Raw genomic sequence first — 229,569 nt, 5'->3', positions numbered from 1 at the left:
ACGTGGAGGTCTGGATGATCCCGCCCTCGAAGTACGGGTGCGAGTCGCCCTTCTCCAGGGCCCGCACCTCCTTCTCGCACCCCGCCGCGCGGAACAGCTCCATGGTCCGTGCCTGCAGGCCCGGCGCCCGGGGCAGCAGCGATGTGGCTTCGCGCTTCTCGACGAGCACGGTGGGCACGCCGTGGCGGCCCAGGAACATCGCGGTGGACAGGCCGACGGGCCCGCCGCCCACGACCAGCACCGGAATTGTCATGTCGTCCATGCCAGATCCCTCGACGAGTTCGGTGTGCCTAGCCGGCCCATCGAAGCCCACGCCCGTCTCCCGGTACTTGAGAAACGGTGGCGTCCCGAGCAGGAGCCGTCGGTTCCCCGGCCCTCCAGCGGCCTTCGAGCGGAGTTCCACAGCACGCTGCCAGCGTCGTGCCTGCACCGGCGTGGCGGTCCCGCCAGGCCGCGGTGGGAAGGAGTGAGGCGGATGACGGGCATCGCTGCCCACGACGGCGCGGGTACCTCCACGCCGGCCGGCATCCTGCGGTTGGCCAATGCCTTCTGCGACGCCAAGGCGCTGCTGAGCGCCGTGGAACTGGATCTGTTCAGCACCCTGCGGGACGAGGCCAGGACTCCGCAGGAGATCGGCGCGGCACTCGGCCTGCACGGCCGGGGGCTGCGCGACTGGCTCCAGCTCCTGGTGGGGCTCGGCCTGCTGGAGCGGGACGGGGACCGCTACCGCAACGCACCGGGGGCACGCAGCTACCTCGTGCGGGGTGAACCCCTGTACGTCGGCGGCTTCCTGGAGCGGTCCAACCGCAACCTGTACCCGGCGTGGGGCCGGCTCACCGAGGCGCTGCGCACCGGCAAGCCGCAGGCCGGGGGCGACTTCTTCACCATGATCGAGGACCCCCGCCTGCTGGCCCAGTTCGTCGGCATGATGGACGCGCTCACCCACGTCCTGGCCCCGCAGCTGCTGGCGGCCTACGACGGGTGGGACCGCTATCGGAGCGTCCTCGACGTCGGGGGCTGCCGCGGCAACATGGCCGCCCGGATCGTGGCCGCCCACCCCCATCTGACCGGGCGGGTCTTCGACCTCCCGCAGATGGCCCCGCTGTTCGACGAGAAGATGGCCGAGCTCGGGATGACCGGCAAGGTCACCTTCCACCCCGGCGACTTCTTCACCCAGGAGCTGCCCGAGGCGGACCTTGTGATCATCGGCCACGCCCTGCACGACTGGAGCGCCGAACAGCGGCGGCTCCTGGTGCACAAGGCGTTCCGCAGCGTCCGCCCCGGCGGCGAGCTGCTCGTCTACGACCGGATGCTCGACGAGGACCCACGCCACGTGGAGAACCTGGTCATCAGCCTCGACATGCTGCTGGTCACCGACGGCGGCAGCGAGTACACCGTCGCCGAACTGCGCGACCACGCCCGCTCGGCGGGGTTCGTCTCGGTCACCGACCGGCCGCTCGGCGACTACGACACGCTCGTCGTCTGCCGCAAGGCGGGCTGACCCCGCGGCCGCCGGCCACCGGGGGCCGGCGGCCGCGGACCGCCCGGCGGACGGGAGCAACTCCCCTCCGCCACGCCACCGTTCGTGGACCACGGCGGCAGTCCCGGCGCCGCGGAGAGTGCTAAGACCATGCAGGAAAGGGACCTCATGGACGCGCGGGCCTTCGCCGGCGGCGTCCCCCACGACTACTTCCGCCACCTGCGCAGCCGCCCGGGACTCACCCGGGCGCACGACGCCGAGGGCTACCCGTTCTGGTACCTGGTGCGCCACGCCGACGTGGTGCGGGCCTCGCGCGACCACGAGACCTTCCGTTCCGGCCCGAGCACGATGACCTCGGTACGCCAGGACAGCACCGGTCTGCCGCTCATCTCGTTCCTGGACGCGCCCGAACACACCCGCCTGCGCAAGCTCGCCTTCAAGGGGTTCACCCCCGCCCGCCTGGCCGCGCTGGACAAGCCGGTGGCGGCGATCGTGGACCGCATCCTCGACGACTGCGCCGCCGCCGGGGAGTTCGACCTGGCCGAGGACCTCGCGATGCAGCTCCCGATGGAGGTGCTGGCCGAACTGATCGGGGTGCCGCCCGCGGAACGCGCCCAGGTCGTCGAATGGACCCGGCACACCGTCAACCTCGGTGACCCGGACTACCACCACAGCACCCCCGAGAAGGCGGTGGCCGCGTTCGGGAACCTCATGGCGTACTTCGAGGAGCTGCTCGGGCGCCGCCGCGCCGCACCGGCCGACGACCTGTTCTCGGTGCTGCTCGCGGCCGGCAACGACACCACCGGCCGGCTGGAGCCGCAGGAGATCGCGCTGTTCGCCACCACCCTCATGGGGGCGGGCAGCGAGACGACGTACTGCTCGGTCACCGGCGGCGTGCTCGCGCTGCTCGACCATCCCGGGCAACTGGCGGCCCTCCGCGCCGACCGCACCCTGATCCCGCTCGCCGTCGAGGAGATCATCCGCTGGGTCACCCCCGCGACGCACTTCGCCCGCCAGGTGGCCCGGGACACCGAGATCGCCGGGCAGCACGTCCGCGCCGGGGAGCGGGTGGTGCTCTGGTACACCTCCGCCAACCGCGACGAGTCCGCCTTCGACCGTCCCGAACGGTTCGACGTCGGCCGGCAGCCCAACCCGCACATCTCCTTCGGCGGCGGCGGACCGCACGTCTGCATCGGCCGCGGGCTGGCCACGCTGGAACTGCGGCTGCTGCTCGCGGCCCTGATCGACCGGCTGCCCCGCCTCGAACTCACCGGCACCCCGGTGCGCAGCATCACGAACTTCATGAACAGCTTCCGACACATGCCCGCACGGTTCACCTGAGCCGTACCGCGGCCGGAGAGGAGACGCCATGAACAGCGCGGAGGACGACTCCGAGGTCACCGGGGTCCTGTCGTGGTTTCCGGTCGAACTCCCCCCTGCCCAGCGGGTGATCGGGCTGTTCGTGGGGAAGTGGACGATCGGCGCGCTGCGGCCGCTGGTGCAGTTGGGCATCCCGGACCTGCTGGCCGAAGGGCCCCGCACCGCCACCGACCTGGCGCAGCGGACCGACGCGGACGCCGACGCCCTCTACCGCGTGCTGCGCTGCGCGGCGGCCACCGGCGTCCTGGCGGAGACACCGGAGCGCGCCTTCGCCCTCACAGCCGCCGGGCAGGGGCTGCGCACCGGGGTCGAGGGGAGCGTGCGCGACATGTTCCTGTTCGCCAGCGACCCGATGATGTGGCGGCCCTACGAGAATCTGCTGCACACCGTGCGGACCGGCGCGCCGGCCTTCGACGACGCCTTCGGCGAGACGTTCTTCGACCATCTGCGGGCGCACCCGGGCTCTGCCGCACTCTTCGACCGGGCCATGGTGCAGAACCACTACCCGGGAACCGACCGGATCTTCGAGCGGTTCGACTTCTCCCGCTTCCGCCGGATCGCCGATGTCGGCGGCGGCCGCGGGCAGTTCCTCGCCGAGGTCCTCGCCCGCCACCCGGGCTGTACGGGGGCCGTCTGCGACCAGCCGCAGGTCGTCGCCGAGGCGAAGGAGGAGTTCGAACGCCGCGGGGTGGCCGACCGGGCGTCCGCGGTGCCGACCGACTTCTTCGCGTCCGTCCCCGCCGGGTACGACGCCTACTTCATCAAACACACCCTGCACAACTGGAGCGACCACGACGCCGGACGGATCCTGACCCGCGTCCGGGAGGCCGTCGCCGCCCGCGCGGACGCCCGGCTGCTCATCGTCGACGCGCTGCTGACCGGCCCCGGAGCGTGGGACCTCGGCAAGCTCACCGACATCGAGATGATGGCGGTCCTCGGCGGCCGGGAGCGCGACCGCGAGGAGTGGAACCGGCTGGCCGCGGCCGCCGGCTTCGCCCCGGCCGACGACCCCGCCCCCGGTGACCTGGCCCTGCTGGAGTACCGGCCGGTCTGAGCAGGCACCGGCCGGTACGAAGCGACCCGGAAAGAGAGCCCGATGCCCACCGACGAGACCTTCCCGTTCACCCCGGCCGATCCGCTCGACCCGCCGGAACGCTACGCCGCCCTGCTGCGCGACGAGCCGGTCGCCCAGGTCGCCATCCCCACCGGCGACCTGGTGTGGCTGGTCTCCCGGCACGAGGACGTCCGCCGGGTCCTGGCCGACCGGCGGTTCAGCCGGCAGGCCATCACCGCGCCGGGCGCGCCGCGGCTGCTGCCCCTCGCGGAGGGGTCGAAATCGATCTTCGTCATGGACCCGCCGGAGCACAGCAGGCTGCGCCGGCTCGTCTCGGGCGCCTTCTCGCCGGCCCGGATCAGGGCGCTCGGCACCGAGGTGCGCGCCCTCGCGGACGACCTCGTCGCGGCCATGCGTACGTCCGGGCCGCCGGCCGACCTCGTCGCCGGCCTCGCCCAGCCGCTGCCGATCACCGTCATCTGCCGGCTGCTCGGGGTGCCGTACGAGGACGTCGAGCAATTCCGCGCCTGGACCGACGTGATGCTCAGCTACGACCGGGGGCGGCGGGAGGAGGTGGTGGCGGCCCGCGGCGAGCTGAGCGGCTACCTCACCCGGCTGATCGACGCCAAACGGGCCGCCCCCACCGACGACGTGCTGATGGACCTGATCAACGCGGCGGACGACGGCGACCGGCTCGACGACGAGGAGCTCCTCGCCTTCGGTTACACGCTGCTCGGCGCGGGCTACCACGCCACGACGTCCGGGCTGGTGCACGCGGTGCTCACCCTGCTGCGCCGGCCCGCCGACCTCGAACGGCTCCGGAAGGAACCGGAGTTGCTGCCCGTTGCCGTCGAGGAACTGCTGCGCCGTTCCCAGGCGGGCGGCGGACTGGGGGCGCTGCGCATCGCCCTGGAGGACGTCGAGCTGCACGGGGTCCGCATCGCCGCCGGCGACGCCGTCCTCCCGTTGATCAACGCCGCCAACCAGGACTCCGAGGTCTTCCCCGACCCCGCCGAACTGCTCCTGGACCGCGCACCCAACCCGCACCTCTCCTTCGGTCACGGCATCCACCACTGTCTGGGCGCGCAACTCGGACGCATGGAGCTGGAGTTGGGGATCGGGGCGCTGCTGCGCGAGCTGCCCGGTCTGCGCCTGGCGGTGCCGGAGGGCGAACTGGAGTGGAGCAGCGGGCTGGCCTTCTCCCGCCCGCGCACCGTCCCCCTCGCCTGGTAGTCCGCGATGCTCTCCGACGACCTCGCCGAGCTGGCCGCCCCGGTGTTGCGGGACGTGCTCGACCACCCCTTCTGGGCGGGACTGCGCCAGGGCACGCTGCCCGGCGAGGCCCTGGCGCGCTTCGTGGAGCAGGACACCGGCCACCTCCTGCCGTGCTACGGGCGTGCCTTCGCCCGGTGCGCGGCGGTCGCCGCGGACGACGCCGACCTCGTCCTGCTCTCCCGCTGCGCCTTCGAGACCGTCGCCTCGGGCCCGCGGCTGCGGGCGGCGCTGGCCGACGTGGCGCCCGCACTCGGGGTGCGCCGGCCCGATCCGGCGGCCGGCGCCCACCACGCCGCCCGCGTCCAGTGCGCCACGGTGACCGCGGCCGCCGCCACGTCCTGGGCGGCCGGCCTCGGCGCGCTGCTGCCCTTCATGCTCTTCCACCTGGAGGTCTGCCAGGACCTCCGGGCACGGCAGCGCCCGGACTCCCGTTACGTGCCCTGGCTGGCGGCCTACCTGCCCGGTGACGGCGCACGGTACGCGGTGCGCGCGGTGCGGGAGCTGGCCGACCGCTTCGGTGCGACGGCGACGCCCGCCGAGACCGCGGAGACGGCCGACTGGTTCCTGCGCGGCGCCCGGTGCGAACTCGCCTTCGCCGACGCCGCCCTCGACGGCTGCCCGGCCCCCGCGGTACCCGAACCGCCCCCTTGTTGAGTCCGTCCACCACCACGAGGTCCGCCATGAAGCAGACGTCACCACCCGGCCTGTCGCCCGACGTGGCCGGCCCGCCCTCCCGCAGCACGACCTCCCTCGTCGCCGCGCTCGTGCTCGCGGCGGTCGCCTGCCAGTTGTGCATCTCCATGCCCACGCCGGCGCTCCCGGACATCGCCCGGCGGCTGCACGCCGACACCGCCGCGGTGGGCCTCGCCCAGGCCCTGTTCTTCCTCCTGGGCGGGCTGCTCTCGGTGATCATGGCCGCCTGCAGCGACTACGGACGCACCCGGGCCCTGATGATCGGCGCACTGGCGCTGGCCGTCGTCGGGGCGCTCGTCGCGGCGGCCGCCCCGACGATGGCGGTGTTCGTCCTCGGCCGGACCGTGCAGTCCACGGCGACCGCGGTGTTCCCCCTGGCGCTGCGGGTCATGCGACAGACCCTGGGGCCCCGGCAGTTCGGCCGTGCCATGGGCCTGATCACCGCCGCGAACGGCGGCATCGTCGGGCTGGACGGCCTGCTCTCCGGATGGCTCACCGACCGGTACGGCTACCGGTCGGTGTTCCTGGTCATGGCCGCGTTCGGGGTGCTCACCGCGCTCGTCGTGGGCCGGACCGTACCGGAGCCGGAACGCGTCGCGACCGGCCGCCTGGACTGGCTGGGGCTCACCGTGCTCTCGCTCGCCCTGGCCTGTGTGGAGCTGGGCATCGGGATGGCCGCGAGCGCCCCGGCGGGCGGCGTGGCGGGGATGCTGCTGCTCGGCGCGCTGCTCCTGGTGGCGTTCTGGGCCATCGAGCGCAGACGGCCGAACGCGCTGCTGCCGCCGCAATACCTGAAATCCCGTCAGGCCTGGCCCGTCCTGCTCACCTCGATCCTCGTCACCATGGGCATGCTCAGCACCATCAACTTCGTGATACCGGTGTTCAGCCAGAACCACGACGTCGGATACGGCCTCTCGGCCACCGAGGCGGCGCTGCTCTTCATCGTGCCGGTGTGCCTGGTCAACGTCTTCCTGGCGCCCGCCGTCGGCACGCTCGCCGCCCGCGTGGGCTGGCGCCGCATCCTGCGCGTCGCCACCGCCCTGACGGTGCCGGTGCTGGCCGCCCTGGCCCTGGGCCTGTCCTCGCGCGGGCTGGTGCTGGCCCTGGTGGTCCTCGTCGGCTTCGGCCTCGCGGGGGCCATGACGCCACTGAACGGCCTGAGCGCCCTGCTCGCCGCGCCGCAGAGCCCCAGCCTGCTACCCGGCGTCAACTCGGCCGCGTACGGCGTGGGTTCGTCCCTCGGATTCGTCCTGGCCGCCCAGCTCGCCGGACCGGCCGGGGCACACTCCGCGGACGGCTACCGTGCGGCACTGTGGATGGCGGCCCTCGTCATCGCGCTCGCCTTCGGCGCGTCCCTGCTGATCACCGGACGCCCCGACGCGCCCGGCGAGCGGATCTGATGGCCACCGACACGCCCGGCCACCCCTTCGCGGTGGTGGTCGGTGCCGGAATCGGCGGGCTGGCCGCGGCGGCCGGCCTGACCCGGATCGGACGGTCCGTACTGGTGCTGGAACGCGCCGCGGCCCTACGGACCGAGGGCGCCGGCATCTCCCTGCTGGCCAACGCCCAGCGCTCGCTGGACGAGCTCGGCGTCGGCAGCCGGGTCAGGGAGCTGGCCGCCACCATGCTGCCGGGCGGGGAGGGCGTCCGCACCGCCGGGGGCCGACGGCTGATGAAGCCCACCGACCCCGCCTTCGTACGCCGCCACGGGCTCTCCACCGCCGTGCTGCCGCGACCGGACCTGCATCGGACCCTGCGCGACGCGGTGCCCGCCGCACGCATCCTGACCGGCACCGAGGTCACCGGCGTGGCGCGGCGGACCGACGCCACCGCGCTGGTGCACTACCGCCGCAACGGCACCCCGGCGAGCGTCCCGGCACAGGTCATCATCGCCGCCGACGGCCTCAACAGCCGCCTCCGCCGGCAGTTGTGGCCCGCCGCGGCGCCCCCGGTCTACAGCGGGCACAGCGTCTGGCGGGGGATCGCGGAGACCGACCGGGAGGAGCCCGGCGGGACGACCTGGGGCCGCGGCCAGGAGTTCGGCAGGATGCCGCTCGCCGACGGCCGGGTCTACTGGTACGCCGTCGCCAACACGCCCGAGGGGGAGCGCCACATGGACGAACACGCCGAGGTGGTACGCCGGTTCGGCACCTGGCACCGGCCCCTCCCCGACCTGCTGGGCCGCACTCCGCCCGGCGCGGTCCGCCACGACGACATCTTCGAACTCCCCCTCCCCCTCCCGCCGTTCGTCTCCGGACGCACCGCGCTGCTCGGCGACGCCGCACACGCGATGACCTCCGACCTCGGGCAGGGCGCCTGCCAGGCCCTGGAGGACGCCGTCGTACTGTGCGCCGCGCTGGCCGCCCACCCCGACACCGAGCAGGCGCTCGCCGACTACGACGCCCGCCGACGCCCCCGCGCCCAGGCGATCGTGGCGGCCTCGCACCGGGTGGGCCACATGAAGCTGCGCGAGCGGTGGTGGCAGGTGCTGATGCGCAACGCCCTGACGACCCTGGCACCCCCGAGGACGGGGGAGGCGGCGCTCGCCCGGATCGGCGACTGGCACCCGCCGGAGCTCCCCACGGGAGCCGCCCGATGATCGCCGTGATCGGAGCCACCGGAAACGTCGGCCGCCCGCTCGTGGCCGGCCTCCTGGCGCGCGGCACGCACCCGCGGATCCTCACCCGCGACCCCGGGCGCGCCCAACTCGCCCCCGGGGCCGAGGCCGTCGTAGGCGACCTGGCCACCCCCGGATGCGCCGACGAGGCGCTGGCCGGCGCCGACGCCGCCTTCGTGGTGACGACCGGCCCGGAGGCGGCGGCCCACGACAGGCTGATCGCCGAGGCCGTCGCGCGCCACGGCGTGCGTCACCTGGTCAAGGTGACATCAGTGGCGGCCCTGCCCCCGGTACACGACTCCTACGGAGCGGCCCACGCCGCCGCCGAGGACGCCTACCGCGCCACCGGCGCCCGCTGCACCTTCCTGCGCCCGGCCGCCTTCATGTCCAACACCCTCCAGTGGCACTGGTCCATCACCGATCGCTCCACCGTCTTCCAGCCCTTCGGCGACCTCCCGCAGGCCGTCGTGGACCCCGCCGACGTCGCCGAGGTCGCCCTGCGCGTGCTGACCGCCCCCGCCCTCGGCGGCCGCGCCTACACGCTCACCGGCCCCGAGGCGCTAACGGCCCGCGAGCGGGCCCGCCGCCTCGCCGACGCCCTCGGCCGCCCCCTCACCTTCGTCGACGCACCCCCCGAACAGGCCCACCGGGCAATGACGGACGCCGGCCTGCCGGCTGCCTACGTCGACGGGCTCCTTGCGTCCCAGTCCGATCCCGACCCGGCTCGCGGCGGGGTACCGCTGCCTACTGTGCGGGAGATCACCGGGCGGGCGCCGCGGACGTTTGATGCGTGGGTGGGGGCGCATTTGGAGTTGTTCACCCAACCCAGGGCTGGGCAGAGGTAGCCCCTGGCCCGCCCACCACTGGCCGGTTCGGTTCACCTCCGCCTGAGTGGAGGTGATCCGTCTAGGGCGAAGGGTCTGGGGTCAGCGGGACAGACGCAGGTGCCAGCCGGCCGGGCCCTGAACCTCGCCTGCGGGGACGAGGGCCGGGGTGTAGGTCTCGGGGGTCGGGCGGCCGGCGTTCTCCCAGGCCGTGAGCCAGTCCCGCAGAGTGGAAAGCGACGGGGAGTCGGGGGCGTCGGCGAGGATCAGACCGTCCTGCTGGATGACGGCGGCTGTTTTCGTGGTGGTGTGCCCGACGGCCCACAGGTCCGGGCGAAGCCCAGCCATCGTGAGCTGTGGGTCGCCGAGGGAGGCGACGAAGGTGCGCCAGCTGGGCCAGTCGACCTTTCCGCCTTCGTACGGCTCGGTGTGGGCGGCGTTCAGCAGTCGGGCCAAGGTGGTGCGGGCGCCGGTGTGCAGCCGGTCGTCCTGTGCCCGCCAGGCGAGGGAGATCCAGGCGGGGCCGGGGATGCGGTCTTCCCAGTCCACCCAGCGGCCGGGTAGGTCGAGGTCGCCCTTGGGGGAGGCGGTGGCCTCGATGTAGCCGCCGGTGAAGACGGCCTCCACTGTTGGCTGGGCTTGGTTGACGCGGATCTTGGTGACGACGGTCATGTTGGGCACGTGGGCGATCGGCAGGGGGGCGACGATCAGCCCGCCGTCGGCGACCTGTTCTGTCCACGCCGTCGGCAGCAGCGGTGGGGTGCACCAGGCCACCACCCGGTCGTACGGGGCGCGCTCATGGAATCCGGCCGTGCCATCGGCGGTGTAGCAGCGGACGTTGTCCAGGCCCCGCTCGTGGTGGATGACGTTGGCCCAGCGCGTCAGGTAGGCGTCGATGTCGAGGCTGGTCACTTCCCCGGTGGGGCCCACCAACTGCGCGATCAGCTCGGTGGAGTAGCCGGAGCCTGTTCCGTACTCGGCGACCCGCATGTGCGGTCGCAGGTCCAGGGTGGTCAGTTCGCGGTGGATGACGGCCGGGTTGGAGCGGTGCGGTGTCGGTCCGCGGCCTTTGTGGTGGGTGTAGTGGCGCTCAGGGACGTGCTCGGCGGCCAGGGCGACGGCGCTCACGGCTCACTCCTTCGGGGGTTGGGTACGCGTATGCGACAACTGGCCCGGGCGGGTGAAGGACACGGCGCCCGGAGCCTGCGGGGTGCGTCAGATCGTCAGGGCGGTGTGGTGGTGCCAGCCTGCTTCGGTGTACTCGCCCGCCGGGCCGTCGTCGGGCAGTTCGACCCAGGCGTGGTACTCGGTCGGTGGCGGCGAGAACCGCACGCCCAAGCACCAGTGCAGCCGGCGACCGAGCAGGGCGGCGGCCAGGACCGTGCCGAGCGAGGTCTCCATGCAGGCCGCCCGGACCGGCCACCGCCGGCCGGTGTGCCGCACCGCCTCGACCAGCGCCCGCGCTTGCGCGGCGGTCGGCGGTCGGCGCCCGGCCCGCCGGGCCCAGCGCACGGCGCGGATGGTGTGCCGGAAGGGCAGTTGCAGCAGCACCAGGGCCAGGGCGAGGCCCGCCGCTGCCGCGCAGCGTGCGAGGAAGGTGCCGGTGCGGACCGTGGAGAACGCCTCCATGCTCGTCATCGCCACCACCTTCCCCAGCGGCGTCGGCTCACGGGACCGGTGACGGCAAGCCCCTGCGTGGTGAGCGCATCAGCGACGGTGCGAACGTCGGCGGCGGCCTGCTCGGCGCCGATGCGATAGCGAAGGGCGTACTGCCCGGCGGCCTCTTCCTGGGTAGCTCCCGCGAGCAGGAGCCTGAGGGCGGCGGCCGCGGTGGGGGTCAGATGCGTCCATCGCCCGGTGCGCTCGTCCAGGATGGCGCCGCCGTCGTCGGTGAGGACCGGATGGGTGCTCTCACGCAGTCGCCACACGGGAGTTCACCTCCCACCGGGCCGGGGCTGTTTCCAGCTGCCGCAGCCAGATTTCGGCGGCGACGGCGAGGTGCAGGGCGCCCTGGGCGGTGGGCTGTCCGGCCGCGGCGCGCTGGAGCATCGTGGCCACCGGTGCCTCGGTGATCAGGCCGGCGGCCGCCAGCCGAGAGGACGGGCCGAGCAAATGCCGCAGTACGGAGGCGTGGTCGCGCAGCCCGGCGTAGGCGAGGGCGTTGAAGCCGCCCTTCGTCACCCGCGTCAGGACGAAGTCGGGCAGCACGCCGGTATGGGCGAAGGCCTCGCACAGCAGGGGCTTGTAGCGGCCTGGGGTGCCGCGCTGGTCGGCGGGCACGGCCAGGCAGGCGCGGATGACCTCGTTGTCCAGGAACGGGGCGGCGACTTCGATGCCGTGCCCGGCGAGCGCGATCTCACGCCACCCATTGGTGTCCGCCCCGACTCGCGCGAGGTCCTGGCGCGCGGCCCACGACGCCAGCCGTCCGGGTACGGCGGCCAGTTCGGCAGCGAGGTCGAGGGCGCTCGCGAGGCGGCCACGTACGTCGGGGCTCATCCAGTCGGCGGTGGGCAGCAGCGGCGTCCAGGACACCGGGCGTTCTGCCTGCGGCACCCATGGGCGTGGAGGGCGCCGCAGTTCGGCAGCTGCCGTGCGCAAGGCTCCGGTCAGATCGGTGCGGGCTGCTGGGCGGGTCCGCCGCAGCAGGGTCAGGGCGGAGGTGTGGCGGAGCCGGGCGTGGGCCTGTGCGTGCTGCCAGGCACGGCGGTGGTGCCGCTCGCGCAGGAGATCGGCCAGGTAGGACGAGGGCGCGGACAGCACCGCGTCCCCGGCCGCCCCGGTCAGGTGCACGCCCGCCGATTGGTGTTCGGCGACGGTGTCCAGGACGGCCCGCTTGATGGAGGCGGTCACCACGTAGGCGTTCGGGGCGTCGGTGACCGGCAGCGCCGCCAGGTCCTCAAGGCCGGCGTAGTAGACGGTCTCCGGGCTCCCGGGCACCGTGTGGTGAGCGAGGCCCGGCACCGTGGCCGCGGTGCGGACCGCATACGCCAGGTCGTCGTCCCGCAGGCGTGCATCGGCAAACGTCACCGCGGTCACAGCCCCGCGTTGGGCGGCCAGGCAAGCCAGCGTGGTGGAGTCCAGCCCCGCCAGATCTGCGCTGACCGGCCGGCCGTCACACCGAGCGCCGACGGCCTCGGCAAGCGCGGCCCGCACCGTCGGCGCGGCCTCGCGCAGGTCCATCGGCTCGTACTCGGCCGACTCGTACCGCACCGCGCCCGCGCCCTCCGGGGTGATCAGCAGCAGGTGCCCGGTCGGCACCCGGCTCACCGAGCGGAACAAACTCCACTGCCCCAGAACGTCCGGCTGAGCCAGGGCGATGTGGGCGGCCAGCGCGGTCGGATCGACCGGAGCCCCGTCCAGCGCCGCCAGCGCGGTGGCGGAGGTCGACCACCATGTCCCGGCGCCGTCACTCCGCCAGTACACCGGCTGCTGACCGGCCAGGTCACCGATCACCGCCAGCACCTCGCCGCTGCGGGCGATGGTGAGGTAGGAGCCGGGCCAACGGGTCAACGCCCGCCAGTCCTTCGCCCGCACCGCTGCCAGCGACTGCTGGAGCTGCTGGTCGTCGGCGCCGCAGTCGCCGACGACCGCCAGCGCCAGAGGGCCCGAGCCCGCCGACCGGACCTGCCTCGCCGGCCAGTTGACCGTCCATGCCGCCTCCACGCCCGGCACCGGGCATCCGCTCCGTGGCAGCCGGTCGTACCCGCTGCCTCCGTACCAACCCGTGCTCCACCGCATCGCCGCCCGCTCCCTCGGAGTCCGTGGGTGTCCATCGCATCCGTGGTGAAAAGCGGACGCCGGGCCGCTCAAGTCCGCGCCCCAGCACGACCCTCGCGGCCCGGCGCCCTCACACCCGGTGCCGGCCGGGGCGGGTGGCCCCACCGGCTCCGGGCAGAACGCGGGTCAGGCGTTCTTGTACTGGGTGTCGTCGGCGGTGTCGAAGTTGTTCGTGCCCAGCGTCACCTCGGCGACGTCCCCGGCGTCCAGGACGACCGGCGCGCTGTAGACGGGCTTGGTGGTCTGCTCCATGATCGAAACCTCCAGGTTCTTGCGTCCCCTGCACCCTCCAGTGGGCGCGAGGCAGACGGCCGTGCCGGGCCGAACGGCAGGGACGGGGGAACCGCTTGGTCCCCGCCGCTCGGCCTGCTGAACAGTCAACCCACGGCCGGGGTGCGGCGGTACGGTGGCGGGCAGGGCAAGGGGTATATCGGGTATACGGGCAGGTGCTCCCATGGTCACGCGCACGCCAAACCAGCAGCTCAAAGAGCTCGTCGCTCAGTCCGGCCTGACCTATGCGGCCGTAGCCAAGGCCGTGCGCGCGGTGGCCGCCGAGTGCGGCACGGTTTTACGCACCAACAAGTCCACCGTCGAGCACTGGATCGCCGGCGTCACACCCCAAGGCGACGCCGGCCGCTACCTCGCCGTCGCGCTGTCCAGGCGGCTCGGCCGCCTGCTCACCCCTGCCGACCTCGGGCTTGCCCCGCCGGAGGAGGATGACAGCATCGGGCTGGCCCTTGCGGACGACCCGATCGACGCCCTACTGCCGATGTGGAGGTTCGAGTTGGACCGCCGCCGCTTCCTCACCACCTCCGCCTACTCGGTGGCCGCCGCCGCCCTGCCCCTGACCTACGTACAGGAGATCGCCGACCGCACCGCCGCGGTCCGTGGCAGCCACACCGTTGGCATGGCCGAAGTCGCCGCCGTGCGCGACATGGTGCGCGTCTTCTCCGAGATGGACGAACGCCACGGCGGACAACACGGCCGCAGCGCGCTCGTGCAGTACCTGCGCGACGACGTCGCCCCCCTGTGCCGGGGACGCTTCCGCACCGAGGAAATGCGTCAGCAGATGCTCTCCGCCGCCTCCCGTGGTGTGCATCTGCTGGGCTGGAAGTCCTACGACGCAGGCCAACAGGGCCTCGCGCAGCGCTATTACCTTCAGTCCTACGCGCTCGCCGTCGAATCCGGCGTCACCGGGCACGACGGATTCGTGATGCGCACGATGGCCATGCAAGGGCTCAAGTTGCACCGTCCCGAACACTGCCTAGGCCTGGCAGAGACGGGACTGAACCGCGCCAAAGGCAAGGTGGACGCCCAGACCGAATCCCTCTTCCGCGTCGTCCACGCCCACACCCTGGCCAAAGCCGGACAGCGCACGGCCGCCCTCGCCGAAGCCGAGCGGGCGAGCGCCCTGCTGACTGCCGACCCCGGTGACGAAGTGCCGTTCTGGGCCCTGGCCTGGGGACCCCCGGCAGCGTCGGTGTACTCGCGCAACGCCAAGGTCTACGAGACGCTCGGCGACCACCGGTCCGCCGCCGAGCACTATGGCCGCGCCGCCGGCGCCCGCCCCGCGGGCACCTACGCCCGCATCGTCGCCCTGGACCTGGTCGCCGGCGCCGAAATGCAGCTCAAGCGCGGCCAGATCGAGCAAGCATGCACCACCTGGAACCAGGCCCTGGACCACATGGACGGCGTGCGGTCCGTGCGCACCCGCAAGGCCGTCACCCGCATGCGCGGCGACCTCGCCCGCTTCCGCGCCCGCGGCGTACGCTGCGCGGCCGAACTGGACGAACGCGCCATCGACTTCCTCGCCACCGCCTGATCCGACGGTTCGCCAGCAATCTGTGCGGCCGCAGCCGGAGGGCTACTGCCAGCGGCAGATGGTCGATGCGGTGCGCAATCTGCCGGGATCATCGACGCACAGTCGGTGAAGGGAGCGGCGTCGGTGCCGGCCGCCACCGGTTCCCGCCCCGCCAGCACCCCCCACTCCGCTCCGGCAGTCAAAGACGGCCGGAGCGGAGCAAACGGCCCCCGCCTCAGCCGCGCGGCACCCCCATCTGCGTCACACACCGCAGCAAGCTCTGCCGGAAGGTGCGGACGAACCCCTCGACGGTGTCGGTGTCGCGCGGCGTGTTCAGGTACGGCTTCAGGCGGCGTTCCACCTCCTGGACGCCGGGCTGGCCGGCCATGTGGCGGGCGACGGCGTCGAGGTCGCCCTCGTACTCGATGACCCGCACCAGCGTCGCGTCGCGGACGAAGACCGCGGTGGCCAGGAGGCGGGCGGCCGGTGTGCCCCCGGAGGGCCCGGGCACCGACGGTGAACCGACCCGGCGGAAACCCGAGAAGACCTCGGCCACTTCGTCCTCGCACCCGGGCCGGATGTCGTAGGTCAGCGCGGCGAACGGCACCCCTACGCCTCCTCGTCGAGGTGGATCGAGCGGGTGGGGCAGCTGCGGGCGGCATCGCGTACGGCCGCCCGGGAGCTTTCCGGCGGCTCCGGGTCCAGGACGAGGACATGGCCCTCGTCGTCCTGGTCGAACACGTCCGGAGCCCGGTAGACACACAGACTGCTGACGGTGCAGGTGTCTCGGTTGGCGGTGACGCGCACGGTTCCTCCTACCAGGTGACGGGGATCTCGGTGAAGCCCTCGGTGAATCCGCCCAGGCCGCGGGGGAGTTGGTCGCCGGTGACCGCGAGCCGCAGGTCCGGCAGCCGTTCGAGCAGTGAGCGGGTGGCGACCTGGAGTTCCATACGGGCCAGTGCCGCCCCGGCGCAGTAGTGGAGGCCGGCACCGAAGGTCATGTGGTGGTTGTCCGTACGGCGGATGTCGATCTTGAAGGGTTCGGGGAACACCTCCTCGTCCATGTTGGCCGACTCCTCGGACAGCAGGACGCTGGTGCCCTTCGCGATCACGGAACCGTCCGACAGCGGGATGTCCTCCACGGCGTACCGCAGGGTGCCGATCGAGGAGCCCATGATCTGGGTCCGCAGCAGTTCCTCGACCGCGCCCGGCACCAGCGACCAGTCCGCCTGGATCTCCTTGACCAGGTCCCGGTGGTGCAGCAGTACCGCCGCGCTCGCGCCGATCTGGCTGGCGGTGGTGACGTACCCGGCGATCAACAGGCCCTGGGTCCAGAACTGCAACTCGTGCTCGGAGAGCCGGTTGTTGTCCTCGTCGCGGGCCTTGATCAACCCGCTGACCAGGTCGTCGCCGGGGGTCGTGCGCTTGCTGTCGATCAGCTCGCCCAGGTAGCGCCACAGCCCGTCCCGGCACTGCTGCATCTCCTCGACGGGCAGCTTGCTGACGGACAGGAAGCCGTCGACGAGGTACCGGAACCGGTCCATGTCCGCCAGCGGTACGCCGAGCAGCCGGCAGATCACCCGGATCGGCAGCGGGAAGGCGAACGCCTCGTTGAGGTCGAGTGGACGGGGCCCGGCGGCCATCGCGTCGATGAGCTCGTCGCACACGGCCTGTGCCACCGGCCGCAGCGCCTCGACCCGGCGCGCCGTGAAGGCCCGGGTGACCAGACCGCGCACCCGGATGTGGTCCGGCGGGTCCGGGTTGATCTTCGGGTCGGCGAACAGCTCGTTGTCGGCCGAGATCCGCGCGACGTCCGGGCGCTGCTTGCGGGAGATGTTGCGGCTCAGCCGGTGGTCGGCGAAGAGGGAGCGCACGTCGGTGTACCGGGTCACCATCAGCGCGCGGTCACCGCTGGGCAGCGTCACCTCGACCGCCGACCGGCTGCGCAGACCGCGCAGCGCCTCGGGTATCTCCATCGGCGGGGACCAGGGGAACGGGTAACGGACGGGGGAAGGGGAAGACATCGACGTCCTTGCCTCTCATGGTGGGAGCGGGGTCAGGGCCGGACGGGCCAGTCGGGACGCGCCCAGGCGCTCTCGGCGAACGTCCACTCGTAGCGGACGCTCAGCGAGAAGAAGTCGGTGAGTTGGGCGCGGTCGCGCTCCGAGCCCTGTTGCGCGATCTCCTCGGCGACGCTCAGATAGCGCTCGACGACGCGCCCGTAGCCCTCCGCCGGTTGATACAGCGCGATCCACGGCGCATAGCGCGATCCGGGTGCGCAGCGTCGCGCCAGGTCGGTGGAGACCTGGTGGTTGAACCACGCCATGGGCAGCAGCGCGCCGATGGCGGCGGCCGGTGAGGTGGTCGCCGCGGCCTGGAAGAAGGAGCAGTGGGCGCGGGCGAGCGGGTCCGCCGGCGCGTCGGCGGCCGGCGCGCGCAGGCCGAGGTCGGGGGCGAGCTTGGTGAAGGCCTCCCGCAGCCGGTCCCGGGCCTCCAGCGTGCCGACCGCGGCCCGGGCGAAGAACACCGCGTGCGCGTCGTCGGCCGCGGTCGCGGCACACCGGGCCAGCGCCCGCCCGTACGCGGGCAGCAGGTGCCCGGTGTCCTGCTCGACGAAGTGCGTCAGCGCCGCACCGGGGAGCGAGCCGGACCGCAGCCCGGCCCAGAACGGATGGTCGAGCACCTCGCGCAGCACCGGATCGGCCCTCGCGATCAGCCGGTCTCGCAGCATGGGAGCTTCCTCTCGGGTAGGGGTCACAGCGCCAGCCGGACGTGGTAGTGCCGTAGCCAGGAGTCGAGTTGGAGCACCATCTCCACGTCGCGGCGCTCCCCCCAGCCGGTGGTGCGCACCGGCCGGCCCTCGGCCAGCAGCCGTCGGGCGGCCGGCACGTCGAGCAGCGGGCGTACCGGGGAGTGCGGATCGGCGACCAGCTCCGCGAGCCGGTCGCGCAGCACCTGGCCGTAGCCCGGGTCCTGGGTGATCGGGAACGGGCTCTTGGGGCGGCGCAGCACCCGCTCCGGCAGCAGCCCGGCCAGCGCCGCGCGCAGCGGGCTCTTCTCCTCGCCGCCGTACCGCTTCAGCCGCCAGGGGATGTTGAAGGCGTACTCGACGAGCCGGTGGTCGCAGTAGGGCACCCGCACCTCCAGCCCGACCGACATGCTCAAGTGGTCGTTGCGGGTCAGCAGCAACGGCAGCCACCGCGTCATGTGGAGGTAGCCGACGCGGCGCAGCAGCGCCTCCCGGGCGTCCTCGCCCGGCACCTCGGGAACCTCGCGCACCGCCTCGGCGTAGCGGTCCGCGGAGTAGCCGGGCACATCGACCTTCTCCAGGAGGGAGCGGTCCAGCAGCCCGGTGCTCATGCCGTGCGGCGCGACCCCGAAACCCATCGTGACCCAGGGGAAGTTGCCGCTGTCGACCAGGTTCTCGTCGCTGAACGACCGGTACCCGCCGAAGAGTTCGTCGGCGACCTCGCCCATCAGCGCCACCGTCGAGTGCTGCCGGACGGCCCGCAGCAGCAGGTACAGCGAACGGTCCATGTCCGGGGTGGGCCGGGGCAGGTCCTGCGCCGTCATCGCGGCGTGCCCCACCACCGGATCGGCCAGGTCCTCGGTGCGCAGGACGACCGGCTCGTGGTCGGTCCCGACGAAGGCGGCGACCTCCGCGGCGTGCGGGGCGTCCGGGCTGTGGTGCCAGAAGTCCTGGCGGAAGCGCTCCGCGTGCCCCTCGAAGTCCACCGCGAAGGTCCGCGGGCGCTGCCCGTGCCGCGCCGCCAGCGCGACGATCGCGCTGGAGTCCAGTCCGCCGGAGAGCAGGGTGCACAGGGGGACGTCGGCCACCAGATGGGACGCCACCGAGTCGGTCAGCAGCCCCCGCACGGTGTCCACCGTCGTCGGCCAGTCGTCGGTGTGCGCGCGTCCCGGGAGTGACCAGTAGGCGCGCTCGCGGAACCCGCCGTCCCGGACGGTCAGCACGTGCCCGGCCGGCACCTGCCGGATGCCGGAGTAGATGGCGTGCCCGGGCGTGGCGATGTACGACAGCAGCTCCGCCAGCCCCTCGCTGTCCACCGCCGAGTCGACCAGCGGGTGCGCGAGCAGGGCCTTGACCTCCGAGCCGAACAGCAGGCCGTGACGGGTCGGCGCGTAGTACAGCGGCTTGACCCCGAGCCGGTCGCGGGCCAGCAGCAGTTCCTGCCGCCCGGTGTCCCACACCGCGAAGGCGAACATCCCGTCGAAGCGGTCGACGCAGTGCTCCCCCCATTCCAGGTAGGCGGCCAGCACCACCTCGGTGTCGCTCGACGTACGGAAGGTGTGGCCGCGGGCCGCCAACTGGCCGCGCAATGCACGGAAGTTGTAGATCTCGCCGTTGTAGGCGAGGACCGCCCGCACCGTGCCGTCCCGCTCCGCGGTCATCGGCTGCCAGCCGCCCGGCGGGTCGATGACGGCCAGCCGCCGGAAGCCGAGCGCGACCCGCCGGTCGGCCCACACCGCCTCGGCGTCCGGCCCGCGGTTGGCCATTGCGGCCACCATCGTGCGGACCGTGCTGCCGTGCTCGGTCAGGTCCCGCTCGAAGTCGATCCACCCGGCCACTCCGCACATGTCGTCCCCTCGTCACTCGTCACAAGGCCGCTCACGCCGGCCGACGGGCCGCGGACACCAGGTCGCCGACGCGTGCGGACGGCGGAGGCTGGCGACGCATCTCCTCCTGAAGCCGCCGGGCGCACGCGCGCACGGCGCCGTCCGCCAGCAGCCGCCGGCACTCCTCCCGCAGCCGCTCCGGCGTCGCGTCCGCCGCCGGCAGCAGCCGCCCGGCACCGACGCCCGCGACCGCCCCCGCGTGCCCCGCGTGGTCCGGCAACTGCGGTACGAGCAGCAGCGGGACACCGTGATGGAGCGCGGTGAGGACGGTGCCGGCGCCGCCGTGCGCGACCACCAGGTCACACGCGTCCAGCAGGCCGTGCAGGGGCGCGTCCACCACCACCCGCACGCCCTCGGGCAGCCGGCCGAGCAGCGGCGCCTGGGCTGCCGAGACGGCCGCCACCAGCTCCACGCCCAGCGGGTGCAGCGCCCGCACCACCTCCGGGAGCAGGAACCGCCGGGCCGACAGCTTCGCCATCGTGTGCCCCCACGTCACACACACCCGCGGCCCGGCCGTCTTCGGCAGCGTGACCGGCCGGCCGCCCCCGTTGAACGGCACGTACCGCACCGGGACGGCCGGCGGCGCGGCGGCCGGCCGCAGCGACGGGGGAGTGGGATCGACGGTCAGCGCGCCGAATGGGTCGACGGCGTCCAGCCCGTACCGCTCGGCCAGCGGCGCCAGCAGCCCGGGCAGCACGGTCGCCGCCCGGGCCAGCAGATCCGTCCCGTACAGATGCCGCACGGCCGGTACCCCCTGCACGGCGGCCGCCAACGGGCCGGCCAGCGCGGTGGGTTCGTAGACCACGACATCCGGGCGGAAGCCGGCCGCCAGCGCGACCAGCCCGTCGGTCATGGACTCGGCGTGCGCGAGGAACATCTCCGCCGCCCGTGGGCCGCCGCCCCCGCCGGCACCGGGCCGCGGTGCGCCGATCACATAACGGCGCACCATGGCCACCGCGTCGACATCGTGGCCGACCACGGCCGCCGGCAGCCCGCACCGGCCGATCTCCGCGGCCAGCGCGGGCTGGCTGGCCACGAGCACCTCGTGTCCGGCGGCGCGGCAGGCCCATGCCTGTGTCACGAGTGCGTACAGGTGCGACGGCCAGGCCCAGGTGGTGAACAGCAAGCGCATCTCGGTGCGTCCCTTCCCGCCGCGGTTGCGGCCATCGTGTGGGGCGCTGCTCGTGGCGGGCTCGAAGACCGCTGGGCACCGAGGTCGGCGCCGCCTCACCGGGCGTCGAGCCCGCGCGGGGATCGTGGGCCCCTGATCCGCCCGCACACCCCACTCGTCCGCACACCCACCCGTCCGCACAGAGGGGAGACCGGTGACGACCCCCCGCACCGCCCTGGTCACCGGGGCCAACCGCGGCATCGGACTGGCCACCGCCCAGGCGCTGTACCGCGCCGGCTGGCGCGTCGTGCTCGCCGCCCGGGACCGGGACGCGGCACGGGCCGCGGCCGCCGGAACCGGGCCACACGCCGTGGGAGTGGCCCTCGATGTGACCCTGCCCGAGAGCGTGGCGGCCGCCCGCGCCGCGGCCGGCCCGGTCGACGCGCTGGTCAGCAACGCCGGCGTGCTGCTGGATGCCGGGTACGACCCGCTGACGGTCCCGGTCGACCTGGTCCGCGCCACCCTCGACGTCAACGTCCTGGGCGCCTGGCGGGTCTGCCAGACCTTCGTGCCCGAGATGGTCCGCGCCGGCTGGGGCCGGGTGGTCCTCCTCTCCAGCGGCACGGGCACGTTCACCCACGGGCTGTTCACCGGCGCCCCCGGCTACTCCCTGTCGAAGACCGCGGTCAACGGGCTCACCACACTGCTGGCCGCCCACACGCGCGGCACCGGTGTGCTCGTCAACGCGGTCAACCCCGGGCGCACCCGGACCCGGATGATCCCGGACGCCCAAGGCACCGTGCAGGACGCCGCCGACGACGTCGTGGCCGCCCTCGGGCTGCCCGACGACGGCCCCACCGGGGTGCTGTTCCGCCGCGGACGGACCGTCGGCTGGTAGCGCATCCACCCCACCGGACACCGGCTCCACACCCGCTTGATGTCAGCTCCAGCCGGCTTCCAGACCGCTCTGCGACGGTCGGTCGAAGAGCCCACGCACCCCTGAGGAGGGCGCTGTGCACCGCACGCTGATCGTCGCCAGGCTGAAGACCGACGACCCCGCGCGCATCGCGGACGTCTTCGGCGCGTCGGACGCGACCGAACTACCGCACATGGTGGGCGTGTCCCGCAGGACCCTGTTCACCTTCCACGACCTGTACTTCCACCTCGTCGAGGCGGACGAGGACATCGGCCCGAACCTCTACCGGGCGCGCAGCCACCCGCTCTACTCCGACATCAACACCCGGCTCTCCGCACTCGTCTCGCCGTACGACCCCGGCTGGAAGGAACCCAAGGACGCCATGGCGTTCCCGTTCTACGTCTGGACGGCGGAGCAGGGGAGGATCCGGTGACCGCGGAGCTGCCCCGCAAACTGAACGCCGCCGACGTCGCCGCCAACCGCCGCCGGGGCGGTGAGCTGCGGGTGACGCTCAGCCCCCGGACCGTCGGCTGCACATCCGGCTTCGGCGGCGTGCTGCACCTCGCCCCGGGTGAGGTCGTCACCGAGCACTACCACCCGTACTCCGAGGAGTTCCTCCATGTGGTGCGCGGTGCGCTGGAGATGACGATGGACGGCGAGCCGGTCGCGCTCGCCGCCGGGGACTCGCTGTTCGTGCCGATCGGGGTGCGCCACCGGCTGGTGAACGTCGGGGACGAGCCCGCCACGGGCGTCTTCCACCTCTCGCCGCTGGCGCCGCGCCCCGAGCTCGGCCACGTCGACACCGAGCCCGTCGTCGCCGCCGCCGAGCCCCATCCCGACGTCCGGGCGGACCGGTGAGCGCTGAGAAGGCGGTCATCACCGGGATCGGGGTGGTGGCACCGGGCGCCGTCGGGCGGGAGGCGTTCTGGGAGCTGCTGGCCGCCGGCCGCACCGCCACCCGGCGCATCACCAGCTTCGACCCGGCCGCGTTCCGCTCCCGCATCGCCGCCGAGGTCGACTTCGACCCGGGCGCGTGCGGGCTGACGCACCAGGAGGTCCGGCGGATGGACCGGGCGGCGCAATTCGCCGTCGTCAGCGTGCGCGAGGCCCTGGCGGACAGCGGGCTGCACATGCCGGCGGCCGACCCCGGGCGGGTGGCGGTCTCCCTGGGCAGCGCCGTGGGGTGCACCACCAGCCTGGAGCGCGAGTACCAGGTCCTGTCCGACGACGGGCGGAACTGGCTGGTGGACCACACCTACGGCGTGCCGCACCTCTACGGCTACATGGTGCCCAGCTCGCTGGCCGTGGAGGTGGCCCGGGAGGTGGCGGCGGAGGGGCCGGTGGCGCTGGTCTCCACCGGCTGTACCTCGGGCCTGGACGCGGTCGGGCACGGCGCCCAGCTCATCGAGGAGGGTTCCGCCGACGTCGTCCTCGCCGGGGCGACCGACGCGCCGCTCTCGCCCATCACCTCGGCCTGCTTCGACGCCATCCGGGCCACCTCGCCCAACAACGACGACCCCGCGCACGCCTCCCGCCCGTTCGACGCCGACCGCGACGGCTTCGTCCTCGGCGAGGGCGCGGCGGTCCTGGTCCTGGAACGGGCCGGCGCGGCGCGGGCCCGTGGCGCGCGGGTCTACGCCGAGATCGCCGGCTTCGCCAGCCGCAGCAACGCCCACCACATGACCGGACTCCGCCCCGACGGCCGCGAAATGGCCGAGGCGATCACCACCGCGCTGCGGCGGGCCCACCTCGCGCCGTCCGATGTCGACCACATCAACGCCCACGGCTCCGGCACCCGGCAGAACGACCGGCACGAGACGGCCGCCTTCAAACGCAGCCTGGGCGAGCGCGCCTACGAGGTACCGGTCAGCTCCATCAAGTCCATGATCGGGCACTCGCTCGGCGCCATCGGGTCCCTGGAGGTCGCCGCGTGCGCCCTCGCCCTGCGCGAGCAGGTGGTCCCGCCCACCGCCAACCTGCATACCCGGGACGCCGAGTGCGACCTCGACTACGTGCCCCTGACGGCACGGGAGCACCGCATGCACACCATCCTGAGCGTCGGCAGCGGGTTCGGCGGGTTCCAGAGCGCGACCGTGCTGGCCCGCCCGCGCACGGGGCACGCCGGAAGGGGGCGGCCGTGACCACCCCCCGCGCAGCCGTCGTCACCGGCATCGGCGTGATCGCGCCCACCGGCCTTGGAACGGACGCGCACTGGCAGGCCGTGCTGGCGGGGAAGACGGGCATCGGTGCCCTCAGCCGATTCGACCCCTCGCCCTACCCGGTCCGGCTGGCCGGCGAAGTACCCGGCTTCGACGCCCTGGAGACGCTGCCGCGCCGGCTCGTCCCGCAGACCGACCGCTGGACCCACCTGGCGCTGTGGGCCGCGCAGGCCGCGCTGGCGGACGCCGGCATCGACCCGGCCGCGCTCCCCGAGTACGCCATGGCGGTGGTCACGGCCAGTTCCTCGGGCGGGACCGAGTTCGGTCAGCACGAGATGGAACGCCTCTACCGCAACGGCCCCTCGTGGGTCGGCGCGTACCAGTCGATCGCCTGGTTCTACGCCGCCACCACCGGCCAGATCTCCATCCGGCACGGGATGCGGGGACCCTGCGGCGTGCTCGCCTGCGAGCAGGCGGGCGGGCTCGACGCGATCGGCCAGGCCCGGCGCCTGCTGCGGGACGACGTCCAACTGGTCGTCACCGGCGGCACGGACGCCTCGCTGTGCCCCTACGGCCTGACCGCCCAGCTCTCCGGCGGCCACCTGTCCACGGTGGAGGACGCGGCCCGCGCCTACCTCCCCTTCGACCAGGACGCGAGCGGAGCCGTACCGGGCGAGGGCGGGGCGATCCTGGTCGCCCAGGACGCCTCGTCCCTCCCGGCCGGCGCCGGGTACGGCGTCATCGCCGGCTACGCCGCCGGCTTCGACCCGCCCCCGGGCTCGCCCCGCCCCCCGGTCCTGCGACGCACGCTGGAACGCGCCCTGGACGACGCCGGGACCGCTCCCGGCGAGGTCGACGTCGTCTTCGCGGACGGCAGCGGGGTGCCGGAACGCGACCGCACCGAAGCCCGGGCGATCGGCGCCGTCTTCGGGCCGCGCGCGGTGCCGGTGACGGTGCCCAAGGCCCTCACCGGACGGCTCTACGGCGGCGGCGCGGCACTCGACGTGGCCACCGCGCTGCTCGCGCTGCGCGACGGCGTCATCCCGCACACGGCGGGCACCACCCGCCCGGCGCCCGGCTACGACATCGACCTGGTCACCGGGGCCCCGCGCTACCGGCGACTGCGGGTGGCCGTCGTCCTCGCCCGCGGGTACGGCGGCTTCACCTCGGCCATGGTCCTGCGCCGGACCGGGGCCGGCGGGAACGACGAAGGAGAGGAGACGGCATGAGCGGCTACACGCTGGACGAGCTGCGCGTGGTGATGCGGGAGAGCGTGGGGGTGGACGAGTCGGTGGACCTGTCGGGGGACATCGCCGACGTCACGTTCTCCGACCTGGGCTACGACTCGCTCGCCGTACTGGAACTGGCGAGCCAGGTACAGCGCGCGGTGGGCGTCCCCATCGCCGACGAACTGGCCCTGGAGGCGCCGAGCCCGGGCGCCTTCGTGGCCTGTGTCAACCAGGCACTGACCGAAGCGGGGAGTTGAGCATGTCCGGACACGTCGACAACACCATCGTGATCGACGCACCCATGCCCCTGGTGTGGCAGATGACCAACGACGTCCCCTCGTGGACCACGCTGTTCAGCGAGTACGCGGAGGCCACCGTGCTGGAGCGGGAGGGCAACCGCGTCCGGTTCCGGCTGTCGTTGCACCCCGACGCGAACGGCACGACATGGAGCTGGGTCTCCGAGCGGATCAGCGACCCGGACGCCCATGTGGTGCACTCCCGCCGCGTGGAGACCGGGAACTTCAAGTACATGTGGATCTACTGGGAGTTCCTCCAGGAACACGACGGCGTGCACATGCGCTGGGTCCAGGACTTCGAGCTCAAGCCCGGTCTGCCGATGGACGACGCCGCCATGACCGCCCGGCTGGACACCAACACCGGTACCCAGATGCGGCGCATCAAGGAGCAGATCGAGACGGCCGCCCGGCGCACCGCTGCTCCCCACTGAGGTGACGGCCCTCGTCGTGCCCCTCGTCCTGCTCGCCAACGGCCTGGCGGCGGGGGTCCTGGTGGGCACCCAGCTCGGCGGCTGGCCCCTGCTGGCCTCGCTGCCGCCGCAGCGCTACGTTCACGCCCACGCCTTCTTCGCCACCCGCTACGACCCGTTCATGCCCGTGTGCTTCTTCGGCACCGTGCTCGGCGACGTCCTCCTCGCCGCCTGGGTACCGCAGACCGCGGCCCGCTGGGCGTTCGGCGGGAGCGTGCCGTTGGTGCTGGCGGCCGTGGTCATCTCGGTCACCAGGAACGTGCCGGTCAACCGGTGGATCCGGTCGCTCGACCCGGAGGCGCTGCCGCCGGACTTCGCCGACCGGGACCCCCGCCCGCACTGGGGGGTGTGGAACCGCGGCCGCTGCGTCCTCGCCGTCGCCGCGCTGCTCGCCAACTGCCTGGGATGCGGCCTGCTGCTGTGAGCGGGCGCGCCGTCTCCCACCTCATCTCACGAAGGGAAGGCTGCTGTGCAACTCCACCTCGAAGGTAAGAAGGCCCTGGTCACCGGCGGAACCCGGGGCATCGGACGCGCCGTGGTGCTGGCCCTGGCCCGGGCGGGCGCGGACGTCGTCACCTGCCACCGCCAGGAGGGCGACGCCGTCGCCTCCCTGGAGAGCGAGTTGAAGGAGACCGGCGGCAACCACCATGTGCTCCGCGCCGACCTCACCGACCCCGGCCAGATCGCCGGCCTGCTCCGGGAGTGCGCCGACCGGTTCGGCACCCTCGACGTCGTCGTCAACAACGCCGGAGCCATCAGCCACGTCCCCTACGGCGACCTGACGCTCGCCGAGTGGCAGCGGATCATGGACACCAACCTCACCGCCGCCCACCTGGTCATCCAGCACGCCCTGCCGATACTCGGCGAACGCGCCTCGGTCATCAGCCTCGGCTCCAAGTCCTCCGAGGTCGGCATCCCGCTGCGCGCGCACTACACCGCCACCAAGGCGGCGCTGCGCGGCCTGACCCGTTCGCTGGCCAAGGAGTTCGGCCCCCGCGGCCTGCGCTTCAACGTGCTCGCCGCCGGCGTCATCGCGACCGAGGCGCTGGACGCGATGAGCCCGGAGCAGGCCGAGGCGATGCGGGCCCGCTACGGCGCCAAGACGGCGCTCGGCCGGCTCGGTACCCCCGACGAGATCGCCGGGGCGGTGCTCTGGCTGGCCAGCGACCTCTCCAGCTACGTCACCGGCGCCACCCTCGCCGTCGACGGAGGGATCTCCTGATGGGCGAGGTGACGCAGCCGTTCCGGGTGATGCTGCGCATGCAGATCAAGCCGGGCATGGAGCAGGACTTCGAGAAGGTCTGGCGGGACGTCGGTACGTCGGTCACCTCCCACCCCGCCAACCTGGGGCAGTGGCTCTCCCGCAGCCTCGACGAGGAAGGCGTCTACTACATCGTCAGCGACTGGGTGGACGAGCCCCGCTTCCGGGAGTTCGAGACCAGCCGCCGCCACCTCGACCACCGCCGCCACCTGCACCCCTACCGCAGCGATGGCTCGATGACCACGATGACGGTCGTCGCCCACCTCACGGCGGACCCGGACGCGCCGGCCACGCACCGCGACTGGGAGGCCGTCGAATGAGCGACGAGGTCCGGGTGACCGTCCGGCACGTCGCCGAGGACCCCGAGGCGATCGAGAGCGCCTACCACCAGGTCAGCAAGGAAATGGCCGGTGTGGTGGGCATGCTCGGCAACGAGCTGTGGCGCGGACTGGGCGACGACGGCGTCTTCGTGGTCGTCAGCCGGTGGCGTGACGTGGCCGCCTTCCGTGCCTGGGAGGCCGGCGCCGCGCACCGCGACAGCACCTCGCCGCTGCGCCCGTTCCGGGACCACGACGGAGGCCGCCCGTTCGAGATCTTCCATGTCACCGCGGCCTACTGACCGCTGCGGACGTCCTGGGGCGGCCGTCCCGCCGTGGCGCGACGTGGCACGCGCCGTGCTGAACATGCTGGTCGCCCTGGGGCACTCCACCGCATGGCTCGTGGGGGTGCCGCTGCTCCCGCCGCCGCCGCCGGAGGAGGAGCCGGAGCCCGGCGACCCGCGGGCCGGGTGACCCGTCCGGAACACGCGGCGGGCCCGCGTGTTCCGGACGACGCGCCCCGGGGCGGGCCGGTGGGTCAGTCCTCGTCCTCCCGGCCGGCACCGCGAAACGAGCTCTCCGCGAGCACGATCTTCCGCTTCATCGGCGGCAGATGGTTCATCGTGCGCATCGCGGTCCGCATGCCCGTGCGGGCCAGGTTGCCGATCAGATCACCCTTGTGCATGACGGAGTGACCGTCCATCTGGGCACGGGACTTGATGACGGCGTCCCAGGCGTACGACGTCATGGTGCTCTCGTACTGGCCCACCGCATCGAGGAGCGACAGCTCTCCGCCGCTCGCGGCGACCAGCTTGCGGGTGAGCAACCGGGCGTCGCGCAGCGCGGTGTTGGCGCCCACCCCGCGGCCCGGCGTCATGGTGTGGATGGCGTCACCGATCAGCGTGACGGTGCTGGGCTTCCACGGGTCGATCGGTTCGGACGTCCGGATCACCAGCGGGAAGCTGCTGTCCGGGTCCCCGAGCGAGAAGATCCGCCGGAAGTCCGGGTGCCACGACGCGGTCTTCTCCTTCACCAGCTGCTGGATCCGGGCGCCGCGCATCTGCGTGACGTCCTTCGGCAGCCACTTCTCCGACGCGGCGAAGCCCCACATGATGTAGTCACGGCTGTTGTCGTAGAGCATCCCGGGCCAGGCGCGCAGCGCCTCCGCGTCGGTGCTGCCGATGCCCTGCTTCGGCTTGCCCTCCTCGTCCCACTTGAAGCGCATCACATGCAGGATGCACATGAACCCCTTGGGACCGTGCACCATGGTGACGCCCTCCATCACCTCCTTGGGCAGCAGCTTCCGGGTCTCGTCGGTGAGCGGCGTCTTGCCGGTGATACCGATCAGCCCGGTGTCGACCAGCTTGGCGTGCGGCAGATACTGCTGGCGGACGGCGGAGTTGGCCCCCTCGGCGCCCACGAGGAGATCGCCGGTCGCCGACTCGCCGTCCGCGAAGAACGCGGTGACCCGTCCGTCGTCGTGCTGCTCGTAGTGGGTGAAACGCTTGTCGAAGTGGACGACGTCCTCCACCCCCGTCAGCAGCACCTGACGCAGTGTCATGCGGCTCACCGACTCGTCGGCGTCGTCCTCCGACGGCTGGTCCTCCGCCTTCAGCACCTCGGGTCCGGCAGAGAAGAGGAACTTCTTCTCATGCGTCATCTGGTTGCCGTAGACGGGACGCCGGGCGCAGGTGGTGAGGAAGGTGTCGTACAGCTCCGGTGACAGGTTGGCCCGCAGCGCCCGCTTGCCGTCGGCGTCGATGCCGACCCGGTAGCCCTGCAGACCGTCGCGGCGGGTGCGGTCGCGCTCGTACACCGCGACGCTGACGCCCGCCCGCTTGAGGCCCTGCGCGAGGCAGAGCCCGCCCGTGCCGGCGCCGATGATGATGACATGCAAAGGTAAACCGGGCATTGAGGTCTCCCATTTCGTCATGGTGAAGGCGCGTCGGCGCCGTGGTCGGGACCCCGCCCAGGGCATGAACGTCCTAGCGGGCGGGGGTGCCCTGGCGGTCGTGGGCGGCCGCCATCGCGGCGAGCCACTCCTTGGTCCAGGTGATGCGCCCGGAGCGCAGATCTGCGATGACCGATTCCACCCAGTCCAGCTCCGCGGCGGTCGTGGCCCGCATGCACTCCATCTCCAGGGTGAACAGCCGGCCCCATTCGCCCGACGCCGCGATCTGCGTGTCGAGCCGGGCCAGTTCGGTGGCGAGGTTCGCCTGCCGCTTCTCCAGTTGTTCGGCCACCTCGCCGGGTTCCAGCAGGGGGACGAACGCCATGGCGGCCAGGAACTCGGGGTATTCGCGGGTCGGAGCCGCCAGCGCGTCGAGCATCCAGTCGCGCCACACGGCACGGCCCTCGTCGGTGAGCGCGTAGAGCGTCCGCTCGGGGCGGTTGTGCTCGCGGCTGCTCTCCCGTATCTCGATCAGGGCCTTGCGGTGCAGGCGGTCGATGGTGCGGTAGAGGCTGGCCCGCTGACCCACGTTGACCACTTCGCCCTTGCCGCGGTCCTTCATCAACCGCTGCATCTTGTAGGGGTGCATGCCGGGCTGCTGCTGGTGGTCCACCTCGGCCAGCAGGGACAGCACCGCCAGAGCCAACGTTGAGCGCCTGTACGTCATAGTATCCAGGTTACTAGTCAGGGAGCGACTAATTCAACCTCCGCCGTCCGGAGCCGGGCGGGGCCGCACGATGCACACACGCGTGTGGCCGGTGGGCATGCCCACCGGCCACACATGAAGGACTCCGGGTGCCGTCCCGCTCATGGGGACGGCGCCCCTGTGCCGTACTGAGTACGGTCCGCCCCGGTTACACCCCGGGCCCCTGGTACGCCCCCATGTTCGGGTGCGCGGCGGGGACGCGGTTGCCGAAGAAGTCGCGCGCCGCGTCCTGGGGCAGGCGTACGCCGCTGCCCAGCGCCGGCGAGGACTTCTTCAGCTCGTACCCGGCGGCGTCGTCGATGGACGTCGCGGACCCGGGGTTGACCAACTTCGGGTCACCCAGCACCCGCTGCGCATCGGCGGGGACCGACGAGATGTTCTGGTAGAGATTCCCGGTGAAGGTGCTGGTGGTGTCCTTGAACGCGGAGCCCCCGGGCTTGCCGACGAAGATGTTGTTCGCGACCAGCGGGGTGTCCGGGCTGATGTTCCACCACATCGTGTCGGCCGTGGGGGCGTAGACGGTGTTGCCGTAGATCGAGATGTTCGTCTGCTTGGTGCAGGCCAGGATGATCACGCCACCGGACACGTCGCGGTCGTTCTGGCTGATGTTGTAGCGGATCGTGGGCTTGTCCGACGGCAGCCCCTCGACCGAGCAGATCAGCATCAACCCGCTGTTGTCATGGCTGACGTTGTACTGGTACAGGTCGCCGACGTCCGCACCGTCGACGTCGAAGGCGAACGCCCCGAACTTCCCTGCGTCCCCGCCGCCGATGGTGTTGTACTGCATCGTCGTGTAGTCGGAGTTCCACGCCCAGATGCCCGCGTGGTCGGTGGTCGCCTTCAGGCCGAACCCCTCGACGGTGTTGTGCTGGATCATCGCGTGCTGGCCGTTGGTGATGTTGATACCGTCACCGCCGAGCCGGCTGAGGTGATTCCGCTCCACCACGATGCCGGTGTCGGGGCCGTAGGCGCTCCCCGGCCCGCTCGGATAGAGATCCCGGCGCGCCCAGAGCGACGACGTCCCGATCCCGATGCCGCTCACGTCGCGCAGGGTGTTGTCGGTGACGGTGATGCCGGAGAAGGAGGTGACCTTCGCGGAACCGGTCGCGTTGAAGACGATCCCGCCGCCCGGCTGCCCCGGGTTGGTGCAGTCGCAACCGGCCACGTCGTGCACGTAGTTGTCGTCGAAGACGTAGTGCGAACCGACGCCGAAGTCCGTCAGCTCGACGTAGATCCCGGTACGGGGGTCGGTGACATTGCCGCCCGGGTCGGAGATGTCGAGGCCGCGGATCTCCCAGCCCTCGACGTTGTGCAGGTAGACGGCGGCGCGGGCGTCGGAGGCCACCAGCTTCGGCCGGTCGCCGGATCCGTAGGACCCGACCGAGATCGGCTTCTTGTCGGAGCCCGACCCCTGGGGGACCAACTCCCCCTGACAGGTGGAGCCCTTGCGGAACAGGATGCTGTCCCCGGGGTGGAAGACGACGCTGTTCACCTTCTGCAGCGTGCGCCAGGCGGTGCCGACCGAGGTGCCTTTCTTGGCGTCGTTCCCGGAGGAACAGTCGACGTAGTAGGTGGTCCCGCCCGCCTTCTGCTCGGGCGCGGTGGCATCGGTCGGTGCGGCCCCGGTTGCGGTGCCGGCCGAGCAGGCGAGTATGAGGGCTGAGATCAAGGCAGTCGCGGTCTTTCGCGCATTTAACACGGAACTCTTCGCTCCCCCATGTCGTGTTTCCGAGGTTCCGGGCGCGTCTTCGTTCGATGTGTCGTTCCGGTGCCGGGCCGACCCGCCGTGGCGGTGGCCACCGACGTGGGGCGCCGTGTCCCGTACCGGAGAAGACACTGCCCGAAAAGTGCTGGAAAGAACGGCTGGTTACCGCCTTTCCGGATGGCGAACGCAGAATACACGATTGCCGGTCATTTGCACCGTGGGAAAAAGGAATTATGTCGCCGGGTGCCCTGACGTGCGAATTCTTCGGAGAAGTGCGGGGGAATTGTTTTCCGGTTTATCTCGGCGGAAACTTCCATCGTCACATGCCCCCCTTGAGGGCCGCTCGGATTCCGCTGGAGTCGCGGTCCCGCCGCACCGATCCGGCGCCCGTGTCGCGGCGGGCACTCTTGCCGGCGGGCCGTGCGCTGTGCTTTCGGGGCTGGTCGGCGCCGGTCGCACCGGAAGGCGGGGGAGTACGGGGCGGGTTGAGGCAGGAGAGGGTGCGGGAGGGGCTGACGCACGCCCCTGTGACTCCTCGGCTTCGTGCCCGAGAGCGCCGGCCCGTCGCCGGTGCGCGTGGTTCTCGGCCAGGTCGACGTTTCCGGCCGGGTGGTCAGCTGAACCGAGAACAGTGAACTCCGGCCCGGATGCGGCTGCGGGGGCGGGGCGTCCGGGCTGTGCGGCCGCGGACCGTGGGGCGGTGCCGGCCCCGGCCGGCGCGTCCGCGCTACGCCAAATTACTGCGGGGGCGGAAGAGTTGACCGTCTCGGGCCCGCCGGGAGCGGATGGGCGGGATCCCACGCACCAGGGGCTTCAGGCCGAGGCTGTCGTGCAGGTTGGCCGGAGCGACCGCGGCACTCCGAGCCTTGCGTGGCCTCGATGACGTAGGACGCCGACCACCCCAGGTCGCCGGAGCGGCCGAGAAAGCCTCTACGATCCGGTTGATCACCAAACCGGGGAGGGGCCATGGCCGAGGGCCGGGAAACGGATGCAGTCGCCGAGAGACCGGTGGAGCTGGCCTACCGGCCGACCGTCGGCGAATTGGCGTCCGCGCTGAGGGCCCGCGCGAGGAGCACCGGCGCGGGACGCTTTCAGCGTCGGGCGCTGGTCTGGACGGTGGTGGTCACGACCGTCGGCGCCCTGCTGTCGGCGGCCGGCTCCGGCCACCGGGACACACCGTGGCCGCTGTACGCGGGGGTGGTGGTCTTCGCCGCCTTCATGACTGCGGTGCCGTGGTTGCAGGCGCGCCACCTCCACCGGCTCGCCGAACGGCAGGGGGACATCCGCGGGACGGTCGACGACACCGGGCTCCGGCTCACCACCGCGCACAGTTCGGCCAGCGTCGACTGGCACCTCTACTCGCGCTATGCCGAGACGCCGGAGCTGTTCGTGCTTCTCAGCGCCGACAAGTCCGCCGTCGGCTTCGTCGTCCTGCCCAAGCGGGCCGTGGCGGACCCGGAGGGAGTGGACCGGCTGCGGGCGGTCCTCGACCGGCGGCTCGTGCGCGCGGACGCCGCCGAGGCGCCCGGAGGCCCACGGAGCCGGGGCGGGGCCGTCGGCCGCGGGGTCGGTTCCGTCGGACTGTTGCTGCTGGGGCTGCTGATGTTCTTCTTCGCCTTCGCCGCCGTCCAACAGGCCACGCGCCCGGAGCGCTTTCCGGGGATCCAGCACAACACCGCCCCGGTAGCGGCCGTCATGCTGGGGCTGGGGGCGCTTGCGGTCGCCGGGGCCTGGTGGCTCGTACGGCGGATGACGGCCATGCGGATCGTGACCGCCGTGCTCGCCGTCCTTGTCCTCCTGGCCGGCGGCGCCGCCCTGTACCGCGTGGGGCCGATGCTCCACTGTTGGGGCTCGGACCGGATCGCCCGCGGGCCCGAGGGCGCCTACGTCTGCTACGACTTCTGAGCGGGCCACGGTCTCCGGGCGGGCCCGGAGCTCGTCTCTCGGCGACGGGCCGCGGAAGCCGCGCAGTCAGCAGGGCGGTAGGAACCGTGTCACCAGCCGTAAACGAAGCTCTCAAGGCCACCGGTGACCTTGCGGCTGGTGTCTGGGCCAGGAGTTCGGGGCCATGAGAAACGGCGTCTAACGCCCCGCCGCCGGCGGCGGTCCCGTGCTGCCGCGGGGGACGAGTTCGGTCGGCAGCACGATATGGCGCTCATGGGCGCCGTCGGAGTTGTCGATCACCGACCGGGTGAGGCGTACGGCGGTGCGGCCGAGTTCCACGGCGGGCTGGGCCAGCGTCGTCAGGCCCAGCACGCCCGCCATGACGTGGTCGTCGAAGCCCATGACCGAAACCTGCCCCGGTACCGAGACGTTGGCCGCGCGCAGGGCCGCCAGCAGCCGGAACGCCAGGTCGTCGGTCTCGGCGAACAGTGCGGTCGGCGGGTCCTGGAGGCTCATCAGCCGTCCCACGGCCGTGGCCATTCCGCTGCCCTTCCAGCCGGGCACGCTCATCACCAGCGAGGGGTCGTGCTCCAGTCCGGCGTCGGCGAGGGCGCGCAGATGGCCGGCGAGCCGGTTCTTGCTGCTCCAGGCGAAGCCGGTCTCGTCGAACGTCTGCAGAAAGGCGATCCGCCGGTGGCCGAGGTTTATCAGATGCCGGGTGCCGCGCAGGGCGGCGTCCTCGTCGTCCACATAGACACTGGGGCGCCCCGGCGCGTGCTGGCTGACGAAGATCAGGGGCATCCCCAGATCATCCAGCCGGGCGCGTTCGGCGGGGGTGAGCGCGAAGCTCACCACGAGGAGCGCGTCGGCGTTCCGGCGGGCGGGCAGCCGGTCGAAGAAATCGGCCCGTTCGTGCACATCGGTCACGCTGTACACCAGCAGGTCCAGGCCCGCCTCGCGCAGCGCGGGTGCCATCCCGGACAGCGCCGAACTCAAAAACCACGAAGCCAGGTTGGGCATGAGGACGGCGACCCGGCCGGTGCGGCCGGTGACGAGACTGGAGGCGCTGCGGGTGATCGCGAACGAGAGCTCGCGGGCTGCCGCTTCGACGCGGGCGCGGGTCGGGTCCGAGACGGTGGACAGGCCGCGCAGCGTGCGCGACACCGTGGACACCGAGACCCCCGCCCGATGGGCCACGTCGGCCATCGTGGCCTCGCTCCGAGCTGAGGACATGCCGGGACGCTAGCACAAAATGACGATGACAGCGTTGCCAATTGGTTCCCTCACGAAATCTGCTGTTCACGACCCGTTGACCTGACGACAAGGCCACTTCTAGCCTGCAAGCGCTGTCATCGGTGACAGCCAAGACGTGAGGAGCACTCATGGCCTTGAGCCGCAGAACCCTGCTCGCGGGCGGTCTCGCCGTCGGAGCCGGGCTCACCAGCGGTTGCGCGGGCAAGTCCTTGGACACCCTGTTGACCCAGGCTGCCCACGTCCCGCGTACCCCGGCCACGCTCACCTGGTGGGTGTCCGAAATCCCCTCCCGGGGCGGTCCCGTGGTGGCCGACCTGATCATTCGCGCGTTCCAGCGCCGACATCCGAATATCCGCGTCCGAAAGTCGAACGCCCTGAGTACGACCGACGGCAATCGGGCCGCGGTCACCACCCAGCTCGCGGGCGCCTCACCCACCCCCGACGTCTACCTCGGCGACACCATCTGGCCGGCCCAGTTCGGCGCCAACTCCCTTGCCCTGCCGTTGCAGAAGCTGCTGCCCAAGGACTTCTGGGAGGGGTATCCGCCGGCGCTGCGCCGGGTCAGCGAATACCGCGGCGCCGTCTATGCGCTGCCCTTCTTCACCGACAGCGCCTTCCTCTTCTACCGCAAGGACCTGCTGGCCAAGCACGGACTGCCGGTGCCCCGCACCTGGGAGGAGCTGCTGCGCACCTCCCGCACAATCCAGCGGTCCGGTGACGCCGCCTACGGCTTCCTCTGGCAGGGGAACGTCTCGGAGTCGCTGACCTGCAACGTCACCGAATTCCTGGCCGACGCCGACGCCCCCGTACTGGATCACTCGGGCGGTGTGGCGCTGAACGGGCCGGGCGCGGAGCGGGCCTTTGCGCTGATGCGGGAGTTCACCGAGACCGGAGTCACCCCCTCGACGGTCACCACCTACGTCGAGGCGGACTCGCAGGACGCCTTCACCGGCGGCCGCGGCGTCTTTCTGCGCAACTGGTCCTACGCCTGGGGCAATTCGGCCGACCGCTCGGTCTCCAAGATCGCCGGCCGGGTCGGCGTCGCACCCCGGCCCGGCTTCGCCGGCGGCGGCCCGCCCGGGGTGAGCTGTGCCGGCGGCTGGAGCAACTTCGTCAATCCCAACTCCCACAACCTCGGAGCCGCGGTCGCCTTCGCCCGCTTCTGCGCCGGCGAGGAGGCACAGATGATCCTGCTGAAGAACGCCGGGGTGATTCCGGCGCTGCAAGAGGTACTGACCAGACCCGAGGCCCGCAAGGTCGGCGACCCCACGCTCACCATGACGCACGAACTGCACCTGGTCGCCCGGCCGGTGCAGACCCCGTACTACTCCCAGGTCAGCAAGGCGCTCTACACCCAGGCCAACGCGGTGACCGGCGGCCGGACCTCGCCGGCCCAGGCCGTGCGCGCGGCCCGCGCCGACATCCGCACCGCGCTGGAAGGCAGGGCGCTGTGAATGCCGTGACCTCCTCCGCGACCGTGTCGCGGGAGCCTGCCGCCGAGCAGGCAGGCCCGCGGAACATCCCGGCCCCGGAGAGCGGTGGTCCGGCCCGTGCGAGCCGGCGCCGACGGGCGCGTACCGGCTGGCTCTTCGCCTCGCCGGCGCTGCTCACCATCGGTGCGGTGACGGTCTTCCCGGTGCTCTTCTCGGTCCTGCTGAGCTTCGCCGATGTCCGCCTGGAATACGGCGGGTTCAGCTTCCTCTCGCTGACGGGCGACCATTACGCCGCCGTGCTGAGCAGCCCGGAATGGCGGCAGGCGCTCGCCTTCACCATCGGCTTCACCGTCGTCACCGTCGTGCTGGAGCTGGTGCTGGGCACCGCGGCCGCGCTCGTACTGGACCGGCTGGGCGCCGCCCGCGGCGGGGTGCTTGCCGTGCTGCTGCTGCCCTGGGCGCTGATCAATGTGGTCGCCGCCCAGTTGTGGGGCTATCTCTTCAACGGCACCTACGGCGGGCTGACCTGGTTCTTCGAGCAGATACTCGGTCACCAGCCGGACATTCTCGGGCAGCCCGCCTCCGCCATGGGCGCCATGGTGGTGGTCGACGTATGGAAAACCACGCCCTTTGTCGCCATTGTCGTCCTCGCCGGGCTGATGCTGATTCCCGACGACGTCTACGAGGCGGCAGAGATCGACGGGGCAGGCGCCTGGACCACGTTCTGGAAGGTCACCCTGCCGCAGCTGCGCCCGATCATGGCCATCGCCGTGCTCTTCCGGATCCTGCAGGCCTTCGGCGTCTTCGACCTCCCCTTCGTGCTGACCCAGGGCGGTCCCGGCACCGCCACCCAGTCCCTGGCGATCCTGGGCTACAAAACGCTCTTCCAGAACCTCGAAATCGGCCGGGGCGCGGCGGTGGCGACCACCTCCGCCGTGATCGTGACCGGCTGCTGTCTGCTCTTCCTGCGGCTCTTCAAGGCGCAGGCCGACGAAGGGGGGCGGGGATGAGCCGCCGCGCACCGGCGTCCGGTATCCGCCGGTACCTCAACGTGGTCAACCTCGGCGGTCTGGCGATCGTCGTGCTGTCGACGCTGCCGCTGTACTGGATGCTCGCGTCGTCCTTCAAGGGCCCGGGGGAGATCAGTGCCGCCCCGCCGACCCTGGTACCCAAGTCGCCGACGCTCGGCAACTACGCGGAGGCCTTCGTCCGCAACGGCATCGGCCGCTATCTGCTCAACAGCGTGCTGGTGGCCTCGGTGTCGACGGCCGTCGTGCTGGGCCTGTCGTTCTTCGCCGGGTACGCCCTGGCCCGTACCCCGCTGCGGGGCCGCGGCCCGCTGATGACCGCACTGCTGATGCTGTCCGTCTTCCCGCCGATCGCGCTGGTCGTCCCGCTGTTCCTGCTGGAGCGGCAGGTGGGGCTGCTCAACAGCTACGCCGGCCTGATCGTGCCGTACGTCGCGCTCAATCTGCCGTTCGCCATCTGGATCATGCGCAACTATCTGGTCGGTATCCCCCATGAACTGGAGGAGGCGGCCACCGTCGACGGGGCGGGGCCGCTACGGATCGTCCTGACCGTCATCGCCCCCCTCGCCCGGCCGGGCCTGTTCACCGCGGGCATCTTCACCTTCACCGCGACCTGGGCGGAGTTCCTGCTGGCGCTGACCTTCAACAGCGAGGACGGCCACCGCACCGTCCCGGTCGGCATCGCCCTGTTCACCAGCCAGTACACGGTCCCCTACGGGACGCTCTTCGCGGGCGCGGTGGCCGCCACCCTGCCCATCGGCGTCCTCGTCCTGATCTTCCGCCGCTCGATCGTCTCGGGCATGACCTCGGGGGCGGTCAAGGGGTGACTCCCCGACCGCGGGGCCGGCGCCGGTGCCGGCCCCACCCCGCCCCGTCGCGTGCGTCGCCGCACCGCGCCGTATCCCGCCACGGGTCCGCAACCGCAACCGCACCGAAGGGTATCCACGTGACCGCACAGCACCTCGGCTCCGACAGCAACACCACCGACTGGTGGCGGCAGGCCGTCGTCTACCAGGTGTATCCGCGCAGTTTCGCCGACTCCGACGGCGACGGTCTCGGTGACCTCCCCGGCGTGACCTCCCGGCTGCCCTACCTCGCCGGCCTGGGCGTGGACGCCGTCTGGCTGAGCCCCTTCTACCCCTCAGAGCTGGCCGACGGCGGCTATGACGTCGCCGACTACCGCGACGTGGACCCCCGTCTGGGCACCCTCGACGACTTCGACGCCATGGTCGCCGAGGCCCACCGCCTCGGCATCAAGGTGATGGTGGACATCGTGCCCAACCACTCTTCCGACCAGCACGTCTGGTTCCAGGAGGCGTTGCGGGCCGCCCCCGGCTCGGCTGCCCGGGAGCGCTACGTGTTCCGCGAGGGGCGGGGAGAGTCGGGGGAGGAGCCGCCCACCGACTGGGTCTCCTGCTTCGGCGGCCCGGCCTGGAGCCGGCTGCCCGACGGCTGGTGGTACCTCCACCTCTTCGCCCCCGAGCAGCCCGACTTCAACTGGGACAACCCCGAGGTCCGCGCCGACTTCCGGCAGACCCTGCGCTTCTGGTCCGACCGCGGCGTCGACGGCTTCCGGGTCGATGTGGCCCACGGCCTCGCCAAGGACCTGGCCGCACCGCTGCGCGACATCGGCGGCGTGGAGAGCTACCGGCCGGAGGATCTGCCGGAGGACGGCAGCCACCCCTTCTGGGACCGGGACGAGGTCCATGACATCTTCCGCGAGTGGCGCAAGGTCTTCAACGAGTACGACCCGCCCCGTATCGCCGTCGCCGAGGCCTGGGTGCGCAACTCCCGCCGCACCGCCTACGCCACCCCCCAGGAGCTGGGGCAGGCCTTCAACTTCGACTTCCTGAAGGCGAAGCTGGACGCGCCGGAGCTGCGCGCCTCCATCGACACCGCGCTCGCCGACGCCCGGGCCGCCGGCGCGACGGCCACCTGGGTGCTCTCCAACCACGACGTGATCCGGCACGCCTCGCGCTACGGCCTCCCGGACGGCCATGACGAGGAGGCCTGGCTGCTCTCCGACGGCCAGGAGCTGCCGCTGGAGCGGGACTTCGGGCTGCGCCGGGCGCTGGCCGCGACCCTGTTGATGCTGGCGCTGCCCGGTTCGAGCTACCTCTACCAGGGCGAGGAACTGGGACTGCCCGAGGTCGCCGACCTGAGCCGCGACAGCCTCCAGGACCCGGTGTGGACCCGCAGCGCGGGCCGGCTGAAGGGGCGGGACGGCTGCCGGGTGCCCCTGCCGTGGCGGCGCGCGGGCAGCTCGTACGGGTTCGGCAGCGGCGGTGCGTGGCTGCCGCAGCCCACGGGCTGGGGCGAGTGGTCCGTCGAAGCGCAGGAGGGCGTGGCGTCCTCGCCGCTGGAGCTGTACCGCGCGGCGCTGGCCACCCGCCGCCGGCTGATCGCCGACGAGGCGCTGGAATGGGCCGACGAGGCACCGACCGCAGCCCCGGACATACTCCACTTCCGCCGCTCGGGCGGCTGGGAGTGTGTGGCCAACCTGTCGGACGAGCCCCGGCCGCTGCCGGCCGGCGAGCTGCTGCTGTCCTCCGCACCGGTCACCGGCGGCCAACTGCCGCCGTGGACCACGGTCTGGTTGCGCACCGCGCGCTGAACCGCCGCGCCCCGGGGGACCTGTCAGGCGCTCAGCGCCGGCCGGTCCCGGCGGGCCCGGGCCACGACCGCGTCGTCGTACCGCCGCAGCAGCAGCCGGGCCAGCTCGGGCGCGGCCCCGAGGACCGGCGCCAGGACATCGGCACCGGCCTCGCGGGCCCCGGCGGCGATGCGGTCCGGCAGGAAGCCGGGCGCGATGACGTACGGGGCGACGGCCACCCGCTCGACGCCCTCGGCGCGCAGCTCCCGCACGGCATCGGCCGTGCGGGGCAGAGATGCGGAGGCGAACGCAGGTCGCACGGCGCACCAACCAGTGGTGCGCCGCCACTCCCGCGCGATTTCAGCGATCACTGCGATCGCCTCCGGGTCGGAAGAGCCCGCCGAGGCCAGCACGACCCCGGTCGAGCGGCGGTCGCCGGGCCGCACCCCGGCCTGCGCCAGCCGGCGCTCCAGCGCGGCGGTCAGCAGGGCGGACGGGCCGAGCACCTCGGCCTGGTGCACGGCCAGCCGGGGCAGCCGGGCGGCGGCTTCGTGCAGTACCGCCGGGATATCGGACTTCGCGTGGAAGGCGCGGGTCAGGAGGAGCGGCAGCGCCACCACGTCCCGTACGCGCCCGGACGCCGTCCCCGCGCGCCGCCCCGCCGTCTCGTCCGCCAGTCGCTCCAGCACCCGCGGCACCCGGGGCGCATGGAAGTCGAGATAGCCGACCTCGACGCGCAGCCCGGGCCGCAGCGCCCGGACCCGTGCGCAGAGCGCGGAGACGGTCGCCGCGTGCCGCGGGTCGCGGCTGCCGTGGGCGATGACGAGAAGCGTGGGGCGTGCGTCCATGGGTCAGCTCTTGACGAGGAGGCCGCGGCTGCGCAGCACCCGGCGCTCGATCGGGGCGAAGATCAGCAGCTCGATGCCGATGCCGACGATCAGGATCAGCAGGATCGCGGCGAGCACCCAGGACATGTCCTGGAGTTCGCGGCCCTGTTCCAGCAGCTGGCCCAGGCCGGTGCCCAGATCGGGTGCGTTGACGATGAGTTCGGCGGCCATCAGGGAACGCCAGGAGAACGCCCAGCCCTGCTTGAGTCCGGCGATGTAGCCGGGCAGCGCGGCCGGCAGCAGCACATGCCGTACCCCGGTGAGACCGGTCGCGCCGATGGTGCGGCCGGCCCGCAGATAGAGCGGGGAGATCTGGTCGACGCCCGCCACCAGGCCGTTGGCGATCGACGGGACCGCACCGAGCAGCACCACCGCGTAGATCGTGGCGTCGCTCAGCCCGAACCAGATGATCGCGGCCGGGACCCAGGCCACCGAGGGCAGCGACTGCAGACCGCTCAGGATCGGCCCGATCGCGGCCCGAACGGCCTTGACCCGGGCGACGACCAGGCCGAGCACCGTACCGAGGGCGACCGAGGTCACAAAGCCCAGGGCGCCACGCGAGACGCTGGTCCACACAAAGCTCAGCAGAGTGCCCTCCAGCCACTTCTGCTTCAGTGAGCCGAAGACGTCCAGCGGGCTGGGCAGCAGGTAGTGCGGCTTCAGCGCGAAGTGGTAGGCGAGCTGCCACAGGCCGAGCACGATGACGATGGCGATGACGGGCGGCAGCGCCTTGGCGGCGGCGGCCCGCAGCCACGGCTGCCGGGCGACGACCCGGGATTCGAGGGCGTCGAGCCCGGCCTCCAGACCGGCGAGGTCACCGGCGTCGGTGGTGGTGGCCGAGGGCTCCTCGCCGTCCCGGGCGGTGGGCGCGGCGGGTGCGGCGGGTTCGTCGGTGTCAGTGCTGGCCATGTCGGCGGATCTCCCCCCGGAGCTGTTCGGTGATCTCGATGGAAAGGTCGGCGACCGCGGCGTCCTCGATGCGGCGCGGCTGCGGGATGTCGACCTGCCACTCGCGGGCGATCCGGCCCGGACGGGAGGACAGCAGCACCACCCGCTCGGCGAGCCGTACGGCCTCGCGGACGTTGTGGGTGACGAAGAGGACGGACAGGTTCGTCTCGCGCCAGATGCGGGTCAGTTCGTCGTGCAGCACATCGCGGGTGATCGCGTCGAGCGCGGCGAACGGCTCGTCCATCAGCAGCAGCTGGCTGTCCTGCGCGAGCGCCCGGGCCATCGCGACGCGCTGGCGCATCCCGCCCGACAGCTCGTGCACCCGCTTGCCGTGCGCACCCTTGAGCCGGACGAGTTCCAGCAGCCGCTCGGCCTCGTCCCGGCGCTCCGCGCGCGGCACCCCGCGCAGCCGCAGCGCCAGTTCGATGTTGCGGCCCGCGGTCAGCCACGGGAACAGCGCATGTTCCTGGAACATCAGCGCCGGCCGGCCGCCCGGCGTCTCGATGGCGCCGGCGGACGGGGCGTCGAGGCCGGCCACCAGGTTGAGCAGGGTGGACTTCCCGCAGCCCGAGGCCCCCAGGAGGCAGACGAATTCGCCGGGCGCCACATCGATGCTGATGTCCTCCAGGACATGCTGCTGTGCGCCGGTGCGGCCGAACGACTTCGAGACATGGTCGATGCGAGCCGCGTACGGCACGGTGGTGCCCGTGTCCGCCGTGGCGGGCTGCTTGGTGAGCGTGGTGGTCGTCATCGGTGTCACCTCCTGGGGGAGTGCTGCTGCGGGCTACTTGCTGCCGAGTCCGGCGTCGTCGACCGGCTGCTTGCCCTCGGACCGGAGCACCTTGTTCAGCAGCGTGAGGTCGTAGATGCCCTTGAGGTCGGGCTTCTTCAGCAGGCCCGCCGCGACCGCGTGGTCCGCCTCCTGCTGGAGCGTGGCGGCCAGCGGGTCATCGGTGATGTCGACATGCTCGAACGCCGGGTCGAGGACGTTCGCGGGCAGCGCCTTGCCGGCCACGTCCGAGGAGGCGAGCTTGTCGTTCAGGGCCTTCTTCGCCTCGGCCGGGTGCGAGCGGATCCAGGCGTTGGTCTGCACCGAGGCCCGCAGCACCGCCTCGACGGCCTTCGGGTGCTCCTTGAGGAACTTCTGCGAGACGATCATGTTCGTGATGACGAACTTCCCGTCCTTCCACAGCTTCTTCTCGTCCAGGAGCGTCTTGCCGCCCTCGGCGACGAGCTTGGAAGCGGTGGGCTCGGGCACCCAGGCGCCGTCGATGGAGCCCTGCTGGAAGGCGGTGGGCGTCACCTTGTTGTCGGTGCGCTGGACGGTGACGTCACCCTTGCCGGTGGTCGGGTCGACCTTGTAGCCCTTGCCGGCCAGGTAGTTCAGCAGCGCGACGTCCTGGGTGTTGCCCAGCTGCGGGGTCGCGAGCGTCTTGCCCTTGAGATCGTTCAGGCTCTTGATCTTCTTGGGGTTGACCACCAGCGACACCCCGCCGGAGGCCGAACCCCCGATGATCTTCAGGCTCTTGCCGTGCGACTTGGCGTAGCCGTTGATGGCGGGGGAGGGGCCGATCCAGCCGATGTCGATGGCGCCCGAGTTGAGCGCCTCGATCTCGGCGGGGCCCGCGTTGAAGACGGAGGACTTCACCTCCGTGCCGCCCAGCTCCTTCTGGAACCGGCCGGTCTGGAGGCCGATCAGGGGGGTGGCGTGCGTGGTGTTGCCGAAGAGCCCGATCGTCACGTGATCGAGCCCATCGGTCTTGGGGCCCTTGGGGGCGACCCCGGCCGCGGTGTCCTTCTTGGCCTCGGAACCGTAGCCGCAGGCGCCCAGCGCTCCGGCCAGGAGCGGGACGGTGACGGCGGCCGCCAGCAGGCGGTGACGAACGGCAGACACGGAAGGTGTTCCTCTCGGAGGGCCGGGTCGGTGTGCCCCTATGGCACGCCCGGCAGATCGACGGATCTTCGGTAGCAGGGTGAGGGGAGAGCGGAGGGAGACATCGTCAGCGCACACATCGGCCGACTCCGCCCTGCCCGCTGCCCAGGGCGCCGCTGCCGATGCGGCCGCCCTCGATCGCGAAGGTCGAGAACACGTCCTGGATCATGCTCAGAAGTCCCATCCCTCGTCGTCGGTGCCGTCGGCCTGCGCGGCCTCGGCCGCCGCCTGCGCGAAGGCGTGGCCCGCCATGCCCGCGGTCAGCGTCGTCCCGTCCGCCGGGTCGATCAGCAGGAACGAGCCGGTGCGGCGGGAGTCGGCGTAGGCGTCCAGGGGCAGCGGCTCGGCGGTGCGCACGACGATCCGGCCGATGTCGTTGGCGACCAGCTCACCGGGCGCCGGGTGCTGGGAGAGGTCGTCCAGCGTCAGCCGGGACGGGATGTCCTTGACGATCGCCTTGACCGTGCGGGTGGTGTGCTTGAGCAGCACCCGGTCGCCGACCTTCAGCGGACGGTCCGCCACATGGCAGATGGTCGCCTCGATGTCCTGCGAGACGGCCGGCGCGGTGGCCGTCGGGGCGATCAGGTCACCGCGCGAGATGTCCAGGTCATCGCTGAGCCGGACGGTCACCGACTGCGGCGCCCAAGCGGTGTCCACGGCCTGGCCGAGCGCGTCGATCGCCTCGATGGTGCTCGTACGTCCCGAGGGGAGCACGGTGACGGCGTCGCCGACGCGCAGCACACCGGAGGCGATCTGGCCCGCGTAGCCTCGGTAGTCGGGGTGCTCCGCGGTCTGCGGACGGATGACGTACTGGACCGGGAAACGGCCGGGGTCGTTCGAGGGGTCGGTGACGACCGGCACGGTCTCCAGGTGCTCCAGCACGGTCGGGCCGCCGTACCAGTCCATGTGGGACGACGGGGACACGACGTTGTCGCCGGCCAGCGCCGAGATCGGGATCGCGGTGATCTCCGGGACGCCCAGCGAGGCCGCGTACGTCGTGAACTCCTCGGCGATGGCGGCGAAGACGGGCTCGGCGTAGTCGACCAGGTCCATCTTGTTGACGGCCAGCACCACGTGCGGGACCCGCAGCAGGGCGGCGACCGCGGCGTGCCGGCGGGTCTGCTCGACCACGCCGTTACGGGCGTCGACCAGCACCACGGCCAGTTCGGCGGTGGAGGCGCCGGTGACCATGTTGCGGGTGTACTGCACGTGCCCGGGGGTGTCCGCCAGGATGAACCGGCGCCGCGGGGTGGCGAAGTAGCGGTAGGCGACGTCGATGGTGATGCCCTGCTCGCGCTCGGCGCGCAGCCCGTCGGTCAGCAGCGCCAGGTCGGGCGCCTCCTGCCCGCGGCCCAGGGAGGCGCGCTCGACGGCCTCCAGCTGGTCGGCGAGCACCGACTTGGAGTCGTGCAGCAGCCGGCCCACCAGCGTCGACTTGCCGTCGTCGACGGATCCGGCGGTGGCGAACCGCAGCAGCGAGGTGGCACCCGCGTCAACGACGCCTTCAACAGCATGGGTCGTGCTCATGGTTAGAAGTACCCCTCGCGCTTGCGGTCCTCCATGGCGGCCTCGGACATCTTGTCGTCGGCCCTGGTCGCACCCCGTTCGGTGAGCCGGGACGCGGCGATCTCCGCGATGACGGCCTCGATGGTGTCCGCGTCGGAGTCGACGGCACCGGTGCAGGACATGTCGCCGACGGTGCGGTAACGCACCTGCCGGGTCTCCAGGGTCTCGCCGTCCTTGGGGCCGCCCCACTCACCGGGCGCCAGCCACATGCCGCTGCGGCCGAAGACCTCGCGCTCGTGGGCGTAGTAGATGGCGGGCAGTTCGATCTTCTCGCGGGCGATGTACTGCCACACGTCCAGCTCGGTCCAGTTGGACAGCGGGAAGACCCGGACGTGCTCGCCGGGGGAGTGCTTGCCGTTGTAGAGCTGCCACAGCTCGGGGCGCTGCCGGCGCGGGTCCCAGCCGCCGAACTCGTCGCGCAGCGAGAACACCCGCTCCTTGGCGCGCGCCTTCTCCTCGTCCCGGCGGCCGCCGCCGAAGACCGCGTCGAAGCGGTTCTTCTCGATGGCGTCCAGCAGCGGGACGGTCTGCAGCGGGTTACGGGTGCCGTCCGGGCGCTCGCGCAGCTCACCGCGGTCGATGAAGTCCTGCACGGAGGCGACGTGCAGCCGCAGCCCGTGCCGCTCGACGGTGCGGTCGCGGTAGTCGAGCACCTCGGGGAAGTTGTGCCCGGTGTCGACGTGCAGCAGCGAGAACGGCACCGCGGCCGGCGCGAACGCCTTCAGCGCGAGGTGCAGCATGACGATGGAGTCCTTGCCGCCGGAGAACAGGATCACCGGCCGCTCGAACTCGCCCGCCACCTCGCGGAAGATGTGCACGCCCTCGGACTCCAGGGCGTCCAGGTGCGAGAGCGCGTACGGGGAATCGTCGCCCTCCGCGTTCGGGCCGGTCCCGGTGCGGGCCGTTGCCGTCGTCATGCCAGTCCCCTCTCGGTGAGCAGCGTGTGCAGCGCCGCAGCGGACTCCTGCACGGTCTGGGTGTGCGACTCGATGCGCAGATCGGGCGATTCGGGGGCCTCGTACGGGTCGTCCACGCCGGTCAGCCCGGAGATCTCGCCGGCCGCCTGCTTGGCGTACAGCCCCTTCACATCGCGCTCGGAGCACACCTCGACGGGGGTGGCCACATGCACCTCCAGGTAGGCGGTGCCCTCGCTCTGGTGACGCTTGCGCACCGCCTCGCGGCTGTCCGCATACGGCGCGATCACCGGCACCAGCGCCTTGACGCCGTTGCTCGCCAGCAGCTCGGCCACGAAGCCGATCCGCTGGACGTTGGTGTGCCGGTCCTCGCGGCTGAAGCCGAGCCCCGCGGAGAGGAACTCGCGGATCTCGTCGCCGTCGAGCACCTCGACCCGGTGGCCCTCGCCGCGCAGCCGGCCGGCCAGCTCGTGCGCGAGGGTCGTCTTGCCCGCGCTCGGCAGACCGGTCAGCCAGATCGTGGCGCCCGTCATGGCTATCTCCTGATGGTCCGTCATCCGTGCAGCCCGCACTCGGTCTTGTTGCTGCCGGCCCAGCGGCCGGCCCTGGCGTCCTCGCCCTCCAGCACCCGGCGGGTGCAGGGCGCACAGCCGACGGAGGCGTAGCCGTCCATCAGCAGCGGATTGGTGAGCACCCCGTGCTCGGCCACGTACGCATCCACCTCGGCCTGCGTCCAGCGGGCGATCGGCGAGATCTTCACCTTCTGCCGCTTGGGGTCCCAGCCGACGACCGGGGTGCCCGCCCGGGTCGGCGACTCGTCCCGGCGCAGGCCCGTCGCCCAGGCGTCGTAGCCGGTCAGGCCCTCTTCGAGGGGCTGGACCTTGCGCAGGGCGCAGCACAGGTCGGGGTTGCGGTCGTGCAGCTTCGGGCCGTACTCGGCGTCCTGCTCGGCCACGGTCTGCCGCGGGGTCAGCGTGATGACGTTGACGTCCATCACCTCGGCGACCGCGTCCCGCGTCCCGATGGTCTCCGGGAAGTGGTAGCCGGTGTCCAGGAAGACCACGTCCACCCCCGGGAAGGCCCGCGAGGCCAGGTGCGCGACGACCGCGTCCTCCATGGAGGAGGTGACACAGAAGCGCGGACCGAAGGTCTCGGCGGCCCACTTGAGGATCTCCAGGGCGGACGCGTCCTCCAGGTCGCGGCCCGCCTGCTCGGCGAGCTGCTGAAGGTCGGTAGCGGTGGTCACGGCGTACCTCCGTCGGAAGCGGAAGGGGAGAGGTCGGTGGCTCCCGGGGCCAGCAGGCCCAGGAACTTCAGCCGGAACGCCCGGCTGCACGACCGGCATTCCCACGCACCGTGTCCCTCCTCGGAAGGCTGGAGGTCCTCGTCCCCGCAGTAGGGGCAGTAGAACGGCGCCGCGCGTTCACTCACTTCAGCGCACCTTCTTCCGCACGGGCCGCCCACTGGGCGAACCGCTCGCCCTCCTCGCGCTGCGCCTCGAAATTGCGCAGCACCCGCTCGACGTAGTCGGGGAGCTCCTCGGCGGTGACCTTCAGTCCGCGGACCTTGCGGCCGAAGCCGGCCTCCAGGGCCAGCGCGCCGCCCAGGTGCACCTGGTAGCCCTCGACCTGGTTGCCGTCGGCGTCCAGGACCAGCTGGCCCTTGAGGCCGATGTCCGCGACCTGGATCCGGGCGCAGGCGTTGGGGCAGCCGTTGAGGTTGATGGTGACCGGCTCCTGGAAGTCCGGCATCCGGCGCTCCAGTTCGTCGATGAGCCAGGCGCCGCGGCCCTTGGTCTCGACGATGGCGAGCTTGCAGAACTCGATGCCGGTGCAGGCCATCGTGCCGCGCCGGAACGGCGAGGGGGTGACCTGGAAGTCCAGTGCCTCCAGCCCGGCGACCAGCGCGTCGACCTGGTCCTGCTCGACGTCGAGGATGATCAGCTTCTGCTCGACGGTGGTGCGCAGCCGGTCGGAGCCGTGCGCGGCGGCGAGTTCGGCGATCTTGGTGAGGGTGGTGCCGTCGACCCGGCCGACGCGCGGGGCGAAGCCCACGTAGAAGCGGCCGTCCTGCTGCCGGTGCACACCGATGTGGTCGCGCCACGTGGAGACCGGCTCTTCGGGCGCCGGGCCGTCGACCAGCTTGCGCTCCAGGTACTCGTCCTCCAGCACCTGGCGGAACTTCTCCGGGCCCCAGTCGGCCATCAGGAACTTCAGCCGGGCGCGGTTGCGCAGCCGGCGGTAGCCGTAGTCACGGAAGATGCCGACGACACCGGCCCACACGTCCGCGACCTCGTCCAGCGGCACCCAGGTGCCCAGGCGCTGGGCGAGCTTGGGGTTGGTGGACAGGCCGCCGCCGACCCAGAGGTCGAAGCCGGGGCCGTGCTCGGGGTGGACGACACCGACGAAAGCCACGTCGTTGATCTCGTGCACCACGTCCTGGACGGGCGAACCGGAGATCGCCGTCTTGAACTTCCGCGGCAGGTTGGAGAATTCCTTGCTGCCGATGTAGCGCTCGTGGATCTCGTCGACGGCCGGGGTGCCGTCGATGATCTCGTCCGCCGCGATGCCGGCCACCGGGGAGCCGATGATCACTCGCGGGCAGTCGCCGCAGGCCTCGGTCGTGGAGAGCCCGACGGCCTCCAGCTTCTCCCAGATGGCGGGGACGTCCTCGATGCGTATCCAGTGCAGCTGGATGTTCTGCCGGTCGGTGATGTCCGCGGTGCCGCGGGCGTACTGCTCGGAGATCTCGCCGATGACGCGCAGCTGGGCCACGCTCAGCCGTCCGCCGTCGACGCGGACCCGCAGCATGAAGTACTTGTCCTCCAGCTCCTCCGGCTCCAGGATCGCGGTCTTGCCGCCGTCGATCCCGGGCTTGCGCTGGGTGTACAGGCCCCACCAACGCATCCGCCCGCGCAGGTCGTTGGGGTCGATGGAGTCGAAGCCGGCCTTGGAGTAGATCGTCTCAATGCGTGTCCGCACATTGAGACCGTCGTCGTCCTTCTTGAACTGCTCGTTGCCGTTGAGCGGAGTGAAGTGCCCCACGGCCCATTGGCCCTCGCCGCGGTGGCGGCCGGCCTTGCGGCGGGTCGTGGCAGCTGCGGTCGATTCCGGGGTGGCGGCCATGGATGTCTGTCCTTCTGGGCGGGCTCAAGGAGGCGGACGGGGATGCCGGACACCCGGCATGACCTGCGCAGACACACCGAAGAGCGGCGCGTGGCAACGCGTCGGTGAGGCCTGCGGGGCAGGGGGTGTCAGGGCGTCCGCGACGGCGGGGACGAGGGGCGGAGGATCGGTGGTGCTGAGTGCTGCCAAGGGCCGAAGGCCCTGGTGAATGCGACCTCAGCCCGCCCGACAAATGGCGCTGGACATGCGGCCGAGGTCGACGTGCCGCCGACTCACCAAGGCAATTCCAGCTCGAGACATGACGGAAGCCTGTCACGCCGTTCTCCGGCCAGTCCACCGTCATCCAAAATATGGACAACTCTGTCCCGCATCGCGAGACAATGTGCTGTCCGTCACTCTCCGGCGGCCGCGCCGGCCGTGGTGGGCCCCGCCCCGGGCCACGGGCCGGGGGCCGGTACGTCGGGCTCCTCGGTCACCGTGGTGTCGTACAGCCGGAAGCCGCGCCGCTGGTAGTTGGCCATCGCGTGCCGGCCGTCCTTGCTGCACGTGTGCACCCACACCCGCTTCGTCGGGGCCTGCCTCGGCCACCGCTCGGCGAGGTCCCAGGCCCGCTCGATCCCGTACGAGAGCAGCAGCCCGCCGATCCGGCGCCCCCGGAAGGCCGGGACGAGCCCGAAGTAGACGATCTCCACGGACCCGTCCGGCCCCGCCTCCAGCTCGATGAAACCGGCGGGGGTGCCGCGCTCGTACGCCACCCAGGTCTCCAGGCCCGGCCGCCCGAGGTACTCCGCCCACCGCGCGTACGGCCAGCCCAGCCGGTCGGTCCAGGTGACGTCCCCGCCGACCGCCGTGTAGAGGAAGCGGCTGAACTCCGGCGAGGGCACCTCGGACCGGGCGATCCGGACGCCCTGCTCGGGCGGCGGCCCCTGGACGGGGGTCAGGTCGGCGCGCGAGGTCTGTTCGAGGTACCACGTGGTGACCGAGAGGCTCATGGCGTCAGCACATCACACCCGGTCGGGCCCTGGCCACGGATTGGGGGAGGGGCAGGGGAAGGCTCGGAGAGGCAGGCCGGGCCCTACGTCCGCATCATGAGATGTCCGCTCATCCCGGGGCGCCGCCGGGTCGCGGGCCTGCCTACGCGGTCCCCGTCATCCGGGCGAAGACCACCACATTGCCCGCGTAGCCGGAGCCCGCCGCGTAGGCGCCGCCGCAGGTCAGCACGCGCAGTTCGGGGCGCCCGGTGGTGCCGTAGACCTTCCGGGCGGGGAACTTGTGCTTGTCGAAGACCTGGATCCCGTAGACCTCGAAGACCGCAGTCCGGCCGTCCTTGCGGGTCACCCGGATCGACCGGCCCTTCTCCAGGGCGCCCAGCCCGTAGAACACCGCGGGCCCGGCGGCGCTGTCGACATGCCCGACGAGGACGGCGGTGCCGTTCTCCCCCGGCGTCGGGGCATCCGCGTACCAGCCCGCCAGCTGCGGCTCCCCGGCCGGCGGCGCCTCGATCCAGCCGTGCCCGTCCAGGCCCAGCGGCATCAGCGGGGCCGACACCCCGATCGACGCGATCGCCACCCGGGAGGGCACGGAACGGGGCAGCGGGGGCGGCGCCGGGCCGGTGGGCGGGAGGTCGCCGGGGAAGAGCACACCGCCGGCCGCCGGCTGCGGCGGCCCGTCCGCCTCGCCGGACAGCCCCTGGCGCACCATGCCGAGGCCGATCAGCCCGGCCAGGACCAGCACGCCCCACCGGGGCCGGCGGGCGGCGGCCGGTTCCGCGGCCGCCGCTTCGGTCGGGCCTGCCGGGCTCATCGCTCACCTCCCGTGGCCGCGCGCCCCGCGGTGCACGGTCCGCAGTCGGCAGGCTAGGCGCGCCCGCGGGGCAGCGGCGAACGCAGCCGGCCGAACGGGTGGCGGCCGGCCGGCTCTTCGGTCGTCCGGCCCCGACGGGCGGTCGACGTGTCGGCTACTCGGTCCCGAACACCGCGTCGGCCAGCCGCTCGACCTGGTCCGGGCCCGGGGACCAGCAGTAGAGCATCACTTCGTCCGCGCCGATCGCCCGGTACGCGGCCACCGCCGCACGGATCTGCGCCCCGGTGGTGAGCAGCCCGTTGACGACATGCCCGGTGTGGCTGCTCGGCTGGTAGTACGCGTGCAGTTCCCGGCGGGCGCGGTCGACGACCGGCGGCGGGCCGAGCGCCACATTGACCTGGGCCAGCAGCCGCGGCCGGCCCGTACGCCCGGCCCGTGACCACGCCTCCTCCACGGCGCGGAACATGCCGTCCATGTGCGCGGGCGGCAGCGCGGCGCCGAGGAAGCCGTCGCCGCAGCGGGCGACGCGCTCGATCGCGGCGGGCACGAAGCCGCCGAACAGCACCTCGGGCCCACCGGGCCGCGCGGGCGCCGGACCGATCGGGGCGACCTTCTCGGAGAGCGGCTCGCCCGACCAGAGCCGCCGCAGGGTCGCCATCTGTGCGTCCAGCCGCCGGCCGCGGGTGCGCAGGTCGACGCCCGCGGCCAGATAGTCGTCGTCGCGGCCGCCGATACCGATGCCGAGGGTGAAGCGGGAGCCGGAGAGCAGATCGAGGGTGGCGGCCTGCTTGGCGAGCAGCGCCGTACGGTGCAGCGGGGCGAGCAGCACCTCGGTCTGGAGGCGGATCCGGGAGGTGGCGCCGGCCAAGGTGGCCAGCGTGATCAGCGGTTCGGGGTTGTGGAACACCAGCCGGTCGAGCAGGGCGACCGTGGTGAAGGGGGTGGCTTCGGCGCGCCGGGCCCAGCTGAGCAGCTGCGCGGGGTCGCCGATGGGAAGGCCGAGGCCGACGGACATGGAGGTCCTCCAGAAGGACGTGCGGGCATGACGGATCTCGGTGTCGCCCACTCGTCCTTTTCCGCGCGCGATGGCGCGGGCTGCTCCCGTTCTGCGACGTCCTTCTGGAGGGAGCTGCGGTATGAGTGCGGCCCACCCTAGGAGAGGGGAACGCGCGTCCGCACCCGAATTTCCGCCCCGGCCCCGCGCCGTCGGCTCACCCCGGCTCGCGCCACCCGGTCATCCCCGCCCGGCGCCGTCCGGTCACCCCCGCCCGCGCCGTCGGCTCATCCTCGCCCCGCGCCGCCCGGTCACCCCCGCCGCGCCGCCGCCACCGCGGGCGCCGACGACTGCGGCAGCAGATGGGCCCGCGCCGCCGGCAGCCGGAGCTCGACCTCCACCCCGTCCGCGAAGCGGTACGGCCGGTGCGCCAGCACGCTCGCGAGATGGCGGCGCAGGCGGGAGAGTTCGGCCCGCACCGTGACCGTACGGTTCTCGTCGCCGAACAGGTCCCGGGCGAGTTCGGCGGCGCTGCGCCCCTGCGGATGCGCGGCGAGGACGAACAGCAGCTCGGCATGGCGCGGCGTCAGCTCGTGCGCCCAGCTGCCGGCCGGGCCGCTGACGGTCACCGTCGGGCCGTCCCGGCCGCTGACGTCCAGCAGCACCCGGCTCGGCCCCACGTCCCGCTCCTGCCCCCCGACCCGGATCAGCCAGCCGCCCGGCAGTGGCTCCAGCGCGCAGCTGCCGTACCGCGGCAGCCACAGCGGCCCGGCCTGGGGCGCCTTGGGCAGCGCCACCCGGTCCGGCGGTGTCAGGCCCGTGACCCCTACGACCCAGCCGTTCGAGTCGACGGCCAGCGCCCGCCCGCCGAGCCGCGCCAGCACCGGCGCCGCGCTCGACCGCAGCCGCTCCAGGGACAGCTGGTGGCGGCTGCGCAGCTCGCCCTCCGCGAGCCGGGCGACCGCGGACACCAGGGAGAGCGTCGTGGGGTGGAAGGAGGGCGCCGGACCGCTGAGGTCCACCGTGCCCAGCAGCCGTCCGTCGCGCGGGTCGTGGAGCGGCGCCGCGGCACACGTCCACTGGTGATGGCTGCGGACGAAGTGCTCCGCGGAGTGCACCAGTATGGGCCGGCGGGCCACCAGCGCGGTGCCGATGGCATTGGTGCCGACGACGCCCTCCCGCCAGTCGGCGCCCTTGTCGAAGCCCAGCCGGTCGGCCATCCGGCGGACCGGCGCGCTGCCCTCGCGCCACAGCACCCGGCCCTCGGCATCGGTGACGACCATGATCTGCTGCGCGGCGTCGGCGGCCGGCAGCAGCCCCTCGTGGAGCACCGGCAGCACCGCCGCCAGCTGGGAGACCTGCCGACGGTGCTCCAACTCCGCGACCGACAGCAGGGTTTGCGGCGAATCGCGGTCCGGGTCCACGCCACCCGAGACCAGCACCCGGCGCCAGGATTCGCCGATCACCGCGCGGGGGGCGGCGAGCGGAGCGCCGCCCGTCGCCTCGCCCGCGAGCGCGGCCTCGTGGACCGTGGCGAGGCGGCGGGTGGTGGCGCGGACGTCCCGGTCCGACCAGATGGCGCCGTCGATCGGTCTGTCGCTCACGCTGCTCTCCGTTGTGCACTCCGGTGGGCGGTGTCCAGCGAGCCGTCATCAGGCCGTCCTGGAAGGACCATTGTTCCGGTCCGTCGCAACGCACTGCAACGCATTGCAACCGTTGTGGCCCCTGAGGTGTACGGGGGACTCTGGTGCCGGCGGCCGATGGCGCCTCGCCACCGCGGGCTCGCCGGTCACCCGTCGGAGACCCCGCCGGTTGTCGCCGGGGACGCCATCGGCCGCCGCGAGACGTCGGCACGGTGCGGGAGGGGGCTCACCATGGTCGCCGCCCCGCGTCTCGTGGTGATCGGAGCGCACGAGGGGGCGCGCCTCGCGCGCGCCGCCCGGCTGGCCGCCCACTACGGGATCCCCCGACTGCCCGCGGCCGACCTCCTGCTCAGCCGCCGGCCGCTGCCTCCCGGCGGCTATGTCATCGACAGCGCCCCGCAACTCCTCGACGGGGCGAGCGGCATCGGCGGTCTGCGCCCCGCGCTGGCCTTCGCCGACCTCGTCGTGCTGCTGCACGGCGCGGACTGGACCGGTGCGGACGAGGCCCGCCGGGTGCTGCGCTACTACGAGGCGCGCGGGATGCTGGCCGACTTCCCGCCGGACGCACCGGACGGTGACCTCATCGTGGCGGTCGACGCGGTGCTGCGCGGCCGCACCGAGGACCCGCCGGACTGGCCGGCCGGCGGCCCCTGAGACCGGGAGCGGTGCCGAGTCGGCGCGGCACCGCTCCCCGACCCCCGCGGCGCCGGCTCAGTCCGGCGGGCAGTCGTCGATCTCCGGCCGGGCCCGCTCCACCACCGTCGCGAGGTCCAGCGTGTGCGGCAGCGTCCCGAACGCCGCCCCCGCATCGCCGCCGAGCCGGGAGGCACAGAACGCATCCGCGACCTCGGGCGGTGCGTGGCGCACCAGCAGCGACCCCTGGAGCACCGTCGCCATCCGCTCCACCAGCCGCCGGGCCCGGGCCTCGATGCCCTCCAGATCGGCGAGTTCGGTGAGCATCGCCCGGATCGCCCGGTCCAGCCGGTGGTCCGCGCCCCGCGCCGTCCCGATCTCGGTCAGGAACGCGTTCAGCGCGTCGGGTTCGCGCTGCAGGGCCCGCAGCACGTCCAGCGCCTGGACGTTGCCGGCGCCCTCCCAGATCGAGTTGAGCGGCGCCTCGCGCAGCAGCCGGGGCAGCCCCGACTCCTCCACATAGCCGTTGCCGCCCAGGCACTCCAGCGCCTCGGCCACCACCGGCGTGCAGCGCTTGGTCACCCAGTACTTCGCCGCCGGCACCGCCAGCCGCAGAAAGTTCCGGTCCTGCTCGGTGTCGCCGTCGTACGCCGCCGCCAGCCGCAGCGCGAGGGTGGACGCCGCCTCCGACTCCAGCGCCAGATCGGCCAGCACATTGCGCATCAGCGGCTTGTCGATCAGCCGGCCGCCGAACGCCTCCCGGTAGGCGGTGTGGTGCACCGCCTGTGCCACCGCCTGCCGCATCACCGCCGCCGACGCGGTGACGCAGTCCAGCCGGGTGGCCGTGACCATCTCGATGATGGTGGCCACCCCGCGCCCCTCCTCGCCGACCCGGCGGGCCCAGGTCTGCCCGTCGAACTCCACCTCCGCCGAGGCGTTCGAGCGGTTGCCGAGCTTGTCCTTGAGGCGCTGGATGCGAAAGGCGTTCCGGCTGCCGTCCGGCAGCACCCGGGGCAGCAGAAAGCAGGTGAGCCCTCCCGGCGCCTGGGCCAGTACCAGGAAGGCGTCCGACATCGGCGCCGAACAGAACCACTTGTGCCCGGTCAGGACGTATTCGCCGGGTGCGGCCAGGGGTTCGGCGCGGGTGGTGTTGGCCCGTACGTCGCTGCCGCCCTGCTTCTCCGTCATGGCCATCCCGGCCAGCGCACCGCCCTTCTCGGCGACCGGCCGCAGCTCCCGGTCGTACACCTGCGAGGTCAGCAGCGGCTCCCACTCGGCCGCCAGCTCCGGCTCGGCGCGCAGCGTGGGCACCGCCGCATGGGTCATCGACAGCGGGCAGCCGTGCCCCGCCTCGGCCTGGGTCCACACGAGGAAGCCGGCGGTGCGCCGGACATGGCCGTCGGGCCGGGACCAGGCGCCGGTCAGCCCGGCCGTGACGGCGTGGCCGAGCAACCGGTGCCAGGCCGGGTGGAACTCGACCTCGTCGATGCGGTGGCCGTAGCGGTCATGGGTGCGCAGGACCGGCGGACAGTCATTGGCCTGCTCGCCCCACTGCCGGGCGTGCACGGAGCCGGCCGCCCGTCCCAGGGTGTTCAGCTCCTCGCGTACCTCGTCGAGCCGGGCGTCGGCGACGTGCCGGGTGATGCCCTCGGTGAGGACCGGGTCGCTCCCGAAGACGTTGTATCCGACCAGCGGCGGGGGCTGGTTCGTGACGGTGTGAGTGGTGGCTGCCATGCCCGATACGGTAAGGAGGTGCAGCCGGCAAACGAACCAACCGAGCGGCCCGCGGGGCGCCTGATCAAGGCCCGTGCCCTCTACCGCAATGTCTCCAAGCGCCGGCTGGCCTGGCTGCTGCTCAAGGACACCGTCCACTCCTGCATGAAGTACCGGGTCACCGGACTGGCCGCCGAGGCCGCGTTCTGGAGTCTGCTGTCGCTGCCCCCGCTGATCCTCGGGCTCCTCGGTGTGCTCGGCTACACCCAGGCGTGGATCGGCCACGACACCCTTCACCACGTCCGGCAGCAGATCCTCTCCGGCGCCGGCACCGTGCTGTCCAGCCGCGGTGTGAACGAGATCGCCCGGCCGCTGCTGCACGATGTGTTCACCGGCCGCCGCCCGGACGTCATCTCCATCGGCTTCGCCATCGCCCTGTGGTCCGGCTCCCGGGCGATGAACGTCTTTGTCGACACCATCACCATCATGTACGGCCTCGACGGCCGGCGCGGCATCGTGCGGACCCGGCTGCTGTCCTTCGCGCTGTACCTCGCCGCGCTCGTCGTCGGCGCCGTCACACTGCCGCTGATGGTCGCCGGCCCCGACACCGTCGTGGGCTGGCTGCCGGCCAGCGAGCACATCATCCGGGCGCTGTACTGGCCGGTCGTCCTGCTCCTCTCGGTGGCCTTTCTGACCACGCTCTACCACGCGTCCGTACCGGTCCGTTCGCCCTGGCCGGAGGACATTCCCGGCGCGGTGGTCGCCCTCGGCATGTGGGTGCTCGGCAGCTTTCTGCTCCGCCTCTACCTCACCTCGACGGTCGAGGGCCCCACCATCTACGGCTCGTTGGCCGCACCGGTCGCGGTCCTGCTGTGGATCGGGGTGTCCGCCTTCGCGGTGCTGGTCGGGGCCGCGATGAACGCCTCACTCGACCGCGTGTGGCCCTCGGTCGCCACGGCCGCGGCCCGCGAGGAGGCATCCCGCCGGCTGGAGGCGAGGGCGGCGGCGAAGACCGCGGGTGAGGCGGCGGAGCCGGGGGAGCCCGGGAAGGGCGAGGCCGGCGGCGAGCGGCCCGGCACCGGCGGGGGTCAGGACAGCGACGGCCGGCGCGACGACTGAGCCGAGCGCGGCGCACCGCCCCGGCCGCCTCCGGCCCGAACCCGGTTCACCATTCCTCCCGATGGCGGACCAGCAGCATCGCCGCATCGTCGTGCAGCGGACCCTCGGCATGCTCGACGAGGTCCTCGCGCACCGAGCGCAGTGCGGCCTCCGGGTCGGGGTCCTTCAGCAGCGCGGCGCGCTCGTCGAGGGGGTAGAAGCGGCCCGCCGCATCGCGGGCCTCGGTGACCCCGTCGGTGTAGAAGAGCATCTGGTCACCGGGGGCGAATGGCACCTCGTAGGGGGCCGGTGCCCCGGCGCCCTGGAGGGTGAGGCCCAGCGGGAGGGCGCGGTCGGGCGGGGCGGCGAAGGCGACCGCGCCGGCCGGGCGGACCACCAGGGGCGCCGGATGGCCGAAGTTCAACAGCGTGGCCTGCGGACCGTCACCGATCTCGGCGAGCACCGCGGTGACGAACCGTTCGCCCGCCAGATGACGGTTCAGCGCCCGCTCGACCCGCTCCCCGACGGCCGGCAGATCCGGTTCGTCGTGCGCCGCCTCCCGGAACGCGCCCAGCACCACCGCCGCGCTCTCCACCGCCTCCAGGCCCTTGCCCTGCACATCGCCGACGATGATCCGGACCCCGGCGGGTGAGGTCACCACCTCGTACAGATCGCCGCCTATCCGGGCCTCGGCCACCGCCGAGGTGTAGGAGACCGCGATCCGCAGCGGGCCCGCGCTGCGCGGCACCGGCCGCAGCAGCACCCGCTGCGCCACCTCGGCGATCGAGCGGACGCTGGCGAGTTCCGCCTCGCGCCGCTGGCGCATCACCGCGGCCACCACACCCGCCGCGGTCACCCCGGCCACCGACAGCAGGGCGGTCAGCCCGCGCCGGCTGACGAACTCGCCGTGGCTGACGCCCAGGCCGACGCAGAGCACGAACGCCGTCAGCCCGACCACGGCGGTGCGCCGCCAGCCGCCGACCAGCCCGGCGAACGCCGGCCCCAGGGACACCAGAGGCAGGAACCCGACCCCCGGGCCCGCGGTGAGGTCGACCGCGCTGACCACGGCCATGACCGCGTACGGCAGCGCGGCCAGCACACGGGAGCCGGTGCAGCGCTCGACGTTCTCCACGGCCAAGGTGTTCTCCGACGGTGTCAGGTGAGGTGATCAGGCAGGGGACCGTCGGCCGTCGGACTGTCCCGAAGCGGCCCCCCGTTCCCCCGGCCTGAGCATAAGCACCGTATGCCGTACCGAAATACCTCGAATGCGCCCTGTTACCGAATCGCAGTGGGCCGGGAGAGGCCGGTCCGCGCCCGCGCCGGCCGGGCCGCGGATCTTACGGACCCATGACACGACGCTCCGTGCGCGGGCCCGAGCGCCCTCTCCCGCTTAGCGTGACCGGCATGCGTGTACTGGTCACCGGCGGCGCCGGCTTCATCGGATCGCAGGTCGTCGAGGCGCTCCTGGCGCGCGGGCACGAGCCCGTCGTGCTGGACGCGCTGCTGCCCTCGGCGCACCCCGAGCCCCCGCCCCTGCGCCCGGGGGAGCGGCGGATCGTCGCCGACGTACGGGACCGGGCGGCCGTCGACGCGGCCCTCGACGGGGTGCAGGCGGTCTGCCACCAGGCCGCGATGGTGGGCCTGGGCAAGGACTTCGCGGACGCGCCCGACTATGTGGGCTGCAACGACCTGGGCACGGCGGTGCTGCTGGCCGCGATGGCCGCGGCCGGGGTGCGGCAGCTGGTGCTCGCCGGGTCGATGGTGGTCTACGGGGAGGGGCGCTACACCTGCCCCGGCCACGGGGCGGTGCGGCCCGGCCCGCGGGCGGAGGCCGAGCTGGCGGCGGGGCGGTTCGAGCCGCGCTGCCCGCAGTGCGGCGCGGAATTGCGGCCGGGGCTGGTCGGCGAGGACGCGCCCACCGATCCGCGCAACGTCTACGCGGCGACCAAGCTCGCCCAGGAGCACCTGGCCGCCTCCTGGGCGCGGGCCACCGGCGGCCGGGCCGTCTCGCTGCGCTATCACAACGTCTACGGGCCCGGCATGCCGCGCGACACCCCGTACGCGGGGGTGGCCTCGTTCTTCCGCTCGGCGCTGGCCCGCGGGCAGTCGCCGACGGTCTATGAGGACGGCGGCCAGCGGCGGGACTTCGTCCATGTGCGCGATGTCGCGGCGGCCAACGAGGTGGCGCTGTCGGCCCTGCCGGACCGTGCGCCGGGGACCCTGACCGCGTACAACACCGGCAGCGGCGTGCCGCACACCGTCGGGGAGATGGCGCAGACCCTGGCCGCGGCGTGCGGCGGGCCGCCGCCTGTGGTGACGGGGGAGTACCGGCTGGGCGACGTACGGCACATCACCGCGTCGTCCCGGCGGATCGCCGCGGACCTCGGCTGGCGGGCGGCGACCGGATTCACCGAGGGGATGGCGGAGTTCGCCCGGGAAGGGATGCGGGCGGCGCCGTCCGCACGGCCCGCGGCAGCCGCGCCGTCCGCAGGGCCCGCTGCGCCCACGCCGTCCGCAGGGCCCGCTGCGCCCACGCCGTCCGTGTGTCCCACGAACCCGATGTCCTGATGTTCCGCTTCTGAGGTGCAGGTGACGGCATGACCCCTTCCTCCCCTTCTTCCGCGTCCCCCGGCCTGCGGCCCGGCTCGGTGGACGTCGTACTGCCGTGCCTCGACGAGGCCGCCGCACTGCCCTGGGTGCTGGCCCGCATCCCGGCCGGCTGGCGGGCGATCGTCGTGGACAACGGCTCCACCGACGGCTCGGCCGAGGTCGCCCGCGGCCTGGGCGCCACCGTGGTGCACGAGCCGCGCCGCGGCTTCGGTGCCGCCTGCCACGCCGGACTGCTCGCCGCCGACGCGGACATCGTCTGCTTCTGCGACTGCGACGCCTCCCTCGACCCGGCGCTGCTCACCCCGTTCGTCCGGGCCGTCCATGACGGCGACAGCGATCTGGTGCTGGGCCGCCGCCGCCCCGAGGGGCGCGGCGCCTGGCCGCCGCACGCCCGGCTCGGCAACCTCGCCCTGGCCCGGATGCTGCGCCGGCGCACCGGACTGCGGCTGCACGACCTCGGACCGCTGCGCGCGGCCCGGCGCACCGACCTGCTCGGCCTCGGGCTCACCGACCGCCGCAGCGGCTACCCCCTGCAGATGGTCGTCCGGGCCGCCGACGCCGGCTGGCGCGTCGAGGAACGCGAGGTGCCCTACCGGCCGCGCACCGGCCGCTCGAAGGTCACCGGCACCTGGCGCGGCACCTGGCATGCGGTGCGCGACATGCGCACCGTCCTGCGTCAGCCGCCGCTGCTGCCCCGTACCGAGGAGACGGCCCGATGACCGAGTCCGCAGACCAGCCGGTGCGACCGGGGCCCACGACGGTCCTGGTCATCGCCAAGGAACCGGTGCCGGGGCGGGTCAAGACCCGGCTCACCCCGCCCTATACCCCGCACGAGGCCGCCTGGTTGGCCGAGGCCGCGCTGTACGACACCCTCCAGGCCGTCCGGGCGATGCCCGCCCGGCGGCGGGTGGTCGTCCTGGACGGCCGCCCGGGGAACTGGCTGCCGGCCGGCTTCGACGTCCGGCCGCAGAGCGCCGGCGGTCTCGACGAGCGGCTCGCCGCGGCCTTCGCCGGCAGCGCCGGCCCGACCCTGCTCATCGGCATGGACACCCCGCAGGTCACCCCCCAACTCCTCGCCCCGGCACTGGACTCCGGTGCCTGGGACGACTGCGACGCCTGGTTCGGGGCGGCCGACGACGGCGGATTCTGGGCGCTCGGCCTGGCCGCCCCCGACCCGGGGCTGCTGCGCGGCGTCCCGATGTCCACCGACCGCACCGGCGCCGCCCAGCGCGCCCGGCTGGCCGCCGCCGGACTCCGGGTACGGGAACTGCCGCCGCTGCGCGATGTCGACACCGCGGCCGATGCCGAGCAGGTCGCCGCCGCGGCACCGGACGGCCGCTTCGCCGCCACCCTGGCCGGGCTGACGGGGGTCACCGGACGATGAGCACCGCCGTACCTCCCACGACACGCACCGACCGGCAGCCCCCCGTCTCCTGGGGAGCGGACCCGTACGCCGATGCCCTGCGCCACGGCCGCGGCCCGCTGTTCCTGCGCCGCAGCGACGGCTGGCTGCTGCCGCTGGAGGTCGAGCGCTGGTGCGCCCGGGCCGACGCCGCCGACCTGTCGGCACTGCGCCGCTGTGAGGGCGCCGTCCTCGACATCGGCTGCGGTCCCGGCCGGCTGGTCGCCGCGCTCCTCGCGCGGGGCCGGCGCGCGCTCGGCATCGACGTCAGCGCCGCTGCGGTGGCCCGCACCCTGGCGACCGGCGGGGCCGCGGTGCACCGCTCGGTCTTCGACTCCCTTCCGGGCGAGGGGAGTTGGGGAACCGCCCTGCTGCTCGACGGCAATATCGGCATCGGCGGCGACCCCCGCGCCCTGCTGGCCCGCAGCGCCGAACTGGTCGACCGGGGCGGCCTCCTCATAGTGGAGACCACCCCGGCGGACGTCGATGAACAGGTCCGGGTCCGGGTCGAGGGCAGCCACCACGCCCCGGGCGGCGCCGCCCGGTCGCCGGACGACACCTTCCCCTGGGCCCGGGTGGGGACCCCCGCGCTGCTGCGGTACGCGGCCCAGGCCGGCTGGGCCCCCGCCGAGCAGTGGACCGTCACCGGCCAGGCGGATCAACTGCCGGGCGCCGAACGCTGCTTCGTCTCCCTGCGCCGCCGGGCCGCCCTGCGCAGCCGCGGCTGAAGCGTACGGCCCAGCAGCCACAGGGCGGACAGCACGCACAGCCCGGCGGTGACCAGCAGCCAGCGGGCCAGGAACACCCCGCCGGGCAACCCCGTCCCGGCCTCGTAGCGCGCCGCCGCACCGGGGTCCCACGAGCCCGCGATCAGCGGGAGCCACACCAGCAACAGCAGCCCGGACACCGCGGCGGGGACCCGGACGTACCCGGTCCAGGCCCGGTGCCGGGCCCCTTCCGACGTGCAACGGGCCAGTGCACGGTCGGCGGACGTATACAGCGGCAACAGCACCAGATCGTGCAGCAGCGCCGCCCCGACGAACCAGACGACCACCAGCGGCCACTGCCCGCCGGCCAGCAGCCGCAGCCCCGCATAGCCGGTGAGCGCGAACGAGGCCAGCATCAGGAGCAGATGCAGCGGCCCCTCGCCGTACCGCAGCCGGCGGCGCAGCGCACCCACCGCCCGGGCTCCCCGCGCCCGCCACCCCGCGAGCCGTTCACGCCACCCCACGAGCCGCTCCCGCATCCTCACCACTCCCCGAACGTCAGCCGCGAGACCCACTTGGTGTTGAGCACCCCGGGTGCCGCCGGGACGATGATCCGCGCCGGATAGCCGTGGTCCTGTGACAGCTCCGCCCCGCCCACCCGCAGCGCGAGCAGCGACCGCGGATCGCGCACCTGGTTGTCGCGCAGCGCGGCCCGCCGGAACGCGCCGTGCAGTTGGAGCGATTCGACCAGCACGCCGGGTGGTGGCGTACCGAGCCCCACCAGAGCGGCGAGGTCCCGCAGCCGCACCCCGCCCCACTGCTGGTCGTCGGTCGACCAGCCCTCGACACAGGCGATCGGCAGCGCCGCCTCGTGCTGGGGCAGCGTCAGCAGATCGGCGCGGCTGAGCCGTACCCGCCGGCCGCCGCCCTCGACCGTCAGCCGCCAGTCGTCGCCGGTGTCCCGGGCCCGGATGCCCATGGCCGCGGCGGTCTTGTTGATCTGGAAGCCGTTCGGGCCACTGCCCGGATCCCGTCCCCCGTGCGGCGCCAGCAGGGCGGTACGCCGCCACCAGCCGCCGATGCTCTGCCCCGCCGACGTCGCGCACAGCACCAGCGCACCGGCCCCGACCAGCCCCAGCGCCCCGCGCCGGGTCGCCGTCGGCCGGTCCGGCCGGGCCGCCACCAACCCGGTGTCGTCGGCCGCCGCCTGCGGGTCGCGGCGCTCGCGCAGCGCCCGCAGCGCCCGCGGCAGCCGCAGCACGACATGCACGACGAACGCGCCGATGAACACCCACGCACCGTAGAAGTGCAGCGGATAGAAGGAGCCCGGGAAGAGGTACTCCAGCTGGATGTTGAGCAGCCCGGTGACGAATTCGAACAGCACCCCGCCGACCAGCAGCAGCAGCGAAATCCGCTCCAGCGCATGGCCGACGGACCGGGCCGGCGGCAGGGTGAACAGCTTGGGGATCACCGACCACAGCTTCGCCAGCACCACGGGCACCAGTGTGATCCCCAGGGTGACGTGCAGTCCCTGGGTGAGGCGGTAGAGCCAGTGCGGACCGGTCGGCCAGCTGAAGAGGTAGAAGCCCAGTAGGCCCTTGTCCGGCGTCTTGTCGTTGACGCCGCCGGCCAGATCCGGGTTGTACGCGGCGTACGACAGCAGACCGGTCACGAACAGCAGCGTGATCCCGGCCAGCAGCACGGTGCCGAGCACCGCGGTCAGCCAGGGGCCGCGCAGCGGACTGCGCCAGAACGACGGCGATGTCGGGGGAGTGAACGGGGAACGGGCACCCATGTTGTGTCCTCGGCGGTCGGTGCGACGGCGGTCCGTCGCGGGTGAACCGCCCGGCGGATCGGGGCCGGACGGGACCTGGTGCCGACGCTATGCCGCGACCGGTGCGCCGAGGGGGTTGCGACGCATGACGAGGCTCTGACGTCGGCGGAACGGCGGCACGGCGCCGGGAGAATCTGACGGAACGGTGACGCCCTGGCCGCCGGACGGCCCGGGTCGCCCCTCGGCGCCTAGCGTGCGGCTGTGACTCCCCGTGTGACCACCGAAGAACGTGCCCACCACCGCGCTGATCTGCGGGCCGCCGCGGCCGGCGTCCTGCTCGTCACGGTTGCCGCCGTCGTCGGCACCGTCATCGAGCGGACCCACGGCAGCCTGCATGTCAACTGGCCCCCGCTGTACGCCTCGTGGTTCCCGCACCTGGGCCCCGGCACCCCCGCCGCGCTCGTGGTCGGCGCCGCCGTGATCCTCCACGGGCCCTCCCTCGCGGCCCGGCTGCCCTGGCGCCGCCTCGTCCTGGCGGCCTGGACCGCCGCCCTGGCCTGGACCTGGTCGCTGGCGCTGATCGACGGCTGGCAGACCGGCATAGCCCGGCGCCTGACCACCGCGTACGAGTACCTGACCGTCATCCACCGCTTCGACGATCTGGGCGCGGCGGTGCGCGACTTCACCCACCACATCCTCAACAACGGCCCGGACCACTGGCCCGCCCATGTCGCCGGCCACCCCCCGGCCGCCGTGCTCACCTTCGTCGGCCTGGACCGCATCGGTCTGGGCGGCGGTGGCTGGGCCGGTGTCTGGTGCCTCACCCTCGGCACCTCCGCCGTGGCCGCGGTCCTCATCGCGCTGCGCGCCCTGACCGACGAGCCGACCGCCCGCCGCGCCGCCCCGTTTCTCGTCCTGGCCCCGTCCGCCGTCTGGGTGGGCACCTCGGCGGACGGCTATTTCGCGGCGGTCGCCGCCTGGTCCCTGGCGCTGCTCGCGCTGGCGGCCACCCGCCGCACCAGCCACCCGGCCGCCGCCGCCCTGGCCTCCGGCCTCCTGTTCGGCCTGACCTGCTACCTCTCCTACGGCCTGACCCTGATCGCGCTGATCGCCGGCGCGGTGCTGCTGCTCACCCGGACCTGGCACCCGCTGCCCCTCTTCGCGGTCGGCGCCGCGGCCGTCGCGGCCGCCTTCACCCTCGCCGGATTCTCCTGGTGGGAGGGCTATCGGCTGCTGGTCGAGCGCTACTACCAGGGCGCCGCGGCCGTCCGCCCGTACGCGTACTGGGTGTGGGGCAACCTCGCCTGCACCGTGCTGATCACCGGCCTGGCGACGGTTGCCGGGGTGCGGCGCACGCTCGTGGCGGCCCCCAGCGCCCTGCGGGGGCTTCGGCCGTCCGCCGGACCGCCGCGTGACCCCGCCGACCGGCTGATCGTCCTCGTGCTGGCGGTGCTGCTCGCCGTGCTGGTCGCCGATCTCTCCGGGATGAGCAAGGCGGAGACCGAACGGATATGGCTGCCGTTCGCCGCCTGGCTGCCGGCGGCCTGCGCGCTGCTGCCCACGGCCCGGCACCGCCACTGGCTGGCGGCCCAGGCCGTACTGGCACTGCTCCTCAACCACCTCCTGTACACGGGATGGTGACGGGGAGTCAGCTGGAGAGGGGCGGGCTCAGGCCAGGTAGGGGCGGGTCGAGTTCACCCGGCCGGGGCGCAGGATGCGGAGCGGTCCGCGATTGCAGGACGGGCACTCGGCGCGGGTCAGTGGGGAGGCGACGCGGACGCCGCGGGTGAAGTAGTCGGCGCGCCGGTGGCCGGCCAGATCCGTGGTGTGCCGGATCTCGTACTCCTCTTCCCAGCCGTGCCCGCAGTGCAGACAGACGAAGGAATATGCCTCGTGAACCGTCTCGGTGTCCCGTTCCATGGTCATCACGCCCTCTCCCGGCCCTGCGCTCGCACCGGGGCCGGATGCATGCCGCTCCTCCCATTATGGCGCTCCGCGACGGTCTGCGGGGGGCCGGACCCGCGGACCCTGGATCGCCCCTCGCGACGCCCGCGACCAGGCACGATGCCGTCAGCGGGTATAAAGGCGGCATGGGGCACGACGCGCACGGCGCACCGCGGCCGGCCGGGGTGGCCGCGCCCGGCAGCGATCTCGACCACGACCTCGACCACGACGTCGACGAGGTCATCGCCGCGGTGCTGACCGCCTCCCGGCTGCTGGTGGCGATCTCGGCCCGGGCGCTCGGCCGGACCGCCCCCTCCCTCACCCTGCCCCAGCTGCGGGCGCTGGTGGTGCTGGACAGTCAGGGGCCGGTCAAGCTCGCCGCGCTGGCCGGTGCGCTGGGCGTCAATCCGTCCACCGCGATGCGGATGGTCGACCGGCTGGAGGCGGCCGGCAGCGTCACCCGGCAGGCCAACCCCGGCAACCGCCGCGAGGTCGTGCTGAGCCTGACGGAGCCGGGCCGCGCGCTCGTCGAGGAGGTGCTCGCCGCCCGGCACACGGAGATCGCCGCGCTCGTGTCCCGGCTGCCGGCCGGCGAACGCGCCGGGCTCATCCGCTCGCTGCGGGCGCTGACCGACGCGGCGGGCGAGCCGCCGGTGGCCCCGAGGCCGGCCCCGCCGCCGGAGTCGGCCGCACCGTAGCCGGGCCGGCGCTCAGCTCCGGCCGTGCTCCAGGGCCTGGTACACCGCCCGGACCAGCCCGGCGTTGCGGGGATCGAGGCCCGTGGTGCCCCCGCCGTACTTGTTCATGGTGTACGCGTACGACAGCCGGTTCTCCGGGTCCGCGAAGGCGTACGAGCCGCCCGCGCCGCCGTGTCCGAACGCCCGCGGATTGGGCCCCGCCTGGCCCTGGTGGTTGAGCATGTAGCCCAGCCCCCAGCGGTGTTCGTAGCCCTCCGGGGCGAGGGCGCCGATGGTCAGATCACGCTCGCCCGGCAGGCTCTGCGACCGGCGCATCGCCTCCAGGGTGGCGGGCCGCACGAGCGTGCCGCCCACCAGTGCGCCGTACACGGTCGCCAGCCCGTGGGCGGACGCGTGCGCGTTGCCCGCCGGGATCTCGGCGGACCGGTAGGCGGCGCTGTTGACATCGCCGGTGGGGACGTACGTCAACGCCAGCGCGACGACGGCATAGGGATGGTCGGACAGCGCCTTGAACGGCGGCTTCGGCAGGCCGGGGAACTGCCGGGCGAGCCGCGCCTCGTCCAGCTGCCCGACCATGTCGGCACAGCGGGCGTGCTCCTCGGCGGGGGTGCCGATGAACACCCGCGCGCCCAGCGGCCCGGTGATCTCGCTGCGCAGAAACGTGCCGAGGGACTGCCCGGTGATCCGCCGGACGACCTCGCCCACGAGGTATCCGAAGGTCACCGCGTGGTAGCCCTGTGCGGTGCCCGGCTCCCACCACGGCTCGGTGGCCGCCAGGGCGGCGCACACCCGCTCCCAGTCGTAGGCGTCCCGTGCGGACAGCCGCTCACGGGGGGCGATCAGACCGGCACGGTGGCTGAGCAGCCAGCGCACGGGGAGGTCCCGCTTGCCGGCCTGGGCGAACTCGGGCCAGTAGCGGGCGACCGGGGCGTCGAGGTCCAACTCGCCCCGGTCCACGAGGAGATGGGCGCACAGGGCGGTCATCCCCTTGGACGTCGAGTAGACGTTGACGAGGGTGTCGCGCTCCCAGCCGCGGGCCCCGGCCGCGTCCGCATGGCCGCCCCACAGGTCGACCACCGCCTCGCCCTCCACGGTCACCGTGACCGCCGCGCCGACATCGCCGTGCTCGCTGAAGTTCCGTGCAAAGACTTCCCGTACGCCTGCAAAGCCCGGTGCGCAGTGGCCGTTGACGGTGGCTGGTCCCACGGTGGCTCTCCTCGCGTCGTCCGGGTGCGGTCATCCCGTGCTGCCGTACGTGGGTACGGCGTACGTATCGGATGATCCGCCCGGGTCGATGCCCATGGCAACCATGTGAGGCCGGACGGCGGAGCGTCGGCGTGGTGCGGGACCGCGGCGGCCGGGGCGGGGGTGGTGCCGTACGGCCGTGGCCGGTGAAACCCCAGGCCGGCGGCCTCGGCGAGCGCCCCGGCGCGCGGACATTCGCCGGCCGGGGGGAGGGCGCCCGCGCGGCGGGGGCCGGTAGCGTCGCCCCCGCTGCCGAGATCCGCGCCGAGTCATCCCGCCCGGGCCGATGAATCGGCCCGCCGGGCGCCGTCTACCTCACCGAACCCGCAGGTCCACGCCCATCGGAGGATGCCATGTCTGCCACCCCGCCGCCCGCTCCCGCCGCCGTCCAGCCGGTGATCGTCACCCCTGACCTCGACCGGCTGCGGGACTTCTACCGCGCACTGGCCGGCGCCGAGGAGTTCACCCGGGTGCCCGAGGAGGGCCCGGCCTTTTTCGTCGGACTGCGGATCCGGGGCTCGGAGCTGGGCCTCGTCGCGGACGGGAGCGTGGCGACCGGCGCCCCGACCCGCATCCTGCTCAGCCTCGCCGTCGAGGACGTCGACGCCCTCCTGGACCGGGTCGAGTCGCTCGGCGGAACGGTGCGCGGCCCGGCCAATGACATGCCCTGGGGGCAGCGGGTCGCCCACATCCAGGACCCGGACGGCAACGCGGTCAACCTCACCCAGCGGATCTGACCGGGGCGGCGGCCGGCCCGGCCTCGGTGCCGTCGGCCGGGCCGGGGCCGGCCGGTCAGATCTGGTTCTGTTCCAGGGCCTGGAGGTAGGCGTCCATGAAGTGGTCCCGGACGCCGTCGGAGGCGGGCGCGAGGGCATCGGCGGTGAGGCCTCTGGCATGGTCGAGGATGCCGCTGAGCAGCGGCATGGTGTGGTGGATGGCGCCCTTGGAGTCGATGTAGCGCAGCGCGGAGACGTGATGGAAGGTGGGCTCCGGGGGCAGCTGCGGCACGATGTCGTTGTTGTTGACGAAGCGGTACATCCGGTCCGAGAAGGCCGTGTTGAACTCCTTGGACAGCTGTCTGTCGCAGGTGCGCGGCTGGCCGAAGGTGTAGACGCCGTTGGCCGTCACATGCGGCTCCTCGAAATGCAGCCGGGCCCCCGCCAGCATCGCCAGCGCGCCGCCCAGGCTGTGGCCGGTGAACCACACCGTCTGGCCGTTGTCGCGGAACTCGTCGACGGCGGCGCGGACCTGCGGCCAGACGGCCTGCAGGGCCTCGGCGAAGCCGTAGTGGACGTACCCCCTGCCGCCGGGGCCGGGCCACGGCGGGGTGGTGGCATCCGAGAGCCAGTCGCGCAGCTGGGCCGGCTCCGTCCCGCGGAAGCTGGTGATGATCATGCTGTGGCCGCCGAGGGTGTACGCCTGGGTGTCCTCCAGCGGGAACGGCGGGCGGAACGTGGTGTGGTGGTGGCGCACCCGGTCGAAGCCCCAGGTCCGGGCGGCGGCATCGATGGCTGCCTCGTCCTGGTAGGCGAGCGCGGCGGCGCGTGCCATGGCGAGCGCATGGTGGACGGAGTAGCCGGTGGCTTTCTGGTCGATGGTGGTGCTGGTCAACGAAGGCTCCTGGTGGTCGACGGTGGATGCGGTGGTCGCCGGGCGAGGCGCGCATTCCGCCTCTGATTACAGAGCGCTTACACTGGCTACACAGCGTAACTCCGCTGCGGAGTGCTGTGCGGTGCCGCCCGTTCAAACCACTCGTTCGAGCCTCCGGTCGCACACACCGGGCCGCCGGGCGAGCCTGGAAGCGTTCGGCTCCGGAGGACGGTCCACGAAGGAAGGCCCCACAGTGAACGGCGCACAGCAGGCGGCACACGCGGAACATGTACCGGCCGAGGTGATGGTGGAACTGGAGAGCTGTGCGACCCAGGACGCACATGCCGTCTTCAGCGCGCTGCGCACCACCTTCAGCTCCGACCGGGAGGCGGACGACGTACCCGAGGAGATGGCCGGCCCGGGTGCGACCGTGTGGACCTCGACCTTCGACGTCAGCGACCGCAAGGCCGCCGCCGAGCCCCGCCGGCTGTCCGCCCCCGTCGTGGTCAGCCTCCAGGGCGGCTACTGGGCGGTCGACGAGCTGTGCAGAGGCCTGGAGTCGGCATTCGCGGTGCACGTCCTCGGCACCGCCGCCGGCGACCAGGAAAAGGAGGTCGAGCTGCGGCTGGAGACCCGTTAGGGGGCCGCGGATCCGAAGCGGACCAAGGGGGAGGGGACCAGGGGGACCACGACCACGGCGCAGAGCGACGGCCCGGGCCGCACCACCCGCCCCGAGGCCCGGAGCGGAAAGGCAGGAGCGAGTGGAGCCCACCCCACCTCCGGCGGACGGCGGCGGCACAGCGCCGGCCGCCGAGCAGCGGTCCGAGCTGGTCCTGCACGTCAACGACGTGGCGTACACCGTGACCGTGGACCACCGGACCACGGTCCTGGACCTGCTCCGCGAACATTTCTCCCTCACCGGCGCCAAGAAGGGCTGCGACCACGGACAGTGCGGCGCCTGCACGGTGCTCGTCGACGGGCGGCGCGCCAACAGCTGTCTGCTGCTGGCCGTGGCCCAGGACGGGCGGCGGGTCACCACCGTCGAGGGCCTGGCCGACGGGGAGCGGCTGCACCCCCTCCAGGAAGCCTTCCTGGAGCGGGACGCGTTCCAGTGCGGCTACTGCACCCCGGGCCAGCTCTGTTCGGCCGCCGGCGTACTGGCCGAGGCCGCGGACGGCTTCCCGTCCCACGTCACCCCGGCCACCGCGGACCCCGCGGCGCCGGTCGAGCTCACCGCCGACGAGATCCGCGAGCGGATGAGCGGCAATCTGTGCCGCTGCGGCGCGTATCCGCGGATCGTCGAAGCGGTCGCGGACGCCGGCGCCCGGCCCGGCACCACCGCGCCGTCCGCAGGCCAGGAGGTGGCGCCGTGAAACCGTTCGGCTACCTGCGGGCGACCAGCGTCGAGGAGGCCGTACGGGCCGCCGCCGGCCGGCCCGGCGCCCGCTTCCTCGGCGGCGGCACCAACCTCGTCGATCTGATGAAACTGGGCGTGGAGACACCGCGGCTGCTCATCGACGTCACCCAGCTGCCGCTGGCGGACATCGAGGAACTGCCGGACGGCGGGCTGCGGATCGGTGCGATGGTCCGCAACAGCGACCTCGCCGCGGCCGCCCCCGTACGCGAGCGCTACCCCGCCCTGTCGCAGGCGCTGCTGGCCGGCGCCTCGGGGCAGCTGCGGAACACCGCGACCACCGGCGGCAATCTGCTCCAGCGCACCCGCTGCCTGTATTTCCAGGACACCAGCAAGCCCTGCAACAAACGCTCCCCGGGCACCGGCTGCCCGGCCCGCGACGGCGTCCACCGCGATCTGGCCGTCCTGGGCCACTCCGCGCACTGCGTCGCCACCCAGCCCTCGGACCTGGCGGTGGCGCTGGCCGCCCTGGACGCCGAGGTGCAGCTGTACGGCCCCGACGGGGAGCGCACGGTGGCGGTGACCGACTTCCACCGGCTGCCCGGCGACCGGCCCGAGCAGGACACCGAGATCCGGCCCGGCGAGCTGCTCACCGCCGTCCGGCTCCCGCCGGCCGCCCCGGGCGCGCGCTCGCGCTACCGCAAGGCCCGCGACCGCGCCTCCTTCGCCTTCGCCCTGGCCTCCGTCGCCGCCGTACTGGAGGTGCGGGACGGCGTCGTGGGGCGGGCGGCGCTGGCGTTCGGCGGGCTCGCGCACCGGCCGTGGCGGGCCCGCGCGGCCGAAGAGGTGCTGCACGGCGCACCCGCCACCGAGGACACCTTCGCCCGCGCCGCCGACGCCGAACTCGCCGCCGCCCGCCCGCTGCGCGACAACGCCTTCAAGGTCGAACTCGCCCGCAACCTGGCCGTCAGTGTGCTGACCGCCCTGGCGGACCCGGCCGCCGCCCGCTGACCGACCACACGACGCCGACCACGCCGACCACGCCGACCACGACGACCGGAGCGCCACCGCCGCAGCCGATCCCCGTCCCCGACCCCCGTCCCCGACCCAAGGACGCGAGCCATGAGCCCCGACCTGTTCCCGCTCGGACCACCCCCCTACCCCCTGGGCGCCCCGCTCGCCCGCCGGGAAGGAAGGGAGAAGGTCACCGGCGCTGCCCGTTACGCGGCCGAACACACCCCGCCGGGCTGCGCCTACGCCTGGCCGGTGGCCGCGACCGTCGCCCGGGGCCGGATCACCGCAGTGGACGCCACTGCGGCGCTCGCGCTGCCGGGGGTGTGCGCGGTGCTGACCCACGAGAACGCACCCCGCCTCGCGGCCGCCGACGACCCGACGCTGTCGCTGCTCCAGGACAACCGGGTGCCGCACCGCGGCTGGTACGTCGCGCTCGCCGTCGCCGACAGCCTCGAAACCGCCCGCGCCGCCGCCGAGGCCGTCCGCGTCAGCTATGCGACCGAGGACCACGACGTGCTGCTGACGGCCGGCCATCCGCGGCTGTACGAGGCCAAGATCGCCAACGGCGGCTATCCCGGGACCCGGGAACGCGGCGACTTCGACGGGGCGTTCGCCGCCGCACCGGTCACCGTCGACGCCACCTACACCGTGCCCCCGCTGCACAACCACCCCATGGAACCGCACGCCTCCACCGCCCACTGGAGCGAGGGCCGGCTGACCGTCCACGACTCCAGCCAGGGCTCCACCAAGGTCTGCGAGGACCTCGCCGCGCTGTTCTCGCTGGACACCGACCAGGTCACGGTCGTCTCGGAGCACGTCGGCGGCGGCTTCGGCTCCAAGGGGACGCCCCGCCCCCAGGTCGTCCTGGCCGTGATGGCGGCCCGGCACACCGGGCGCCCGGTCAAACTCTCCCTGCCGCGCCGTGAGATGGCCGCGGTCGTCGGCCATCGCGCGCCCACCGTCCAGCGGGTGCGCCTCGGGGCCGGCGACGACGGGGTGCTCACCGCCCTCGCGCACGAGATCGCCACCCACACCTCCACCGTCACGGAGTTCGTCGAGCAGGCCGCGGTCCCGGCGCGCATGATGTACACCTCGCCGAACAGCCGGACCGTGCACCGCGTCGTCCCGCTCGATGTCCCCACGCCCTCCTGGATGCGCGCACCGGGCGAGGCCCCCGGGATGTACGCCCTGGAGTCGGCCGTCGACGAACTCGCCGTGCTGCTGGACGTCGACCCCGTCGAACTGCGGCTGCGCAACGAGCCGGACACCGAGCCGGACAGCGACCGCGCCTTCAGCAGCCGGCATCTCATCGGCTGTCTCCGGGAGGGCGCCAAGCGCTTCGGCTGGGCGTCCAGGGATCCCCGGCCGGGCGTACGGCGCGAGGGCGACCTGCTGCTCGGCACCGGCGTCGCGGCCGCCACGTACCCGGTCTACGTCGCCCCGTCCAGCGCCGAGGCGCAGGCCGCCGCCGACGGCAGCTACCGGATCCGGGTGAACGCCACGGACATCGGCACCGGCGCCCGCACCGTCCTCGCGCAGATCGCCGCCGCCGCGCTGACCGTGCCGGAGGAGCGGGTCCACATCGAGATCGGCAGCAGCGATCTGCCGCCCGCGATGCTGGCCGGCGGCTCCATGGGCACCGCCTCGTGGGGCTGGGCCGTCCACAAGGCCTGTATGGCGCTGCGGGCACAACTGCGCCACCACGACGGGCCGTTGCCGGCCGACGGGCTGAGCGCCGTCGCGGACACCCGTCAGGAGGCGGCCGAACGGTCCCCCTACGCCCGGCACGCCTTCGGGGCCACCTTCGCCGAGGTCCAGGCCGACACCGTCACCGGCGAGGTCCGGCTGCGCCGGCTGCTGGGCGTCTACGCGGCCGGCCGGATCCTCAACGCCCGTACAGCGCGCTCCCAGTTCATCGGCGGGATGACCATGGGGCTGGGGATGGCGCTCATGGAGGGGAGCGGGCTGGACCCCGCCTTCGGGGACTTCGCCGAGTGCGATCTGGCCTCCTACCACGTGCCGGTCTGCGCCGACGTCCCGCAGATCGAGGCGCACTGGCTCGACGAGGAGGATCCGCACCTCAACCCCATGGGCAGCAAGGGCATCGGGGAGATCGGCATCGTCGGCACCGCGGCGGCCGTCGCCAACGCCTTCCGGCACGCCACCGGCATCCGGCTGCGCGACCTCCCGCTCACCGCGGACAAGGTCCTGCCGCGGTTGCGGGCCCGCCAGGAGGGACTCGGGTGAGGGGCCGGCCTGGAGGGCCCGAGCGAGGGGCCCGCGCACTCCAAGATCTGTTGCGGAACCCGCGCAGTCGGGTCACCATGACAAATGACCCATACGTGATAAATGCTCACTCTTCGTGTTCGGGGTTCGTTGGTCCAACGAGGTGAAGGGCGTGAGCCTCGCGGTGAGGAGCCACGACATGACACTTCCCGGCGACCGGCACTACACGGTCGAACTGCATGCTTCGGCGGAGCGTGTGCCGCAGATCCGGCGGATTCTCGCCGCGCATCTGCGCTACTGGGATCTTGAGCTGCATATCCCGCCCGTGTGCCGGGGAGTGGCGGAACTCCTGACCAACGTCCATCGCCATATCGGGCCGGACGCCCGGTGCGTCGTCGAACTCCGCTGGAGCGGCCGCCACCTCACGGCCTCCGTCGCCGACGAGGGACCCCGGCTGCCCAAGCTGCGCAGCGCCGCCGGCGGCGGGCTCTCCACGGTGGCCGCGCTGAGCGACAGTTGGGGCACCTGCGGCACCCCGGAGGGCAAGGTCATCTGGTTCACCCGCCGGGTCGAGTCGGCCCGCAAGTCCCGGCTGACGGCCCGCACCCCGCTGCGCAGCGTGCCCGACACGAAGGGCCAGCCCGTGGTGCCGCCGCCGGTCCCCGCCGAGCCGCTCGTCGAGCCCGTCCCCGAGGCGACGGCCGGCGCCGCCCCGGAGGCGGCGGCGGTGTCGGTCGCCTGACGCACCATCATTTCGCCGTACGGCGAGCAGCCGTCGTACGGCGAGGGGGCCAGGAATCCGGTGGCCCGCCCCGTTCCCGTCAGTGCGTACGGGACGGGGCGGGCCGCCGCTTTCCGTCGGTGCGGCCTCCACCTTCCGCCGCGGGCCGCCGTGTTCCGCCGGTGCCGGACCGCCCCGCCGCGCAGGTCACCGCCGCAGCGCCGTCACCAGCCAGGCCGCGCAGCCGAGGGTGACCCCGTCCGGGCCCTGGTGCGCGGCCAGCGCGTCCCGGAGTGCGGCACGTGCCCGGGCCCCGGTTTCCTCGCCCACCTCGGACAGCATCTCCTGCGCCATCGGCATGGCGGTCAGCGCGGCCAGCGCACCGTCCGCGTCGGTGCCCACCCACATCGGCTCGTCGAGCGCGGTGAGTGAGATCTCCTCGAATCCGGCGCCGCCCAGCAGCGCGGTGATCCGGTCGGCAGCATCGAGGGAGAACGGCCCGGGGGCGCCCGGTGCCCCGAGGTCGGGCAGCTGCACATACGGGGCGAGGGCGGCGAACGGCACGGTCAGATAGGCGTTCTCGCGCAGCTCCCGCCAGCACAGGAAGGCCAGCCGGCCGCCCGGACGCAGGGCGCGGGCGAGGTTGCGGAAGGCCGCCCGCGGATCGGCGAAGAACATCACGCCGAAGCGGCTGAGCACGACATCGAAGGCGCCGTCGGCGAAGCGGTGGATCTGGGCGTCGCCCTCCGCGAAGGTGACCTGTGACAGTCCGGCCGCCGCGGCCTGCTGCCGGGCCTCGGCCAGCAGTGGACGCGACAGGTCGACACCGAGCACCGACCCCTCGGCCGCGGCCCGCCCCGCCGCCAGGCTCGTGCCGCCGCTGCCGCATCCGACGTCCAGCACCCGGCTGTCCGGCCGCACCCCGGCCGCCGCCATCAGCTGCGGTGTGAGCCGGCGGTAGCGTGCCTCCAGGTTTTCCCGCTGCCGGACCCAGTACTGTCCGTCCGCGCCGTTCCACGCCTGTGCCTGCGCGGTGTTGCCCGCCGCCACTTCGTCGGGCGGGAGCGGCCCGTCGGCTCCCGTGGCTCCCTGGCTCATTGCGTCCTCCTCGTCCGTCGTGGCCGGTTCCCGCTGCCTTCCCCCGCCCGACCAGGGTGTTCGCCGTGCGTACCGCGATTTGTCACACCCGTGTCACACCCCCTTCCCCGATGCTCGTTCCTCTTGGAACACTCTGCTGACGCTGTATTCCCCACTGTTCCCTCCATCACCGCACAGCATCACCCCCACCATCGCGAATTCCCGCACACACCACGAGGTTCCCCATCTCATGCCTGAACTGAATCGGCGGCGTTTCCTCCAGATCGCCGGCGCGACCGCAGGTGTCTCGGCCCTGTCGAGCAGCATCGCCCGTGCCGCGGCCATCCCCGCAGCGCGACGCTCCGGCTCCCTGCGCGACGTCGAGCACGTCGTCGTCCTGATGCAGGAGAACCGTTCCTTCGACCACTACTTCGGCTCGCTCAAGGGCGTACGCGGCTTCGGTGACCCCCGGCCGCTCCTCCTCGAGAACGGCAAGTCCGTCTGGCACCAGTCCGACGGCTCCAAGGACGTCCTGCCCTACCACCCGGACGCCGAGGACCTCGGCATGCAGTTCATCGAGGGCCTCAACCACGACTGGGCGGGCGGCCACAAGGCCTGGAACAACGGCAAGTACGACAGCTGGGTCCCGGCCAAGGGCACCGGCACGATGGCGTACCTGACCCGCAAGGACATCCCGTTCCACTACGCGCTCGCGGACGCCTTCACCATCTGCGACTCGTACCACTGCTCGATCATCGGGGCCACCGACCCCAACCGCTACTACATGTTCTCCGGCCACGTCGGCAACGACGGCTCGGGCGGCGGCCCGGTCCTGGGCAACGAGGAGGCGGGGTACAGCTGGACCACGTACCCGGAGCGGTTGGAGAAGGCCGGGATCTCCTGGAAGGTCTACCAGGACATCGGCGACGGCCTGGACGCCGACGGCAAGTGGGGCTGGATCGAGGACGCCTACCGCGGCACCTACGGTGACAACTCCCTGCTCTTCTTCAACCAGTACCGCGACGCCAAGCCCGGCGACCCGCTCTACGACAAGGCCCGCACCGGCACCAACGCCAAGCAGGGCGACGGCTTCTTCGACCAGCTCAAGGCCGATGTGAAGGCCGGCAAGCTGCCCCAGATCTCCTGGATCGCCGCCCCCGAGGCCTTCTCCGAGCACCCCAACTGGCCCGCCAACTACGGCGCCTGGTACGTCTCCCAGGTGCTGGACGCGCTCACCTCCAACCCCGAGGTGTGGAGCAAGACCGCCCTGTTCATCACCTACGACGAGAACGACGGCTACTTCGACCACGTCCTGCCGCCGTTCCCGCCGGCCTCCGCCGACCAGGGCCTGTCCACCGTCGACACCAAGCTCGACTCCTTCGGTGGCAACGCCACCTACTCCGCCGGCCCCTACGGCTTCGGCCAGCGCGTCCCGATGCTCGTCGTCTCGCCCTGGAGCACCGGCGGCTACGTCTGCTCCGAGACCTTCGACCACACCTCCATCATCCGGTTCATGGAGCGCCGCTTCGGGGTGCACGAGCCGAACATCTCGCCCTGGCGGCGCGCCATCAGCGGCGATCTGACCTCCGCCTTCGACTTCGGCCTGGAGAACACCAAGCCCGCCGCGCTGCCGGCCACCGACGGCTACCGGCCGCCGGACAAGGACCGGCACGACAGCTACGTGCCGAAGCCGCCCGCCAACCCCGTCCTGCCCAAGCAGGAGCCGGGCTCCCGGCCGTCCCGCCCGCTGCCGTACGCGCCGCTCGTCGACGGGTCCGGCACGCCCTCCACGGGGCGCTACACCCTCACCTTCAAGAGCGGTGACAAGGCCGGTGCCTGCTTCACCGTCACCGCGGGCAACCGCACCGACGGCCCCTGGACGTACACCACGGAGGCCGGCAAGAAGATCTCCGACACCTGGAACACCTCGTACTCCAAGGGCGGCTACGACCTGTCGGTCTACGGCCCGAACGGCTTCCTGCGCACCTTCAAGGGCGACGGCAAGAAGGCCGGCCCCGAGGTGACCGCCCGCCACGACGCGACCGCCGGCCGCCTCGTCCTCACCCTGACCAACCACGGCAGCACCGACTGCCACCTCACCGTCACCAACGCCTACGGCGGGGCGACCGAGACCTACCCCGTCCGCGCCGGAGCCACCGTCACCAAGCCGCTCGACCTGCGCGCCAGCAAGCGCTGGTACGACCTGTCGGTCACCTCCGACTCGGACAAGACCTTCCTGCGCCGGTTCGCCGGCCACGTCGAGAACGGTGAGCCGGGCGTCAGCGACCCGGCGATCATCACCGGCTGAACGGGCGGCGCGGGCACGTCCCGCCGCCATGGCAACGGGGCACCCGCCGGATACGGCGGGTGCCCCGTTCTCGGGCCGTGCGGCTCAGGAGGCCGCGTCGGGCAGTTCGGCGCGGACCCCGCGGGCCGCCGCGACCAGGTTCTCCAGTGCGGTGCGCACCTCGGGCCAGCCGCGGGTCTTGAGGCCGCAGTCCGGGTTGACCCACAGCCGCTCGGCCGGAATGGCCTCAAGTCCCTTGTGCAGAAGGGCTGTTGCCTCGTGTGTGCCGGGCACGCGCGGGGAGTGGATGTCGTAGACGCCCGGCCCCACCTCGCGCGGATAGCCGGCCGTGGCGAGCTCCGCGGCGACCTGCATGTGGGAGCGGGCCGCCTCCAGGCTGATGACGTCGGCGTCGAGGTCGTCGATGGCACGGAGGATGTCGCCGAACTCCGCGTAGCACATATGGGTGTGGATCTGGGTGTCCGGACGGACCCCGCCGGTGGTGAGGCGGAACGCCTCGGTGGCCCAGGCCAGATATTCCGCATGGCCGGCGCGCCGCAGCGGCAGCGTCTCCCGCAGCGCCGGCTCGTCGACCTGGATCACCGAAGTCCCGGCCGCCTCAAGGTCGTTGACCTCGTCGCGCAGGGCGAGCGCCACCTGGCGGGCGGTGTCCGCGAGCGGCTGGTCGTCGCGTACGAAGGACCAGGCGAGCATGGTGACCGGCCCGGTGAGCATGCCCTTGACCGGGCGGTCGGTGAGCGACTGGGCGTACTGCGTCCAGCGCACCGTCATCGGCTCGGGGCGGGAGATGTCCCCGGCCAGGATCGGCGGGCGGACACAGCGGGTGCCGTAGGACTGCACCCAGCCGTGCTGGGTGGCGAGATAGCCGGTCAGCTGCTCGGCGAAGTACTGGACCATGTCATTGCGCTCGGGCTCCCCGTGCACCAGGACATCGAGACCGGCCTTCTCCTGGAAGGCGAGGACCTCGCGGATCTCGGCCGCGATGCGCTCGTCGTAGGCGGCGGCATCGATCCGCCCGGCCCGCAGCGCGGCACGGGCGCCGCGCAGCTGGTCGGTCTGCGGGAACGAGCCGATGGTCGTGGTCGGCAGCAGCGGCAGTCCGAGGTGGGCGCGCTGGGCGGCGGCCCGCTCGGCGTACGGTACCGAGCGGCGGCCGTCGGCGCCGGTGACGGCCGCGGCCCGGGCCCGTACCGCCGGGTCATGGGTGAGCTGCGAACGGGAGCGGGCCGCCAGGTCGGCCCGGTTGGCGGCGAGTTCGGCGGCGATCGCGCCGGTGCCCCGGCTCAGACCCCGCGCCAGCGTCACGACCTCGGCGGTCTTCTGCCGGGCGAAGGCCAGCCAGCGGGCGAGCTGCGGGTCGATCTCCCGCTCCATACCGACGTCCAGCGGGACGTGCAGCAGCGAGCAGGACGACGACACATCGACCCGCTCGGCCAGACCGAGCAGCGTCCCCAGGGTGGCCAGCGACTTCTCGAAGTCGTTGAGCCACACATTGCGGCCGTCGACGACCCCGGCGACCAGCCGCTTGCCGGGCAGTCCGCCGGCCGCCGCGAGATCGGCGAGGTTGCCGGCCGCGGCGCCGGTGAAGTCCAGCGCCAGGCCCTCGACGGGCGCCTTGGCCAGCACCGGCAGCGCCTCGCCCAGCCGGTCGAAGTACGAGGCGACCAGCAGCTGCGGGCGGTCGGTGAGCGCACCGAGGCCGCGGTAGGCGCGGGCCGCGGCGTCGAGTTCGGCGGGGGAGCGGTCCTGCACCAGGGCCGGTTCGTCCAGCTGCACCCAGCGGGCGCCGGCCGCCCGCAGGTCGGCGAGCACCTCGGCGTAGACGGGCAGCAGCCGGTCCAGCAGCGTCAGCGGGTCGAAGCCGGCCGCGACACCGGGCGCGGGCTTGGCCAGCAGAAGGTAGCTGACCGGACCGACCAGCACCGGGCGGGCGGTGAGGCCGAGCGCGAGCGCCTCCCGCAGTTCGGTCACCTGCTTGACGGAGTCCGCGGCGAAGACCGTGTCCGGACCCAACTCCGGGACCAGGTAGTGGTAGTTGGTGTCGAACCACTTGGTCATCTCCAGCGGCGCCACGTCCTGGGTGCCGCGGGCCATCGCGAAGTAGCCGTCCAGCTTGTCGGCGGCCACCGCGGCGCGGTGCCGGGCCGGGATCGCCCCCACCATCACGGTGGTGTCCAGGACGTGGTCGTAGTACGAGAAGTCGCCGGTCGGCACCTCGTGGACACCGGCCTCGGCGAGCTGCTGCCAAGTGGCGCGGCGCAGTGCGGCGGCGGTGCTCCCCAGGGCGTCGGCGCTGACGCTGCCCTTCCAGTAGCCCTCGACGGCCTTCTTCAGTTCCCGGTGCGGTCCCTGACGGGGGTAGCCGTGCACGGTGGCGCGGGCGGCCGCGGCGGCGGATGTGCTGGTCACGGAACTCTCCTTCGCGAGTATGACTCCATGGACCCCGGGACGGGTCGAGAGCGCGAAGGGACGGCGAACCGGGCGGGCCGCGGCGCCAACTGGCCGTCCGTGCCCGCCTGAGGTGTCCGCCGACCTGCCCTCGAGGTCACCGAGATCGCCCCGTGCACCGGTCGCACGGGGGCACTGGCAGGTCTTCGGACTCGTGGGCACATCCGCCGAGGCGGACATCTACTGGCCGTCGCTTCCCAGACCCGGCCGGGCCCAGTGCGTATGACGGCGGTCGTTCCCACTCACCGCTGCGGGGCAGTCCCGGAATTCCACCGGGTTCCCTCTTGCGACGCGCCTGCCTGGCGGGCAGGGCGAACCAGTTGCACCCGCCACCCTAGGGCATGTCCGCAAAGTCCCGCCTGGCCCGCGACGCCTGGCACGCACGCTCGCTGCGTTGTCGGGTCGTCCACGTAGGCCCACTACGAGGACGACCCTCCGCCTTGCGATCGCACGCACCAGACGCCGCGGGCCCCGCCCTGCGGGCGGACGACGGGACTTTGCGGACATGCCCTAGGCGCTGCCGCCCCGATCGGACACCGGCTCCCGGACTCCCGCGCGTGACATGGGCCACCGGCCCGCCGCTGTGCGTTTGCCCTGGAGCGCACTCCAGCTCCTAGCGTGGGCGCAGGACCTGACCACCTGTGGCTGAACTAAGGGGACATCGTGCGCTACACACTGTTCGGCAGGACCGGCCTGCGGGTGAGCGAGCTGAGCCTGGGGACCATGACCATCGGCGGCGACCGGGGCTGGGGCACCGACAAGGACACCAGCAGCCGGATCCTGGACGCCTATGCGGACGCGGGCGGCAACTTCATCGACACCGCCAACAACTACACCGAAGGCTCCTCGGAGCGGATCCTGGGGGAGCTGCTCGAAGGCCGCCGGGACAACTTCGTACTGGCCACCAAATACACCTGCGCGACCCGCAAGGGCGATGTGAACGCCGGGGGCAACCACCGCAAGAACCTGGTCCGTTCGGTGGAGGCCAGCCTGGAGCGGCTGCGCACCGACCACGTCGATGTGCTGTGGGTGCACGCACGGGACCACTTCACGCCCGTGGAGGAGGTCATGCGGGCGCTCGACGACATGGTGCGGTCGGGAAAGGTGCTCCATGTCGGCGTCTCGGACTGGCCGGCCTGGGAGATCGCCCAGGCCAACACCCTCGCCGAGCTGCGCGGCTGGACCGCGTTCGCGGGCTCGCAGCTGCGCTACAACCTGCTGGAGCGGACGCCGGAGCGGGAACTGCTGCCGCAGGCCCGCGCCTTCGATCTGGCCGTACTGGCCTGGGCACCGCTCGCGGCCGGCAAGCTCACCGGCAAGTATCGCCGCGGCGAGACCGGCCGGCTGGCCGGCAACGCCGCCGACGACGCCCCCGACCACCAGGCGGAGGAGACCATCACCGCGGTGCTGGAGGTCGCCGAGCAGGGCGGCTGGAGCCCGGCGCAGGTGGCGCTGGCGTGGCTGCGCAGCCGGCCCGGCACCGTCATCCCGATCATCGGCGCCACCAAGGAGAGCCAGCTCCGCGACAATCTCGGCGCGGTCGAGGTCACGCTCGACGCCGATGCGCTGGCGCGGCTCGACCGGACCAGCGCGGTGCCGCTCGGTTTCCCGCACGACTTCCTGCGGGAACCGCGGGTCGTCGAGAACGTCTACGGCGACCGGTGGGACCGGATCGAGGACCGGCGTTCCACCTATCGCCGGACGGTCGGCGGGATCGGGTGACCGGGCGGCGGATCCGCTGACGGGCCGGCGGGCGGGATCCTGACCGGCCGCCTGCCGCCGTCTCTTCCTGCACCCCCGCCGCCCCCTGCGAGACCGCCCGTCTTCCCGCCCCGCTCGCCCGCCCGGCAGGCGGCCGGTTACGCCGAACGCCGCCGCCCGGATGGCCGGGCGGCGGCGTCTGCTGTCTATTGAGTCAGGAGGTGGCCCGCCCGGGGCCGGAGCGGACGGACCGAGGAGAAGGACGCCCGATGAGGAGAACCGCCGGCCCGGCCGTCGCCGTGGCCACCGTCGCGATGTGTGCCATGGGCCTCGGCGGCTGTACGAATACCGGCGAGGGCACCGCCCCGGCCCGGTCCCGTACGCCCACCGCGGCGACGGTGACCGCGGGGCCGACCAGCGCGGCCCCGGCCGCCGCCCGCCTGACCATCAAGGACTTCGCCTTCAAGCCGGCCGCGCTGTCCGTGCGGCCGGGCGGCACGGTCACCGTGGTCAACGAGGACTCCACCACCCACACCGTGACGGCCAACGCCGCCAAGGCCTTCGACACCGGCAGCATCGGGCCGGGCCGGACCGTCACCTTCAAGGCTCCGGCCAAGGCCGGCAGCTACCCCTTCCGCTGCACGATCCACCCGTACATGAAGGGCGCGCTCACCGTCCGCTGACCGCCTGACCGCCTGACCGCCTGACCGCCTGACCGCCTGACCGCCGCTCACCATGAGGCTGGGAGATGCCGTGGCACCAGACAGCTCCGTACCGGAGCGCGGGCGGGCCCGCCGGGTCGCCCGCGGCATCGCGCGGGCGCTCGCGGCGGCCGGGCTGGCCGTGGACGCCGTTGTCCATGCCCGGGTCGCCGCGCAGTACGACGCGGTCACCGCGACCATCGGCCAGGGCACGCTCTTCCGCGTCGAAGCCGTCCTCGCCGCAATAGTCGCCGTGCTGGTGCTGGTCTGGCGCCGTCCGGCGGCCGACATCCTGGCCTGGCTGGTCGCCACGGGCGGCCTCGCGCTGCTGCTCCTGTACACCTACGTGGACGTCGGCACGCTGGGGCCGGTGCCGAACATGTACGAACCGGCCTGGAGCGGCGACAAGAAAATCGCCGCCCTCGCCCAGGCCGTCGCCGTCCTGGCCACCGTCTTCCTGCTGTCCACCCGCGCCCGGCCGCCGGGCAGACACCGCAGATGAGCCTGCGCCGCCCGGGTCAGTGCCGCGTCAGTGGTTGAGCGCGCTGCGCTGCTGCCACTGCTGCCAGCTCTCCTGCCAGACCTCCAGGCCGTTGCCGACATCGGTCTTGGCGGTGCTGCTGGTGCCCTTCACCTCGACCGTGGAGCCGATCGGGAGGAAGTCGTAGGCCTTCTTGGCGTCCGAGGTGGTCATGCCGAAGCAGCCGTGGCTGTTGTTCTCCACACCGATCGACTTGTTCCACGGGGCGGAGTGCAGGAAGGTCCCGGACGCGGTGAGGTGGGTGACCCACTTGGAGGGCAGCGACCACTTGTCGCCGTAGCCGATGGTGGAGGAGTCCATCGTCTCGTCCGCGTTCTTGCTGCGGACGGTGTGCACCCCGCCGCGGGTCGGGGCCTCCGGGGAGCCCGCGGAGCCGCGGATGGTGCCGACGCTCTTGCCGTTCTCGTACATCGTCATGGTGTGCGACGGGACATCGATGACGGCCTTGCGGTCGGCGCCGATGGTGAATCCGAAGTTGTAGTCCCGGGCGAACCAGCCGCCGTCCGTGCCGGAGTTGATCCCGGACAGCGCGCCCTTCACGGAGACCTTGGTGCCGGTCGGCCAGTAGTCCTTGGGGCGCCAGTCGATCCGGTCCTTGCCGGAGTAGTCCTTGACCCAGCCCCAGGCTCCCTGGACCTTCGGCTGGGTGGTGACGGTCAGCGCCTTCTCGATATCGGCGCGCCGGTCCTTGGCTATCGGCTGGTCGAAGAGGATCGAGACCGGCATTCCGGTGCCCACGGTCTGGCCGCCGCTCGGGGTGTTGGTGAGCTTGTTGACCTTGTCGGCCTGCTGCGTGGTGAAGACCGAGGTGCCGGAGGACTCCTTGCCCTTGGCCGACTTCGCCTTGGTGCGCACGGTGTAGGTGGTCTTCGGCGCGACCGTGCCGTCCGAGGCCCATGACGTGCCGTCACCGGTGAGCCGCCCGCCGACCTTGCCGCCCTTGTCGGTCTTCACCTCGACCGAGGTGAGCTTTCCGCCGTCGGCCCGCACGGATATCCGCGAACCGAGCTTGGCCGACTTGGTTCCGGCGGCCGGGGTGACGGTCACCTTGGTCGGCGGCTCGTCCGCCTTCGATGCGTCAGTACCCGGCCCGCACGCACTCAACAGTGCGGCCGCCGCGGTCAGGGCGGGTATCAACCGGGCAGAGTGGCGGCGTGATGCGGCGTGCACGGGGGTCCCTCCAAAGCAGAACAGCTGACAGTGGCGGAGCCCGGCCCTGCGGCGTCACCGTTCAGGGCTGTCACTGCACCCGCCGCATATGCAGAGGGTGTGGCTGCTGAGGTGGTTGTCCGATGCACCTGATTATTAGGACACAGTTCGATATCGGGTCAGCTGGGTAGACGCGAGGCCGGCCACGGGCAGCTGGCTGCCCCTGTCACCCGCGGCGGGTCCGCGGGCGACGGGGGCAGTCGGTCGGAAGCGTCAACTGGTCGGAAGCGTCAGCTGGACGGCGGTGTGCCGCCGCCTCCTTCGGGAGGCGTCCCGCCCCCGCCGCCGGGTGATCCGCCGCTGCCCGGTGTCTCCCCGCCCGGGGTCTCGCCGCCCGGACCGGTGTCGCCGCCGGTCGACGAGGGCTCCCCGCCGGTGGTGTTGCTGCCTCCCGTGGTCCCCGGCGGCTCCCCGGTGGTCTCCCCGGTGCTCGTACCCGGGGAGCCGGTGGTCCCGGAGGACGTCTCGCCGGACGACGGTGACTCGTTGGGCGGCGGCTGGGAAGAGGAGGGGCCGCTGGGGGTCTCGGACGGCGGGGAGGTCGGGCTGTCGGCGGTGCCGGTGGTTCCCTGGGGGCGCTTGAACCAGGTGCCCGTCTTCGGGTTGCGCAGCGTGAATTCCTTGATCTTGGACTTCGCGGGCTTGACGACGACCACGTTCGAGGACTGGTATCCGGGCCACTTCGTGCCGACCGTCTTCACGTTTCCCTGGAGGGCCTTCGGCTGCGTCAGCGGGTTCCCGCACTTGCAGCGCACCCGCGGCACGCCGTACGCGTCGACCATGACCGCGGTGCCGGCCTGCAGGACCGACTGGAATTCGGTGGTCTTGCCGTCCTTGTAGCCGTGGTTGGTGACCCGGGTGTCATAGGCCAGCTGTACGGGCGTCAGCGACCGCAGATAGCGCGGGACATCGCCCGGGGTGACGCCCACGACGCCGGCGAACGCCTTGTTCTTCGAGGGGGCGCCGGTGAGGTAGCTGATCTGCTTCTCGACGTCGCAGCTCGCGCTGTTCTCGGTCCCGCCGTAGAGACCGGGTGTCGCGCCCGAGAATTCGCTGTTCGAGCCGCTGGACTGCTTGGGCCTGGCGGACGTGGCCGGGGTGGACTCGTTCGCCGACGACTTGGTGACCGGGTTCGGGCCGGTCGAGGCGGCCGGCTCGGCGAACACCTCGCTCGTGGTGCCACTCGGCCGGGTGAGCACGACGATGATGATCACGACCGCGACCACGGCTGCCGCGATGATCGCCACCCGCGGTGCGGACCGCCACCAGGGCCCGCCGCCCCCGGCTCCGCCGCCCCCGCCGCCTCCGCCCCCGCCGCGTCCGCCGGGGCCGCCAGGGCCGCTGGGTCCGCCCGGGCGGGGGGCGGTTTCCGGCGTGTAGGGCTCCTCCGGCCGCGCTCCCGGTTGCGGGGCCACCTGTGTGGGCTCGTGCGGGTGGCCGGAGAGCGGGCCCGACGGCGGTCCTGTCGGGTGACTGTCCGGCGGCGGTGAAGAAGTCACGGGTGGCCCTTCCGACGCGTGTGGGCCATCCGGCTATGCGAATTTTGCCCGTTTTTGTCGATGTCAAGGCCATTGTGTGCCCGGGTTCGGTACGGTCCGCAAGCGGGGCGGTACACAGGGTGCTTACGGTGGTGGGGACCGCCGTCCATGCGGGCACGGCACCGCGCTGCGCGTTCCCCGGCGGAGCGCCACGGCCCCGTGCACAGCAGTCACGGCGTCCATCAGGCGGATCGCCTGCAAGGGCGGTCCCGTACCGGCAGGAGAGAGCGTGAGCCAGCTGCGAGGCCCCACGTCGGCCGGTCCCCCCGGCCCGGTAGCCGTCCACGGCGCCCCGCCCGAGGTCCGGGCCTGGGCACACGCGCTCGGGACGGCCGTGGCGGGCATCGTCACGATGCTCGTGATCGCCACGCTCGGCCTGTGGGCGGCCGGCGCCGCGGACCTCCCCGGCGGGGCGTTCCCCTCGGTGGTCGCGGCCACCGTGGTGGTCGCCGCCGGCGGCTCGGTGGGCCTGTCCGGTGACGCCGGCGTGCTCGCCCAGGCCCACGCGAACCTCGACGCCGTACCGCTGTCGGTCACGCTCGCCGGTGCGCTGGTGACCGCCGCCGTCTTCCTGCTGCCGCTGCGCCACCGGGCGGTGGCCGGCACCGGGGAGCTGCTCGGCCGGATCGCCCGTACGGCGGTGTGCTGGCTGGTGCTTCTGCTGCTGCTCGCGCTCGCGTCCTCGCACGACTTCCGGATCGCGGTGGGCAACGACATCGCCGACCAGCTGGGCGCCGAGCTGGGCGCCACCCCCGTCATCGGCTTCCGTGCCGACGTGCCCGCGACGCTCGGTGTCGGGCTGCTCTGGGTGCTGGCGCTGCTCGTGCTGACCTTCCTCATCTCACGCCGGGCCCCGCTCTCCCCCCGGCTGCTGCACTTCCAGGACTCCGTCCGGCCACCCGCCTTCGCGATGCTGCTGACCCTGCTCGCCTATGCCGCGATCGGGCTGGTCATCGGCATCGTCGAGCTCTTCACCCGGGGGGATCCGGCGCGGACCTTCGCCGTCATTTTTCTCGGGCTGCCCAACCTGGCCTGGATGGCGCTGGGCATCGGCACCGGCGGCGGCTGGGTGGGACATGTCGACAAGGCCATCGGGCTGCCCGTGCCGCCCGCCCTCGACCAGGTGCTGCGCACCCGCGGGCAGCGGACCCTGGACCTCAACTCGCTCTCCGCGTACGACGGCCGGGTCTGGCTGCTGGTGGCGGTTGCGGCCGTGGTGCTGCTCGCGGCCGCCTTCTTCGCGGCGGTCCGCTCCCCGGCCCGGCGGCCGGCCTGGCGGCACGCCGCCGAGATGGCCGTGGCGCTGGCGCTCACCCTGTTCACCGTCGGACTGCTCACCCGGATCTCCGCCAGCTTCGGGCTCTCCCTGATCGGCGTCGGCGACCTCGGGGGCGGCCTGGGCAATGCGGTCACCCTGGATCCGCAACTCCTGCGCCTGGTGGGGGTGGGCCTCTTGTGGGGGCTGGTCACCGGCTTCCTCGGCAGCCTGCTGGCGCGGCGGGTACGGCATCCCGGCGAGGTACCGGCACCGCAGCGCCCACGCGAGCCCTGACCTCACGCCGCCGGCGGCTGCCCCGGGCGGCTGCCCGGGAACACCGGGGTGGCCCAGCGCGGGGGCGGCGGGGGCGCCGCGCTGCGCCGGCCGCCCGGGTCCGCCTGGGCGTCCACCTGCGTCATGGGATGCGCACGGGTAGCACCCACCGCTGCCCCGGGGGCCGCGGTCCGGCCGGCCGCACGCAGCGCCGCCACAAAGCCCCGGCAGGTCTCGTAGCGGTTCTCCGGCGCCTTGGCCAGGGCCTGGGCGAACACCATGTCGACGGACTCCGGCAGATCCGGCCGCTGCCGGGTCAGGGCCGGCGGCGGGTCGTACTGGTGCGCCCACAACAGCGCCATGTCGTCGTCACGCCGGAACGGCGGTGCCCCGGTCAGCATTTCGAAGAGGACGCAGGCCAGGCTGTAGACATCGCAGCGGCCGTCCACCGGGCGGCCCGAGATCTGCTCCGGCGCCACATAGTCCAGGGTGCCGACGAACTGGCCGACGCTGGTGAACCCGGTCAGCGACAGCGACTTCTTCGTCAGCCCGAAGTCGGTGAGGTAGGCGTGCTCGGGGCGGTCGCTGTCGGTGCCCTCGGCGATCAGGATGTTGCCCGGCTTGACGTCCCGGTGCACCAGGTCGTGCGCATGGGCGGCGTCCAGCGCCGAGGCCACCTGGAGGGCGATCCGGCAGGCGGTCTCCAGCGGGAGCGGCCCGTCGCGGTCGAGCAGCGCCCGCAGATCCCGACCCTGGACGTAGCGCATCGCGATGTAGAGCACGCCCTCGGTCTCCCCGGCCTCGAAGACCGGCACGATGTGCGGGTGGTCGATCGCCGCGGCCACCCGCGACTCATGGGCGAAGCGCTGCCGGAAGGTGTCGTTCCGGGCGAGCTCGGGCGCCAGCAGCTTGACCGCAACGGTGCGGCCGAGCCGCAGATCCTCCGCCCGGTAGACCACAGCCATCCCGCCCCGGCCGAGCTCGTCCTGGAGCAGATACCCGGCGAGCTGCCGCCCGCGCAGCGCGGGGGCGTCCGAGGACGTGGCACGCTCCTGGCCCCGGCCGGCGGCTTCCTGCTCGCCGTTCACCGGAGGTCACCCGCGTCCGGCGGCCGGCGGCGGACCGCCGGGGTCCATGGCCCGGGTCCGGTCGGGGTCCGGCGGGGGCGGCCCCTCCGGCGGCCCGGCAGGTTCGGGGGCCGGATCGGGGGTGGCGGGCTCGGATACGGGGCCGGATGCCGGCCCGGAGACGGGTCCGGCGGGCTCCTGCGCCGGACCCGCCGCGCCCTCCGGTACGTCAGCCACGCCCCGCGGCCCGCCCGGTACGTCAGCCCTGCCCTCCCGTACGTCAGCCGCGTCCCCCGCCCCCTCCGGCGCCTCCTGCCCCCCGGACCCCGGCTCCGGCGGCCTCTGCCGCCCCGGCCGCGAGGAGGGCTTCGACGCCACCGCGTACGTCTGCAACGACACCCCGTCGCAATAGCACCAGCGCTCGTGCCGGGCGTCGTACAGCCAGACCGCATCGCCGTCCACGACCACTCCCAGCCGGTTGCCCCGGGTGCGCCGGGTGAACGACTCGCCGTCCAGCTGCCCGGCGGCCAGCTCCTCCACCAGGTGCCGGTACCGGCTCAGCTCCTCCTCCACCGCGCCCAGCAGCGGCCGGGGGTCCGCGGTCCGGGCGGCGGGCTGCGCGGCGGCCGGCGGTTCGCGCGGGACGGACAGCAGCAGCCGGCCGTCCACCCAGGTCGACCAGCCGTTGGAGCACAGCGCCAGGGCCCAGTCGCCCCGGCGGTCGATGACCTGGACCGGCAGCAACGGATCGAGCGGCGAGGACGGGCGGGTGGTGTCCGGGGCCGCCCAGGTCGCCATCCCCTCCGGGGGGACGACATGGCTGGGGAGGAACTCGGGCGAGGTCATCGGCGGCTCCCGGGCGCTACTCACGCATGATCTCGGGCTCGTGCCGCCGCAGCAGCCGGAGCACCAGGAAGCCGAGGAGCAGCGAGAGCACGATCATCATGCCCATGTTCAGCAGCCAGATCCCCGGGGCGTGCTGGAACAGCGGGTCGGAGGTGCTCGCCTGCGGTACGAGACGGTGCAGATCGATGGTGCCCGCCATGGCGCCGAGCGCCCACCGGGACGGCACCAGCCATGCCAGCTGCTCCAGCACCGGCACGCCGGTCAGCTTCAGCAGCGCACCGCAGAACACGACCTGGACGATCGCGAGGAGGACCAGCAGCGGCATGGTGACCTCCTCCTTCCGCACCAGCGCGGACACGAACAGGCCGAGCATCATGGCGGTGAAGGCCAACAGGGCCACCGCCAGGGTGATTTCGAGCAGTGGCGGGAGCAACACGCCCTTGCCGCCCGGTGCGCCCAGTTTGACGCCGAACAGCGCCACCAGGGTCAGCACCACGGCCTGGACGATCGTGATCGACCCCAGCACCAGCACCTTGGACATCAGATACGCCGAGCGGGACAGGCCGACGGCTCTCTCCCGTTGATAGATCGTCCGCTCCTTGACCAGCTCACGTACCGCGTTGGCGGCGCCGGTCAGCACCGCTCCGACACACAGGATCAGCAGCGCGTTGATGGCGCCCGCCCCCTCGGCGAGCGAGGACCCGGCCAGGGCGTGCGCCATCGCCCCCATGATGAACGGCAGCGCCACCATGATGACCAGGAAGGTCCGGTCGGCGGTCAGTGCCGCCGCATAGCGCCGGACCAGGGTGTGCAGCTGTTTGCCCCAGCTCTGCGCCTTGGGCGCGGCCACCGGGCCGCGCGGCGCCTCCGGGGCGCGGGGCGGCTGGTGGGACTCCATGGCGATGTAGCGGCGGTGCTGCGGCGAGGCGCGGAACTCGCCCGCCCAGTCACGGCCCTTGTCGTTCTCGAAGGCCTCGAACGCCTCCGGCCACTGCGTGTACCCGAAGTAGTGCAGTGCCTCCTGCGGCGGCCCGTAGTAGGCGATCGTGCCGCCCGGCGCCAGGATCAGCAGCCGGTCACAGACGTCGAGGCTCAGCACGCTGTGGGTGACGACGATGACGGTACGGCCGTCGTCCGCGAGGCCGCGCAGCATATGCATGACCGAGCGGTCCATGCCGGGGTCGAGCCCGGAGGTCGGTTCGTCGAGGAAGAGCAGCGACGGCTTCGTCAGCAGCTCCAGCGCGACGCTCACCCGCTTGCGCTGGCCGCCCGAGAGGCTGTGGATCGGCTGCTTCACCCGCTCGTCGAGGCCCAGTTCATGGATCACCTCGTCGACCCGCGCCTGCCGCTCGGCCTTCGCGGTGTCCTCGGGGAAGCGCAGCTGTGCGGCGTAGCCGAGCGCCCGGCGCACGGTCAGCTGCAGATGCAGGATGTCGTCCTGCGGGACCAGTCCGATGCGCTGGCGAAGCTCGGCGTAGTCGCGGTAGAGGTCACGGCCGTCGTAGAGCACCGTGCCGTGGTCCGCGGGGTGCTGTCCGGTCAGTGCGTTGAGCAGCGTCGACTTGCCCGCGCCGCTCGGTCCGACCACGGCGAGCAGCGACTTCTCACCCACCGGGAACGAGACCTTGTCCAGCAGCGTCTTGCGGCCCTTGTCGACGCGTACGGCCAGGTCCTGCACGTCCAGTGACACCTCGCCGGTGTCGATGAACTCCTGGAGTTCGTCGCCGACCAGGGCGAACGCGGAGTGCCCGATGCCGACGATGTCGCCGGGGATCATCGGCGCCCGGTCCACCGGCTGGCCGTTGAGGTAGGTGCCGTTGTGGCTGTCCAGGTCGACGATCTCGAAGCCGTCCGGGCCCGCGCGCAGCTCCGCGTGCCGGCGGGAGACCGTGAGGTCGTCGACGACCAGGTCGTTGTCGCTCGCGCGGCCGATCCGGGTGGTCCGGGCGGCCGGCAGCGGCCGCACCGCACTGGGGCGGCGGAAGGTACTGGTGCCCGCGGGGTGGGAGACGGCGGAGGGCCGCTCGACCCGGGTCGGGCGGGGCGGTACGGAGAGCACCGCGCACGGCCCGTCGGCCGGGTTGCCGAACCGGATCACACTGCCCGGCCCGACGCCGGACTCCTGCACCCGCCGCCCGTCGGCGTAGGTGCCGTTGGTGCTGCCCTCGTCCTCCACGGTCCAGTGACCGGCCTTGGCCCGGAGCACCGCGTGATGCCAGGAGACCCGGGCGTCGCTCAGGACGACCTCGCTCGCGGGGTCCCGTCCGACGTGGTAGACGCGGCCGGGGTCCATCACCTGGGTGCCGCCGTCGGACTCGACGACGAGCTCCGGCGCGGTGGGCGAACCCTGCCACTCGGCCATACCAGAATTTTACGGCGGAGGCACCGGCTCCGCCTCTTCGCACGGCAGCACCGCCGCCCACAAAGGCCCTGCCCAAAACGGCATTTCGCGACATGCTCCCCCTTTGTGCGAGCGCATACGACCGGTTACTCGCGAGAAAGGGCACAGGTCAACTAGGGTGAGCGATCCGATTGGCTCACCTGCAAATTCCATGGAAATGCCGGAATTTGTTGCGCTGATCGAAGGAAGTCCTGTCGAACCAGGACGATAAGTACAGCGCAGGGCTGCGTGGTGCCGGCAACACCGCAGAGCGTCGGCTTTGTAGGACCCAGCCGGCCCGCCGTCCTCCGTGGTACGGCGGCGCCGGTCCCTTCTTATTCACCTACCTCCTGAAGGCAAGGCAGAGATGGCACGAGTCTCCCGACAAGACCCCGAGCAGTTCTCCGGCTACGGCACGCACCCGGTCGACGAGGTGCTCCCGGTCGGCAAGCTCACGCTCTACGGATTCCAGCACGTCCTCGCCTTTTACGCGGGCGCGGTGATCGTCCCGATCGTCCTCGGGAACGCCCTCGGCCTGTCCCACGAAGAGCTGGTCTATCTGATCAATGCGGACCTGCTGACCTGCGGTATCGCCTCGATCATCCAGGCCCTGGGCATCTGGAAGATCGGCGCCAGGCTGCCGCTGGTCCAGGGCGTCACCTTCACCGCCGTCTCCCCGATGATCGCGATCGGCATGGGGGCCGGCGGCGGCACCGCCGGACTGCTCGTCGTCTACGGCGCGGTGATCACGGCAGGCATAGCGACCTTCCTCTTCGCCCCGTTCTTCAGCAAGCTGGTGAAGTACTTCCCGCCGGTCGTCATCGGCACGATCCTCACCATCATCGGCCTCACCCTGATCCCACAGGGTCTGAAGGATGCGGCCGGCGGCGCGCAGCTGATCGGGCACCCCGAATACGGCGATCTCAAGAACCTCGGATACGCGCTGGGCACCCTGCTGTTCATCCTGCTCGTGGTGCGGCTGGGGAAGCCGTATCTCAGCAGCCTCGCCGTATTGCTCGGCCTGGTCGCCGGTACGGCGGTCGCCTGGTTCTTCGGCGACGCGGATTTCGGTGCGGTGAAGGATTCCGCCTGGTTCGGTGTCAGCACGCCATTCCACTACGGAATGCCGAAGTTCGAGCTCTTCCCCATCATCGCCATGGTCGTCGTCATGCTGATCACCATGGTGGAGACCACCGGAGACGTCTACGCCATCGGCGAGATCACCCGTAAGCGGATCGACAACACCACCGTCGCCAACGCCCTGCGGGCGGACGGTATCGCCACCGTTCTGGGCGGGGTGCTCAACTCCTTTCCGTACGTGGCATTTGCCGAAAACATCGGCCTGGTGCGGATGTCGAAGGTCATGAGCCGGTTCGTGGTGGTCGCGGCCGGCTGCTTCATGATCGTCATGGGGCTGCTGCCCAAGGCGGGCAGTGTGGTGGCCGCGATTCCGCATCCGGTGCTCGGCGGTGCCGCGATCGCGATGTTCGGCATGGTCGCCACGGTCGGTATCCAGATCCTGGGCAAGGTGGACCTGCGCGAGGAGCGCAATGCGCTGATCCTGGCGGTCAGCTTCGCCGCCTCGCTGCTGCCCACCGCGGTCGAGCCGTTCTTCCAGCGGATGCCGGAGGACGTCCGGGCGGTCCTCGACAGCGGCATCACCCTCGGCAGTCTGACCGCCGTGCTGCTGAACCTCTTCTTCAACGTCTTCACCCGCCGCAAGACGATGGAGATCGACTGGGACGAGATCGAGGCCGACGAACCGGACGAAGCGCCCGGCCCCCTGGACGCCCACGCGCCCGCGGACCCGTACGCGCCGGCCGACCCGTACGGTCCGCACGGAGCCGCGGCGCCGCACACCCCGCCAGGCCCGCAGTACCCGCCGCACCCGCAGGGCCCCCAGTGGGGCGCATCCGGCCACTGAGTCCGCCAACGGCCGTGGGCGGGGCGGGACTTGGAGACAAGTCCCGCCCCGCCCGTTTCCGTCCGTCCGCCTCCGCTGCCCCCGCGCCGTCCCGTCAGTGCGTGGCCACGGTGTTGAACGGCGGCGCCTCGCCCGCGTCCCCGATCAGCTCCCAGAAGTGGTCCACCAGCCGGCGCAGATACGCCGAGCGCTCGCCCGCGACCTCCTTGAGGCGGGCGTCGGCGCTCCGCGCCACCACATGCCCCATGTAGCGCTCGGAGAACTCCGCGAACTCCGCATGCATCGTGCGCAGGGCGTCGCTCACCCGGGACTTGTTCAGCGTGCTGATCGCGGCGACCGGGCCGACGTGCGACTTCCAGCGCCCGTCGATGGCCGCCCGCAGATGCCCGGCCAGCTCCTCGTTGTGCCCCATCACCGCGATCAGCTTGCGCAGCGACAGCCCGAGCGCGTCCACCAGCGCCTTGGTCTGCCGGTAGTCACCCGTCCACTGCTGTGCCGCCTCGGCCGCCCGGTAGCGGGCCGGGTCCATGCCGATCAGCTGCGACAGGCGCTCCACGCTCAGCTGGCGGGCCATCCGGTGTTCGGCCAGGGTCCGCGGTTCGACGCCCATGAGCACGGTCGGCGCGCACCACAGAACATCGGCCAGGGCGAACAGCTGCGGCTCGGTGGGGAGCTGGGAGCCGTACTCCCAGGCGTCGACGAGCTCGGGACGTACCGGCGCTCCGCACGCCGTCATGGCCTGGGCCACCTGAGCCGTGCTCAGGCCCACCCGGGCCCGCGCGGATCTGGCCTCTGCGGGAGAAAAGGGAGTGCTGTACACGTTCGGGACACCTCGCTGCACCCGGCGGACGAAGGGTGCTTGGGGGGACTGGAGATGGAGGAACATCCAGGAGCGGGCAGATTAACAGATGGTCCATACGTACGAATCTCCAGTTCGCCCTTCGGATTGAAGGCCTCGGGAGGCCTGAAGACCGGGGTGCGGGGGATGTGCGCTATCTGTCCGAATTCACGCCGCAACTCGCTTACCGGGTATAGCCGATGGCTCGCCATTTACCCGGCGGTAGCGATTCTTGGGACCGGCTGGTCGACAGGGCGTGATGCGAGCGTGATGCGGAGGACGGGGTGGCATCGCAGCGAGCGGCCGGGCTGACGTGGCCGCGCGCCGGCCGCCGGCCGACCGTACCCACCGGCCTGCGTGCCGGAGCTCGGCGCACCGCGCGCCGGTCCGCGGCGAAGATCCGGTCGAGGTGGTACTCCAGCGTGCGCCGGACGTCCTCCAGCGTGCGGCGGCCGTGCAGCACATCGCCACCCAGCCCCACCGCGCCGGAGACCAGCAGATCGGCCTCCCGCCACGGGTCGAGACCGTCCACGGTGCGCCCGCCGGCCTGTGCCGCGGCGATCAGGTCGGCCACCATCCGCTCCAGGGGCTGGTCGTCGTGCAGAAACACCGCGGCGAGCGCCGGGTCCGTCAGGCTGCGGGCGTAGTACGCGGCGAGCACCCGCAGCGCGGTGGCGCGCTGGTCGTCCAACGGCAGGAACTCGTCCAGCACCGCCCGTAGCAGGGCCCGGGGGTCCTCGGTGCCGGCAGGGACGCGAGAGCGGGCGAGGCGCTCGTTCTCCACGTGCAGCAGATGCAGTGCGTCTACCAAGAGCTGGTGCTTGCTCGCGAAGTGGTACTGGACCGTGCGCAGGGACACCCCGGCTTCGGCCGCCACCTCCCGCAGGCTCGCCGCGTGCAGCCCTCGCTCGGCAGCGATCCGCCAGAGCGCCTCGGCGATCTGCCGGCGCTTGCGCGACGGAGCGCTCGCCGCCGACCGCCTGGCCGCCGGAGCCGGCGGTTGCTTGCGCCGCCGGTAGGCCCTGGCCTGGCAGCTGCGCGAGCAGTAGAGCGCCGGGCGGCCCCGCCCGGCCGGCGGAACTGAACCGTCCGGCACCTGTGGTCTCCCGCGGTCACCTCGCCGGTCCGCGGCGTGTCAGAGCGATGACGGATTCCGTTCCGTCGCCGCACCGCAGAATGCGCAGCGATATGAGCAGCGCACGATGCATGCCGTGATGGGGACCCAGGCCCCCGCCACGGCCGCTCAGCCGGCCAGGAGTTCCAGATCCAGCCGGCCGATGCGCTCGGCGTCGGCGAGCAGCTCGATGGCGACGACCCGGCCGTCCCGGATGGTGAAGCCGAAGACGACCCGGGGGGTGCCGCCCGGGGCCCAGACGAGTCCCGCGCTGCCCCCGATGAGCGCCGGCTGTGCGGCCTTGGCCCGTCCCACGAAGGTCTCGGCCACCGCCGCCGCCCCGTGCGCCGGGCTCACCCCCGCCAGCGCGGCGGCGGCATCGGTGCTCAGCTCCGCCTCCGGGTCGAGCAGCGCCAGCAGCGCCCCGAAGTCCCCGCCGCGCGCGGCCGCGAGAAAGGCGTCGACGACCTCGCGCTGGCGGGCGACATCGGTCTCGGGGAGGCCCGGCACGCTGCGCACCCGGCGGCGGGCCCGGCTGGCGAGCTGCCGGGCCGCGGCCGGGGTGCGCTCGACGACCGGGGCGATCTCGTCGTACGGCACGGCGAACATGTCGTGCAGCAGAGCGGCCACCCGGTGCACGGGTGGCCGCCGGCGCCGTCCGCCGGGCCGTCGGCATCGTCGAGCCGGGCCGCCTGTCGGAGGGAGCCGCCGCTGCGTCAGCCCACGTGGACCCGCGGGCGCCGGGCCGGGTCGGGCTCGGCGCGGCGGAGGACCTCCCGGGCGACCGGCGCGACCTCGCCGTCGCCGAAGACCAGGAAGCGCAGCAGATGGCTGACCGGATGGCCCTCGGTCCAGTTGAAGTAGATGTGCGGCACCTGGCCGGTGTGCTCGCGCAGCTGCATCAGTACGGCGGCGATGGTGTTCGCCACGCCGGCGCCCTCGACCAGCAGGATCTGCGCCCCGTACCGCTCCTCGCCCCGGACGTGCAGATCCGTGGTGAAGTCCGAGGAGTCCCGGACCGTCACCTCCAGGAACAGCACCGGCCGGCCGTCGGGGATATGGGTCTCCTCGCGCTGGCTGTACTCCTTCTCCTGGTACTCCGCCGCGTCCCGCTCATCGGGCTCGTTGGCGATCACCCGCAGCGGCCCGGCCGCGAGCGCGGTGTCGATCAGCCGCTGTGCCGTTTCGTCGAAGTCGACCTGTACGGCGCGCAGTTCGAAGGACCGGTGGACACGGGAGGCGAACGAGGTCAGCAGGATGCCGAGGATGAACAGCAACGCGATCTTCAGACCGTCCGGCCGCTCGATGACATTGGTGACCAGGGTGTAGCCGAAGACCAGGGTGATGGCGCCGAACCCGGCGGTGGCCGCGCGCAGCCGCCGGTGGCGGGCGGCGACGGTGGAGGCGAAGGACGCCGAGAGCATCAGCACCAGCACACCGGTGGCGTAGGCACCGCTCTGCTCGTCGACGCTGGCGTTGAAGAAGAAGGTGATGCCGAAGGCGGTGGCCAGGAAGATCAGCACCAGCGGGCGCACCGCCCGGGTCCACTCCGGTGCCATGCCGTAGCGCGGCAGATAGCGCGGTACGAGGTTGAGCAGTCCGGCCATCGCCGAGGCGCCGGCGAACCAGAGGATGGCGATGGTGGAGATGTCGTAGACGGTGCCGAAGCCCTCGCCGAGGTACTGGTGCGCCAGATAGGCCAGCGCACGCCCGTTGGCCGCGCCGCCGGTGTCGAACTCCTTCTGCGGAATGAGCAGGGTGGTCGCCAGGCTCGACAGCAGCAGGAAGCCGCTCATGACCAGCGCCGCGGTGGTCAGCAGCCGGCGGGTGCCGCGGATCCGGCCGGCCGGGCGCGCGGGGGTGTCCGCGGCGTCGCCCTGGATCTGCGGCATGACGGCGACACCCGTCTCGAAGCCGGACATGCCCAGCGCCAGCTTGGGGAAGACCAGCAGCGCCACACCGACGATCGCCAGCGGCGAGGAGTGCCCGGCGGTCAGCGTGCCCCACCAGTTGTCGATCACCACCGGGTGCGACAGCACGTGCCAGGCCGCGGTGGCCAGGACGACGACGTTCAGCGTCAGATAGACCCCGACCAGACCGACGGCTATGCCTATCGCCTCACGGAAGCCCTTGAGGAACACCGCGCCCAGGGCGGCCAGCAGCAGCAAGGTGATCCACAGGTTCGCGCCGTGCAGCAGCGGAGGGGCGAACGGGTTCTCCACGACGTGCGCCGAGGCGTCCGCGGCCGACAGCGTCATGGTGATGATGAAGTCCGTGGCGGCGAACCCCAGCAGCACCAGGACCAGCAGCTTGCCCGCCCACCACGGCAGCAGCCGCTCCAGCATGGCGATCGAACCCTCGCCGTTCGGGCTCTCCTTGGCGACCCTGCGGTACACCGGCAGGGCGCCGAGCAGGGTCAGCGCGATCAGGACGAGGGTGGCGAACGGTGAGAGCACTCCGGCCGCCAGGGCGGCGATGCCCGGCTGGTAGCCCAGGGTCGAGAAGTAGTCGACACCCGTGAGGCACATGACGCGCCACCAGGAGTGCCCCTTGTGCTCGGCCGGCGGGGTCCCGTGCGGCCCGGGGTGGCGGGCGGCCTGACTGCTCAGTCCGTCCAGCAGCCAGGCGCGCCACCGCCGGGAGGCGGGGGTGGGGGGCGTGGGGTCCGCCTGGACAGTGGTGGTCATGTGGGCACGTCCTGCCGATCTTCGGTCGTCGGTTTTGGGCAACGAGCAGCGAGTATGCATCACCGTCAGGACGGTGTCGCGGGCCGCCCCGCACCAGATGTCCCGCCAGGCGTCAAGAAGGCGTTAAGACGACGTCAGGAAGCATCTGCCGGCCGTACGAACGGCGTTAAGGACCGCGCGGCGGCGCGCCCGTCAGGCCTTCGGCGCGCAGTCTGGCGGCAAGGGTCCACCGCGGGTCCACGGGACCGCACCGGTCCGCCGCAGGGGCCGCAGCTGGAGGTGTTCCCCGTGGCTCTGCTGCACCGGCCGGCGCCCGCGCGCCGCCCCCGCGCCCGCCGGCCCCCGCCGCGCACGACAGCGCCCCCGGCCCACCCGGTGGCGCCCGGCCGCACTCTCACCCGTGACCTCGCCCTGCCGCTCGGCGCGGTGGGAGCGGCGCTCCTGGTGACCGCCCTGATGCTGACCGGCCGGAGCGCCCCCGCCCCGGTCGCGCCGGCCGCCTTCCTCCTGCTGACGGTGGCCGTCGCCGCGCTCGCCCGGCCGGTCGTGGTGCCCGTCGTGGCCCTGGTCTCCTGGCTGTTCTACGACGGCTTCGTGCTCAACGGGCACTCCGACCTGGCCTTCCGGGCCCAGGACCGGACGAGTCTGCTGATGCTCCTCCTCGCCGCTGCCGCGGCCGCGTGCGGGGCCGCCGCCCTGCGCGCCGTCCGGCGCCGCTCGGCCGAATGACGGTCCGCACCGGCTGACCGGTCCGCACCGACTGCCCCGGGCCGGGCCGCCGCCCGCGCCGCTGCGGTCCCGTCCAGCGGCGCCGCGTACGACGGGACGGCGGGCCGGGTGGTCAGCGCCGGCAGCAGCGATGACGGCAACGCGAGAAGGCCGCCCGCCGCCGGCGGGACGCGGCTCGCTGCCAGGGGCGCGCGGCCCCCAGGAAACCGAGCCCGATGCCCAGCATCCAGAAGTCCTTGGCCAGCGGAAAGCCGTCCTGGGTCGGCCGCAGACTCTTCGGCTGCCGCATCCCCGGGGTCCGCAGATACAGCCCGACCAGACCGCCGGAGAATCCGGTCAGCGCCAGTCCCGCCAGCCGGGTCGGCACGAACGGCGTCAGCAGCGCGCCGCCGACCGCGATCTCCGAGCACGCCAGCAGCCGGGTGAACCGCTCGGCGGGAACCCGGTTCAAGAACGGATAGGCGACGACGGCCATCCCGTGCACGCCCTCGGCGGTCGCCCGGTCGGCCCGCAGCTTCATCAGCCCGGAGTTCAGGAGGAAGGCGCCGGTGGCCAGACGGGGGGCCACATCTCGCGCTTCGGGCAGCTGCACCACGGGAGCCTCCAAGATCATGTCTTCGGCCCCCCGAAGCAGCCTAGTCAGGGGACAACCGGGGTGCACCCGGGCGACCATGGCGCGACGGGTCGGCGCCCGCACCGCCGCCGTCACGCACCGCCGCCCTCACAGCTCCGGCACGTCGCCCCACTGATCGAGGACGTCGTCGGCCGACTCCGGGCCGGTGGCCGGCCGGCTTCCGTCGAGGGACTGCTCGGTCCAGATGACCTTGCCGCCGGGGGTGTACCGGGTGCCCCAGCGCTGGGCGAACTGGGCGACCAGGAAGAGCCCGCGGCCTCCCTCGTCCGTGGTGGCGGCCCGGCGCAGATGCGGGGAGGCGCTGGTGCCGTCGGAGACCTCGCAGATCAGGCTGCGGTCGTACAGCAGGCGGACCCGGATCGGCTGGGCGCCGTAGCGGATGGCGTTGGTGAGCAGCTCGCTGAGGATGAGCTCGGTGGTGAACTGGACCGCCGTCAGCCCCCAGGACTCCAGCATGTCCAGACAGGCCGCCCGGACGGGCGCGACCGCCGCCGGGTCGGAAGCCACCTCCCAGTCGGCGACCCTGGCGGGGTCCAGCAGCCGGGTCCGGGCCACCAACAGGGCGATGTCGTCGCTGGGGTGGTCGGGCAGCATCGCGTCGAGGACCGCCGTACAGGTCTGCTCGGGGGTGCGGTCCGCCCCGGCGGCCAGCGCCGTACGGAGCAGCTCCAGACCGGTGTCGATGGCGCGGTCACGGTTCTCGACCAGCCCGTCCGTGTACAGCACCAGCCGGGAGCCCTCGCTCAGCGTCAGCTCCGCGGTCTCCACCGGCAGGCTGCCGCCCAGGCCCAGCGGCGGGGAGACGGGGACCTCCGGGAACGAGACGGTGCCGTCGGGGCCGATCACGGCCGGCCCGGGGTGGCCGGCTGTGGCCAGGGTGGTCCGGCCGCCCACCGGGTCGTAGATGGCGTACAGACAGGTCGCGCCGGTGATGCCGGTGCGCCCCGCGCCCGCCGGACCGCCGTCGGTGTCGCCGGGCACACCGCCCGGCCACAGCCCCTCGTCGCCGGACCCGCCCCCGACGCCGGTGCCGAGGCCGGCCGCCCGCGCCTCGTCGGTGTCGATATGGCTGACCAGTTCGTCCAGATGGCTGAGCAGCTCGTCGGGCGGCAGATCGAGCGCGGAGAAGTTGTGGACCGCGGTACGCAGCCGGCCCATGGTGGCGGCGGCGTGCAGGCCATGGCCGACGACATCGCCGACCACCAGCGCCACCCGGCAGCCCGGCAACGGGATGACGTCGAACCAGTCGCCGCCGACCCCGGCGTGGGCCGGCAGATAGCGGTGGGCAACCTCCAGGGCGGACTGCTCGGGCAGGGTCTGGGGCAGCAGACTGCGCTGCAGGGTGACGGCCGTGGCGTGCTCACGGGAGTAGCGGCGGGCGTTGTCGATGGCGACCGCGGCCCGCGCGGTCAGCTCCTCGGCGAACGTCATGTCCTCCTCCTCGAAGCGGCCGGAGGCCTCGGCCCGCCAGAAGTTGGCGAGCCCGAGGATCACGCCCCGCGCCTGCAGCGGTACCGCGATCAGCGACCGGATCCCCCGCTCCAGCACGCGCTGGGTGCCCGCCACGTCCTGCCGCCGCCACTCGTCCGCCGTACGCAGATCCGCCACGAGAACCGGCCGCCCGTTCGCCAGCACCTGGCCCATCGGGGTGCCGGCCACCACGGCGAGGGCCTCGCCCACCCGGTAGGTCGCCGACTCCTCGGGGAGACCGCGGATCGCCATCCGCCGCAGCACGGCGTTCGCCCCGGCCGCCGGTTCGTCGCCGTGCAGCACCGGTTCCAGCAGTTCGACGGTGACCACATCGGCGAACCGGGGGACCGCGACGGCCGCCAGCTCCTCGGCGGTGCGCCCCACATCCAGCGTGGTGCCGATCCGCAGCCCCGCGTCGTAGATCAGCTTCAGCCGCTCCTGGGCCACCCCCGCCCGGCCGGCCAGAGCCCGTAGCTCGGTGGTGTCCCGCAGCGTCACCGCGGTCCCGGCCGGGCCGCTGCGGGGCGCGGTGGGCCGGACGTTGACCGCGAGCAGCCGGTCGCCCGCCAGATGCACCTCGTCGGTCGCGGGCCGTCCCGAGGTCAGCAGGGTGCTCAGCCGCGCCGGCAGGCCGAGGTCCGCGACCGGGCGCCGCTCCGCGTCCGCGGGCAGTTCGAGCAGCCGCCGGGCCTCGTCGTTGGCCAGCAGCAGCACCCCCTCACTGCTGATGATCAGTACGCCCTCCCGTACGGCGTGCAGGACCGCGTCGTGGTGGTCGTACATCCGCCGCATCTCGGCCGGATGCAGCCCGTGCGTCTGCCGCCGCAGCCGGTTGCTCACCCATGCCGCCCCACCGGTGACCAGCAGCAGCGCCGCGGCGGCGGAGCCGAGCAGCAGCGGCAGCTGGCGCACCGTCCATTCGTCCGCCTGGTGGACGCGGATCGCGACGGAGACCAGCCCGGCGATCGAACCGTTCTTGGCGCGGACCGGCACCGTGGTGCTCACCGCGGGGCCGACCGACGTGGTGAACGTGGCGGTGTGCGCCTTGCCGTCGAGCGGCGGCCGGCGGGTGACGGGCTTGCCGATCAGGCGGGGATCGGGGTGGGTCCAGCGGATGCCGTCGGGACGGAGCGCGACGATGAGGTCCGCACCGGAGGCCTTCCGCGCCGCCTCCGCCGCGGGCTGGAGTCGCGCGGTCGGGTCGGCGGACTGCATGGCGGCGAGGGTGCCCGGCGCATGGGCGAAGGTCTCGGCGCCGACGACCGAACGCTGCCGGGCCTCCTGGGTGCCCGCTCGCTCCGACTGGAAGAAGAGGGCCATCACCGCCGCGACGACCAGCAGCACCGTGAGCGCGAGCTGCAGTACGAACACCTGGCCTGCGACGCTGTGGGTGGTCAGCAGTGAGCGCAGGTGCCGTCCCGGGGAGCGTGACGATCCCGGGGAATCGCCACGCTCGCGCCGGAAAAATTCCCTCATGACCCATATTTAGCATTCTGCTCAGCCAGGGGGCGCCCGGCTCTCGGCGCGGCCTACGGCAGACCGGCACACAGGACGTAAGGGCTGGGGCCCGGCGCGGTGGCGGTCCGGCGCGGCCGGAAAAAAATCGGTGGCGCCCCTGACCGGCACCGCGCTAACGTCTCCAGCATTCGGGACGGCGGCAGTGGCCGCTGTCGCCAGCCGTGTGAGCGAACGGGAGGTGAGGACATTGATGACTGCCGTTGCGGTGGGCACTGCCCGCATTCAGGAGTTCCTCAACCCCACCCCCGTGGTCTCCGGCTGACGCAGCTTTACTTCTCACTTCCGCGCGTGGCGCGCGGTGCCGGGGCCCCACCCTCTGAAGGGCCATCCCGTTGTTCAACCTCACCTTCTCCGCTGCGCACCCGCTGTCCGCCTACGGCTGGGACCAGGGGTTCGCGGAGAGTTTTGTTCCCCATGCCGAGCAGGGGTTCCTGCCCGGCCGGATCGTCCGCGTGGACCGCGGGCGGGTGGATGCCGTCGTGCCGGACGGCGACGGCGTCCGAACCATGCTGGCGGACACCGCACTGGTGGCCACCGGCGATCCCCTGCGCGTGCCGTGCACGGGGGACTGGGCCGCGCTCGACCTCGCCAACGGCCGCAGCGGAGCCCATGTCGACGGCGTCGTACGGGCGTTGCTGCCACGCCGTACGGCCTTCGTGCGCTCCACGTCCTCGAAGCGGGCCGAGGGCCAGGTGCTGGCCACCAACCTCGACCACATCGTCATCTGTGTCTCGCTCGCGGAGCCGCTGGACCTCGGGCGGATCGAGCGGTTCCTGGCGCTGGCGATGTCCAGCGCGGCCGACGAGGGACCGCTGGACACCACCTCTGCCCCCTCCCCGGCGAGCGGGGCACAGCCCGTGGTCGTGCTGACCAAGGCGGACCTGGCCGGGGCGCCGGAGGGCCTCGCGCATCTCGTCGCGGATGTCGAATCCGCGGCGCCCGGAGTGCCGGTGCTGGCCGTCAGTTCGGCGACCGGTGACGGGCTCGATGTGCTCCGTGCCGTGCTCGCGGGCGGCACCTCCGTCCTGCTGGGCCGGTCCGGTGCGGGCAAGTCCACCCTGGTCAACGTCCTCGTTGGCGAGGAGGTGCAGCTGGTGCAGGCGATCCGCGACCGGGACGGCAAGGGCCGGCACACCACGACCACCCGCGATCTGCGGCTGCTGCCCGGCGGCGGCGTCCTCATCGACACACCGGGGCTGCGCGGCGTCGGGATGTGGGATGCCCACACCGGCCTCGCCCGGACCTTCTCGGACGTCGAGGAGCTGGCCGAGGAGTGCCGCTTCCACGACTGCGCACACCGTGGCGAACCGGGCTGCGCGGTGCAAGAGGCCGTCGACAGCGGCGAGTTGTCCGTCCGGCGGTTGGAGAGCTACCGGAAGCTCCAGCGCGAGAACCAGCGCATCGTGGCGAAGACGGACGCCCGGCTGCGCGCCGAGCTCCGCCGGGACTGGAAGCAGAAGCAGGCGCTGGGCCGGCACATGATGGAGCGGAAGCGGGGGCCGCAGCGCTGAGGCGGCAGTTCCGGGGGAGGGCCCGTGCCTCCCCCGGAACGCCACGTCCGATTTCCGCCGGCCGGGTGCGTCGTGCGCGGCGCACACTGAGGGCGTGAGGGACGACGGGACCAGGTACGAGGCGGTGTCCAGCCGGGACGCACGGTTCGACGGGGAGCCTTCTTCGCGGTGGCCACGACCGGCACCTCCTGCCGGCCGAGCTGCCCCGCGGTCACTCCCAAGCGGGTGAACGTGCGGTTCTTCCCGTCGGCCGCCGCCGCCCATGGCGCGGGATTCCGGGCCATGGGCGGCGGGTGAACTGCCCGGGCGGCCGGGTCCTGGCCCGGGGCGCCGGCGGCGGTGGAGCGGCCGGCGTACGCCGCGGCCGGCCGGACGGGTGACGCCTCAGCCTGCCCACACCGCCGCGGCCGGCCGCCCCGGCTGATGCCTCAGCCCGCCGACACCGCCCCGGCCCAGGCGCCGGCGACCAGCAGGCAGGCGAACAGCTCGACCAGCACGCTCAGGCCGGTGGCGCGCAGCACCGTACGGGTCGAGGCCCAGGCCTGGCCGTGGCCGCCGAGCCGGACCCGTTCCAGCAGATAGAGACCGCCGACGGCGCCCAGCGGGCACCCGAGGACCGGGACCACGAAGAACCCCACGATGCCGGCCACCCCCGCCAGGAACAGGGTCCGGTACGGCGCGCCCGCGGCCCGCGGATTGCGGGCCGGCAGCAGCCACTTCACGACCTGGTTGAGCAGCAGGACGGCGGTGGCGCCGATGAGCACCGTCCACGCCAGGCCGGACTTCTCGGACAGCGCCCACCACACCGTGCCCGCCCACACGATCAGCGGCCCGGGGATACCGGGCACCAGCACCCCGAGCAGCCCCAGCAGCATCACCAGGCCGACCGCCACCAGCTGCCACACATTCATACGCCGGCCCCGCTCCGCCCGCCGGCCCCGCCGGTAGGGGGCGCGGCCCCCGTCCCGGCCCGCTCGCTGCCCGCACTCACCCGCCGGCCTCACTCCCGGCGGGCGCCCGCCCCGTGACGGACCGTCCGCTGCACACTCTCATGGGCCCAGCGTGCCGGACGCGGCCCGGAAGCGCTTGCCGGCGGGCGGGCAGGGGCGGGCGCCCACCCCGGGCCGCTCGGCCGGGCCGCTCGGCCGGGCCGTCCGGTCCGCTTGGCCGGTCCGCCCGCCCGGGGCGTCCGCAACCTGCCGTACCCGCGGGGGACTTCGCCCGCCCCGGGCGGGACACCGCCGGAGACGCCCCGGAGACGCCCCGGAGACGCCACGAGACGCCCCAGGGGCACCGCCGGACACACCCCGGCAGCCCGATCAAGGCCGCGCCGCCCGATGACCCCGACGGGGGAACGCTCTTTCGCGCCCTGTCTGGGCCGCGGCCGTCCGGGGACAATACGGTCCATGAAGCAGCAGGGGACCGGGCGCGGCCACGAGGACGACTGGTGGCGGCGGTTGTACGGCGACGGCGGCGGCAGTAGTGGCGGGGGCGGCGGGGACGACGTCCCGGAGAGCGGCGCGGTGGGCGACACCGGGCCGTCCGACGCCCCGGACACCCTCGACGACCGGGTCGCGTCGGCGCTGCGCGCGCTCGCGGCGCCGGGACGCGCGGACCGGGCGCCCCAGCGGCCGCCCGCGAGGACGGCGCCGCCCCCGCCGAAGCCACCGCGGAGGGCGGATACGGTCCCTCCGCAGGAGCCGCGACGGTGGGCGGATACGGAGCCTCAGGAGCCGCTGCGGTGGGCGGAGCCGGCGGATGGAGACCCGCCGGGACAGGCGGAGCCGGCCGCCGGGGACCCGCCGGAGCGGCCCGATCCGGCCGCCGGGGAACCACCCGGCCGGGCTGCCTCACCACCCCCACCCGCCCCGTCAGCACCGATCCCGCTCCAGTCCACCGGCCCCGGAACGCGCCCGGCAGCCGCCCCGCGCCGCCCCGCCCCGGCCCCGCGCGGGGCGCCGGGTGACACGCCGCCAGCCGCAACCGCCGGCGTCGCCGGTGACCGCCCACCCGCGTACGGGCGCGAACCGGGCGAGCGCGAGCCGAACGGATCCGATCCGGGCGGACGCGAACCCAACGGATCCAAACCGAACGGGTCCGAGCCCAACGGATCCGAGCCCAACGGATCCGATCCGAACGGACCCGATCCGAACGGGTACGAGCCCGACCCGCCCGGATCCGAACCCAACGACCCTGAACCCACCGACCCCGAACCACCCCACTACGGCCCCAACGGATACGCCCCCGAGCCCGGCCCCCTCCCCGCCGCCGACCCCGCCGCGCTCGACGAGCTGGTGCCCGACACCGCGCTGGACGGCGCCCGTTACGGCTCGCTGACCCTGCGCGCCGCCTCCCGGCGCGGTGATCTGGCCCGTCACCGCGGCGACGTCCGCCGCGATGCGCTGCTCACCGTCCGCTTCGGGGCCGGCCGGCATGCGCTGCTCCTGGTCGCCGTCGCCACCGGTCTGCCGGGCGTCGAAGGTGCCCCGCGCGCCGCCCGCGACGCCTGCGCCTGGATCGGCGGTGCGGTCGGCCGCAGTTACACCCGACTGGCGGAGGACATCCGTACCGACCAGCGCGACGCCCTCAAATCCGGGCTGCAGCGGCTCCTCGACCGCAGTTACGGCAAGCTGCGCGCCCGGGCGGAGGAGCGGGGCGTCCCGCCCGAGCAGTACACGGCTGCGCTGCGCTGTCTGCTGCTGCCAGCCGACCCGGAGTGCCGCACCCGGGTGTTCTTCGGGGTCGGCGCGGGCGGCCTCTTCCGGCTGCGGGACGGCGCCTGGCAGGACCTGGAGCCTGCCGCACTGGACCACCTGCCGCGGCACGCCCCGGCGGACGCCGGCGACCCGCCCCCGCCCGCCGCCGGCCGGTATCCGGCCGGGAGCCCGGCGCGGCCCGAGCCGTTCCTCTTCCGGACCGCCTTCGCCCGTCCGGGGGACACCCTGCTGCTGTGCAGCGCCGGGTTCGCCGAACCGCTCCACCAGGAGCCCGCGTTCGCCGCCCGGCTGGCCGCCGCCTGGTCCGCCCCCGAGCCGCCGGGTCTGGCGGACTTCCTCACCGCCGCCCAACTACGGGTCGAGGGCCACCCGAAGGACCGTACGGCCGTCGGGGTGTGGGAGTCGTAGCCCGGGGCACACGGGGATCCGGACCGGATCGGAGGCGGACGTCCAGCGGAGGCGCCCCGGGGCGGCGCATGGGTTCATGGGAACGGACCCGCAGCCACCCACCCGTCGAAGGAGCGGCAGCGACATGGCGAAGCAGACCGTGGCCGAGCAGTTCGTGGACATCCTCGCGCGGGCGGGGGTGCAGCGGCTCTACGGCGTCGTCGGCGACAGTCTGAACCCGGTGGTGGACGCCGTCCGCCGGAACTCCGCGATCGACTGGATCCAGGTCCGACACGAGGAGGTCGCGGCCTTCGCCGCCGGAGCGGAGGCGCAGCTCACCGGCTCGCTCGCGGCCTGCGCCGGCTCCTGCGGCCCCGGCAACCTGCACCTCATCAACGGCCTTTTCGACGCCCACCGCTCCATGGCCCCGGTCCTCGCCCTGGCCTCCCACATCCCCTCCAGCGAGATCGGCACCACCTTCTTCCAGGAGACGCACCCCGACCGGCTGTTCACCGAGTGCAGCCACTACAGCGAACTGATCTCCAGCACGAAGCAGATGCCCCGGGTGCTGCAGACCGCGATCCAGCACGCCATCGGGCAGCGCGGGGTCTCGGTCGTCTCCCTCCCCGGCGACATCGCCGCCGAGCAGGCCCCCGAGCGGGCCATCGAACACGCGCTGGTCACCTCGCGCCCGACCGTGCGCCCCGGGGACGCCGAGATCGACACCTTCGCCCGGATGATCGACGAGGCCCGGTACGTCACGCTGTTCTGCGGCAGCGGCACCGCCGGCGCCCATGCCGAGGTGATGGAGTTCGCCGAGCGGGTGAAGTCCCCGGTCGGCCACGCGCTGCGGGGCAAGGAGTGGATCCAGTACGACAACCCGTACGACGTGGGCATGAGCGGGCTGCTGGGCTACGGCGCGGCCTACGAGGCCACCCACGAGTGCGATCTGCTGATCCTGCTCGGCACGGACTTCCCGTACAACGCGTTCCTGCCCGACGACGTCAAGATCGTCCAGGTCGATGTCCGGCCCGAACACCTGGGCCGCCGCTCCAAGCTCGACCTGGCCGTCTGGGGCGATGTCCGCGAGACGCTGCGGTGCCTGACCCCCAAGGTCCGGCAGAAGCAGGACCGCACGTTCCTGGACCGGATGCTGAAGAAGCACGCCGACGCGCTGGAGGGCGTGGTCAAGGCCTACACCCGCAAGGTCGAGAAGCACACCCCGATCCACCCGGAGTACGTCGCCTCCATCCTGGACGAGGAGGCCGCCGACGACGCGATCTTCACCGTCGACACCGGTATGTGCAACGTCTGGGCCGCCCGCTACCTCACCCCCAACGGCCGCCGCCGGGTGATCGGTTCGTTCAGCCACGGCTCGATGGCCAATGCGCTGCCGCAGGCGATCGGTGCCCAGTTCATCGACCGCGGCCGGCAGGTCGTCTCCATGTCGGGCGACGGCGGCTTCTCCATGCTGATGGGCGACTTCCTCACCCTGGTCCAGTACGACCTGCCGGTGAAGGTGGTGCTGTTCAACAACTCCTCGCTGGGCATGGTGGAGCTGGAGATGCTGGTCTCCGGTCTGCCGTCGTACGGCACCACCAACCGCAACCCGGACTTCGCGGCCATCGCCCGCGCGGCCGGCGCCCACGGCGTCCGGGTGGAGAAGCCCAAGCAGGTACGCAGCGCCCTGCGCGATGCCTTCCGCCACAAGGGCCCGGCGCTGGTCGACATCGTCACCGATCCCAACGCCCTGTCGATCCCGCCCAAGATCAGCGCGGAGATGGTCTCCGGCTTCGCGCTCTCGGCCGGCAAGATCGTGCTGGACGGCGGGGTCGGCCGGATGCTGCAGATGGCCCGCTCGAACCTGCGGAACATTCCGCGGATGTAGTCGGTCAGCCGCCCGGCCGGTGCTGGGGGCGCAGCCGCAGCGTGAGGATCTGGAACGGCCGCAGCTCGACCGTCAGATCGGAAGTCGGCCCCTCCTCCTCCCGGTGCAGCGGGCGCTCCAGCAGGTCGGTGACGGTGGCCCGTTCGACGGGGAAGCCGGGGGAGAGGGTGCCGCTCGCACGTCCGCCGTGGGACTCGTACAGCCGCACCACCACATCGCCGCTGCGGTCCTCGGCGAGCTTGACCGACTCCACGGTCAGGGCCGGGTGGTCGACGCGGATCAGCGGCGGGACGGGCGGGGTGGCGGCGGTGCGCAGCGGGAGGTTGAGGGCCAGGCCCTCGGCGACTGCCTCGGCGGTCCCGGCGCCCGGCAGCAGCGCATAGGTGAAGCGGTGGGTGCCCTGGTCGGTCTCCGGGTCGGGGCTGTGCGGTGCGCGCAGCAGGGTCAGCCGCACCGTCGTGCCCAGGCCCTCGGGGTGCGGGGTGCGGGTGACGTCATGGCCGTACGTCGAGTCGTTGAGCAGCGCGATGCCGTAGCCGGGCTCGGCGACCCGCAGCCAGCGGTGGGCGCAGATCTCGAAACGGGCGGCGTCCCAGCTGGTGTTGGTGTGGGTGGGGCGGTGGACGTGCCCGAACTGGACCTCGGCGGTGGACCGTTCGGCGTGCACGTCCAGCGGGAAGGCGGCCTTGAGCACCTTCTCCGACTCGTGCCAGTCGATGTCGGTGCGGATGTCGAGGCGGTGCGAGCCGGCCCGCAGGGTCAGCTCCTGGACGATCCGGGACGCGCCGAACGCCCTGGTCACCCGCACCGTCGCGGACAGCGGCCCGGCCGCGGCCAGCTCGACGGACTCGGCGTCGGTCAGATCGGTGTGCCGGTTGCGGTAGTGCCGGTCGAGGTCCCAGGCGTCGTACTGGTTGGGATGGTCGGGGTGCAGCTGCAGCAGATTGCCGCGGGCGCCCGGCGCCAGGACCTCCCGCCCGGCGTGCAGATCGCGTACGGACACCAGCAGCCCGTCGGTGTCGAGCCGCACCCGCAGCAGCCCGTTGTCGAGGGTGAGCTCGCCGTCTGCGCCGGTCTCGGTCCGGACGGGCGCCGGCGGCGGGGTGGGGGAGTCCGGGCCGGGCGGGCGGACGACGGCCGAGCCCAGTGCGGGGACGTGGACCGCGACGGCGGTGGGCCCGTCCGGTGCCGGGCCTCCCGCGGGCAGTTCGACGATCTCGTCCCGGTCGTAGGGCGAGGCGTTGAACACCGTCGGCGGACCGGCGCTCCCCGCGCCCGTCTCGTCCAGCGCGCCGATCGCCACCTCGATGATCCCGGTCAGTTCGACCTCGACCGCCGCATACGTCTCACGGGCCTCGCGATGCACCCAGGCGATGGACGAGCCCGGCAGGATGTCGTGGAACTGGTGCAGCAGGACCGTCTTCCACAGGCGGTCGAGGGCCTCGTACGGGTAGTGGTACGCGGCGCCGCCCCCGTCTGCCCGTACGGAGGACTCACCCGCCCGTACGGCGGCCGTCGCGGCCCACAACTCCGCCTCGCGCAGCAGGTGTTCACAGCGCCGGTTGCCCTGTTTGGTCTTCGCCTGTGAGGTGTACGTACCGCGGTGGAACTCCAGGTACAGCTCGCCCGACCAGACCGGCGCCGCCGCACCGTACTCCTCGTGCGCGGCCTCGAAGAACCGTGCCGGCGGCTCGATCTCCACGCGCGGTGAGCCCTCCAGAGAGCGCAGCCGACGGGCCCGCTCCAGCATTTCGCGGGTCGGCCCGCCGCCGCCGTCGCCCCAGCCGAACGGCACCAGGGAGCGGGTGGCGCGGCCCTGGTCGGCGAAGTTCCGCTCCGCATGGGCGAGTTCGGCGCCGTGCAGACGGGAGTTGTAGGTGTCGACCGGCGGGAAGTGGGTGAAGACGCGGGTGCCGTCGATGCCCTCCCACCAGAACGTGTGGTGCGGCATCCGGTCGGTCTGGTTCCACGACAGCTTCTGGGTCAGGAACCACTTCACCCCGGCCAGCCGGGCCAGCTGCGGGAAGGCGGCCGTGTAGCCGAACGAGTCCGGCAGCCAGATCTCCTCGGTCTCCACCCCCAGCTCCTCGAGGAAGAACCGCTTGCCGTGCACGAGCTGGCGGGCCAGCGCCTCACCACCGGGCATATTGGCGTCCGACTCCACCCACATCGAGCCGACCGGCGCCCAGTTGCCCTCCCGTACGGCCTCCTTGATGCGCTCCCAGATATGCGGCTGGTGCTCCTTGACCCAGGCGTACTGCTGCGCCTGCGAGCAGGCGAACACCAGCTCCGGGTAGTCCTTCGCGAGGTGGGTGACATTGGCGAAGGTGCGGGACGCCTTGCGTACGGTCTCGCGCAGCGGCCACAGCCACGCGGAGTCGATATGCGCATGTCCGGCGGCCGAGACGCGGTGGGCGCTGGCGGCGGCCGGGCGGCCGAGCACCTCCGCCAGCGCGGCCCGGCCCGCGGCCGCCGTGCCGCCGACGTCGTGCAGATCGAGCGCGTCCAGCATGTCCTCCAGGGCCCGCAGGATCTCCGGCCGGCGCGGACGGTCGACGGGCAGCTCGTGCATCAGCTCCGACAGCACCTCGATGTCGAGGACCAGCTGCCAGACGGTCTCGTCGAGCACCGCGAGATCCGCCGCGGCGAAGCGGTACAGCGGCTGCCTGGGCGCGGTGCGGAGATCGCCGAGGTCGGTGGGGGAGAAGTCCCGCAGCACCGCCGGGTTCGCCGCGGCCTCCAGCAGCAGCCGGACCTCCTCACCGCCGCCGGCCGGCGCGCCCACCGGGATGTGCCGGTTGCGCGGATGGATGCCCTTGAGGGGCACGCCGTCGGCGTCGTAGACCAGCCCCTCGGCCTGGAACCCGGGCCCATCGCCGCTGAAGCCGGGGTCGATGACGGCCTCCACCCGCCGCCCGGCCCACTCCTGCGGCACCCGGCCCGCCAGCCGGAACCAGCTGGTGGACCACGGCGGCCCCCACGCCTCACCGGCCGCGAACGGTTCGTACGCGGCCTCCAGTGCCTCCCCCACGGGGACCGGCTCGCCCGGCGCATGCCAGACCGAGAGCCGCAACGGCACCCGCGCCGCGTACTGCGCGGGCCTGATGAACTGCCTCAGCGCCCGCTCCAGGCGCCCCTCCACCAGCAGTCGGTCGTCGTGCACGGCGGCTCCTCACGCTCGTTCTCCCCTGTGCGCCGGGGGCGCGCCCCCGGCGGGTGGCCGGGGAGCACCCCCGGCGTGGCCCGGTCCGGCGGGGTTCCACGACGGGCTCTGGTCAGGCATACCCACTGGGACACGGGGGGCTCACCCGGCGCGCGGGGCGTGCACCGGTGACCCCGCGGGCGGAAGCATGGCGGCTGATCCGATGGGCATGCTGACCGTGAGGCTGTTCGAGGCAGAGCGCCGAAGTTCGTTGGGGGCGGGGGAGAGCATGCGTCAGCCTGTGCGGCGCGAGGAACGGGACAGAGGAGAGCGCGGCGTCGAGGGGAGTCGCAGCGGCGCGAGCGCCGCGCGGGCGCCGGGCGTACTGGAGCGGAAGGTGCGCCATGCGGACCTGAAAGCGGTCGGCGAGGTGCGCCGCGAGCTGCGCCAGCTGCTGAGTCGCTGGACGGTGCCGGGGGGCGGCGAGCTCATGGAGGTCGCCACGCTGCTCACCAGCGAGCTGGTCACCAACGCCCTGGTGCATGCCGAGGGCGGCGCCGTCGTCACGGCCCGGGTCGGCGACCGGCTGCGGGTGGAGGTCCGGGACTTCGTCCCCGGGCGCCCCGAGCCGCGCGCACCGACCACCGACGGGACCTCCGGCCGCGGGCTGATGCTGGTGCGTTCCTTAGCCGATGCGTGGGGGATCCGCACCGAGAGCCTCGGCAAGAGCGTGTGGTTCGAGCTGGGCGGCGGACCGGCCTGACCCGGGTAGTGGGCGCCGGCCGGCGCGGTCCGCCACCGGTCAGCCGAATTGCCGTTCGATCTCGGCGAGTTTCTCCTCCAGGGAGTCCAGACGCGGAATCGTCTGGGTGTCGTCCTCGGCGGTGAGATCGACGGTCCGCCGGGGACCGGCAGCGTCCTCGGCGCCCCCGGCCTCAGCACCGGACACGGCCTTCAGGGCCGGACGGGAGTGCGCCGGCGGCTCCCCGGCGAGCGGCGGCTGCGGCGCGCCGGCTATGGCCGGGTCCGGGCCGGCCACCTCCGCGGGGGCCGACGCCGCCTGCGTCACCGCCAGCTGCCGGCCGCCGCGGCCCCAGCTGCGGTGCTGCCGGTTGATGGCCTTGATCCTGGCCCGGTCGAGCTTGCCCTGCTCGCGCCTGCGCAGCCGGTCCTGCTCGCTCTGCCGCCGGTCCTCACGCACCTCCTCGACGGCCTCGTCCAGCGTCCGTACGCCCTCCAGCAGCATCAGCGACCAGGCGGCGAAGGTCTCCCGGGGCGCGCGCAGCCAGCGCACGATCCGGATCTGCGGCAGCGGACGCGGTACCAGCCCCTGCTCGCGCAGCGCCGCCCGGCGGGTCTGCTTCAGCGCCCGGTCGAAGAGGACCGCGGCCGACAGCGACATCCCGGCGAAGAACTGCGGCGCCCCGGCGTGGTCCAGCCCGCGCGGCGCATGCACCCAGTTGAACCAGGCAGCGGCACCCGCGAAGGTCCACACCAGCATCCGGGAACCGAGCGCCGCATCACCGTGGCTGGCCTCCCGCACGGCGAGCACGGAACAGAACATCGCCGCACCGTCGAGCCCGAACGGCACCAGATACTCCCAGCCCCCGGAGAGGTTGAGGTTCTGTACGCCGAAGCCGACCAGACCGTGGAAGGACAGCGCGGCAGCGACCGCCGCACAGCAGAACAGCAGCAGATAGGAGGCCGAGGCGAAGACGGTCTCCTTGCGGCGCCGACGCTCCTCGCTGCGCTCCCACGAGTCGCCACCGTCGGACCGCGCAGCCGCCCGCCGACCACGCACCACCAGCGCCACTGCCACCGGCACCCCGACGAGCACCAGGGCTCCGGGAACCAGCCAATCCAGCGATATGTCGGTCATCATTCTCATTCCGGGGTCCCTTTGCGTTGCGGTCCGCGTTTCGCGCGTCATCCTGGCGGAAGCCGCTGCCGTAACTGAGGCATTCGGAATAAGACGCCGCCAAGGGGTGCGAAGAGCCTCGTTGTCGTCGAACTTCCGTTCCCTGGAACGGAGTTAGGTTCGAGCGAGATCATCCTGACGGGTGGCGTGGGGGCCGGGATGCGAGCCCGAGCGTCGATTCGTGGCTGCGTACCCTGTCGTGAGGAGGCCCCGCCGAAAGTGACCGTGCGTCCAATGTGTGGCCGGTCGGCCGTACGACCCATCGGGCACGCCGGCCCACCGGACACCTGGGAGGACGTTGCGGCGGAGGTCTGCGACGTCCTCGTCATGCCTCGCATACATGCGTGAAGGCTCGCGTTGAGCGATCGTCAAAAGAACGTTGATCGCCGCTCCCTAGCGTTTCCGGTGCATCGATCACCGATCACCGATCAACGGCAAGGTGGGGTACGCATGTCGTTCCGTACACGAGGCAAGAGAAAGGTTTCTTCCTTATACGCCGGGGTGAACACGCCCCGGCGGCGGGCCGCGGTCATGGCCGGGGTGCTCGCGAGTGTGTCCGTGGTGGCGCTGGGGACGGCTTCCGCGGCGTCGCAGGGTCCGGAGAAGTCGGCAACGGCCGCTGTACAGGCGGCTCCTGCGACCGACTCGGCGCGTGAGCACTGGCAGCCGCCGACGCACCAGGGCCCCGGGGACCTCGGGGCGGAGTCCCCCATACTCAACGCCGACTACCTGATCAGCGAGGTGTCGCCGGCGCAACACCGCGGCTGGTGGTACCAGTCCCACCTCACCGGCATCAACGTGACATGGATGACGCCCTCGGGGCGGGACCCGTACGACGGCTGGGACTGGATCGAGATCATCGACAGCAAAGGCAAACGCATCACGTGGGACTGGGCCTGCGGCAACGACCACTGCGGCGCCTACGGCTCGACCATGATCGGCTTGCACCTGAACAAGGGCGAGCAGTACAGGGCCCTCTACTGGAGCGACGGAGGCCGGGTCACCAAGGGTCACCTGCGGGCCGAGTTCGAGTTCTGGGCCTGACATGGGAGGCCGAGAAGAGATGACGCGAGGAGCCGAACACCGGTCGCTGCGACGGCGATTGACCAGTGCGACGGTCGTGGTCTCCGTACTGGCGGGCACGCTCGGTGCGGGAAGCGCAGTCGCCCAGAACGGCCCGCAGGCCCGGCCACAGTCCCGGTCGCAGACGCAGGCCCAGCCGCAGCCGAGGATGGCAGGAAGCGACGAGGAGTACGCCAACCTCTACACGCACACCGTCGGGAACGTCCGCAGCGCGATGCTGGGGGACGAGGCCGCCCGGCAGCCCGGGTCCGGCCGTCTGATCCGGAACCCCGACCCGGAAGCCTTCCAGTCGATCAACATCGGACGGCTCGCCGAGCGCGACGACATCGAGGGCGGCACGGTCCGAGGACTCTTCCGCCGGTCCGACAACTATCTGCTGGGCTTCTACGTGCGTCGCGGGGACGGCCGCCAGATCGTGTACACGTTCACCGAGGGCGGGAGAGACATGGTCCCGGACACGGTGTACGAGGGCGCCCAAAGGTCGCGCTTCCCCTTCCCCGTCACCTATCGCGACCTCCCCACCATCCAAGTCGGCCGGGGTCTTTTGAGGGATGCCGTACGCCAACTGTTCGACAACGACCCCGGCACGAGCAACCACAGACTGCAGGACGGTGTCGAGAGGCTGGCCGTGGCCCTGGCCGAAGGGGCGCGGTTCCAGCTGATTCCCGGGCTGATCGCCCAGCACATCCGGGGCGGGCAGGACTGGACAGTGGGCGACCACGAGGCGGAGATCCATGACTGGAACGATCGGTCCGGGGTCGTCGTGGGCGCGCATGCCGCCGACCCGAGCGGCGGCAACCGCTCCGTGTGGGGGCAGGGGCACCTGTACCGCTGGAACGGCGCCAACGTGACGCTGACCGCGCTGGACCTGGCCCGCCGGCTCTACCTGATCAAGCCGCCGCCGAAGCGCTGACGTACCGACCCGGTCACCGGGGGCTGCCGCCGCTGTGCTCCACCTTGTGCTGGAGGAGGCGCCGCTGACACCGTGCCAGTGCCTCGGCGCGGTGGCCCCCGGTGCTCTCGGCGTCGACGATGAGCCGCACGGTGTCCGCCTCGAAGCGGAATGCAGGCATCCCGAACGCGAGCGATTCGAGAGGGATGCCCGGCTGGGCGGAGAAGGGTCCCGCTCCAGGCGTTCGCCCGGGGCATCGCCGCCTCCGCCCTCAGGCCGCCGGCCGGCGTGCGACGGGCTGTGTAGCGGATTCGGGGTGGAGGCGGCTGTCGATGGCTATCGGTGGTGGTGATGGGACCGTGGTGAGTGGGGGGCTTTCTGGGGTGGTGCGTGAGCGTGTGGTGATTACGGTCGAGAGGGCGAGGGCGGCCATGGCGGAGATCGCGCCGCCGAGGATGAGGCTGAAGCGGGCGCCGAGGGTGTCGGATACCAGGCCGACCAATGGGGCGCCGACCGGGGTGCCGCCGAGCAGCACCAAGAGGTAGACGGAGACGATGCGGCCGCGCATGTCCGGGTCGGCGTTCAGCTGTGTCATGGCGTTGGCCGTGGTCATCACGGTCACGGAGGCGAGCCCGGTGGGCAGGAGGACCAGCAGAAAGGTGGCGTAGCCGGGCATGAAGCCGGACAGAGCCTCCAGGGCTCCGAAGACGACCGTGGCGGTGACCAGGCGGCGAGCGGTGGGAGGTTTTCGTTTCCCGGCCCCCCTCAGCGCGCCGATGAGGCTGCCGACGGCGTAGGAGGCGGACAGGTAACCGTAGGCGGCGGAGCCCGAGTGGAAGACGGTGAGGGCGATCAGGGAGATGGTGACCTGGAAGTTGAAGCCGAACGTGCCGACGAAAGCGATGACCGTGATGGGCAGCAGCAGGTCGGGGTTGGCGCGGATGGCTCTGAACGCGTCGGACAAGCGGGTGTTTCCGCGGTTCTTCTCCTTGGGGGCGTGGAGCTCGTCGGCGCGGAGGGCGATCAGGCCGTAGAGGACGGCGAGGTACGACGCCGCGTTGGCCAGGAAGACGGGTCCGGTGCCCGCGACGGCGACCGCCAGGCCGGCCACGGCCGGACCGACCGCGCGGGCGACATTGAACTGGGCGGAGTTCAGGCTGACGGCGTTGGCCAGGCGTTCTGTGCCGACGAGTTCGGAGACGAAGGCGTTACGGGCCGGACTGTCCAGCGCCGTGGCCGTGCCCAGCAGGAAGGCCAGCACGTACACGGCCCACAGGTTCACTGCTCCGGTCACCGTCAGGACGCCCAGGACCAGGGACTGCATTCCCATGGCGGACTGGGTGAGGATCAGCAGGCGGCGTTTGGCGAAGCGGTCGGCGAAGACGCCCCCGAAGAGGCCGAAGAGTGTCTGCGGCAGGAACTGCAGGGCGGTGAGGATGCCGACGGCGCTGCCGCTGTTGCCGGTGAGCTGGAGGACGAGCAGGTCCTGGGCGGCGCGTTGCATCCAGGTGCCGATGTTGGAGACGAGCTGCCCGATCAGGTACCGGCGGAAGTTGCTGGCTCCGAGCGTGGCGAGTGCTTCGCTCGGGGCCCGTCGCTTTCCGCCCCTTCGGACCCTGCGGTGCCGACCGCCCACGTCGAGGGTGGCAAAGCAGGCGCGGAGGGTCTGCATGCTGTCGCTGCTGTGGACACGGCGGTGCTTGCTCATGACCTTCTACGGGTGGGGTCCGGCGAGGACGGGGGCGTGGCCGAGGTGGTGGAACTGCGGGGCGGGGTGCATCAGGAACTCGTGGTGGGAGATGTTCCAGGCGTACGCCCCGGCCAGGGCGAAGGCGATCCGGTCGCCGACGCGCAGCCGTCCGACGTGCACCTCGCGGGCCAGGACGTCCTTGGGTGTGCACAACTGGCCCACCAGCGTGACGTGTTCGTCCTGGACCTGGGGGCGCTCCCAGGGACGGTCCCAGGTGTCGGCGGGGACGATGGTGAACGGCTGGTTGTGCTGTTTGGTCGCCGGGGTGCGCAGGTGATGGGTACCGCCGCGCAGGACGGCGAAGGCGTGGCCGTGGCTGCGTTTGATGTCGAGGACCTCAGTGACGTACCAGCCGCAGTACACGGTGACCGCGCGGCCCGGTTCGATGCGCAGGGTCAGGCCGGGGTGTCCCTCCAGCAGACGGCGCAGACCGGCGCCGAAGGCCGCCCAGTCGAAGTGCCGGTCGGGGCGGGCGTAGTCGACCCCCATGCCACCGCCGAGGTTGACCTCGGTCAGTTCCACGCCCTTGTGGTCCGCCCATTCGCTCGCCCAGGTCAGGACCTGGCCGGCGAGGTCGAGGTGGGCGGTGGCATCGAGGCCGCTGGCGAGGTGGACGTGGATGCCTCGTAGCCGGATGCGCGGGTCGTCGGCGAGGAGGGCCAGACAGCGGTCGAGGTGGCCGGGGTCCAGGCCGAAGGGGCTGGGCCGACCGCCCATGGCGAGGGCCACCGGACCGAGGGCGATCGGGAGGTTGACCCGGAGCAGGACGTCCACCGTGCGCTCGCCGAGCAGGCCGGTGAGCAGGTGGAGTTCCTGTTCGCTCTCGATGTGCAGGCGGTCCACTTCGCTTTGGAGGGCCTGTTCCAGTTCGGCGGGTGTCTTGCCGGGGCCGCCGAAGGCGATCGGCGTGCCTGGGCACGTGAGCTGGATGTGGTGGAGTTCGCCGCCGGAGGCGACCTCGAAGCCGTCGACGTGGTCGCTCAGGACCTCCATGAGCCGGGGGTCGGAGTTGGCCTTGGCCGCGTAGAAGAGCTCGACGCGCTCGGGCAGGGCGGTGCGGACGGCGGCCGCGTGTTCGCTCAGGTCCTGCAGGTCGTAGACGTAGACGGGGAGGTCTTCCGCGCCCAGCTCGGCGACGTGCTGGCGGAGTTGCGGCCTCATCGGGTCACCTCGCGGGGGAAGCCCTCGCCCAGCGGGCTGGGCAGGGGAACGTAGCCGGCGTGCCGGTCGGCCTGCCGGGACCAGCGCAGCAGCAGGTTGGCCTTGGCGGGCAGCGGGACGCCCGAGAGCAGGGCGCGCAGCCGGGGCGGCTCGCCCGCGCTGCGGGAGTGGGCGTCGAGGTGGTCGCGGACCAGGCCCCACAGGGCGGGCTCCAGGGCCGGGTCGGTGTCGGCGAGGGCGGCGAGGACTTCGGCGGTGTGGTTGACCAGGAGGCAGTAGGCCACCCGGTTCCAGCCGCGTTCGGCGTCGTACGTCATCGGAGTGCGGACGTCCTCGGGCAGGGCGGCGAGGAACTCGCGGTGGTGTTCGGGGAGGAGCTTGGTGCCTTCGAGGTCGCGGAAGAGCAGCTGGGCGGGGGTGCCGTCGGCGCGTACGCCGACGACGACGTTCTGCAGATGGGGTTCGAGGACGATGCCGTGCTCGAAGTAGGCGGTCAGGACGGGCGGCAGCAGCAGGCCGAGGTAGGCGTCCCACCAGGCGAGCGCATCGCCGTCACCGCGCGCCAGCAGGCGGGACACCTGGGCCGAACTGGTGGGGTGCTCGTCGGCGATCGCGGCGGCCAGCAACGGGGTCACGCCCGGACGCAGGTGTGCGCGCAGGCCGCTGCGGACGATGACGCCGAAGCCCTCCAGGAGGGAGAGGTCGTCGTCGAGGGCAAGGGTGCGGTAACCCGGCTCGGGGAGCAGCGAGCTTCCGGGATGCGCCTGACCGATTGCGGCGAAGACGGGGTGGAGGAGCCGGTTGAGGGCGACGGCGCCGGACAGTTCGTATGCGGCGTTCTTGCGGACGCAGTTGGTCAGGCGGACGTTGAGGCTGAACTTCAGGAACGTGTCGGCGTCCGGCTGGTAGAGGGTCCGCACGGAGGCGGTGGGGGCGAAGTCCGGGCCCGTGACGCCGGTGTCGATGATCGAGCCTGCGGCCATGGCCCGGCGCAGGGCGGGGTGGTCGCCGAGGAGCCGGTACTGCCAGGGGTGCACCGGCAGGGTCAGGTAATCCCTTCGCCCGTCCGGATGAAGGGCGTCGAGCCTGCTCAGGTCACCTTCCTCGCGCACCAGACGCCGGTGGACGGCGAGGTAGCGCAGCGGGAAGCGGGTGCCTGTCTCCGGGCCGTAGTCCAGCCAGTCCTCGGGGTCACCGGTGCGGGACTTGGGTGAGGGGTGGAAGCGGTGGCCGAAGACCAGGGACTGCTCGGACTCCAGGTAGGGGTCCTCCGGCAAGGCCACCGTGGCGCGCTGGTCCAGGACGGTGCGGATGGTGTTCCGGCTGTCGGTGACCTGGTCCAGGAACTCGTCGTTGGCCACGCCGGTCCGCAGTTCCAGCTCGTCCTGGATGTATCCGGCGAGCTCTCGCCAGCCGATCGGGGACCAGCTCGCGCCGTCGTACCGCTTGATCTGTCCGTCGAAGCGGTGGGCGCCGATCAGGGAGATGCGGCGCAGGGGGACGCGGAGCAGGACGTCGCGGCGGGGCAGCCACAGCCGCAGGTGGTCCTTGTCGACGGTGACCTGTCGCTCGGGCGCGGACAGCTCGCGGATCAGGCAGTTGAGCAGGGTATGGGCGGTGACGGCGTCGGCGACCTGAGCGGGACTGTCGGTGGTGGCGAGGACGGCGCCGCCGGTGCTGGGGAGGGTCATGCGGAGAGACTCCAGTCGGTGCAAGGAGAGGTGCGGGGAGGCCGGCCGGGCCCGGCAGTCGGGAGCGGGCCGTCAGCGGTGGCGGGCCAGGGGGTTGGGGACGGGAGTCCACCGGGCGACGCCGGAGTCCTGTGCCAGGCGCATCGCGATGGTCGCCTTCAGCGGCAGCGTGTCGCCGAAGAAGATCTGCCGGTCCCCGGCGGCATGGGGGAGGTCGGCGTAGACGCGGCGGCCGACGGCGGCCACCGCAGCCCACAGTTCCTCGGGGTCGGCTCCGTGCGTGCGCGACAACACGGCCACCAGTTCGCTGAAGACACCGCTGAGCAGGCCGCCGAACAGCTTGGTGCGCAGCGCCGACTCGTCGTTCCCGGCTCGGGTGCCGGCCAGCGGTGGCAGTGCGAAGCCGTGCAGAGCGAGCCGGTCCGGATGGATGCGTACGCCGTCCAGGTCGCGGTAGAGCACCCGCACCGGGCGTCCGTCGCGCAGCGCGACGAGCGTGTTCTGGCCATGGGCCTCCAGAGCCACCCCCATGGACAGCAGCGTCAGCGCGGGCGGCAGGACGAGTCCGGCGAACTCCGCCAGCCACGTGACCGGGTCGCCGCTCACCATGCGGGCCCCGGTGGCGTGGACGGCGGTGAGCGGCACGGCGATCTCTCCCGGTTCCAGGTGCCGTTCGCCGGACTCACGGATCATCGCCGCCAGGCTTGCCGAGGGCTTGCCGTTCACGAGGATGGCGCCGCCGGCGAGTTCGCGCAGGATGCGCAGGCGCTCGCCGTGGCCGGCCTTGTCGACGACGGCGGTGACCAGCTCGGACAGGGGGGCTCCGTCGGCCACTTCGGCCGGGGAGATGGTGCGCCGGTAGTTGGTGACCTGCACGTCCAGCGCCGTCTTGATGTGGCAGCCGGGCAGGGCGTCGAGGGGGGACATGGTGCGCATGGACAGCAGCGGGCGGGCGGCGATCGTACGGTCCACGACCGGCAGGCCGGGCTGCTGGGCGAGGACGTGGTCGCGCTGCCAGGGATGGACCGGCATCAGGACGGTGTCGCCGTCGCGCAGTTCCTGGGGCCAGTCGCCGGTGGCCTGCCAGCGATCGGCCGGTACGGCGACGAGCGCCAGCTCGATGACCGGGTGGTGCTCGGGCGCGTAGGCGAGCACCTCGGAGACGGACAGTCCGGTGCGGGTGCGACAGCAGGGGTGCTGCGGATGGCCGTCGACCACCGCCTGTTCGGCGTCGGCGGAGTCCCGTACCGCGTCCGGCTCGTGGTTCGCCGCGCGGGCCAGGGCCAGGTTGGCGATGCTGTTGTCGAGTTCGGCGGCCAGACGTGATGCGGTCTCCGTACGGACTCCGAGGGCGGCGAGGAGCTGGGCCGGCCCCTCGACCGGACCGTCGGAGCCCTGCACGGTGAAGTCGGCGGGGATCGAAGCGAATCGTTCCGCGGCAGCGGCCGGGCCCGAGAGGTGTCCGCCGCCCGTGAGGCGGATGACGAGGGTGTCGGCGTCGCGGTGGCGGTCGACGACACCCGGCAGGGGTTCGCGGGCCAAGGCGCCCCACAGTCGGCCGAGCACCGTGGCACGCGCACCGGGGAGCGCGGCCGTGAAGGGTTCGACCAGATCGGGGCGCACGTGGCGCAGTTCGTCGATCGTGCTGCTGTACGGCATGTTTCACCGTCCCGTGGCATAGGAAAAAACGAGCGGAGAGGCTGCGGAGGCAAAGAGAAAGCGCGAATGCGAGCGCCGTCCGCGATCAGCTGCCGACGACGTTACGGTATCGTTAGTTAACTGATCGCCAGAGAAAAGCAAGGCCGGTATCAGAATCGATCCAGCATTCCGACCGCTCCGCCGTTTCCGGAAAATGGAACCGTCGTCGGACAATTGGCGGCATGTCCCGTGTGCCCGGCTCGGCAAGCGGAGCGGCCGCGCCGGGGCACCGCTTACCGGGAAAGCGGTTGCTGGATGACGAAAAGCCGCGCTGCACTTCTTAACGGACTGCTTGCACGGCGCTGTCATTTCGCTGACGTTGTGCTGCATCAGACCCCGTAGGGTCGGTGACAGGCAGAAGGCAGTGAAGGAAGACGGTTGTTCACTTTCGCCGAAGGTAATCCGCGCGACATTCAACAGTTTCCCGGCGCAGGGCACCGCCGGCTTGTGAGTCTGTCGACATGCATGTCTTACTGATCGAGGACGACGACCGGGTCGCCGGGCCGCTGATGGAGGGCTTGAGCCGTTTCGGGTTCACCGTGGAGCACGCCGGTACGGGCGCCGACGGACTCGCCGCGGCGGAAGCGGAGATGGTGCTCCTGGACCTGGGGTTGCCGGACATGGACGGCATCGATGTCTGCCGCACGCTCCGACTGCGCTCCCAGGTGCCCATCATCATGATCAGCGCGAGAAACGACGAGGTCGACCGCGTCCTCGGTCTGGAGCTCGGGGCCGACGACTACCTGTCCAAGCCGTTCGGGGTACGGGAACTGGTCGCACGGATCCGGGCCGTCTTCCGTCGTGCCGGACCCGCTGCAGCCGAGCCGGTGGCGGCCATGCCCGCTTCCCGAGACGGCCACCCCGTTCCGGCGGCCCGCGCGCAGCAGATCGGCCCGTTGACCCTTGACCGGCGGGGCCGCCAAGTCCGCCTGCACCAGACCGTCATCGCCCTGTCGCCCAAGGAGTTCGACCTGCTCGCCTATCTCGCCGACGACCCCGGCGCCGTCCGCACGCGACAACAGATCCTGGACGCCGTGTGGGAACCCAACTACTTCGGACCCACCAAGACGTTGGACGTCCACGTCGCCGCACTGCGTCGCAAGCTCGGTGATCCCGCCTGGATCGACAACATCCGCGGCGTAGGCTTCCGGCTCCTGCCACCCGCCGGCGGCGCATCCGCCTCGCAGGTGGAAGAGACCATCGAAGGAGGTGACCGGTGACCCGCCGCCTCCTCCTCAGCTATCTCAGCCTCACCCTGCTGGTGCTGCTGTGCCTGGAAGTGCCGTTCGGCTACGTCTACGCCCGCGGTCAGATGTCCCGCTTCACCGGCAACGGGCAGCAGGCCGTGGTCATGCTCGCAGAGGTGCTGGAGGAGAAGGTCGAGCGGCGGACCGTCACCGACCTGCCGGAGCTGGTGGCGAGCTTCGCGCGGCGCACCCGCAGCCATGTCACCGTCGTGGACAGTCACGGAAAACTGCTCACCGACTCACGCAACGCGTTGCCCGCCGGGGCGGACCTGTCCACGCAGCCGGACATCGCAGCCGCTCTGCGGAACCGGTCCAATTCGGGGACCCGGCAGGATCCAGCTCTCGGCGAAGCGGCCTTCGTCGCCACCGTGCCGGGCGCCTCGGGCGCAACGGTCCGCTGCGTCGTACGGACATCCTTTCCCCTCACCACGGTGACGTCCAAGGTCCATGACGCCTGGCTGGCGTTGGCAGCCGTGGGTCTGGGGGTACTGGCGGCCGTTGCGTTGATAGCTCTCGCGCTGGCCCGCTGGATCACCCGCCCGGTGCGGGCGCTGGAGCACGCCACGACGCAACTGGCCGACGGCACCCTGAAAGATCTGCCCGCCACCGACCTCGGACCCCCCGAGCTACGGCGTCTGGCCTCCAGCTTCGTCCGCACCGCGACCCGGCTCCAGCATCTGCTCAAGGCCCAGCACGCGTTCGCCTCGGAGGCGTCCCACCAGCTGAAGACCCCGCTGACCGCGCTGCGGCTGCGACTGGAGAACTTCGAGCCCTACCTCGACCCGCGCGCCCGGCCCAGCCTGGACGAAGCGGTGGATGAGGTGGAGCGGCTCAGCCGCATGGTGCACGGGCTGCTCGCCCTGGCCCGGCTGGAGAACGCGGCGACCACCCCCGAGGCCACCGACCTCGACTCCGTCGTCGCCGACCGCGCGGCCGTGTGGACCGCCTTCGCCGGCGAACACTACGTGGACATCGCCGTCGCCGGGCCGAAGACCGGCCGGGTGCGGGCCATCCCCGGCGCACTGGACCAGATCATCGACAACCTGCTCTCCAACGCGCTGCGGGTCTCACCGCCCGAAACAACGATCACCTTGGCCACCGCCTGGGCCAGCGGGGCGCCCGGAACCGTGGAACTGCACGTGACCGACCAGGGCCCGGGCATGACCGAGGAACAACGGAGACGCGCCTTCGACCGCTTCTGGCGAGCGAGCGACGCCGACCACGAAGGCACCGGCCTCGGCCTGCCCATCGTGAAGCAACTGGCCCGCGCCTCGGGCGGCGAGGTGACGCTGCAGGCCGCACCCGGCGGCGGACTTGATGCCGTTGTCCGCCTCAGGTCCGCCGACCCCCACCGCACAGCCCATCCCCGACGTCCCCGGTCCGCGATGCGGGCAAGACAGGGCGCGGTGCCTCCCGTCCCCACCGAACGCCCCTATGCGGTATCCGACCGGCAGCAGTGAGGCAGCGCGTCCCGAGGGCGATCGAGGGTGGCCGGACGCTCGGGCGCTGCGAGACGCGGCTGATCCTTGGCCGTCCGCTACCCCCGTAGGGTCGTCCCCACAGTGCAACACTCAGTCGCACGAGCAGCACCGCCGCCACCACCACCGCACGCCGCGACGCCGGCAGCGGCGGACCCACCCCAGACGATCACGGACACAGCCATGCCGACGAATAGCGATCCCTCGTACACCGCAGGGGCCGAACAGGTCGTCCCGGCCGGACCATCAGCAGAAACCATGCGGCTCCTGCTCGTCGAAGACGACGACCGGATCGCCGGTCCCGTCATGGAAGGGCTGAACCGCTACGGCTTCGCCGTCGACCACGTCAAATCCGGAGCCTCCGCTCTGTCGGCCTCCACCGCCGACCTCATCCTTCTGGACCTCGGGCTGCCCGACATGGACGGCATCGATGTCTGCCGGGCCCTGCGCGCCCGCTCCACCGTCCCCATCATCATGATCACCGCACGAGGCGAGGAGACCGACCGCGTCGTCGGCCTGGAAGTCGGAGCGGACGACTACCTCTCCAAGCCCTTCGGGGTACGCGAGTTGGTCGCCCGGATCCGAGCCGTCACCCGCCGCACCCACCCCGAGAGACTCGCCCCGCTGCACACCGGCACGGCAACCGGACTCCCCCGTCAGCGCACGCAACTTCCGGAGGATCGTGGCGTCCAGCACCTCGGCCCGCTGACCATCAACCGGCGCACCAGGGGCGTCACCATCGACGGCCGCCCGCTCACACTCACCCCGAAGGAATTCGATCTCCTGGCCCAACTGGCCAGCGATCCTGGCGCCGTGCACTCCCGCCAGCAGATCCTCGACACGGTGTGGGACCCCAACTACTTCGGCCCCACCCGCACGCTCGACGTGCACGTATCGGCGCTGCGCCGCAAGCTGGGCGACCCGGCCTGGATCGCCACCGTCCGCGGCATCGGCTTCCGGCTCACCGTTCCCGGCGACAGCGCATACGCCTGAACGGCAGTGCGCACGGAGTCGTGCGCTGCTCGAACGTCCTTATGAAGTCGGTGAGTTGGGGTCGAGCGTCACGACCCGAAGGGCGGCGCAAGGGGGTCAGGTCGTTGCGGTGAGGCGCTCGATGCGGGCGGAGTCGCAGGTGCGGGGGCAGGTGACGCAGGTGTCCTCGGGGCGGAGGGTGTAGTACATGCAGCAGCTGGCGCGGTCCCGGGTGGGGAGCGACTCGCCGGCCGGGCCGGTGAGGGTGCGGAATCCGGCAGCGCCGACGTAGGGAGCGGTGCTGCCCGGCAGGAGCTGCTTCAGTGCGGCCACCGCGCGGGGTTCCTCGCCCAGCAGATGCCCCAGGTACCACAGGCCCTCGACGAGCTCGTCGGACGCCAGGCCCCACAGCGCCCGCGGCCCGCGCCGCGTCCGTGCGGCGAAGCCGGCCAGGACGGGGGCGAGGTGCTCGGCCACCGCGGCCCGCACCTCCGCGCGCAGCGCCTCCTCGTCCGGTACGACCCGGGCGCCGGGCAGCCCGGCCGCCGGATCATCGGGAAGGCAGCAGAACGCGCCGATGCGCACCGCCATCCGCCCCGGCTCCCGCTGGAAGGACACGTCCTGTACGGGCAGCCGCGGGACCCGGCGGTGCAGGAACCAGGGGAGGGTGATCAGCAGGCAGGCGGGCCAGGCGTAGCGGTGCAGGGCGAAGCTCGCGACGACGTCCGGCCGGGCGCGCTGTCCGTAATCCCGCAGGATCTGTGCGTCGTCCTGGGCGAGAAAGGTCTCCAGTGCCGCGCCGCCGGCCGCGAGGCCGGCCGCACACACCCAGCCGTCGCCGCTGGGCGGCGCCGCGTCCCAGGTGGTCACCTGCAGGCCGGGGAAGACCTCCGAGAGCCGGGCGTAGGCGTCGGCGACGGGGTGGGCGGCGGGCGGAGCGGCGGGGACAGGAGTCATGGGGGAGACCACCGAATCGCGAGCGTCAGCAGGTAAGCCTTACCTTACCCGAGCACTTTACCCGTGCCTGCCGAACGCCAGTCCTCGCGGCCCCCGGACGTTCCCCGTCCGGTTTCGGATTTGCACGGCGGCCCGCGCCGCCTATGGTGCTGGGGACGTCAGGAGGAATCGTCATGGAGCAGGGCACAGCGGAACCGCAGCCGTGTGCACAGGGGTGGGTGCCCGCGCAGCCCGGTCCCGGCGTGCCCCGGCGGCACTCCGTCCGCGGCCAGGTGCTGGCCGCACTGCGCCGTGCGCTGGTCGACGGCGAGCTGACCCCGGGCGAGGTCTACTCCGCGCCCGCGCTCGGCGAGCGCTACGGCGTCTCCGCGACCCCGGTCCGCGAGGCCATGCAGCAGCTCGCGGGCGAGGGCGCCGTCGAGGTGGTGCCCAACCGCGGCTTCCGGGTCGCCGAGCGCAGCGCCCGCGACCTCGCCGAGCTGGCCGAGGTCCGGGCGATGCTGGAGGTGCCCGCGATCGTCCGGCTGGCCCGGACGCTGCCCCCGCAGCGCTGGGAGGAGCTGCGCCCGCTGGCCGCGGCGGGCGTGGCGGCCGCCGCCGGTGGCGACCGGGTCGGCTATGCCGAGGCCGACCACGCCTTCCACGACGCGCTGATGTCGCTCACCGGCAACCGGCGGCTCACCGAGGTCACCGGCGATCTGCTGCGCCGTTCCCAGTGGCCGCCGGCCGCCGGCTCCGGGCGCGCGGCCGAGCTGCTGGCCGATGCCGCCGAACACCACGAGCTGCTCGACGCCCTGAGCGCCCAGGAGTTCGCGGTCGCCGAGCGGATCGCCCGCGCGCATGTCTCGGCGGCCCGGCACCCGCACTGAGCCGTCCGGTGGCTCAGCCGGGCAGCAGCTCTTCCAGGGGCAGCGCCGCGACATCGGCGGCGGGCCGGGAGAGATAGAGATCGGCGTGGTAGAAGCCGTCGGATTCCTTGCCGGCGGTGGACAGGCCGTGTCCGGCGATCGCCTCGAACGCCCCCCGCCGCTCGGCCCCGTCGGCGAACCGCCGCTGGCGGAACGTACGGGTGGGGAGCTTCTCCGTGACCAGTCCGGCCCGGGCCAGCAGGGCGGAGACCGGGCGGTAGGACACCGTGCGCAGCACGAACGCGGCGACCCAGGGCGGGGACGAGACGCAGTCGAAGAGACGGGTGAACGTGGTCGCGGTGATGTAGCCGACGCCACCGGTGACGGTGATCAGATCCGTGTCCGCCAGCACGCGCCGCAGCTGTGGACTCGGCTCGTCGAGTTCCAGATTCTCCGCGAAACCGTGGTCGAGCAGACCGACCTCGCGGGCGTAGCCGACCGCGCGGTCCGCCGCGTCGATGCCGGTGATGCGTACGGACTCGGCACGGCGCCGGCTGGCGAAGAATGTACGGTCCTCGTCGATGAGTTGACGGGTCGTCGGCACGTCCGGGCGGAGTGCGGTGTAGCGGTCGTAGAGGTCGGAGAGGGACACCTGGCAGTTGAGCAGTGCGGCGTTGACCCCGTATGAGCAGCAGAGGTCGACGACGTTGAGTGGCGGACGGTCACTGCGGTGGCGCTGCAGTGTCTCGGTCACGGTGCGGAACACCGCTTGGCCGTGGTGCGGAATCTGATAGTCCAGGGGCTGCAGTGTGGCGAAGTACCGGCGGGGATCAGGGCAGTTGTAAATCGCCTCGAAATCCGCCTTGCCCCAGTCGGTTCCCGCGGTCGTGTTGGTCACTCCTGCTGTCATGTGGCCTCCTGAAAGGCTGAGCCAATGGGTGGGGGCTCAGCTGGTCCCGGACCAGCATCCCTACCCCCGCCGCCGCCTCACAGTGCGACTTGCGGCCATTCTCGGGGCCTGTGGGGCGTGCGGAGACACCCCGGCCCCGGGCCTTCGCCCCATGGTCCCACCTCCCGGTTCGCCCGGCGCGTCGACCGCCGGCCGGTCCGGCAACCGTCACGCCCCGGCCGATCCGCCCCGGGGACCGTCGAGATCCAGCCAATCGGGCCGGTTGCGGGCATGGCTGACGAAGGGGGGTTGACGGCGAGCGGAGGAGCGCCCTCCGGCGCCGGAGAACGGTGACGGAGCACGGTGAAGGCCCACCACCCGCCGAGCGCGTGTGGTGGGCCGGCACCGGGATCCCCGGCGGCCGCGGCCAGGGGAGCGTGAGCCATCCCGGCTAGGTCGCCGTGACGGCCGTGGAGAGATGATCGGCGAGCCAGGTCGGTACGCCGCCCATGAGGCGGAACAGCCGGGCCGCCTCGGTGCGCAGCCGGTCCGCGTCGGCCTCCGGGGCGGCGTCGGCCAGTGCCGCGAGGGCCGGTGCCGTACCGATGAGGAAGCCCAGCTCCTCCCGGATCCGCAGCGACTCGGCGAAACCGTGCCGGGCCTCCGCCAACTCCCCGTCCCGCAGCGCGAGTCCGGCCAGATGGCGCCAGGTGAAGGACAGCAGCAGGTGGTCGCCGTGCGCGGTGGCGCCGGCGTGCGCGCGGCGGTAGGCGGCGCGCGCCGAATCCGGGCTGTCGGCGACGTGCTCGGCCATCAGCCCGCGCCGGAAGTCCAGCAGCGGGCGGCCGGCCGCTGCGGGTGCCAGCAGCGCGGCGGCCCGGCCGAGCGCGGAGCGCGCCTCGTCGGCCCGGTCCCGGACGCCCAAGACGGTGGCGGCGTAGGCGAGATGGCCGCGCTCGCAGGCCGCGCCGCCCCGCTCGTCGTCGTCGCCCGCCAGGGCCTCGGCGCCGCGCAGCGCGTCCTCGGCCTCGGCCCAGCCGGTGGCCGTGAACACACAGCGCTCGACCAGGAGGGCCGCGCGGCGCAGCGCGGACGGGGCGTGACGGACGGCGTGCCGCTCCAGCAGCGCGGCCGCGTCGTCCCAGCAGCCGCGGGAGCGCAGTCGCCAAACGGCACGGTCGAGGGGATCGTCCCCCTCGACCGTGCCGACGGCCGGTACTTCCGGTGCGGATGCGGGCCTCGGTACCGCGACCGGCACCGGATCCGCAGAACTTTCCGGATCCACGGGATCCGCTGAATCTGGCATGGCGGTATCCGCCACGTTGCCCTCCCCAAGCGCGCCATTGAGCTGGAAATCGGAAGCCGTGCGCGCATCTCAGCACGAACTCCGCCGCCGGGCCAAGGGGGCGGGTGAACGTTTTCACAATCACCCGGTGCCCGGTCCGGACGGGGCGCGCGGCCCTGATCGGGCGCATTACGGCGCAAGCGCGGGCGGCCGCGGCCGGTCTCCGCCGCCGCGATGCCGCCCGATCGAGTTACCCCGAACGGCGGATGCGGGGCTGCTGGATCGCACCGGGCGGCTGCGGGGCGTCCGGGCCCCGCCGGCGACGGGATCGGCGGGGCGCAGGCCCGCGCCCTCGGCGATGCCGTCCGCGAGGCGTCGCCGCGCTCAGCTCATCCGCAGCGCCAGGAAGAAGTCCAGCTTGTCCTCCAGACGGGCCAGATCGCGTCCGGTGAGCTGCTCGATCCGGCCCACCCGGTAGCGGAGCGTGTTCACATGCAGGTGGAGACGCGTTGCGCAGCGGGTCCAGGAGCCGTCGCAGTCGAGGAACGCCTCCAGGGTGGGGATCAGCTCGGCGCGGTGCTTGCGGTCGTACTCGCGCAGCGGGTCCAGCAGACGGGCGGTGAAGGCCCGGCGGACGTCGTCCGGCACGAACGGCAGCAGCAGGACGTGCGAGGCCAGCTCCTCGTGTCCGGCGGCGCAGACCCGGCCGTTGCGGGCGGCGGCGACCCGGCGGGCGTGCCGGGCCTCCTCCAGGGCGCCGCGCAGGCCCTCCGCGGAGTGCACCGCGGCGCTGACCCCGACCGTCAGCCGCCCGTCGTCGTCCAGACCGCGGCTGAGCGGCTCCTGGACGAGCCGGAGCAGCTCGGCGGCGTGCAGACCCGTCGCCGCGGAGTCCCCGGACTCGTCCGGCACGGGCAGCGGCACCAGCGCCACCGCCTCGTCGCCGGTGTGTGCCACGGCGATGCGGTCGGAGTGCTCGGGCCCGGCGGCGCCGGGGTCGACCAGCATCTCCTCCAGCAGGCTCTGTGCCACGGGGCCGCCGGGGACGTCGCCGTCCTCCCACTCGACCCGGGCCACCACGAGCTGCCAGTGCGGTGCGGTGCCCAGGCCGGGCAGCAGCACCGGGGCGGCCACCCGCAGCCGGGCCGCGATCTCGGCGGGCGGGGCGCCGGCCTGGACGAGCTCCAGCACCTCCTGGGCGAGCCGGCGGCGGACCGTGCGCGCCGCATCGCGCCGGTCGCGTTCCACCGCGATCAGCTGGGTGACGCCGTGCAGCAGGTCCAGGCGCTCCGCCGGCCACTCGCCGGCGTCCGCCTCGACGGCCAGCAGCCAGTCGCTCAGCACCGTCTGGCGCAGGTCACGGCCCTCCTGGCGGATCGGGAACAGCGAGAAGGTGGCCCCGCCGAGGGTGACCCGGTGCGGGCCGCGCCGGCCGGTGCGGGCGGCCGCCAGATGCTCGCCCGCGAGCCGGGCGGCCAGCTCACCGGAGAGCTCCGGCCCGGCGTCCGCCAGGGTCGAGCCGGCGATCTGCCGCCCGGTGGGGGAGAGCACCCAGGCCCGCAGGTCCAGGTCGGAGCCGAGCAGGTCCAGGACCACTTCCGGGCCGCCGCCCGCGGACGTCATCAGCCGCCGGTGGCGGTCCACCACGGCCGCCAGATCGCCGGCCCGTTCGCTGGAGACCTGGCGGACGACGTGCTCGGTGATGGAGGCGAACGAGACGTCCTCGACGACCGAGAACAGCGGCAGCCGGTGCCGTGCACAGGCCTCGATCAGATCGTCCGGGACCGAGCCCAGCTCCGCCTCGCCCGCCGCGAGTCCGGCGACGCCCGCGGCGGCCAGGATCCGGACGAACGGCTCGGAGTCCTCCGGCTCACGGCGCCAGGCCAGGCCCGTCAGCACCAGTTCGCCGCCGGAGAGATAGCGGCTGGGATCGCGCAGGTCGGTGGTCATCACGCCGCGTACAGTGCGATCCAGTTCGTCCTCGCCTCCGAGGAGCCTGAGGCCCAGGGAGTGGGTGTCCAGGAGTACGCGGAGCCGCATGACCTCGCCCGCCGTTCTTTGCTGTCTGGTGTTGCCGGTGGAATGCCGCGAGGTTTCCAAGCCTCGACTTTCGTTCGAATCTACAAGACGGGTGGCCTGGCCAGCCAACCGCTTCATGGTTTCGGTGACTGCACCGGACGGGTCCAGGAGCGTTCACTGAGCCTCATCACATGAACAAGACATGAACCGCTCCATGGCGGCGAGAGCACCGCGTCCGCACCATGAGCACCGAGCGACCTAGTTCGCAGCACATTCGTAGAAGAGGCCACCCATGGACTTCCTTCGCCCCGCCAGCTGGGAGGAGGCGCTCGCCGCCAAGGCCGAGCACCCCACCGCTGTGCCCATCGCGGGCGGCACGGACGTGATGGTCGAGATCAACTTCGACCACCGCCGCCCGGAGTACCTGCTCGACCTGAACCGCATCGGTGAGCTGAACGAGTGGGAGGTCGGCGAGCAGACCGTCCGGCTGGGCGCCTCCGTGCCCTACACCCAGATCATGGAAAACCTGCGGGCCGAGCTCCCCGGCCTGGCCCTGGCCTCGCACACGGTGGCCTCCCCGCAGATCCGCAACCGCGGCGGCGTCGGCGGCAACCTCGGCACCGCCTCCCCGGCCGGCGACGCCCACCCCGCGCTGCTGGCCGCCGGCTGCGAGGTCGAGGTGGAGTCCGTACGCGGCCGCCGGATGATCCCGATCGACGACTTCTTCACCGGCGTCAAGCGCAATGCGCTGGCGCCCGACGAGCTGATCCGTTCGGTGCATCTGCCCAAGGCCGACGGCCCGCAGCAGTTCTCCAAGGTCGGCACCCGCAACGCCATGGTCATCGCGGTCTGCGCGTTCGGCATCGCGCTGCACCCCGAGACCCGCACGGTGCGCACCGGCATCGGCTCCGCCGCGCCCACCCCCGTCCGCGCCAAGGAGGCCGAGGTCTTCCTCACCGCGGCGCTGGAGGAGGGCGGCTTCTGGGAGTCGGGCAGCCCCATTCCGCCGTCCGTCGCCAAGCAGTTCGCGCAGCTCGCCGCCGGCGCCTGCAACCCGATCGACGACGTGCGCGGCAGCGCCGCGTACCGCCGGCACGCGGTCGGCATCATGGCGCGCCGCACCCTCGGCTGGACCTGGGAGTCCTACCGCGGCAACGCCCACGGCTCAAAGGGAGGCGCACAGTGCGCGTGACATTCACCGTCAACGGCCGCCGGCAGGAGGCCGACGACGTATGGGAAGGCGAGAGCCTGCTGTACGTCCTCCGCGAGCGGATGGGGCTTCCGGGCTCCAAGAACGCCTGTGAGCAGGGCGAATGCGGGTCCTGCACGGTCCGTCTGGACGGGGTGCCGGTGTGTTCCTGTCTGGTCGCGGCGGGCCAGGTCGAGGGCCGCGAGGTGGTGACCGTCGAGGGCCTGGCGGACTTCGCCAAGCAGCGTGCGGAAGGGGGCGGCTGCGCCTCCGGCGTCTGCGGCACCAGCGTGGACGAGGCCAAGCAGTGGCAGGCCCGGCCCGCCGGCTCGCAGACCGGCGTGCCGGCCGAACTCTCCCCGATCCAGCAGGCGTTCATCGACGCCGGCGCGGTCCAGTGCGGTTTTTGCACCCCGGGCCTGCTGGTCGCCGCCGATGAACTGCTGGAGCGCAACGACTCCCCGTCGGACGCCGATATCCGTGAGGCGCTGTCGGGCAACCTCTGCCGCTGCACGGGCTACGAGAAGATCCTCGACGCGGTCCGGCTGGCGGCCGCCCGCGGCGACTCCCACACCGCCGGACAGGGGGCCTGATCGCCATGGCAGGTGTCACCCGCACCCCCACCAGCCTCACCCAGGGCGGCAAGACCCGGGCCGGGATCGGCGAATCCACCCTGCGGCCGGACGGCACCCTCAAGGTGACCGGCGAATTCGCCTACTCCTCGGACATGTGGCACGAGGACATGCTGTGGGGCTACACGCTGCGCAGCACCACCGCACACGCCGAGATCCGCTCGATCGACACCGCCGAGGCGCTGGCGACCCCCGGTGTCTACGCCGTACTGACCTACGACGACCTGCCCACCGACGTGAAGAACTACGGCCTGGAGATCCAGGACACGCCGGTGCTCGCGCACGGCAAGGTGCGCCACCACGGCGAGCCGGTGGCGCTGGTCGCCGCCGACCATCCGGAGACCGCCCGCCGCGCCGCCGCCAAGATCAAGATCGACTACCGCGAACTGCCGGTCGTCACCGACGAGGCCTCCGCCACCGCCGAGGGCGCACCGCTGGTCCACGAGAACCGCAGCGACCACCACTCGGGTCATGTGCCGCACCCCAACATCGTGCATCGCCAGCCGATCATCCGCGGCAATGCGGACGAGGCCGCCAAGAGGGCCGATGTCATCGTCTCCGGCGAGTACGTCTTCGGCATGCAGGACCAGGCCTTCCTCGGCCCGGAGTCCGGCCTCGCGGTGCCCGGTGAGGACGGCGGCGTCGATCTGTACGTCGCCACCCAGTGGCTGCACTCCGATCTCCGCCAGATCGCCCCGGTCCTCGGCCTGCCCGAGGAGAAGGTGCGGATGACGCTCTCCGGCGTCGGGGGCGCCTTCGGCGGTCGCGAGGACCTGTCGATGCAGATCCACGCCTGCCTGCTGGCGCTGCGCACCGGCAAGCCCGTCAAGATCGTCTACAACCGGTTCGAGTCCTTCTTCGGCCACGTCCACCGGCACCCGGCGAAGCTCTGGTACGAGCACGGCGCCACCAAGGACGGCAAGCTCACCCACATGAAGTGCCGGATCGTGCTGGACGGCGGCGCCTACGCCTCCGCCTCCCCGGCCGTCGTCGGCAACGCCTCGTCCCTCTCGGTCGGCCCGTACGTCGTCGACGACGTCGACATCGAGGCCATCGCGCTGTACTCCAACAACCCGCCCTGCGGGGCGATGCGCGGCTTCGGCGCGGTCCAGGCGTGCTTCGCGTACGAGGCGCAGATGGACAAGCTCGCGAAGAAGCTGGGGCTGGACCCGGTCGAGTTCCGGCAGCTCAACGCCATGGAACAGGGCACGCTGCTGCCGACCGGACAGCAGGTCGACTCGCCCGCGCCGGTCGCCGAACTGCTGCGCCGGGTCAAGGCGATGCCGCTGCCGCCCGAGCAGCAGTGGCTGTCGGCCGGCGAGGGCGCCGATGTCCGCGCGCTGCCCGGCGGGCTGTCCAACACCACCCATGGCGAGGGCGTGGTCCGCGGGGTCGGCTATGCCGTCGGCATCAAGAACGTCGGCTTCTCCGAGGGCTTCGACGACTACTCCACCGCCCGGGTGCGGATGGAGGTCATCGGCGGCGAACCGGTCGCCACCGTCCACACCGCCATGGCGGAGGTCGGCCAGGGCGGCATCACCGTGCACGCCCAGATCGCCCGTACGGAGCTGGGCGTCCAGCAGGTCAGCATCCAGCCGGCCGACACCCAGGTCGGCTCGGCCGGCTCCACCTCCGCCTCCCGGCAGACGTATGTGACCGGCGGCGCGGTGAAGCACACCTGCGAGGCGGTGCGCGAGAAGGTCCTGGCCACCGGCCGCGCCAAGTTCGGCACGTACCACCCCGCTTGGGCCACCGCCGAACTGCTGCTGGAGGGCGGCAAGGTCACCACCGACGGCGGAGAGGTCCTGGCCGACATCGCGGACGTCCTGGAGGACGAGGCGATCGACCTGGAGCTGGAGTGGCGGCACCGCCCGACCGAGGCGTTCGACCTGCGCACCGGCCAGGGCAACGGCCACGTCCAGTACTCCTTCGCCGCCCACCGCGCGGTCGTCGAGGTGGACACCGAGCTCGGCCTGGTCAAGGTCATCGAACTGGCCTGTGCCCAGGACGTCGGCAAGGCGCTCAACCCGCTGTCCGTCGTCGGCCAGATCCAGGGCGGCACCACCCAGGGGCTGGGCGTGGCCGTCATGGAGGAGATCATCGTCGACCCCAAGACCGCGAAGGTACGCAACCCGTCCTTCACGGACTACCTCATCCCCACCATCCTCGACACCCCGACCATCCCGGTCGATGTGCTCGAACTCGCCGATGAGCACGCCCCCTACGGGCTGCGCGGCATCGGCGAGGCCCCCACCCTGTCGTCCACCCCGGCCGTCCTCGCGGCGATCCGGAACGCGACCGGGCTGGAGCTCAACAAGACGCCGGTGCGCCCCGAGCACCTCACCGGCACATAGAGACCGTCCGGGGCCGGTCCCCGGGCCCGGCTTCCGGGCGGTGCGTGCAGGAGGTCCTGCCGGTCCTCCTGCGCGCACCCTCCGCAGGCCCGCACCACGCAGTCACTGCTCCGCCCCACGTACGGAGTCAGTACCCGTTCGTCTCGGGCCGTCCCCCGGGTCGTGCAGCCATGAACCATCCCAAATCTCGCATCCGATGCGAGGGCCCCTTTGAACCTTGGGAGCAAGGCACCATGACCCAGCAGTCCACTGAGCCGCGGACCACGGCGGAAGACGCGGGCGCCGGCTCGCGCCAGCCCGCCGGCCGGGACTGGCTCGACCGGTACTTCCACATATCCGACAGAGGGTCGACGCTCGCGCGCGAGCTGCGCGGCGGCATCACCACCTTCATGGCGATGTGCTACATCCTCCTCCTCAACCCGCTGATCCTGTCGACCCCGGACGTCGAGAAGAACACCCTCGCGCACGCCGGCGTGGTCACCGCGACCGCGTTCGCCGCGGCCGTCTCCACCCTCCTGATGGGCTTCATCGGGAAGGTGCCGCTGGCCCTGGCGGCCGGCCTCAACGTGTCCGCCGCGCTGACCGCCCAGGTGGTCCCGCACATGACCTGGCCGCAGGCGATGGGCATGTGCGTGATCTACGGCGTCATCATCTGTCTGCTGGTGGTCACCGGCCTCCGCGAGATGATCATGAACGCCATCCCGCTGGCGCTCAAGCACGCGATCACCATGGGCATCGGGATGTTCGTCGCCCTGCTCGGCCTGGTGAAGGCCGGGTTCGTGGGCAAGGGCGAGGGCGGCCCGGTCACCCTCGGCCTGAACGGACAGCTCTCCGGCTGGCCGGTCCTGTTCTTCTGTGTCACGCTGTTGTTGATCTTCATGTTGCAGGCGCGCAAGGTGTCCGGTGCCATTCTCATCGGCATCGTGGCCGGCAGCGTCCTGGCCATCGCGGCCACCAGGATCGGCGGACTGACGGCCAAGGACTGGGGCGGTACGCCTCCCGAGCTGAGCGGCAGCGCGGTGGCGATGCCCGACTTCGGCCTCTTCGGCCATGTGGACTTCGGCGGCTGGGGTTCGATCGGCGCCCTCAGCGTGGGCATGATCGTCTTCACCCTGGTGCTGGCCGGCTTCTTCGACGCGATGGCCACCATCATCGGCGTCGGTACGGAAGCCGGGCTGGCCGACGACAAGGGCCGGATGCCGGGGCTGTCCAAGGCGCTGTTCGTGGACGGCGCGGGCGGCGCGATCGGCGGCATGGCCGGTGCCTCCGGCCAGACCGTGTTCATCGAGTCGGCGAGCGGCGTCGGCGAGGGTGCGCGTACCGGCCTCTCGTCCGTCGTCACCGGTCTGCTCTTCGCGGCCTGCCTGTTCTTCACCCCGCTCACCCAGCTCGTACCGGCCCAGGTGGCCTCGGCCGCCCTCGTCGTCATCGGCTCGATGATGATGAGTGCCGCCGGGCACGTGGACTGGCGCGACCGCTCGGTGTCCGTCCCGGTCTTCCTGACCGTGGTGCTGATGCCGTTCACCTACAGCATCACCGCAGGTGTCGGCGCCGGCGTCGTTGCCTACACCGTCATCAAGGCGGGGCAGGGCAAGTGGCGCGAGGTCGGCGGCTTCATGTGGGTGCTGTCCGCGATCTTCCTCGTCTACTTCTCGCTCCATCCGATCGAGCAGTGGCTGGGCGTCAAGTAACCGCCCCGCCCTCCCCCGTCCATAAGGAGACCGACATGCTGGACATCGCCGACGAGCTGCACCGGTGGGTCGAGCAGGGCCGCGACGTCGCGGTGGCCACGGTGGTGGCCACCCACGGCAGCGCGCCCCGCCAGCCCGGAGCCGCCCTTGCCGTCGACAGTGTCGGCACGGCGATCGGGTCGGTCTCCGGCGGATGTGTGGAGGGGGCGGTGTACGAACTGTGCCAGGAGGCGCTGCGAACCGGCCAACCGGTCCTGGAGCGCTTCGGGTACAGCGACGAGGATGCCTTCGCCGTGGGCCTGACCTGCGGCGGAATCATCGACATCCTCGTCGAGCCGATACCGGCCGCGGCCGCGCGTCCGGCCGGTGACGGCACGGCGGCGAGGGAGCCGGCGGACCGCACCGCCGGCACGCTCGCCGCCGGGCTGGCCGCCGCCGCCGCGGGGGAGGCGGCGGCCCTCGCCCGGGTCGTCCAGGGCCCCGACGGGTACCTCGGCCGGGCCCTGCTCGTCCGCCCCGACGGCAGCCACACCGGCACCCTCGGCGGCCACCCCGCCCTGGACCGCACCGCGCTGGCCGAGGCCCGCGCGCTGCTGGACGCCGGACGCACCACGACGGTCGCGATCGGCACGGGCGATGCCGACGCCGCACCGCAGGGCGACGACGGGGCGCAGCCGGCGGGCTCGCGCTGCGGTGGGACCATCGAGCTGCTCGTGGAATCCTCCGTCCCCGCACCCCGCATGATCGTCTTCGGTGCCATCGACTTCGCCGCCGCGCTGGTCAAGGTCGGAAAGTTCCTCAACTACCACGTCACGGTCTGCGACGCCCGCCCCGTCTTCGCCACCCGCAGCCGCTTCCCGGACGCCGACGAGATCGTCGTCGACTGGCCGCACCGCTACCTGGACTCCCAGGACCTCGACGCCCGCACGGTGCTGTGTGTGCTGACCCATGACGCCAAGTTCGACGTACCGCTGCTGGAGCGCGCGCTGCGGCTCCCGGTCGCCTACGTGGGGGCGATGGGCTCCCGCCGCACCCACCTGGACCGCCAGCGGCGCCTGCGCGAAGTCGGCCTGACCGAGCTGGAGTTGAACCGGCTGCGCTCGCCCATCGGGCTCGATCTCGGCGCGCGTACCCCGGAGGAGACCGCGCTGTCCATCGCCGCCGAGATCGTCGCCAACCGCCGCGGCGGCACCGGCACACCGCTGACCGGCGCGCACACCCCCATCCACCACGACACGGGCCGGCCGGTGGGGCGGATCGGGTCGGTGGCCTGAGGACGGGGGCGGCAGGCGAAGGACGAAGCGCCGCCCGTCGTCAACGTCCCTGACCGTTACGGCCGATAACGGCCGCCCGCACCGATAAGACGGCCGCCCGCACCAATAAGACGTCGTTTCTTATGTCCTTGATGGTCATTGAGCAGGGCATGGCGGATCTGGTTGTGGGCCAAGCCGTGCGGCAGTACGGATGGGGCACCACCTGCACGGGGGACGAGAACACCTGCCAGTCTGACAGGCAAGAGAAGTTCACCGAACGAAGAGCCCAGCGAATATCAGGGTCACAGGGATGCCCAAAAGTCCGGCAGCCATGAGCCGGCCGACACCTCGTGACGAATTACGGGCTACCTTGCGGCAGAACCACACAGCGGGACCGAAATAGACAACGAGGAAAAGAACGACGAGGAAATCGACTCCTGAACCCATAACTGGCTTTCCCATCCCGTAGTCGGCGCACCAGATCCCTGTCCTGTCACGGTCGGTGCGAGGTGGTCAGGAGGTCAGGGCGGCGAAGTAATCGCCGTGTTCCAGGTCTTCGAGCAGCGTCGGGTGGGTGGGCGACCAGCCGAGCAGCTGGGTGCAAGAGCTGGAAACGGGCGCAGCCTTCGATCTGCGTGCCCCCTCCGCGACCTCCCTACAGGCAACGTCACGCCACGAAGGCTGATACCGCCTCGTCCAGCGAGCGCTGCCGTCAGCTTATCGGGGCCACCTTCGGGGTGTACATGGTCAGCGGATTCCCGGCTCCGCGAGTACCCGGCGCTGAGTGGGCGCCGACTCAGACGGGAAGTAGAGGTAACAGACCCCGCCTGAACCGCCCCTGACCTGTCCGCTTGCGTCATGGCACGTCGCCCGCAGCCAGCACCGAGTTCGTCGAGGACGACCCGGTGGAGCCTGGCCCGGACCCGGTCCCGGCTCCATCGGGCGAAGCGCCGGTAGACGGTGGGCCCGGCCGGCCCGAACGTCGGCGGCAGCTGCCGTCAGGTGCACCCCGAGGTCGCCACGAAGTTGATCGCTGCCAGGCATACACGGTCACCGGCTCGGCGACGTCCGCCGCCCTGCGGGCGTATGACTTCCGTCGGCGGGACCACCCGCTGGAACAGATGCCACAACTCCTCCGGGACCAACCGTTCCGCCAGATCCGTCATGCACGGCTCAAAGAACCATCACGTCATCAGAAACGGCTTCCAAGGCTGCCCGGCACCGCTCTTGCCACCCGCTGCCCGGCTCCATTCATCCCCTCCGCACCGCTCATTTCGGAGCGGCGCACATCACACCGCCCCGGGACGCTGTTCGGCCGAAAGAATGAGGGGATAGCTGCGGGGATGTGGCAGCATGGGGAAATGACGGCGCCCGTGGTGCGGGCGCCGGGATATGTCCGCGCGAGCAAGGAGGTGATCGGGATGAGTCCCGAAGGAAGTCCTTGCCGCAGCGTTGCAGCGTACTGACTGCTGCCCTTCTTCGAGTCGTTGACGGGGTGCCCCTAAGCGCTCCGTGCCGGCTTCGCGGTATGCCTTCACCCTGACACCGGGGCGCTTCCGGCTGTGTCCGGCCGCCCCTGGATTCCCCTTTTTCGAGTTCTTCGAATTTTCGCAATCTTCGCGCGAAGGCCATGCCGGCCTGCCTGAAAACAGCCGGCCGTCTTCCGGTCCGGAACACCGAATTGCGTGCGCGGTGCGTTGTGCAGTGTCTTGTGCATTGCCTTGTGCTGCGCCACGCGCCGGTGTCGCGTATTCCGGTCCGCCGGTGTGCCCTTCTGCGCGCAGGGAGGTTTTGTCATGACCAATCTGCTCACCCCTCAAAAGCTCGCTCCGCCGGGCCGCCGTCTCAAGCGGGAGCGGCAGGCCGCCGAATCGGCCGCCCGTACCCGGCACGTCGCCGACCAGCTGGCCGAGGCCAGCGGCCGCCCCGCCGCCCAGGTCCTGCAGGATCTGCAGACCACCCCCGCCGGGCTGTCCTACGGCCTGGCCCAGCACCGGCTGGAGCGCGACGGCGCCAACGTCCTCACCCCGAGGTCCGCCCCGCGCTGGTACGCCCAGCTCGCCAAGGCCTTCTGGAACCCCTTCATCCTGGTGCTGGCGGTGCTGGTCACCGTCATGTACGTGCAGTGGCTCCAGGTCGCCGACGAGGAACCGTTCGACCCGAAGATCGCGATTCTGGGCGCGATGGTGCTGATCAGCGTGGGGCTGCGGTTCTGGCAGGAGTACCGCTCCAACAGCTCCGCCGCCGCATTGCAGGCCCTGGTCACCACGACCACCGCCGTACAGCGGCTGGCCGGCAACGGACGGCTGCCCACCACCGTCGAGATCCCGATGGACGGCGTGGTCAAGGGCGACCTCGTCAAGCTGGCCGCCGGTGATCTCGTCCCGGCCGACCTGCGGCTGCTGACCGCCAAGGACCTGATGGTCAGTCAGGCCGCGCTGTCCGGTGAGTCGCTGCCGGCGGCCAAGGCCGACACCCGCTTCCCCGACAACGGACAGCGGCTGACCGGCGACCCGATCGAGGCCGACAACCTCGTCCTGGCCGGCACCTCGGTGACCTCCGGCACCGCGACCGGTGTGGTCCTCGCCACCGGCCCGTACACCTACTTCGGCTCCATGGCGGACGCGTTGACCGGCGAGCGGCCGCAGACCGGCTTCGACACCGGGGTGAAGAAGGTCAGCCTGCTGCTGATCCGCTTCATGCTGGTGATGGTCCCCATCGTCTTCCTGATCAACGGGGTGACCAAGGGCGACTGGGCCGAGGCCTTCACCTTCGCGGTGGCCGTCGCGGTGGGCCTCACGCCTGAGATGCTGCCGATGGTCGTCACCACCAACCTGGCGCGCGGCGCGGTCGCGCTGTCCCGCCGCAAGGTCGTCGTCAAGCGCCTGAACGCGATTCAGAACCTCGGCGCCATGGACGTCCTCTGCACGGACAAGACCGGCACCCTCACCGAGGACCGGATCGTCCTGGACAGCTACCTCGACATCCACGGTGAGCCGGACGACGAGGTCCTGGAGTACGCCTACCTCAACAGCCACTTCCAGACCGGGCTGCGCAACCTGCTGGACCAGGCCGTCATCGACCGTATGCACGAGGCCGAGGAGGTTGTCGTCGACGCCCGCTTCACGCTGGTCGACGAGATCCCCTTCGACTTCGCACGGCGGCGGATGTCGGTGGTACTGCGCCGCAACGGCGCGGACGGTCCGGCCGGCGAGCACATCCTGATCACCAAGGGCGCGGTCGAGGAAGTGCTCGACGGGTGCAGCCATCTGACCGGCGGCGGCCGCCGCGCCGAGCTGACCGACACCCTGCGCCGGCAGGTCCTGCACACCGCGGCGTACCACCAGCGGCAGGGCATGCGGGTGCTGGCCGTGGCCACCCGCACCCTGCCCGGCGGGCCCGACGGCCGGCAGCACGCCCGTGCCGCCTACGGTGTCGCGGACGAGACCGGGCTGACCCTGATCGGCTTCCTGGCGTTCCTCGACCCGCCGAAGCAGGACGCCGCCCGGGCACTGGGGGCGCTCGCCGACAGCGGTATCGCGGTCAAGGTCATCACCGGCGACAACGAGCTGGTCGCCGCCCGGGTCTGCGCCGACGTGGGCCTGGACGTCGGCACCGTGGTCATCGGCGCCGAGCTCGACGGCCTCGGCGACCGGCAGCTGCGCGAACTCACCCGCACCACCACGGTGTTCGCCAAGGCCGACCCCACCCAGAAGGCCCGGATCGTCCGGGCCCTGCAGGCCGACGGGCACACCGTCGGGTTCCTCGGCGACGGCATCAACGACGCCGCCGCGCTGCGCGACGCGGACGTCGGGATCTCCGTCGACACCGCGGTCGACATCGCCAAGGAGTCCGCGGACATCATCCTGCTGGAGAAGGACCTGATGGTCCTGGAGCAGGGGGTACTGCGTGGCCGGCTGACCTTCGGCAACACCATCAAGTACCTCAAGATGACGGCCTCCTCGAACTTCGGGAACGTCTTCTCGGTGCTGGCCGCGTCCGCGTTCCTCCCCTTCCAGCCGATGCTGGCCATGCAACTGCTCGTACAGAACCTGCTGTACGACATCTCGCAGCTGGCCACGCCGTGGGACCGGATGGACCGCGACTATCTGCGCACCCCGCGCACCTGGGACGCCCGGGGCATCGGCCGCTTCATGCTCGTCCTCGGGCCGACCAGCTCGGTCTTCGACATCACCACCTTCCTGCTGATGTGGCACGTCTTCGGGGCCAACAGCGAGGTGCACCAGGCGCTGTTCCAGTCCGGCTGGTTCGTCGAGGGCCTGCTGACCCAGACGCTGGTCGTCCATATGCTGCGCACCCGCCGGATCCCCTTCGTGCAGTCGAGGGCGACCCTCCCGGTGATGGTGATGACGGCGGCGGTGACGGCGATCGGCCTGTACCTGCCGTTCTCGTCGCTGGCCGGCGTGCTCGGGATGCAGGCGCTGCCGATGAGCTACTTCCCGTGGCTGGTCGCGACGCTGACGGCGTACTGCCTGCTCACCCAGGGTGTGAAGACCTGGTACATCCGCCGGTTCGGCAGCTGGCTGTAACGCCACCCGGGGGCCCGGGGACGCCGGCTCGGCGTGCGCAATAACGGGATGAGGTTCCCGGCGCGCCGGGTTAGCGTCCCCGGGTGACCCACGACGACACCCGCACCGCCCCCCACCTCGGGGACATCCCCGAAGAGGACCTCGACCAGGCCCTGGACCTCGTCTATCTCGCGTTCCACCTGACGCTCCCGGACAAGACCCGCGCCTACCACCGCCAGCTGCTGCGGGACTGCACCCGTATCGGCGCCCGGCACGGTGCCCGGCTGACCGGGGTGGCCGGCGCCCACCGCCTCACCCTCTCCGTCCCGGGCGGTCAACTCCCCTGCGCCGCCCTCGACTTCGTCTCCGTGGCGCCCACCCACCGGCGCCGCGGGGTGCTGACGTCGATGATCGACGAGCTGTGGCGCCGCTGCGCCGCCGACAGACAGCCGCTGGCCTGCCTGTGGGCCTCCGAGAGCGCCATCTACGGCCGCTTCGGCTTCGCCGCGGCCACCGAGGCGTACCGCGTGGAGATCGACTCCTCCCGGCCGCTCGCACTGCGGATCGCGGCCGACCGCCGTCCGCTGCGGCTGATCGACCCGGCCGCGGCACCCGCCCTGCTCGCCGCGCCCTACGACGCGAGCCTGGCCGACCGCGCGGGCCGGTTCACCCGCGACGAGACCTGGTGGCGCACCCAGGTGCTGGACCTCGACGGCGCCCGCAGCGGCGACGACCGGGACGGCTTCGGGGCGGTGCGCGTGGTGGTGCTGGGCGCGGACGGCGAGACGCCGGGCGGCTATGCGGTCTACCGCACCCGCTCCGCGAACGACAGCCGCCCCGGCGCGGTCGCGGTGACGGAGCTGGAGGCGGAGTCCGCACCGGCCGCCGCCGCCCTGTGGTCCTACCTCGCCGCCATCGACCTCACCTCGGCCGTCCGGATCCACGCCCGCCCCGCCGACGACCTGCTGTTCAGCCTCGCCGCCGACCGCGACCAGGTACGCGTCACCGGCCAGGAACCCGCTCTGTGGCTCCGGCTCGTGGATGTCAGCGCCGCGCTGACCGCCCGTTCCTGGGCGGCGCCCGTCGACCTCGTCCTCGACCTGAGCGACGGCGCGCTGCCCGCCAACGCGGGCCGCTTCCGGCTGACCGCCACCCCCGCCGGTGCCACCTGGACTCCCACTACGGACGACCCCGATCTCAGCCTGGACGTACGGGAGTTGAGCGCCTGCTATCTGGGCGGCACCCCGCTCCGGCGCTTTGCGCACGCCGGTCTGGTCACCGAGCACACCCCGGATGCGGTCCGTCGGCTGGACGCCGCCCTCCAGACCGAGTGGCTCCCGTTCCCGGCGGACAACGACTGACCTGGACGTTTCCTGTCCGGGGCGGTTGTCGGGGCCGGGGGCCGGGCCCGGTGCTCAGCCCGCGTCCGTCCCCCGCCGCGTCCGCAGCGCCGCCATCACCAGCACGTCGTACCACTCACCGTCCCAGTGGAGGGCCTCGCGCAGCCGGCCCTCCACCTCGAAGCCGCACTTCTCGTAGGCCCGCCGGGCGCGCGGGTTGAAGTCGAAGACCTCCAGCTGGACGCGGTGCAGGCCCACCCGGTCAAACGCGTAGTCGAGCAGCAGCCGGGTGGCCTCGCTGCCGATGCCGCGGTCGGTGGCCGACGGGACGAGGGCGATCCGGAAGTCTCCGTAGGCGTTGTCCTGGTCGATCTGGCTCAGCGCGAGTTCACCCAGGAAGGCACCGCTCTCCCGGTCCTCGATGGCCAGGTCGAGCCGGTCCGCACGGTCGGGGCAGCCGGCGCACCAGTCCTGGATCTCCTTGAGCGTGAAGTCATGGTGAGTACCGGTCAGCCGACGGCTCTCCGGGTCCAGGCAGGCGGTGTGGAAGGCGTCCGCATGCCGTGCCGACAGCGGTACGAGACGAATCCCGTCGCCCGTCAGCACGGGCTTCTCGGAGAGTGCGGTGGCATCGATCATGGGGGGATGATGTCCGGGCCGCGGACGGCGCGGCAAGGGAATTGTCCGGCCGCGGTGGCCCCCGACGGGCCGGAAGCGGGCCGGGGACGGGGGAGCGGTGGAGCTTCGGCAGGTGCGGTACTTCGTGATGGTCGCCCAGGAGCTGCATTTCGGGCGGGCGGCGGAGCGGCTGCACATCGTGCAGTCGGCGGTCAGCCAGCAGGTCCGGCGGCTGGAACGGGAGCTGGCGGTCGAGCTGTTCGACCGTTCGGCGCGGCAGGTGCGGCTGACGGCCGCCGGCGAGCGGTTCCTTCCCGAGGCGCGGGCGCTGCTCGCCGCCGAGAAGCGCGCCCGGGCCTCCGTCGCCGGGCCGGCCGCCGGCCGCGCCGCCACCCTGCGCCTGGGGACGAGCACGGGCCTGGGCACCCATCTGGACCGGGTGCTGGACGCGCTGGCCGGCCTGGCCCCCGAGACCGGGGTGGAGCTGGTGTCCGCGCGGGCCCGGGAGCGGCTCGACCGGGTGGCATCCGGCGAGCTGGATGCCGCGTTCCTCCGCGGTGAGTCGGATGGCGGCGGCCGTGCGGACCTGCGCTTCGTCCCGCTGTGGCAGGACCCGCTGGTGGCGGTCGTCCCGGCCCGGCACCCGCTGGCCGCCGTCTCCGGCCCCGTCCGCCTCGCCCAACTCGCCCACGTTCCCCTGGTGTTGACCGCACGGCGCACCAACCGGGCGCTGGTCGACCTGGTCGTCCACGCCTGCCAGGAGGCCGGCTTCAGCCCCGTCCCGGGCCCCGCCTTCGGGTCGCTGGACGACGCCCTGACCGGCATCGGGGCCTGCGGCCCGGCGGACGACGGCCTGTGGACCGTCGTCTACGCCGCGCACGCCGCCCGGTTGAGCGTCCCCCGGGCCGCCTTCCTGCCGTTCCGCGACCTCGGCATGGAGCTCACCACCTTTCTCGCGGTCCGCCGTACCGACCCGCCCGCCGGCCTGGATCTGCTGCTGCGGGCCTGCGCGGTGCGGGACGGCGGCGCCGGGTCCGATCTCGATCGGTGATCGCTGGGTGCGCGTTCTGCTTCTTGGCCGCGGCGGCCGTCCGCGATGGACTGAGGGCACGCCGGGCACCACCGGGAGCCCGGGGAAACCGCGGCCGGGCCGGGGAGGGGCGGGCACGGAACCACGTGCCGGGCCCGCTCCCGGACAGCCGCCTTGGACAAGGGAGTTCCACCATGCCGATCGTCACCGTCCAGCAGGGTCCGCGCAGCGTCGAGCTGAAGCGGGAGCTGGTCAGGCAGATCACCGACGCCTTCGTCGACGCGTACAAGATCCCCGCCGAGACCGTCCAGGTCTGGATCCAGGAGGTGCCCACCGACAGCTGGGGTGCGGCGGGCACCCTGACCGCCGACAAGTAGCCGACGGACGGGGCCGGCCCGCACGGGGGAGGGCCGGCCCGGCGTCCTACGCAGCGCACCCGCCCGCCGGCCCGCGGCCAGGGGCGTGTTCCCTTCCCCCGCGGCCGGCCGCTTGGCCTCCCGTGAGGAAAAGCTGCTGCTTCAGCCCTCCTCGCCCCGGCAACTGCCACACTCCTTCCAGTCAGCAGACGTGTGGTTCAAGTCAGCCGAACGCAGGAGAGAGCATGCGGACACCGATGACGATCGCGGACTTCCTCGACCGGGCCGAGCTGGGGTTCCGCGACAGCCCGGGAGTGATCGACGAGCCGCAGCAACCCGCCCCGCCGGTGCCCGAATCGACCTACGGGCGGTTCGGCGAACGGGTTCGTGCCTGGCAGGCGGGCCTGGACGCGCTCGGCGTCGGTGCGGGGGAGCGGGTGGCGGTGGCCGCCCACAACTCCGCGCGCCTGCTGGAGCTGCTGTTCGCGGTGCCGATGAGCGGACGCATCTGCGTCCCGGTGAACTTCCGCCTCAAGCCCGACGAGGTCGATTACGTGGTGCAGCAGAGCGGATCCTCGGTCCTGCTCGTCGACCCGGAGCTGGACGACTCGCTCTCCGGCGTCACGGCGCGCCACCGCTTCGTCCTCGGCGAGCAGACCGAGACCCAGCTGATGCGCTTCGGCGTCGAGCCGCGCCCCTGGGCGCATCCGGACGAGGACGCCACCGCGACCATCAACTACACCTCCGGCACCACCGCCCGTCCCAAGGGCGTGCAGCTGACCCACCGCAACATCTGGGTCAACGGCCTCACCTTCGGCCTGCACACCCGGGCCTGGGAGCGGGACGTCTATCTGCACACGCTGCCGATGTTCCACTGCAACGGCTGGGGGATGCCGTACGTGATGGCGGGTCTGGGCGCGAAGCAGGTGGTGCTGCGCAAGGTCGATGGTGCGGAGATCCTGCGGCGGGTCGCGGAGCACGGGGTCACGCTCATGTGCGGTGCCCCGGCCGTCTGGAACATGGTGCTGGATGCGGCAGCGACCTGGGAGGGCGCGATCCCGGGCCGGGACCGGGTGCGGATCGTCTGCGCGGGCGCCCCGCCGCCGACCAGGACGATCCAGCGCGTGGAGGAGGAACTGGGCTGGGAGTTCATCCAGCTCTACGGCCTCACCGAGACCTCGCCGGTGCTCACCTTCAACCGCACCCGGCCCGCCGACCTGGACCTCCCCGCCGAGGAACGGGCCCGCAAACTCTGCCGCGCGGGCCTGCCCGCCCTCGGCGTCAAGCTGAAGGTCTCGGAGTCCGGTGAGGTCCTGGCCCGCTCGAACACGGTGCTGGGCGGGTACTGGGACAAGCCGGAGGAGACGGCGGACGTGCTGGAGGACGGCTGGTTCCACACCGGCGACGGCGGCACCCTCGACGAGACCGACGGCCACCTCACGATCTCCGACCGGAAGAAGGACGTGATCATCACCGGCGGCGAGAACGTGTCGTCGATCGAGGTGGAGGACACGATCTTCAGCCACCCGGCCGTCGCCGAGGTCGCCGTCATCGGCGTACCGCACGAGAAGTGGGGCGAGACGATCAAGGCCCTGGTGGTCCTCGCCGAGGGCGCGACGGCACAGGAGGCCGACATCATCGCCCACTGCAAGCAGCGGATGGCCGGCTACAAGGCCCCGACCTCGGTGGAGTTCCGGGACAGCATTCCCCGCACCGCCACCGGCAAGATCCAGAAGTTCAAGCTCCGCCAGCCGTACTGGTCCGGGCGTGACCGAGGGGTCAGTTGAGGGCGCGCCCGTAGGACGGCGGGCACCGGGGGGACCACTGGGCCATCGCCCCGGGCACCGCCGCCGCGGCGCCGACCGCCGCACCCCCCGGTTACCGCCCGGTCGGCCAGCCCGGCGTCCCGGCGAACCAGCGCGCCTTGTAGATATCGCGCGGCAGCTTCACCGACGAAGCCCGCGGCCGCTTGGTGCCCTTGTCGAAGAAGCGGGCTTCCTTGGTGAAGTCCCCACCCCAGTCGTTCGAGGTGTAGAGGAAGTCCCCCGCCGCCGACAGGCTCAGGCTCTTCATCCCGGAGCGCGGAATGCCGTGGCTGTTGCGCGTGGGGGTGGGGGAGGTGAAGCCCTTGAAGTAGGACGAGGACAGGTCATAGGTGAACCGTCCCGTGGTGACGTCGAATGCGTAGACGTCGCGATCGGTGGTGACCAGGAGCTTGCGCTGGTGCGGTACGGCGGTCAGCTCGTGGGGCCCTTCCTTCCAGCCAGGGAACTCCTCCTTGAGGTCGGCGGACTGACGCATGGTGTGGTCCCGGCGGCTGTCGTACGACAGCGGTTGGGAAGAGCTCTTGTCGTACGCGTAGCCCACCAGGCGGCCATGGACCGTCCGGTCCGTCTGCGGCCAGGTGTCCGTTCCCGCAACCCAGAGGGTGCCGCCGGACTGATCCCACTGCAGGGCGTGGGCCGAGGGCAGGCCGGTCATCTTCTGGACGGGCCGGTCGGCGACCTTCCGGCGGGTGTCATACACCCACACCCCGTCCTCCCTGGTCTTGCCGGTGGTGGCCACGGCCAGCTTGTTGTGGGGCAGCATTTCCAACGAGTGCATGTTGGTGTCGTTGCAGGCGCCGAAGAGCACGCGCTTCGAGGGATAGTCGATGACCACCGCCGCACCCCCGAGGATGGCGGTGATCTTCTTTCCGCCCGCTGCCCACTTCGCTTCGGTCGCCGAAGTTCCCTTGCGGATACAGGAGAACAGGTCCTTGATCTCCTTACGGCCCTTGTCCTGACCGGACAGCAGCTTCTCGGCGTCGCCGGCGTTCCACGTCCAGACCGGGTCCGGCTTCCCCCGCTGGTACATGCGGATCTGCTTCGCCTCTCCGGAACCCGAGACGGCGGTGACGAACCGGCCCGGACGTGGTGAGCCCGGCCGGTCGGCGGCGGGCTGTGCGGCGTGCGGCTCGGTGGCGACGGCGAGCGCCGCGGCGCCCCCCAACACCGGTATGCCGGCGAGGAGAGAGACGGCAACCGCGCCCGTTGTCCGCCTGCCCTTGCGTCCGTGTCGCGCGGTGTCGAACTTCGGCGCTGCCATGTATGCCCCTTCGGTCGAACCTCGGTCCGTACCCCGCCGTAGCGCAGGTCGCCTGCCGGCACCTCGCCTGGGCGCGCACATGTGCACCATGGGCCGATGGGCACGCCGACGGAGCACGGGACCGAGCCTTGGATGTGCCCTGGGAGAGGGAGCCATGGACGTAGGGGTTCCATGTGACGCGGGGCGGGACGGGGCAGAGGCTGGTGGAGATTGGCAAGGCGACAGGCCTGTGCTGGCGCTCGGTCTCAACCGGGTCGTACGGCTGCGCTGCGCGGCGGCCCGCCCGCCGGGCCGGACGGCCTCCTCGACACCCTCGTCGAGGATGTCAGCCGGCACACCGGCGGGGCGACGGCGGACGACATGGCTCTGCTGGCGGTGCAGCGGCCCCAGGGGGCGTAGGACCCGTCGCCGCAGCCTGCCGGGCCATGCCGAAGCACGGGAGGACCGAACTCCGACCAGCGCCGATGCGGTCCCCCTGCCCCGCCTCCGCGCCTCCGGCGCACCTGTTACAAGACAGTGACGCTGTGCCCACAACGCACGCGGCCGGGGGCGCATCTTTTCGGGCGAGTCACGCGAATGTGCAGATACAAGCTTTTGTGCGTGAACACCCAGCATCTTCACCGAAAGGGACATCCATGATCGTCACCAAGCGGCACTCCCTGCGTATCGCTGCCGTAGGCGCCCTCAGCGCGGCAGCCGTCGCCCTGGCGGGCACCGCCGCCATGGCCGCCACCCCGGCGGCGCCCACCGCTTCCGTCGCGCAGAAGGCTGCTGCCACCAAAGCGAGCATCACCGCGAAGCCGTCGGTGAACTCGGTCAAGGCATGGCAGCAGTTCCGTGTCACGGGCAAGACGACCGGCCTCAAGGCGGGCAGCAAGGTCACCCTGCAGCAAAAGCAGCGCGGCAAGTGGGTCACCCTGCCGGCCTCCGCGCCCGTCACGCGCACCGGCACCTACTCGCTGGGCGTCAAGCTCGGCCTGAAGGGCAAGAACGACCTGCGCATGGTCAGCGGAAAGACCACCTCCAGCGTCTTCAACGTCACCGTGCGCTAGGTGCCTTGCGGTGGCGCTCGGCTCATGCTCCGTACGGTCGGGGGCAGGGGCTGAGCGCCACGGCACGGTGAGGTCGGCGGCGTCTTCGCCACCGTCCCACGCGATACGTACGACGCCGCTCTGGACGAGCAACTGCCGCTTCGAACAAGGAAGTTAGGGCCGGCCCACCCCGTGGGGTGAGGAGTTGTCCCGGCGCCGCCGCGCAGGCGTGCACAGGCCCGCCGGAGTCGGCCGCGAGTTGGTTGCCGCGTCGACGGCTCGACGAATCCCGCGGACGTTACCGGGCAGTCCGGGGAACCTGTTCGGGGACCTCTGCCATCTCCCCACGTACCAACAGGAGGGGAACTTCCGGTTCCGCCATCATGAGAACGGAGTTGCCATGGCAGATTCCTCGGAGCCGCAGGCGGAACCCGGGTGCGACGGCACACCCCCGCCCTCTCCCACGGAGGGTTGCGTGGGCGGAGGCCCGGCCGGGCTGAAGTCGCCCGGACCGCCGGCTCCCCGTTCCGGGCCGTCACGCAACGGCCTTGACCTCGCCGCCCTCATCGCCGCCGTCCTCGGCGTCGTCATCCTCATCGTCCTCGGAGTCGTCGGCCCCGTCCGGCCCCTGTTCTGGACGGCGGGGGTCTTCGGTGCCGCCGCTCTGGTCCTGGGGATCCTCGGCGCCAGGCGGGCCAAGCAGGGTGCCGTCGGCAACCGGGGCAGGGCCTTGACCGGGGCGGTCCTCGGGGGGCTGGCCACCGTGTGGTTCGTCAACGGTGTGGCGGTCGCCAGTGACCCTTTCCACGAAGTCTCGTGCCAGGCCGGTCCGCTGAGGTTCCAGACCACCAGGTGCTTCGATGACGGGTTGCAGGTGACGGTCTCGGCACCCAAGCCGTACACCCCTCGCAAGATGGGACAGTCGTCAACGGATTACCCGGTGGGCAGCCGGACAGTGTCTGTGGAGATCACGATCCGCAATGGCTCCCCCAACATGGTGGACCTTGAGAACCTCTGGAGCATCGGGGGGAAGGACGCCAACGGGCACCAGGCCATCCCCATTTGGGAGGGCGACGATCTGTCCCGCGGGCTGGGCCACACACAGCTGCTGCCCGGAATGACGACGGTTCGGACGCAGGGATTCGCCCTGCCCCCGAGTGCGGCGAAAAGCATGGGCGTAGAGGTGAGCCTGGTGACGCCTCCGGACATTGGCATCGGGTGGAACCGCCGCAACGACACCGCGTGGTGGAGCGGCCCCGTACGGTGAACGCGGCTCGCACCTCCTCGGTGGTCAGAATTCATCGTGAGAAAGGTAGGCGAGCCAAGGGCTCCCGGGGCACGCTCGACGCCATGCTGTACAGGGCGCGTACCGGTTGTCCGTGGAGTGGCTTGCGCTCTCCGGCGGACAGCCTTGCGGGCGTATGACAGCGACGGCTGAAGACGAGCTTCCGGGAGCAGCTGATGAACGCATGGGTGGATGTACCGGGGGAGGCGCCCCCGGAGGGCGGAGCAACGCTTCCGGCCCTTGACGTGCGGGAACGCACCGCGCAGGGCGACGGCGATGCCGAGTACCGGGAGGAGAACCACCGATGAGCCCCTCGTACCAGGAACTGTCGTACGCCAGTGGCGCCGCCGGACGACCGCTGCTCGGCCACACCATCGGCACCGATCTGTCCCGCACCCTCTCCCGGTTCGGCGACCGCGAGGCGCTGGTCGAGGTGGCGAGCGGCCGCCGCTGGACCTACACCGAACTGGGCCGCGCGGTCGACGAGGTGGCCCTCGGCCTGCTCGCCAAGGGCGTCACCAAGGGCGACCGGGTCGGCATCTGGGCCCCCAACTGCGCCGAATGGGTCCTCGTCCAGTACGCGACCGCGAAGATCGGCGCCATCCTCGTCAATGTCAATCCGGCCTACCGCGTCCACGAGCTGGCCTACGTCCTGCGGCAGGCCGGCATCACGGTCCTGGTCTCCGCGACCCACCACAAGACCAGCGACTACCGCCGTATGATCGAGCAGGTGCGCGCCGAGAGCCCGGCGCTGCGTGACGTCGTCTACATCGACGACCCCACCTGGGGCGGGCTGCTGGCCGCCGGCGCCGCCGTCCCGCAGTCCCGGCTCGCGGAGTGCGAACAGACCCTGACCGCCGACGACCCGGTCAACATCCAGTACACCTCCGGCACCACCGGCTTCCCCAAGGGCGCCACCCTCTCCCACCACAACATCCTCAACAACGGCTACTGGGTCGCCGAGACCCTCGCCTACACCGAGCACGACCGGGTGTGCCTGCCGGTGCCCTTCTACCACTGCTTCGGCATGGTCATGGGCAACCTCGGCATCACCTCGCACGGCGCCTGCATCGTCATCCCCGCCCCCGCCTTCGACGCCGCCACCACCCTGCAGGCCGTCCAGGACGAGCGCTGTACCTCCCTCTACGGCGTCCCCACCATGTTCATCGCCGAACTCAACCACCCCGACTTCGGCTCCTACGACCTCTCTTCGCTGCGTACGGGCATCATGGCGGGCTCGCCGTGCCCCGAGGAGGTGATGAAGCGGGTCGTCGCCGAGATGCACATGGCCGAGGTCTCCATCTGCTACGGCATGACCGAGACCTCGCCGGTCTCCACCCAGACCCGCCGCGACGACGACCTCGCCCACCGCACCGAGACCGTCGGCCGGGTGCTGCCGCACATCGAGGTGAAGGTCGCCGACCCGGCGAGCGGGGTCACCGTGCCGCGCGGCACACCGGGCGAGCTGTGCACCCGTGGCTACAGCGTGATGCTCGGCTACTGGGAGGAGCCCGAGCGCACCGCCGAGGTCATCGATGCCGCCCGGTGGATGCACACCGGCGATCTCGCCGTGATGAACGACGACGGCTACGTCCGTATCGTCGGCCGCATCAAGGACATGATCATCAGGGGCGGCGAGAACGTCTACCCGCGCGAGATCGAGGAGTTCCTCTACTCCCACCCCAAGATCGCCGACGTACAGGTCGTCGGGGTCCCCGACGAGAAATACGGCGAGGAGATCGCGGCCTGTGTCATCCTGCGCGATCCGGAAGACCCGCTCACCCGGGACGAGTTGGCCCGCTTCTGCCGCTCCCGGCTCGCCCACTACAAGGTGCCGCGCCATCTCGACATCGTCGACGCCTTCCCGATGACGGTCAGCGGCAAGGTCCGCAAGGTCGAGCTGCGCGAGCGGCTGGCCAGGGACCTGGGGCGGGTGCCGCACTGAGTGGTCACCCGGGGCCTTGTCAGGGCCGGCGCTCTCCCGGCCAGTCGAGCAGCAGCCGCTGCGCGCGCGGAAGCGAGGCGACCACGAGGTCGTACGAGTCCTCGATCATGTCGAGCACGAGCCGGTCGGGCAGGGCGCCGTCCAGGGAAACGGTGTTCCAGTGGCGCTTGTTGAGGTGATAGCCGGGCACCACCTCGGGATGGGCGGCCCGCAGTCGCTCCGCCAGCTCGGGCTCACACTTGAGGCTCACGGTGAGCGGAGCCGCCGTCAGCGTCGTCAGCGCGAAGATCTTGCCGCCGACCTTGAAGGTCGACACGTCCGGGTGCCGGGGGAAGGGGAACTCCTCGGCCGCCCCGTTGAAGTCCAGGCAGGCGGCCCGCAGGGTGTTCGCGTCGATCATTCCGTCATTATCGCCGGAGCGGGCCGGGCGGGGGCGATCGCAGCTGACGCATCGTCATATGGGTGTGCTGCGCGGCCGGGTCACCGCCCGGCCGCGCCGTACTTGATCAGCTCGTCGGCCGGGTCGTTGACCGGCTGCGGGGTGCCGGTGAGGTCCATGACGAACAGCGGGAGACGGAGCTCGTCGGCGCGGGAGCGGGCGTCGCGGGCGTAGCCGGCGAGGGAGAAGAAGACCGCGAGGGCCGAGTCGTTGAGGCCGTTGAGCCAGACGCACTCGATCTCCCGCAGCGCGGTGGCGTGGGTGGTCGGGTCGACCTGGGCGACCAGACCCGTACCGCGCAGGTCCACGCCGGAGGCGGTGCGCTCCTGGGTCCGTGCGACATCGGCATAGCCCAGCCACTTCAGATACTGCTCGGCGGCGGTGACACAGTCGCGGGCCGTACGGATCGTCACCGGGCGGAACGCCGGGCGCGGGGTGTCGTACGGGATGCCGGGCGGGGCGGGGGACACGGGTGCGGGCTGCCTCCGGGGCCGGCCGGGTGACGGGAAGTTCGGGGGCGGCGGCGTGGGGGCCGGGGCGACCGGGACCCGGACGACCGTGCCGCAGGCGCAGCCGGACTCCGGCGCCGGCCACTCGTCCTGCCGTCCGCAGACCTCGCAGCGCACCTCGACCCAGGAGGCCTGCCAGGTGCGGTGCAGTATCTCGACGGGCACCCCGCCGCGCAGCACGGGCAGGGTCAGCGGGGCACCGCAGGCGCACGGGAAGGTGGGCGGGGTGAAGGCGTTCTCGCGGCGGCACGTGGGGCACCGCACCGGCACGCTCTCGGCCATGCTGGGCTCCTGGCAGGTCGGGCGGCAGTCAGGTCGGATCTGCTGCCGGCTCCATGGTCTCTCCAAAACCGGCCGCCCGGGGCCGGAATTGCGGGAGAGCCCGGGGTGGGGAAGAACACGGGGGGCCATGGCGCACGGGGGAGCGCACCGGGGCGTGCCCGGCCCGGCGGGGTTACGGAGCGCCACCGGCCGCATGCCCGGACGCCACGGGGTGGGCCACGGGCCCATGGGCCGTCGTGGGGGGAGTGGAGTCGGGCCGGGCCCGGCACACGTGACACAGGGCCCGGAACCCGTGACCGTACGGATTCCGGGCCCTGTGGTGGATCCCGTCCGACAGCGCGAGAAACGGCGCGACAGGACATCGCGCCGCCGGACGGAGTCAGGGGGACGAGTGGAGGAGGCGGGCTCCGCGGGGGCGCCTTCCTGGCGGCCGGGCGCTGCCCACCGCACTGGAGGGGCCCGGATACCGCGGAGCTCGCGCTCCCTGCCCGTACCGGCCGGCCGCCCCTCAGCCGGCCGGCCGGTACGGATGCGCAAGGATGCTGACCTCCCGTCAGTCCTCGCGCAGCTCGTGGACCCGCGCCTCGACGCGCTTGCCGTAGTCCGGGTCGGCGGCGTGGAAGTGCGCGAGGTTCTTCTCGATCACGTCGTCGCGGCCGACCTGGGAGAGGCCGCCGGCGATGTTGTCCACCAGGCGCGTCCTCTCGTCCTCGGACATCAGCCGGTAGAGCTCGCCGGCCTGGAAGAAGTCGTCGTCCTTGGTGTGCGCCGGGGCCTCGTGGGTGCCGGTGTGGCCGGAGACGGCGAGCGGGGCGGAGAGCGCCTCGTTCGTCTGCACGGGGCCGCCGTAGGAGTTCGGCTCGTAGTTCTTGGCGTGCCGGTCGTAGCCGTTGGCCGCCATGAGGCCGTCCCGGCCGTAGTTGGCGGCCGTGGTCGCCTTGGGGGCGTTCACCGGCAGCTGGGTGTGGTTGACGCCCAGGCGGTAGCGGTGCGCGTCGGCGTAGGCGAACAGCCGGCCCTGGAGCATCTTGTCCGGGGACGGGCCGATGCCGGGCACGAAGTTGTTCGGGGAGAAGGCGGACTGCTCGACCTCGGCGAAGACGTTGTCGGGGTTGCGGTCCAGGACCAGCCGGCCGACCCGCTGGAGCGGGTAGTCCGCGTGCGGCCACACCTTGGTCAGGTCGAACGGGTTGAAGCGGTAGTGCGCCGCCTCGGCCACCGGCATGAGCTGCACGTACAGCGTCCAGGAGGGATACACGCCCCGCTCGATGGACTGCAGCAGGTCGGTCTGGTGGCTGTTGGGGTCCTTGCCCGCCAGCTCGGCGCCCTGCTCGCTGCTCAGGCAGCGGATGCCCTGGTTCGTCTTGAAGTGGTACTTGACGAAGAAGGCCGCACCCTCGGCGTTCGTCCACTGGTAGGTGTGCGAGCCGTAGCCGTTCATGTGGCGGTACGAGGCCGGGATGCCGCGGTCGCCCATGAGCCAGGTGATCTGGTGGGTGGCCTCGGGGGAGTGCGCCCAGAAGTCCCAGACGTTGTCCGGCTCCTGCTTGCCCGTGAAGGGGTCGCGCTTCTGCGAGTGGATGAAGTCGGGGAACTTGATCGGGTCCTTGATGAAGAACACCGGGGTGTTGTTGCCGACGAGGTCGTAGTTGCCCTCTTCGGTGTAGAACTTCAGGGCAAAGCCGCGCGGGTCACGGGCCGCGTCCGGGCCGCCCAGGTTGTCGGCGACGGTCGAGAAGCGGATGAAGGTCTCGGTCCGCTTGCCGACGGTGTTCAGGAAGTCGGCGCGGGTGAAACCAGTGACGTCGTCGGTCACCTCGAAGTAGCCGTACGCACCGGAGCCGCGGGCGTGCACGACCCGCTCCGGGATGCGCTCGCGGTTGAAGCGGGCGAGCTTCTCCAGCAGGTGCTGGTCCTGGAGGACGAGCGGGCCGCCGACGCCGGCGGTGGCGGAGTTCTGGTTGTCGGCGACGGGGGCGCCAGCCTCCGTAGTGAGAAAGCGCGCCGTCAGCGTGGGCTTCGACATGGTGACCTTCCGTACGAGAGCGCGGAAGTTGGCTTCCGCTGTCGGAGCGTAAGAAGCGCTCCGACCAAACGTCAACAGTTTGTTGAAACAAACCGGGGGTGGGGATGCGGGGCGGAATTCCGGGCGGCGGCCGCGCCTGGGCGCGACAGGACAAGTGTCGGCGCGGCCGCCGCCCGGAAGCTGGAGGGGCGTGCCGTCGGTCCCGGCCTCAGTCCGCGGTGGGCTGTCCGGAGAGGCGCTCGACGCCGCGCAGCAGGGCGGAGTGGTCGAGGCCGCCGTCGCCCTGGGCGCGCAGCGCGGCGACGAGGCTTGCGACGAGGCTGCCGACCGGGAGGGCGGCGCCGACCGTGCGGGCGGCGTCGGTGACGATGCCCATGTCCTTGTGGTGCAGGTCGATGCGGAAGCCGGGCTGGAAGTCGCGGTGCTTGAAGTTGTCCTTCTTGCGGGTCAGGACGGTCGAGCCGGCCAGCCCGCCGTTGAGGACGTCGAGGGCGGCGGACAGGTCGACGCCGGACTTCTCCAGGAAGACGACGGCTTCGGCGCACGCCTGGATGTTGACGGCGACGATGAGCTGGTTGGCGGCCTTGACGGTCTGACCGGAGCCGTGCGGGCCGCACAGCACGATGGTCTTGCCCAGCGCCTCCAGGAGGGGGCGGGCGGCGTCGAAGTCGGCCCCGTCGCCGCCGACCATGATGGACAGCACGGCCTCGACGGCGCCGGCCTCGCCGCCGGACACGGGGGCGTCCAGGACGCGGATGCCCTTGTCGCCGGCGGCCTTGGCCAGGTCTATGGAGGTCTGCGGGGTGATCGAGGACATGTCGATCAGCAGCGCGCCGGGCCGGGCGTTCTCCAGGATGCCGTCGGGGCCGTAGGCGATGGCCTCGACCTGGGGGGAGGCGGGGACCATCGTGATGATGACGTCGGCATCGGCGACGGCCGCGGCGATCGAGCCGGCCGCGGTCCCGCCGGCCGCGGCCAGCCGCTCCAGCTTGTCGGCCTCCAGGGTGTAGCCGGTGACCGGGTAGCCGGCCTTGAGGAGGTTCTCGGCCATGGGGGAGCCCATGATGCCGAGTCCGATCCAGGCAATCGCCGGGCGGGTTGGGCGGGAGGAGTCAGCGAGGTTGCTCATGAGGGTGCCTCTTTCGAAAGCGTGCGTCGTCAGGCGGGGGGCCGCCGGTTTCCTACGGGTCAGCTCGCCGCGCGCAGCGGGGCCGGCAGCCAGGCGAAGGCGCCCGCGCTCGGCCCGTCGCCGGGCTTGTACTCCAGGCCGGTCCAGCCGTCGTAACCGGCCTTGGCGAGGCGGTCGAGCAGATCGGCGAAGTCGAGGTCGCCGGTGCCGGGGGCGCCGCGGCCCGGGTTGTCGGCGATCTGCACATGCGCGGTCTTCGCGGTGTAGCGGTCGATGACCTCGTGCAGGTCCTCGCCGTTCATCGACAGGTGGTAGAGGTCCATCAGGAACCGGGTGTTGTCCAGGCCGGTGGCCGCGTTCACCGCGTCCACGACCTCGATCGCCCGGGGGGCCGAGACGATCGGGCAGCGCGGCGACTCGGGCGCGTTGAGCGCCTCGATCAGCAGCGTGCCGTCCACCTCGGCGACCGCGCGGGCGGCGAACGCCAGGTTCTCCAGCGCCAGTTCGTCCTGCTCCGCCTCGCTCACGCCCTCGACGCGGTTGCCGTACAGGGCGTTGAACGAGGTGCAGCCCAGCGAGCGGGCGAACTCGACGGCCACCGGCACATTCGCCCGGAACCGTTCCGACTCCGCGCCCGGAAGGGACAGCGCGCCACGGTCGGGCCCCGGCAACTGCCCCGCGTAGAAGTTCAGGCCCACCAGCCGGGTCCCGGCGTCGTCCAGCGCCGCACGCAGCGCGGCCGTCTCCGTGGGGTCGGGGACCGGGGCGTCCACCCACGGCCACCACAGCTCCACCGCCGTGAAACCCGCCGCCCGTGCGGCAGCCGGCCGCTCCAGCAACGGAAGCTCGGTGAACAGGATCGACAGATTGACGTTGAAGCGCGTGTCCGTGAAGCCCATCAGGCCGGCGCCCCTTCCGGATAGTGGAACTATTTTTCTGCTTAATGGAACACTGCCTGGCGGGCTCGGAGGCTGTCAAGGGGGCCCCGGGGCAATTTCTGGTGGCCGGGCCGAACCGCGCGTAGGTTGAGCGACGTGCGATTGAGAGTGGAGTTCACGACGGAGCCGTTCGATCTGGACGAGGCGCCCCCGCATGCGGTGGTGGCGCGGGACGTCGTCACGGGCGCCGCACTGGACGCCGTCGACGTCGGCCCGTTCGGCAATACGGCCGAGGGCGACGCGGACCAGGTGCTCGGTGCGGTGAATGCCCTGCTGCGGGAGACCCTGCAGGCGGGCGCCACCCGGGTCTCCCTCCAGGTCAATGTGATCGCGGACGCCGGCCGCGGCGAGGGGGAGACGACGTGACGGAGCCCGCCGACCACCCGTTCGTCCAGGCCGTCAAGCCGCTGGTCGATGCGATGGGCGGCCGGCTGGTCGCACCGGACCAGGCCCAGGGCGATGACGTCGTGCTGACCTGGGAGGGGCAGGACCGGGTGGCCGTGCGCCTCCCCCATCTGTCCGAGTCCCTCGACCACATCCTCATCGAGCTCCAGCGTCGGCACGGCAAGCCGCTGGCGGAGCTGGACCGCAAGACCAAGCAGTCGGTGGTGCGCATCCTGGAGTCCCGGGGCGCCTTCTCGGTCCGCCATGGCGTCGAAACGGTCGCGACCGCCCTCGGTGTCAGCCGCTTCACCGTCTACAACTACCTGAACAGGGAAAACGCCGCCCGGGAGCCCGGGGTGCAGGCGGCAGGCGAGTAGCGGGGGCGGGGCGAGCGACGGGACGAGCGGGGCAGCATTCCCGTCCGGAATCACCCGACGGTGGCTTTTGTGCCGCCGAGTTTTCAACAAAGTGTTGACGTGGTGTTGCCGGGGGTCTTAGCTGTTTCCAGCCAACCAGAGCTGTCCGCACCACCAGCCCACGGAGGCTTCCCGTGTCTTCGAGTTCACCGCGCTCGACGGGGGACACCCCCGTGCCCCCGCCGGGGCTCAGCCGGCTCAACACCGCCGACGACGAGGCGGCCCGGTCCGCACTGCACGAGGTGTGTGCCAGCCGGGCGTGGGGAGACCGGATTCTCGCCGGGCGCCCCTACGCCACCACCGACGCCCTGTGCGCCGCGAGCGACGCCGCCATGGCCGAGCTGACCGCGGACGATCTGGCGGAGGCGGTGGCCGGGCACCCGCCCATCGGCCGGCCCAAGCCGGGAGACCCGACCTCGCACCGTGAGCAGAGCGGGATGGCCGGCGCCTCCGCCGCGCTCAAGGCGGAGCTGCTCGAACTCAACCTGGCCTACCAGGACAAGTTCGGGCACACCTTCCTGATCTGCGCCTCCGGCCGCACCGGTGAGCAGATGCGGGATGCGGCCCGGCACCGGATCGACAACACGCCGGAACAGGAACGAGAGATCGTCCGGGTGGAGCTCGGCAAGATCAACCGCATTCGTCTGACCCGGATCGCGGAGCACGCAGAAGGAGACGCAGCATGAGCAGCGAGACGGCAGCACCGGCGTCGGTGTCCACGCACATCCTGGACACCAGCGTGGGCCGCCCCGCGGAGGGTGTCGCCCTCACGCTCTCGGTGCGCTCCGGCAGCGCCGGCGCCTGGACCGCCCACGGCGCGTCCACGACCGACGCGGACGGACGCTGCAAGGACCTGCCGGCGCTGCCGGACGGCACCACCCATGTGCGCCTCGACTTCGCCGTCGAGGAGTACTTCGTATCCAGCAAGGCACACCAGCAAGCCGAGGAACAGCAGGACGCCCCCCGCGCAAGGGACAGCGGAGTCTTCTTCCCGGAGGTGGCAATCACCTTTGCCGTCGCTCCGGGCGAGCACTATCACGTACCGCTGCTGCTCAACCCGTTCGGCTACTCCGTATACCGAGGGAGCTAGCACCGACATGACTGCCCATTCCCGCCCGGTGATGCTCGGCCAGAACCAGTACGGCAAAGCGGAAAACCGCGTCGTCAAGATCACCCGCGAGGGGGACACCCACCACATCAAGGACCTCAACGTCTCGGTCTCGCTCTCCGGCGACCTGGAAGAGGTCCACCTCTCCGGCTCCAACGCGCACTGCCTGCCCACCGACACGACCAAGAACACCGTCTACGCCTTCGCCAAGGAGTACGGGATCGAGTCGGCCGAGCAGTTCGGCATCCATCTGGCCCGGCACTTCGTCACCAGCCAGGAGCCGATCCACCGGGCCCGCATCCGGATCGAGGAGTACGCCTGGGAGCGGATCGCCGGCTCCGACGCCAACTCCCGCTTCATCGGCTCCGACGAGGTCAAGCACTCCTTCGTCCGCAAGGGCCAGGAGACCCGGCTGACCGAGATCACCTACGACGGTGAGCAGTGGCAGGTCATCTCCGGTCTCAAGGACCTGGTGGTGATGAACTCCACCAACTCGGAGTTCTGGGGCTACATCAAGGACAAGTACACGACCCTGAAGGAGGCCTACGACCGCATCCTGGCCACCGAGGTGTCCGCCCGCTGGCGGTTCAACTGGACCGACGACGAGCAGCGGATGCCCGGCTGGGAGCGTTCGTACGAGCAGGTCAAGAAGCACATCCTGCAGGCCTTCGCGGAGACCTACAGCCTCTCGCTCCAGCAGACGCTGTACCAGATGGGCTCGCGCGTGATCAACCATCGTTCCGAGATCGACGAGATCCGCTTCTCCCTCCCGAACAAGCACCACTTCCTGGTGGATCTGGAGCCGTTCGGAATCAAGAACGACACCGCCGACGGAGCTGTCTACTACGCGGCGGACCGCCCGTACGGCCTGATCGAAGCCACCGTCCTGCGCGACGGTGTCGAAGCCCGGATCCCCGTGGATCTGACCAACCTCTGAGCGTCCCGACGCCACGCCGTGCCCGCTCCCCGTCCCGCAGCGGGGAGGGGCACGCACCCCGAGGGGAGCGACCTATGGCACAGCAACCGCACACCCGCTCCCGCTCCCGCTGCTCTTCCCCGCACTCGGCACCCGGAGCACCCCACGGGCGGCGGCCCTGTCAGCCGTCCCGCCCGGCTCCGGCACTCAACTCCGTAGGGCCATGCCGTGCCCTCCCCCTGGGACTCCGACCGTCCCCCGCTCGCGACGTCGTGCGAGCGGGGGGACCTGCCTCGTCCAGGGGGACCCCCATGCCGGAACCGAAAGAAGGAAAGCACCATGGCTGCATCGGCATCCCCTGACGGCGCGGTGACGCAGCGCCTCGTCATCGAGAACTGTGCCCTCGCGACCGTCGACGCCCAGGACACCGAGTACGCCACCGGCCATGTGGTGGTCGCCGGCAACGTCATCGAGTCGGTGGGCGCGGGCAAGGCGCCCGAGGGGATGCCGGGCGTCGTACGCCGGGTGGACGGCACCGGCCATCTGCTCACGCCCGGACTGGTCAACACCCACCACCACTTCTACCAGTGGCTCACCCGCGGGCTGGCCACCGACCACAACCTGTTCAACTGGCTGGTCGCGCTCTACCCGACCTGGGCGCGGATCGACGCCCCGATGCTCGCCGCGGCCACCCAGGGCTCGCTCGGCATGATGGTCAAGGGCGGCGTCACCACCGCCGCCGACCACCACTACGTCTTCCCCCGCGGCTCCGGCGACCTCGTCGGCGCCGAACTGGCCGCCGCCGCCGAGATCGGCGCCCGGATCACCCTGGCCCGCGGCTCCATGGACCGCAGCGAGAAGGACGGCGGGCTGCCCCCGGACTTCGCCGTCGAGACCACCGAGGGCGCGCTGCTGGCGACCGAGGAGGCCATCGACAAGCACCACGACGCCTCCTTCGGCTCGATGGTGCACATCGCCGCCGCGCCCTGCTCGCCGTTCTCCGTCTCCACCGAACTCATGCGGGACGGCGCCGCATTGGCCCGCCGTAAGGGCGTACGGATGCACACCCACGGCTCGGAGACCGTGGAGGAGGAGAAGTTCTGCCACGAGCTGTTCGGCATGGGCCCCACCGACTACTTCGAGTCGACCGGCTGGCTCGGTGACGACGTGTGGATGGCGCACTGCGTCCACATGAACGACTCCGATATCGCCGCCTTCGCCCGCACCGGCACCGGCGTGGCGCACTGCCCGTCCTCCAACGCCCGCCTCGCGGCCGGAATCGCCCGCGTCCCCGACATGCTCGCGGCCGGCGTCCCGGTCGGCCTCGGCGTGGACGGCACCGCCTCCAACGAGTCCGGCGAACTCCACACCGAGCTGCGCAACGCCCTGCTGATCAACCGCCTCGGCGCCCACCGGGAGGCCGCGCTGAACGCCCGCAAGGCGCTCCGGCTGGGCACCTACGGCGGTGCGCAGGTCCTCGGCCGGACCGCCGAGATCGGTTCGCTGGAGGCCGGCAAGCTCGCCGACCTGGTGCTGTGGAAGCTGGACGGCCTCGGCCACTCCTCCATCGCCGACCCGGTCACCGCGCTGGTCTTCGGCCCGCCCGCACCGGTCACCCTCTCCCTCGTCGGCGGCCGGCCGGTCGTCGAGGACAACCACCTCAGCAACGTCGACGAGGACGCCCTCGCCCGCACCGCCCGGGCCGAGGCGCAGCGTCTGGCCCGGATCGCCGCCGGGGACTGACCCCCGGCGCGGTCCTGCGGCCGACGACCCCTGACTCGGCCGGGAGGGACGGCTCCCGGCCGGGCTTGTGGATCCGAGCGGGATCCACAAGCGCCGGACCCGGGGGTACGGGATCTGCCCGCACCCCCGGGACGGTCGGCCCCGCCGCCGTCCACGCGCCACAAGCGCACCCGCACGCAGCACCGCTCACCAGGCGGCCACCACCACGCACCACAGGCAAGACCTCCGTGACAGCCTCGCATCGCCGGCCCCGGCGACGCAGAAAACGAAGGAGGCCCGCAGTGGCCGCAATGACCGGGCAGAAGCCGGAGGGGGACCGGAAACACCCCGTTGACGAGACCCTCCCGCCCCTGAAGCTGTTCACCAGCGGCCTCCAGCACGTGGCCGCGATGTACGCGGGTGTGGTGGCCCCGCCGATGATCGTGGGCCCGGCCTGCGGGCTCAGCGCCACCGAAACCGCGTTCCTGATGGGCGCCAGCCTGTTCACCGCGGGCATCGCGACGCTGCTGCAGACGCTGGGGTTCTGGAAGGTCGGCGCCAAGCTGCCGTTCGTCAACGGCGTCTCCTTCGCCGGCGTCACCCCGATGGTCGCCATCGGCAAGTCCCAGAGCCCCGGTCACGCGCTGCCGGTCATCTTCGGCGCGGTGATCGTCGCCGGTGTGCTGGGGTTCCTCCTCGCCCCGTACTTCTCCAAGCTCGTACGGTTCTTCCCGCCGGTGGTCACCGGCACCGTCATCACCCTGATCGGCGTCTCGCTGCTGCCGGTGGCCTTCAACTGGTCCCAGGGCGGCAATCCGCAGGCCCCCGACTACGGTTCGCTGACCAACATCGGGATGGCCGCGCTGACCTTTGTGATCGTGCTGGTGCTGCGCCGGGCGCTGCGCGGCTTCCTCCAGCAGATCGCGATCCTGCTCGGGCTGGTCGCCGGCACGCTGATCGCGATACCCGTCGGGATCACCCACTTCGCGGCCCTCGGCAAGGCTTCCCTGATCGGCTTCCCGACGCCGTTCCACTTCGGTGCCCCGCAGTTCGACATCGCCGCGATCGTCAGTATGTGCATCGTGATGCTGGTCTGTATGACCGAGTCGACGGCCGACATGCTCGCCCTCGGCAAGATCGTCGGCCGTCCGGCGGACGAGCGCACCATCGAGGGCGGACTGCGCGCCGACACCCTGGGCACGGCCCTCAGCCCGCTGTTCAACGGCTTCGCCAACAGCGCCTTCGCCCAGAACATCGGCCTGGTCGCGATGACCAAGGTGCGCAGCCGCTACGTCGTGGCGACCGGCGGGCTGATCCTGATCGTGCTGGGCCTGTGTCCGGTGGCCGCCTCGGTGATCTCGCTGGTCCCGCTGCCGGTCCTCGGCGGGGCCGGCATCGTGCTGTTCGGCTCGGTGGCCGCCAGCGGCATCCAGACGCTGGCCTCCGCCGCCATGGAGAAGGGCGACAACGCCCTGATCGTCGCGGCGGCCGTCGGCATCGGGCTGATCCCGATCGCCGCGCCGGACTTCTACCACGCCCTCCCCAAGGACCTGCTGGTCGTCCTGGACTCCGGCATCAGCACCGGCTGTCTGGTCGCCATCGTCCTCAACCTGGCCTTCAACCACTTCGGCAGCCGGGACGCGGAAACGGCGCCGGATACCGGAGCCCCCGGCGATCCGGAGGTCGCGCCACCAGCGCGCCTCGCCACCGAGGGCGGCGCCGGGGAGCCCGCGGCGGCGCCTGCCCACTGACGCCGGAACAACGGCAACGGCCCGTAGGAGAGCGGCAACTGCGGCTTTCATGCGGGCCGTGGGGCTGTGCGAGGGAGGGTGTGGCGTCAGCCGGTGCGGTGGCTCCCGCCGTACGCCTCTCGGTCGTGCGGGGATCCGTCCAGCAGCCCGGACAGCAGCTCGCGGATCCCGTCCACCGGGTCGAAGTCCTCGTCAGGGAAGGCGAGTTGCCGGAAAACGACGCCGTCCATGTAGTCGAGGAGGATCCCGCAGTGCCGCCGCGGCGCCGGCGAGCCGAAGCGCCGCAGCCACTCCGCGCCCCAGCCGACGACGGCCTCCCGTCCGCGGGTGAGCGCCGGGCGGAGCTCGGGCCGGGACGTGGCCTCCAGGTAAAGCGCGAAGCGGGCGGCGGTCCTGGCGCGCTCGGGGCCGGTCGCGTACCGCAGGAACCGGCCGACGGCATCGGCGAGTTCACCGGCATCGGCCGGGGCGGCCGCCGCGGCGAAGGCCTCCCAGTCGCGGCGCTCCAGCTCCTGGAGGTGGTCGACGATGCCGTCGATCAGTGCCGCCCGGTTGCGGAAGTAGTTGGAGGCGGTGCCCGACGGAGCCCCTGCCGCGGCGTCCACGGCCTGATAGGTCAGGCGCCGCGCGCCCTCGCTCCCCAGTACCTGGATCCCCGCGTCCAGGACCTGCTCCCGCCGTCGTGCCACGCCGCGCGCCCTTCGTGCCGTGCCTGTTCGTCCTGCTTGTGCAGGGGCCGAGACACTATAGACATAGTGGCACGCGCCCTCGCTCGCATATCGGCATTTACTGAGCTATCCCGGATATGCTGCACCGGCCCTGACAGGCAGTCAGATGGTCCATGTGTGCGCGGCGACGACGCCGCGGAGAGGGGTTCCGCGGTGCACGAGAACGCCGGCGACCCGCCCTTCCGCCGCGCCCGCGCGGCCGACGGCGCTCTGGAGACCACCGTCGACGCCCTGATGGACGGCGTGTGCGCCGACCTCAAGCGGCTCGCGGCCATCCCGTCGATCGCCTTCCCCGGCTTCTCCCCCGAACCGGTGCTACAGGCCCGCGACCTGCTCGTCGCCCTGCTCCGGGACGCCGGGGTGGCCGACATCGGCGAGCTCAACCTCCCCGGCACCGCGCCCGTCATCACCGGCAGCCTCCCACCGCCCACCCCCGAGGCCCCCACCGTCCTCCTCTACGGCCACTACGATGTCCAGCCGCCCGGTGAGGAGCGGCTCTGGGACTCCCCGCCCTTCGAACCCACCGACATCGAGGGCGGCATCCGGGCCCGCGGCATCGCCGACGACAAGGCCAACCTCATGGTCCACATCGGTGCGCTGCGGGCCTACGGCGGCCGTCCGCCGGTCGGCATCAGGATCGTCTTCGAGGGACAGGAGGAGTACGGCAGCGCCTTCGACGACTACCCGCCCACCGAGCCCGACCTCTTCGCCTGCGACGCGATGATCATCGCCGACACCGGCAACATCCGCCCCGGCACCCCCACCCTGACCACCGCCCTGCGCGGCTCCGCCGTGGTCTTCGCCGAGGTCCGCACCCTCCGCGCCGCCGTGCACAGCGGCGCGTACGGCGGCGCCGCCCCCGACGCGCTGCTCGTCCTGCTCAAGGCTCTGGCGACCCTGCACGACGTGCACGGCGATGTCGCCGTCGAGGGCCTGCACCGCGAACCGTGGGACGGCAGCGCCTTCACCGACGACGAATTCCGCGAGGTGGCCGGGGTCCCGCACGGCACCCCGCTGCTCGGCTCCGGCGGCCTCGGCGAACGGCTGTGGAGCGGCCCCGCCGTCACCGTCATCGGCCTGGACGCGCCGCCCGTCGACCGTGCCGCCGCCGCGGTGGGTCCCGTACGCCCGCGCCAAGCTGAACCTCCGGGTCCACCCCCGGCAGGACCCACGCGAGGCGCAGGCCGCCCTCATCCGCCATCTGCAACGGCTGCGCCCGTACGGCATCCCGCTCACCGTCACTCCGGGCGACGCGGGACCCGGCTACGAAGCCGCCGCCGACGGACCCGCCTACCGCGCCGCCCGCACCGCCCTGCGCCGCGCCTGGGGCACCGACCCCGTACGCGCCGCGTCCGGCGGATCCGTGCCGCTGGTCAACGGCCTGGCCAGGGCCGTACCGGACGCCGAGATCCTGCTCTTCGGCGCCGAGGACAGCCTCTGCGGTCTGCACGGCCCCAACGAACGGGTGCTGGTGTCCGAACTGCGCGGCGCCCTGCTCGCCGAGGCCGCCTTCATGGCCGAGTACGCAGCGACTCACCGTGCGAGGAGCTGAGATGACGGGTCGTCATCGAGGCTGCGTCCTGCACGCGAGGAGCGGTCCGCCCGAGCGCAGCACGAAGGGCCGGTACGCACCGCACAACAGCGGTCCGCACCGGCCCCCAGGTGTGACGGGCGAAGCCCTCAGCGCAGCAGCTCGTACGCCGGCAGCGTCAGGAACTCCGCGTAGTCCGCATCCAGGGCGACCCGGAGCAGCAGGTCATGGGCCTGCTGCCAGCGGCCGGAGGTGAAGGCCTGCTCGCCGACCTCGGCGCGGATCGCGGCCAGTTGCTCCGCGGCGACCCGGCGCACCAGCTCCGCGGTGGCCTTTTCCCCGTTCTCGAAGACGACACCGGCGTCGACCCACTGCCAGATCTGGGAGCGGGAGATCTCGGCGGTGGCGGCGTCCTCCATCAGGCCGAAGATGGCGACGGCGCCCAGCCCGCGCAGCCAGGCCTCGATGTAGCGGGTGCCGACCTGAACGGCGTCGATCAGGCCCTGGTAGGTGGGCTTGGCGTCCAGGGAGTCGATCGCGATCAGATCCGCGGCCTTGACGTCGACGTCCTCGCGGAGCCGGTCCTTCTGGTTCGGCCGGTCGCCGAGCACCGCGTCGAAGGAGGCGCGGGCGATCGGGACCAGGTCGGGGTGGGCGACCCAGGAGCCGTCGAAACCGTCGCCGGCCTCGCGGTCCTTGTCGTTCTTGACCTTGGCCAGGGCCCGCTCGTTGGCCTCGGGGTCCCGGCGGTTGGGGATGAAGGCCGCCATGCCGCCGATGGCGTGCGCACCGCGCTTGTGGCAGGTGCGGACGAGGAGTTCGGTGTAGGCGCGCATGAACGGTGCCGTCATCGTGACCGCATTGCGGTCGGGGAGGACGAACTTGGCGCCGCCGTCACGGAAGTTCTTGACGATCGAGAAGAGGTAGTCCCAGCGCCCGGCGTTCAGGCCCGAGGCGTGTTCGCGCAGCTCGTAGAGGATCTCCTCCATCTCGTATGCGGCGGTGATGGTCTCGATGAGGACGGTGGCGCGCACCGTGCCCTGCGGGATGCCGACGTAGTTCTGGGCGAAGACGAAGATCTCGTTCCAGAGGCGGGCTTCCAGGTGGGACTCGGTCTTCGGCAGGTAGAAGTACGGTCCCTTGCCGAGGTCCAGCAGGCGCTTGGCGTTGTGGAAGAAGTAGAGGCCGAAGTCGACCAGCGCGCCGGGGACCGGCCGGCCCTCGAACTGCAGGTGCCGCTCGTCCAGGTGCCAGCCGCGCGGCCGCATCACGACGGTGGCGAGTTCCTCGGCGGGCTTGAGGGCGTAGGACTTGCCGGAGGCCGGGTCGGTGAAGTCGATGCGGCGCTCGTAGGCGTCGATGAGGTTCAGCTGACCCGAGACGACGTTCTCCCAGGTCGGGGCGGAGGCGTCCTCGAAGTCGGCGAGCCAGACCTTGGCGCCCGAGTTGAGCGCGTTGATGGTCATCTTGCGGTCGGTGGGGCCGGTGATCTCCACCCGGCGGTCGTTGAGCGCGGCGGGCGCCTCGGCGACCTGCCAGCTGTCGTCGGCGCGGATCTGCGCGGTCTCCGGCAGGAAGTCCAGGCTGCTGGTGCGGGCGATCTCGGCCCGGCGCTCGGCGCGGCGGGCGAGCAGCTCGTCACGGCGCGGGGTGAACCGTCGGTGGAGTTCGGCGACGAAGGTGAGCGCGGCGTCGGTGAGGACCTCGCCCTGCCGTTCGGGGGTGTGCGCGGGGTCGACTTCGACGATGGCCAGCGGGGACGGCGCTGGTGCGGACATGAGCTGTCACTCCATTCATCGGCGGTGCCCGGCGGCCGCCGGGGGCGCCGGGCGGCACGGGGTGCCGCGGGCCCCGGGGGACGGTCGCGGGCGCCGTCTGGGTTCAGGGCGCTTCTGACCAGTGGAGACTAGTTTCCTTATCGCGGAACTTCAATGGTTTGTTGATGTCGAGATTCTCCGGGTCGACACACCCACTGATCGAATGGCTCCCGGTGCCACGACGGTCACTCTCCATTACTCCCGCTCCCGCGGCGGGCGAGTGCCTGCCGGCGCGCAGGGTCACTCCAATCGGCGCAGATCCTCCGGAGTGTCGATGTCGTACGGCTCCGCGACATCGGCGCACTCGACCAGGGTGAGGGCGGCCGCATGCTGCTGGAGGTAGGCGCGCGCACCGCGGTCGCCCGTTGCGGTGGCGGCGATGTCCGGCCAGCGGTCGGCGCCGAAGAGCACCGGATGGCCGCGCCGGCCGTCGTAGGCGGCGGAGGCGAGCGAGCTGCTGCCGTCGTACGCCGCCACCACCCGCGCCACCGCTGCGGCGCCGATGCCCGGCTGGTCCACCAGGGACACCACGACCGCGTCCGCCCCCGAGCCGGCCAGCGCGGCCAGGCCCACCCGGAGCGACGAGCCCATGCCCTGGGCCCAGTCCGGGTTGTACCGGATGCGGTACGCGGAGAGCTCGGCCCGCTCGCGTACGGCCTCGGCCGATGCGCCCAGCACGATGTGGACGGGGTCGCAGCCGCCCTGCCGCAGGGCCCGCGCGGCGTGCTCGACCAGCGGCCGGCCGCGGTGGTCGAGCAGCGCCTTGGGCCGTCCCCCAAGACGCCGCCCGCCACCCGCGGCGAGCAGCAGACCGGCTACCCGCCCTCCGGGCCGCCCGGCTTCCCGGGCCCCCTCAGGGGCGTCCGGCCGGGCGTGGAGCGGCTGTTCGCCCGGATCTCTCGGTGCTGTCGGTGCCATGGGGACTGCATACCTCATGGCACCGTGGAGCATGGCCCGCCGGGTCAGGCGGCGTCGTCCGACGCGCGGGGGCGGGGAATGTGCGGCCGGAACCGTTCGCGCAGCTGATGCGTGCGCTCCTCCACGCGCCGCTGCTCGGCGACATAACGGTCTATGTGCTCCAGCGTGATCTCGGAGGCATCGGACAGGCCGTACGCGCGGCAGATGAGTTGTACGACGCTGACCCGACGCTGGTTCGAGCCGGTGTCGGGGCCGGAGTGGGGTTCCATGGCATTCTCCGATCCAGTGATATGCCGGATATTTCCTTGAAAGGGAGAATGCTCCATCGTGCCCTGCCATACGCCTCGTATCGGGTGTGCCCACGCCATCGGGTGTCATGGGGAACGCATGTGCTGACGCATGATCAAGCCGAATTCGGGCATTGCGGGGCGGACCCGTTCCGGGGGTGCCGAGGGGGTCAACGTCCATGGCGAAAGCGGCTCTTCGGTCAAGGCCGCCCCTTCCTCGCCGGCGAGGTCATGGTGCGGCCGGTGGCCGGATACCGTTCCTCCCCGCCGCGGACGCGCCCCAGAGTCCCGGATGACGGGACCCGTACCCCCGTCGCCCCGCAACAGGCCCCGGATCCGGTCGACTACAAGAGGGTCAACCTGCCCCGCGACTACGTTTCCTGAGGTCAGAGGCGTGAGCGGGCGTACGAGCCGCGCATCTGCCGGGTGCGCCGGCCGTACGATCGCCGCACGAATCCCGCCAGTGATCGGTTTTTTTCGCTCTCTGTATGGCGCGAGGAGCACAGAGTGGCGTTAACTGTCCGGCATCGCGGGTCGGGCAACGGCCACGGAGGACGCCGTCGTGGTGGAACAGCTGCAGAGTGACAGGCGAACGACCGGGGTCGAGGGTGACCCCCGGGTCCATGAGCTACGCGGAGCGGTGGCGCGGCTGCGCCGCCAACTAGCCGTCCTTCCAGGGGAGTTGCTGGACCGGGCGGCGGCGGACGACGAGCTGGCCGCCTTGGACGCGATGGTGAGTCACGGCCTGCCCGAGGTGCCCCGGCTGCGTCGCTCGCTGCTGCTGATCGCCGGGGCGGTCGGCTCGGTCAGCGCGCTCTCGCCCGCGCTGACCGAAGTGCGTGAGGGCATCGACCGGTTCGGCGAGCTGCCCGGCCCCCGCTGAGGGGGTGCCGAGCCGCCGCCCGGCGCGCGTTACGCCGGCGCCTGGTTCGCCAGCGCCACCGACAACTGGGCCGCGACGTCCTGCAGCACCGGCACGATCTTGTCCGTCGCGGCCTCCGACACCCGGCCCGTCGGACCCGAGATGGAAATCGCCGCAGAGGTGGGGGAGTTGGGCACCGGCACGGCGAGGCAGCGGACGCCGATCTCCTGCTCGTTGTCGTCGACCGCGTAGCCGAGGCGGCGGACATCGGCGAGTGCTTCGAGGAAGCGGTCCGGGTCGGTGATGGTCTTCTCGGTCGCGGCGGGCATGCCCGTACGGCCGAGCAGCGCGCGGACCTCCTCCGGCGAGTGGTGGGCCAGCAGGGCCTTGCCGACGCCGGTGGAGTGCGGCAGCACCCGCCGGCCGACCTCGGTGAACATCCGTACCGCGTGCCGGGAGGGAACCTGCGCGACATAGACGATCTCGTCGCCGTCGAGCAGCGCCATATTGGCGGTCTCGCCGGTCTCCTCGACCAGGCGGGCCAGGAACGGCCGGGCCCAGGTGCCCAGCAGACGCGAGGCGCTCTCGCCGAGCCGGATCAGCCGGGGGCCGAGTGCATAGCGGCGGTTGGGCTGCTGGCGGACGTAGCCGCAGGCGACGAGGGTGCGCATCAGTCGATGGATGGTGGGCAGCGGCAGTCCGCTGCTGCTGGAGAGCTCGCTCAGACCGACCTCGCCGCCGGCGTCGGCCATCCGCTCGAGCAGGTCGAAGGCGCGCTCAAGGGACTGGACACCGCCGCCGGCGGGCTTGGCTTCGGCGGCGGAGGTGCTGGCGCTGGACGACGGCACGTCGCGTTCCTTTCGGGCGGGGCGGATCGGTCTCGGCAGGGCTGACGGGCGCCGGGCCCGATCGGAGAAGCCTACCGGTCCCCTTACCGTGGCACACGGCGTCTTGCGTACTCGTTCCCGCCGGTCAGGCCCTCTTTGTCCCAGGCTGTGAACCCCCGGGCCGACTGCCGGCCGTGCGCTCCCGGTGGCGCCAGTGGACAGAGCTACGTTCTGCTGAGCGAAATTTTTTATCCATTCTATGGAATCCTCCAAGGGGAGGGGGTGGAATGGGATTCCCGGGCGTCCGGCGTCTTGACGGGTCGGGGTCCGGAGTGAAGACTCATTCAACAGACTGTTGAATTCTGCCGGTCAGGACGGTGCGGATGCCGCGCTCCGGAGGTCCGGCCGCCCCGCCGGCCGTGCGCCGCACACGCCGTCGGCCAACGATGGAAGACACGAGACGAGGAGGGGACCGGGTGTCCGAACGAGAGCTGGTGCTGCGCTCCACACGCGTCGTCACCCCGCAGGGCACGCGCGCCGCGTCCGTCACCGTCCAGGACGGCACGATCGCCGCGGTCCTGCCGTACGACGCCCCGGCTCCCACCGGGGCGCGGGTGGTGGACTTCGGTGACGACGCCCTGCTGCCCGGCCTCGTCGACACGCACGTCCACGTCAACGACCCCGGCCGCACCGAGTGGGAGGGCTTCTGGACCGCCACCCGCGCGGCCGCGGCCGGCGGGATCACCACCCTCGTCGACATGCCGCTGAACAGCCTGCCGCCCACGACGACCACGGCGCACCTCGACACCAAGCGCGCGGTGGCCCGCGACAAGGCCCATGTCGACGTCGGCTTCTGGGGCGGCGCCATCCCCGGCAACGTCAAGGACCTGCGGCCGCTGCACGACGCCGGTGTCTTCGGCTTCAAGTGCTTTCTGTCGCCCTCCGGCGTGGACGAGTTCCCCGCGGTCGACCAGGAGCAACTGGCCGCCGCGCTGGGCGAGATCGCCGGCTTCGGCGGCCTGCTGATCGTGCACGCCGAGGACCCGGGCCACCTGGACGCGGCACCCGTACCGCACGGTCCCAAGTACGCCGACTTCCTCGCCTCCCGCCCCCGGGTCTCCGAGAACGACGCCATCGCCGGGCTGATCGCGCTCGCCGCGCGGCTCCGCGCACGGGTGCATGTGCTGCATCTGTCCTCCGCCGACGCGCTGCCGCTGATCGCCGCCGCGAAGCGCGAGGGCGTCCAGCTCACCGTCGAGACCTGCCCGCACTTCCTGACCCTGGCCGCCGAGGACATCCCGGACGGCGCCACGGAGTTCAAGTGCTGCCCGCCGATCCGCGAGGCCGGCAACCAGGACGCGCTGTGGGCGGGGCTGGCCGACGGCACCATCGACTGCATCGTCTCCGACCACTCGCCCTCCACCGCCGACCTCAAGACCGCCGACTTCGGCGCGGCCTGGGGCGGGATCTCCTCCCTCCAGCTGGGCCTGCCCGCCATCTGGACCGCGGCCAGGGCGCGCGGGCACCGGCTCGACGACGTGGTGCGCTGGATGGCCACCGCCCCGGCGGCGCTGGCCGGTCTCGACCGGAAGGGCGCCATCGAGCCCGGCCGGGACGCGGACTTCGCGGTCCTCGCCCCCGAGGAGACCTTCACCGTCGACCCGCAGGCCCTCCAGCACCGCAACAAGATCACCGCGTACGCCGGGAAGACCCTGCACGGCGTCGTGCGGTCCACCTGGCTGCGCGGCCGGCAGATCAACGACGGCGCCACCCTCGCCGAGCCCACCGGTGAGCTGCTGCAGCGGCCGCACGGCGGATGAGCGGCGGCCGCTGAACGGCCCGCGGCCGCCGCGTCGGCCCCGGCCCGCCGAGCGGCGTGGGCCGCTACACCCCGAGCCCGCCGACCACGGTGAGCTCCTGGCCGGTGACCTCGCCCGTCAGCAGCGGGAGGGCCTCCGCAATGGCGGCCTTCGTCTCCGGGAGGAGCAGCGAGGCGTCATGCTGCTCCTTGGACTCCCACAGCTCGTTCACCCAGATCAGATCCGGGTCGGTGACATCGGACACCCCCACCGCATACAGCCGGCACCCCGCGGCCCGAAGGCCGTCGACGCCACGGAGCAGGATGGCGATCACCTCGTCACGGTGCCCGGGACGGGCCTTCAAGGTCGCCTGGTAGCCATAGGGCACCGTGACTCTCCTTCGGATCGGTCGAGGCGCGGGGCGGGTCAGTCCGCGACAGCGTCCCAGAACATGAGCTCGTACGCCTGGAGGAGACGGCCGTAGCGGTGTGCCATGGCCGGCTGCGCCTGGCCGGTGTCGAGGCCGTGCTGCACCGCCGCGCGGGCCTTCTCCTCGACGGCCGGCGCCGGCTCGGCGAAGAACCCGAAGAAGTCCCGGGCCGCCTCCGGGAAGGCGTAGTGCTCCCGCATCGCGGCCTCGACGATCGCGCAACAGCCGCCCCAGGCAGCGAAGTTGGCGGTCAGCGCGATCGCCACATCGGTCGGCTCGCCGCCGAGGGCGAGCCGCGCCGCGTAGGAGGGGTACGCCTGACAGCCGGGGCGCGGCCGGTACTCGGCGATCTCCCGCTCGGTCAGCTCACAGGCGTCCGCCAGCCCCGCCAGCTGTTTGAGGGCCTGCGTCTCGCCCTGGACGAGCAGATCGAAGAAGTCGGCGACCGGCGGATCACCGTCCGCCCGCCGCGCCAGATGCTGGAAGCTGAGCCGGTCGGCGGCGATCACCTGATGCTGTTCGAGGGCGAAGGTGGCGAACACCGAGCGCGGCGCCGTCCCCGCCTCGATCCGCGCGACCAGCCGGTAGGCATCGGTGTCCGGGGCGAGCACGCGGACCGCGTCGTCGAGCACGGCGGCCGCGGTCTGGCGGGGGGCGTCGGGGGCGGGTCGGGCCATGGTGTCGGTCTCCTCCGGGGCGAGGGCGGTGGCCAGCGCCTCAGATTAGGGCGCGGGAGACCGGCTGCGGGTGCGATGACGCGGCCCGTCCGGGGGAAGCGGCCGGCCCCCGGACCCGTCAGGGCGGGACGCCGCGGCAGGCCGCCCGGCATACCGCGTCGTCGCGGGCGGGGCCGTCCCGCGCGGCCCGCCGCTCAGTGCAGAATCACCTCATTGACCTCGGGGACCGCCGACGCGTCCCGCCAGGCCAGCCGTACGGCCTCGATCGCACCGTCGCCTGCCGCAAGCCGCGTATACGCACCGGACAGGGTGCCGAGCGTGCGCCAGACACCACCCGTACGGACCTCGATCCGTGCCGCCGGGCCGGGCGCGCCGTGCGGCCGCAGCACCACCACGGACCGTGCCGTGCGGGGTGCGGAGGGAGTGAACGCCAGCGCCTCGCCGGGCTGGGGTGCCCGCGCCGCGCGGTAGACCGTCGCCGGATCGCCGTCCCCGGCCGAACGCAGTGCACTGCCCCCGGCTGCGGGCGGGCCCCCGGTCACCGTCGCCTGCTCGGTCCCGGCCACCGTGAACTCGCGTACCACCAGCCAGTTGTCCTGGGCCCTGGTGGCCCGCGCCCGGACGTACCGGGCCTTGGTGCCGGCCGGCGGTACGGCGGTCACCTCGGCCTTCCCGTCGAAGGCGGCCAGCTGCCGCCAGTGCGTGTGGTCCGAGGAGTACTCGAGCACGCCGTGGTGCAGATAGTCGTCCGGGCTGTCGCTCTTGCCCATGGACAGGGTGACGCGGCCCAGCGGACGCTCGGCCCGCAGATCCAGTCCCACGACGGAACCGGCCCGGGGCGCCGCCCCGCTCCAGAAGTACGTGGCGTCCTCGCCGTCGGTCATCCGGGAGGGGGCGTTGTCCTGGTAGACGGCGAGATCCGTCGACGCCCGGGGGCGGCCGGTGATCCCCAGCGCCCGGTCGTGCGCGGCCACCGCATCGTCGACGAAGGTGTCCAGCACCCCGTCCGCCACCAGGACCGGGACCTTCTTCCCCCGCATGTCCACATAGACGAAGGACTGCGCGGTCCGCACCAACTCCGGTATCTGTTGCCGTAGTTGCCAGGCCTTGGCGCCGTCGCCCGCCCTGGTCGCCTCGATCAGCCGCAGCGCGGTACGTGCCGCGATGCCCCAGGCGTGCGTCGCGTCCAGCCAGGGTGCGCTGTCCGTGACGAAGCCGCGGTCGGGGAGCCGGTCGCGCAGTACGGCCGGGGCGTCCTCAAGGGTCTGCAGCACCGCATCCAGCCGCCGAGCCGGCCCGCCCGCCGTGAACTCGGCGATGGCGGCGGCCAGTTCGGGCGCCTGCTGCGGGTTGAGCGCCGAGGAGTAACCGGTATCGGCGAAGGCCCGCAGCGCCCCTGCCGTCCGGGCGTCGCCGCCGGCCAGCTCCTCGATCGCCGCGCCCCAGGAGGTCCGGGCGTCATACGCCGTGTCGTTCCAGGCGTAGTCGGCCACCGTGTACAGGGCGAGTTTGGAAGCGGCGGGCTGGATCATCGGGTTCGCGGTGATCCCCGCCAGCTGCTCCGGCAGCCCCTTCTCCCGGCCGTGGAACGGCCCGAGCAGCAGCCGGTTCGTCACATAGTCGTTGACCGGGTAGTTGTCCCAGGTCAGGATCGGGTGCCCGAAGGCCTCCCGGGCCTGCTGGGCCTGACGGACGGTCATCGTCGGCGCGATCACCCCCACACCCGTCCACTCCACCAGCACCTTCGGATCCAGCTGGGTGGCCAGCGCCTTCTTGTACGGCGACGACTGCACGTCGGAGTACTCGGTCGGCACCATCTGCAGCGGCCCGGCGCCCGGATGCGCGGCGATGAACTCCCGCTGCACACGGTTGAGCAGATACGCCTGCGCGGCCCCCGCCGCCCCGCCCCCGGTCCCGAACCGGTCCTTGTCCGCCGCACAGTTCCAGTCCGTGTAGCTGATGTCGTCCAGCGGCACCGCGAAGGTCCGTACGCCGATGTCCCACAGCGTCTGAAACTTGGCGGTCAGCGCCTTGAGGTCGGCGTCGGAGCTGTAGCAGACGGACAGCCCCGGGGAGAGCGCGTAGGTGAACTCCACATGCCGCTGCCGCGCCCGGTCCACCAGCTCCTTGAGCTGCGCGAGCCGCTCCGCGGGGTAGGGGTCACGCCACTTCTCCCGGAGGTAGGCATCGTCCTTCGGCGAGTACACATAGAGGTTCATCTTGTGCGCGCCGTAGAAATCGAGCTGGTCGAGCCGGGCCTCGTGGGACCACGGGGTGCCGTAGAAGCCCTCGATGACACCGCGCAGCGGGGTGGCCGGCCAGTCCCGTATGCGGGTGCCCGCCACCCGGACGCCCGGCCGGGCCCGGTGCGGCAGCAGCTGACGCAACGTCTGCGCGGCGTAATACGTGCCGGTGGCGTCCTTGCCGGACAAGGCGATCCGACCCTCGCCGACGGCCAGCGCATAGCCTTCGGCGGGCAGCCCGCCGGGCCCCCGTGCGCCCAGCTCCGCCAGCGCCCGGTCCGCGCCCGCGCCGTCCACGTACACCGCGAGCTGCCCGCCGCCCGGCGCCCGCCCGGCCCGTACGACGTGCTGAGCACCGGCGTCGGCCAGCGCCGCCTCGACGACCGACAGCGCGCCGGCATCGGCCTTCGGACCTGCGACGACGGTCACGGACGGGGTCAGCGTGACCTGGTCGGACCGGCGCTGGACGGAGCGGGGCGTGGGGGACAGGGACGGAGCCGCGGCGGCCACGGGCCGGTCCCTGGCGCCGTCCGGTGCCCGCTCGTTGCCGGTGCCCGGCGGCCCCGACATGCCCGTCAGAGGGAGCACGGCCAGGACCATCGCCAGCGCGGTGGCCGCTGCGGTGCGGGTACGGTGCATCCTTCGGTCCTCCTCGGCACGACGACATGCGGGGCGGGAGTGCTGCGAGCCGCGTGCGCCAGCAGGCTTCACCCGGCCGCCGTGCCGGGGCCATGGACTTTCGAGCCGAAGGGATGGACGTTGCCGGTCCCGGCGTCACCGCGTCTTGGCGATGACCACCAGGAGACTCATGAACGCCAGCAGCACATGGGTCGCGACGACGTAGATGAAGACCCGCACATACAGCCCACGGGGCGGCTTGTTCTCGACGTACGTCCGTCCGGACGCCGCCTGGGGCAGCTGCCCCGCCGGCGGGGGAGTGGCAGGAGTGGTCTGATCAGGCATGACGCTTACGGTCCTTCCGTCGGGAGCGGCGCCGGGGCTCACCGCCCGCGGCGCCTCGCGTCGTCGCCGAGACACAGGTCGGCGGCCCCGCTCTGCAGCAGGGTGTGGACGAACAACAGCTCCGTCCCGCCCGGCGCGGCGGCGGCGATACGGTGCGGGGTCAGCGAGTCGAAGTGCGCCGCGTCCCCCGGATCCAGCACGTGCACCGCCGCACCGAGCGTCAGTCGCAGCCGCCCGTCGAGGACGTACAGCCACTCCTCGCCGGGATGCACCCGCACCAACTCGCCCTGCGCCCGCTGCGGTACATGCACCCGCAGCGCCTGCATCGCCCGCCCGGCGCCGCCGACGGTCCAGTACGTCCAGCCGCCGGCCCGGGAGGCTTCGGCGCGCCCGGCCCGCACGATCGGGTCCCGCTCCGGCGCGGTCTCGCCGAGCAGGTCGGATACCGTGGTGCCGTACGTGCGCGCCAGCGCCAGCAGCATCGGCAGCGACGGCTGCCGCCGGCCGGTCTCCAGCCGCGAGAGATGCGCGGCCGACAGACCCACCAGCCGGGCCGCCGTCTCCAGCGTGAGTCCACTGCGTCGCCGCAGGTCACGCAGGCGCGGTGCGACGGTGGACAGCTCCTCCGGCGGAGCGCCGGAGGGCTCTTCGGGGAGCTCGGTCATGTCCCCGGTATAACGACCTTTCACCCGCCGGGCAAAAGATTTGCCTCTCGGGCAAAAAGCCCGAGCCCCCGTGCCTACGAGCCGCCGTGCCTACGAGCCGCCGGGCGGCTGCCCGGCGACGACCCCGGCCGGTCTCACTCCCCGGCGTCCTGCGGGTACCAGCGCAGCTCGACGGTGTTTCCGTCCGGGTCCTCGACGTAGATCGACTGCGCCTCGCCGCGTGCGCCGTACCGGCTGCCCGGGCCGTCCACCACGGTGAACCGTCCCGAGTCGATGACCTGCTGCCAGTCCAGCGGCTCGACGACCAGGCAGATGTGATCGACGTTGGACCCGCCGCGGGCGTCGCCGACGATCAGATCGATGATCGTGCTCGGGCTGACCCGCACCGACGGGAAGGGCGCGGCACCGGCCCGCCACTCGTCCACCCGGACCGGCTCCAGCCCGAGCGGCCCGCAGTAGAACTCCAGCGCGCGCTCGATGTCCTGCACCTTGAGCACCAGGTGATCGAAGTCTTTGACCCGCATGGGTTACCTCCAGTGATGTGGGCCGAGCCGTCGGTCCGGCCCGGCCCGGCCCGTGGCGCTGCGCGCCGGGGCCGATTCCGTTCAACCCGTGAATTCAACCCCAAGCCGTCGGGGCCACGGTCCGTTTGACGGTGGGACGGCTCGTTCTGCTGGAGGGGGGGTGCGGACGGCCGACGGCGTGCGTACTTCCCGATCGCGAAAGGGACTTTCCGCACCCGCTTCTGACGCTCCGTCGAAGGCGGGTCAATTGGGGGGACCGTGTGAACTCCCGGAAAACTTCCGCTGCTTGGGATTGACAGGGCCATGTCTACGCGCGTCATTCTGGGAGGCATGAGAATCCCCCCACGGATGACCAGGATCGGCGCCGCAGGCGCCCTCGCATCGGCCCTTCTCATCGGCGGAACCGCTGTTTCCGCCACCCCTGCCGTCGCCACGACGCACCCGGCCACCTCGTACGCCACGACGGCGCACGCGACGGCCGCGCACGTCACGGACATCGGCAAGGTCTGCTACTCCAAGCTGCCCTCGCAGGCCCATGACACCCTCGATCTGATCGCGAAGGGCGGGCCCTACCCCTATCCGAAGGACGGCACGGTCTTCGACAACCGGGAGCACGTCCTCCCGGACCAGAGCGCCGACTACTACCACGAGTACACCGTCGTCACGCCGGGCTCGCCCGACCGTGGTGCGCGCCGCATCGTGGCCGGCCAGAAGAAGGACGAGGACTACTACACCGCCGACCACTACGGGTCGTTCGCCCTCGTCGACCGCGGCTGCTGAGGCCGGCGAACAACAGAAACAACAGAGAGAACAGAAGGAACGGAGTAGCGGACCCGCTGGGCCCGTTGTCCGGAGTCCACGGCGGCCGGGGTGCCCATGCACCCCGGCCGCCGCTGTGCTGTGCGCCCCCTCCGACCTGCCTCTTCTCCCCGTTCTCGGCAGAAGGGGCGCATGGGGCGCACCCCCGAGAGAGGATTGTCAGTGGTTCCCGGTAGCGTTTCGGTAGAAACGAGGAGCGGGCGGGCATCGGCGGAAAAAGACCCTCTGTGGTCAGCTGCCGGGAAGCGCCCCGGAACGTGCCCTGTCCGCCATGGGCCACGTACCGGACGGCATGCACTGTCGGAGACAAGGAAGGACGGCGAACTGCCGTGTATCGCTGGGAGATCACCCGGGCCGCACTGGCGCAGCGGGTTTTCGCCATCGTCCGCAGCAGGACCTATGACGAGGCGAGCGCCACCGCCGACACCCTGCTGTCAGCCGGCATCACCAGCCTGGAGATATCTCTCACCACCCCGTTCGCCCTGGAAGCGGTCACCACGCTCTCCCGCGAGCTCGGTGACGACGCGATCATCGGCGCGGGCACGGTCCTTGACGCGGTATCGGCCCGGATGGCGGTCGACGCGGGCGCCCGCTACCTGGTCTCCCCCAGCCTGGACGCCGAGGTTATCCGCACCGGCCACCGCTATGGCGTGCCGGTCTTCCCCGGTGTGTCGACGCCGACCGAGATGGTCCGCGCCCTCGAACTCGGCGCGGATGCGCTCAAGCTGTTCCCCGCCGCGGCGCACGATCCGTCCTGGCTGACGGAGGTCCGGGCCGCGCTGCCGCAGGCGCCGCTGCTGCCGACGGGCGGGGTGACGGTCGACAGTGCGCCGGAGTGGATCGCCGCGGGCGCGGTCGCCGTAGGGATGGGCGCGGCCCTCTCCGAGGGGGACCGGGACACCGTCGCCAAGCGCGCCGCGGACCTCCTCGTCCGCCTCGACGAGGCCGCCCCGGACCGTCCGACGACGAGGGGCAGCGCGGACCTCTACGAGGACTGAAGTCCCGTCGGTTACGAGGACTGAAGTCCCATTAGTGAAGACTGAAGTCCCGTCGGTTCGCCGCTGCCCGGGCCTGCGGCCGTTCCACCAGCCGCTCATGGGGTGCACCGGCACCACAGCTCTGCCACTCTGAGGGCTTCGACCGTGTGCTCACGCCGCCGCGTACCGGAGTCCCAGGAGCCCTGATGAAGCGCGCCGCCGCCCTCTCCGCCCTCGCCTGTCTGCTCGCCGTCACCGCCGCCGCCCCGGCGGTCTCGGACGCCCCCGCGCGGGGCCGGGACACCGCCTCCCGCGCCGCCGGGAAGACCTCGGCGCTCGACGCCGTCCCCCGGCGCGGGGTGCTGCGGGTCTGCACCACCGGCGACTACCGGCCCTTCAGTTACCGCGACCCCGGGACCGGCAGGTACCGCGGTGTGGACATCGAGATGGCCCGGGATCTCGCCAAGAGCCTCGACGCCAGGCCGCGTTATGTGGCCACGACCTGGGCGCGGCTCGTCGGCGATCTGTCGGCCGGCCGCTGTGACATCGCCATGGGCGGGGTCTCCGTCACTCTCGCGCGCGCCCGCTCCGTCTACTTCAGCGAGCCGACCCGCATCGACGGCAAGACGCCCCTGGTGCGCTGTACGGACAAGGACAAGTACCGGACGCTGCGGCAGATCGACCGGCCCGGCACCCGGGTCATCGTCAACCCCGGCGGTACGAACGAGGAATTCGCCCGCTCCCACCTCAAGCACGCCACCCTCACGGTCCACCCGGACAACACCACGATCTTCGACGAGATCATCGCGGGACGGGCGGATGTGATGATGACCGACGCCAGCGAGACCCGCTACCAGGCCAAGATCCACCCCCAACTCTGCTCGCTCCACCCGGACAAGCCCTTCACCTTCTCCGAAAAGGCCTACGCCCTGCCCCGCGGCGACGAGGAGTTCAAGGCCTATGTGGACCAGTGGGTGCACCTGGCCACCCACGACGGGACGTACCGGAAGTACGAGGACGCCTGGCTGACGTAGCGCGCTCGCGACGTCCTGCCGTTTTGGAGGGCGCGCTCTAGTCTCGGGGAGGGTTTGCTCATACGGGTTTCGAGGTGCGGGTGAGAGGCGGGAGCCGGGATGACCGGTACGGAGCAGGGGAGTGCGGTGCTCGATCTGGCGGCGGCGCAACAGGGGCTGGACGCCCAGCCGTTCAGCCGGCTGGTGCGGGCGCGGATCATCGGGTTCGGGGACGGACGGTGATCGACGAGGCGGGGGCGGAGCGGGTGTGTGCGGTGGCGCAGGGGACCGTGCTGCCGCTCAACGGTGCGCCGGACGGCGGCGGGGCGGGCCAGGAGCTGTCCGGCTGAGCGAGGGCCCGGGCCGGGCCGCCTGGACCCGCGGGCGATCAGCCGCCGGTGCCGGCGTCCTCGGTGGCGGCGGCGTCGTCGGCGGTTGCTGCCGCGTGCGCCAGGACATTGACCACCCGGCCGTTCGGATCCTTGACGAAGAAGCGGCGGACGCCCCACTCCTCGTCCTGGAGCGGCCGGACGATCTGCGCGCCGGAGCTCAGCACGGCCGCGTAGGCCGCGTCCACGTCCTCCACCTCGATGCTCAGGTCGGGGGTGACCGGGGCGGTCTTGTCGTGCGTGAGGAAGGTGAGCTGAGCCGTGGGGTTGGCGGGGGAGGCGAGGGTCATCACCCAGCCCTGGTTCATCACCTCCTCGAATCCCAGCAGGCCGTAGAACGTGCGGTTCTCCTCCAGGGCGTCGCACTGGAGGTCGGGGACGACGCGGCGTACGGGCACGGGTGGCTCCTTCGGGGCGGGACGGGCGGCCGGGGGCGGCTGCCGGGCCGGGGCCGGCAGCGGGAGGTGCCGGACGGATTCTTCCGTGCGGCCGCCCGCGCCGCCCGCGGTTTCCGGCCCCTGGGCACGCCGTGGCGCGGCCGGCACCTCGGCAAGCCCCCTGCCCGGGCGCCGTACGCGGAGGACGTCGCGCCCGGACGCCCGCCCGCACCCGCCTGGGGGCCCTCACCTGCACCCTTGTCCGGACAATGTGACCTCCGGACTTCCCGTCATCTGCCCGGGCGGATACGCTCGCGATCGTGGGGAAACGCGAGAGTGAAGAGGCCCTGGGCGCCGGGAGCCCCGTCCAGTTCAGCGTGGACCGGAGCAGTCCGGTCCCGTTGTATTTCCAGCTGTCCCAGCAGCTGGAGGCCGCGATCGAGAACGGCAAACTGGCACCCGGCAGCCTGCTCGGCAACGAGATCGAGCTGGCCGGCCGGCTCGGGCTGTCCCGGCCGACGGTCCGGCAGGCCATCCAGTCGCTGGTCGACAAGGGGCTCCTGGTGCGCCGCCGCGGCATCGGCACCCAGGTCGTGCACAGCCAGGTCAAGCGCCCGCTGGAGCTGAGCAGCCTCTACGACGACCTGGAGGCGGCCGGACAGAAGCCCGCCACCCGGGTGCTGCTCAACACCACCACCGAGGCCGACGCCGAGGTCGCCGCCGCGCTGGGGATCGCCGAGGGGGCGGAGGTCGCGCTGGTCGAGCGGCTGCGGCTGACGCATGGCGAGCCCGTCGCGCATCTGCGCAACCACCTTCCGGCGGGGCTGCTCCCGCTGGAGACCGCCGCGCTGGAGGAGACCGGTCTGTACCGCCTGATGCGGTCGGCCGGCATCACCCTGCACAGCGCCCGCCAGGCCGTCGGCGCCCGCGCCGCGACCGCGGAGGAGGGCGCGCGGCTCGACGAGCCCGAGGGCGCTCCGCTGCTCACGATGCAGCGGACGACCTTCGACGACACCGGCCGCGCCGTCGAGTTCGGCTCGCACGTCTACCGCGCGTCCCGGTACGCCTTCGAGTTCCAGCTGCTGGTACGTCCCTGAGCGGGGCGGGCGCGCGGTTTTCCGGCGCCCGCGGTGGGCGGGAGTGTCCGGCCGTGCGAGCCGGAGCATCCTCGGGCGGGCCGGCTCCGACCGGTGCCCCGCCGCGCCGTCGTACGCCCTCACCCGCCTGCGGCAGGAGCCGTCGCCAGCCTCCGGCATGCCTCCGTACCCGCCCCGTACGGCTGCCCCAGAGGGGCGTCACACCGTCCACCCCGTCCTCCCGAGGCTGTCGTGCCGGGTGATATCACCCGTAATTCCCCGCTTTATCGGGGCCGTCTAAAGCCCAGTCGTCAGAATGTTCTGACAAACCATTGACGCGGCTCCGTGCGCGCCGTTACAAACTCCTCCAACCGCATTCCGGCGGCCGGGAGAAAAGGCGGTTCCACGATGAACGGCGTGCGTACGGCTAGCCCCTTCACTGTCCGCGGCAGCGCGGTGCGCTGCGCCGCCGCCTTACTGACCACCCTCGCGCTGACCACCGGATGCGCCGCAGCCGGCGCCCAGGACGCCACGGACAGCAGCGGCGGAACGGGCAACGCCGCCACCCCGCACATGACGATCGGGATGGTCAGCCACTCCGGGGACGGCGACACCTTCTGGGACATCGTGCAGAACGGCGCGGAGCAGGCGGCCGCCAAGGACCACGTGAAGTTCCTGTACGCCCACGACAAGGAGGGCGCCCAGCAGGCCGCGCTGATCCAGTCGTACATCGATCAGAAGGTGGACGGCCTGATCGTCACCCTCGCCAAGCCGGAGGCCGTCCAGGCGGCCGTCCGCAAGGCCGTGGCGCGGGGCATCCCCGTCATCACCATCAACTCCGGCGGTGAGTTCTCCAAGGCGTACGGGGCGTTGACGCATATCGGGCAGGACGAGTCGGTGGCCGGCCGCGCGGTCGGTGAGGAGCTCAACAAGCGGCACGCGAAGAAGACCCTCTGCGTCATCCACGAACAGGGCAATGTGTCGCTGGAGGACCGCTGCGCGGGCGTCCGCAAGGCGTTCCACGGGACGGTCGAGAACCTCGATGTCGACGGCACCAACGCGCCGGCCTCGCAGTCCTCGGTCGAGGCGAAGCTGCAGTCCGACAAGGCCATCGACGCGATCGTCACGCTCGGTGCGCCGATGGCGGCGATCTCCGTCAAGGCCAAGGAGCAGGCGGGCAGCTCCGCGCAGATCGCGACCTTCGATCTGAACTCCGCCGTCGTCAAGCTGCTCAAGGCCAAGGACGTCACCTTCGCCGTCGACCAGCAGCCCTACCTCCAGGGCTACGAAGCGGTGGACCTGCTGTGGCTCCACCGGGCCAACGCCGATGTGCTCGGCGGCGGCAAGCCGGTGCTCACCGGGCCCGCCCTGGTCAGCGCGAAGGACGTACCGAAGCTCACCGAGTACACCGGGCGAGGCACCCGGTGAGGCCTCAGGGAAGACGGGACCACCCCATGAACCGGGACAGATCACCGGTAACGGATACTTGGCCGGTTGAGCCGGCCCGGCCGGTGCCGTGGCACCACACGACACAGGTACGGACCGGGCAATCCGGACAGCGAATACAACCAACCAGGCCGACACGGCCGCATCAGCGGGAAGGGCGAGTCCTCGTGGCACGGGTTCGAAGAAGGGGACGCGTGGTCGGCGCCGTGCTGGCGGCGGTGCTCGGCGCCTCCCTGGCGGGGTGCAGCAGCACCGGAGGCCTGCGCGCGGAGCAGGAACGCGCCGCCAAGACCGCCGGCGGCAAGGCCGCGGTGAACACCCCCCGGTGGACGTTCGCGATGGTCACCCACTCCGGGGACGGCGACACCTTCTGGGACATCGTGCAGAACGGTGCCCAGCAGGCCGCCGCCAAGGACAACATCAAGTTCGTCTACGGGCACGACAAGGAGGGCCAGCGGCAGAGCCAGCTGGTGCAGTCCTACATCGACCAGAAGGTCGACGGGCTGATCGTCTCGCTGGCCAAGCCCAACGCCATGAAGGACGTGGTCGCCAAGGCCGAGAAGGCCGGCATCCCGGTGATCACGGTGAACTCCGGCGCCGAGGAGTCCAAGGCGTTCGGCGCGCTCAGCCACATCGGCCAGGACGAGACCGTGGCCGGTGAGGCGGTCGGCGAGGAGCTGAACAAGCGCGGCCGGAAGAAGGCCCTGTGCGTGCTGCACGAGCAGGGCAACGTCGGCCACGAGCAGCGCTGCGACGGCGCCAAGAAGACCTTCAAGGGCGATCTGCAGAAGCTGTACGTCGAGGGCACCAACATGCCCGACGTGCAGTCCTCCATCGAGTCCAAGCTCCAGGCGGACCGGGGCATCGACGCCGTCGTCACGCTCGGTGCGCCGTTCGCCGCCACCGCGGTCAAGGCCAGGGAGCAGGCCGGCAGCAAGGCCGAGATCGACACCTTCGACCTCAACGCCCAGGTCGCGACCGGGCTCAAGGACGGCTCCCTCGGCTTCGCCGTCGACCAGCAGCCCTACCTCCAGGGCTACGAGGCCGTCGACCTGCTGTGGCTGTACAAGTACAACTCCGACGTCCTCGGCGGCGGCAAGCCGGTGCTCACCGGACCCCAGGTGATCACCAAGAAGGACGCCGACGCCCTGCAGGACTACACGAAGCGGGGGACCCGATGAGCCGGACCGAGGCGTCCCCGGTACAGCCCGCCAAGATCGACGAACGGCTGCTGCACCGCTCCCTGGCGCGCAGACTGATGGGCCGCCCCGAACTGGGCTCGGTCGTCGGCGCCGCCGCCGTCTTCGTCTTCTTCTCGATCGTCGCCGAGCCGTTCCTGCAGGCCTCCAGCCTTTCCACGGTGCTCTATGCGTCCTCGACGATCGGCATCATGGCCGTGCCGGTGGCGCTGCTGATGATCGGTGGGGAATTCGATCTGTCGGCCGGTGTCATGGTCGTCAGCTCGGCGCTGATCTCGTCGATGTTCAGCTACCAGATGACCGCCAACACCTGGGTGGGCGTCGGGGTGTCGCTGCTGGTCACGCTCGCCATCGGGGCGTTCAACGGGCTGTTGCTGACCCGTACGAAACTGCCCAGCTTCGTCATCACGCTCGGCACCTTCTTCATGCTGACCGGCCTCAACCTCGGCTTCACCAAGCTGATCGACGGCACCGTCTCGACGAAGTCCATCGCCGACATGGAGGGCTTCGACTCGGCCCGTACGCTCTTCGCCTCGCATCTGACCCTCGGCAGCGTCGACATCCAGATCACCATCCTGTGGTGGCTCGCCCTGGTCGGCTTCGCCACCTGGATCCTGCTGCGCACCCGCGTCGGTAACTGGATCTTCGCGGTGGGCGGCAATGCCCAAGCCGCGCGGGCGGTGGGCGTCCCGGTCACCAAGACCAAGATCGGCCTCTACATGGGCGTCGCCTTCGCCGCCTGGGTCTCCGGCCAGCATCTGCTGTTCTCGTACGACGCGATCCAGTCCGGCGACGGGGTGGGCAACGAATTCCTCTACATCATCGCGGCGGCGGTCGGCGGCTGTCTGATGACCGGCGGCTTCGGCTCGGCGATCGGCGCGGCCGTCGGCGCCTTCATCTTCGGCATGGCGAGCAAGGGCATCGTCTACGCGCAGTGGAACCCGGACTGGTACAAGTTCTTCCTCGGCGCGATGCTGCTGCTCGCCACACTCCTGAACGCATGGGTCCGCAAGCGGGCGGAGGAAAAGGCATGACAGCGCTGGTCGAGCTGGCCGACGTCAGCAAGTACTACGGCAACGTCCGGGCACTGGAGGGGGTGTCCCTGGAGGTGCACGCGGGGGAGATCTCCTGTGTGCTCGGCGACAACGGCGCCGGCAAGTCCACCCTCATCAAGATCATCGCCGGGCTGCACCGGCACGACGCGGGCTCCTTCACCATCGAGGGCGAGGAGACCACCCTGTCCTCCCCGCGCGAGGCCCTGGACCGCGGCATCGCCACCGTCTACCAGGACCTGGCCGTGGTCCCGCTCATGCCGGTGTGGCGGAACTTCTTCCTCGGCTCCGAACCGACCACCGGCGTGGGCCCCTTCAAGCGGCTCGACGTCCGGACGATGCGCGAGACCACCCGCAGCGAGCTGCTGCGGATGGGCATCGACCTGCGCGACGTCGACCAGCCCATCGGGACGCTGTCCGGCGGTGAGCGGCAGTGCGTCGCCATCGCCCGGGCCGTCTACTTCGGTGCCAAGGTCCTCGTCCTGGACGAGCCGACGGCGGCGCTCGGCGTCAAGCAGTCCGGCGTCGTCCTCAAGTACGTCGCGGCCGCCCGGGACGCCGGACTCGGCGTGGTGTTGATCACCCACAATCCGCACCACGCCTATCTCGTCGGCGACCGTTTCGTGCTCCTCAAGCGCGGCACGATGGCCGGCAGCCACGCCAAAACGGAGATCGCCCTGGAGGAGCTGACCCGCCAGATGGCAGGCGGCAGCGAGCTGGAACAGCTCAGTCATGAGCTGGCCCGCACCGCGACGCCGGAGTTCCCCGGAGGTCACCGGCCCGACTGAGGCACCCTGGAAGAGGCGCCGCGCCCCGCACCGCCTCCGGGCCGTGCGGGGCGCATCACCGTCGGTCGCGGTGCGCCGGACGCCGCCGGTGATGCACAATCGCAGCGAACCAGCACATCGAGGCCCCGGCCTCCCGAGACCCGCAGGGACGAGACGACTCTTGCGCAGCAGCAGCCGCACGGGGGCATCACCCACGCCCTTCAGGCAGTGGGGGAGCCACGGCGAAGAGGTGGGTCGATGAGCATGTACCGGGACCGGGTGCACCGCGGATCCGCCAGAGCCACCGTGCTGCGCACGGTCGGCACCCGCGAGCGGCGCTCGCACCTGACCGCCCCCCGGGTGCCCACGGTCGGCATCGACATCGGCGGCACCAAGGTCATGGCGGGTGTCGTGGACGCCGACGGCATCATCCTGGAGAAGGTCCGCACCGAGACGCCGGACAAGTCCAAGAGCCCCAAGGTCGTCGAGGACACCATCACCGAGCTGGTGCTCGACCTCTCCGACCGGCACGACGTCCACGCGGTCGGCATCGGCGCGGCCGGCTGGGTCGACGCGGACCGCAGCAAGGTGCTGTTCGCCCCGCATCTGAACTGGCGCAACGAACCGCTGCGCGACCGCCTCGCCGGCCGCCTCGCGGTCCCGGTCATGGTCGACAACGACGCCAACACCGCCGCCTGGGCCGAGTGGCGCTTCGGCGCCGGACGCGGCGAGGACCACCTCGTCATGATCACGCTCGGGACGGGCATCGGCGGCGCGATCCTGGAGGACGGCGCGGTCAAGCGCGGCAAGTACGGCGTGGCCGGTGAATTCGGCCATATGCAGGTCGTTCCCGGCGGCCACCGCTGCCCGTGCGGCAACCGCGGCTGCTGGGAGCAGTACAGCTCCGGCAATGCCCTGGTGCGCGAGGCCCGCGAGCTGGCCGCCGCCGACTCCCCGGTCGCGTACAACATCATCGAGCGGGTCGGCGGGCAGATCGGCGACATCACCGGACCGCTGATCACCGAGCTGGCCCGGGAGGGCGACGCGATGTGCGTCGAGCTCCTCCAGGAGATCGGCCAGTGGCTCGGCGTCGGCATCGCCAACCTCGCCGCCGCCCTCGACCCGTCCTGCTTCGTCATCGGCGGGGGCGTCAGCGCCGCCGACGACCTGCTGATCGGCCCGGCCCGGGACGCCTTCCGGCGCCAGCTCACCGGCCGCGGCTACCGTCCCGAAGCCACCATCGCCAAGGCCCAGTTGGGCCCCGAGGCCGGGATGGTCGGCGCCGCCGACCTGGCCCGTCTGGTGGCCCGCCGCTTCCGGCGCGCCAACCGGCGCCGCGTCGAGCGGTACGAGCGCTATGAACGGACCGGCCGCCGATGACCGACACCGACCTGCACCCCCTGCACGACGACCCGCACCCCGCCCCGCCGCCCCGCGTCAAGCGCCGTCGCCCGCTGCTGACGGCACTGATCGTCTTTCTGCTGATCGCGATCCCGGCGGGCTACATCGTCATCTCCGCCGAGCAGAGCCGCGACAGCGGCGAGGGCAAAGAGGCGGAGGCCGCGGCCACCGGCCTGACCAACGCCTTCCCCACGAAGGTCCAGCAGCGGATCTACAACGTCCCGGTCCCGATCGGCTCCACCCCGGTCTACTACTACGAGACCAACTCCTGGCAGACCAGCTCGCTGTTCGTCCAGTTCCGGACCAACGACTGGGGGCTGGAGCACTACCTCAACGCCGTCGGCACCAGCACCGCGGCGCTCAAGAAGCAGCAGCAGACCATCGCCCCGGGACAGGCGTCCAAGGTCGGCTGGGACTTCGACGACGACCTCCCGTGGGCGGGCACCACGACCACGGACCGGGCACCGCGCCCGTCGCAGCGGATCATGGTCAGCTACGACGAGCCCGGCCACCCGGTGGTCTACACGGTCTCGACCGTGAAGTTCTGACCCCGTTCCGGGCGGAAGATTCCATACCGGTTGGGTACCGGTTCCGTGGGGGTTCCGTGGTGGCCCCCGCCCCGGTGCCGCTTCCGGAGCCGTTGCCGGCCCGGCCCGGGACCCGCTGTTTTCCGGGCTGAACTGCGCCTTGTCCCCGGTTCCGGCGCTGGTCGCACCGGGCCGTGGGCGCCCTGCGGCCTCCTGACCCGGGTGTCAAGATCGCGCCATCGACTGGGTAGCGTGGCCGGGTGAGTGAGAAGACCCTGCAGCACCGGATCGATGGTCCCGACGACGCCCCCGTCCTTGTACTGGGCGCCGCGCTCGGGACCACCTGGCACATGTGGGACCGGCAAATCCCCGAGCTGACCCGTCACTGGCGCGTCATCCGCTTCGACCTGCCCGGACACGGCGGCTCGCCCGCCCACGCGGCGTCCTCCATCGCCGAACTGGCCGACCGGCTGATGGCCACCCTCGATGCCCTGGGCGTGGACCGCTTCGGCTACGCCGGCTGCAACATCGGCGGCGCCATCGGCACCCAGCTGGCGCTCACCCGGCCGCACCAGGTCACCTCGCTGGCGCTGGTCTCCACCTCACCGCGCTACGGCACCGCCGACGCCTGGCGCCAGCGCGGCGTGGTCATCCGCACCAACGGACTCGAACCGATCGCCCGCACCGCGCCCGAGCACTGGTTCACCCAGGGCTTCGCCGGCGCCCAGCCCGCCATCGTCGAATGGGCCGTCCAGATGGTGCGGACCACCGACCCCGGCTGCTACATCGCCGCCTGCGAGGCGCTGGCCGCCTTCGACGTACGGTCCTCCCTCGGCCGGGTCGGGGTGCCCACCCTCGTGGTCGTCGGCTCCGAGGACCAGGTCACGCCCACCACCGACGCCCGTACCCTCGTCGCCGGCATACCCGACGCGAGCCTGGCGCTGGTGCCCGGCACCTCTCACCTCGCACCCGTCGAGCAGCCCTCGGCCGTCACCGAACTCCTCATCCGGCACTTCTCCAGTGCCTGGCACGACAAGCCGGGCCCCGGTGGTCAGGCCGCGATCGGCGCCGCCGCGCCCAAGCCGCAGATCGCGCCCCCGACGCCCCCGCAGGCGCCGCCCGCCGCCATAGAGTCCGGCTTCGCCGGGCCGGACCAGGACCGCGGCGCCACCTACGAAGCGGGCATCAAGGTCCGCCGGGAGGTGCTCGGCGACGCCCATGTCGACCGGGTCGAGGCCGCCGCCGACGACTTCACCGGCGAGTTTCACGACTTCCTCACCCGCTACGCCTGGGGCGAGACCTGGACCCGGCCGGGCCTGGACCGCCGCACCCGCAGCATCGTCACGCTCACCGCGCTGGTCGCCCGCGGCCACCACGACGAACTGGCGCTGCACACCCGCGCGGCGCTGCGCAACGGCCTGACCCCGATGGAGATCAAGGAAGTGCTGCTGCACACCGCCGTCTACTGCGGCGTCCCGGCGGCCAACTCCGCCTTCAAGGTCGCCCAGCGGGTGATACGGGAGGAGACGACACCGGAGGCCTGAGCGAGGCAGCGGTGCGCGGCCGCGGCCCCGCCGCCGGGACGTCGTACCGCCCCCCTGTGCGTGCCACCGGGCCGTGCCCCACGGCAAGATGGCAGGTATGGAACTCACGAAGAAGACCCATGCCTGTGTCCGGCTGGAGAAGGACGGGCGGACGCTGGTCATCGACCCGGGGGTGTTCAGCGAGGAGGACGCGGCCGTCGGCGCGGACGCGATCCTGATCACCCATGAGCACATGGACCACTTCCACGAGGGCCGGCTGCGGGCGGGCATGGAGGCGAATCCGGGCGCCGAGATCTGGACCCTGGCCAGCGTCGCCGAGCAGCTCTCGGCCGCGTTCCCCGGCCGGGTGCACACGGTCGGCGAGGGCGACACCTTCACCGCGGCCGGCTTCGACGTCGAGGTGCACGGCCAGCTGCACGCCGTCATCCACCCCGACATCCCGCGCGTCACCAATGTCGGTTTCCTCCTCGACGGCGGCGCGGTCTTCCACCCCGGCGACGCCCTGACCGTGCCGGAGGACCGCGACATCGACACCCTGCTGCTGCCCGTGCACGCCCCCTGGAACAAGGTCGCCGAGGTCATCGACTACGTCCGCGCGGTCGCCCCGCGGCGGGCCATCGACATCCACGACAGCCTGCTCCAGGACCACGCCCGCCCGATCTACGACTCCATGATCGACAAGCTGGGCGGCACCGATCACGGCCGGCTCACCCCCGGCAGCGGCACCGCGCTCGGCTGAGGGCCGGACTGTCGGTCCCCGGCTGTAGGTTTACAGACATGCGCATCGCGACCTGGAACGTCAATTCGATCACCGCCCGTCTGCCGAGGCTGCTGGCCTGGCTGGAGAGCAGCGGCACGGACGTGCTGTGCCTCCAGGAGACCAAGTGCACCGCCGAGCAGTTCCCGAGCGCGCCGCTGCGCGAGCTCGGCTACGAGGCCGCGGTCAACGCCGACGGCCGGTGGAACGGCGTGGCCCTGCTGTCCAAGGTGGGGCTGACGGACGTCGTCATGGGGTTGCCCGGCGGTCCGGAGTACGACGGCGTGCAGGAGCCGCGGGCCGTCTCGGCGACCTGCGGCCCGGCCCGGGTGTGGTCGGTGTACGTCCCCAACGGCCGCGAGGTCGAGCATGCGCACTACACCTACAAGCTCGGCTGGTTCGAGGCGCTGAAGACGGCGGTCGCCGAGGACGCGGCGGGCCCCCGCCCGTTCGCGGTCCTCGGCGACTACAACGTCGCACCGACGGACGAGGACGTCTGGGACCCGGCCGTCTTCGTCGGCGCCACCCATGTCACCCCCGCCGAGCGGGCCGCGCTGGCCGCCCTGCGCGAGGCGGGCCTGTCGGACGTGGTGCCCCGCCCCCTCAAGTACGACCGGCCGTACACCTATTGGGACTACCGCCAGCTCGCCTTCCCCAAGAACCGCGGCATGCGCATCGACCTGGTCTACGGCAACGAGCCGTTCGCCAAGGCCGTCTCGGACGCCTATGTGGACCGCGAGGAGCGCAAGGGCAAGGGCGCCTCGGACCATGCCCCGGTCGTGGTGGATCTCGACGTCTAGGGCCTGATTCGCCGAAGTCCTGGACCGCCGCTTCCGCCGCCCAGGCGGTAGTACGGCGGGGTGCGACTTCGTGGTGGCCACCTGCCGCGTCCTGGCGGCCGTGCCCGGCTGCCCCTCGCCGCCCCTGGGGCAGCTGCCGTAGCACGCCTTGCCAGCGTCCCGGCAAAGCAGGATAAATGTGAATCATGAGCGGACATTCGGGTCGTTTCCGGCGTTGGCTGCGCCGCGCCCCCGGCCGTTCCGCTTTTCCGGGCGTGGCCGGTGCCGGGAGCGGCACCGGCCACCGGCAGGACGAACGCCCTGCGGGGGCCGGCGGGCCGCCGCACCTGCGGTCCCGGTGGACCACGCTCAGCGTCGCCCGGGAAATCTTCCTCCTCCAGCTGGTGCTCGTCGTGCTGCTGGTCGCGGCGGCAGTGGTGGCCATCGTCGTCCAGAGCCGGCGCGACACCATGACCGACGCCCGGCACCGGACGCTCGCCGCCGCGGAGTCCTTCGCGCACTCCTGGGGGCTCCAGGAGGCGCTGAACAGCGACAATCCGACCGCGAAGCTCCAGCCGCTGGCCGAGGAGGCCCGGAAGGCCTCCGGCGTCGACGCCCTCATCGTGTACAAGCTCGACGGGATCACCCTCACGCACAGTGACCCGCGGCAGATCGGCAAGCACGTCATCGGTCCGTATGCCGACGCCGCCCGGGGCAAGCCCTTCACCAGGACCTTCGAGGGCGCCCTGGGCCTCTCCGTGATCTCTGCGGCCCCCGTCAAGGACTCCTCGGGCAAGGTCGTCGCCATCGTCTCCGCGCCGGTCAGGGTGGAAGAGGTACAGAAGTCGGTCAACCGGCAGCTGCCCATCTTCCTGGGAACCGCAGTCGGGGCGCTGGCACTCGCCGGCGGCGGCGCGGGGCTGATGAGCCGTCGGCTGCGCCGGCAGACCCACGGTCTGGGACCGGCCGAGATGACCCGGATGTACGAGCATCACGATGCGGTCCTGCACGCGGTGCGGGAGGGCGTCCTCATCGTCGGCCGCGGCGGACGGCTGCTGTTGGCCAACGACGAGGCACGGCGGCTGCTGGACCTGCCGGCGGACGCGGAGGGACGCCACGTCGGCGACCTGGGGCTGGACCACCGCACCGCCGAACTCCTGACGTCGGACCGGACGGCCACCGACGAGGTGCACCTGGCCCAGGACAGGCTGCTGGCCCTCAACAAGCGGTCCACCACCCCGTACGGAGCCCACCACGGAAGCGTGGTGACCCTGCGCGACACCACCGAACTGAGGTGGCTGTCAGGGCGCGCAGAGGTGGCGCGGGAGCGGTTGAGAGTGCTCTACGACGCCGGGGTACGGATCGGCTCCACCCTGAATGTCGTGGGCACCGCCGAGGAACTGGCGCAGGTGGCGGTCCCCCGGTTCGCCGACATCGTCACCGTCGAGCTGCTGGAACCGGTCCTGAAGGGCGAGGAGCCGCCCGTGACGGGATCCGAGCTGCGCCGCACGGCCGTCGCCGGCCTGGCGGCGGACCATCCGCTCTACCCGGTCGGCGAGCTGCTCCGGTTCGCCCCGGGCACCCCGATGGCGGCGCGTGTGGAACAGGGCCACTCCGTGGTGGAGCCGGACCTGGCCGGCTCTGCCCGATGGCGGTCCCAGGACCCGGAACGCGTCCGCCGCATCCTGGACCACGGGGTGCATTCCCTGGCGGTCGTACCGCTGCGCGCCCGGGGCGTGGTGCTGGGGCTGGTGGACTTCTGGCGGTCGGGGAGCTCCCCTCCGTTCGACGACGAGGATCTCTCCTTCGCCGAGGAACTGGCGGGGCGGGCCGCCGTGGGGATCGACAACGCCCGGCGCTATACCCGCGAGCGCGCGATGGCGATGACGCTCCAGCGCAGCCTGATGCCGCGCGGCCTGCCCGGCCAGGACGCCCTGGAGGTGGCGCACCGCTATCTCCCCGCCAAGGCGGGAGTGGGCGGGGACTGGTTCGACGTCATCCCGCTGCCCGGCGCCCGGGTGGCGCTGGTCGTCGGCGACGTGGTGGGACACGGCCTGCACGCGGCGGCCACGATGGGCCGGCTGCGCATCGCCGTGCACAACTTCTCGGCCCTGGACCTCGCCCCCGACGAGCTGCTGCGCCACCTGGACGAGCTGGTGACCCACATGGACGTCCAGGACGAGGAGACCGAGGCGACCGAGGAGGGGCCGGCGATCACCGGCGCCACCTGTCTGTACGTCATTTACGACTCCGTCTCCGGGCGGGTCACCGCGGCCACGGCCGGCCATCTGCCGCCGGCCGTGGCCCACCCCGACGGGAGGGTGGAGTTCCTGTACTCGCCGGTCGCCCCGCCGCTGGGTCTGGGCGCCGGCCTGCCCTTCGAGACCGCCGAGCTGTCGCTGCCGGAGGGCTCCCGGCTGGTGCTCTACACCGACGGGCTGGTCGAGAACCGCAGCCGCGACCTGGACGCGGGGCTGGAAGCACTGCAGGCGGCCCTCGCCGGACCGGACCGTTCGCCGGAGGACACCTGCGCCACCGTCATGACCTCGCTGTTGCCCACCAGGTCCGCCGACGACGTCGCGCTGCTGGTGGCCCGGACCCGGCGGCTGGACCCGGCACACGTCGCCGAGTGGGACGTGGCCCGCGACCCGGCGGCGGTGGGTCCGGTCCGCAACGCCTGCATCCGCCAGTTGGCGGACTGGGGGCTGCAGCACATCGCCTACGGCACCGAGCTCATCCTCAGCGAACTGATCACCAACGCCATTCGCTACGGTGCCGAGCCCATCCACGTACGGCTCCTGCTCACCCGCACGCTGATCTGTGAGGTCTCCGACGGCAGCAGCACCTCCCCGCACATCCGCCAGGCGAAGGACACGGACGAAGACGGCCGCGGCCTCTTCCTCGTCGCGCAGTTCGCCGAGCACTGGGGCACCCGCTATTCGCCCAGGGGCAAGACGATCTGGGCCACGCAGGCGGTCGGCCCCGACGCCCTGCCCTCCGAAGAGGAGCTGCGGGAGCACTTCCTCAGCCAGGGGGAGAACGGCGGGGAGTGAGGATGCGGTGGCGGCGCCCGGGGCCGGGGGCGAGCGGGCGGCCGCCCGGGCCCGGGGACGAGCGGGTGGCCGCCGGAAGCGCGTGGCGCCTACTCGCCGCTATGACCTGGCCCGATCACCGTCCTGGCGGAGGCCAGGAAGGGGGCGGAGTAGGCTGTTTTGGATCATTCCACCCGCTCGGCGGACCGCTCCCCACCTGGCCCTGCCTGGAGGCGTCGTGACGGCACATCATCGGGTCCGCGCAGGCGCCCTCCTCTGCGGTCTCGGCCTTGCGGCGTTCGGTCTCGCCGCATGCCAGGAAGAGGGACCCACCCGGCTGGTCGAGCCCTCCCGGGCCGAGTCCGCCGCGGAGGTGGGCGGGACGGCGGCCCTGGTCAAGGCGGCGAAGAAGGAGGGCAGGCTCAACGCGATCGCGCTGCCGCGCCAGTGGGCCAACTACGGCGCGCTGATCGACGGCTTCGAGAAGAAGTACGGCATCAAGGTCGTCGTCGACAATCCGAACGGCCACAGCCAGCAGGAGATCGATGCGGTGAAGCGCTACCGCGGCCGGCAGCGCGCCCCCGACGTGCTCGACCTCGGGGACTCCTTCGCCCAGTCCGCGGCGCGGCAGAAACTGCTGGCCCCCTACCGGGTCGCGCAGTTCGACCAGATCCCACCGGAGCAGAAGGACGCCGGGGCCCGCTGGTACAACAACTACGGCGGCTACGTCTCCATCGGCTGCGACGCCTCCCGCGTCCGGACCTGCCCCGCGTCCTTCGCGGATCTGCTCCAGCCGGCGTACAAGGGCCTGGTCTCGATCGACGGTGACCCCACGATGGCGGGAGCGGCCTTCGCCGCCGTGTACGCGGCGGCGCTCGCCAACGGGGGGTCGTTCGACAACATTCAGCCGGGCATCGACTTCTTCGCCCGGCTCGCGAAGGCCGGCAACTACAACCGGGCCACCCCCAGCCCGGCCACGATCGCCAAGGGCACGACACCGATCAGCATCGAGTGGGACTACCTCAGCCTGCAGCACATGGACCAGCTCCGCGGGACGGGCGTGAACTGGAAGGTCTCCATTCCGTTCGACGGCAGCTTCTCGCAGTACTACGCACAGGCGATCACCAAGGACGCCCCCCACCCGGCCGCGGCGCGCCTGTGGGAGGAGTACCTCTTCCGTCCGGAAGGCCAGAACCTCCGCCTCGTGGACTACGCCCGCCCGGTGCTGATGGCCGTCATGGCGAAGAACGGCACCCTCGACAAGGCCCTGGCCGCCCGGCTGCCGACGGTCGAGGGCACCCCGCAGTTCCCGACCGCGGCCCAGCTGAACAAGGCGCTGCACACGGTGGGGGAGAACTGGGCCAAGGCCGTCGGCGGCTGATCCGTCATCGCCCCATGGACAGGGAGTTGCAAGGCCGTCAGCGGCGCCCCGGTACCAGCGCCCGGAGGTCCACCGAGTCACCGAGCGCCCGGAGTCCGGTGTCGCCGGGGTGGAGGTGGTCCCCGCTGTCGTAGGCGGGCAGCATCCGCCGGGGCTGCTGCGGATCGCGGAGGACGGCGTCGAAGTCCAGCGTCGCGTCGAAGGCGCCGCCGTGGTCGCGTACGAAGGCGTTGACGGCCTGGCGGCGGGCCTCGACGGCCGGGGTGCAGTCGGGGTATCCCGCACAGGGCGCGACGGTGGCCACGACCACGCGCAGCCCCCGCTCGTGCGCCCGACGGGCCAGCGCCCGCAGGCCGGCGACGAGGTCCTCGGCGGAGGTTCCCGCGCGCATGTCGTTGATGCCCTCGAACACCACCACCGTCCGGGCCGCGGGCTGTGCCAGCACGTCCCGCTCCAGCCGGTGCCCGGCGCTGACCCCGCCGGTGTCGCTGCTGACCCCGTCGCCCGGATAGCGGTCGGTGACGACGCGGTTCGCCGAAATGCCCTGGTTGAGCACGCCGTAGCGGGGCACGGCACGCTGGGCCCACAGACGGCGGGCCAGCACATCGGGCCAGCGCCGGTTGGCCCCGCTGGTCGACTTCACCCCGTCGGTGATCGAATCACCCAGCGCCACGACCGAGCCGGGACCGCCGCCGACGTCGACGCCGGTCAGGAACGGCCAGCTCGTCATCGTCTCCGGGAAAGCCGTGCCCCCGGCGTCCGCGGTGCGGTCCCCGCTGCCCGCCGCGCTCAGATACGACAGCTGGGCCGCCTCCTGGTGCACCGGCGCCGCCGTCACCGTCCCCGGCAGATGGAGGCTCACCAGCAGATCGGTGCCGGCCGGGACGGTGAAGTCCACCGGATCGCTGAAGGCCTCGGCCCCGGCCGGGAGACGGGTCCCGGAGTGGCCTCCGAAGGTCAGCGGTACCGGAGGGCGGGCCGCCGCCGCTCCCGCGCCGCGCACCGCGATGCTGGCCGCCGCGATCTCCACCGGCGCGGCGGCGAAGGTGTTGGCGAGCCGTATGCGGGCCCGCGGGCCGCCCGCGCCGCTGTGCACCACCAGCCGGAGCGTACGGTCGGTCCAGGGGCCGACCGCCCGGTAGCCCGCCGTGCTCGCCGCCCAACTCCCGGTCCGGCCGCGCCCGGTGTCCCGCACGGACACCGCGAACACATGCAGCGCACCCGCCGCGGACGGCGTGGGCAGCGCCACCGACCGCACCTCCCGCCCGGGCCGCAGCGGGACGCTCACCGCGTACAGCCGCGCCGTCTCGGCCGACTGTCCGCCCGTGGCGTTGTTGAGGTGCGGCAGCGCCACCGCCTTGGTGCTCAGGGGCCCCGACCGCCAGTCGGGCGCGGTGAGTTCGTAGCTGCTGCGCGAGCCGTCCCGGTAGCGGACGGTCCCGGTGCCGGTGGCCGCGCCGCCCGTTCCGGCGACCAGGAAGGTGACCGCCTCGCCCCGGCCGCGCAGCACGACCTGCTGGCCGTGCGCCACGACGTTGTCCGGCGCGCCGGCCGCCGTACGCGGCAGGGCCAGCCGGGCGCCGTCGAGCGTCAGCACGCTCCCGGGCGTCCAGCCGGCCGCCGCCAGGTCCTGCGCGGACAGCGAGCGGCCGGCGCCGTCGAAGTCGGCCGCGCCCGGTCGGGAGTCGTCACTGACCGCCCGGTTGTCGAAGAGCGCAGGCAGAGGCAGCGGGCGCGGGGCGGCGGGCGCGGCACGGGCCGGGCCGGCCGCGGTGGCCGGCAGCGCCGTCGCGGTGAGCAGCAGGGTCAGGGCGGTGGCCGCTCGTCGTACACGCATCGGTCGGTATCCCTCCGGGTGGCGCCAACGGGCAGGTGAGAGCTGCGATCCGGCCGGTCCGGCGAGGGGCAGGGGGCTCCCGTGGACTCCAGCGGATCCGATCCGGGCGCCCTGAAGTTAGGGACGCGGAGGGGGAGCGTCAAGGTGACGAACGGGCCAGGTCCGCGCCGCGCGCCTGTGGCCCCGGCCATAGGTCGGGTGGGACCCTGCACACCATGAACATGTCTTTCCTGGACAGGTGGCGCAAGCGTCCGCGTGCCCACCCGTCCGTACCGCTGGCCGAGTCGGTGCGGGCCGACCCCGAGAGCGTCGTGGAGCTGCTGTCCGAGTGCGAGCTGCTGCGGGCCCAGGCCGCCAGGGCGGGGGTGGAACTGGACGACTCCGCACGGTCGTTGGAGGCGCTGGACCAACTGCAGCCCGTCTGGCGGGACGATCCGGAGGTGCTGCCCTGGCTCGGCAACGACGCCGGTCTCTACCTCGGCACGGTGCTGGTCCGCACGGTGCGCGGCGCCGTCTGGCACGTCTGGCCGGACGGGCAGCCGGTGGTCCGGCTGGCGTCCGGCCGGGAGATCGACGTGGTGACCGCGGGCCACGACTGGGCCGATTCCGGCGCCCCCGAGCTGTCCCAGGTCTATGCCGAGGTCTCCGAGACCTGACGGCCGCGACAGGCGCCGGGCGCAGCCCCGGCGGACGGCCCCGCAGCCGCCCGGAGAAACCGCGCGCACCGGGCCCGCGGGAGTTCCCCCGTCACCCTGAATTATCCGCCCATCTCTGCGCATACGTGCGTGTCAGTGGAGAAGTGCCCCTTTCACCCCGGTACGTTGCAGGCTCCGCGCTGTACGGATGAGAGTGGGCAGGTCTGCATATGGCCGGTGATGCGCTGATTGAACTGCGCGGGGTCAACAAGCACTACGGAAAACTGCACGTCCTCCAGAACATCGACCTCACCGTCGGCCGCGGCGAGGTGGTCGTGGTCATCGGCCCCTCCGGGGGCGGCAAGTCCACCCTGTGCCGGGCCATCAACCGGCTGGAAACCGTGGAGTCGGGCACCATCACGCTGGACGGCCGGCCGCTGCCCGAAGAGGGCCGGGAGCTGGCCCAGTTGCGTGCCGAGGTCGGCATGGTCTTCCAGTCCTTCAACCTCTTCGCGCACAAGACCGTACTGGCCAATGTGATGCTCGCGCCGATAAAGGTCCGCAAGACGAAGAAGGAAGAGGCCGCGCGGCGCGCCCGCGAACTCCTGGACCGGGTCGGGCTCGCCTCCCAGGCCGACAAGTATCCGGCGCAGCTCTCCGGCGGCCAGCAGCAGCGCGTCGCCATCGCCCGCGCGCTCGCCATGGAACCCAAGGCGCTGCTCTTCGACGAGCCGACCTCCGCCCTCGACCCGGAGATGATCAATGAGGTGCTGGAGGTCATGCGGCAGCTCGCCCGGGACGGGATGACGATGGTCGTGGTCACCCATGAGATGGGCTTCGCCCGCTCCGCCGCCAACCGTGTGGTGTTCATGGCCGACGGCCGCATCGTCGAGGACCGCACGCCCGAGGCCTTCTTCACCGCGCCGCGCAGCGAACGGGCCAAGGATTTCCTCTCCAAGATCCTCAAGCACTGAACGGGGGCGCCGCGATGCCGCACCGTCACTCCTCGCCCCTGCGCCGCGCCCTGGCGGCCCTCGTCCTCGCCGTGCTCGCGCTGGCCCTCGCCGGCTGCGGCCGGGAGGGCAGCCCGCCGGTCAAGGGCCCCAAGGGCAGCGAACTCCCGCAGTACCCGGTGGCCGAGAACTTCCGGCTGCCCGCCTCCCCGACCTGGGTGAAGGCCAAGCGCCGCGGCCATCTCGTCATCGGCGTCAAGGAGGACCAGCCCTACCTCGGCGAGAAGGACCCGGCCTCCGGCCGCTACACCGGCTTCGACATCGAGATCGCCAAGATGATGTCCGCCGCGCTCGGCTTCCCGCCGCACACCATCGAATTCAAGACGATCGCCTCCGCCAACCGCGAGACCGCCCTGCAGAACGGCCAGATCGACCTGTACGTCGGCACGTACACCATCAACGACAAACGCAAGAAGCTGGTGGGCTTCGCCGGCCCCTACTACATGGCCGGCCAGTCGCTGCTGGTGCGCACCGACGAGAAGGACATCCACGGCCCCCAGGACCTGGCCGGCAAACGCGTCTGCTCGGCGGCCGGCTCGACCCCCTTCCAGCGCATCCAGACCGACTACCCCAAGGCGGTCCTGGTCTCCTACGACACCTACTCGGTGTGCGTCGACAACCTGCTCACCTACCAGGTCGCCGCGGTCACCACCGACGACGCGATCCTGCTGGGCTACGCCGCCAAGGTGCCCGACGAACTGAAGGTGGTCGGCAAGCCCTTCTCCCAGGAGCCGTACGGCATCGGCGTCCCCCGCGGCGACACGGCACTGCGCCTCGCCCTCGACGACGCCCTCGCCGCGGCCGAGAAGAACGGCAACTGGAAGAAGGCCTATGACGCGACCCTCGGCCTGTCCGGAGTGCCCGCCCCCAAGCCGCCCCCGATCGACCGCTACCCGGCGGCCTGAGCCCGACAGGGAACCGACCGATGAACGTGCTTCTCGACAACCTCTCCCTCTACGGCGAGGGCCTGCTGGGTACCGTCGAACTCACCGTCTACTCCTCCCTGCTGGCGCTCGCCCTCGGCTTCCTCATGGCCGCGTTCCGCGTCGCACCGGTCGGCTCGCTGCGGGCCGTCGGCACGGTGTGGGTCAATGTGCTGCGCAATACGCCGCTGACGCTGCTGTTCTTCGCGGTGGTGCTGGGCCTGCCGCGCTTCGGTCTGGTGCTGCCCTTCAAGCTGTTCGCCGTCCTCGCGCTGGGCTGTTACACCTCGGCCTTCATCTGCGAGGCGGTGCGCTCCGGCATCAACACCGTGCCCACGGGTCAGGGCGAGGCCGCCCGCAGTCTGGGGATGTCCTTTCCGCAGACCCTCGGTGACATCGTCCTTCCGCAGGCTTTCCGTTCCGTGATCCCGCCCATCGGCTCCACACTCATCGCGCTCGCCAAGAACTCCGCGATCGCCGGCGCCTTCAGCGTGGTCGAACTGCTCGGGGTCTACAAACCCCTCAGCGAGATGGGCTACAGCATCATCTGGACCTTCGTCTGGATCGCCGTCGGCTATCTGCTCGTCACCCTGACCATCAGCGCGGTCTTCCACGTGCTGGAGAAGCACTACGGAGCGGCCCGATGACCACCGCCCTCTACGACGTCCCGGGACCGCGGGCCCGGCAGCGGCACCGGCTCTACGGCATCGCCGCGACGGCGGTGATCCTCGCGGTGCTCGGCTGGATCCTGTACCTGCTCTTCGCCACCGGCCAGTTCACCGCGGCGAAGTGGACTCCCTTCACCTACAAGGGAATTCAGGAGCTGCTGCTCACCGGCCTCGGCAACACCCTGAGGGCCTTCGGCTTCGCGGCCGTGCTGTCGCTGGCGTTCGGTGCGGTGTTCGCGACCGGCCGGCTCTCCGCGCACCGGCTCGTCCGCTGGGTGAGCACCCTGGTGGTGGAGTTCTTCCGGGCCATGCCCGTACTGGTCATGATCTTCTTCATCTATGTGGCGCTGAAGGCGGAGCCGCTGGTCGCGCTGGTCGCCGGGCTGACCCTCTACAACGGCTCGGTGCTCGCCGAGGTCTTCCGCAGCGGCATCAACTCCGTCGACCCCGGCCAGCGGGAGGCCGCCTATGCGCTGGGGATGCGCAAGACGCAGGTCATGACGCACGTCCTGGCGCCGCAGGCGGTCCGGGCGATGCTGCCGGCGATCATCAGCCAGCTGGTGGTCGCCCTGAAGGACACCTCGCTCGGCTACCTCATCACCTACGAGGAATTCCTGCACGCCGGCAAGCTCATCGCCTCCAACCTCGACTACGGCCTGCCGTTCATCCCCGTCGTCATGATCATCTCGCCGATCTACATCGGGATGTGCATGCTGCTCTCCTGGTTCGCCAACTGGGTCGCCAAGCGCCAGCGGCGCAACCCCAAGGTCGAGGCCGTCGAGGTGGCCGCCCCGGAGCCGGGCACCCTGCTGCCGGGCGGGCCCCGTCCGCCGTCGGCGTGAGAACGGAGGCGCGTTGGGCGCGGCGGTTGCGGACGCGGTACGCCCCTGACGCGGACGGGGCGGGCGCACACGGGTGCGCCCGCCCCTTGGCGTACGGAACCTCCTAGTCGCGCACCGGCACCGACACATACGACGGATCGTCCGCCGGGGAGGAGAACGTCAGCCGGGCGCCGCCGGGGTTGTGCTCGATGTACAGCGGGTCGACGGTGTCCACGACGACCGCGAGATGGTGGCCGGCCGGTACGTCGTAGGCCGTGGAGAACAGATCCAGGTCCACGCCGAAGGGCTGGTTCGGGGTCTTGCCGTGGAAGGTGTACGGCGCGTGCGTGACCAGCTTGCCGATGCCGAGCGGGCCCACGTCGTAGAGGTAGGCGACGGCGGTGCCGCTCTCCGCGGTGCTGCTGAGGGTGGTGTGCAGCCGGGTGGTGCCGCGGACGCGCTGCGCGGTCGCACAGCGCTCGGACTGCCAGACGGCGGCCACCGAGCGCGGCAGCAGCGGGATCGAGGCGATCGGCGGCAGCCGGAAGAACTGGTCCATCATGCTGGAGAGGATGACCAGCCCGCCGTCGGCGCCGGAGTCCCAGTTGGTGTTGATCTGCTTGCTGCCGCCGAGGTCGATCCGCCGCTGCCCGGACGGCACGTCCTTCCAGCTCTTGTAGCCCTCGTACGCGCCGGTGGAACGGGACTTGAGCAGCACCGGCGACTCCCGGTCGACGCCGTTGTCCGCGCCCTTGAGGTAGTGGTCGAACCACCGCTGGGTCTCGGTCCAGGTGTCGTTGGGCAGCCCGAGCAGTCCGAGCCCTTCGGCCGTGCCATGGTCACCGGGGCGGAATTCCAGCCGCTTGGGGCCGGTCAGCTTCTCGTAGAAGTCGGCGGTCTGGTTGGGCGGGAAGATCGAATCGCCCCAGGCGTTGCCCAGCATGATGGCGGTGCCATTGGCGTTGATCTTGTCGAGGTAGGTGGCGGGGGAGCGCTTGCGCCCCCACGCGATCAGGTCCTGTTCCTTGTCCAGGTTCGAGGCCAGGAAGTCCTTCATGATCGTGCGGAATTCGGGGCTGGGGCGTCCGGTCAGCTCACCCGTGCCGCCCAGGAACGCCGCGGCCTGCCGGTGCTCGGTACGCCCGCTGTAGATCGAGGAGACCAGGTCGGCCCAGCCACTGAGCGCCGCAACCGCCTTGATCCGCTTGTCGAACGCGGAGGCCAGCAGGCTGATCCCGGCACCGTAGGAGACCCCGGCCATCCCGACCTTGTGCGGATCGGCCGGGGTGTGGGCCAGGGTCCAGTCGATGACCTTCGAGGCGTCGGCGACGTCTTTCGGGCCGGCGGTGTCGATCTCGCCGCCGGACTGCCAGAACCCGCGCGTGTTGTATCCGACGACCACGTAGCCCTGGTCGGCCAGCTTCTTTGCCTGTGCCATGTATTCAATCTGCGGCGTCGCCCAGCTGGTGGGCAGCACGATGACCGGGTAACGCCGGGTGCCGTCCGCATCTGACGGAGTGAAGACATTCGCCTTGAGCGTGACCCCGCCGTCGCCCTCGATGTCGACGAACCGCACCGGGGCCGAACTGCCCGATGACGTGGCGGTGAGGGCCGATGGCGGCGTGGCCGCCTGTGCCGGTGCGACGGTGAGAACCGTGGTGGCCAGCAGCGCTGCCGAAACGGTGCCGACCGCGGCGCGCTGGGTGGTACGGGAGGGCCTCATCTTCTCTCCAGATCTCGAAGCGGGCCGGCCGCACGCTGTCACAGGACAGGAGGGGGCGCACGGCAGGCCCGAGTTGACTGGAGAGTAAGGTCCGCCCCTTACCTCTGGTAACCCATCGGTAGGTTACGGCTGGGTAACACCCTTGGGGCGGAAGGGAGTCGGGAGCACGGAGAGGGGTGGGGGGACGGTGGAGGATGGCGCCGACAGATGAGTCGCCTGACGTGCCGACCGGCGTGCCGAACGACGCGTCGACCGAGTGCCGGCCGAGGGAGGGAGTGCGGTGCCCCAGACACCGTTCGACGAGAGCGAGCGCCTGGTGTGGGCGGGGAGCGCGGCGGCGTACGAGGCCGGTTTCGCCAAGCTGTGCGCCCACCCGGTGCCGCGGCTGCTGGACGCCGCGCGGGTGCGTACCGGCGCCCGGGTGCTGGACGTCGGGACGGGGACCGGCTCGGTCGCCGGGTGGCCGGATAGCGGGGCGCTCTCCGGCGGCGGTTCACGCGGGGCCGCCGGGCGTCCCCGGTGTGTCTGCCGCGGTGTCGGCCGGCAGGGAGCGGAGGAAGTCCTCCAGAGCGGCGTTGAACTCCTCCGGCCGTTCCAGATTCGGCAGATGGGCCGCCCGTTCGATGAGGACCAGCCGGGCGTCCGGCATCCGGTCATGGATCTCGCGGGCGTCGCTCACGGGCGTGTACGTGTCCTCCGTGCCGACCACCACCAGTGCCGGCACCGGCATCTGCGACAACTGCGCGGTGTAGTCGGGACGTTCGGCCCGGCCGCGCAGGGCGGCGGCCGCGCCCTCGGGGGCGGTTGACGTCATCATCTCCATGACGTGCGCGGCGACTTCGGGGTGGGATGCGAGGTGGTGCGGTGCCACCATCTTGGCCAGCACCTCGCGGGCATAGCCGGTCATGCCCTCGTGGACCAGGCGCTCCGCCATGGCGTGGCGCGCGGCCCGGCCCTCTGTGGTCTCCGCCGCGGCGAAGGTGTCGGCGAGCACCACGGCCCGGATCCGCTCGGGGAAGTGCCGCCAGCACTCCATGACGATCTGGCCGCCCATGGAGAGCCCGCCGAGGACGCAGCGCTCGATCCCGAGATGGTCGAGCAGGGCGAGGAGGTCGCGGGCGAACGTCTCCAGCGGGGTGGTGCCGGGAACCACGGCGCTCTCCCCGTAGCCCCGGAGATCCGGTGCGATCACCCGCCATCCGGCCCGGCTGAAGTGCTCGATCTGCGGGCGCCACATCGATCGGTTGAAGGGGTGGCCGTGCACCAGGAGCAGTGGCTCGCCGCTCCCCTCGTCCTCGTAGCCCACGGTGATCTCTGTGCGGAAGACCGGTCCCACGGAAGTGCCCCCTCTGCTCGGCTTGACGTCTCGATGCTATGAGGGGCAATCTCTCGGTGCAATAAAAATAATGCACTCGGTGCAATGTGGGGAGTGAGCCATGCACGACTACCGGGCGCTGGCCGACGCACTCGCGGCCGACATCGCGGCGGGTCGGCTGCGCCCCGGGGAGCGGCTGCTGCCGCTGCGCCGGTTCGCCCGTCAGCGGCAGATCGCCGACTCGACGGCGGCCCGTGTGTACCGGGAGCTGAACCGGCGCGGTCTGACGGTGGGCGAGGTCGGCCGCGGCACCTTCGTCCGTTCCGCCGCGCCCCCGGCGGAGCCCGCCCTCGCCGAGCCGGGCCGGGCCCGGGTCGACCTGGAAATGAACTTCCCCGTGCTGCCCGAGCAGCCCGCGCTCCTCGCCAGGAGCCTCGAAGGGATGCTGCGGCCCGATGCCCTGGCCGCCGCGCTGCGTCCGGTGGGCGCCGCCGGCACGCCCGCCGCCCGGCAGGCCGCGGCAGCCCACCTCGCCCGGGCGGGCTGGGCACCGGACCCCGACCGGCTGCTCTTCGCGGGCAACGGCCGGCAGGCGCTGGCCGCCGCCATCGCCGCGCTGGTCCCGGCCGGCGAACGCCTCGGTGTGGAGGCGCTCACCTACCCCGTGGTGAAGGGCGTCGCGGCCCGCCTCGGCGTCACCCTCGTCCCGCTCGCCATGGACGAGGACGGGCTGACCCCCGAGGCGCTGCGCGCCGCCGCCCCGCTGCGCGCCGTCTACCTCCAGCCGGCCCTGCACAATCCGCTGGGCATCACGATGCCCGGCCACCGCCGCGAAGAACTCGCCGCCGTCATACGGGAGTTGGGCCTGTACGCGATCGAGGACGCCATCTACGGATTCCTCCGCGACGACCTGCCGCCCCTCGCAGTCCTGACCCCGGAGCGCACCGTGGTCGTCGACAGCCTCTCCAAACGGCTCGCGCCTGGACTGTCCCTGGGATTCCTCACCGTGCCCGCGGACGAGATACCGGATGTGGCGACGGCCCTCCGGTCGGGCACCTGGACGGCGTCCCGCTTCGCGCTCGACGCGGCCACCCGCTGGATGACCGACGGCACCGCGGCGGCGATCGAAGCGGCGAAGCGCAGCGACGCCGCGGCCCGCGGGCGCCTCGTCGCCGAACAGCTCGCCAGCTTCCGGGTCCACGCCGATCCACAGGCGTACCACTGCTGGTGGGAGTTGCCGGAGCCCTGGCGGGCTGACACCTTCGTCGCCGCCGCCGCCCGCCGCGGGATCGCCGTCACCCCGTCCGGCGCCTTTGCCGTCGGCCCGGCCCATGCGCCCAACGCCGTGCGGCTGGCGCTCGGCTCACCGCCCCTGGACGCCCTGGCCGAGGCGCTCGCCGTCCTGGCCGGGCTGGCGCAGGGGGCGCCGGAGGACACCGCGCCGGAGTGAGCGGCGACGCGGCCCGGGCCGGCCGGGGCCCGGGCCGCCCGTGGGTCAGGTGCCGCTCATCAGCTCGCCGTATCCGGTGCGCAGATCGTCCATGGTCATCACCGGCTGCAGCGAGACCTTCGCGTGCAGGTCCATGAAGAACGATTCGAGGAGCGTCGGCATCTGCCATGACTCCTGCATGTCGAAGTAGAAGAAGGCGGTCCGGTCGCCCTCGTCGAGGGTCAGGTAGGCCGCCTCGGGCTTCAGGGCGGCGAGGGCCGACTCCATGATCTTCGGCAGACCGCCGTTCCGGATCACTTCGTTGCCTGTCTGGGTGGGTATGCGGGCCTTCAGAACCATCCTCATCGGGCTCACTCCTCGCGTTGATCGCGTGGGGAGGCTGGAGCGCGGCGGTGAGCCGGGAGGCCGGGCGCTCGGCGGGTACGCGGGAGGCCCCGTGGCGCACCGCTCGTTCGTCTGTGTCGCTGTCTGCTCTCAGGATCTCACGCCCTGGCCGCGGCGGGCAGCTCCGGCGGCCGGTGACGGCGGAACGGTCAGGAGCCGGTCAGCAGGTGCTCGGCCCGTCCGCTGGGAGGCACCTCCTCGGCCGCCGGTACCGGGCCGGGCGGGGTGCCGAGGCCGAACGGCCGGCCGCCCAACTCCTCGCGGTGGTGCGGCATCAGCCAGCCGGAGAGGTCCGGCCCCACGGGGACGATGCCGGTCGGGTTGATGCCGGCGTGCACCCGGTAGTAGTGCTGCTTGATGTGGTGGAAGTCGACGGTGTCGCCGAAGCCGGGCGTCTGGAAGAGGTCCCGGGCGTAGGCCCACAGCACCCGGTCCTCGGTCAGCTTGAACCCGTTGCACTTGAAGTGGCCGTGGTAGACGGCGTCGAAGCGGACCAGGGTCGTGAACAGCCGGATGTCCGCCTCCGTGATCGTGTCGCCCACGAGATAGCGCCGGTCGGCCAGCCGCTCGGACAGCAGCTCCAGGCGCCGGAAAAGATCGCGGAAGGCCGCCTCGTACTCGCCCTGCCCGGTGGCGAAACCGGCCCGGTACACGCCGTTGTTGACGTCCCGGTAGACGCCCGCCATGACGATGTCGATCTCCTCGCGCAGCGGCTCCGGATACAGCTCGGGGGCGCCGGGCCGGTGCAGCGCCGTCCACTCCGTCGCGAGGTCCAGGGTGATCTGCTGGAAGTCGTTGGTGACGAGCTGCCCGCTGGGGACGTCGACGATGGCGGGCACGCTGACGCCGCCCGGGTAGTCCGCCTCGCGGGCGTCGTAGGCCTCGCTGAGGAAGCGGATGCCGAGGACGGGGTCGCGGCCGTCGGGGTCCAGGGTGAAGCGCCAGCTGCGGTCGTCCTGGATCGGGTCGGTGATCGCGAGCGAGAGCGCGTCCTCCAGGCCGAGCAGCCGCCGGGAGATGACGGCGCGGCTCGCCCAGGGACAGGCGCGGCTGGCCACCAGCCGGTAGCGGCCGGCCTCGACCGGCCAGCCGTCCCGGCCGTCCGCGGTGATGCGGTCCGCGAAGTGGCTCTTGGAGCGCTTGAACGGCTTGCGGCCGTAGCCGCTGTTGCCGTCGGCGCCGCCGTCCGCGGGGGCACCGTCGCTGCTGGGGTGGGACATCACCGACTCCTTCCGTCTGCGGTTGCCGGCGTCCTCATGGCGAGCCTTCCCTTACGGGCGCGGATATCCCGCTTCATCCGAGACGGGTGAGATCGGGCCGCAGCCGGTGCCAGATCGGGTGCCGCAGCCGGCCGGCCGACGTCCAGCCGCTGAAGGCGACCTCGGCGACGAGCCGGGGCTCGGCCCAGTGCGCCCCCGCGACGTCCACGGCGTTGAGGAACGGTGACCGGTCGCGCGCAATGACGCCCAGGTACTGCGCCAGCTCCTGGCGCTCCCGTCCGGACAGCCCCGAACCGACGGACCCGACGTAGCGCAGCCCCGCGGGCTCCGCCAGGCCCGCCAGGACGGAACCGGGCAGCCCGGCCAGCCCGCCGTGGCCCTCCGTCCAGCCCCCGATGATCACGTCGAGGGTCTGCAGATGCTTCGTCTTGCGCCACTCGGGTGACCGCACGCCCGGCAGGTACGCGGAGGTCAGCCGCTTGGCCACCACCCCTTCGAGACCGCCCTGCAGCGAGGCCTCCCACGCCTGCTGCGCATGGCCCTCCACATACGCGGGCGCCGACCAGTTCGGGCCGCGCAGCCCCAGTCCGGCCAGGATCGACCGGCGCTCGTAATACGGCGCACCGAGCAGCGAGCCGGCCAGATACATCAGGTCGAAGAGGACCAGGTGCACCGGGTACTCCATCGCCAGGCGGGCGGTGCGCCGCGGATTGACCACGCCCATACGGCGCTGCAACAGCCCGAAGTCGGGCCGTCCGCGGGCGTCCAGCACCACCACCTCCCCGTCGAGCACCGCGGGCCGGCCGCGCAGCTGCGCACCGAGCGGGCTCAGTTCCGGGTAGGTCGCGGTGGCGTCGTTGCCCGCCCGGGTGATCAGGCGGATCGTCCCGTCGCCCGGGGTGTTGACGATGCAGCGAGCGCCGTCCCATTTGGCCTCGAAGGCCCAGGCCGTCTCGTCGTCCGCGGCAGGCAGCGGGCCGACCGTGGCCAGCATCGGCCGGATCACGGGGTACGAGGCCGAGCCACGCTCGGCGGTGGGGGCCATGGTTCGATGATCGCGGGATACCGGGGTGTTCGCAGATCGGAGGGGCCGGTCCGGCCTGCGGGGCCGGTCCGGCCTGCGGGGCCGGTCCCGCCGGGCCGTCGCGGCCCGCCCGCAGGCTGCCCGGCTGCCGCCCCGTCCTACCGCCGCCCCCCGCCTGCCGCCGCCCCGCCCGTGGGGAGCTGCTCCTCGCCCTCCGTGTTCACATGCGGCAGGATCCGGTCCAGCCACCGGGGCGTCCACCAGGCTGCCGGGCCCAGCAGCGTCATCATCGCGGGCACCAGCAGCAGCCGGACCACGGTGGCGTCGATCAGTACGCTCACGGCCAGACCGAGGCCCAGCATCTTCACCACGATGTTGTCGCTGACGAGGAACGCGGCGAACACGCTCACCATGATCAGCGCGGCACAGGTGATCACCCGGGCGGTGATCTCCAGCGCATGCGCCACGCTCGCCTTGGCATCGCCGGTCCGCAGCCATGCCTCGTGCACCCGCGACAGCAGAAAGATCTCGTAGTCCATGCTCAGCCCGAAGACGATCGCGAACATCATCATCGGGACGTAGCTCTCGATGGGCACCGTGCCCGAGACCCCGAGCGTCGGACCGCCCCAGCCCCACTGGAAGACCGCCACCACCACCCCGTACGAGGCGGCGATCGACAGGACGTTGAGCACCGCCGCCTTCACCGCCACCAGCAGGCCCCGGAAGACGGTCAGGATCAGCACGAACGCGAGGGCGACCACCACGGCGATGATCAGCGGCAGCCGGCTGGCGACGATGTCCAGGAAGTCGACCTGGCCGGCGGTCGTGCCGGTCACATAGCCGTCCGCGTCGGTGCCCCGCACGGCCTGCGGCAGGACGTCCTGCTCCAGGCGCTTGACCAGGTCGGTGGTGACCCCGCTCTGCGGGGCCTGGGTGGAGTACGCGGTCCCGGTGAGCACCGCGCCGTCCGGGGTGGCCTTGAGCGGGGTGATGAAGGCCGCGCCCGGGACATCGGTGAGCGCCTTCTGCGCCTGGGAGGCCAGCATCGGGCGGTCCGCCTGCGGTACGGCCGACTCGTCGATCACCAGGGTCAGCGGGCCGTTGGAGCCGGGGCCGAACGCCGAGGACATCAGGTCGAAGGCCCGCCGGTCGGTGAACGACTTCGGGTCGGCGCCGTCGCCGATGTGCCCGAGCTGGATCGAGAACACCGGCAGCGCCAGGACGACCACCACCAGCACCCCGGCCGCCAGATACCACCACGGTCGGCGCTCCACCCGCTGGGCGTACCGGTGCCAGGTGCCGCGCGCCTCCTCGCCCGGTGCGGCGTCGGTCTCGGCGATCGGGCGGCGGACGTGCAGCCGGTCGATCCGGCGTCCGATCAGCCCGAGCAGCGCCGGGACGAGGGTGAGGGCGCCGAGCACCGCGGAGACCACGGTGAGGGCGGCCGCCACCCCGAGTTTGCCGATGAAGGAGAGCTGGGAGACCCACAGCCCCATCAGCGCGATGATCACGGTGCAGCCGGACACCAGCACCGCCCGGCCGCTGGTGGCCACGGCCCGGCCCGCGGCGGTGACCGGATCCGCACCGTCCATCAGGTTCTGCCGGTGCCGGGTGAGCAGGAACAGCGCATAGTCGATGCCGACACCGAGGCCGATCATCGTGGCCAGTGTGGGGGCGACGGTGGCGAAGACGGAGACGGCGGCCAGCAGCCCCAGACAGGCCACCCCGCACAGCGCGCCGATCAGCGCGGTCAGCAGCGGCACCCCGGCCGCCAGCACACTCCCGAAGCCGACCAGCAGCACCAGGATCGCCACCGCGAAGCCGATGATCTCGCTGAGCCGGTCGTTGGGCGCCGGCCGGGCCAGCTCGCCCAGCGGTCCGCCGTACTCCACCTCCACGCCCGCGGAACGCAGCGGCTCGACCGCCGCGTCGACGCCCTGGAGATATTCGGGGTTCAGGGTGGAGGGCTGCACGCTGAAGCGCATCGTGATGTACGCGGTCCGGCCGTCGGTGGACAGCGGGCCGACGTTCGGGGTGCCGGGCGGCGGCTTCGCGGGCGGTGTGCCGGGCGCCGGCAGCGGGTTCTGTGCGGCGAGCACGTCCGGCAGTTTGCCGAGGGCGGTGACGGCGCCGTCGATCTGGCTGCGGAACCCGGTCAGCGGCCGGGCCGCGTCGTGCAGCACGACCTGGCTGCTGTAGCCGCCGGCCTTCGGCTCGTGCTCCTTGAGCACATCGCGGCCCCGCGTCGACTGGACGCCGGGCAGCGCGAAGTCGTCGGAGAACTCCCCGCCGTACGCATGCTGCAACACCTGGAGCCCGGCCAGGGCGGCCAGCCACAGCACGATGACCACGACGAAGTGGCGGGCGCACCACTCCCCGATGCGGCGCAGCGCCCCCCGGGGACGGGGGTCGCCGGACGCGGGGACGCTCGGGGTCTTCGGCAACGACATGCGTGCTCCCGATGAGGGCCGGCCCTCCTGGCACGTGCGGACAGTCAGCATTCAACGGCGGTCCGGCCGCCGCGGCATGTCCACCGGGGATCCGGGTGGCGGCCGAACGGGTGCCCTGCGCTGCGGGAGGCCACGTGGGCGTCGGCATGCAGCCGGGCCGTGCTCCGTGTTCTTCGTACGGCAGCGTCACTGCTCAGCAGGCCGCCCGAGCCACGACACGAACATCCCGTCGGGATCCCAGGCGCCGCGGAGGTCGTCGAGCCGACGGAGGTTCTCGTCGGTGACGAAGCGGTACGGGCGGTTGAGCAGGTTTTCGTCGGCCAGCTGGATGCCGCTGGCGCAGGGCTCCCACGCGCGCATGTGGTCGGTCACCCACCTGGTGTACGTGTCGTCGTCGGCCGGGTCGGTCCAGGCCGCATAGAGCCCGTAATACAGCTCGTCCTCCACGGAGTAGGCCATCGACGGGCGTGCGGGCGCGCCCTCGTAGCCTCCCCAGTTGAACACCACCAGGTGTGACGGGGCGGGCGGCCAGGTCTTCAGCATCTCCTCGAAGTTGGGCCACAGGTCGTCGAAGGAGGCGTGGGTCCACATGTTGTCGGCCAGATACCGCTTGGTCTCGTCGTAGTGCGTGTCGGTGCCGAAGCGGCTCAAGGTGCCGGTGTCCGTCACCTCGTTGAGCCGGGTGGCGAGCGCCTGACCGCGTGCGGGGCAGGACTCGAAGATCGACAGCTGCTCCCGGGCCTCTTCCTCGGTGTCGGTGAAGGCCGTCGCGTTCAGGGCGAGGAGGGGCTCGTCGTGGGTCATCGGATCGCGGCTGCACAGCAGGTTGATCTCCGTCGGAGTCCGGCGGCCGATCTCGTGCACGAAGCGGTAGACGTCCTGCGCGGCCGAGGCCGGCCAGAAGTAGCCGCTGTTCATGGTGATCCGCATGCGCGGATACAGCTTGATGTGGAACCTGGTGACGACGGCGAAGAAGCCGGGGCCCGCTCCGCGGGCCGCCCAGAACAGGTCCGGATTCTCCTTCTCGTCGGCGTGCACCCGCTCGCCGGCGGCGGTGACCGCGTCGATACCGGTGACGGACATGCAGGCCGGTCCGTAGTCCCGCCCGGCCCAGGCGAACCCGCCTTGCAGCAGATATCCGCCGATGGACACGCCCGTGCAGTGCCCCGTGGGGAAGAAGAGGCGCTGATCGGCCAGCTTCGAGTTGAGTTCGGATCCCTTGATGCCGGGCTGGGCGGTGCCGGTCATCGTCTCCCGGTCGACCGTCACGTGCCGTAGGTTCGAGAGGTCGATCAGTACCGTGCCGTCACGCAGGTGCGAGGCGGACCAGCTGTGTCCGCCGGAGCGCACCGCGATCCGCAGGCCCTCCTGCCTGGCGAGCTTGACCGCTCCGACGACGTCGTCCTCGTTGTTCGCCAGAACGATCACTTCGGGGTACCGGTCCGGCACCCCTGCGTGCCAGCAGGCATCCCGGCGCAGGCTCTCGTAGCGGTAGTCGCCTCTCCGCAACACCCTCCCCTCGATAGCGGGCGTCATGTTTTCTCCCTCCGGCTCGTCCGTGAAAGGGCTCTGCTCAGAACGCTGCTCACGGCTGGTCGGCCGATTCCTTGCGGGTGAACTCATCGAAGATGTCCGGAAGGAACGCGGCGAGGTGGTTCATTTCCTGGGAGCAGTGCACGATCATGGCGCGCGCTTGCTCCGCTCCGAGTTTCTTCAGTCCTTGAGCAGCCGCGTCGAGCTCATCGGTCAGGGCCGCTCCGCCGCGGGGGGCGACGTACGTGCCGCCCATCCAGAAGCGTGAGCGCATCTCGCTGCCGCCCTTCACCCGGCGCACATGATGGATCAAGTAGCCCCAGTCGAGCGGGAGGCGGGACAGGCCGACCACACCGCAGACCGCGGTCGCCTCGTCCGGATCGAGGCCGTCGTCGCTGAACCCGAACCTGCTGGGAGGGACGAAACGAATGGCGAGCTCGCCGAGCGCGTTGCCGACGTATTCGTCGACGAAGGACGCCCCCGATGTACCTCTCGCGGTACGGGGTGGTGGGCGCCGCCGTCTCTCCTACCCATTCCGCATAGAGGTGGGCCCGCGGGTACCACAGCTTGTACCGCTGGGTCTCCGTGGTGTGCCACCAGAACCACCAGTCCAGCATGGCCGGGGACACCCCGGGCATGCGGGTCAGTGTGGCGATGTGCATGGACCCGTCGTCGAAGAGGCTGTATCCGTTCTCGAGGTCGTGGTAACCGCCGTCGCTCAGTGTTGCCGCGGCGTCGAGGTCCAGGCATAGCGGAGGCGCCTGCGGACCGAGTGCGAGCGCCTCCCGGACGTGCTCCGGCAGCGGCGCCATTACCGGATTCCAGTGCTTCGCATACCACTTGCCGTCGAGTTCGCCGGCGTGCATTCCCACGTGGGGCCGCCGGTCCGGGGCGGGCCGCGGATCCGTCAGGTCAGCCATACTGCACCCGCTCTCGCGGTGTCGTGGCCGCGGTCATCCGGCCGGCGTCACGATTCTCGACGCGCCGAGCACCCGTCCTTGTGCGTCAAGGGCCCTGACCTGGAAGTACGGGCCCCGGTTCGCTGTCGCGAGCGCCGTCTCGAACCCGGTGCGGGGGGCGTGTCCGACGACGACCCGCAGGGAGCGGGGGTGGGGCCCGGCGAGCAGTTGCCAGCCTCTGGTCTCCGTGGATCCGTTCCACGAGGCGTAGACGACGCTGCGTCCACCCCTGGCTCGTGCCGCTGCACTCGGCGGGTAGTACGGCTTGCCGACCCATCGGTTGCGGAAGGCACGGTACGAGATGTCGGAGCCCGGCATCTTCGCGTCGTAGAGCAGGTTCTGCGCGCCGTTGTTCTGGGAGTTTCCCGGATAGGCGTACTCCGAGTAGTAGGAATTCTGTCCCCACCCGATGAACTGGTTCCCGTGGGGAAGGGCCTGAGTGTTCCCTTGGGAGGCGGAGAACAGGGGCGGTGCGTGGTAGTAGGTCTGGTCGACGGTCGCCCGGCGGTGCGCGAAGTCAACGTTGAGGATCAGGCCGTGTGACTCCTGCTCCGGTGTGCTGTCCGTCTGGCCGCAGCAGCCGTCGTCGAACATGCTGATCCGGCTTCCCGGCCGGAACCTGGCGTCGTGCTGCCAGAAGAAGTCCGCGTTCGGGCCGAAGGTGAAGTCGCTCTTCTTCCCGCCGAGTTGCCAGCGGATCCGGCCGGTCCTTCTGGAGATGTTGTAGACCGCCCACATATTGCGTGCCGAGACCAGCAGTTCACCGTTGGGTCCCTCGTCGATCGAGTTCATGTGGTAGGCGTCCCACACTCCTCCCGATGACGACGCATCGGAGGCGGACACCTCGGAGTCGGCCGGATTGACGTGATCGAGAATGTCCCACGAGAAGACGAGTTCCCCCGTGGCGAGGTCGACCTCCTGCACCTCGCTGTCCAGGATGGCGCCGTTCTGCGGACCGCCGTAGCGCGTGAGGTCCATGGGGACCGGCTTGGTCGCGATGAACAGTGCGGTTCCTCTGCGGGTCAGGATGAATTCGTGCTCGTCCGGATGGAAGCCGTGACGGGCGAAAACCGTTCTGACCAGGCGGTAGTGGCTGTCATAGATGTAGTAGCAGCCACCCGGTTCGGGGGCGCCGCCCGGCAGGTTGGTGTACGCGGGCGGAATCGCGATGGACCCCTGCCAAAAGGTCAGCACGGGCTCCGCCCTGCGCTGGTGGGGGTGGTAGTACGTCTGCACCTTGAAGTCGGCGTTCTGCAGGCTCGTCGAGGGCAGAGGCCGGAACCAGACCGGCTGACCGGCGTTCTCGGAGATCAGCGCTCCGGTCTGGCCGATCATCGGGCTGCTGATGGTGTACGGGCCGACGAAGATTTTCCCGGGTGCCGTCCCCGGGCGCTGCGCGGTCACGCTGACCCGCATGGGATGAAGCCTCGGCGCGGAGACGAAGCTCCACACGCCGGGCCCCGAAGTGACCAGCTCCGGCGCAGGGGGGCTCCCCGTCGGCGGCGCCGGCTCGGTCGCACACAAGCGGGGCCCTGGCGGCGAACTCGCCTCGGCGGGAACCACCCAGCCCGCGACGGCGAGCCCCACGGCCAGTGCGCAGGTCCCTGCGGTGCGGCTCCTCCGCCTCATGGCCCTGCGAGCCCACGGCTTTCCCTCTGCCATCATCTCTCCATCGCGAGGTGCCACATCCTGAGCCGCCCGGGAACGTCCATCAGCAAGTTGCTGAGCCGGGATGCCCGCGCTTGCTGGTGACGCTAAGCACCACGGTCGGCCGACGCCTGCTGGAGACGCCGTCCGGTGGACGGAGCAGCGACAGACGCGACGTCACCACTCGTACCGGCTGGGTGTTTTCGGACCGCTCCCTGATGACGGCGGCAGCGGGGCATGCCGTCCCAACGGTCCATCAGACCGGCGCTGAGCAGGCGCGCACGAGCCGTAGTGCCTACCGTCACAGAGCACGGCTCCCGGCAATGAGCATTCCTGGGTGTATGGCCGGAGAGGGACGACAGGAGGCAGGCACAGGTGCGGTCATCATCAGTGAGCGAAGCCGCCGGGCACACACCTCCGCTCCGGCGATGCGTCCGCCGCTGCCTTCCCGAAGAAGGAGGCCGGCGGGTGGGCAGCCCTATGGGACGGATCAAGCGGTCGGGCAAACCGGCGGCTGCTCTGCTGCTTGCGACGGTCCTCACCGGGTGCGGGTTCGTCACGCCCTCGGGAGGCTCCGATGGCTCCGGGGCAACCCCGGGCAACGGTGACGTGGTGGGCACTCCCACACCGCTGCGCAACGTGCCCCGCGGACTGTCCACCGTGGCCGACGGGAAACTGGTCGTCTACCGCATGCCGGGTATGCAAGGAAACCGCATCAAAGCAACCGCCATGCTGTTCACTCCCAGAAAATCTCCTCCGGCCGGCGGCTGGCCGCTTTTCGTATGGGGTCACGGGACCGTCGGATGGGCCCCGGAGTGCGCACCGAGCGTCCAGCTCCAGGAACACAAAAAATGGGCTGACGGGCCGAACGCCGCGTTGTTGGCGGCCGTCCTGAAGATGGGCATTGCTGTCGTGGCGCCGGATTACGAGGGGATGGGCCCGACGGCAGCCGGCGTCACGGCCGGGCACGGCTATTACCATCTCTCAAGCGAGGGCAAGTCCATGATCTTCGCCGCAGTCGCCGCGAAACGGTATCTCGGCGGCAAAGCGTCCGGGAAATGGGCGCCGGCTGGATGGTCCGAAGGGGGATTCGCTGCGCTGGCCGCCGCGTACTACTCCCGGTTGTCCAAGAAGGCAGAGCCCGCTCTGGACTATCGGGGCACGATCGCTCTCGCCCCCGTCCCGGACGTCCCCGCCATGAACAAGCTCCTGTGGCGGGACATCGCCAACGCCTCCAAACCCGGGACCGCGCCCACGGAATATCAGATCGACCAGCTGGTCTTCGCCAACGCGGAAACCATCTACTTCACGAGAACCCAACGCAGTGCGGGCTATCGCGTCGACCCCGAACGGATCTACGGCCGGAATATGCTGAAATTCTATCAGCAGAACTGGCGGACATGTCTGGACGATCTGAATGCAATGGTCAAGCGCGATGTCAAAAACTATCTGAATTCCTCGCCTTCGCACCGCTTGGCGTCATATCCGGGGATCCGCGGAGACGGTCCGAACTCGCTGCCGGAGAACAGGCGATTCTACGAAAGGAACCAAGGGAAGCTGGAGAACTCGACGCTGCCGGGGTCGGTCCTCTGGCTTTATGGGGCCGATGACATCACCAGTCCGAGCTCTGTCACCTACCACGTCGTCAACAAGATGCTGGCCAACGCCAACGACATCAACCTCGCCGTTTTCGAGGGCGCCGGCCATTACGACGTGCCCACGGTCGGCCTACCGCTGATTCAGGCACGCCTGAGGCAACTCTTCTCGCTGAAGCCCTGAGCGCACCGACAGCGACCACGCCTCCGGTGCCCGCCACAGCCACTCGGCATCGATCGTGCCGCCCGTCCCGTCGTCGCCTGGCCGCCCCTGTTTCTCGTACGGTTCCTTACGATCATTCGCAGCACTTCACTGCACTGCACGGCACGGCACGAGGTAAGGACTGATCTGTTGATGAACCGTCCCTGGGCGCCCGGTGAGCTCTGTATATGCCGCAGCAGCCGTTCGGCCTGTTGCGGTTGTCCGGGCTCCCGGGCGGAGGGCGTCCGATGAGCCGGGCGGTGCTGGTGACCGGGGCCTCGCGGGGGATCGGCCGGGCGGTTGCGGAGCTCTTCGCCGCGCACGGGGACCGGGTCGCGCTGCATTACGCGTCGCGGCGGGAGGCGGCCCAGGAGGCGTTCGCGGGGCTGGCCGGGAGCGGGCACGTCCTGGTGCAGGGCGATGTGGGGACGCCGGAGGGCGCCGCGGCGATCGTCGAGGCGGCCGTGGAGGGGCTGGGCGGCGTCGATGTGCTCGTCAACAACGCCGCCGCCAACGAGCCGCATCCGCTGGACCGCACCTCCTTCGAGGACTGGCAGCGGATCTGGCGGCGCCTGGTGGACGTGAATCTGCTGGGGGCGGCGCATCTGACGCACTGCGCGGCGCGGAACATGATCGAGCGCGAGGTGGCGGGGCGGATCGTCAACATCGGCTCGCGCGGCGCGTTCCGGGGCGAGCCGGACCATCCCGCCTACGGCGCGTCGAAGGCGGCGCTGCATGCGATGGGCCAGTCGCTGGCGGTCCATCTGGCGCCGTACGGCATCGGCGTGGCCTCGGTGGCGCCCGGGTTCGTGGAGACGGAGCGGGTCGCGGACCGGCTGACGGAGGAGGTACGGCAGCAGAGCCCGTTCGGCCGGGTCGCCTCGCCGCAGGACGTGGCGTCCGCCGTGCACTACCTCGCCTCGCCGGAGGCGACCTGGGTCTCCGGGGCGGTGCTCGACGTCAACGGCGCGTCGTATCTGCGCTGAGAGACGCCGGGAGGCGCCGGGAGCAGTCGTCGGGAGAAGCCGAGACACCGGGAAAAGGGGAAGCCCCGGCCGAACGGGGGAATTCGGCCGGGGCGGCTCGGGGGCGCGGAGTGCTGACGGCGACGGCCGCCGGGATTCCTGCCGCGCGGTGGTGGGCCGGCTTTCCCAGGGGGAAGGCCCTCGGGCGCCGTCGTGCGGCGCCGCTTCCAATTGAACGATAAACCATAGGGTGAGCTTCCGGCGTACCGGGTGACGGCGCTCACCCTTCGCCGCCGGTCGCCGCGGCCGGCCGGCGGCGAAGGGCGGCGGTGACACCGCCCCTCGGTGCGGCCGTCGTTGGGGGTCGGGGCGTCACGGCTCGATGCGGATCGGACGGAAGCCGTCGTCCAGCAGACGTGGCAGATACCACTCCAGCGCCTGGACGGTCTGCCGGCGCTCGCCGCCCCCGTCGTGCGACAGGACGATCGCGCCGGGACGGATTTCGGCCAGGACGGTGTCGGCGATGGTCTCGGCGCCGGGGGTCGTCCAGTCCTGTGAGTCGACCGCCCAGCCGACGGGCGACATGCCCAGGTCGTTGCAGATGCTCAGCGAAGGGTCGTCCCAGGCGCCGTACGGTGCGCGGGCCAGGTCGGGGGCGGTGCCGAGGACCTCTTCGAGCAGGCTGCTGGTGCGCCCGAGTTCGCTGCGCACCGCGCCCGGGGGCAGCGTGGTGAGCTGCGGATGGGTCCAGGTGTGGTTGGCGACGGCATGCCCCTCGTCGGCGATGTCCCGCAGCAGGTCCGGGAACGCGACGGCGTTCTCGCCGATGACGAAGAACGTGGCGCGGGCATCGTGGCGGTGCAGGATCCGCAGGATGTCCGGGGTGTGCCGGGGGTGCGGACCGTCGTCGAAGGTCAGGAAGATCTCGCGGCGGTCGGTGGCGAGCGTGAAGGCGACATCGGGGTGCGGTGGCGAGGCGCCCGGACCGGAGCGGGAGGTCTCGCCGGCCATCGGGCGCAGCCGGTGGCTCTCCGGGTCGCCGGCCGTGGCGGGCCGGCCGGCGCCCGCCGGCGGGTCGGCTCCCGCGGTAGGGGACGCCGGCGTGCGGTGCGGGCCGCCCGGCTCCACGGCGCGGGACGGGAGCAGCACGCGGCCGACGGCGAGCGTACCGATCACGAGCGCGGCCCGGAGGAACGCCCGCCTGGCACTTGTGTGCTCATCGGATGTCACCCTTCAGGTGCTCTCACGCGGCCTTCCGGGGCGGCGGGAGCGACACGGGGCGGGCGGGTTCCGTACCCGATCGGCCCGCACGGCTGCCCGCGCGGGGCGCCCGCCCTCAGGCCGCCGCCCGGTGGCCCTTCGCCTCCGCGGCCGTCGTTGCGGCCTTGGTGACATCGGCGACCAGTTCCACGACATCGGGCCCGTACGCCTGCGAGTTGACCACCTTCAGCAGCAGACAGAACTGGCCGTCGGCCCCGTGCTTACGGGCCAGCCGGGCACGGTTGCGGACCAGATGGCGGACCGCGGCCCGGTGCGTGACCGGGCGCTGGCCGGCCGCCAGGAACACCGGGCGGTCACCTTCACCGGCCCGCAGCCGGGCCAGCAGAACGTACTCGACCGCGCCGGGCTCCATCCGGTACGCCGTGCCGCCAATGGTGAACGTGCCGCGGCCCGCGCCGGACTCGTCGCCCGGCTGCACCGCGACCCCCGGCAGCAGATTGGCCAGATGGGCCGCCAGCCGGCGGTGCGCGGTCGGGTCGCCAACACAGAACTCGGTGCGCGCGCCGAAGCCCTGCAGGCCGGTGTCGTGCGGCGCGACCTCGGGGTGCGCGCCGCAGTTCTCGATCACCGCGGCCAGCCCCAGCAGCGCCAGCGCGTCATGGCGCGGGATGCTCCAGTGCGCCGAGGAGCTGTCCCGATGAGTGACCAGCACGCACTCCGAACCGTCCGGCAGCCCGAAGAAGGCCTGTTCACGGGTCATCTTGTGGCGGACGGCCGCCGATCGCACGGCCCAGCCGGCGGCCAGGCCCACCAGGAGGGCCACGGCTGCGGTGGTCAGGAGCTGCAGGGTGTCGTCCATGGCCGGGGAGCGTAGCGGCATTCCGGGTGTGTGTTCGAGGGCGGGCGGGGCGCCCGGGCGGCTTGTCCCGGTCCGTGCGCGCCTACCGGATCCGTACGCAAAAGGGCAGCTGATCCGTACGTGAAAGGGCCGCCGATCCCGCCGCGCACGGCCGCCGATCCGTACGCCCATGGGCCCACCGCATCCCGCAGACCCTCTGTCGGGGCACGGCGCACACGAGTAGGCTCCGGCCGCCCCTTGCCGCCGCCCGCAGGCCCTTGGAGGAATCCCGGTATGACCAGAGCCCGACGCCTCACCGTCCTGGGAGCGGCCGCCGCGCTGGCCGGCTCCATGGTGGCGATTCCGGCCGCCGCCGGCTCCGCCGCGCCACCGCGCCCCGATGCGGCCCGGGGCCGCGCCACCGCCGCACCGGAGAAGTCCCCGGTCGCCGTCGGCTACGGCGGGGCCGTCTCCAGCGTCGACCCGGACGCCTCCGCCGCCGGCATCTCGGTGCTCAGGAAGGGCGGCAACGCCGTGGACGCCGCGGTCGCCACCGCCGCCGCCCTCGGCGTCACCGAGCCCTACTCCGCGGGCATCGGTGGGGGCGGCTACTTCGTCTACTACCAGGCAAGATCCCACTCCATACGCACCCTCGACGGCCGGGAGACCGCCCCGCGCACGGCCGGCAAGGACCTCTTCCTGGAGAACGGCACACCGCTCCCCTTCGACCAGGCCGTCACCAGCGGACTGGGCGTCGGCACCCCGGGCACCCCCGCCACCTGGGACACCGCCCTGCGCACGTGGGGCAGCCGGTCCCTGGGCCAGATGCTGGGCCCGGCCCGCAAGCTGGCCGCCGACGGATTCACGGTCGATGCGACCTTCCGTCAGCAGACCGCGGACAACGAAGCGCGCTTCCGGGACTTCCCGGCCACCGCCGGCCTCTTCCTGCCCGGCGGCAAGCTGCCGGCCGTCGGCTCGACCATGAAGAACCCCGATCTGGCGCGTACGTACGGGGAGTTGGCGCACAAGGGCATCGGCGCGCTCTACGACGGCGCGGTGGGCCGGGACATCGTCCGTACGGTACAGAAACCGCCGGTGCGCCCCGGCTCCACCCGCAGGGTGCGGCCCGGCAAGCTGACCGCGGGTGATCTGCGGGCCTACCGGACCCTGAGCCAGGCGCCGACCCACACCCGCTACCGCGGCCTCGACGTCTACGGCATGGCGCCGTCCTCCTCCGGCGGCACCACCGTCGCCGAGGCGCTCAACATCCTGGAGAAGAGCGACCTCTCGCGGCTGAGTGAGCAGCAGTATCTGCACCGGTACCTGGAGGCGAGCCGGATCGCCTTCGCCGACCGCGGCCGCTGGGTCGGCGACCCGGCGCAGGAGAACGTACCGACCAAGGGCCTGACCTCCCAGCGGTTCGCCGACTCCCGGGCCTGCCTGATCCGCGACGACAAGGCCCTGACCAGCCCGCTGCCGCCCGGCGACCCGCGCCACCCGAAGCCCTGCGGCAGCGCCGGCAAGGCCGCCCCGACGACGTACGAGGGGCCGAACACCACCCATCTGACCGTCGCCGACAAGTGGGGCAACGTCGTCGCCTACACCCTGACCATCGAGCAGACCGGCGGCAGCGGCATCGTCGTCCCGGGCCGCGGCTTCCTGCTCAACAACGAGCTCACCGACTTCTCCTTCGCGCCCGCCGACCCGGCCGTCCATGACCCGAACCTGCCCGGTCCCGGCAAGCGGCCGCGTTCGTCCATGTCGCCGACGATCGTGCTGCGCCACGGCCGGCCGGTGGTGGCGCTCGGCTCGCCCGGCGGCGCGACCATCATCACCACCGTGCTGCAGACCCTGGTCAACCACTTCGACCGGGGGATGCCGCTGGCCGACGCGATCGCCGCACCGCGGGCCAGCCAGCGCAACGCGGCACAGACCGACCTCGAACCCGCCCTGTGGAACAGCCCGCTGCGCACCCAACTCGAAGCGCTCGGCCATGCCTTCAAGCCGAACCCGGAGATCGGGGCGGCCACCGGCGTCCAGCGGCTGCCGGACGGCCGCTGGCTGGCCGCGGCCGAGAAGGTACGGCGCGGCGGTGGCTCGGCGATGGTCGTCCACCCGAAGTGACGGCGCCGGCGGGTGCGTCCGGCCCACGCCACCGCGGGTGGGTAACCCGGACGACACACCGCCGGTACCCGCCCGGCCGCTGTGTGCCGTCCGTGTGTCGTCGATGTGCCGCCCCGCGCGGCGCCGTTGATGGTGATCGAGGTGGCGATTAGCCTCCTGGGACCGTTCGTTCGAATGAGCGGTCCCAGGGAGGGCACGCAGCGTGAGCGTTGACGAGAGCCAGGACAGCGAGACCGGGGCGGCCCCGGCCCGGCACATCGGTGCACCGGCCGGGGAGTTGGAGGGCCTCACCGAGCAGGCGCGGGCGCTGGCCGAAGGGCGGGTGGGCTCGACCGCGCTGGTACGGCGGACGCTGGAGCGCATCGCGGCCACCCAGGGCACGGTCAATGCCTTCCGGCGGGTACGGGCCGAGGCGGCGATGGCGGAGGCCGCGGAGGCCGACCGCAGGCTGGCGGCCGGCGAGCGGCTGCCGCTGCTCGGGGTGCCGGTCGCGGTCAAGGACGACACCGACGTGGCGGGCGAGCCGACCGCGTTCGGCTGCGCCGGCGAGTTCCCGCCCAAGGAGCGCGACGCCGAGGTCGTCCGGCGGCTGCGCGCGGCCGGCGCGATCATCGTCGGCAAGACCAACGCCTGCGAACTGGGGCAGTGGCCGTTCACCGAGGGCCCGGCCTTCGGCAACACCTGCAACCCCTGGAACCTCGCCCACACGCCGGGCGGCTCGTCCGGCGGCTCGGCCGCGGCGGTCGCGGCCGGCCTGGTGCCGGCCGCGCTCGGCACCGACGGCGCGGGCTCGGTCCGGATCCCCGCCGCCTGGTCCCACCTCGTCGGCATCAAGCCCCAGCGCGGCCGCATCTCCACCTGGCCCGACCCCGAGTCCTTCCAGGGCATCACCGGCATCGGACCGCTGGCCCGTACGGTCGAGGACGCGGCCCTGCTGCTGGACGTGGCCAGCGGCAACCACGAGGGCGATCTGCACCGGCCGCCCGCCATCGCGGCCCGCGAGGCGGCCGGCCGCGACCCGGGCCGGCTGCGCATCGCGCTGTCCTGGAAGGCGGCCCTCACCTTCACCCGCAAGCCGCTGCACCCCGACGTCCGGGCCGCGGTGACCGGGGTGGCCCGCACCCTGGCCCGCCTGGGGCACTTCGTCGAGGAGGCCGAACCGGACTACGGACTCGTCGGGCTCGCCTTCGTCCCGCGCGCCACGGCCGGCGTGGGGGAGTGGGCGGACCGGGTCCCGGACCGCTCCCTGCTGGACCGCCGGACGCGGGGGGCGGCACGGATGGGCCGGCTGCTCGGCGGTCCCGTCCTGCGCCGGGCGCGCGCCGTCGAGCGGCGCCAACAGTCCCGTATCGGCGCGCTGTTCGGCCCCTACGACGTCCTGCTGACGCCGACCACCGCCACCCCGCCCCCGCGCATCGGCACCCTCGCCAAGCTCAACGGCTGGCGTACGGATCAGGCCATGATCGCGGCCTGCCCGTACGCCTGGCCGTGGAACGTCCTCGGCTGGCCGGGCGTGAGCGTGCCCGCGGGGTTCAGCGCCGACGGCCTGCCGCTGGGCGCCCAGCTGCTGGGCCCGGCCCACGCCGAGCCCCTGCTGATCTCGCTGGCCGCCCAGCTCCAGGACGATCTGCGCTGGCACGAGCGGCGCCCGCCCGGGCACCCGGAGCGGCTCGACGGCGTACCGCGCTGAGCCTCAGCCGAGCAGCGCGAGGATCGCCTCGGTCGTGTCGGTCTCGCCGAGCCGTGGGAAGACCTTCTCCACGCTGTTGCGGTGGGTGTCGGCGTCCAGGTCGGTCACCGCGTCGGTGGCGACGGTGACGTGGTAGCCGTGCTCGTGCGCGGCACGGGCGGTGGACTCGACCCCGATGCTGGTGGCGATGCCGGCGAGGACGATCTGGGTGACCCCGCGGCGGCGCAGTTCCAGGTCCAGGTTCGTGCCGTGGAAGGCGCCCCACTGCTGCTTGGTGACGAGGATGTCGCCGTCCTGCCGGCCGAGCTCGGGCACCAGCTCCGCCCAGTCGGCGGGCGGGGTGCCGCCCGGCCGCGGGGACTCGGTACGGCCCGGCGCCCCGCCCGTGACGTTCACCAGGACGACGGGCAGCCGGTGCGTCCGGAACGCGGCGGCCAGCCGGGCGCCGCGCCCGATGACGTCGGCGGAGGGCAGCGGGAGGCAGGGCAGCCCGGCGATGCCCCGCTGCAGATCGATCAGTACCAGGGCGGTCGTGGCATCGAGGGTGGTGGCGGGCACGGGGGCTCCTTGTGGGGTGAGGGGTGGTGGTGTGGTGACGGGTGTGGCCGTGGTGGGCCGGGGGACCGATGGCTGGATTCAGCCGCCGGTCCCGGTCGTGGTCCCGGTCGCGGTCACGGTCCCCGTCGCGCCGGGCCGCAGGCCGCGGTCGGCGAGGGTCAGGGTGAGCAGCAGCAGGCCGAGCACGACGCCGATCAGGGCGATCTCGTGCAGCCCGGAGTCGGAGGCGCGCTGCCCGTACAGCAGCCCGATGAGGCCGGCTGCGGTGATCGCGCCGAGGTACTGGGCGGTGCGCTGGAGCCCGGCGGCCGCGCCCACGCCGTCGGCCGGGGCCTGGGCGTAGACGGCGGCCTGGTTGCCGGTGGAGGACAGGCCCTGCGGGATGCCGAAGAGCGCCCCGGCACACAGCAGCGCGACCAGCGGGCCGGCGCCCTGGAGCAGGAGGAAGACGCCGCTGCCCAGGGCGAGACAGACCGCGGCGACGGTCAGCGGGGCGCGGATCCCCTTCGTCCGGGCGCCCACGAGCGAGCAGACCGCGGCGGCGAGGGACATCGGCAGCATGATCAGTCCGGCCTGGAAGGACGAAGCGCCGTGCACCTGCTCCAGCCACTGGCTGAAGCCGTACAGCACGCAGTAGATGACGAGATAGGTCAGTCCGTGCCGGAGGTAGGTGCGCACCAGCGCGCCGTTACGGGCGAGCATCCGCAGGTCGATGAAGGGCGCCGGGTGGCGCAGCTGCCACCACATCAGGGCGCCCGCGAGCACCCCGGCCGGCGCCAGCAGCAGCCACTGCGGGTCCTCCAGGTGCAGCAGGAAGACCATGACGCAGGTCAGCGCCGCGGCGAACAGGGCGATGCCCAGCGGGTCGAGGGAGGCAGAGGTGGAGGCGGACGCACTCCCGGCGTGCGCCGGCCGGGCGTCCTTCCGGTCGGCCGGGAGCCAGAGCAGCGCGCCGACCAGGGCGAGCAGCGCGAGCGGAACGTTCACCGCGAACACCGCGCGCCAGCCCGCGGTCGCGGCGAGCAGCCCGCCGAGCGTGGGGCCGACGGCCGCGCTGCCCAGCGCGGCGAGCGAGAGCCGGCCGAGCACCTGACGCGGGGTGGGGCAGCCGGTCCTCAGGGACTCGGCGCGCAGCACCGCCATCGCGGCGGGGTAGGCGGCCGCGGTGCCGATCCCGAGCACGACCCGGGAGACGATCAGCAGCGCGAAGGTGGGGGCCAGCGCCCCGAGGACGCCCGCCGCGCAGACGGTCAGCGCCCCGGCGGCGAAGACCCGGCGGGGCCCGATGCGGTCGGCGAGCCGCCCCATCGACGGCTGGCCCACCGCACTGGCGAGATACATCGCGGAGACCAGCCAGGCGGTGTCGGCGGCGCCGACGTGGAAGTCCTGGCCGATCGCCACCAGCGCGGTGGCGATCATCGTCGAGTTGATGGGGTTCAGCAGCGAGCCGAGCAGCAGCGGCGCCATCAGCCGGGGGCCGAAGGCGGGGCCGGAGCTGGAGCCGGGGCCGGTGGCGGCGGCGGGGGCGGCGCCGGGGGCGGTCCGTTCACAGGCCTCCTGCCCCGGGGCCGCCGGCGGTATCGCCGCCTCCGGCACAGCGCCGCCCCGTCCGAGCCTGGCGGAGTCGCTCATTCCGACATCAGCCGCCGCATCAGCTCGGTGGCCGTCGCCAGGGTCCGCTGCTCCTCCGGGGTCAGCCGGTCGGCGATGGCCACCGCCAGCCAGTTGTGCTTGGCCTGCCGTACGACGGCGAGCAGCCGGCGGCCCTCCTCGGTGAGGGAGAAGACGACCTGGCGGCCGTCCGTCGGATGCGGGCGGCGGG

The 229,569-nt window shown here is 72.1% G+C and carries 203 protein-coding genes, 3 pseudogenes and 1 riboswitch (2 of these 207 cut by a window edge); of the genes and pseudogenes, 108 read left to right on the top strand and 98 right to left on the bottom strand.

Annotated features, from left to right (window positions below):
* A protein-coding gene (locus CPH93_RS06810) for an FAD-dependent monooxygenase (protein WP_093486052.1) crosses the window boundary here: on the bottom strand, nt 1-262 show its 5' end (the start). It extends 1,367 nt beyond the left edge of the window; the window shows 262 of its 1,629 coding nt (coding positions 1-262); it begins with the start codon at nt 260-262; the stop codon falls past the left edge of the window.
* 213 nt (nt 263-475) lie between these two features.
* Here CPH93_RS06810 and CPH93_RS06805 point away from each other — a divergent pair, with 213 nt between their 5' ends.
* From CPH93_RS06805 to CPH93_RS06770, 8 genes are all read left to right on the top strand, one after another.
* Nucleotides 476-1,501, top strand: coding sequence for a methyltransferase (locus CPH93_RS06805; protein WP_096212281.1), 1,026 nt, complete (start codon nt 476-478; stop codon nt 1,499-1,501).
* 129 nt (nt 1,502-1,630) lie between these two features.
* Nucleotides 1,631-2,821 (top strand): cytochrome P450, encoded by a 1,191-nt coding sequence (locus CPH93_RS06800; protein ID WP_096212280.1) that lies wholly within the window; start codon nt 1,631-1,633, stop codon nt 2,819-2,821.
* Between the two features lie 28 nt (nt 2,822-2,849).
* Nucleotides 2,850-3,914: a methyltransferase gene (locus tag CPH93_RS06795; RefSeq protein ID WP_096212279.1), complete on the top strand. Its 1,065-nt coding sequence runs from the start codon at nt 2,850-2,852 to the stop codon at nt 3,912-3,914.
* A 42-nt stretch (nt 3,915-3,956) separates the two neighbouring features.
* A complete protein-coding gene (locus tag CPH93_RS06790) occupies nt 3,957-5,147 on the top strand; it encodes a cytochrome P450 (RefSeq protein WP_096212278.1) in 1,191 nt (396 codons plus the stop codon).
* A 6-nt stretch (nt 5,148-5,153) separates the two neighbouring features.
* Nucleotides 5,154-5,843, top strand: coding sequence for a TenA family transcriptional regulator (locus tag CPH93_RS06785; protein ID WP_096212277.1), 690 nt, complete (start codon nt 5,154-5,156; stop codon nt 5,841-5,843).
* A 26-nt stretch (nt 5,844-5,869) separates the two neighbouring features.
* Nucleotides 5,870-7,282 carry an MFS transporter gene (locus CPH93_RS06780; RefSeq protein WP_096212276.1) on the top strand — a complete coding sequence of 471 codons (1,413 nt, stop codon included), beginning with the start codon at nt 5,870-5,872 and terminating at the stop codon, nt 7,280-7,282.
* On the top strand, nt 7,282-8,481 hold the full coding sequence (locus CPH93_RS06775; protein WP_096212275.1) for an FAD-dependent monooxygenase: 1,200 nt from the start codon (nt 7,282-7,284) through the stop codon (nt 8,479-8,481). Before CPH93_RS06780 ends, CPH93_RS06775 begins: the two co-directional genes overlap by 1 nt.
* The gene (locus CPH93_RS06770; protein WP_096212274.1) at nt 8,478-9,344 is read left to right on the top strand and encodes an NAD(P)H-binding protein; all 867 of its coding nucleotides are present in this window, start codon (nt 8,478-8,480) and stop codon (nt 9,342-9,344) included. The genes CPH93_RS06775 and CPH93_RS06770 overlap by 4 nt, the downstream gene beginning before the upstream one ends.
* An 81-nt stretch (nt 9,345-9,425) precedes the next feature.
* Here CPH93_RS06770 and CPH93_RS06765 read toward each other — a convergent pair whose 3' ends face one another.
* From CPH93_RS06765 to CPH93_RS35700, 5 genes are all read right to left on the bottom strand, one after another.
* The gene (locus tag CPH93_RS06765; protein ID WP_096212273.1) at nt 9,426-10,451 is read right to left on the bottom strand and encodes a protein-L-isoaspartate O-methyltransferase family protein; all 1,026 of its coding nucleotides are present in this window, start codon (nt 10,449-10,451) and stop codon (nt 9,426-9,428) included.
* An 87-nt stretch (nt 10,452-10,538) separates the two neighbouring features.
* On the bottom strand, nt 10,539-10,961 hold the full coding sequence (locus tag CPH93_RS06760) for a lasso peptide biosynthesis B2 protein (RefSeq protein ID WP_231977210.1): 423 nt from the start codon (nt 10,959-10,961) through the stop codon (nt 10,539-10,541).
* On the bottom strand, nt 10,958-11,251 hold the full coding sequence (locus tag CPH93_RS06755; protein WP_096212272.1) for a PqqD family peptide modification chaperone: 294 nt from the start codon (nt 11,249-11,251) through the stop codon (nt 10,958-10,960). The genes CPH93_RS06760 and CPH93_RS06755 overlap by 4 nt, the downstream gene beginning before the upstream one ends.
* Complete coding sequence (locus tag CPH93_RS06750; RefSeq protein WP_096212271.1) at nt 11,235-13,061, bottom strand: albusnodin/ikarugamycin family macrolactam cyclase; 1,827 nt, start codon at nt 13,059-13,061, stop codon at nt 11,235-11,237. Before CPH93_RS06750 ends, CPH93_RS06755 begins: the two co-directional genes overlap by 17 nt.
* A gap of 165 nt (nt 13,062-13,226) precedes the next feature.
* On the bottom strand, nt 13,227-13,352 hold the full coding sequence (locus CPH93_RS35700) for a lasso RiPP family leader peptide-containing protein (RefSeq protein ID WP_159394969.1): 126 nt from the start codon (nt 13,350-13,352) through the stop codon (nt 13,227-13,229).
* A gap of 202 nt (nt 13,353-13,554) precedes the next feature.
* Here CPH93_RS35700 and CPH93_RS06745 point away from each other — a divergent pair, with 202 nt between their 5' ends.
* The gene (locus CPH93_RS06745; RefSeq protein WP_096212270.1) at nt 13,555-14,922 is read left to right on the top strand and encodes a tetratricopeptide repeat protein; all 1,368 of its coding nucleotides are present in this window, start codon (nt 13,555-13,557) and stop codon (nt 14,920-14,922) included.
* Nucleotides 14,923-15,136: 214 nt separating this feature from the next.
* On the opposite strand, the gene CPH93_RS06740 is transcribed toward CPH93_RS06745, so the two are convergent.
* From CPH93_RS06740 to CPH93_RS37225, 6 genes are read right to left on the bottom strand one after another with little or no spacing between them, the layout of a single operon-like run.
* The gene (locus CPH93_RS06740) at nt 15,137-15,508 is read right to left on the bottom strand and encodes a SchA/CurD-like domain-containing protein (protein WP_096212269.1); all 372 of its coding nucleotides are present in this window, start codon (nt 15,506-15,508) and stop codon (nt 15,137-15,139) included.
* Between the two features lie 2 nt (nt 15,509-15,510).
* Nucleotides 15,511-15,708 (bottom strand): ferredoxin, encoded by a 198-nt coding sequence (locus tag CPH93_RS06735; RefSeq protein WP_093486090.1) that lies wholly within the window; start codon nt 15,706-15,708, stop codon nt 15,511-15,513.
* 8 nt (nt 15,709-15,716) lie between these two features.
* Complete coding sequence (locus CPH93_RS06730; RefSeq protein WP_096212268.1) at nt 15,717-16,925, bottom strand: cytochrome P450; 1,209 nt, start codon at nt 16,923-16,925, stop codon at nt 15,717-15,719.
* 32 nt (nt 16,926-16,957) lie between these two features.
* The gene (locus CPH93_RS06725; RefSeq protein WP_096212267.1) at nt 16,958-17,632 is read right to left on the bottom strand and encodes a TenA family protein; all 675 of its coding nucleotides are present in this window, start codon (nt 17,630-17,632) and stop codon (nt 16,958-16,960) included.
* Nucleotides 17,633-17,655: 23 nt separating this feature from the next.
* Nucleotides 17,656-19,497: an asparagine synthase (glutamine-hydrolyzing) gene (gene asnB, locus CPH93_RS06720; RefSeq protein WP_173909737.1), complete on the bottom strand. Its 1,842-nt coding sequence runs from the start codon at nt 19,495-19,497 to the stop codon at nt 17,656-17,658.
* A 31-nt stretch (nt 19,498-19,528) separates the two neighbouring features.
* Nucleotides 19,529-20,668: a nucleotide disphospho-sugar-binding domain-containing protein gene (locus CPH93_RS37225; RefSeq protein ID WP_173909736.1), complete on the bottom strand. Its 1,140-nt coding sequence runs from the start codon at nt 20,666-20,668 to the stop codon at nt 19,529-19,531.
* 193 nt (nt 20,669-20,861) lie between these two features.
* Between CPH93_RS37225 and CPH93_RS06710 the strand changes: the two genes are divergently transcribed.
* The 12 genes from CPH93_RS06710 (at nt 20,862) to CPH93_RS37220 (ending at nt 27,769) form a co-directional block, all read left to right on the top strand.
* Nucleotides 20,862-21,545 carry an SDR family NAD(P)-dependent oxidoreductase gene (locus tag CPH93_RS06710; protein WP_096212266.1) on the top strand — a complete coding sequence of 228 codons (684 nt, stop codon included), beginning with the start codon at nt 20,862-20,864 and terminating at the stop codon, nt 21,543-21,545.
* 115 nt (nt 21,546-21,660) lie between these two features.
* A complete protein-coding gene (locus CPH93_RS06705; protein ID WP_096212265.1) occupies nt 21,661-21,996 on the top strand; it encodes a TcmI family type II polyketide cyclase in 336 nt (111 codons plus the stop codon).
* Nucleotides 21,993-22,421 (top strand): cupin domain-containing protein, encoded by a 429-nt coding sequence (locus CPH93_RS06700; protein ID WP_093486100.1) that lies wholly within the window; start codon nt 21,993-21,995, stop codon nt 22,419-22,421. The genes CPH93_RS06705 and CPH93_RS06700 overlap by 4 nt, the downstream gene beginning before the upstream one ends.
* Complete coding sequence (locus CPH93_RS06695; RefSeq protein ID WP_096212264.1) at nt 22,418-23,704, top strand: beta-ketoacyl-[acyl-carrier-protein] synthase family protein; 1,287 nt, start codon at nt 22,418-22,420, stop codon at nt 23,702-23,704. Before CPH93_RS06700 ends, CPH93_RS06695 begins: the two co-directional genes overlap by 4 nt.
* A complete protein-coding gene (locus CPH93_RS06690) occupies nt 23,701-24,951 on the top strand; it encodes a ketosynthase chain-length factor (RefSeq protein ID WP_096212263.1) in 1,251 nt (416 codons plus the stop codon). The genes CPH93_RS06695 and CPH93_RS06690 overlap by 4 nt, the downstream gene beginning before the upstream one ends.
* Nucleotides 24,948-25,208: an acyl carrier protein gene (locus CPH93_RS06685; RefSeq protein ID WP_093486106.1), complete on the top strand. Its 261-nt coding sequence runs from the start codon at nt 24,948-24,950 to the stop codon at nt 25,206-25,208. The genes CPH93_RS06690 and CPH93_RS06685 overlap by 4 nt, the downstream gene beginning before the upstream one ends.
* A 2-nt stretch (nt 25,209-25,210) precedes the next feature.
* The gene (locus CPH93_RS06680) at nt 25,211-25,678 is read left to right on the top strand and encodes an SRPBCC family protein (RefSeq protein WP_096212262.1); all 468 of its coding nucleotides are present in this window, start codon (nt 25,211-25,213) and stop codon (nt 25,676-25,678) included.
* A 16-nt stretch (nt 25,679-25,694) separates the two neighbouring features.
* Nucleotides 25,695-26,141, top strand: coding sequence for a DUF1772 domain-containing protein (locus CPH93_RS06675; protein ID WP_231977209.1), 447 nt, complete (start codon nt 25,695-25,697; stop codon nt 26,139-26,141).
* 45 nt (nt 26,142-26,186) lie between these two features.
* The gene (locus tag CPH93_RS06670) at nt 26,187-26,939 is read left to right on the top strand and encodes an SDR family NAD(P)-dependent oxidoreductase (protein WP_006602365.1); all 753 of its coding nucleotides are present in this window, start codon (nt 26,187-26,189) and stop codon (nt 26,937-26,939) included.
* Nucleotides 26,939-27,298 carry an antibiotic biosynthesis monooxygenase family protein gene (locus CPH93_RS06665; RefSeq protein ID WP_093486114.1) on the top strand — a complete coding sequence of 120 codons (360 nt, stop codon included), beginning with the start codon at nt 26,939-26,941 and terminating at the stop codon, nt 27,296-27,298. Before CPH93_RS06670 ends, CPH93_RS06665 begins: the two co-directional genes overlap by 1 nt.
* Nucleotides 27,295-27,597 carry an antibiotic biosynthesis monooxygenase family protein gene (locus CPH93_RS06660; protein WP_096212260.1) on the top strand — a complete coding sequence of 101 codons (303 nt, stop codon included), beginning with the start codon at nt 27,295-27,297 and terminating at the stop codon, nt 27,595-27,597. The genes CPH93_RS06665 and CPH93_RS06660 overlap by 4 nt, the downstream gene beginning before the upstream one ends.
* 43 nt (nt 27,598-27,640) lie before the next feature.
* Nucleotides 27,641-27,769, top strand: coding sequence for a hypothetical protein (locus tag CPH93_RS37220; protein ID WP_269460146.1), 129 nt, complete (start codon nt 27,641-27,643; stop codon nt 27,767-27,769).
* Nucleotides 27,770-27,833: 64 nt separating this feature from the next.
* Here CPH93_RS37220 and CPH93_RS06655 read toward each other — a convergent pair whose 3' ends face one another.
* From CPH93_RS06655 to CPH93_RS06645, 3 genes are all read right to left on the bottom strand, one after another.
* A complete protein-coding gene (locus CPH93_RS06655) occupies nt 27,834-29,207 on the bottom strand; it encodes an FAD-dependent oxidoreductase (protein ID WP_093486118.1) in 1,374 nt (457 codons plus the stop codon).
* A gap of 73 nt (nt 29,208-29,280) precedes the next feature.
* Entirely contained in the window at nt 29,281-29,913 is a 633-nt protein-coding gene (locus CPH93_RS06650) for a PadR family transcriptional regulator (RefSeq protein ID WP_173909735.1), read from the bottom strand.
* Nucleotides 29,914-30,100: 187 nt separating this feature from the next.
* Entirely contained in the window at nt 30,101-31,621 is a 1,521-nt protein-coding gene (locus CPH93_RS06645) for a right-handed parallel beta-helix repeat-containing protein (RefSeq protein ID WP_159394968.1), read from the bottom strand.
* 1,002 nt (nt 31,622-32,623) lie between these two features.
* On the opposite strand from CPH93_RS06645, the gene CPH93_RS06640 reads away from it, so the two are divergent.
* A complete protein-coding gene (locus tag CPH93_RS06640) occupies nt 32,624-33,562 on the top strand; it encodes a YcxB family protein (RefSeq protein WP_096212258.1) in 939 nt (312 codons plus the stop codon).
* Between the two features lie 177 nt (nt 33,563-33,739).
* Here CPH93_RS06640 and CPH93_RS06635 read toward each other — a convergent pair whose 3' ends face one another.
* Entirely contained in the window at nt 33,740-34,774 is a 1,035-nt protein-coding gene (locus tag CPH93_RS06635; RefSeq protein ID WP_231977208.1) for a LacI family DNA-binding transcriptional regulator, read from the bottom strand.
* 149 nt (nt 34,775-34,923) lie between these two features.
* Between CPH93_RS06635 and CPH93_RS06630 the strand changes: the two genes are divergently transcribed.
* From CPH93_RS06630 to CPH93_RS06615, 4 genes are all read left to right on the top strand, one after another.
* Nucleotides 34,924-36,249 carry an extracellular solute-binding protein gene (locus CPH93_RS06630; RefSeq protein WP_096212257.1) on the top strand — a complete coding sequence of 442 codons (1,326 nt, stop codon included), beginning with the start codon at nt 34,924-34,926 and terminating at the stop codon, nt 36,247-36,249.
* On the top strand, nt 36,246-37,238 hold the full coding sequence (locus CPH93_RS06625; RefSeq protein ID WP_173909734.1) for a carbohydrate ABC transporter permease: 993 nt from the start codon (nt 36,246-36,248) through the stop codon (nt 37,236-37,238). The genes CPH93_RS06630 and CPH93_RS06625 overlap by 4 nt, the downstream gene beginning before the upstream one ends.
* Complete coding sequence (locus tag CPH93_RS06620) at nt 37,235-38,083, top strand: carbohydrate ABC transporter permease (protein ID WP_093486127.1); 849 nt, start codon at nt 37,235-37,237, stop codon at nt 38,081-38,083. Before CPH93_RS06625 ends, CPH93_RS06620 begins: the two co-directional genes overlap by 4 nt.
* 119 nt (nt 38,084-38,202) lie before the next feature.
* A complete protein-coding gene (locus CPH93_RS06615) occupies nt 38,203-39,870 on the top strand; it encodes a glycoside hydrolase family 13 protein (RefSeq protein ID WP_096212256.1) in 1,668 nt (555 codons plus the stop codon).
* Nucleotides 39,871-39,893: 23 nt separating this feature from the next.
* Here CPH93_RS06615 and CPH93_RS06610 read toward each other — a convergent pair whose 3' ends face one another.
* From CPH93_RS06610 to CPH93_RS06545, 15 genes are all read right to left on the bottom strand, one after another.
* Nucleotides 39,894-40,697 carry a sirohydrochlorin chelatase gene (locus CPH93_RS06610; protein WP_096212255.1) on the bottom strand — a complete coding sequence of 268 codons (804 nt, stop codon included), beginning with the start codon at nt 40,695-40,697 and terminating at the stop codon, nt 39,894-39,896.
* A gap of 3 nt (nt 40,698-40,700) precedes the next feature.
* On the bottom strand, nt 40,701-41,645 hold the full coding sequence (locus CPH93_RS06605) for an ABC transporter permease (RefSeq protein WP_096212254.1): 945 nt from the start codon (nt 41,643-41,645) through the stop codon (nt 40,701-40,703).
* The gene (locus CPH93_RS06600; RefSeq protein ID WP_173909733.1) at nt 41,632-42,435 is read right to left on the bottom strand and encodes an ABC transporter ATP-binding protein; all 804 of its coding nucleotides are present in this window, start codon (nt 42,433-42,435) and stop codon (nt 41,632-41,634) included. Before CPH93_RS06600 ends, CPH93_RS06605 begins: the two co-directional genes overlap by 14 nt.
* Nucleotides 42,436-42,468: 33 nt before the next feature.
* Nucleotides 42,469-43,578 carry an aliphatic sulfonate ABC transporter substrate-binding protein gene (locus CPH93_RS06595; RefSeq protein WP_096212252.1) on the bottom strand — a complete coding sequence of 370 codons (1,110 nt, stop codon included), beginning with the start codon at nt 43,576-43,578 and terminating at the stop codon, nt 42,469-42,471.
* A 210-nt stretch (nt 43,579-43,788) separates the two neighbouring features.
* Nucleotides 43,789-45,144, bottom strand: a complete 1,356-nt coding sequence (locus tag CPH93_RS06590; RefSeq protein ID WP_096212251.1) for a sulfate adenylyltransferase subunit 1 — start codon at nt 45,142-45,144, stop codon at nt 43,789-43,791.
* A gap of 2 nt (nt 45,145-45,146) precedes the next feature.
* Complete coding sequence (gene cysD, locus CPH93_RS06585; RefSeq protein ID WP_093486141.1) at nt 45,147-46,100, bottom strand: sulfate adenylyltransferase subunit CysD; 954 nt, start codon at nt 46,098-46,100, stop codon at nt 45,147-45,149.
* Nucleotides 46,097-46,630, bottom strand: a complete 534-nt coding sequence (gene cysC, locus CPH93_RS06580; RefSeq protein WP_006602346.1) for an adenylyl-sulfate kinase — start codon at nt 46,628-46,630, stop codon at nt 46,097-46,099. The genes cysD and cysC overlap by 4 nt, the downstream gene beginning before the upstream one ends.
* A gap of 20 nt (nt 46,631-46,650) precedes the next feature.
* Nucleotides 46,651-47,343: a phosphoadenylyl-sulfate reductase gene (locus CPH93_RS06575; RefSeq protein ID WP_093486143.1), complete on the bottom strand. Its 693-nt coding sequence runs from the start codon at nt 47,341-47,343 to the stop codon at nt 46,651-46,653.
* Nucleotides 47,340-47,528 carry a hypothetical protein gene (locus CPH93_RS06570; protein WP_006602344.1) on the bottom strand — a complete coding sequence of 63 codons (189 nt, stop codon included), beginning with the start codon at nt 47,526-47,528 and terminating at the stop codon, nt 47,340-47,342. Before CPH93_RS06570 ends, CPH93_RS06575 begins: the two co-directional genes overlap by 4 nt.
* Nucleotides 47,525-49,222 (bottom strand): nitrite/sulfite reductase, encoded by a 1,698-nt coding sequence (locus tag CPH93_RS06565; protein WP_096212250.1) that lies wholly within the window; start codon nt 49,220-49,222, stop codon nt 47,525-47,527. Before CPH93_RS06565 ends, CPH93_RS06570 begins: the two co-directional genes overlap by 4 nt.
* A 216-nt stretch (nt 49,223-49,438) precedes the next feature.
* Nucleotides 49,439-49,522, bottom strand: a complete 84-nt coding sequence (locus CPH93_RS37560) for a putative leader peptide (protein WP_350257049.1) — start codon at nt 49,520-49,522, stop codon at nt 49,439-49,441.
* 92 nt (nt 49,523-49,614) lie between these two features.
* Entirely contained in the window at nt 49,615-50,214 is a 600-nt protein-coding gene (locus CPH93_RS06560) for a GNAT family N-acetyltransferase (RefSeq protein WP_096212249.1), read from the bottom strand.
* 142 nt (nt 50,215-50,356) lie between these two features.
* Nucleotides 50,357-51,025, bottom strand: coding sequence for a class F sortase (locus CPH93_RS06555; RefSeq protein WP_096212248.1), 669 nt, complete (start codon nt 51,023-51,025; stop codon nt 50,357-50,359).
* A gap of 154 nt (nt 51,026-51,179) precedes the next feature.
* Entirely contained in the window at nt 51,180-52,040 is an 861-nt protein-coding gene (locus CPH93_RS06550; protein WP_096215332.1) for an LLM class flavin-dependent oxidoreductase, read from the bottom strand.
* Between the two features lie 290 nt (nt 52,041-52,330).
* Nucleotides 52,331-53,623 carry a helix-turn-helix domain-containing protein gene (locus tag CPH93_RS06545; protein WP_096212247.1) on the bottom strand — a complete coding sequence of 431 codons (1,293 nt, stop codon included), beginning with the start codon at nt 53,621-53,623 and terminating at the stop codon, nt 52,331-52,333.
* Nucleotides 53,624-53,893: 270 nt separating this feature from the next.
* Here CPH93_RS06545 and CPH93_RS06540 point away from each other — a divergent pair, with 270 nt between their 5' ends.
* Nucleotides 53,894-54,316 (top strand): hypothetical protein, encoded by a 423-nt coding sequence (locus CPH93_RS06540; protein WP_093486155.1) that lies wholly within the window; start codon nt 53,894-53,896, stop codon nt 54,314-54,316.
* 57 nt (nt 54,317-54,373) lie between these two features.
* On the opposite strand, the gene CPH93_RS06535 is transcribed toward CPH93_RS06540, so the two are convergent.
* Complete coding sequence (locus CPH93_RS06535; protein WP_096212246.1) at nt 54,374-56,029, bottom strand: acyl-CoA dehydrogenase family protein; 1,656 nt, start codon at nt 56,027-56,029, stop codon at nt 54,374-54,376.
* 18 nt (nt 56,030-56,047) lie between these two features.
* Here CPH93_RS06535 and CPH93_RS06530 point away from each other — a divergent pair, with 18 nt between their 5' ends.
* Entirely contained in the window at nt 56,048-57,127 is a 1,080-nt protein-coding gene (locus CPH93_RS06530) for a YihY/virulence factor BrkB family protein (protein WP_096212245.1), read from the top strand.
* A 46-nt stretch (nt 57,128-57,173) separates the two neighbouring features.
* Here CPH93_RS06530 and CPH93_RS06525 read toward each other — a convergent pair whose 3' ends face one another.
* On the bottom strand, nt 57,174-58,178 hold the full coding sequence (locus CPH93_RS06525; protein ID WP_093489332.1) for a PP2C family protein-serine/threonine phosphatase: 1,005 nt from the start codon (nt 58,176-58,178) through the stop codon (nt 57,174-57,176).
* A gap of 332 nt (nt 58,179-58,510) precedes the next feature.
* Here CPH93_RS06525 and CPH93_RS06520 point away from each other — a divergent pair, with 332 nt between their 5' ends.
* From CPH93_RS06520 to CPH93_RS06505, 4 genes are read left to right on the top strand one after another with little or no spacing between them, the layout of a single operon-like run.
* Complete coding sequence (locus CPH93_RS06520; RefSeq protein ID WP_231977207.1) at nt 58,511-59,674, top strand: NAD-dependent epimerase/dehydratase family protein; 1,164 nt, start codon at nt 58,511-58,513, stop codon at nt 59,672-59,674.
* 29 nt (nt 59,675-59,703) lie between these two features.
* Nucleotides 59,704-60,435, top strand: a complete 732-nt coding sequence (locus tag CPH93_RS06515; protein WP_093486161.1) for a glycosyltransferase family 2 protein — start codon at nt 59,704-59,706, stop codon at nt 60,433-60,435.
* Nucleotides 60,432-61,100, top strand: coding sequence for a TIGR04282 family arsenosugar biosynthesis glycosyltransferase (locus CPH93_RS06510; protein ID WP_093486163.1), 669 nt, complete (start codon nt 60,432-60,434; stop codon nt 61,098-61,100). The genes CPH93_RS06515 and CPH93_RS06510 overlap by 4 nt, the downstream gene beginning before the upstream one ends.
* Entirely contained in the window at nt 61,097-61,846 is a 750-nt protein-coding gene (locus tag CPH93_RS06505; RefSeq protein ID WP_231977206.1) for a class I SAM-dependent methyltransferase, read from the top strand. Before CPH93_RS06510 ends, CPH93_RS06505 begins: the two co-directional genes overlap by 4 nt.
* On the opposite strand, the gene CPH93_RS06500 is transcribed toward CPH93_RS06505, so the two are convergent.
* Both CPH93_RS06500 and CPH93_RS06495 read right to left on the bottom strand, forming a co-directional pair.
* A complete protein-coding gene (locus CPH93_RS06500; protein WP_231977396.1) occupies nt 61,777-62,241 on the bottom strand; it encodes a hypothetical protein in 465 nt (154 codons plus the stop codon). The two genes, CPH93_RS06505 and CPH93_RS06500, sit on opposite strands and share 70 nt — an antisense overlap.
* Before the next feature lie 125 nt (nt 62,242-62,366).
* A complete protein-coding gene (locus tag CPH93_RS06495; protein WP_096212244.1) occupies nt 62,367-63,620 on the bottom strand; it encodes a molybdopterin-dependent oxidoreductase in 1,254 nt (417 codons plus the stop codon).
* 252 nt (nt 63,621-63,872) lie between these two features.
* Here CPH93_RS06495 and CPH93_RS06490 point away from each other — a divergent pair, with 252 nt between their 5' ends.
* Complete coding sequence (locus tag CPH93_RS06490) at nt 63,873-65,240, top strand: hypothetical protein (RefSeq protein ID WP_096212243.1); 1,368 nt, start codon at nt 63,873-63,875, stop codon at nt 65,238-65,240.
* A gap of 27 nt (nt 65,241-65,267) precedes the next feature.
* On the opposite strand, the gene CPH93_RS06485 is transcribed toward CPH93_RS06490, so the two are convergent.
* A complete protein-coding gene (locus tag CPH93_RS06485) occupies nt 65,268-65,525 on the bottom strand; it encodes a hypothetical protein (protein ID WP_231977204.1) in 258 nt (85 codons plus the stop codon).
* A gap of 164 nt (nt 65,526-65,689) precedes the next feature.
* Between CPH93_RS06485 and CPH93_RS06480 the strand changes: the two genes are divergently transcribed.
* The gene (locus CPH93_RS06480) at nt 65,690-66,241 is read left to right on the top strand and encodes a MarR family winged helix-turn-helix transcriptional regulator (RefSeq protein WP_093486171.1); all 552 of its coding nucleotides are present in this window, start codon (nt 65,690-65,692) and stop codon (nt 66,239-66,241) included.
* 12 nt (nt 66,242-66,253) lie between these two features.
* On the opposite strand, the gene CPH93_RS06475 is transcribed toward CPH93_RS06480, so the two are convergent.
* Nucleotides 66,254-67,447 carry a serine hydrolase domain-containing protein gene (locus CPH93_RS06475; RefSeq protein WP_096212241.1) on the bottom strand — a complete coding sequence of 398 codons (1,194 nt, stop codon included), beginning with the start codon at nt 67,445-67,447 and terminating at the stop codon, nt 66,254-66,256.
* A gap of 392 nt (nt 67,448-67,839) precedes the next feature.
* On the opposite strand from CPH93_RS06475, the gene CPH93_RS06470 reads away from it, so the two are divergent.
* Complete coding sequence (locus CPH93_RS06470) at nt 67,840-68,223, top strand: VOC family protein (RefSeq protein WP_096212240.1); 384 nt, start codon at nt 67,840-67,842, stop codon at nt 68,221-68,223.
* A 55-nt stretch (nt 68,224-68,278) separates the two neighbouring features.
* Here CPH93_RS06470 and CPH93_RS06465 read toward each other — a convergent pair whose 3' ends face one another.
* Entirely contained in the window at nt 68,279-69,097 is an 819-nt protein-coding gene (locus tag CPH93_RS06465; RefSeq protein ID WP_096212239.1) for a lipase family protein, read from the bottom strand.
* A 232-nt stretch (nt 69,098-69,329) separates the two neighbouring features.
* On the opposite strand from CPH93_RS06465, the gene CPH93_RS06460 reads away from it, so the two are divergent.
* The 5 genes from CPH93_RS06460 (at nt 69,330) to CPH93_RS06440 (ending at nt 74,412) form a co-directional block, all read left to right on the top strand.
* A complete protein-coding gene (locus CPH93_RS06460) occupies nt 69,330-69,716 on the top strand; it encodes a hypothetical protein (protein ID WP_096212238.1) in 387 nt (128 codons plus the stop codon).
* A 121-nt stretch (nt 69,717-69,837) separates the two neighbouring features.
* Nucleotides 69,838-70,449 carry a 2Fe-2S iron-sulfur cluster-binding protein gene (locus tag CPH93_RS06455; protein WP_096212237.1) on the top strand — a complete coding sequence of 204 codons (612 nt, stop codon included), beginning with the start codon at nt 69,838-69,840 and terminating at the stop codon, nt 70,447-70,449.
* Nucleotides 70,446-71,441, top strand: coding sequence for an FAD binding domain-containing protein (locus CPH93_RS06450; RefSeq protein WP_096212236.1), 996 nt, complete (start codon nt 70,446-70,448; stop codon nt 71,439-71,441). The genes CPH93_RS06455 and CPH93_RS06450 overlap by 4 nt, the downstream gene beginning before the upstream one ends.
* Nucleotides 71,442-71,552: 111 nt before the next feature.
* On the top strand, nt 71,553-73,691 hold the full coding sequence (locus tag CPH93_RS06445; protein WP_096212235.1) for a xanthine dehydrogenase family protein molybdopterin-binding subunit: 2,139 nt from the start codon (nt 71,553-71,555) through the stop codon (nt 73,689-73,691).
* Between the two features lie 178 nt (nt 73,692-73,869).
* Nucleotides 73,870-74,412, top strand: coding sequence for an ATP-binding protein (locus CPH93_RS06440; RefSeq protein WP_093486188.1), 543 nt, complete (start codon nt 73,870-73,872; stop codon nt 74,410-74,412).
* Nucleotides 74,413-74,598: 186 nt separating this feature from the next.
* Here CPH93_RS06440 and CPH93_RS06435 read toward each other — a convergent pair whose 3' ends face one another.
* Complete coding sequence (locus CPH93_RS06435) at nt 74,599-75,489, bottom strand: class I SAM-dependent methyltransferase (RefSeq protein WP_096212234.1); 891 nt, start codon at nt 75,487-75,489, stop codon at nt 74,599-74,601.
* 229 nt (nt 75,490-75,718) lie between these two features.
* Here CPH93_RS06435 and CPH93_RS06430 point away from each other — a divergent pair, with 229 nt between their 5' ends.
* On the top strand, nt 75,719-77,776 hold the full coding sequence (locus tag CPH93_RS06430; protein ID WP_093486192.1) for a phosphocholine-specific phospholipase C: 2,058 nt from the start codon (nt 75,719-75,721) through the stop codon (nt 77,774-77,776).
* Between the two features lie 84 nt (nt 77,777-77,860).
* Here CPH93_RS06430 and metE read toward each other — a convergent pair whose 3' ends face one another.
* Nucleotides 77,861-80,185 carry a 5-methyltetrahydropteroyltriglutamate--homocysteine S-methyltransferase gene (metE, locus tag CPH93_RS06425; RefSeq protein WP_096212233.1) on the bottom strand — a complete coding sequence of 775 codons (2,325 nt, stop codon included), beginning with the start codon at nt 80,183-80,185 and terminating at the stop codon, nt 77,861-77,863.
* Between the two features lie 159 nt (nt 80,186-80,344).
* Nucleotides 80,345-80,561: riboswitch (cobalamin riboswitch) on the bottom strand.
* A gap of 326 nt (nt 80,562-80,887) precedes the next feature.
* On the opposite strand from metE, the gene CPH93_RS06420 reads away from it, so the two are divergent.
* From CPH93_RS06420 to CPH93_RS06410, 3 genes are all read left to right on the top strand, one after another.
* Nucleotides 80,888-81,946: an aldo/keto reductase gene (locus tag CPH93_RS06420; RefSeq protein ID WP_096212232.1), complete on the top strand. Its 1,059-nt coding sequence runs from the start codon at nt 80,888-80,890 to the stop codon at nt 81,944-81,946.
* 248 nt (nt 81,947-82,194) lie between these two features.
* Nucleotides 82,195-82,608, top strand: coding sequence for a cupredoxin domain-containing protein (locus CPH93_RS06415; protein ID WP_231977203.1), 414 nt, complete (start codon nt 82,195-82,197; stop codon nt 82,606-82,608).
* Between the two features lie 70 nt (nt 82,609-82,678).
* The gene (locus tag CPH93_RS06410; protein WP_096212231.1) at nt 82,679-83,128 is read left to right on the top strand and encodes a hypothetical protein; all 450 of its coding nucleotides are present in this window, start codon (nt 82,679-82,681) and stop codon (nt 83,126-83,128) included.
* Between the two features lie 27 nt (nt 83,129-83,155).
* Here CPH93_RS06410 and CPH93_RS06405 read toward each other — a convergent pair whose 3' ends face one another.
* Together CPH93_RS06405 and CPH93_RS35695 are read right to left on the bottom strand one after the other, a co-directional pair.
* A complete protein-coding gene (locus CPH93_RS06405; protein ID WP_093489338.1) occupies nt 83,156-84,304 on the bottom strand; it encodes a L,D-transpeptidase in 1,149 nt (382 codons plus the stop codon).
* Between the two features lie 302 nt (nt 84,305-84,606).
* Entirely contained in the window at nt 84,607-85,623 is a 1,017-nt protein-coding gene (locus tag CPH93_RS35695; RefSeq protein ID WP_096212230.1) for a DUF6777 domain-containing protein, read from the bottom strand.
* Nucleotides 85,624-86,143: 520 nt separating this feature from the next.
* On the opposite strand from CPH93_RS35695, the gene CPH93_RS06395 reads away from it, so the two are divergent.
* Nucleotides 86,144-87,466, top strand: a complete 1,323-nt coding sequence (locus CPH93_RS06395; protein WP_096212229.1) for a streptophobe family protein — start codon at nt 86,144-86,146, stop codon at nt 87,464-87,466.
* Nucleotides 87,467-87,468: 2 nt separating this feature from the next.
* Here CPH93_RS06395 and CPH93_RS06390 read toward each other — a convergent pair whose 3' ends face one another.
* Genes CPH93_RS06390 through CPH93_RS06380 form a run of 3 tightly spaced genes read right to left on the bottom strand, consistent with a single transcriptional unit; the run spans nt 87,469 to nt 91,720 of the window.
* A complete protein-coding gene (locus CPH93_RS06390) occupies nt 87,469-88,533 on the bottom strand; it encodes a serine/threonine-protein kinase (RefSeq protein ID WP_096212228.1) in 1,065 nt (354 codons plus the stop codon).
* Between the two features lie 6 nt (nt 88,534-88,539).
* Entirely contained in the window at nt 88,540-89,358 is an 819-nt protein-coding gene (locus CPH93_RS06385; protein ID WP_173909731.1) for a hypothetical protein, read from the bottom strand.
* 16 nt (nt 89,359-89,374) lie between these two features.
* Nucleotides 89,375-91,720, bottom strand: a complete 2,346-nt coding sequence (locus CPH93_RS06380) for an ABC transporter ATP-binding protein/permease (protein WP_096212227.1) — start codon at nt 91,718-91,720, stop codon at nt 89,375-89,377.
* 385 nt (nt 91,721-92,105) lie between these two features.
* Between CPH93_RS06380 and CPH93_RS06375 the strand changes: the two genes are divergently transcribed.
* Nucleotides 92,106-93,662, top strand: a complete 1,557-nt coding sequence (locus CPH93_RS06375; protein WP_096212226.1) for a nucleobase:cation symporter-2 family protein — start codon at nt 92,106-92,108, stop codon at nt 93,660-93,662.
* Between the two features lie 94 nt (nt 93,663-93,756).
* Here the strand turns inward: CPH93_RS06375 and CPH93_RS06370 are convergent, their stop codons facing one another.
* The 4 genes from CPH93_RS06370 to CPH93_RS06355 all read right to left on the bottom strand — a co-directional run bounded on the left by CPH93_RS06370 (nt 93,757) and on the right by CPH93_RS06355 (nt 98,301).
* A complete protein-coding gene (locus CPH93_RS06370; RefSeq protein WP_231977202.1) occupies nt 93,757-94,482 on the bottom strand; it encodes a transcriptional regulator in 726 nt (241 codons plus the stop codon).
* A 202-nt stretch (nt 94,483-94,684) separates the two neighbouring features.
* Nucleotides 94,685-95,596, bottom strand: a complete 912-nt coding sequence (locus CPH93_RS06365; RefSeq protein WP_231977201.1) for a TetR/AcrR family transcriptional regulator — start codon at nt 95,594-95,596, stop codon at nt 94,685-94,687.
* A 147-nt stretch (nt 95,597-95,743) separates the two neighbouring features.
* Entirely contained in the window at nt 95,744-96,244 is a 501-nt protein-coding gene (locus tag CPH93_RS06360; protein WP_197708739.1) for a hypothetical protein, read from the bottom strand.
* A gap of 86 nt (nt 96,245-96,330) precedes the next feature.
* The gene (locus tag CPH93_RS06355; RefSeq protein WP_096212225.1) at nt 96,331-98,301 is read right to left on the bottom strand and encodes an APC family permease; all 1,971 of its coding nucleotides are present in this window, start codon (nt 98,299-98,301) and stop codon (nt 96,331-96,333) included.
* A 288-nt stretch (nt 98,302-98,589) separates the two neighbouring features.
* On the opposite strand from CPH93_RS06355, the gene CPH93_RS06350 reads away from it, so the two are divergent.
* Nucleotides 98,590-99,030, top strand: a complete 441-nt coding sequence (locus CPH93_RS06350) for a DUF4118 domain-containing protein (RefSeq protein ID WP_231977200.1) — start codon at nt 98,590-98,592, stop codon at nt 99,028-99,030.
* Nucleotides 99,031-99,142: 112 nt separating this feature from the next.
* On the opposite strand, the gene CPH93_RS06345 is transcribed toward CPH93_RS06350, so the two are convergent.
* Together CPH93_RS06345 and CPH93_RS06340 are read right to left on the bottom strand one after the other, a co-directional pair.
* Entirely contained in the window at nt 99,143-99,643 is a 501-nt protein-coding gene (locus CPH93_RS06345) for a hypothetical protein (protein WP_371126849.1), read from the bottom strand.
* A gap of 108 nt (nt 99,644-99,751) precedes the next feature.
* Nucleotides 99,752-102,610, bottom strand: a complete 2,859-nt coding sequence (locus CPH93_RS06340; protein WP_096212224.1) for a SpoIIE family protein phosphatase/ATP-binding protein — start codon at nt 102,608-102,610, stop codon at nt 99,752-99,754.
* Between the two features lie 374 nt (nt 102,611-102,984).
* Between CPH93_RS06340 and rsgA the strand changes: the two genes are divergently transcribed.
* Nucleotides 102,985-104,163: a ribosome small subunit-dependent GTPase A gene (gene rsgA, locus CPH93_RS06335; protein WP_096212223.1), complete on the top strand. Its 1,179-nt coding sequence runs from the start codon at nt 102,985-102,987 to the stop codon at nt 104,161-104,163.
* Nucleotides 104,164-104,257: 94 nt separating this feature from the next.
* Nucleotides 104,258-104,445, top strand: a pseudogene (locus CPH93_RS06330) (Ada metal-binding domain-containing protein); the annotation flags it as partial.
* Nucleotides 104,446-104,591: 146 nt separating this feature from the next.
* Here CPH93_RS06330 and CPH93_RS06325 read toward each other — a convergent pair.
* Nucleotides 104,592-105,074 (bottom strand): DUF456 domain-containing protein, encoded by a 483-nt coding sequence (locus tag CPH93_RS06325; protein WP_093486218.1) that lies wholly within the window; start codon nt 105,072-105,074, stop codon nt 104,592-104,594.
* A 495-nt stretch (nt 105,075-105,569) separates the two neighbouring features.
* Here CPH93_RS06325 and CPH93_RS06320 point away from each other — a divergent pair, with 495 nt between their 5' ends.
* Both CPH93_RS06320 and CPH93_RS06315 read left to right on the top strand, forming a co-directional pair.
* Entirely contained in the window at nt 105,570-107,288 is a 1,719-nt protein-coding gene (locus CPH93_RS06320; RefSeq protein ID WP_096212222.1) for a protein phosphatase 2C domain-containing protein, read from the top strand.
* Between the two features lie 124 nt (nt 107,289-107,412).
* Nucleotides 107,413-109,155 carry a pyruvate dehydrogenase gene (locus tag CPH93_RS06315; RefSeq protein WP_096212221.1) on the top strand — a complete coding sequence of 581 codons (1,743 nt, stop codon included), beginning with the start codon at nt 107,413-107,415 and terminating at the stop codon, nt 109,153-109,155.
* 4 nt (nt 109,156-109,159) lie between these two features.
* Here CPH93_RS06315 and CPH93_RS06310 read toward each other — a convergent pair whose 3' ends face one another.
* Nucleotides 109,160-112,318 (bottom strand): alpha-mannosidase, encoded by a 3,159-nt coding sequence (locus tag CPH93_RS06310; protein ID WP_096212220.1) that lies wholly within the window; start codon nt 112,316-112,318, stop codon nt 109,160-109,162.
* A 268-nt stretch (nt 112,319-112,586) separates the two neighbouring features.
* Here CPH93_RS06310 and CPH93_RS06305 point away from each other — a divergent pair, with 268 nt between their 5' ends.
* Nucleotides 112,587-113,060: an ATP-binding protein gene (locus CPH93_RS06305; RefSeq protein ID WP_231977199.1), complete on the top strand. Its 474-nt coding sequence runs from the start codon at nt 112,587-112,589 to the stop codon at nt 113,058-113,060.
* Nucleotides 113,061-113,099: 39 nt separating this feature from the next.
* On the opposite strand, the gene CPH93_RS06300 is transcribed toward CPH93_RS06305, so the two are convergent.
* Nucleotides 113,100-114,176, bottom strand: coding sequence for a DUF2637 domain-containing protein (locus CPH93_RS06300; protein ID WP_391260532.1), 1,077 nt, complete (start codon nt 114,174-114,176; stop codon nt 113,100-113,102).
* A 540-nt stretch (nt 114,177-114,716) separates the two neighbouring features.
* Here CPH93_RS06300 and CPH93_RS06295 point away from each other — a divergent pair.
* Both CPH93_RS06295 and CPH93_RS06290 read left to right on the top strand, forming a co-directional pair.
* Nucleotides 114,717-115,259 carry a hypothetical protein gene (locus tag CPH93_RS06295; RefSeq protein WP_096212218.1) on the top strand — a complete coding sequence of 181 codons (543 nt, stop codon included), beginning with the start codon at nt 114,717-114,719 and terminating at the stop codon, nt 115,257-115,259.
* 19 nt (nt 115,260-115,278) lie between these two features.
* Nucleotides 115,279-116,211 (top strand): ribosome-inactivating family protein, encoded by a 933-nt coding sequence (locus CPH93_RS06290; protein WP_159394967.1) that lies wholly within the window; start codon nt 115,279-115,281, stop codon nt 116,209-116,211.
* Nucleotides 116,212-116,224: 13 nt separating this feature from the next.
* Here the strand turns inward: CPH93_RS06290 and CPH93_RS35690 are convergent, their stop codons facing one another.
* The 5 genes from CPH93_RS35690 to CPH93_RS06270 form a co-directional block, all read right to left on the bottom strand.
* Nucleotides 116,225-116,371, bottom strand: a complete 147-nt coding sequence (locus tag CPH93_RS35690; RefSeq protein WP_159394966.1) for a hypothetical protein — start codon at nt 116,369-116,371, stop codon at nt 116,225-116,227.
* A 90-nt stretch (nt 116,372-116,461) separates the two neighbouring features.
* Nucleotides 116,462-117,898 carry an MFS transporter gene (locus CPH93_RS06285; protein WP_096212216.1) on the bottom strand — a complete coding sequence of 479 codons (1,437 nt, stop codon included), beginning with the start codon at nt 117,896-117,898 and terminating at the stop codon, nt 116,462-116,464.
* Nucleotides 117,899-117,904: 6 nt separating this feature from the next.
* Nucleotides 117,905-119,101, bottom strand: a complete 1,197-nt coding sequence (locus CPH93_RS06280; RefSeq protein ID WP_096212215.1) for a type III PLP-dependent enzyme — start codon at nt 119,099-119,101, stop codon at nt 117,905-117,907.
* Nucleotides 119,098-120,792: an IucA/IucC family protein gene (locus tag CPH93_RS06275; RefSeq protein ID WP_096212214.1), complete on the bottom strand. Its 1,695-nt coding sequence runs from the start codon at nt 120,790-120,792 to the stop codon at nt 119,098-119,100. Before CPH93_RS06275 ends, CPH93_RS06280 begins: the two co-directional genes overlap by 4 nt.
* Before the next feature lie 72 nt (nt 120,793-120,864).
* The gene (locus CPH93_RS06270) at nt 120,865-122,451 is read right to left on the bottom strand and encodes an IucA/IucC family protein (RefSeq protein WP_096212213.1); all 1,587 of its coding nucleotides are present in this window, start codon (nt 122,449-122,451) and stop codon (nt 120,865-120,867) included.
* Nucleotides 122,452-122,951: 500 nt separating this feature from the next.
* Here CPH93_RS06270 and CPH93_RS06265 point away from each other — a divergent pair, with 500 nt between their 5' ends.
* From CPH93_RS06265 to CPH93_RS06255, 3 genes are all read left to right on the top strand, one after another.
* The gene (locus CPH93_RS06265) at nt 122,952-123,710 is read left to right on the top strand and encodes a response regulator transcription factor (RefSeq protein WP_096212212.1); all 759 of its coding nucleotides are present in this window, start codon (nt 122,952-122,954) and stop codon (nt 123,708-123,710) included.
* Nucleotides 123,707-125,197 (top strand): sensor histidine kinase, encoded by a 1,491-nt coding sequence (locus tag CPH93_RS06260; RefSeq protein ID WP_096212211.1) that lies wholly within the window; start codon nt 123,707-123,709, stop codon nt 125,195-125,197. Before CPH93_RS06265 ends, CPH93_RS06260 begins: the two co-directional genes overlap by 4 nt.
* 276 nt (nt 125,198-125,473) lie before the next feature.
* On the top strand, nt 125,474-126,208 hold the full coding sequence (locus CPH93_RS06255; protein WP_093486248.1) for a response regulator transcription factor: 735 nt from the start codon (nt 125,474-125,476) through the stop codon (nt 126,206-126,208).
* Nucleotides 126,209-126,304: 96 nt separating this feature from the next.
* Here the strand turns inward: CPH93_RS06255 and CPH93_RS06250 are convergent, their stop codons facing one another.
* Entirely contained in the window at nt 126,305-127,144 is an 840-nt protein-coding gene (locus tag CPH93_RS06250; protein WP_096212210.1) for a (2Fe-2S)-binding protein, read from the bottom strand.
* Nucleotides 127,145-127,317: 173 nt separating this feature from the next.
* Here CPH93_RS06250 and CPH93_RS06245 point away from each other — a divergent pair, with 173 nt between their 5' ends.
* Complete coding sequence (locus tag CPH93_RS06245) at nt 127,318-128,013, top strand: GntR family transcriptional regulator (RefSeq protein ID WP_093486250.1); 696 nt, start codon at nt 127,318-127,320, stop codon at nt 128,011-128,013.
* A 13-nt stretch (nt 128,014-128,026) separates the two neighbouring features.
* Here the strand turns inward: CPH93_RS06245 and CPH93_RS06240 are convergent, their stop codons facing one another.
* From CPH93_RS06240 to CPH93_RS06230, 3 genes are all read right to left on the bottom strand, one after another.
* Entirely contained in the window at nt 128,027-128,902 is an 876-nt protein-coding gene (locus CPH93_RS06240) for a hypothetical protein (protein WP_371126850.1), read from the bottom strand.
* A 430-nt stretch (nt 128,903-129,332) separates the two neighbouring features.
* Nucleotides 129,333-130,187 carry a hypothetical protein gene (locus CPH93_RS06235; RefSeq protein ID WP_231977198.1) on the bottom strand — a complete coding sequence of 285 codons (855 nt, stop codon included), beginning with the start codon at nt 130,185-130,187 and terminating at the stop codon, nt 129,333-129,335.
* 363 nt (nt 130,188-130,550) lie between these two features.
* A complete protein-coding gene (locus CPH93_RS06230; RefSeq protein WP_093649221.1) occupies nt 130,551-132,206 on the bottom strand; it encodes a PucR family transcriptional regulator in 1,656 nt (551 codons plus the stop codon).
* A gap of 271 nt (nt 132,207-132,477) precedes the next feature.
* Between CPH93_RS06230 and CPH93_RS06225 the strand changes: the two genes are divergently transcribed.
* The 5 genes from CPH93_RS06225 to CPH93_RS06205 all read left to right on the top strand — a co-directional run bounded on the left by CPH93_RS06225 (nt 132,478) and on the right by CPH93_RS06205 (nt 139,325).
* Complete coding sequence (locus CPH93_RS06225; RefSeq protein ID WP_093486259.1) at nt 132,478-133,377, top strand: FAD binding domain-containing protein; 900 nt, start codon at nt 132,478-132,480, stop codon at nt 133,375-133,377.
* Nucleotides 133,368-133,967: a (2Fe-2S)-binding protein gene (locus tag CPH93_RS06220; protein WP_093486261.1), complete on the top strand. Its 600-nt coding sequence runs from the start codon at nt 133,368-133,370 to the stop codon at nt 133,965-133,967. The genes CPH93_RS06225 and CPH93_RS06220 overlap by 10 nt, the downstream gene beginning before the upstream one ends.
* A 5-nt stretch (nt 133,968-133,972) precedes the next feature.
* Complete coding sequence (locus CPH93_RS06215; protein WP_096212209.1) at nt 133,973-136,360, top strand: xanthine dehydrogenase family protein molybdopterin-binding subunit; 2,388 nt, start codon at nt 133,973-133,975, stop codon at nt 136,358-136,360.
* A gap of 233 nt (nt 136,361-136,593) precedes the next feature.
* A complete protein-coding gene (locus tag CPH93_RS06210; RefSeq protein ID WP_093649223.1) occupies nt 136,594-138,051 on the top strand; it encodes an NCS2 family permease in 1,458 nt (485 codons plus the stop codon).
* 35 nt (nt 138,052-138,086) lie between these two features.
* Entirely contained in the window at nt 138,087-139,325 is a 1,239-nt protein-coding gene (locus CPH93_RS06205) for an XdhC family protein (RefSeq protein ID WP_096212208.1), read from the top strand.
* Nucleotides 139,326-140,182: 857 nt separating this feature from the next.
* Here the strand turns inward: CPH93_RS06205 and CPH93_RS36120 are convergent.
* A pseudogene (locus tag CPH93_RS36120) lies at nt 140,183-140,470 on the bottom strand (transposase); the annotation flags it as partial.
* 630 nt (nt 140,471-141,100) lie between these two features.
* On the opposite strand from CPH93_RS36120, the gene mgtA reads away from it, so the two are divergent.
* Nucleotides 141,101-143,854 (top strand): magnesium-translocating P-type ATPase, encoded by a 2,754-nt coding sequence (gene mgtA, locus CPH93_RS06190; protein ID WP_096212207.1) that lies wholly within the window; start codon nt 141,101-141,103, stop codon nt 143,852-143,854.
* An 83-nt stretch (nt 143,855-143,937) separates the two neighbouring features.
* Nucleotides 143,938-145,194, top strand: coding sequence for a GNAT family N-acetyltransferase (locus CPH93_RS06185; protein ID WP_096212206.1), 1,257 nt, complete (start codon nt 143,938-143,940; stop codon nt 145,192-145,194).
* A 54-nt stretch (nt 145,195-145,248) separates the two neighbouring features.
* Here the strand turns inward: CPH93_RS06185 and CPH93_RS06180 are convergent, their stop codons facing one another.
* Nucleotides 145,249-145,812, bottom strand: coding sequence for a GNAT family N-acetyltransferase (locus CPH93_RS06180; RefSeq protein ID WP_093649227.1), 564 nt, complete (start codon nt 145,810-145,812; stop codon nt 145,249-145,251).
* Nucleotides 145,813-145,909: 97 nt separating this feature from the next.
* Between CPH93_RS06180 and CPH93_RS06175 the strand changes: the two genes are divergently transcribed.
* From CPH93_RS06175 to CPH93_RS06165, 3 genes are all read left to right on the top strand, one after another.
* Nucleotides 145,910-146,842, top strand: a complete 933-nt coding sequence (locus CPH93_RS06175) for a LysR family transcriptional regulator (protein WP_093649228.1) — start codon at nt 145,910-145,912, stop codon at nt 146,840-146,842.
* Nucleotides 146,843-147,015: 173 nt separating this feature from the next.
* A complete protein-coding gene (gene dmpI / locus CPH93_RS06170; protein WP_093486277.1) occupies nt 147,016-147,198 on the top strand; it encodes a 4-oxalocrotonate tautomerase DmpI in 183 nt (60 codons plus the stop codon).
* Between the two features lie 224 nt (nt 147,199-147,422).
* Nucleotides 147,423-148,964 (top strand): AMP-binding protein, encoded by a 1,542-nt coding sequence (locus CPH93_RS06165; RefSeq protein WP_093649229.1) that lies wholly within the window; start codon nt 147,423-147,425, stop codon nt 148,962-148,964.
* Between the two features lie 91 nt (nt 148,965-149,055).
* On the opposite strand, the gene CPH93_RS06160 is transcribed toward CPH93_RS06165, so the two are convergent.
* The gene (locus CPH93_RS06160) at nt 149,056-150,264 is read right to left on the bottom strand and encodes a hypothetical protein (RefSeq protein ID WP_159394965.1); all 1,209 of its coding nucleotides are present in this window, start codon (nt 150,262-150,264) and stop codon (nt 149,056-149,058) included.
* 635 nt (nt 150,265-150,899) lie between these two features.
* Between CPH93_RS06160 and CPH93_RS06150 the strand changes: the two genes are divergently transcribed.
* The 4 genes from CPH93_RS06150 (at nt 150,900) to CPH93_RS06135 (ending at nt 154,525) form a co-directional block, all read left to right on the top strand.
* Nucleotides 150,900-151,316 (top strand): hypothetical protein, encoded by a 417-nt coding sequence (locus tag CPH93_RS06150; RefSeq protein ID WP_093486284.1) that lies wholly within the window; start codon nt 150,900-150,902, stop codon nt 151,314-151,316.
* A 454-nt stretch (nt 151,317-151,770) separates the two neighbouring features.
* Nucleotides 151,771-152,562: a DUF4190 domain-containing protein gene (locus CPH93_RS35685; protein ID WP_159394964.1), complete on the top strand. Its 792-nt coding sequence runs from the start codon at nt 151,771-151,773 to the stop codon at nt 152,560-152,562.
* A 194-nt stretch (nt 152,563-152,756) separates the two neighbouring features.
* Entirely contained in the window at nt 152,757-152,888 is a 132-nt protein-coding gene (locus tag CPH93_RS37215) for a hypothetical protein (RefSeq protein WP_269460145.1), read from the top strand.
* On the top strand, nt 152,885-154,525 hold the full coding sequence (locus tag CPH93_RS06135; RefSeq protein WP_096212201.1) for an AMP-binding protein: 1,641 nt from the start codon (nt 152,885-152,887) through the stop codon (nt 154,523-154,525). The genes CPH93_RS37215 and CPH93_RS06135 overlap by 4 nt, the downstream gene beginning before the upstream one ends.
* Nucleotides 154,526-154,544: 19 nt before the next feature.
* On the opposite strand, the gene CPH93_RS06130 is transcribed toward CPH93_RS06135, so the two are convergent.
* The 5 genes from CPH93_RS06130 to CPH93_RS06110 form a co-directional block, all read right to left on the bottom strand.
* Nucleotides 154,545-154,925, bottom strand: coding sequence for an MmcQ/YjbR family DNA-binding protein (locus CPH93_RS06130; protein WP_093486292.1), 381 nt, complete (start codon nt 154,923-154,925; stop codon nt 154,545-154,547).
* Nucleotides 154,926-155,005: 80 nt separating this feature from the next.
* On the bottom strand, nt 155,006-155,755 hold the full coding sequence (locus CPH93_RS06125; protein ID WP_093486294.1) for a hypothetical protein: 750 nt from the start codon (nt 155,753-155,755) through the stop codon (nt 155,006-155,008).
* 553 nt (nt 155,756-156,308) lie between these two features.
* Nucleotides 156,309-157,766, bottom strand: coding sequence for a catalase (locus CPH93_RS06120; protein WP_093489352.1), 1,458 nt, complete (start codon nt 157,764-157,766; stop codon nt 156,309-156,311).
* Nucleotides 157,767-157,989: 223 nt separating this feature from the next.
* Nucleotides 157,990-158,910, bottom strand: coding sequence for a 2-hydroxy-3-oxopropionate reductase (locus tag CPH93_RS06115; RefSeq protein ID WP_096212200.1), 921 nt, complete (start codon nt 158,908-158,910; stop codon nt 157,990-157,992).
* A gap of 59 nt (nt 158,911-158,969) precedes the next feature.
* A complete protein-coding gene (locus CPH93_RS06110; RefSeq protein ID WP_096212199.1) occupies nt 158,970-159,809 on the bottom strand; it encodes a TIM barrel protein in 840 nt (279 codons plus the stop codon).
* Nucleotides 159,810-159,944: 135 nt separating this feature from the next.
* Here CPH93_RS06110 and CPH93_RS06105 point away from each other — a divergent pair, with 135 nt between their 5' ends.
* From CPH93_RS06105 to CPH93_RS06075, 7 genes are all read left to right on the top strand, one after another.
* Nucleotides 159,945-160,214 (top strand): hypothetical protein, encoded by a 270-nt coding sequence (locus CPH93_RS06105; protein WP_096212198.1) that lies wholly within the window; start codon nt 159,945-159,947, stop codon nt 160,212-160,214.
* Nucleotides 160,211-160,609, top strand: coding sequence for a helix-turn-helix domain-containing protein (locus CPH93_RS06100; protein WP_093486302.1), 399 nt, complete (start codon nt 160,211-160,213; stop codon nt 160,607-160,609). The genes CPH93_RS06105 and CPH93_RS06100 overlap by 4 nt, the downstream gene beginning before the upstream one ends.
* A gap of 212 nt (nt 160,610-160,821) precedes the next feature.
* Nucleotides 160,822-161,334: a 2-oxo-4-hydroxy-4-carboxy-5-ureidoimidazoline decarboxylase gene (gene uraD / locus CPH93_RS06095; protein ID WP_093486304.1), complete on the top strand. Its 513-nt coding sequence runs from the start codon at nt 160,822-160,824 to the stop codon at nt 161,332-161,334.
* Nucleotides 161,331-161,738: a hydroxyisourate hydrolase gene (uraH, locus tag CPH93_RS06090; RefSeq protein ID WP_093649238.1), complete on the top strand. Its 408-nt coding sequence runs from the start codon at nt 161,331-161,333 to the stop codon at nt 161,736-161,738. Before uraD ends, uraH begins: the two co-directional genes overlap by 4 nt.
* Nucleotides 161,739-161,745: 7 nt before the next feature.
* Nucleotides 161,746-162,693: a factor-independent urate hydroxylase gene (gene pucL, locus CPH93_RS06085; protein WP_093486308.1), complete on the top strand. Its 948-nt coding sequence runs from the start codon at nt 161,746-161,748 to the stop codon at nt 162,691-162,693.
* A 318-nt stretch (nt 162,694-163,011) separates the two neighbouring features.
* On the top strand, nt 163,012-164,415 hold the full coding sequence (locus CPH93_RS06080; RefSeq protein WP_096212197.1) for an 8-oxoguanine deaminase: 1,404 nt from the start codon (nt 163,012-163,014) through the stop codon (nt 164,413-164,415).
* Nucleotides 164,416-164,705: 290 nt separating this feature from the next.
* Nucleotides 164,706-166,145, top strand: coding sequence for a nucleobase:cation symporter-2 family protein (locus CPH93_RS06075; RefSeq protein WP_096212196.1), 1,440 nt, complete (start codon nt 164,706-164,708; stop codon nt 166,143-166,145).
* 86 nt (nt 166,146-166,231) lie between these two features.
* On the opposite strand, the gene CPH93_RS06070 is transcribed toward CPH93_RS06075, so the two are convergent.
* Complete coding sequence (locus CPH93_RS06070; protein ID WP_096212195.1) at nt 166,232-166,834, bottom strand: TetR/AcrR family transcriptional regulator; 603 nt, start codon at nt 166,832-166,834, stop codon at nt 166,232-166,234.
* 156 nt (nt 166,835-166,990) lie between these two features.
* On the opposite strand from CPH93_RS06070, the gene CPH93_RS06065 reads away from it, so the two are divergent.
* Nucleotides 166,991-168,430: a M20/M25/M40 family metallo-hydrolase gene (locus CPH93_RS06065; RefSeq protein WP_331716982.1), complete on the top strand. Its 1,440-nt coding sequence runs from the start codon at nt 166,991-166,993 to the stop codon at nt 168,428-168,430.
* A gap of 123 nt (nt 168,431-168,553) precedes the next feature.
* Here the strand turns inward: CPH93_RS06065 and aceB are convergent, their stop codons facing one another.
* The 3 genes from aceB to CPH93_RS06050 all read right to left on the bottom strand — a co-directional run bounded on the left by aceB (nt 168,554) and on the right by CPH93_RS06050 (nt 171,408).
* Nucleotides 168,554-170,182, bottom strand: coding sequence for a malate synthase A (gene aceB / locus CPH93_RS06060; RefSeq protein WP_096212194.1), 1,629 nt, complete (start codon nt 170,180-170,182; stop codon nt 168,554-168,556).
* 279 nt (nt 170,183-170,461) lie between these two features.
* The gene (locus tag CPH93_RS06055; protein WP_096212193.1) at nt 170,462-171,139 is read right to left on the bottom strand and encodes a nucleotidyltransferase family protein; all 678 of its coding nucleotides are present in this window, start codon (nt 171,137-171,139) and stop codon (nt 170,462-170,464) included.
* A 44-nt stretch (nt 171,140-171,183) separates the two neighbouring features.
* Entirely contained in the window at nt 171,184-171,408 is a 225-nt protein-coding gene (locus tag CPH93_RS06050; protein ID WP_006602240.1) for a hypothetical protein, read from the bottom strand.
* Nucleotides 171,409-171,988: 580 nt separating this feature from the next.
* On the opposite strand from CPH93_RS06050, the gene CPH93_RS06045 reads away from it, so the two are divergent.
* Entirely contained in the window at nt 171,989-172,309 is a 321-nt protein-coding gene (locus CPH93_RS06045) for a DUF5955 family protein (protein WP_231977197.1), read from the top strand.
* Nucleotides 172,310-172,338: 29 nt separating this feature from the next.
* On the opposite strand, the gene CPH93_RS06040 is transcribed toward CPH93_RS06045, so the two are convergent.
* Nucleotides 172,339-173,136, bottom strand: a complete 798-nt coding sequence (locus CPH93_RS06040; RefSeq protein WP_093486320.1) for an IclR family transcriptional regulator — start codon at nt 173,134-173,136, stop codon at nt 172,339-172,341.
* Between the two features lie 425 nt (nt 173,137-173,561).
* Here CPH93_RS06040 and allB point away from each other — a divergent pair, with 425 nt between their 5' ends.
* A complete protein-coding gene (allB, locus tag CPH93_RS06035) occupies nt 173,562-174,935 on the top strand; it encodes an allantoinase AllB (RefSeq protein ID WP_371129399.1) in 1,374 nt (457 codons plus the stop codon).
* 64 nt (nt 174,936-174,999) lie between these two features.
* On the opposite strand, the gene CPH93_RS06030 is transcribed toward allB, so the two are convergent.
* The 6 genes from CPH93_RS06030 to CPH93_RS06005 form a co-directional block, all read right to left on the bottom strand.
* Nucleotides 175,000-175,302 (bottom strand): putative quinol monooxygenase, encoded by a 303-nt coding sequence (locus CPH93_RS06030; protein ID WP_093486324.1) that lies wholly within the window; start codon nt 175,300-175,302, stop codon nt 175,000-175,002.
* Nucleotides 175,303-175,340: 38 nt separating this feature from the next.
* Nucleotides 175,341-176,021 carry a transcriptional regulator gene (locus CPH93_RS06025; RefSeq protein ID WP_093649245.1) on the bottom strand — a complete coding sequence of 227 codons (681 nt, stop codon included), beginning with the start codon at nt 176,019-176,021 and terminating at the stop codon, nt 175,341-175,343.
* 194 nt (nt 176,022-176,215) lie between these two features.
* Entirely contained in the window at nt 176,216-178,903 is a 2,688-nt protein-coding gene (locus CPH93_RS06020; RefSeq protein ID WP_096212192.1) for a beta-N-acetylglucosaminidase domain-containing protein, read from the bottom strand.
* A 135-nt stretch (nt 178,904-179,038) separates the two neighbouring features.
* Nucleotides 179,039-179,227 (bottom strand): DUF6126 family protein, encoded by a 189-nt coding sequence (locus CPH93_RS06015; protein ID WP_096212191.1) that lies wholly within the window; start codon nt 179,225-179,227, stop codon nt 179,039-179,041.
* A 38-nt stretch (nt 179,228-179,265) separates the two neighbouring features.
* The gene (locus tag CPH93_RS06010) at nt 179,266-179,892 is read right to left on the bottom strand and encodes a helix-turn-helix domain-containing protein (RefSeq protein WP_096212190.1); all 627 of its coding nucleotides are present in this window, start codon (nt 179,890-179,892) and stop codon (nt 179,266-179,268) included.
* A gap of 134 nt (nt 179,893-180,026) precedes the next feature.
* On the bottom strand, nt 180,027-180,416 hold the full coding sequence (locus CPH93_RS06005; RefSeq protein ID WP_096212189.1) for a VOC family protein: 390 nt from the start codon (nt 180,414-180,416) through the stop codon (nt 180,027-180,029).
* Nucleotides 180,417-180,746: 330 nt separating this feature from the next.
* On the opposite strand from CPH93_RS06005, the gene CPH93_RS06000 reads away from it, so the two are divergent.
* The 4 genes from CPH93_RS06000 (at nt 180,747) to CPH93_RS37210 (ending at nt 183,468) form a co-directional block, all read left to right on the top strand.
* Nucleotides 180,747-181,196 (top strand): ribonuclease domain-containing protein, encoded by a 450-nt coding sequence (locus CPH93_RS06000; protein ID WP_093486336.1) that lies wholly within the window; start codon nt 180,747-180,749, stop codon nt 181,194-181,196.
* 368 nt (nt 181,197-181,564) lie between these two features.
* Nucleotides 181,565-182,233, top strand: a complete 669-nt coding sequence (locus CPH93_RS05995) for a bifunctional 4-hydroxy-2-oxoglutarate aldolase/2-dehydro-3-deoxy-phosphogluconate aldolase (protein ID WP_093486338.1) — start codon at nt 181,565-181,567, stop codon at nt 182,231-182,233.
* 185 nt (nt 182,234-182,418) lie between these two features.
* Nucleotides 182,419-183,246 carry a transporter substrate-binding domain-containing protein gene (locus CPH93_RS05990; protein WP_173909730.1) on the top strand — a complete coding sequence of 276 codons (828 nt, stop codon included), beginning with the start codon at nt 182,419-182,421 and terminating at the stop codon, nt 183,244-183,246.
* A gap of 99 nt (nt 183,247-183,345) precedes the next feature.
* Nucleotides 183,346-183,468, top strand: a complete 123-nt coding sequence (locus tag CPH93_RS37210) for a hypothetical protein (RefSeq protein WP_269460144.1) — start codon at nt 183,346-183,348, stop codon at nt 183,466-183,468.
* A gap of 145 nt (nt 183,469-183,613) precedes the next feature.
* On the opposite strand, the gene CPH93_RS05985 is transcribed toward CPH93_RS37210, so the two are convergent.
* Nucleotides 183,614-184,012: a VOC family protein gene (locus CPH93_RS05985; protein ID WP_093486342.1), complete on the bottom strand. Its 399-nt coding sequence runs from the start codon at nt 184,010-184,012 to the stop codon at nt 183,614-183,616.
* Nucleotides 184,013-184,368: 356 nt separating this feature from the next.
* On the opposite strand from CPH93_RS05985, the gene CPH93_RS05980 reads away from it, so the two are divergent.
* The 12 genes from CPH93_RS05980 to CPH93_RS05925 all read left to right on the top strand — a co-directional run bounded on the left by CPH93_RS05980 (nt 184,369) and on the right by CPH93_RS05925 (nt 198,952).
* Entirely contained in the window at nt 184,369-185,088 is a 720-nt protein-coding gene (locus CPH93_RS05980; RefSeq protein ID WP_040899785.1) for a GntR family transcriptional regulator, read from the top strand.
* Between the two features lie 387 nt (nt 185,089-185,475).
* Complete coding sequence (locus CPH93_RS05975; protein WP_096212188.1) at nt 185,476-186,495, top strand: sugar ABC transporter substrate-binding protein; 1,020 nt, start codon at nt 185,476-185,478, stop codon at nt 186,493-186,495.
* A gap of 185 nt (nt 186,496-186,680) precedes the next feature.
* Nucleotides 186,681-187,694 (top strand): sugar ABC transporter substrate-binding protein, encoded by a 1,014-nt coding sequence (locus CPH93_RS05970; RefSeq protein WP_173909728.1) that lies wholly within the window; start codon nt 186,681-186,683, stop codon nt 187,692-187,694.
* On the top strand, nt 187,691-188,746 hold the full coding sequence (locus CPH93_RS05965; RefSeq protein ID WP_093486346.1) for an ABC transporter permease: 1,056 nt from the start codon (nt 187,691-187,693) through the stop codon (nt 188,744-188,746). Before CPH93_RS05970 ends, CPH93_RS05965 begins: the two co-directional genes overlap by 4 nt.
* Nucleotides 188,743-189,552, top strand: a complete 810-nt coding sequence (locus tag CPH93_RS05960; RefSeq protein WP_093486348.1) for an ATP-binding cassette domain-containing protein — start codon at nt 188,743-188,745, stop codon at nt 189,550-189,552. Before CPH93_RS05965 ends, CPH93_RS05960 begins: the two co-directional genes overlap by 4 nt.
* A 237-nt stretch (nt 189,553-189,789) precedes the next feature.
* Nucleotides 189,790-190,911 (top strand): ROK family glucokinase, encoded by a 1,122-nt coding sequence (locus CPH93_RS05955; protein WP_096212187.1) that lies wholly within the window; start codon nt 189,790-189,792, stop codon nt 190,909-190,911.
* The gene (locus tag CPH93_RS05950) at nt 190,908-191,480 is read left to right on the top strand and encodes a hypothetical protein (RefSeq protein ID WP_093486352.1); all 573 of its coding nucleotides are present in this window, start codon (nt 190,908-190,910) and stop codon (nt 191,478-191,480) included. The genes CPH93_RS05955 and CPH93_RS05950 overlap by 4 nt, the downstream gene beginning before the upstream one ends.
* Nucleotides 191,481-191,719: 239 nt before the next feature.
* The gene (pcaDC, locus tag CPH93_RS05945) at nt 191,720-193,003 is read left to right on the top strand and encodes a bifunctional 3-oxoadipate enol-lactonase/4-carboxymuconolactone decarboxylase PcaDC (protein ID WP_096212186.1); all 1,284 of its coding nucleotides are present in this window, start codon (nt 191,720-191,722) and stop codon (nt 193,001-193,003) included.
* A 97-nt stretch (nt 193,004-193,100) separates the two neighbouring features.
* Nucleotides 193,101-193,742: an MBL fold metallo-hydrolase gene (locus CPH93_RS05940; protein ID WP_096212185.1), complete on the top strand. Its 642-nt coding sequence runs from the start codon at nt 193,101-193,103 to the stop codon at nt 193,740-193,742.
* A 38-nt stretch (nt 193,743-193,780) separates the two neighbouring features.
* On the top strand, nt 193,781-194,560 hold the full coding sequence (locus CPH93_RS05935) for an exodeoxyribonuclease III (RefSeq protein WP_096212184.1): 780 nt from the start codon (nt 193,781-193,783) through the stop codon (nt 194,558-194,560).
* Nucleotides 194,561-194,745: 185 nt separating this feature from the next.
* Nucleotides 194,746-197,592 (top strand): SpoIIE family protein phosphatase/ATP-binding protein, encoded by a 2,847-nt coding sequence (locus CPH93_RS05930; RefSeq protein WP_231977195.1) that lies wholly within the window; start codon nt 194,746-194,748, stop codon nt 197,590-197,592.
* A gap of 217 nt (nt 197,593-197,809) precedes the next feature.
* Nucleotides 197,810-198,952 carry an ABC transporter substrate-binding protein gene (locus tag CPH93_RS05925; protein ID WP_096212183.1) on the top strand — a complete coding sequence of 381 codons (1,143 nt, stop codon included), beginning with the start codon at nt 197,810-197,812 and terminating at the stop codon, nt 198,950-198,952.
* A 37-nt stretch (nt 198,953-198,989) separates the two neighbouring features.
* Here the strand turns inward: CPH93_RS05925 and CPH93_RS05920 are convergent, their stop codons facing one another.
* Nucleotides 198,990-200,789, bottom strand: coding sequence for an SGNH/GDSL hydrolase family protein (locus CPH93_RS05920; RefSeq protein WP_096212182.1), 1,800 nt, complete (start codon nt 200,787-200,789; stop codon nt 198,990-198,992).
* Nucleotides 200,790-201,004: 215 nt separating this feature from the next.
* Between CPH93_RS05920 and CPH93_RS05915 the strand changes: the two genes are divergently transcribed.
* The 5 genes from CPH93_RS05915 (at nt 201,005) to CPH93_RS05895 (ending at nt 204,870) form a co-directional block, all read left to right on the top strand.
* Nucleotides 201,005-201,445 (top strand): DUF6278 family protein, encoded by a 441-nt coding sequence (locus tag CPH93_RS05915; protein ID WP_093486366.1) that lies wholly within the window; start codon nt 201,005-201,007, stop codon nt 201,443-201,445.
* 209 nt (nt 201,446-201,654) lie between these two features.
* Nucleotides 201,655-202,398, top strand: coding sequence for an amino acid ABC transporter ATP-binding protein (locus CPH93_RS05910; protein ID WP_093486368.1), 744 nt, complete (start codon nt 201,655-201,657; stop codon nt 202,396-202,398).
* Nucleotides 202,399-202,412: 14 nt separating this feature from the next.
* Complete coding sequence (locus CPH93_RS05905; RefSeq protein ID WP_096212181.1) at nt 202,413-203,342, top strand: glutamate ABC transporter substrate-binding protein; 930 nt, start codon at nt 202,413-202,415, stop codon at nt 203,340-203,342.
* 20 nt (nt 203,343-203,362) lie between these two features.
* A complete protein-coding gene (locus CPH93_RS05900) occupies nt 203,363-204,007 on the top strand; it encodes an amino acid ABC transporter permease (RefSeq protein WP_093486372.1) in 645 nt (214 codons plus the stop codon).
* Nucleotides 204,004-204,870: an amino acid ABC transporter permease gene (locus CPH93_RS05895; RefSeq protein ID WP_096212180.1), complete on the top strand. Its 867-nt coding sequence runs from the start codon at nt 204,004-204,006 to the stop codon at nt 204,868-204,870. Before CPH93_RS05900 ends, CPH93_RS05895 begins: the two co-directional genes overlap by 4 nt.
* A 103-nt stretch (nt 204,871-204,973) precedes the next feature.
* Here the strand turns inward: CPH93_RS05895 and CPH93_RS05890 are convergent, their stop codons facing one another.
* Together CPH93_RS05890 and CPH93_RS05880 are read right to left on the bottom strand one after the other, a co-directional pair.
* Nucleotides 204,974-206,572 (bottom strand): alpha/beta fold hydrolase, encoded by a 1,599-nt coding sequence (locus CPH93_RS05890; RefSeq protein WP_096212179.1) that lies wholly within the window; start codon nt 206,570-206,572, stop codon nt 204,974-204,976.
* A 493-nt stretch (nt 206,573-207,065) separates the two neighbouring features.
* On the bottom strand, nt 207,066-207,908 hold the full coding sequence (locus tag CPH93_RS05880; RefSeq protein WP_096212178.1) for an alpha/beta fold hydrolase: 843 nt from the start codon (nt 207,906-207,908) through the stop codon (nt 207,066-207,068).
* Between the two features lie 100 nt (nt 207,909-208,008).
* On the opposite strand from CPH93_RS05880, the gene CPH93_RS05875 reads away from it, so the two are divergent.
* A complete protein-coding gene (locus CPH93_RS05875) occupies nt 208,009-209,337 on the top strand; it encodes an aminotransferase-like domain-containing protein (protein WP_096212177.1) in 1,329 nt (442 codons plus the stop codon).
* Between the two features lie 45 nt (nt 209,338-209,382).
* Here the strand turns inward: CPH93_RS05875 and CPH93_RS05870 are convergent, their stop codons facing one another.
* The 7 genes and pseudogenes from CPH93_RS05870 to CPH93_RS05840 form a co-directional block, all read right to left on the bottom strand.
* Entirely contained in the window at nt 209,383-209,682 is a 300-nt protein-coding gene (locus tag CPH93_RS05870) for a hypothetical protein (RefSeq protein ID WP_093486382.1), read from the bottom strand.
* A 188-nt stretch (nt 209,683-209,870) separates the two neighbouring features.
* Nucleotides 209,871-210,941 carry a glutathione S-transferase family protein gene (locus tag CPH93_RS05865; protein ID WP_096212176.1) on the bottom strand — a complete coding sequence of 357 codons (1,071 nt, stop codon included), beginning with the start codon at nt 210,939-210,941 and terminating at the stop codon, nt 209,871-209,873.
* Nucleotides 210,942-211,014: 73 nt separating this feature from the next.
* The gene (gene ligD / locus CPH93_RS05860; protein ID WP_093486385.1) at nt 211,015-211,986 is read right to left on the bottom strand and encodes a non-homologous end-joining DNA ligase; all 972 of its coding nucleotides are present in this window, start codon (nt 211,984-211,986) and stop codon (nt 211,015-211,017) included.
* 137 nt (nt 211,987-212,123) lie between these two features.
* Entirely contained in the window at nt 212,124-214,415 is a 2,292-nt protein-coding gene (locus CPH93_RS05855) for an MMPL family transporter (protein ID WP_096212175.1), read from the bottom strand.
* Nucleotides 214,416-214,601: 186 nt separating this feature from the next.
* Nucleotides 214,602-215,951 carry an FAD-binding oxidoreductase gene (locus CPH93_RS05850; RefSeq protein ID WP_159394963.1) on the bottom strand — a complete coding sequence of 450 codons (1,350 nt, stop codon included), beginning with the start codon at nt 215,949-215,951 and terminating at the stop codon, nt 214,602-214,604.
* Nucleotides 215,952-216,000: 49 nt separating this feature from the next.
* Nucleotides 216,001-216,760: pseudogene (locus CPH93_RS35680) on the bottom strand (DAPG hydrolase family protein).
* A gap of 141 nt (nt 216,761-216,901) precedes the next feature.
* Entirely contained in the window at nt 216,902-218,323 is a 1,422-nt protein-coding gene (locus tag CPH93_RS05840) for an arylsulfotransferase family protein (protein ID WP_096212172.1), read from the bottom strand.
* Between the two features lie 711 nt (nt 218,324-219,034).
* Between CPH93_RS05840 and CPH93_RS05835 the strand changes: the two genes are divergently transcribed.
* Nucleotides 219,035-220,333, top strand: a complete 1,299-nt coding sequence (locus tag CPH93_RS05835) for an alpha/beta hydrolase family protein (protein ID WP_107470860.1) — start codon at nt 219,035-219,037, stop codon at nt 220,331-220,333.
* A 266-nt stretch (nt 220,334-220,599) separates the two neighbouring features.
* Nucleotides 220,600-221,337, top strand: coding sequence for an SDR family NAD(P)-dependent oxidoreductase (locus CPH93_RS05830; RefSeq protein WP_093486390.1), 738 nt, complete (start codon nt 220,600-220,602; stop codon nt 221,335-221,337).
* Nucleotides 221,338-221,688: 351 nt separating this feature from the next.
* Here the strand turns inward: CPH93_RS05830 and CPH93_RS05825 are convergent, their stop codons facing one another.
* Together CPH93_RS05825 and CPH93_RS05820 are read right to left on the bottom strand one after the other, a co-directional pair.
* A complete protein-coding gene (locus CPH93_RS05825; RefSeq protein ID WP_096212170.1) occupies nt 221,689-222,546 on the bottom strand; it encodes a polysaccharide deacetylase family protein in 858 nt (285 codons plus the stop codon).
* Nucleotides 222,547-222,652: 106 nt separating this feature from the next.
* Nucleotides 222,653-223,396 (bottom strand): hypothetical protein, encoded by a 744-nt coding sequence (locus tag CPH93_RS05820; RefSeq protein ID WP_093486394.1) that lies wholly within the window; start codon nt 223,394-223,396, stop codon nt 222,653-222,655.
* A 273-nt stretch (nt 223,397-223,669) separates the two neighbouring features.
* On the opposite strand from CPH93_RS05820, the gene ggt reads away from it, so the two are divergent.
* Nucleotides 223,670-225,499, top strand: coding sequence for a gamma-glutamyltransferase (gene ggt, locus CPH93_RS05815; RefSeq protein WP_096212169.1), 1,830 nt, complete (start codon nt 223,670-223,672; stop codon nt 225,497-225,499).
* A gap of 202 nt (nt 225,500-225,701) precedes the next feature.
* A complete protein-coding gene (locus tag CPH93_RS05810) occupies nt 225,702-227,189 on the top strand; it encodes an amidase (RefSeq protein ID WP_096212168.1) in 1,488 nt (495 codons plus the stop codon).
* A gap of 3 nt (nt 227,190-227,192) precedes the next feature.
* On the opposite strand, the gene CPH93_RS05805 is transcribed toward CPH93_RS05810, so the two are convergent.
* The 3 genes from CPH93_RS05805 to CPH93_RS05795 form a co-directional block, all read right to left on the bottom strand.
* Nucleotides 227,193-227,747, bottom strand: coding sequence for an isochorismatase family protein (locus CPH93_RS05805; protein ID WP_093486400.1), 555 nt, complete (start codon nt 227,745-227,747; stop codon nt 227,193-227,195).
* A gap of 78 nt (nt 227,748-227,825) precedes the next feature.
* Nucleotides 227,826-229,379, bottom strand: a complete 1,554-nt coding sequence (locus CPH93_RS05800; protein WP_231977194.1) for an MFS transporter — start codon at nt 229,377-229,379, stop codon at nt 227,826-227,828.
* Nucleotides 229,376-229,569, bottom strand: the final stretch of a protein-coding gene (locus CPH93_RS05795) for a MarR family winged helix-turn-helix transcriptional regulator (protein WP_093486402.1). The gene runs 238 nt beyond the window's last position; 194 of the gene's 432 nt are visible here — the last part of the coding sequence; its start codon lies beyond the right edge, outside the window; it ends in the stop codon at nt 229,376-229,378. The genes CPH93_RS05800 and CPH93_RS05795 overlap by 4 nt, the downstream gene beginning before the upstream one ends.

Origin of the sequence: Streptomyces sp. 2323.1 (genome assembly GCF_900221035.1) — a bacterium.
Lineage (GTDB): Bacteria > Actinomycetota > Actinomycetes > Streptomycetales > Streptomycetaceae > Streptomyces > Streptomyces sioyaensis.
This window is presented reverse-complemented; position numbering and strand designations above follow the sequence as displayed.

Bases quoted from the DNA above. Each gene is read 5' to 3' on its own strand.
- CPH93_RS05930 (WP_231977195.1), top strand. From the start codon at position 194,746: ATGAGCGGACATTCGGGTCGTTTCCGGCGTTGGCTGCGCCGCGCCCCC.
- CPH93_RS06280 (WP_096212215.1), bottom strand. From the start codon at position 119,101: ATGAGGCCGCAACTCCGCCAGCACGTCGCCGAGCTGGGCGCGGAAGAC.
- CPH93_RS06150 (WP_093486284.1), top strand. From the start codon at position 150,900: ATGATCGTCACCAAGCGGCACTCCCTGCGTATCGCTGCCGTAGGCGCC.
- CPH93_RS06250 (WP_096212210.1), bottom strand. From the start codon at position 127,144: ATGACTCCTGTCCCCGCCGCTCCGCCCGCCGCCCACCCCGTCGCCGAC.
- asnB (WP_173909737.1), bottom strand. From the start codon at position 19,497: ATGTGCGGAGTGGCCGGGTGGATCGACTTCGAGCGGGACCTGACCGAG.
- CPH93_RS06610 (WP_096212255.1), bottom strand. From the start codon at position 40,697: ATGGACGCACGCCCCACGCTTCTCGTCATCGCCCACGGCAGCCGCGAC.
- CPH93_RS06725 (WP_096212267.1), bottom strand. From the start codon at position 17,632: ATGCTGCGAGACCGGCTGATCGCGAGGGCCGATCCGGTGCTGCGCGAG.
- CPH93_RS06535 (WP_096212246.1), bottom strand. From the start codon at position 56,029: ATGGCAGCCACCACTCACACCGTCACGAACCAGCCCCCGCCGCTGGTC.
- CPH93_RS06800 (WP_096212280.1), top strand. From the start codon at position 1,631: ATGCAGGAAAGGGACCTCATGGACGCGCGGGCCTTCGCCGGCGGCGTC.
- CPH93_RS06440 (WP_093486188.1), top strand. From the start codon at position 73,870: ATGACACTTCCCGGCGACCGGCACTACACGGTCGAACTGCATGCTTCG.
- CPH93_RS06285 (WP_096212216.1), bottom strand. From the start codon at position 117,898: ATGAGCAAGCACCGCCGTGTCCACAGCAGCGACAGCATGCAGACCCTC.
- ligD (WP_093486385.1), bottom strand. From the start codon at position 211,986: ATGGCCCCCACCGCCGAGCGTGGCTCGGCCTCGTACCCCGTGATCCGG.
- CPH93_RS05875 (WP_096212177.1), top strand. From the start codon at position 208,009: ATGCACGACTACCGGGCGCTGGCCGACGCACTCGCGGCCGACATCGCG.
- CPH93_RS05835 (WP_107470860.1), top strand. From the start codon at position 219,035: ATGGGACGGATCAAGCGGTCGGGCAAACCGGCGGCTGCTCTGCTGCTT.
- CPH93_RS06435 (WP_096212234.1), bottom strand. From the start codon at position 75,489: ATGAGCCAGGGAGCCACGGGAGCCGACGGGCCGCTCCCGCCCGACGAA.
- CPH93_RS05905 (WP_096212181.1), top strand. From the start codon at position 202,413: ATGCCGCACCGTCACTCCTCGCCCCTGCGCCGCGCCCTGGCGGCCCTC.
- mgtA (WP_096212207.1), top strand. From the start codon at position 141,101: ATGACCAATCTGCTCACCCCTCAAAAGCTCGCTCCGCCGGGCCGCCGT.
- CPH93_RS05855 (WP_096212175.1), bottom strand. From the start codon at position 214,415: ATGTCGTTGCCGAAGACCCCGAGCGTCCCCGCGTCCGGCGACCCCCGT.
- CPH93_RS06515 (WP_093486161.1), top strand. From the start codon at position 59,704: ATGACCCCTTCCTCCCCTTCTTCCGCGTCCCCCGGCCTGCGGCCCGGC.
- CPH93_RS06745 (WP_096212270.1), top strand. From the start codon at position 13,555: ATGGTCACGCGCACGCCAAACCAGCAGCTCAAAGAGCTCGTCGCTCAG.
- dmpI (WP_093486277.1), top strand. From the start codon at position 147,016: ATGCCGATCGTCACCGTCCAGCAGGGTCCGCGCAGCGTCGAGCTGAAG.
- cysC (WP_006602346.1), bottom strand. From the start codon at position 46,630: ATGACGGGCGCCACGATCTGGCTGACCGGTCTGCCGAGCGCGGGCAAG.
- CPH93_RS06290 (WP_159394967.1), top strand. From the start codon at position 115,279: ATGACGCGAGGAGCCGAACACCGGTCGCTGCGACGGCGATTGACCAGT.
- CPH93_RS05940 (WP_096212185.1), top strand. From the start codon at position 193,101: ATGGAACTCACGAAGAAGACCCATGCCTGTGTCCGGCTGGAGAAGGAC.
- CPH93_RS05870 (WP_093486382.1), bottom strand. From the start codon at position 209,682: ATGAGGATGGTTCTGAAGGCCCGCATACCCACCCAGACAGGCAACGAA.
- CPH93_RS06225 (WP_093486259.1), top strand. From the start codon at position 132,478: ATGGACTTCCTTCGCCCCGCCAGCTGGGAGGAGGCGCTCGCCGCCAAG.
- CPH93_RS06355 (WP_096212225.1), bottom strand. From the start codon at position 98,301: ATGACCACCACTGTCCAGGCGGACCCCACGCCCCCCACCCCCGCCTCC.
- CPH93_RS05830 (WP_093486390.1), top strand. From the start codon at position 220,600: ATGAGCCGGGCGGTGCTGGTGACCGGGGCCTCGCGGGGGATCGGCCGG.
- CPH93_RS06775 (WP_096212275.1), top strand. From the start codon at position 7,282: ATGGCCACCGACACGCCCGGCCACCCCTTCGCGGTGGTGGTCGGTGCC.
- CPH93_RS06525 (WP_093489332.1), bottom strand. From the start codon at position 58,178: ATGGCCGTGGTCAGCGCGGTCGACCTCACCGCGGGCCCGGGGGTCGGG.
- CPH93_RS05975 (WP_096212188.1), top strand. From the start codon at position 185,476: ATGAACGGCGTGCGTACGGCTAGCCCCTTCACTGTCCGCGGCAGCGCG.
- CPH93_RS06555 (WP_096212248.1), bottom strand. From the start codon at position 51,025: ATGAGCCCGGCAGGCCCGACCGAAGCGGCGGCCGCGGAACCGGCCGCC.
- CPH93_RS06265 (WP_096212212.1), top strand. From the start codon at position 122,952: ATGCATGTCTTACTGATCGAGGACGACGACCGGGTCGCCGGGCCGCTG.
- CPH93_RS05960 (WP_093486348.1), top strand. From the start codon at position 188,743: ATGACAGCGCTGGTCGAGCTGGCCGACGTCAGCAAGTACTACGGCAAC.
- CPH93_RS05965 (WP_093486346.1), top strand. From the start codon at position 187,691: ATGAGCCGGACCGAGGCGTCCCCGGTACAGCCCGCCAAGATCGACGAA.
- CPH93_RS06750 (WP_096212271.1), bottom strand. From the start codon at position 13,061: ATGCGGTGGAGCACGGGTTGGTACGGAGGCAGCGGGTACGACCGGCTG.
- CPH93_RS05820 (WP_093486394.1), bottom strand. From the start codon at position 223,396: ATGGACGACACCCTGCAGCTCCTGACCACCGCAGCCGTGGCCCTCCTG.
- pucL (WP_093486308.1), top strand. From the start codon at position 161,746: ATGACTGCCCATTCCCGCCCGGTGATGCTCGGCCAGAACCAGTACGGC.
- cysD (WP_093486141.1), bottom strand. From the start codon at position 46,100: ATGACGACGGCAACGGCCCGCACCGGGACCGGCCCGAACGCGGAGGGC.
- CPH93_RS05840 (WP_096212172.1), bottom strand. From the start codon at position 218,323: ATGCGGGTCAGCGTGACCGCGCAGCGCCCGGGGACGGCACCCGGGAAA.
- CPH93_RS06015 (WP_096212191.1), bottom strand. From the start codon at position 179,227: ATGCCTGATCAGACCACTCCTGCCACTCCCCCGCCGGCGGGGCAGCTG.
- CPH93_RS06730 (WP_096212268.1), bottom strand. From the start codon at position 16,925: ATGTCTTCCCCTTCCCCCGTCCGTTACCCGTTCCCCTGGTCCCCGCCG.
- CPH93_RS06130 (WP_093486292.1), bottom strand. From the start codon at position 154,925: ATGATCGACGCGAACACCCTGCGGGCCGCCTGCCTGGACTTCAACGGG.
- CPH93_RS06300 (WP_391260532.1), bottom strand. From the start codon at position 114,176: ATGACCGACATATCGCTGGATTGGCTGGTTCCCGGAGCCCTGGTGCTC.
- CPH93_RS06655 (WP_093486118.1), bottom strand. From the start codon at position 29,207: ATGCCCGGTTTACCTTTGCATGTCATCATCATCGGCGCCGGCACGGGC.
- CPH93_RS37225 (WP_173909736.1), bottom strand. From the start codon at position 20,668: ATGCGCTTGCTGTTCACCACCTGGGCCTGGCCGTCGCACCTGTACGCA.
- CPH93_RS06125 (WP_093486294.1), bottom strand. From the start codon at position 155,755: ATGGCCGAGAGCGTGCCGGTGCGGTGCCCCACGTGCCGCCGCGAGAAC.
- CPH93_RS06270 (WP_096212213.1), bottom strand. From the start codon at position 122,451: ATGCCGTACAGCAGCACGATCGACGAACTGCGCCACGTGCGCCCCGAT.
- CPH93_RS06315 (WP_096212221.1), top strand. From the start codon at position 107,413: ATGGCGAAGCAGACCGTGGCCGAGCAGTTCGTGGACATCCTCGCGCGG.
- CPH93_RS06790 (WP_096212278.1), top strand. From the start codon at position 3,957: ATGCCCACCGACGAGACCTTCCCGTTCACCCCGGCCGATCCGCTCGAC.
- CPH93_RS06050 (WP_006602240.1), bottom strand. From the start codon at position 171,408: ATGGAACCCCACTCCGGCCCCGACACCGGCTCGAACCAGCGTCGGGTC.
- CPH93_RS06590 (WP_096212251.1), bottom strand. From the start codon at position 45,144: ATGAGCACGACCCATGCTGTTGAAGGCGTCGTTGACGCGGGTGCCACC.
- CPH93_RS06485 (WP_231977204.1), bottom strand. From the start codon at position 65,525: ATGACCATGGAACGGGACACCGAGACGGTTCACGAGGCATATTCCTTC.
- CPH93_RS06520 (WP_231977207.1), top strand. From the start codon at position 58,511: ATGCGTGTACTGGTCACCGGCGGCGCCGGCTTCATCGGATCGCAGGTC.
- CPH93_RS06685 (WP_093486106.1), top strand. From the start codon at position 24,948: ATGAGCGGCTACACGCTGGACGAGCTGCGCGTGGTGATGCGGGAGAGC.
- allB (WP_371129399.1), top strand. From the start codon at position 173,562: ATGGAAGACACGAGACGAGGAGGGGACCGGGTGTCCGAACGAGAGCTG.
- CPH93_RS05915 (WP_093486366.1), top strand. From the start codon at position 201,005: ATGAACATGTCTTTCCTGGACAGGTGGCGCAAGCGTCCGCGTGCCCAC.
- CPH93_RS06215 (WP_096212209.1), top strand. From the start codon at position 133,973: ATGGCAGGTGTCACCCGCACCCCCACCAGCCTCACCCAGGGCGGCAAG.
- CPH93_RS06160 (WP_159394965.1), bottom strand. From the start codon at position 150,264: ATGGCAGCGCCGAAGTTCGACACCGCGCGACACGGACGCAAGGGCAGG.
- CPH93_RS05800 (WP_231977194.1), bottom strand. From the start codon at position 229,379: ATGAGCGACTCCGCCAGGCTCGGACGGGGCGGCGCTGTGCCGGAGGCG.
- CPH93_RS06230 (WP_093649221.1), bottom strand. From the start codon at position 132,206: ATGCGGCTCCGCGTACTCCTGGACACCCACTCCCTGGGCCTCAGGCTC.
- CPH93_RS06235 (WP_231977198.1), bottom strand. From the start codon at position 130,187: ATGCCAGATTCAGCGGATCCCGTGGATCCGGAAAGTTCTGCGGATCCG.
- CPH93_RS06020 (WP_096212192.1), bottom strand. From the start codon at position 178,903: ATGCACCGTACCCGCACCGCAGCGGCCACCGCGCTGGCGATGGTCCTG.
- CPH93_RS06560 (WP_096212249.1), bottom strand. From the start codon at position 50,214: ATGAGCCTCTCGGTCACCACGTGGTACCTCGAACAGACCTCGCGCGCC.
- CPH93_RS06115 (WP_096212200.1), bottom strand. From the start codon at position 158,910: ATGAGCAACCTCGCTGACTCCTCCCGCCCAACCCGCCCGGCGATTGCC.
- CPH93_RS06640 (WP_096212258.1), top strand. From the start codon at position 32,624: ATGGCCGAGGGCCGGGAAACGGATGCAGTCGCCGAGAGACCGGTGGAG.
- CPH93_RS05950 (WP_093486352.1), top strand. From the start codon at position 190,908: ATGACCGACACCGACCTGCACCCCCTGCACGACGACCCGCACCCCGCC.
- CPH93_RS06780 (WP_096212276.1), top strand. From the start codon at position 5,870: ATGAAGCAGACGTCACCACCCGGCCTGTCGCCCGACGTGGCCGGCCCG.
- ggt (WP_096212169.1), top strand. From the start codon at position 223,670: ATGACCAGAGCCCGACGCCTCACCGTCCTGGGAGCGGCCGCCGCGCTG.
- CPH93_RS06245 (WP_093486250.1), top strand. From the start codon at position 127,318: ATGGAGCAGGGCACAGCGGAACCGCAGCCGTGTGCACAGGGGTGGGTG.
- CPH93_RS06165 (WP_093649229.1), top strand. From the start codon at position 147,423: ATGCGGACACCGATGACGATCGCGGACTTCCTCGACCGGGCCGAGCTG.
- CPH93_RS06380 (WP_096212227.1), bottom strand. From the start codon at position 91,720: ATGGCCGAGTGGCAGGGTTCGCCCACCGCGCCGGAGCTCGTCGTCGAG.
- CPH93_RS06000 (WP_093486336.1), top strand. From the start codon at position 180,747: ATGAGAATCCCCCCACGGATGACCAGGATCGGCGCCGCAGGCGCCCTC.
- CPH93_RS06680 (WP_096212262.1), top strand. From the start codon at position 25,211: ATGTCCGGACACGTCGACAACACCATCGTGATCGACGCACCCATGCCC.
- CPH93_RS06480 (WP_093486171.1), top strand. From the start codon at position 65,690: ATGGGGCACGACGCGCACGGCGCACCGCGGCCGGCCGGGGTGGCCGCG.
- CPH93_RS06025 (WP_093649245.1), bottom strand. From the start codon at position 176,021: ATGGCCCGACCCGCCCCCGACGCCCCCCGCCAGACCGCGGCCGCCGTG.
- CPH93_RS06240 (WP_371126850.1), bottom strand. From the start codon at position 128,902: ATGACAGCAGGAGTGACCAACACGACCGCGGGAACCGACTGGGGCAAG.
- CPH93_RS06795 (WP_096212279.1), top strand. From the start codon at position 2,850: ATGAACAGCGCGGAGGACGACTCCGAGGTCACCGGGGTCCTGTCGTGG.
- CPH93_RS06210 (WP_093649223.1), top strand. From the start codon at position 136,594: ATGACCCAGCAGTCCACTGAGCCGCGGACCACGGCGGAAGACGCGGGC.
- CPH93_RS06135 (WP_096212201.1), top strand. From the start codon at position 152,885: ATGAGCCCCTCGTACCAGGAACTGTCGTACGCCAGTGGCGCCGCCGGA.
- CPH93_RS05900 (WP_093486372.1), top strand. From the start codon at position 203,363: ATGAACGTGCTTCTCGACAACCTCTCCCTCTACGGCGAGGGCCTGCTG.
- CPH93_RS06540 (WP_093486155.1), top strand. From the start codon at position 53,894: ATGGTCGCCGCCCCGCGTCTCGTGGTGATCGGAGCGCACGAGGGGGCG.
- CPH93_RS05955 (WP_096212187.1), top strand. From the start codon at position 189,790: ATGAGCATGTACCGGGACCGGGTGCACCGCGGATCCGCCAGAGCCACC.
- CPH93_RS05935 (WP_096212184.1), top strand. From the start codon at position 193,781: ATGCGCATCGCGACCTGGAACGTCAATTCGATCACCGCCCGTCTGCCG.
- CPH93_RS06635 (WP_231977208.1), bottom strand. From the start codon at position 34,774: ATGTCCTCAGCTCGGAGCGAGGCCACGATGGCCGACGTGGCCCATCGG.
- CPH93_RS06110 (WP_096212199.1), bottom strand. From the start codon at position 159,809: ATGGGCTTCACGGACACGCGCTTCAACGTCAATCTGTCGATCCTGTTC.
- CPH93_RS06505 (WP_231977206.1), top strand. From the start codon at position 61,097: ATGAGCACCGCCGTACCTCCCACGACACGCACCGACCGGCAGCCCCCC.
- CPH93_RS06510 (WP_093486163.1), top strand. From the start codon at position 60,432: ATGACCGAGTCCGCAGACCAGCCGGTGCGACCGGGGCCCACGACGGTC.
- CPH93_RS05990 (WP_173909730.1), top strand. From the start codon at position 182,419: ATGAAGCGCGCCGCCGCCCTCTCCGCCCTCGCCTGTCTGCTCGCCGTC.
- CPH93_RS06340 (WP_096212224.1), bottom strand. From the start codon at position 102,610: ATGAGGGAATTTTTCCGGCGCGAGCGTGGCGATTCCCCGGGATCGTCA.
- CPH93_RS06075 (WP_096212196.1), top strand. From the start codon at position 164,706: ATGACCGGGCAGAAGCCGGAGGGGGACCGGAAACACCCCGTTGACGAG.
- CPH93_RS06550 (WP_096215332.1), bottom strand. From the start codon at position 52,040: ATGTCCGTCGGCCTCGGCCTTCCCATCGGCGACCCCGCGCAGCTGCTC.
- CPH93_RS05920 (WP_096212182.1), bottom strand. From the start codon at position 200,789: ATGCGTGTACGACGAGCGGCCACCGCCCTGACCCTGCTGCTCACCGCG.
- aceB (WP_096212194.1), bottom strand. From the start codon at position 170,182: ATGTCCGCACCAGCGCCGTCCCCGCTGGCCATCGTCGAAGTCGACCCC.
- CPH93_RS06345 (WP_371126849.1), bottom strand. From the start codon at position 99,643: ATGATCTTGGAGGCTCCCGTGGTGCAGCTGCCCGAAGCGCGAGATGTG.
- CPH93_RS06305 (WP_231977199.1), top strand. From the start codon at position 112,587: ATGCGTCAGCCTGTGCGGCGCGAGGAACGGGACAGAGGAGAGCGCGGC.
- CPH93_RS06805 (WP_096212281.1), top strand. From the start codon at position 476: ATGACGGGCATCGCTGCCCACGACGGCGCGGGTACCTCCACGCCGGCC.
- CPH93_RS05865 (WP_096212176.1), bottom strand. From the start codon at position 210,941: ATGTCCCACCCCAGCAGCGACGGTGCCCCCGCGGACGGCGGCGCCGAC.
- CPH93_RS06600 (WP_173909733.1), bottom strand. From the start codon at position 42,435: ATGACGACCACCACGCTCACCAAGCAGCCCGCCACGGCGGACACGGGC.
- CPH93_RS06255 (WP_093486248.1), top strand. From the start codon at position 125,474: ATGCGGCTCCTGCTCGTCGAAGACGACGACCGGATCGCCGGTCCCGTC.
- CPH93_RS05910 (WP_093486368.1), top strand. From the start codon at position 201,655: ATGGCCGGTGATGCGCTGATTGAACTGCGCGGGGTCAACAAGCACTAC.
- CPH93_RS06445 (WP_096212235.1), top strand. From the start codon at position 71,553: ATGAGCCCCGACCTGTTCCCGCTCGGACCACCCCCCTACCCCCTGGGC.
- CPH93_RS06375 (WP_096212226.1), top strand. From the start codon at position 92,106: ATGGCACGAGTCTCCCGACAAGACCCCGAGCAGTTCTCCGGCTACGGC.
- CPH93_RS06080 (WP_096212197.1), top strand. From the start codon at position 163,012: ATGGCTGCATCGGCATCCCCTGACGGCGCGGTGACGCAGCGCCTCGTC.
- CPH93_RS06415 (WP_231977203.1), top strand. From the start codon at position 82,195: ATGAGGAGAACCGCCGGCCCGGCCGTCGCCGTGGCCACCGTCGCGATG.
- CPH93_RS06320 (WP_096212222.1), top strand. From the start codon at position 105,570: ATGAAGCAGCAGGGGACCGGGCGCGGCCACGAGGACGACTGGTGGCGG.
- CPH93_RS06010 (WP_096212190.1), bottom strand. From the start codon at position 179,892: ATGACCGAGCTCCCCGAAGAGCCCTCCGGCGCTCCGCCGGAGGAGCTG.
- CPH93_RS06430 (WP_093486192.1), top strand. From the start codon at position 75,719: ATGCCTGAACTGAATCGGCGGCGTTTCCTCCAGATCGCCGGCGCGACC.
- CPH93_RS06495 (WP_096212244.1), bottom strand. From the start codon at position 63,620: ATGGGTGCCCGTTCCCCGTTCACTCCCCCGACATCGCCGTCGTTCTGG.
- CPH93_RS06785 (WP_096212277.1), top strand. From the start codon at position 5,154: ATGCTCTCCGACGACCTCGCCGAGCTGGCCGCCCCGGTGTTGCGGGAC.
- CPH93_RS37560 (WP_350257049.1), bottom strand. From the start codon at position 49,522: ATGTCTCGAGCTGGAATTGCCTTGGTGAGTCGGCGGCACGTCGACCTC.
- CPH93_RS06605 (WP_096212254.1), bottom strand. From the start codon at position 41,645: ATGGCCAGCACTGACACCGACGAACCCGCCGCACCCGCCGCGCCCACC.
- CPH93_RS06055 (WP_096212193.1), bottom strand. From the start codon at position 171,139: ATGGCACCGACAGCACCGAGAGATCCGGGCGAACAGCCGCTCCACGCC.
- CPH93_RS06650 (WP_173909735.1), bottom strand. From the start codon at position 29,913: ATGACGTACAGGCGCTCAACGTTGGCTCTGGCGGTGCTGTCCCTGCTG.
- CPH93_RS06205 (WP_096212208.1), top strand. From the start codon at position 138,087: ATGCTGGACATCGCCGACGAGCTGCACCGGTGGGTCGAGCAGGGCCGC.
- CPH93_RS06470 (WP_096212240.1), top strand. From the start codon at position 67,840: ATGTCTGCCACCCCGCCGCCCGCTCCCGCCGCCGTCCAGCCGGTGATC.
- CPH93_RS06630 (WP_096212257.1), top strand. From the start codon at position 34,924: ATGGCCTTGAGCCGCAGAACCCTGCTCGCGGGCGGTCTCGCCGTCGGA.
- CPH93_RS06275 (WP_096212214.1), bottom strand. From the start codon at position 120,792: ATGACCCTCCCCAGCACCGGCGGCGCCGTCCTCGCCACCACCGACAGT.
- CPH93_RS06005 (WP_096212189.1), bottom strand. From the start codon at position 180,416: ATGCGGGTCAAAGACTTCGATCACCTGGTGCTCAAGGTGCAGGACATC.
- CPH93_RS06665 (WP_093486114.1), top strand. From the start codon at position 26,939: ATGGGCGAGGTGACGCAGCCGTTCCGGGTGATGCTGCGCATGCAGATC.
- CPH93_RS35690 (WP_159394966.1), bottom strand. From the start codon at position 116,371: ATGCCTGCATTCCGCTTCGAGGCGGACACCGTGCGGCTCATCGTCGAC.
- CPH93_RS06620 (WP_093486127.1), top strand. From the start codon at position 37,235: ATGAGCCGCCGCGCACCGGCGTCCGGTATCCGCCGGTACCTCAACGTG.
- CPH93_RS05850 (WP_159394963.1), bottom strand. From the start codon at position 215,951: ATGACGCCCGCTATCGAGGGGAGGGTGTTGCGGAGAGGCGACTACCGC.
- CPH93_RS37210 (WP_269460144.1), top strand. From the start codon at position 183,346: ATGACCGGTACGGAGCAGGGGAGTGCGGTGCTCGATCTGGCGGCGGCG.
- CPH93_RS35700 (WP_159394969.1), bottom strand. From the start codon at position 13,352: ATGGAGCAGACCACCAAGCCCGTCTACAGCGCGCCGGTCGTCCTGGAC.
- CPH93_RS06565 (WP_096212250.1), bottom strand. From the start codon at position 49,222: ATGGCCGCCACCCCGGAATCGACCGCAGCTGCCACGACCCGCCGCAAG.
- CPH93_RS06770 (WP_096212274.1), top strand. From the start codon at position 8,478: ATGATCGCCGTGATCGGAGCCACCGGAAACGTCGGCCGCCCGCTCGTG.
- CPH93_RS05895 (WP_096212180.1), top strand. From the start codon at position 204,004: ATGACCACCGCCCTCTACGACGTCCCGGGACCGCGGGCCCGGCAGCGG.
- CPH93_RS06660 (WP_096212260.1), top strand. From the start codon at position 27,295: ATGAGCGACGAGGTCCGGGTGACCGTCCGGCACGTCGCCGAGGACCCC.
- uraH (WP_093649238.1), top strand. From the start codon at position 161,331: ATGAGCAGCGAGACGGCAGCACCGGCGTCGGTGTCCACGCACATCCTG.
- CPH93_RS06385 (WP_173909731.1), bottom strand. From the start codon at position 89,358: ATGACCTCGCCCGAGTTCCTCCCCAGCCATGTCGTCCCCCCGGAGGGG.
- CPH93_RS06180 (WP_093649227.1), bottom strand. From the start codon at position 145,812: ATGATCGATGCCACCGCACTCTCCGAGAAGCCCGTGCTGACGGGCGAC.
- CPH93_RS06760 (WP_231977210.1), bottom strand. From the start codon at position 10,961: ATGACGAGCATGGAGGCGTTCTCCACGGTCCGCACCGGCACCTTCCTC.
- CPH93_RS06325 (WP_093486218.1), bottom strand. From the start codon at position 105,074: ATGAATGTGTGGCAGCTGGTGGCGGTCGGCCTGGTGATGCTGCTGGGG.
- CPH93_RS06500 (WP_231977396.1), bottom strand. From the start codon at position 62,241: ATGCTGGCCTCGTTCGCGCTCACCGGCTATGCGGGGCTGCGGCTGCTG.
- CPH93_RS37215 (WP_269460145.1), top strand. From the start codon at position 152,757: ATGAACGCATGGGTGGATGTACCGGGGGAGGCGCCCCCGGAGGGCGGA.
- CPH93_RS05890 (WP_096212179.1), bottom strand. From the start codon at position 206,572: ATGAGGCCCTCCCGTACCACCCAGCGCGCCGCGGTCGGCACCGTTTCG.